203 protein-coding genes, 1 tRNA gene, 1 pseudogene and 2 riboswitches (2 of these 207 cut by a window edge) are annotated in these 229,551 nt (G+C 71.2%); of the genes and pseudogenes, 67 read left to right on the forward strand and 138 right to left on the reverse strand.

Annotation, left to right across the window (positions count from 1 at the left end; translation table 11 throughout):
• The 3 genes from rpsA to polA form a co-directional block, all read right to left on the reverse strand.
• Window positions 1–1,288, reverse strand: partial view of a 30S ribosomal protein S1 gene (gene rpsA / locus AB0I59_RS07920; RefSeq protein ID WP_061252413.1) — the 5' portion only. 182 nt of this gene lie to the left of the window's left edge; only the first 1,288 of its 1,470 coding nucleotides appear in the window; it begins with the start codon at window positions 1,286–1,288; its stop codon lies off the left edge, out of view.
• A gap of 180 nt (window positions 1,289–1,468) precedes the next feature.
• Window positions 1,469–2,539, reverse strand: a complete 1,071-nt coding sequence (locus tag AB0I59_RS07925) for a polysaccharide deacetylase family protein (RefSeq protein ID WP_061252806.1) — start codon at window positions 2,537–2,539, stop codon at window positions 1,469–1,471.
• 95 nt (window positions 2,540–2,634) lie between these two features.
• Window positions 2,635–5,313 (reverse strand): DNA polymerase I, encoded by a 2,679-nt coding sequence (gene polA, locus AB0I59_RS07930; protein ID WP_358131339.1) that lies wholly within the window; start codon window positions 5,311–5,313, stop codon window positions 2,635–2,637.
• Window positions 5,314–5,376: 63 nt separating this feature from the next.
• Between polA and AB0I59_RS07935 the strand changes: the two genes are divergently transcribed.
• Window positions 5,377–5,796 carry a PaaI family thioesterase gene (locus AB0I59_RS07935; RefSeq protein WP_061252411.1) on the forward strand — a complete coding sequence of 140 codons (420 nt, stop codon included), beginning with the start codon at window positions 5,377–5,379 and terminating at the stop codon, window positions 5,794–5,796.
• 301 nt (window positions 5,797–6,097) lie between these two features.
• Window positions 6,098–6,646, forward strand: coding sequence for a DUF4352 domain-containing protein (locus AB0I59_RS07940; RefSeq protein WP_358131342.1), 549 nt, complete (start codon window positions 6,098–6,100; stop codon window positions 6,644–6,646).
• Between the two features lie 164 nt (window positions 6,647–6,810).
• Here the strand turns inward: AB0I59_RS07940 and AB0I59_RS07945 are convergent, their stop codons facing one another.
• The 6 genes from AB0I59_RS07945 to AB0I59_RS07970 form a co-directional block, all read right to left on the reverse strand.
• On the reverse strand, window positions 6,811–7,527 hold the full coding sequence (locus tag AB0I59_RS07945; RefSeq protein WP_061252409.1) for an ABC transporter ATP-binding protein: 717 nt from the start codon (window positions 7,525–7,527) through the stop codon (window positions 6,811–6,813).
• The gene (locus AB0I59_RS07950; RefSeq protein WP_358131588.1) at window positions 7,517–8,257 is read right to left on the reverse strand and encodes an ABC transporter ATP-binding protein; all 741 of its coding nucleotides are present in this window, start codon (window positions 8,255–8,257) and stop codon (window positions 7,517–7,519) included. Before AB0I59_RS07950 ends, AB0I59_RS07945 begins: the two co-directional genes overlap by 11 nt.
• Window positions 8,258–8,295: 38 nt before the next feature.
• Window positions 8,296–9,444, reverse strand: a complete 1,149-nt coding sequence (locus tag AB0I59_RS07955; RefSeq protein ID WP_061252407.1) for a branched-chain amino acid ABC transporter permease — start codon at window positions 9,442–9,444, stop codon at window positions 8,296–8,298.
• Window positions 9,441–10,409, reverse strand: a complete 969-nt coding sequence (locus tag AB0I59_RS07960) for a branched-chain amino acid ABC transporter permease (RefSeq protein WP_061252406.1) — start codon at window positions 10,407–10,409, stop codon at window positions 9,441–9,443. The genes AB0I59_RS07955 and AB0I59_RS07960 overlap by 4 nt, the downstream gene beginning before the upstream one ends.
• A 102-nt stretch (window positions 10,410–10,511) precedes the next feature.
• Window positions 10,512–11,696, reverse strand: a complete 1,185-nt coding sequence (locus AB0I59_RS07965; RefSeq protein ID WP_061252405.1) for a branched-chain amino acid ABC transporter substrate-binding protein — start codon at window positions 11,694–11,696, stop codon at window positions 10,512–10,514.
• Window positions 11,697–11,923: 227 nt separating this feature from the next.
• Complete coding sequence (locus AB0I59_RS07970) at window positions 11,924–12,520, reverse strand: ANTAR domain-containing response regulator (protein ID WP_358131346.1); 597 nt, start codon at window positions 12,518–12,520, stop codon at window positions 11,924–11,926.
• A 119-nt stretch (window positions 12,521–12,639) separates the two neighbouring features.
• On the opposite strand from AB0I59_RS07970, the gene AB0I59_RS07975 reads away from it, so the two are divergent.
• Window positions 12,640–12,714: transfer RNA gene (locus tag AB0I59_RS07975), tRNA-Leu, on the forward strand.
• Window positions 12,715–13,061: 347 nt separating this feature from the next.
• Here AB0I59_RS07975 and AB0I59_RS07980 read toward each other — a convergent pair.
• From AB0I59_RS07980 to AB0I59_RS07995, 4 genes are all read right to left on the reverse strand, one after another.
• Window positions 13,062–14,891: an ABC transporter ATP-binding protein gene (locus AB0I59_RS07980; protein WP_061252403.1), complete on the reverse strand. Its 1,830-nt coding sequence runs from the start codon at window positions 14,889–14,891 to the stop codon at window positions 13,062–13,064.
• On the reverse strand, window positions 14,888–16,669 hold the full coding sequence (locus tag AB0I59_RS07985) for an ABC transporter ATP-binding protein (protein WP_061252402.1): 1,782 nt from the start codon (window positions 16,667–16,669) through the stop codon (window positions 14,888–14,890). The genes AB0I59_RS07980 and AB0I59_RS07985 overlap by 4 nt, the downstream gene beginning before the upstream one ends.
• 135 nt (window positions 16,670–16,804) lie before the next feature.
• Entirely contained in the window at window positions 16,805–17,959 is a 1,155-nt protein-coding gene (locus AB0I59_RS07990; protein WP_358131349.1) for an RNA polymerase sigma factor, read from the reverse strand.
• Window positions 17,956–18,363 (reverse strand): YciI family protein, encoded by a 408-nt coding sequence (locus tag AB0I59_RS07995; protein ID WP_061252400.1) that lies wholly within the window; start codon window positions 18,361–18,363, stop codon window positions 17,956–17,958. The genes AB0I59_RS07990 and AB0I59_RS07995 overlap by 4 nt, the downstream gene beginning before the upstream one ends.
• Window positions 18,364–18,660: 297 nt before the next feature.
• On the opposite strand from AB0I59_RS07995, the gene AB0I59_RS08000 reads away from it, so the two are divergent.
• The gene (locus tag AB0I59_RS08000) at window positions 18,661–20,079 is read left to right on the forward strand and encodes an amidase (protein ID WP_358131352.1); all 1,419 of its coding nucleotides are present in this window, start codon (window positions 18,661–18,663) and stop codon (window positions 20,077–20,079) included.
• A 246-nt stretch (window positions 20,080–20,325) separates the two neighbouring features.
• On the opposite strand, the gene pyk is transcribed toward AB0I59_RS08000, so the two are convergent.
• The 18 genes from pyk to AB0I59_RS08090 form a co-directional block, all read right to left on the reverse strand.
• Entirely contained in the window at window positions 20,326–21,756 is a 1,431-nt protein-coding gene (gene pyk, locus AB0I59_RS08005; protein ID WP_358131354.1) for a pyruvate kinase, read from the reverse strand.
• Window positions 21,757–21,969: 213 nt separating this feature from the next.
• Window positions 21,970–23,772, reverse strand: coding sequence for a S8 family peptidase (locus tag AB0I59_RS08010; protein WP_358131356.1), 1,803 nt, complete (start codon window positions 23,770–23,772; stop codon window positions 21,970–21,972).
• Between the two features lie 190 nt (window positions 23,773–23,962).
• Window positions 23,963–25,429 (reverse strand): glutamate synthase subunit beta, encoded by a 1,467-nt coding sequence (locus AB0I59_RS08015; protein WP_061252396.1) that lies wholly within the window; start codon window positions 25,427–25,429, stop codon window positions 23,963–23,965.
• Window positions 25,430–25,501: 72 nt separating this feature from the next.
• Complete coding sequence (gene gltB / locus AB0I59_RS08020) at window positions 25,502–30,043, reverse strand: glutamate synthase large subunit (RefSeq protein ID WP_082776416.1); 4,542 nt, start codon at window positions 30,041–30,043, stop codon at window positions 25,502–25,504.
• A gap of 357 nt (window positions 30,044–30,400) precedes the next feature.
• Entirely contained in the window at window positions 30,401–31,324 is a 924-nt protein-coding gene (locus AB0I59_RS08025; protein WP_358131359.1) for a hypothetical protein, read from the reverse strand.
• Complete coding sequence (locus AB0I59_RS08030; protein WP_358131362.1) at window positions 31,321–32,040, reverse strand: VIT1/CCC1 transporter family protein; 720 nt, start codon at window positions 32,038–32,040, stop codon at window positions 31,321–31,323. Before AB0I59_RS08030 ends, AB0I59_RS08025 begins: the two co-directional genes overlap by 4 nt.
• Complete coding sequence (lgt, locus tag AB0I59_RS08035; RefSeq protein WP_358131365.1) at window positions 32,037–33,149, reverse strand: prolipoprotein diacylglyceryl transferase; 1,113 nt, start codon at window positions 33,147–33,149, stop codon at window positions 32,037–32,039. Before lgt ends, AB0I59_RS08030 begins: the two co-directional genes overlap by 4 nt.
• Before the next feature lie 83 nt (window positions 33,150–33,232).
• Complete coding sequence (locus tag AB0I59_RS08040; RefSeq protein ID WP_061252392.1) at window positions 33,233–33,991, reverse strand: thioredoxin domain-containing protein; 759 nt, start codon at window positions 33,989–33,991, stop codon at window positions 33,233–33,235.
• Between the two features lie 13 nt (window positions 33,992–34,004).
• Window positions 34,005–34,595 (reverse strand): MauE/DoxX family redox-associated membrane protein, encoded by a 591-nt coding sequence (locus AB0I59_RS08045; RefSeq protein WP_358131368.1) that lies wholly within the window; start codon window positions 34,593–34,595, stop codon window positions 34,005–34,007.
• Between the two features lie 169 nt (window positions 34,596–34,764).
• A complete protein-coding gene (gene trpA, locus AB0I59_RS08050; protein WP_061252390.1) occupies window positions 34,765–35,559 on the reverse strand; it encodes a tryptophan synthase subunit alpha in 795 nt (264 codons plus the stop codon).
• 103 nt (window positions 35,560–35,662) lie between these two features.
• Window positions 35,663–36,886: a tryptophan synthase subunit beta gene (trpB, locus tag AB0I59_RS08055; RefSeq protein WP_061252805.1), complete on the reverse strand. Its 1,224-nt coding sequence runs from the start codon at window positions 36,884–36,886 to the stop codon at window positions 35,663–35,665.
• Window positions 36,887–36,903: 17 nt separating this feature from the next.
• Window positions 36,904–37,716, reverse strand: a complete 813-nt coding sequence (gene trpC, locus AB0I59_RS08060) for an indole-3-glycerol phosphate synthase TrpC (protein ID WP_061252389.1) — start codon at window positions 37,714–37,716, stop codon at window positions 36,904–36,906.
• A 168-nt stretch (window positions 37,717–37,884) separates the two neighbouring features.
• Window positions 37,885–38,328, reverse strand: a complete 444-nt coding sequence (locus AB0I59_RS08065) for a DUF2752 domain-containing protein (protein ID WP_061252388.1) — start codon at window positions 38,326–38,328, stop codon at window positions 37,885–37,887.
• Between the two features lie 4 nt (window positions 38,329–38,332).
• On the reverse strand, window positions 38,333–38,761 hold the full coding sequence (locus AB0I59_RS08070) for a CD225/dispanin family protein (RefSeq protein WP_061252387.1): 429 nt from the start codon (window positions 38,759–38,761) through the stop codon (window positions 38,333–38,335).
• 142 nt (window positions 38,762–38,903) lie between these two features.
• Window positions 38,904–39,599, reverse strand: a complete 696-nt coding sequence (locus tag AB0I59_RS08075; protein ID WP_061252386.1) for a TIGR02234 family membrane protein — start codon at window positions 39,597–39,599, stop codon at window positions 38,904–38,906.
• Entirely contained in the window at window positions 39,596–39,985 is a 390-nt protein-coding gene (gene hisI, locus AB0I59_RS08080) for a phosphoribosyl-AMP cyclohydrolase (RefSeq protein WP_061252385.1), read from the reverse strand. The genes AB0I59_RS08075 and hisI overlap by 4 nt, the downstream gene beginning before the upstream one ends.
• 30 nt (window positions 39,986–40,015) lie before the next feature.
• Complete coding sequence (locus AB0I59_RS08085) at window positions 40,016–40,774, reverse strand: cache domain-containing protein (RefSeq protein ID WP_358131374.1); 759 nt, start codon at window positions 40,772–40,774, stop codon at window positions 40,016–40,018.
• A 4-nt stretch (window positions 40,775–40,778) separates the two neighbouring features.
• A complete protein-coding gene (locus AB0I59_RS08090) occupies window positions 40,779–41,504 on the reverse strand; it encodes a FadR/GntR family transcriptional regulator (RefSeq protein WP_358131376.1) in 726 nt (241 codons plus the stop codon).
• Between the two features lie 160 nt (window positions 41,505–41,664).
• On the opposite strand from AB0I59_RS08090, the gene AB0I59_RS08095 reads away from it, so the two are divergent.
• The 5 genes from AB0I59_RS08095 (at window position 41,665) to AB0I59_RS08115 (ending at window position 47,285) form a co-directional block, all read left to right on the forward strand.
• The gene (locus tag AB0I59_RS08095) at window positions 41,665–42,744 is read left to right on the forward strand and encodes an ABC transporter ATP-binding protein (protein ID WP_061252803.1); all 1,080 of its coding nucleotides are present in this window, start codon (window positions 41,665–41,667) and stop codon (window positions 42,742–42,744) included.
• Between the two features lie 74 nt (window positions 42,745–42,818).
• Window positions 42,819–44,069, forward strand: a complete 1,251-nt coding sequence (locus AB0I59_RS08100; RefSeq protein WP_358131379.1) for an ABC transporter substrate-binding protein — start codon at window positions 42,819–42,821, stop codon at window positions 44,067–44,069.
• A 69-nt stretch (window positions 44,070–44,138) separates the two neighbouring features.
• The gene (locus tag AB0I59_RS08105) at window positions 44,139–45,005 is read left to right on the forward strand and encodes an ABC transporter permease (protein WP_358131382.1); all 867 of its coding nucleotides are present in this window, start codon (window positions 44,139–44,141) and stop codon (window positions 45,003–45,005) included.
• A gap of 76 nt (window positions 45,006–45,081) precedes the next feature.
• The gene (locus tag AB0I59_RS08110; RefSeq protein WP_061252381.1) at window positions 45,082–45,882 is read left to right on the forward strand and encodes an ABC transporter permease; all 801 of its coding nucleotides are present in this window, start codon (window positions 45,082–45,084) and stop codon (window positions 45,880–45,882) included.
• 98 nt (window positions 45,883–45,980) lie between these two features.
• Window positions 45,981–47,285, forward strand: a complete 1,305-nt coding sequence (locus AB0I59_RS08115; RefSeq protein ID WP_061252380.1) for a hypothetical protein — start codon at window positions 45,981–45,983, stop codon at window positions 47,283–47,285.
• 38 nt (window positions 47,286–47,323) lie between these two features.
• Here the strand turns inward: AB0I59_RS08115 and AB0I59_RS08120 are convergent, their stop codons facing one another.
• Together AB0I59_RS08120 and AB0I59_RS08125 are read right to left on the reverse strand one after the other, a co-directional pair.
• Window positions 47,324–49,084, reverse strand: a complete 1,761-nt coding sequence (locus tag AB0I59_RS08120; RefSeq protein ID WP_061252801.1) for an ABC transporter ATP-binding protein — start codon at window positions 49,082–49,084, stop codon at window positions 47,324–47,326.
• Window positions 49,085–49,128: 44 nt separating this feature from the next.
• Complete coding sequence (locus AB0I59_RS08125) at window positions 49,129–50,919, reverse strand: ABC transporter ATP-binding protein (RefSeq protein WP_358131590.1); 1,791 nt, start codon at window positions 50,917–50,919, stop codon at window positions 49,129–49,131.
• A gap of 267 nt (window positions 50,920–51,186) precedes the next feature.
• Between AB0I59_RS08125 and AB0I59_RS08130 the strand changes: the two genes are divergently transcribed.
• The 5 genes from AB0I59_RS08130 to AB0I59_RS08150 all read left to right on the forward strand — a co-directional run bounded on the left by AB0I59_RS08130 (window position 51,187) and on the right by AB0I59_RS08150 (window position 54,930).
• Complete coding sequence (locus AB0I59_RS08130; protein ID WP_061252379.1) at window positions 51,187–51,822, forward strand: TIGR03085 family metal-binding protein; 636 nt, start codon at window positions 51,187–51,189, stop codon at window positions 51,820–51,822.
• Window positions 51,823–51,988: 166 nt separating this feature from the next.
• Window positions 51,989–52,147, forward strand: a complete 159-nt coding sequence (locus tag AB0I59_RS08135) for a hypothetical protein (RefSeq protein ID WP_228639166.1) — start codon at window positions 51,989–51,991, stop codon at window positions 52,145–52,147.
• A 101-nt stretch (window positions 52,148–52,248) separates the two neighbouring features.
• A complete protein-coding gene (locus AB0I59_RS08140) occupies window positions 52,249–52,410 on the forward strand; it encodes a hypothetical protein (protein ID WP_228639087.1) in 162 nt (53 codons plus the stop codon).
• Window positions 52,411–52,565: 155 nt separating this feature from the next.
• Window positions 52,566–53,972 (forward strand): glutamine synthetase family protein, encoded by a 1,407-nt coding sequence (locus AB0I59_RS08145; RefSeq protein ID WP_358131388.1) that lies wholly within the window; start codon window positions 52,566–52,568, stop codon window positions 53,970–53,972.
• Window positions 53,973–54,081: 109 nt separating this feature from the next.
• The gene (locus tag AB0I59_RS08150; protein ID WP_358131391.1) at window positions 54,082–54,930 is read left to right on the forward strand and encodes an SDR family oxidoreductase; all 849 of its coding nucleotides are present in this window, start codon (window positions 54,082–54,084) and stop codon (window positions 54,928–54,930) included.
• A gap of 58 nt (window positions 54,931–54,988) precedes the next feature.
• Here the strand turns inward: AB0I59_RS08150 and hisF are convergent, their stop codons facing one another.
• The 9 genes from hisF to hisD are packed head-to-tail and all read right to left on the reverse strand — an operon-like array spanning window position 54,989 to window position 61,118.
• Window positions 54,989–55,759, reverse strand: coding sequence for an imidazole glycerol phosphate synthase subunit HisF (hisF, locus tag AB0I59_RS08155; RefSeq protein WP_358131394.1), 771 nt, complete (start codon window positions 55,757–55,759; stop codon window positions 54,989–54,991).
• Window positions 55,756–56,172: a RidA family protein gene (locus AB0I59_RS08160; RefSeq protein WP_061252376.1), complete on the reverse strand. Its 417-nt coding sequence runs from the start codon at window positions 56,170–56,172 to the stop codon at window positions 55,756–55,758. Before AB0I59_RS08160 ends, hisF begins: the two co-directional genes overlap by 4 nt.
• Entirely contained in the window at window positions 56,169–56,894 is a 726-nt protein-coding gene (gene priA, locus AB0I59_RS08165; RefSeq protein ID WP_061252375.1) for a bifunctional 1-(5-phosphoribosyl)-5-((5-phosphoribosylamino)methylideneamino)imidazole-4-carboxamide isomerase/phosphoribosylanthranilate isomerase PriA, read from the reverse strand. Before priA ends, AB0I59_RS08160 begins: the two co-directional genes overlap by 4 nt.
• A gap of 3 nt (window positions 56,895–56,897) precedes the next feature.
• Window positions 56,898–57,236, reverse strand: a complete 339-nt coding sequence (locus tag AB0I59_RS08170) for a hypothetical protein (RefSeq protein WP_061252374.1) — start codon at window positions 57,234–57,236, stop codon at window positions 56,898–56,900.
• 52 nt (window positions 57,237–57,288) lie between these two features.
• Window positions 57,289–57,927 carry an imidazole glycerol phosphate synthase subunit HisH gene (gene hisH, locus AB0I59_RS08175; RefSeq protein WP_061252798.1) on the reverse strand — a complete coding sequence of 213 codons (639 nt, stop codon included), beginning with the start codon at window positions 57,925–57,927 and terminating at the stop codon, window positions 57,289–57,291.
• Window positions 57,918–58,070, reverse strand: a complete 153-nt coding sequence (locus tag AB0I59_RS08180; RefSeq protein ID WP_228639099.1) for a CG2302 family histidine operon protein — start codon at window positions 58,068–58,070, stop codon at window positions 57,918–57,920. Before AB0I59_RS08180 ends, hisH begins: the two co-directional genes overlap by 10 nt.
• On the reverse strand, window positions 58,067–58,699 hold the full coding sequence (gene hisB / locus AB0I59_RS08185) for an imidazoleglycerol-phosphate dehydratase HisB (RefSeq protein WP_061252373.1): 633 nt from the start codon (window positions 58,697–58,699) through the stop codon (window positions 58,067–58,069). The genes AB0I59_RS08180 and hisB overlap by 4 nt, the downstream gene beginning before the upstream one ends.
• Window positions 58,696–59,772, reverse strand: a complete 1,077-nt coding sequence (locus AB0I59_RS08190; protein ID WP_308066766.1) for a histidinol-phosphate transaminase — start codon at window positions 59,770–59,772, stop codon at window positions 58,696–58,698. The genes hisB and AB0I59_RS08190 overlap by 4 nt, the downstream gene beginning before the upstream one ends.
• A 38-nt stretch (window positions 59,773–59,810) precedes the next feature.
• Window positions 59,811–61,118, reverse strand: a complete 1,308-nt coding sequence (gene hisD, locus AB0I59_RS08195; RefSeq protein WP_358131400.1) for a histidinol dehydrogenase — start codon at window positions 61,116–61,118, stop codon at window positions 59,811–59,813.
• Window positions 61,119–61,270: 152 nt separating this feature from the next.
• On the opposite strand from hisD, the gene AB0I59_RS08200 reads away from it, so the two are divergent.
• The 5 genes from AB0I59_RS08200 (at window position 61,271) to AB0I59_RS08220 (ending at window position 67,751) form a co-directional block, all read left to right on the forward strand.
• A complete protein-coding gene (locus AB0I59_RS08200; protein ID WP_061252370.1) occupies window positions 61,271–62,035 on the forward strand; it encodes a DeoR/GlpR family DNA-binding transcription regulator in 765 nt (254 codons plus the stop codon).
• 70 nt (window positions 62,036–62,105) lie between these two features.
• Window positions 62,106–63,599: an amino acid permease gene (locus AB0I59_RS08205; RefSeq protein ID WP_358131403.1), complete on the forward strand. Its 1,494-nt coding sequence runs from the start codon at window positions 62,106–62,108 to the stop codon at window positions 63,597–63,599.
• Window positions 63,596–65,074, forward strand: coding sequence for an FGGY family carbohydrate kinase (locus tag AB0I59_RS08210; RefSeq protein WP_358131406.1), 1,479 nt, complete (start codon window positions 63,596–63,598; stop codon window positions 65,072–65,074). Before AB0I59_RS08205 ends, AB0I59_RS08210 begins: the two co-directional genes overlap by 4 nt.
• Window positions 65,071–66,486 (forward strand): NAD(P)/FAD-dependent oxidoreductase, encoded by a 1,416-nt coding sequence (locus AB0I59_RS08215; protein ID WP_358131409.1) that lies wholly within the window; start codon window positions 65,071–65,073, stop codon window positions 66,484–66,486. The genes AB0I59_RS08210 and AB0I59_RS08215 overlap by 4 nt, the downstream gene beginning before the upstream one ends.
• Before the next feature lie 14 nt (window positions 66,487–66,500).
• Window positions 66,501–67,751: an NAD(P)/FAD-dependent oxidoreductase gene (locus AB0I59_RS08220; protein ID WP_358131412.1), complete on the forward strand. Its 1,251-nt coding sequence runs from the start codon at window positions 66,501–66,503 to the stop codon at window positions 67,749–67,751.
• Here AB0I59_RS08220 and AB0I59_RS08225 read toward each other — a convergent pair.
• Together AB0I59_RS08225 and AB0I59_RS08230 are read right to left on the reverse strand one after the other, a co-directional pair.
• The gene (locus AB0I59_RS08225; protein ID WP_061252367.1) at window positions 67,732–67,923 is read right to left on the reverse strand and encodes a hypothetical protein; all 192 of its coding nucleotides are present in this window, start codon (window positions 67,921–67,923) and stop codon (window positions 67,732–67,734) included. The genes AB0I59_RS08220 and AB0I59_RS08225 overlap by 20 nt on opposite strands.
• 68 nt (window positions 67,924–67,991) lie before the next feature.
• Window positions 67,992–69,383: an MFS transporter gene (locus tag AB0I59_RS08230; protein WP_061252366.1), complete on the reverse strand. Its 1,392-nt coding sequence runs from the start codon at window positions 69,381–69,383 to the stop codon at window positions 67,992–67,994.
• A 269-nt stretch (window positions 69,384–69,652) separates the two neighbouring features.
• Between AB0I59_RS08230 and ybaK the strand changes: the two genes are divergently transcribed.
• Window positions 69,653–70,108, forward strand: a complete 456-nt coding sequence (gene ybaK / locus AB0I59_RS08235; RefSeq protein WP_061252795.1) for a Cys-tRNA(Pro) deacylase — start codon at window positions 69,653–69,655, stop codon at window positions 70,106–70,108.
• A gap of 91 nt (window positions 70,109–70,199) precedes the next feature.
• Window positions 70,200–71,591: an amidase gene (locus AB0I59_RS08240; protein WP_358131415.1), complete on the forward strand. Its 1,392-nt coding sequence runs from the start codon at window positions 70,200–70,202 to the stop codon at window positions 71,589–71,591.
• Between the two features lie 156 nt (window positions 71,592–71,747).
• Here the strand turns inward: AB0I59_RS08240 and AB0I59_RS08245 are convergent, their stop codons facing one another.
• Window positions 71,748–72,242 carry a hypothetical protein gene (locus tag AB0I59_RS08245; RefSeq protein ID WP_358131418.1) on the reverse strand — a complete coding sequence of 165 codons (495 nt, stop codon included), beginning with the start codon at window positions 72,240–72,242 and terminating at the stop codon, window positions 71,748–71,750.
• Window positions 72,243–72,295: 53 nt separating this feature from the next.
• On the opposite strand from AB0I59_RS08245, the gene murA reads away from it, so the two are divergent.
• Window positions 72,296–73,600, forward strand: a complete 1,305-nt coding sequence (gene murA / locus AB0I59_RS08250; RefSeq protein ID WP_228639132.1) for a UDP-N-acetylglucosamine 1-carboxyvinyltransferase — start codon at window positions 72,296–72,298, stop codon at window positions 73,598–73,600.
• A 54-nt stretch (window positions 73,601–73,654) separates the two neighbouring features.
• Window positions 73,655–75,961, forward strand: coding sequence for a transglycosylase domain-containing protein (locus AB0I59_RS08255; protein WP_358131421.1), 2,307 nt, complete (start codon window positions 73,655–73,657; stop codon window positions 75,959–75,961).
• A gap of 24 nt (window positions 75,962–75,985) precedes the next feature.
• On the opposite strand, the gene AB0I59_RS08260 is transcribed toward AB0I59_RS08255, so the two are convergent.
• From AB0I59_RS08260 to AB0I59_RS08270, 3 genes and pseudogenes are all read right to left on the reverse strand, one after another.
• Window positions 75,986–76,768 (reverse strand): hypothetical protein, encoded by a 783-nt coding sequence (locus tag AB0I59_RS08260; protein ID WP_358131424.1) that lies wholly within the window; start codon window positions 76,766–76,768, stop codon window positions 75,986–75,988.
• Between the two features lie 103 nt (window positions 76,769–76,871).
• A complete protein-coding gene (locus tag AB0I59_RS08265) occupies window positions 76,872–77,174 on the reverse strand; it encodes a chorismate mutase (RefSeq protein ID WP_061252793.1) in 303 nt (100 codons plus the stop codon).
• Window positions 77,175–77,297: 123 nt separating this feature from the next.
• Window positions 77,298–77,831: pseudogene (locus AB0I59_RS08270) on the reverse strand (hypothetical protein); the annotation flags it as partial.
• A gap of 286 nt (window positions 77,832–78,117) precedes the next feature.
• On the opposite strand from AB0I59_RS08270, the gene AB0I59_RS08275 reads away from it, so the two are divergent.
• Window positions 78,118–80,520, forward strand: a complete 2,403-nt coding sequence (locus AB0I59_RS08275) for a serine/threonine-protein kinase (RefSeq protein ID WP_358131426.1) — start codon at window positions 78,118–78,120, stop codon at window positions 80,518–80,520.
• A 99-nt stretch (window positions 80,521–80,619) separates the two neighbouring features.
• Here the strand turns inward: AB0I59_RS08275 and AB0I59_RS08280 are convergent, their stop codons facing one another.
• Entirely contained in the window at window positions 80,620–82,041 is a 1,422-nt protein-coding gene (locus AB0I59_RS08280) for a M1 family metallopeptidase (protein ID WP_358131428.1), read from the reverse strand.
• Between the two features lie 90 nt (window positions 82,042–82,131).
• Window positions 82,132–84,951: a M14 family zinc carboxypeptidase gene (locus AB0I59_RS08285; RefSeq protein ID WP_061252360.1), complete on the reverse strand. Its 2,820-nt coding sequence runs from the start codon at window positions 84,949–84,951 to the stop codon at window positions 82,132–82,134.
• Window positions 84,952–85,434: 483 nt separating this feature from the next.
• Here AB0I59_RS08285 and AB0I59_RS08290 point away from each other — a divergent pair, with 483 nt between their 5' ends.
• Both AB0I59_RS08290 and AB0I59_RS08295 read left to right on the forward strand, forming a co-directional pair.
• Window positions 85,435–87,504, forward strand: a complete 2,070-nt coding sequence (locus AB0I59_RS08290; protein WP_358131431.1) for a serine/threonine-protein kinase — start codon at window positions 85,435–85,437, stop codon at window positions 87,502–87,504.
• 200 nt (window positions 87,505–87,704) lie between these two features.
• Window positions 87,705–89,132, forward strand: a complete 1,428-nt coding sequence (locus AB0I59_RS08295; RefSeq protein ID WP_061252358.1) for a pyridoxal phosphate-dependent decarboxylase family protein — start codon at window positions 87,705–87,707, stop codon at window positions 89,130–89,132.
• A gap of 72 nt (window positions 89,133–89,204) precedes the next feature.
• On the opposite strand, the gene AB0I59_RS08300 is transcribed toward AB0I59_RS08295, so the two are convergent.
• The 4 genes from AB0I59_RS08300 to AB0I59_RS08315 all read right to left on the reverse strand — a co-directional run bounded on the left by AB0I59_RS08300 (window position 89,205) and on the right by AB0I59_RS08315 (window position 91,526).
• The gene (locus AB0I59_RS08300; protein WP_061252357.1) at window positions 89,205–90,134 is read right to left on the reverse strand and encodes an RluA family pseudouridine synthase; all 930 of its coding nucleotides are present in this window, start codon (window positions 90,132–90,134) and stop codon (window positions 89,205–89,207) included.
• Entirely contained in the window at window positions 90,127–90,711 is a 585-nt protein-coding gene (lspA, locus tag AB0I59_RS08305; RefSeq protein ID WP_228645355.1) for a signal peptidase II, read from the reverse strand. The genes AB0I59_RS08300 and lspA overlap by 8 nt, the downstream gene beginning before the upstream one ends.
• A complete protein-coding gene (locus AB0I59_RS08310; RefSeq protein ID WP_228645356.1) occupies window positions 90,675–91,070 on the reverse strand; it encodes a TraR/DksA family transcriptional regulator in 396 nt (131 codons plus the stop codon). The genes lspA and AB0I59_RS08310 overlap by 37 nt, the downstream gene beginning before the upstream one ends.
• A gap of 186 nt (window positions 91,071–91,256) precedes the next feature.
• Window positions 91,257–91,526, reverse strand: a complete 270-nt coding sequence (locus tag AB0I59_RS08315) for a DUF167 domain-containing protein (RefSeq protein WP_061252355.1) — start codon at window positions 91,524–91,526, stop codon at window positions 91,257–91,259.
• Between the two features lie 298 nt (window positions 91,527–91,824).
• Between AB0I59_RS08315 and ileS the strand changes: the two genes are divergently transcribed.
• A complete protein-coding gene (ileS, locus tag AB0I59_RS08320) occupies window positions 91,825–95,007 on the forward strand; it encodes an isoleucine--tRNA ligase (protein WP_358131435.1) in 3,183 nt (1,060 codons plus the stop codon).
• A 97-nt stretch (window positions 95,008–95,104) separates the two neighbouring features.
• Here ileS and AB0I59_RS08325 read toward each other — a convergent pair whose 3' ends face one another.
• The 18 genes from AB0I59_RS08325 to mraZ all read right to left on the reverse strand — a co-directional run bounded on the left by AB0I59_RS08325 (window position 95,105) and on the right by mraZ (window position 115,886).
• Window positions 95,105–96,163 carry a hypothetical protein gene (locus AB0I59_RS08325; RefSeq protein ID WP_358131438.1) on the reverse strand — a complete coding sequence of 353 codons (1,059 nt, stop codon included), beginning with the start codon at window positions 96,161–96,163 and terminating at the stop codon, window positions 95,105–95,107.
• Window positions 96,164–96,211: 48 nt separating this feature from the next.
• Window positions 96,212–97,075, reverse strand: coding sequence for a DivIVA domain-containing protein (locus AB0I59_RS08330; RefSeq protein WP_061252352.1), 864 nt, complete (start codon window positions 97,073–97,075; stop codon window positions 96,212–96,214).
• Window positions 97,076–97,124: 49 nt separating this feature from the next.
• Entirely contained in the window at window positions 97,125–97,412 is a 288-nt protein-coding gene (locus AB0I59_RS08335) for a YggT family protein (protein WP_061252351.1), read from the reverse strand.
• A gap of 83 nt (window positions 97,413–97,495) precedes the next feature.
• Window positions 97,496–98,026 carry a cell division protein SepF gene (locus AB0I59_RS08340; RefSeq protein WP_061252350.1) on the reverse strand — a complete coding sequence of 177 codons (531 nt, stop codon included), beginning with the start codon at window positions 98,024–98,026 and terminating at the stop codon, window positions 97,496–97,498.
• A 213-nt stretch (window positions 98,027–98,239) separates the two neighbouring features.
• Entirely contained in the window at window positions 98,240–98,962 is a 723-nt protein-coding gene (locus AB0I59_RS08345) for a YggS family pyridoxal phosphate-dependent enzyme (protein ID WP_358131443.1), read from the reverse strand.
• 22 nt (window positions 98,963–98,984) lie between these two features.
• A complete protein-coding gene (ftsZ, locus tag AB0I59_RS08350; RefSeq protein ID WP_358131445.1) occupies window positions 98,985–100,418 on the reverse strand; it encodes a cell division protein FtsZ in 1,434 nt (477 codons plus the stop codon).
• Window positions 100,419–100,663: 245 nt separating this feature from the next.
• Window positions 100,664–101,332 (reverse strand): cell division protein FtsQ/DivIB, encoded by a 669-nt coding sequence (locus AB0I59_RS08355; RefSeq protein ID WP_358131447.1) that lies wholly within the window; start codon window positions 101,330–101,332, stop codon window positions 100,664–100,666.
• Window positions 101,333–101,475: 143 nt separating this feature from the next.
• Window positions 101,476–102,873: a UDP-N-acetylmuramate--L-alanine ligase gene (gene murC / locus AB0I59_RS08360; protein WP_061256781.1), complete on the reverse strand. Its 1,398-nt coding sequence runs from the start codon at window positions 102,871–102,873 to the stop codon at window positions 101,476–101,478.
• Between the two features lie 34 nt (window positions 102,874–102,907).
• Window positions 102,908–103,987, reverse strand: coding sequence for an undecaprenyldiphospho-muramoylpentapeptide beta-N-acetylglucosaminyltransferase (gene murG / locus AB0I59_RS08365; protein ID WP_061256779.1), 1,080 nt, complete (start codon window positions 103,985–103,987; stop codon window positions 102,908–102,910).
• A 36-nt stretch (window positions 103,988–104,023) separates the two neighbouring features.
• Window positions 104,024–105,301 carry a putative lipid II flippase FtsW gene (gene ftsW, locus AB0I59_RS08370; protein WP_061256777.1) on the reverse strand — a complete coding sequence of 426 codons (1,278 nt, stop codon included), beginning with the start codon at window positions 105,299–105,301 and terminating at the stop codon, window positions 104,024–104,026.
• 35 nt (window positions 105,302–105,336) lie between these two features.
• Complete coding sequence (murD, locus tag AB0I59_RS08375) at window positions 105,337–106,743, reverse strand: UDP-N-acetylmuramoyl-L-alanine--D-glutamate ligase (protein WP_061256775.1); 1,407 nt, start codon at window positions 106,741–106,743, stop codon at window positions 105,337–105,339.
• Window positions 106,725–107,798, reverse strand: a complete 1,074-nt coding sequence (gene mraY, locus AB0I59_RS08380) for a phospho-N-acetylmuramoyl-pentapeptide-transferase (protein WP_082776966.1) — start codon at window positions 107,796–107,798, stop codon at window positions 106,725–106,727. Before mraY ends, murD begins: the two co-directional genes overlap by 19 nt.
• Window positions 107,795–109,165, reverse strand: a complete 1,371-nt coding sequence (locus AB0I59_RS08385; protein WP_061256774.1) for a UDP-N-acetylmuramoyl-tripeptide--D-alanyl-D-alanine ligase — start codon at window positions 109,163–109,165, stop codon at window positions 107,795–107,797. Before AB0I59_RS08385 ends, mraY begins: the two co-directional genes overlap by 4 nt.
• Window positions 109,166–109,214: 49 nt before the next feature.
• Window positions 109,215–110,786, reverse strand: coding sequence for a UDP-N-acetylmuramoyl-L-alanyl-D-glutamate--2,6-diaminopimelate ligase (locus AB0I59_RS08390; RefSeq protein WP_358131592.1), 1,572 nt, complete (start codon window positions 110,784–110,786; stop codon window positions 109,215–109,217).
• A 40-nt stretch (window positions 110,787–110,826) separates the two neighbouring features.
• Complete coding sequence (locus AB0I59_RS08395) at window positions 110,827–112,506, reverse strand: peptidoglycan D,D-transpeptidase FtsI family protein (RefSeq protein WP_494410546.1); 1,680 nt, start codon at window positions 112,504–112,506, stop codon at window positions 110,827–110,829.
• Between the two features lie 635 nt (window positions 112,507–113,141).
• On the reverse strand, window positions 113,142–114,224 hold the full coding sequence (gene ftsL / locus AB0I59_RS08400; RefSeq protein WP_358131453.1) for a cell division protein FtsL: 1,083 nt from the start codon (window positions 114,222–114,224) through the stop codon (window positions 113,142–113,144).
• Window positions 114,221–115,201 (reverse strand): 16S rRNA (cytosine(1402)-N(4))-methyltransferase RsmH, encoded by a 981-nt coding sequence (gene rsmH / locus AB0I59_RS08405; protein ID WP_061256770.1) that lies wholly within the window; start codon window positions 115,199–115,201, stop codon window positions 114,221–114,223. Before rsmH ends, ftsL begins: the two co-directional genes overlap by 4 nt.
• A gap of 253 nt (window positions 115,202–115,454) precedes the next feature.
• On the reverse strand, window positions 115,455–115,886 hold the full coding sequence (mraZ, locus tag AB0I59_RS08410; protein WP_061256860.1) for a division/cell wall cluster transcriptional repressor MraZ: 432 nt from the start codon (window positions 115,884–115,886) through the stop codon (window positions 115,455–115,457).
• A gap of 469 nt (window positions 115,887–116,355) precedes the next feature.
• Here mraZ and AB0I59_RS08415 point away from each other — a divergent pair, with 469 nt between their 5' ends.
• From AB0I59_RS08415 to AB0I59_RS08425, 3 genes are all read left to right on the forward strand, one after another.
• Window positions 116,356–117,339, forward strand: coding sequence for an AAA family ATPase (locus AB0I59_RS08415; RefSeq protein WP_358131455.1), 984 nt, complete (start codon window positions 116,356–116,358; stop codon window positions 117,337–117,339).
• A 59-nt stretch (window positions 117,340–117,398) separates the two neighbouring features.
• Entirely contained in the window at window positions 117,399–118,625 is a 1,227-nt protein-coding gene (locus AB0I59_RS08420) for a DUF58 domain-containing protein (RefSeq protein WP_358131457.1), read from the forward strand.
• 137 nt (window positions 118,626–118,762) lie between these two features.
• Window positions 118,763–121,177 (forward strand): transglutaminase TgpA family protein, encoded by a 2,415-nt coding sequence (locus AB0I59_RS08425; protein WP_358131459.1) that lies wholly within the window; start codon window positions 118,763–118,765, stop codon window positions 121,175–121,177.
• 187 nt (window positions 121,178–121,364) lie between these two features.
• On the opposite strand, the gene AB0I59_RS08430 is transcribed toward AB0I59_RS08425, so the two are convergent.
• From AB0I59_RS08430 to AB0I59_RS08460, 7 genes are all read right to left on the reverse strand, one after another.
• Window positions 121,365–121,742 (reverse strand): SCO2097 family morphological protein, encoded by a 378-nt coding sequence (locus tag AB0I59_RS08430; protein ID WP_061256760.1) that lies wholly within the window; start codon window positions 121,740–121,742, stop codon window positions 121,365–121,367.
• A gap of 147 nt (window positions 121,743–121,889) precedes the next feature.
• Window positions 121,890–123,107 carry a DNA polymerase IV gene (locus tag AB0I59_RS08435; RefSeq protein WP_358131594.1) on the reverse strand — a complete coding sequence of 406 codons (1,218 nt, stop codon included), beginning with the start codon at window positions 123,105–123,107 and terminating at the stop codon, window positions 121,890–121,892.
• 42 nt (window positions 123,108–123,149) lie between these two features.
• Window positions 123,150–123,869 carry a methyltransferase domain-containing protein gene (locus AB0I59_RS08440; protein ID WP_061256756.1) on the reverse strand — a complete coding sequence of 240 codons (720 nt, stop codon included), beginning with the start codon at window positions 123,867–123,869 and terminating at the stop codon, window positions 123,150–123,152.
• A 113-nt stretch (window positions 123,870–123,982) separates the two neighbouring features.
• Window positions 123,983–124,393, reverse strand: coding sequence for a transcription antitermination factor NusB (gene nusB / locus AB0I59_RS08445; protein ID WP_061256754.1), 411 nt, complete (start codon window positions 124,391–124,393; stop codon window positions 123,983–123,985).
• A 1-nt stretch (window position 124,394) separates the two neighbouring features.
• Window positions 124,395–124,955 carry an elongation factor P gene (gene efp / locus AB0I59_RS08450; protein ID WP_061256752.1) on the reverse strand — a complete coding sequence of 187 codons (561 nt, stop codon included), beginning with the start codon at window positions 124,953–124,955 and terminating at the stop codon, window positions 124,395–124,397.
• Between the two features lie 24 nt (window positions 124,956–124,979).
• Window positions 124,980–126,032 carry a M24 family metallopeptidase gene (locus AB0I59_RS08455; RefSeq protein WP_061256750.1) on the reverse strand — a complete coding sequence of 351 codons (1,053 nt, stop codon included), beginning with the start codon at window positions 126,030–126,032 and terminating at the stop codon, window positions 124,980–124,982.
• 76 nt (window positions 126,033–126,108) lie between these two features.
• Entirely contained in the window at window positions 126,109–127,683 is a 1,575-nt protein-coding gene (locus tag AB0I59_RS08460) for an MDR family MFS transporter (protein ID WP_061256748.1), read from the reverse strand.
• A 78-nt stretch (window positions 127,684–127,761) separates the two neighbouring features.
• Here AB0I59_RS08460 and AB0I59_RS08465 point away from each other — a divergent pair, with 78 nt between their 5' ends.
• Complete coding sequence (locus tag AB0I59_RS08465) at window positions 127,762–128,310, forward strand: TetR/AcrR family transcriptional regulator (protein WP_358131463.1); 549 nt, start codon at window positions 127,762–127,764, stop codon at window positions 128,308–128,310.
• A 93-nt stretch (window positions 128,311–128,403) separates the two neighbouring features.
• Here AB0I59_RS08465 and AB0I59_RS08470 read toward each other — a convergent pair whose 3' ends face one another.
• The 5 genes from AB0I59_RS08470 to AB0I59_RS08490 form a co-directional block, all read right to left on the reverse strand.
• Window positions 128,404–129,438: an LLM class F420-dependent oxidoreductase gene (locus tag AB0I59_RS08470; protein WP_061256744.1), complete on the reverse strand. Its 1,035-nt coding sequence runs from the start codon at window positions 129,436–129,438 to the stop codon at window positions 128,404–128,406.
• A 215-nt stretch (window positions 129,439–129,653) separates the two neighbouring features.
• The gene (locus AB0I59_RS08475) at window positions 129,654–130,238 is read right to left on the reverse strand and encodes a nucleotidyltransferase family protein (RefSeq protein ID WP_061256742.1); all 585 of its coding nucleotides are present in this window, start codon (window positions 130,236–130,238) and stop codon (window positions 129,654–129,656) included.
• Window positions 130,225–131,340 (reverse strand): XdhC family protein, encoded by a 1,116-nt coding sequence (locus tag AB0I59_RS08480; RefSeq protein WP_061256740.1) that lies wholly within the window; start codon window positions 131,338–131,340, stop codon window positions 130,225–130,227. Before AB0I59_RS08480 ends, AB0I59_RS08475 begins: the two co-directional genes overlap by 14 nt.
• On the reverse strand, window positions 131,333–132,616 hold the full coding sequence (locus AB0I59_RS08485) for a vWA domain-containing protein (RefSeq protein WP_358131466.1): 1,284 nt from the start codon (window positions 132,614–132,616) through the stop codon (window positions 131,333–131,335). The genes AB0I59_RS08480 and AB0I59_RS08485 overlap by 8 nt, the downstream gene beginning before the upstream one ends.
• Window positions 132,609–133,586 (reverse strand): AAA family ATPase, encoded by a 978-nt coding sequence (locus AB0I59_RS08490; protein ID WP_435830923.1) that lies wholly within the window; start codon window positions 133,584–133,586, stop codon window positions 132,609–132,611. The genes AB0I59_RS08485 and AB0I59_RS08490 overlap by 8 nt, the downstream gene beginning before the upstream one ends.
• Before the next feature lie 183 nt (window positions 133,587–133,769).
• On the opposite strand from AB0I59_RS08490, the gene AB0I59_RS08495 reads away from it, so the two are divergent.
• Complete coding sequence (locus AB0I59_RS08495; RefSeq protein WP_358131468.1) at window positions 133,770–133,964, forward strand: hypothetical protein; 195 nt, start codon at window positions 133,770–133,772, stop codon at window positions 133,962–133,964.
• A 52-nt stretch (window positions 133,965–134,016) separates the two neighbouring features.
• On the forward strand, window positions 134,017–134,637 hold the full coding sequence (locus tag AB0I59_RS08500) for an HD domain-containing protein (RefSeq protein ID WP_061256854.1): 621 nt from the start codon (window positions 134,017–134,019) through the stop codon (window positions 134,635–134,637).
• An 87-nt stretch (window positions 134,638–134,724) separates the two neighbouring features.
• Here AB0I59_RS08500 and AB0I59_RS08505 read toward each other — a convergent pair whose 3' ends face one another.
• Window positions 134,725–135,015 carry a DUF4031 domain-containing protein gene (locus AB0I59_RS08505; protein ID WP_228645384.1) on the reverse strand — a complete coding sequence of 97 codons (291 nt, stop codon included), beginning with the start codon at window positions 135,013–135,015 and terminating at the stop codon, window positions 134,725–134,727.
• A 140-nt stretch (window positions 135,016–135,155) separates the two neighbouring features.
• Between AB0I59_RS08505 and AB0I59_RS08510 the strand changes: the two genes are divergently transcribed.
• From AB0I59_RS08510 to AB0I59_RS08525, 4 genes are read left to right on the forward strand one after another with little or no spacing between them, the layout of a single operon-like run.
• Window positions 135,156–135,989 carry an ABC transporter permease gene (locus AB0I59_RS08510; protein ID WP_061256734.1) on the forward strand — a complete coding sequence of 278 codons (834 nt, stop codon included), beginning with the start codon at window positions 135,156–135,158 and terminating at the stop codon, window positions 135,987–135,989.
• Complete coding sequence (locus AB0I59_RS08515) at window positions 135,962–136,708, forward strand: ABC transporter ATP-binding protein (RefSeq protein WP_061256733.1); 747 nt, start codon at window positions 135,962–135,964, stop codon at window positions 136,706–136,708. The genes AB0I59_RS08510 and AB0I59_RS08515 overlap by 28 nt, the downstream gene beginning before the upstream one ends.
• Complete coding sequence (locus tag AB0I59_RS08520; protein WP_358131471.1) at window positions 136,705–137,712, forward strand: ABC transporter substrate-binding protein; 1,008 nt, start codon at window positions 136,705–136,707, stop codon at window positions 137,710–137,712. Before AB0I59_RS08515 ends, AB0I59_RS08520 begins: the two co-directional genes overlap by 4 nt.
• Entirely contained in the window at window positions 137,709–138,884 is a 1,176-nt protein-coding gene (locus AB0I59_RS08525; RefSeq protein ID WP_358131473.1) for an LLM class flavin-dependent oxidoreductase, read from the forward strand. The genes AB0I59_RS08520 and AB0I59_RS08525 overlap by 4 nt, the downstream gene beginning before the upstream one ends.
• A 15-nt stretch (window positions 138,885–138,899) precedes the next feature.
• On the opposite strand, the gene AB0I59_RS08530 is transcribed toward AB0I59_RS08525, so the two are convergent.
• The 7 genes from AB0I59_RS08530 to AB0I59_RS08560 all read right to left on the reverse strand — a co-directional run bounded on the left by AB0I59_RS08530 (window position 138,900) and on the right by AB0I59_RS08560 (window position 144,983).
• The gene (locus AB0I59_RS08530) at window positions 138,900–139,355 is read right to left on the reverse strand and encodes a PH domain-containing protein (RefSeq protein WP_061256726.1); all 456 of its coding nucleotides are present in this window, start codon (window positions 139,353–139,355) and stop codon (window positions 138,900–138,902) included.
• Window positions 139,356–139,470: 115 nt separating this feature from the next.
• Complete coding sequence (gene ribH / locus AB0I59_RS08535; RefSeq protein ID WP_061256724.1) at window positions 139,471–139,950, reverse strand: 6,7-dimethyl-8-ribityllumazine synthase; 480 nt, start codon at window positions 139,948–139,950, stop codon at window positions 139,471–139,473.
• Complete coding sequence (locus tag AB0I59_RS08540) at window positions 139,947–141,167, reverse strand: bifunctional 3,4-dihydroxy-2-butanone-4-phosphate synthase/GTP cyclohydrolase II (RefSeq protein ID WP_061256722.1); 1,221 nt, start codon at window positions 141,165–141,167, stop codon at window positions 139,947–139,949. The genes ribH and AB0I59_RS08540 overlap by 4 nt, the downstream gene beginning before the upstream one ends.
• Window positions 141,164–141,796 (reverse strand): nicotinamide riboside transporter PnuC, encoded by a 633-nt coding sequence (gene pnuC, locus AB0I59_RS08545; RefSeq protein WP_061256721.1) that lies wholly within the window; start codon window positions 141,794–141,796, stop codon window positions 141,164–141,166. The genes AB0I59_RS08540 and pnuC overlap by 4 nt, the downstream gene beginning before the upstream one ends.
• On the reverse strand, window positions 141,793–142,401 hold the full coding sequence (locus AB0I59_RS08550) for a riboflavin synthase (protein WP_061256718.1): 609 nt from the start codon (window positions 142,399–142,401) through the stop codon (window positions 141,793–141,795). Before AB0I59_RS08550 ends, pnuC begins: the two co-directional genes overlap by 4 nt.
• A gap of 1 nt (window position 142,402) precedes the next feature.
• Window positions 142,403–143,593: a bifunctional diaminohydroxyphosphoribosylaminopyrimidine deaminase/5-amino-6-(5-phosphoribosylamino)uracil reductase RibD gene (gene ribD / locus AB0I59_RS08555; protein ID WP_358131477.1), complete on the reverse strand. Its 1,191-nt coding sequence runs from the start codon at window positions 143,591–143,593 to the stop codon at window positions 142,403–142,405.
• Window positions 143,594–143,732: 139 nt separating this feature from the next.
• Window positions 143,733–143,889, reverse strand: a riboswitch (FMN riboswitch).
• 107 nt (window positions 143,890–143,996) lie between these two features.
• Window positions 143,997–144,983 carry an oxygenase MpaB family protein gene (locus AB0I59_RS08560; protein ID WP_358131479.1) on the reverse strand — a complete coding sequence of 329 codons (987 nt, stop codon included), beginning with the start codon at window positions 144,981–144,983 and terminating at the stop codon, window positions 143,997–143,999.
• Window positions 144,984–145,284: 301 nt separating this feature from the next.
• On the opposite strand from AB0I59_RS08560, the gene AB0I59_RS08565 reads away from it, so the two are divergent.
• Genes AB0I59_RS08565 through AB0I59_RS08585 form a run of 5 tightly spaced genes read left to right on the forward strand, consistent with a single transcriptional unit; the run spans window position 145,285 to window position 151,248 of the window.
• Window positions 145,285–146,292, forward strand: coding sequence for an ABC transporter permease (locus AB0I59_RS08565; protein WP_082776962.1), 1,008 nt, complete (start codon window positions 145,285–145,287; stop codon window positions 146,290–146,292).
• Window positions 146,293–146,328: 36 nt separating this feature from the next.
• A complete protein-coding gene (locus tag AB0I59_RS08570; protein ID WP_063818785.1) occupies window positions 146,329–148,113 on the forward strand; it encodes an ABC transporter substrate-binding protein in 1,785 nt (594 codons plus the stop codon).
• A gap of 57 nt (window positions 148,114–148,170) precedes the next feature.
• Window positions 148,171–149,151, forward strand: a complete 981-nt coding sequence (locus AB0I59_RS08575) for an ABC transporter permease (protein WP_061256712.1) — start codon at window positions 148,171–148,173, stop codon at window positions 149,149–149,151.
• A gap of 10 nt (window positions 149,152–149,161) precedes the next feature.
• Entirely contained in the window at window positions 149,162–150,220 is a 1,059-nt protein-coding gene (locus tag AB0I59_RS08580; protein WP_061256710.1) for an ABC transporter ATP-binding protein, read from the forward strand.
• Window positions 150,220–151,248, forward strand: a complete 1,029-nt coding sequence (locus AB0I59_RS08585; RefSeq protein WP_358131483.1) for an ABC transporter ATP-binding protein — start codon at window positions 150,220–150,222, stop codon at window positions 151,246–151,248. The genes AB0I59_RS08580 and AB0I59_RS08585 overlap by 1 nt, the downstream gene beginning before the upstream one ends.
• Before the next feature lie 126 nt (window positions 151,249–151,374).
• Here the strand turns inward: AB0I59_RS08585 and rpe are convergent, their stop codons facing one another.
• The 20 genes from rpe to pyrR form a co-directional block, all read right to left on the reverse strand.
• Complete coding sequence (gene rpe, locus AB0I59_RS08590; protein WP_061256706.1) at window positions 151,375–152,043, reverse strand: ribulose-phosphate 3-epimerase; 669 nt, start codon at window positions 152,041–152,043, stop codon at window positions 151,375–151,377.
• Window positions 152,044–152,166: 123 nt separating this feature from the next.
• Entirely contained in the window at window positions 152,167–153,642 is a 1,476-nt protein-coding gene (locus AB0I59_RS08595; RefSeq protein WP_061256847.1) for an RsmB/NOP family class I SAM-dependent RNA methyltransferase, read from the reverse strand.
• A 6-nt stretch (window positions 153,643–153,648) separates the two neighbouring features.
• Entirely contained in the window at window positions 153,649–154,620 is a 972-nt protein-coding gene (gene fmt / locus AB0I59_RS08600; protein ID WP_061256704.1) for a methionyl-tRNA formyltransferase, read from the reverse strand.
• A complete protein-coding gene (gene def / locus AB0I59_RS08605) occupies window positions 154,620–155,168 on the reverse strand; it encodes a peptide deformylase (protein WP_061256702.1) in 549 nt (182 codons plus the stop codon). The genes fmt and def overlap by 1 nt, the downstream gene beginning before the upstream one ends.
• Before the next feature lie 126 nt (window positions 155,169–155,294).
• Complete coding sequence (locus tag AB0I59_RS08610; protein ID WP_061256700.1) at window positions 155,295–156,512, reverse strand: hypothetical protein; 1,218 nt, start codon at window positions 156,510–156,512, stop codon at window positions 155,295–155,297.
• Between the two features lie 123 nt (window positions 156,513–156,635).
• Entirely contained in the window at window positions 156,636–158,315 is a 1,680-nt protein-coding gene (locus AB0I59_RS08615; protein WP_061256698.1) for a hypothetical protein, read from the reverse strand.
• A 109-nt stretch (window positions 158,316–158,424) separates the two neighbouring features.
• Window positions 158,425–160,698 carry a primosomal protein N' gene (locus AB0I59_RS08620; RefSeq protein WP_358131596.1) on the reverse strand — a complete coding sequence of 758 codons (2,274 nt, stop codon included), beginning with the start codon at window positions 160,696–160,698 and terminating at the stop codon, window positions 158,425–158,427.
• Between the two features lie 209 nt (window positions 160,699–160,907).
• The gene (gene metK, locus AB0I59_RS08625; RefSeq protein ID WP_061256697.1) at window positions 160,908–162,095 is read right to left on the reverse strand and encodes a methionine adenosyltransferase; all 1,188 of its coding nucleotides are present in this window, start codon (window positions 162,093–162,095) and stop codon (window positions 160,908–160,910) included.
• A 143-nt stretch (window positions 162,096–162,238) separates the two neighbouring features.
• Complete coding sequence (coaBC, locus tag AB0I59_RS08630) at window positions 162,239–163,429, reverse strand: bifunctional phosphopantothenoylcysteine decarboxylase/phosphopantothenate--cysteine ligase CoaBC (RefSeq protein ID WP_358131598.1); 1,191 nt, start codon at window positions 163,427–163,429, stop codon at window positions 162,239–162,241.
• A 65-nt stretch (window positions 163,430–163,494) separates the two neighbouring features.
• Window positions 163,495–163,758 carry a DNA-directed RNA polymerase subunit omega gene (gene rpoZ / locus AB0I59_RS08635; RefSeq protein ID WP_061256693.1) on the reverse strand — a complete coding sequence of 88 codons (264 nt, stop codon included), beginning with the start codon at window positions 163,756–163,758 and terminating at the stop codon, window positions 163,495–163,497.
• A gap of 47 nt (window positions 163,759–163,805) precedes the next feature.
• Window positions 163,806–164,372, reverse strand: a complete 567-nt coding sequence (gmk, locus tag AB0I59_RS08640) for a guanylate kinase (protein WP_061256691.1) — start codon at window positions 164,370–164,372, stop codon at window positions 163,806–163,808.
• 123 nt (window positions 164,373–164,495) lie between these two features.
• Window positions 164,496–164,819: an integration host factor, actinobacterial type gene (gene mihF, locus AB0I59_RS08645; protein WP_030450375.1), complete on the reverse strand. Its 324-nt coding sequence runs from the start codon at window positions 164,817–164,819 to the stop codon at window positions 164,496–164,498.
• A gap of 469 nt (window positions 164,820–165,288) precedes the next feature.
• Window positions 165,289–166,020: an orotidine-5'-phosphate decarboxylase gene (pyrF, locus tag AB0I59_RS08650; RefSeq protein WP_061256688.1), complete on the reverse strand. Its 732-nt coding sequence runs from the start codon at window positions 166,018–166,020 to the stop codon at window positions 165,289–165,291.
• The gene (locus tag AB0I59_RS08655; protein WP_061256844.1) at window positions 166,017–166,991 is read right to left on the reverse strand and encodes a dihydroorotate dehydrogenase; all 975 of its coding nucleotides are present in this window, start codon (window positions 166,989–166,991) and stop codon (window positions 166,017–166,019) included. The genes pyrF and AB0I59_RS08655 overlap by 4 nt, the downstream gene beginning before the upstream one ends.
• A 38-nt stretch (window positions 166,992–167,029) precedes the next feature.
• Window positions 167,030–167,887 carry a dihydroorotate dehydrogenase electron transfer subunit gene (locus tag AB0I59_RS08660; RefSeq protein WP_061256686.1) on the reverse strand — a complete coding sequence of 286 codons (858 nt, stop codon included), beginning with the start codon at window positions 167,885–167,887 and terminating at the stop codon, window positions 167,030–167,032.
• Between the two features lie 157 nt (window positions 167,888–168,044).
• Window positions 168,045–171,329: a carbamoyl-phosphate synthase large subunit gene (gene carB, locus AB0I59_RS08665; protein ID WP_061256683.1), complete on the reverse strand. Its 3,285-nt coding sequence runs from the start codon at window positions 171,327–171,329 to the stop codon at window positions 168,045–168,047.
• The gene (gene carA / locus AB0I59_RS08670) at window positions 171,322–172,527 is read right to left on the reverse strand and encodes a glutamine-hydrolyzing carbamoyl-phosphate synthase small subunit (RefSeq protein ID WP_061256680.1); all 1,206 of its coding nucleotides are present in this window, start codon (window positions 172,525–172,527) and stop codon (window positions 171,322–171,324) included. Before carA ends, carB begins: the two co-directional genes overlap by 8 nt.
• Window positions 172,528–172,529: 2 nt before the next feature.
• Window positions 172,530–173,834, reverse strand: a complete 1,305-nt coding sequence (locus tag AB0I59_RS08675; protein ID WP_358131491.1) for a dihydroorotase — start codon at window positions 173,832–173,834, stop codon at window positions 172,530–172,532.
• Window positions 173,831–174,766 carry an aspartate carbamoyltransferase catalytic subunit gene (locus AB0I59_RS08680; RefSeq protein ID WP_061256842.1) on the reverse strand — a complete coding sequence of 312 codons (936 nt, stop codon included), beginning with the start codon at window positions 174,764–174,766 and terminating at the stop codon, window positions 173,831–173,833. The genes AB0I59_RS08675 and AB0I59_RS08680 overlap by 4 nt, the downstream gene beginning before the upstream one ends.
• Window positions 174,767–174,771: 5 nt before the next feature.
• Entirely contained in the window at window positions 174,772–175,359 is a 588-nt protein-coding gene (pyrR, locus tag AB0I59_RS08685) for a bifunctional pyr operon transcriptional regulator/uracil phosphoribosyltransferase PyrR (protein WP_358131493.1), read from the reverse strand.
• A 420-nt stretch (window positions 175,360–175,779) separates the two neighbouring features.
• Between pyrR and bldD the strand changes: the two genes are divergently transcribed.
• Window positions 175,780–176,274, forward strand: a complete 495-nt coding sequence (bldD, locus tag AB0I59_RS08690; RefSeq protein ID WP_061256674.1) for a transcriptional regulator BldD — start codon at window positions 175,780–175,782, stop codon at window positions 176,272–176,274.
• Between the two features lie 188 nt (window positions 176,275–176,462).
• Here the strand turns inward: bldD and AB0I59_RS08695 are convergent, their stop codons facing one another.
• The gene (locus AB0I59_RS08695; RefSeq protein ID WP_061256672.1) at window positions 176,463–176,900 is read right to left on the reverse strand and encodes an SAV_6107 family HEPN domain-containing protein; all 438 of its coding nucleotides are present in this window, start codon (window positions 176,898–176,900) and stop codon (window positions 176,463–176,465) included.
• Window positions 176,901–177,654: 754 nt separating this feature from the next.
• Window positions 177,655–178,533: a L,D-transpeptidase family protein gene (locus AB0I59_RS08700; protein WP_061256671.1), complete on the reverse strand. Its 879-nt coding sequence runs from the start codon at window positions 178,531–178,533 to the stop codon at window positions 177,655–177,657.
• 139 nt (window positions 178,534–178,672) lie between these two features.
• Between AB0I59_RS08700 and AB0I59_RS08705 the strand changes: the two genes are divergently transcribed.
• Together AB0I59_RS08705 and AB0I59_RS08710 are read left to right on the forward strand one after the other, a co-directional pair.
• Window positions 178,673–179,149: a YbaK/EbsC family protein gene (locus AB0I59_RS08705; RefSeq protein ID WP_061256669.1), complete on the forward strand. Its 477-nt coding sequence runs from the start codon at window positions 178,673–178,675 to the stop codon at window positions 179,147–179,149.
• A 257-nt stretch (window positions 179,150–179,406) separates the two neighbouring features.
• Window positions 179,407–179,955, forward strand: a complete 549-nt coding sequence (locus AB0I59_RS08710; RefSeq protein WP_358131497.1) for a GNAT family N-acetyltransferase — start codon at window positions 179,407–179,409, stop codon at window positions 179,953–179,955.
• A 6-nt stretch (window positions 179,956–179,961) separates the two neighbouring features.
• Here the strand turns inward: AB0I59_RS08710 and metF are convergent, their stop codons facing one another.
• A complete protein-coding gene (metF, locus tag AB0I59_RS08715) occupies window positions 179,962–180,891 on the reverse strand; it encodes a methylenetetrahydrofolate reductase [NAD(P)H] (protein ID WP_358131501.1) in 930 nt (309 codons plus the stop codon).
• Between the two features lie 141 nt (window positions 180,892–181,032).
• Here metF and AB0I59_RS08720 point away from each other — a divergent pair, with 141 nt between their 5' ends.
• Window positions 181,033–182,100, forward strand: coding sequence for a polyprenyl synthetase family protein (locus AB0I59_RS08720; RefSeq protein WP_061256664.1), 1,068 nt, complete (start codon window positions 181,033–181,035; stop codon window positions 182,098–182,100).
• A gap of 220 nt (window positions 182,101–182,320) precedes the next feature.
• Here AB0I59_RS08720 and AB0I59_RS08725 read toward each other — a convergent pair whose 3' ends face one another.
• Complete coding sequence (locus AB0I59_RS08725) at window positions 182,321–183,211, reverse strand: LysR family transcriptional regulator (RefSeq protein ID WP_358131503.1); 891 nt, start codon at window positions 183,209–183,211, stop codon at window positions 182,321–182,323.
• Between the two features lie 99 nt (window positions 183,212–183,310).
• On the opposite strand from AB0I59_RS08725, the gene AB0I59_RS08730 reads away from it, so the two are divergent.
• Window positions 183,311–183,676 (forward strand): YybH family protein, encoded by a 366-nt coding sequence (locus AB0I59_RS08730; RefSeq protein ID WP_061256660.1) that lies wholly within the window; start codon window positions 183,311–183,313, stop codon window positions 183,674–183,676.
• Between the two features lie 34 nt (window positions 183,677–183,710).
• Here AB0I59_RS08730 and thiE read toward each other — a convergent pair whose 3' ends face one another.
• The 3 genes from thiE to AB0I59_RS08745 form a co-directional block, all read right to left on the reverse strand.
• Window positions 183,711–184,358 carry a thiamine phosphate synthase gene (thiE, locus tag AB0I59_RS08735; protein WP_358131505.1) on the reverse strand — a complete coding sequence of 216 codons (648 nt, stop codon included), beginning with the start codon at window positions 184,356–184,358 and terminating at the stop codon, window positions 183,711–183,713.
• 31 nt (window positions 184,359–184,389) lie between these two features.
• Entirely contained in the window at window positions 184,390–184,767 is a 378-nt protein-coding gene (locus AB0I59_RS08740; protein WP_061256655.1) for an Rv2175c family DNA-binding protein, read from the reverse strand.
• Window positions 184,768–184,886: 119 nt separating this feature from the next.
• Complete coding sequence (locus AB0I59_RS08745; protein WP_358131507.1) at window positions 184,887–186,062, reverse strand: NAD(P)/FAD-dependent oxidoreductase; 1,176 nt, start codon at window positions 186,060–186,062, stop codon at window positions 184,887–184,889.
• A 128-nt stretch (window positions 186,063–186,190) separates the two neighbouring features.
• Window positions 186,191–186,305, forward strand: a riboswitch (TPP riboswitch).
• On the opposite strand from AB0I59_RS08745, the gene thiO reads away from it, so the two are divergent.
• From thiO to pknB, 4 genes are all read left to right on the forward strand, one after another.
• Window positions 186,298–187,407: a glycine oxidase ThiO gene (gene thiO, locus AB0I59_RS08750; protein ID WP_358131509.1), complete on the forward strand. Its 1,110-nt coding sequence runs from the start codon at window positions 186,298–186,300 to the stop codon at window positions 187,405–187,407. (Overlaps the previous riboswitch by 8 nt.)
• The gene (gene thiS / locus AB0I59_RS08755) at window positions 187,404–187,604 is read left to right on the forward strand and encodes a sulfur carrier protein ThiS (RefSeq protein WP_061256649.1); all 201 of its coding nucleotides are present in this window, start codon (window positions 187,404–187,406) and stop codon (window positions 187,602–187,604) included. The genes thiO and thiS overlap by 4 nt, the downstream gene beginning before the upstream one ends.
• Window positions 187,601–188,383 carry a thiazole synthase gene (locus tag AB0I59_RS08760; protein ID WP_061256647.1) on the forward strand — a complete coding sequence of 261 codons (783 nt, stop codon included), beginning with the start codon at window positions 187,601–187,603 and terminating at the stop codon, window positions 188,381–188,383. The genes thiS and AB0I59_RS08760 overlap by 4 nt, the downstream gene beginning before the upstream one ends.
• A 70-nt stretch (window positions 188,384–188,453) precedes the next feature.
• On the forward strand, window positions 188,454–190,406 hold the full coding sequence (gene pknB / locus AB0I59_RS08765; protein ID WP_061256645.1) for a Stk1 family PASTA domain-containing Ser/Thr kinase: 1,953 nt from the start codon (window positions 188,454–188,456) through the stop codon (window positions 190,404–190,406).
• A gap of 160 nt (window positions 190,407–190,566) precedes the next feature.
• On the opposite strand, the gene alc is transcribed toward pknB, so the two are convergent.
• The 9 genes from alc to uraD form a co-directional block, all read right to left on the reverse strand.
• Window positions 190,567–191,541, reverse strand: coding sequence for an allantoicase (gene alc, locus AB0I59_RS08770; protein ID WP_358131512.1), 975 nt, complete (start codon window positions 191,539–191,541; stop codon window positions 190,567–190,569).
• Window positions 191,538–192,875, reverse strand: coding sequence for an allantoinase AllB (gene allB / locus AB0I59_RS08775; RefSeq protein ID WP_358131514.1), 1,338 nt, complete (start codon window positions 192,873–192,875; stop codon window positions 191,538–191,540). The genes alc and allB overlap by 4 nt, the downstream gene beginning before the upstream one ends.
• Window positions 192,876–192,895: 20 nt before the next feature.
• A complete protein-coding gene (locus AB0I59_RS08780) occupies window positions 192,896–194,125 on the reverse strand; it encodes a glycerate kinase (RefSeq protein ID WP_358131516.1) in 1,230 nt (409 codons plus the stop codon).
• A gap of 57 nt (window positions 194,126–194,182) precedes the next feature.
• Window positions 194,183–195,595 (reverse strand): 8-oxoguanine deaminase, encoded by a 1,413-nt coding sequence (locus AB0I59_RS08785; protein WP_358131518.1) that lies wholly within the window; start codon window positions 195,593–195,595, stop codon window positions 194,183–194,185.
• Entirely contained in the window at window positions 195,588–196,154 is a 567-nt protein-coding gene (locus AB0I59_RS08790) for a (2Fe-2S)-binding protein (RefSeq protein WP_358131520.1), read from the reverse strand. Before AB0I59_RS08790 ends, AB0I59_RS08785 begins: the two co-directional genes overlap by 8 nt.
• Before the next feature lie 61 nt (window positions 196,155–196,215).
• Window positions 196,216–197,118 carry an FAD binding domain-containing protein gene (locus AB0I59_RS08795; RefSeq protein ID WP_358131522.1) on the reverse strand — a complete coding sequence of 301 codons (903 nt, stop codon included), beginning with the start codon at window positions 197,116–197,118 and terminating at the stop codon, window positions 196,216–196,218.
• Between the two features lie 5 nt (window positions 197,119–197,123).
• On the reverse strand, window positions 197,124–198,065 hold the full coding sequence (gene pucL / locus AB0I59_RS08800; RefSeq protein WP_061256634.1) for a factor-independent urate hydroxylase: 942 nt from the start codon (window positions 198,063–198,065) through the stop codon (window positions 197,124–197,126).
• Complete coding sequence (uraH, locus tag AB0I59_RS08805; protein WP_061256632.1) at window positions 198,013–198,360, reverse strand: hydroxyisourate hydrolase; 348 nt, start codon at window positions 198,358–198,360, stop codon at window positions 198,013–198,015. Before uraH ends, pucL begins: the two co-directional genes overlap by 53 nt.
• Window positions 198,357–198,845 (reverse strand): 2-oxo-4-hydroxy-4-carboxy-5-ureidoimidazoline decarboxylase, encoded by a 489-nt coding sequence (uraD, locus tag AB0I59_RS08810; RefSeq protein WP_358131526.1) that lies wholly within the window; start codon window positions 198,843–198,845, stop codon window positions 198,357–198,359. The genes uraH and uraD overlap by 4 nt, the downstream gene beginning before the upstream one ends.
• Before the next feature lie 122 nt (window positions 198,846–198,967).
• Here uraD and AB0I59_RS08815 point away from each other — a divergent pair, with 122 nt between their 5' ends.
• Entirely contained in the window at window positions 198,968–199,804 is an 837-nt protein-coding gene (locus AB0I59_RS08815) for a deoxyribonuclease IV (protein ID WP_061256629.1), read from the forward strand.
• 575 nt (window positions 199,805–200,379) lie between these two features.
• On the opposite strand, the gene AB0I59_RS08820 is transcribed toward AB0I59_RS08815, so the two are convergent.
• Window positions 200,380–201,174, reverse strand: coding sequence for a LytR/AlgR family response regulator transcription factor (locus AB0I59_RS08820; RefSeq protein ID WP_358131528.1), 795 nt, complete (start codon window positions 201,172–201,174; stop codon window positions 200,380–200,382).
• Window positions 201,175–201,268: 94 nt separating this feature from the next.
• Window positions 201,269–201,880, reverse strand: a complete 612-nt coding sequence (locus AB0I59_RS08825; protein WP_061256626.1) for a sulfite oxidase-like oxidoreductase — start codon at window positions 201,878–201,880, stop codon at window positions 201,269–201,271.
• Window positions 201,881–202,231: 351 nt separating this feature from the next.
• Here AB0I59_RS08825 and aroF point away from each other — a divergent pair, with 351 nt between their 5' ends.
• The gene (gene aroF / locus AB0I59_RS08830; protein WP_061256832.1) at window positions 202,232–203,278 is read left to right on the forward strand and encodes a 3-deoxy-7-phosphoheptulonate synthase; all 1,047 of its coding nucleotides are present in this window, start codon (window positions 202,232–202,234) and stop codon (window positions 203,276–203,278) included.
• A gap of 220 nt (window positions 203,279–203,498) precedes the next feature.
• Window positions 203,499–205,094: an AAA family ATPase gene (locus tag AB0I59_RS08835; protein WP_358131531.1), complete on the forward strand. Its 1,596-nt coding sequence runs from the start codon at window positions 203,499–203,501 to the stop codon at window positions 205,092–205,094.
• Between the two features lie 26 nt (window positions 205,095–205,120).
• On the opposite strand, the gene thiI is transcribed toward AB0I59_RS08835, so the two are convergent.
• Both thiI and AB0I59_RS08845 read right to left on the reverse strand, forming a co-directional pair.
• Entirely contained in the window at window positions 205,121–206,329 is a 1,209-nt protein-coding gene (gene thiI / locus AB0I59_RS08840; protein ID WP_061256624.1) for a tRNA uracil 4-sulfurtransferase ThiI, read from the reverse strand.
• A 197-nt stretch (window positions 206,330–206,526) separates the two neighbouring features.
• Entirely contained in the window at window positions 206,527–206,799 is a 273-nt protein-coding gene (locus tag AB0I59_RS08845) for a hypothetical protein (protein ID WP_061256622.1), read from the reverse strand.
• Window positions 206,800–207,296: 497 nt separating this feature from the next.
• On the opposite strand from AB0I59_RS08845, the gene AB0I59_RS08850 reads away from it, so the two are divergent.
• Window positions 207,297–208,124: an MHYT domain-containing protein gene (locus AB0I59_RS08850; protein WP_358131533.1), complete on the forward strand. Its 828-nt coding sequence runs from the start codon at window positions 207,297–207,299 to the stop codon at window positions 208,122–208,124.
• 182 nt (window positions 208,125–208,306) lie between these two features.
• On the opposite strand, the gene AB0I59_RS08855 is transcribed toward AB0I59_RS08850, so the two are convergent.
• The gene (locus AB0I59_RS08855) at window positions 208,307–209,332 is read right to left on the reverse strand and encodes a 6-phosphofructokinase (RefSeq protein ID WP_061256831.1); all 1,026 of its coding nucleotides are present in this window, start codon (window positions 209,330–209,332) and stop codon (window positions 208,307–208,309) included.
• Window positions 209,333–209,648: 316 nt separating this feature from the next.
• On the opposite strand from AB0I59_RS08855, the gene AB0I59_RS08860 reads away from it, so the two are divergent.
• The 6 genes from AB0I59_RS08860 to AB0I59_RS08885 all read left to right on the forward strand — a co-directional run bounded on the left by AB0I59_RS08860 (window position 209,649) and on the right by AB0I59_RS08885 (window position 216,137).
• Window positions 209,649–211,094 carry an FGGY family carbohydrate kinase gene (locus tag AB0I59_RS08860; protein WP_061256618.1) on the forward strand — a complete coding sequence of 482 codons (1,446 nt, stop codon included), beginning with the start codon at window positions 209,649–209,651 and terminating at the stop codon, window positions 211,092–211,094.
• A 55-nt stretch (window positions 211,095–211,149) separates the two neighbouring features.
• Complete coding sequence (locus AB0I59_RS08865; protein ID WP_358131536.1) at window positions 211,150–212,046, forward strand: bifunctional helix-turn-helix transcriptional regulator/GNAT family N-acetyltransferase; 897 nt, start codon at window positions 211,150–211,152, stop codon at window positions 212,044–212,046.
• Between the two features lie 118 nt (window positions 212,047–212,164).
• On the forward strand, window positions 212,165–213,286 hold the full coding sequence (locus AB0I59_RS08870) for an LLM class flavin-dependent oxidoreductase (RefSeq protein WP_061256614.1): 1,122 nt from the start codon (window positions 212,165–212,167) through the stop codon (window positions 213,284–213,286).
• Complete coding sequence (locus tag AB0I59_RS08875) at window positions 213,283–214,161, forward strand: ABC transporter permease (protein ID WP_061256612.1); 879 nt, start codon at window positions 213,283–213,285, stop codon at window positions 214,159–214,161. Before AB0I59_RS08870 ends, AB0I59_RS08875 begins: the two co-directional genes overlap by 4 nt.
• A gap of 52 nt (window positions 214,162–214,213) precedes the next feature.
• A complete protein-coding gene (locus AB0I59_RS08880) occupies window positions 214,214–215,263 on the forward strand; it encodes a taurine ABC transporter substrate-binding protein (protein WP_061256610.1) in 1,050 nt (349 codons plus the stop codon).
• Window positions 215,264–215,282: 19 nt separating this feature from the next.
• Complete coding sequence (locus AB0I59_RS08885) at window positions 215,283–216,137, forward strand: ABC transporter ATP-binding protein (RefSeq protein ID WP_358131539.1); 855 nt, start codon at window positions 215,283–215,285, stop codon at window positions 216,135–216,137.
• Here the strand turns inward: AB0I59_RS08885 and AB0I59_RS08890 are convergent.
• Window positions 216,066–217,262, reverse strand: a complete 1,197-nt coding sequence (locus AB0I59_RS08890) for an alkaline phosphatase PhoX (RefSeq protein ID WP_061256608.1) — start codon at window positions 217,260–217,262, stop codon at window positions 216,066–216,068. The genes AB0I59_RS08885 and AB0I59_RS08890 overlap by 72 nt on opposite strands.
• A gap of 136 nt (window positions 217,263–217,398) precedes the next feature.
• Window positions 217,399–217,545: a hypothetical protein gene (locus AB0I59_RS08895; protein ID WP_228644208.1), complete on the reverse strand. Its 147-nt coding sequence runs from the start codon at window positions 217,543–217,545 to the stop codon at window positions 217,399–217,401.
• A 12-nt stretch (window positions 217,546–217,557) separates the two neighbouring features.
• On the opposite strand from AB0I59_RS08895, the gene AB0I59_RS08900 reads away from it, so the two are divergent.
• Complete coding sequence (locus AB0I59_RS08900) at window positions 217,558–221,055, forward strand: KAP family P-loop NTPase fold protein (protein WP_358131542.1); 3,498 nt, start codon at window positions 217,558–217,560, stop codon at window positions 221,053–221,055.
• Window positions 221,056–221,070: 15 nt separating this feature from the next.
• On the opposite strand, the gene AB0I59_RS08905 is transcribed toward AB0I59_RS08900, so the two are convergent.
• Window positions 221,071–221,538 carry a Dps family protein gene (locus AB0I59_RS08905; protein WP_061256603.1) on the reverse strand — a complete coding sequence of 156 codons (468 nt, stop codon included), beginning with the start codon at window positions 221,536–221,538 and terminating at the stop codon, window positions 221,071–221,073.
• Between the two features lie 115 nt (window positions 221,539–221,653).
• Between AB0I59_RS08905 and AB0I59_RS08910 the strand changes: the two genes are divergently transcribed.
• The 3 genes from AB0I59_RS08910 (at window position 221,654) to mmuM (ending at window position 226,677) form a co-directional block, all read left to right on the forward strand.
• A complete protein-coding gene (locus tag AB0I59_RS08910; protein WP_358131544.1) occupies window positions 221,654–222,463 on the forward strand; it encodes a helix-turn-helix domain-containing protein in 810 nt (269 codons plus the stop codon).
• Between the two features lie 3 nt (window positions 222,464–222,466).
• The gene (locus AB0I59_RS08915; RefSeq protein WP_358131546.1) at window positions 222,467–225,361 is read left to right on the forward strand and encodes a VIT domain-containing protein; all 2,895 of its coding nucleotides are present in this window, start codon (window positions 222,467–222,469) and stop codon (window positions 225,359–225,361) included.
• 452 nt (window positions 225,362–225,813) lie between these two features.
• A complete protein-coding gene (mmuM, locus tag AB0I59_RS08920) occupies window positions 225,814–226,677 on the forward strand; it encodes a homocysteine S-methyltransferase (protein WP_358131548.1) in 864 nt (287 codons plus the stop codon).
• A gap of 153 nt (window positions 226,678–226,830) precedes the next feature.
• Here mmuM and AB0I59_RS08925 read toward each other — a convergent pair whose 3' ends face one another.
• Window positions 226,831–227,538: a lysophospholipid acyltransferase family protein gene (locus AB0I59_RS08925; RefSeq protein WP_061256597.1), complete on the reverse strand. Its 708-nt coding sequence runs from the start codon at window positions 227,536–227,538 to the stop codon at window positions 226,831–226,833.
• 122 nt (window positions 227,539–227,660) lie between these two features.
• On the opposite strand from AB0I59_RS08925, the gene AB0I59_RS08930 reads away from it, so the two are divergent.
• Entirely contained in the window at window positions 227,661–228,425 is a 765-nt protein-coding gene (locus AB0I59_RS08930) for an alpha/beta hydrolase (protein WP_358131550.1), read from the forward strand.
• Window positions 228,426–228,437: 12 nt separating this feature from the next.
• Complete coding sequence (locus tag AB0I59_RS08935; protein WP_061256591.1) at window positions 228,438–228,875, forward strand: hypothetical protein; 438 nt, start codon at window positions 228,438–228,440, stop codon at window positions 228,873–228,875.
• Between the two features lie 43 nt (window positions 228,876–228,918).
• On the opposite strand, the gene AB0I59_RS08940 is transcribed toward AB0I59_RS08935, so the two are convergent.
• Window positions 228,919–229,551, reverse strand: partial view of a hypothetical protein gene (locus AB0I59_RS08940; RefSeq protein WP_061256589.1) — the 3' portion only. It continues 507 nt past the right edge of the window; the window shows 633 of its 1,140 coding nt (coding positions 508–1,140); the start codon falls outside the window, past its right edge; it ends in the stop codon at window positions 228,919–228,921.

Consider the following 229,551-nt stretch of genomic DNA (forward strand, 5'->3'; position numbering starts at 1 on the left):
GAGCCTGGGCCTCGGCGTACTGCCGCTCCCACTCCTCGCGCTGCTTGTCGAAGCCCTCGAGCCACTCGCCGGTCTCGGCGTCGAAGCCCTCGGGGTAGATGTAGTTGCCCTGGTCGTCGTAGGTCGCCGCCATGCCGTACAGCGTGGGGTCGAACTCGACGTCGGCGCCCATCGCGCCCTCGTTCGCCTGCTTCAGCGAGAGGGAGATGCGGCGGCGGTCCAGGTCGATGTCGATGATCTTGACGAAGATCTCGTCGCCCACCTGCACGACCTGCTCCGGGATCTCCACGTGGCGCTCGGCCAGCTCGGAGATGTGGACCAGGCCCTCGATGCCCTCCTCGACGCGGACGAACGCACCGAACGGCACCAGCTTGGTGACGCGGCCCGGGACGACCTGGCCGATCTGGTGGGTGCGGGCGAACTGCTGCCACGGGTCTTCCTGCGTCGCCTTGAGCGAGAGGGAGACGCGCTCGCGCTCCATGTCGACGTCGAGAACCTCGACCGTGACCTCCTGGCCGACCTCGACGACCTCGGACGGGTGGTCGATGTGCTTCCAGGAGAGCTCGGAGACGTGCACCAGTCCGTCGACGCCGCCGAGGTCCACGAACGCACCGAAGTTGACGATCGAGGACACGACGCCCTTGCGGACCTGACCCTTCTGCAGGGTGTTGAGGAACGTCTGGCGAACCTCGGACTGGGTCTGCTCCAGCCAGGCACGGCGGGACAGGACCACGTTGTTGCGGTTCTTGTCCAGCTCTATGATCTTCGCCTCGAGCTCGCGGCCGACGTACGGCTGCAGGTCGCGGACGCGGCGCATCTCGACCAGGGAGGCCGGCAGGAAGCCGCGGAGGCCGATGTCGAGGATGAGACCACCCTTGACGACCTCGATGACCGTGCCGGTGACGATGCCGTCCTCGTCCTTGATCTTCTCGATCGTGCCCCAGGCCCGCTCGTACTGAGCGCGCTTCTTGGACAGGATGAGGCGGCCTTCCTTGTCCTCCTTCTGGAGGACCAGGGCCTCGACGTGCTCGCCGACTTCGACGACGTCGGCGGGATCGACATCGTGCTTGATCGAGAGCTCACGCGAAGGGATGACACCCTCGGTCTTGTAACCGATGTCGAGCAAGACCTCGTCTCGATCGACCTTGACAACGGTGCCCTCAACGATGTCGCCGTCGTTGAAGTACTTGATGGTCTCGTCGATCGCGGCGAGGAAGGCCTCCTCGGAACCGATGTCGTTGACCGCTACCTGCGGGGTGCTCGAGGTGGCCTCAGTGCTGCTCGTCATGTGTGGAATTGCTCCGAACCGGACAGATGTCGTTGTGACCGAGGCGCGATGGGCTTGTTTTCCGTTCAACCACGGTGATGGTGATCGAGCGCGAGCCCGCTCCGTCCGAGGCGCACGCGAGCCCACGGCGCAGCGATCAGCATATGAGACGACGCGTCCCAGGTCAATCCGGCCGCGATGCTAGTAAGCGATGACCCTTTTCGCCGCCTTTGAAATGATATTACCTCGAAGCCTCTTCGGTATTGAGATGTGCTCAGGATCCCCATCGGACGTGTACCGCTCCCCCGGATGCTTGTCCAGCCAACCCAGCCAGTAGGCCGAACACCAGCGGCGGCACTCCCCCTTCTTTCCGTTGGACTGGATGCGCCAGATCGCGGAACGGTCAAAGCTTTTCGCGAACGGCGGCACCGAGGGCTCCGCCCCGGCGAGGAAGACCCCCTCGAACCGGTACGGGGTGCCGTCCCACTTGCCCTCTCGCGCTATCTTCGGCTTCCTCGGGCGGGAGCCGTACGGCAGGGCGAGGGTGAGGGACGGCGGGGCGCCGAGCTTCTTCAGCAGCCGCTCCTGCCGGACGATCTGCTCACCGACGCCCTCCTTGGACAGCCGGCGCAGGTCGGGGTGCGAGTAGGTGTGGTTGGCCACCTCGAACCCGTGATCGACCAGCCACTTCACCGCCGCCTCCTGCCGCGCCCGGTCGGGCAGGCCGAACGGGGCCCGGTTCACCCAGAAGGTCGCGGCCGGCCGGAAATCGGGATATTTCGCCGCGACCTCGTAGATGATCCCCACCGCGGTGTCCTTCTCGGGCATCCCGTTCGCGTCGAACGCGAAGTGCGAGGGGTGGCCGTCGTCGAAGGTGAGCACGACCGGATGCGCGCCCGCGGGGATGTCGATCTTCCCGGTCACGAACTCGGCCGCCGTGATGGGCACGTACCCGGCCTTGGCCAGCTTCTCCAGCTCGGACCGGAGTTGGGAGGGCGTCCGGTCGATCGAGGCGATGCGCTTCTTCAGCAGCCGGTGGTACATGATCACCGGCACCAGGCCGAGTTCGTTGGCCCCGACCGCGCGGGCCGACTCCACCGTCGCGGTGACCGGCGGCGGCGTGTGGCTCGGCACCACCGGCGCCGCTCTGGCCGGAACCCTCCCGTCTCCGGACTCGTCATCGCCCGCGGAGGGCAGCAGCGTCAACGCCACCAGACCCACCGCGATCACCGCCGCATTGGCGACCAACGTCGCCCGAGCAATTCTTCGCACAGTCATTTGACCTTACTGCCCGAAATTTGCAGAAGGTCATCTGTGCTCGACTTACTGATGAATCACGGCATACCGGCGGAGGATCCCGCCACCCGTCAGTGGCCGGCGTCCTCCCAGGTCGGGCCGACGCCCACGGACACGTCGAGCGGCACGCGGAACTCGAACGCCGCGCACATCTGCCCGACGACCGCGCTCTTGAGCTCCTCCAACTCGCCCGGGGCGACCTCGAAGACGAGTTCGTCATGGACCTGGAGCAGCATGCGGGAGCGCATGCCCTCGATCGCCTTCTGGACGTCGAGCATCGCGACCTTGATCACGTCGGCGGCCGAGCCCTGGATCGGCGCGTTCAGCGCCATCCGCTCCGCCATCTCGCGGCGCTGCCGGTTGTCGCTGGTGAGGTCCGGCAGGTAGCGGCGACGGCCGAGGATGGTCTCGGTGTAGCCGTCCTTGCGCGCCCGCGAGACCAGCTCCTCCAGGTAGTCGCGGACCCCGCCGAACTCCTGGAAGTACTCGTCCTTGAGCGCCCGCGCCTCCGGGACCGGGATGCCGAGCTGGCCGGACAACCCGAAGTCGGACAGGCCGTACGCCAGGCCGTAGTTCATCGCCTTGATCCGGGCCCGCAGATCGGCGTCCACCTGCTCGGGCGGAAGGTCGAAGACCCGCGCGGCCGTCGCCTGGTGGAAGTCGTGACCTGACTCGAAGGCCGCGATCAGCGACTCGTCACCGGACAGGTGCGCCATGATCCGCAGCTCGATCTGGCTGTAGTCGGCGGTGAGCAGCGTCTCGTAGCCCTCGCCCACGACGAACCCCTTGCGGATCCGGCGGCCCTCGGCGGTGCGGATCGGCACGTTCTGCAGGTTGGGCTTCTCGGAGCTGAGCCGCCCGGTCGCCGCCTTGATCTGGTTGAACGTGGTGTGGATCCGCCCGTCGTCGCCGATCTCCTTGATCAGGCCCTCGACGGTGGTGCGCAGCTTCATCTGGTCACGGTGCCTGAGCATGATCGTCGGCAGCTCGTGCTCGGTCTGCCCGGCCAGCCAGGCCAGCGCGTCCGCGTCCGTGGTGTAGCCCGTCTTGGTCTTCTTCGTCTTGGGCAGGTTCAGCCGGACGAAGAGGATCTCCTGGAGCTGCTTGGGCGAGCCCAGGTTGAACTGCTCGCCCACCGCCGCGTGCGCCGCCTCGACGGCCTGCTTCACCGCCGCGCCGAACTCGGCCTCAAGCGCCGCGAAGTACTGCCCGTCGGCGGCGATGCCGGCCCGCTCCATCGTCGCGAGCACCCGCAGCAGGGGCAGCTCGACCTCGGTGACCAGCCGGGTGCCGCCCCGGCTCGACAGGCGCTTCTCCAGCTCGTCCGCGAGGTCCCGTACGGCGTGGGCCCGCAGGGCGAGCTCGGCCGCGGCGGCGTCGTCCTCCTCGAACAGGCTGGTCTGACCATTGGCACCGGTCTCGCTGCGCAGCTCGCGATGGAGATAGCGCAGCACGAGGTCGTTCAGCGGGAACGAGCTCTGCCCCGGCATCGCCAGGTAGGCCGCCAGCGCCGTGTCACAGGTCAGGCCGCGCAGGTCCATGCCGAGGTCCCACAGGGCGAGCAGCGGCCCCTTCGCGTCGTGAACGGCCTTCGGCTTCGTCTCGTCGGCCAGCCACGCCCCGAGGGCCGCCTGGTCCTCCGGCGTGAGCTGGGTGGGATCCACGTAGGCGGCGCCCGACTCGCCGGAGATGGCGATGGCGTCCAGCCGCCCGGTGCCGCTGCCGTACGCGCCGCGGAACTCCAGACCGGCACGGCCCTCGGGCAGCGCGGCCAGCCACGCGCCCACCTCTCCGGGGCCGAGCACGGTCACCTCGACCTCGAAGCCCTCGCTCACCTCGGGCTCGGCGGTGCCAAGGGTCTTGAAGAGCCGGTCACGCAGCTCGCCGCGGATCTGGAGGGTGTCGAGCAGCTTGTTGATCTCCTCGCGGTCCCACTGGCCCATCAGCAGCTCGCCAGGGACGGCATCGAGGGGGACGTCGCGCCGCAGCTCGGTCAGCATCCGGTTGTGGATCACCTGGCCGAGGTGCTCGCGCAGCTTCTCGCCGACCTTGCCCTTGACCTCGTCGGCCCGCCGGACCAGCTCGTCGAGCGAGCCGTACTCCGAGATCCACTTGGTCGCGGTCTTCTCGCCCACGCTGGGAACGCTCGGCAGGTTGTCGCTCGGGTCGCCGCGCAGCGCCGCGAAGTCGGGGTACTGCGCCGGGGTCAGGCCGTACTTCTCCGCGACGGCGTCGGGGGTGAACCGCGTCATGTCGCTGATCCCGCGCCGGGTCATCAGCACCGTCACCCGGTCGTCGACGAGCTGCAGCGCGTCGCGGTCACCGGTGACGATCAGGACGTTCATGCCGGCGCCCGATGCCTGCGTGGCCAGCGTCGCGATCAGGTCGTCGGCCTCGTAGCCCGCGAGTGACAGGCGCGGGACGCGCAGCGCGTCGAGCAGCTCGAAGATGAGGTGCACCTGGCCGCGGAAGTCCTCCGGCGTCTCGGACCTGTTCGCCTTGTACGCCTCGAACGCCTCGTGCCGGAAGGTCGGCTCGCTCCGGTCGAAGCACACGGCGACATGGGTCGGCCGCTCGTCGCGGAGAATGTTGGTCAACATCGAGGTGAAGCCGTACACCGCTTCCGTGTGCTGACCGTCCGTCGTCATGAGGTTCGCGTCCTTCAGGGCGTAGAAGGCGCGGTAAGCAAGGGAATGACCGTCCAGGAGCAGCAGGCACGGACGGTCGGGGGTCGCTTCGGTGTTCGGCACATCCGCAGCCTAGTCTCCATCTACGACAGAATCCGCAGGCTCTTGCGCACAGGAGGCATCCCCTTGACCCTGACCAATCCCGACGAGTCCGTGTCCTTCCTCAACCAGATCAGCCGCGGGCACCTCCCGGATCGGATGGGCATCGAACTCCTCGAGGCGACCCCGGAGAAGGTCGTCGGGCGCATGCCCGTGGAGGGCAACACCCAGCCGTACGGCCTGCTTCACGGAGGCGCGTCGTGCGTTCTCGCCGAGTCGGTGGGATCGATGGGCGCCGCCCTGCACGCGGGTCCCGGACGGGTCGCCGTCGGCATCGAGATCAACGCCACCCACCACCGCTCGGCCACGTCCGGTCACGTCACCGCGGTCGCCACCCGCGTCCACGGCGGCCGCAGCCTCGCGACGTACGACATCGAGATCAACGACGACGAGGGGCGGCGGGTCTGCACCGCGAGGCTCACCTGCATGCTGCGCGATGCCGGCTGATCCGCCGGCGGATCGGAACGGATCCCGCCGTTTCTTTGCACGGCGGGTCGTGTCGTCGCTACCGTAGTCCGCTCGGAGCCCGTGGCGCGCCGAGTAGACAACGTGCGGAGCCGGGGAAGCTGTGCACGGCCCCAAAGGCCGCCACGGGCACGATGAGACGGGACGGCGCCGCCCCGCTCGGCCGCGAGATCACGCGGGACCTCACGCGAGAACGCCCAAGACATCGCACGAAGGAAACAATCCAAGAACGCCTTGGCGCACCCCGATGCGCCGGTTCGGTCGCGCGGGCTATCGTGCGGGAATGCCATGGTTCGGCCGGGTCGGATGCCTGATGGTCACCGCTGTGGTCATCGCACTCCTGTCCGGGTGCTCGGACACGCCGGCGAAACCGGCGGCCGCCCCCACCTACCCGTTACCCGCGCAGACGGCCCGCCCCGACGAAACCGTGATCACGGCCCCTCCCGTGATCGACGGCCAGATGCGGTTCCGCGTGATCGGCTACCGGGACGGCATGCCGAGCACGTTCGGCAGCCACGCGGAATGGAACGCCAAGGGGCAGTTCGTCCGGGTACGCGTGCTGATCGAGAGCACCGACCGGACCAACCAGAAGTTCGACGCGAAGCAGCAGCTGCTCGTCGCCTCGGACGGGCGCACCTTCCACGTCGACAACTTCTCGCAGGCGATGAAGCGCCAGCCCGACGAGCTCCCGGTCGGCAGCTTCGTGCGGATGGAGTTCGACCTCTGGTTCGACGTGCCGAAGGACGCCAGGATCGTCAAGGTCCGCTTCGTCGCGGATCCGCCGCTCGGGGCCAGCGGCCCGTCCAAGGGCGTGGACGTACCGGTGCGCTGACGCGCCCTTCGAAGAGAACAGGGCCCGGCGGGGGACGCCCCCCGCCGGACCCTCGTCCGTCGCTCCGCGACCCGCTCAGTGCGGCTCAGGAGCGGTCGTATGAGCGGGCCTTCCATGAGCGGCCTCCTGCAGAGGCCCCCATGGAGCGGCCCCTGTGGGGCGGCTCAGTGCTGGCCCAGTGATCCGCCCAGGTACGCCTCGCGGACCTGCGGGTCGTCGAGCAGGTCGGCCGCCGGTGCGGACTTGACCACCTTGCCGGTCTCCAGGACGTACGCCCGGTCGGCGAGCTGGAGCGCCTGCTGGGCGTTCTGCTCGACGAGCAGGACGGTGGTGCCGCGGTTGTTGATCTCCTTGATGATCGAGAAGATCTGGGCCACCAGCATGGGGGCCAGTCCCATCGACGGCTCGTCGAGCAGCAGCACCTTGGGCTTGCTCATCAGCGCCCGGCCGATGGCCACCATCTGCTGCTCGCCGCCCGACATCGTGCCGCCGGCCTGGGTCTTGCGCTCGGCCAGGCGCGGGAACAGCTCGAAGACCTCCTCCAGATCCTTGGAGAAGTCCCCCTTGCGGGCGTACGCGCCCATGAGCAGGTTCTCGGTCACCGTCATGCCGGGGAAGACGCCACGGCCCTCGGGCGACTGGCCGATGCCGACGAGCACCCGCTTGTGCCCCGGCAGGGCGCTGATGTCCCTGCCGTCGAAGACGACGCTGCCCGAGGACAGCGGGCGCAACCCCGAGATCGTCTTGAGCGTGGTGGTCTTCCCCGCGCCGTTCGCGCCGATGAGGGTGACGATCTCCCCCTCGTCGACTTCGAGCGAGACGCCCTTGAGAGCCTCGATCTTGCCGTAGTGGACGTGGATGTCCTTAATCTCAAGAAGCATCTGCGGGAGCTCCCAAGTACGCCTCGATGACCCTCGGATCGTTCTGCACCTCGGTCGGGAGCCCCTCGGCGATCTTCTGCCCGAAGTCCAGCACCCCGATGCGGTCGCTGATGCCCATGACGAGGGCCATGTCGTGCTCGATCAGCAGGACGGTGCGGCCGGCGTCGCGGATCCTGCGGATGAGCCCCTGGAGGTCCTCCTTCTCCGCGGGGTTCATGCCGGCCGCCGGCTCGTCGAGGAGCAGCAGCTTGGGCTTGGTCGCGAGCGCGCGGGCGATCTCCAGCCGCCGCTGGTCGCCGTAGGGCAGGTTCTTCGCGGTCTCCTCGGCACGGTGGCGGATGCCCACGAACTCCAGCAGTTCCAGCGCGAGGGCCTTGCCGTCCCGCTCCTCGTGCCGATGCCACGGCAGGCCCAGGGCCGCGCTGAACAGGCCCGTACGGTGGTGGGCGTCGGCCCCCACCATGACGTTCTCCAATGCCGACATGTTGTGGAAGAGGCGGATGTTCTGGAAGGTCCTGGCGATCCCGCGCTTGGTGACCTTGAACCGCTTCATGCCGTCGATCCGGTCGCCGTCGAAGACGACGTCGCCGCCCGTCGGCTGATACACGCCGGTGACGACGTTGAAGACCGTGGTCTTCCCCGCGCCGTTCGGCCCGATCAGCGCGAAGATCTCGCCTTCGTTGATCGTCAGTTCCACCTCGCGCAGCGCGGTGACACCGCCGAACTGCATCGTCACCTTCTCCAGCTGGAGAAGCGCACGGGGATCACTCACTTGGCCACTCCCTCACCCGCGGGCTGGTCCTCCGGACCGGGGACCTCGGCGCCCAGCGCGCCCATGCCTCCGGTGCCCTCCGCCAGTTCGGCTTTTCGGCGCCGCGACGGCAGCAGGCCCTCCGGACGGAAGATCATCAACACGACGAGGGCGGCGCCGAACACCAGGATCCGGTAGTCCGACAGGCCGCGGAACCGCTCCGGCAGCCAGGCGACGAGGAACGCGCCGAGTATGACGCCGGGGACGTTGCCCGAACCGCCCAGGACCACCGCCGCGACGATGGTGGCCGACAACATGAACAGGAAGTCGTTCGGGTTGATCGAGATCGTCTTGGCCGCCCAGACGACTCCCATCGCGCCACCGATCGCCGCGCCGATCGCGAAGGCCAGGAGCTTGAACTTGAACGTCGGCACGCCCATGACCTCGGCGGCGTCCTCGTCCTCGCGGATGGCGGCCCAGGCGCGGCCGACCCGGCTGCGCTCCCACCGCTTCACGAAGACGATGATCAGCACGGCGAGGGCGACCAGCAGGTAGTAGTACGGCCGCGGGTCCAGCACGCCGTAGTGGAAGATCTGCACGCCGAACAGCTCGATCCCGTCGATGTCCGGCGGATGCGGGATGCCGGCGATGCCGCGGGGACCTCCGATGGCGTCGGTGTTCTCCGCCGTCTGGCGGACGATCTCACCGAAGCCGAGCGTGACGATCGCGAGATAGTCGCCCCGCAGCCGCAGCGTCGGCGCGCCGAGGACCACACCGGAGGCGGCCGACAGGAGGACCCCCACGACGAGGATCTCCCAGAAGTTCAGCCCCATCCTGGTGCCGAGGATGGCCATCAGGTAACCGCCGATGGCGAAGAACGCGACGTACCCGAGGTCGAGCAGGCCGGCCTGGCCGACCACGACGTTGAGCCCGATGGCCAGGACGATGTAGGTGCCGATCGGGAAGAAGAGGATGCTCGCCCAGTCGTTGTACGGCGACATGAAGCCGCCGATCGACTCCGACGGCAGCAGCAGCGCCCCGACGATCAGGAGGATGTAGATGGTCCAGCGCTGCCAGCCGGGGGCCGTCGCCCACCGGCCGCGCACGCCGTCGACGAACGCCCCGAAGGCGTTCCTGCCATTTGTGATCATGGAGTTCGAGCTCATGCGCGCGCCTGCTGGAGAGATTCACCGAGAATGCCGGTGGGCCGGAACATCAGGACGAGGACCAGGACCGAGAACGCGATGACGTCCTTCCATCCCGACCCGAAGACCGCTGCGCCGTAGTTCTCGATCAGGCCGAGGAACAGACCGCCGAGCAGCGCACCGCGCAGGTTGCCGATGCCTCCGAGCACCGCGGCCGTGAACGCCTTGATGCCCAGGAGGAAGCCGATGGAGAACTTGGTGACCTCGAACTGGAGCACGAACAGCGCGCCCGCGACGCCGGCCATCAGACCGCCGATCAGGAAGGTCACCCGCACGATCTTGTCGATGTCCACGCCCATCAGCATCGCGGTCTGCGGGTCCTGCGAGGTCGCGCGGATCCCGCGGCCGATCTTCGTACGGTTGACCACCTGGTCGAGCAGCACCATCATGCCGATGGCCGCCACGAAGATCAGGAGCTGGTCGACCCGGACGTCCGCGCCGCCGATGGAGAACAGCACGTCCTTGTCCATGATGCGAGCCACACCCATCTGGTTGCGGCCCTGCTCCGGACGGTTGAAGGCGTGCGGGATGATCACCAGGGCGAAGAGCTCCTGCAGGAAGAGCGAGGCGCCGATGGCGGAGATGAGGGCGGCGAGGCGGGAGGCTCCCCGCTTGCGCAGCGGGCGGTAGGCGATGCGCTCCAGCAGCATGGCCGAGCCCGCCGAGGCGAAACCGCCCACCAGGATCATCAGGAGCAGGCCGCCGACGAGGGCGAAGCCGGTCAGCGGGTGGGTCAGGCCCATCGACATCACGACGAACGCCGACGCCATGGTGCCGATCATGAAGATTTCGGAGTGGGCGAAGTTGATGAGCCGCAGCACGCCGTAGACCATCGTGTAGCCGAGGGCGACGAGGCCGTAGATCGCGCCGAGGACCAGGCCGTCGATGGTGTACGGCCAGAAGGAACCGAGGAGATTATCGAACACGAGGTTTCGCTTTCAGGGGAGCCTTCACGCGATAACACAGAGGGCGGGGTCGCTGTGGCGTCCCCGCCCCCTCATTACCTGGTCGGTGACCGTCGACGACGGTTAGCTGAGCTTGGCCGTCGTGGTGTCGCCCAGCAGGCCGATCTCGCCGCCCTTGACCTCGTACATGTAGATGGACTTCGCCGAGGGCTCGCCGTTCGGGTCGAACTTGACGTGCTTGGAGACCCCGTCGAAGTCGGACTTGCCGACCGCGTCGTTGATCGCCTCAGCGGTGGTGGCACCCGACTCGATCGCCTTGAGGAACGCCGTCATGGCGTCGTAGCCCTCGGTGGCGTAGATCAGCGGGTCGGCGCCGAACTTCGTCTTGTAGTCCGCCGCGAACTTCTTGACGTTCTCGTCGGTCTCCGTCGCGGTGGAGATGCGGCACGGGCAGCCGATGAGCGCGCCCTCGGCCTGCGCGGCACCGGCGCCCTCGATGAGGCCCTTGTCAAGGGAGCCGTCGGCGGAGAAGAACTTCGCCGTGACACCCTTGTCCCGGAGCTGCTTGAGCAGCTTGCCGGCCGCGGCGTAGTAGCCACCGAAGAAGATGGCGTCCGGCTTGGTCGCCGAGATCTTGGTGACCGTCGAGGAGTAGTCGGTGGCGTTCGGGTCGAGCGCGTCGTCGCTGACCGTGGCGCCCTTGGTCTTGAGCTGGCCGCGGACCGCGTCGCCGAGGCCCTTGCCGTACTCGGACTTGTCGTCGACCACGACGACGTTCTTGGCCGCCGCCGCGCCGACGATGAAGTCGGCGATGGCCGGGCCCTGGACGCCGTCGTTCGGGACGACACGGTGCCAGAACTTCCAGCCCTGGTTCGCGAGGTCGACGTTCGTCGCCGAGGCGGAGATGCTCGGGATCTTGGCCTCCTCGAGCACCGGGCCGACCTGCTTGGACTCCCCGGAGAACGCCGGGCCGACCATGGCCACGACCTTGTCCTTCTTGATCGCCTGCTGGGCCAGACCCACGGCGACGGTCGCGTCAGCCCGGCTGTCATAGGGGATCATCTCCACCTTGACCTTGGGGTTCTTGGCGTTGTACTGCTCCACAGCGAGCTGCGCGCCGTTCCTCGGCGGGATGACGATGCCCGAGTTCTCACCGGACAGGTCGCCCATGAAGCCGATCTTGAGCGTGGTCGGAGCGGCGCTGTCGCCACCGCCGTCCGACTCCGTGCCACCGCCACAGGCCGTCAAGGCAAGGCTGGCAGCAGCCGCGATGGCCAGCACGCGCCCGAGTGAGGCAATGCGGATCATGAAGTGTCTCCTTCATCCAGGCCCGGGATTCGTCAGCTCCGCCGAACCGTCCCGATCGAATGTTGGAAACGTACATAGCTCAAGGGCCCCGCGAACAGGAATGCATCAGAACCGTCCGCATCTGGTTGCGGAGTCGTAATAACTCCTCAACATCAGCGCCGAACATGCCTTTTACCAGCGGCCTCGTCCCGCGCTCAGACGATCCGGTCGGTTACTCTCCGGTATGTTCACGCTTCCGGCTGAGCGTCCGCCTGCCCCTCGTTCACCACGATCTGGGCCACCTGCCGCATGCTCATGCGACGGTCCATCGACGCCTTCTGGATCGAGCGGAACGCCTGCGGCTCGGTCCACCCGTGCTGCGCCATGAGCAGGCCCTTCGCCCGCTCGACGAGCTTGCGGGTCTCCAGCCGCTCGGAGAGGCCGGAGACCTCCTTCTCCAGGGCCGCGATCTCCTCGTGACGGCTGACGGCCATCTCGATGGCCGGGACGAGGTCCCCCTTGGTGAACGGCTTCACCAGGTACGCCATGGCGCCCGCGTCCCTGGCCCGCTCGACCAGGTCGCGTTGCGAGAACGCGGTGAGGATGAGGCAGGGCGCGATCCGCTCGGAGACGATCCTCTCGGCGGCCGAGATCCCGTCGAGCACGGGCATCTTCACGTCGAGGATCACCAGGTCGGGGCGCAGCTCCATGGCCTTCTTGACCGCTGTCTCCCCGTCACCGGCCTCCCCGACGACGGCGTAGCCGTCCTCTTCGAGCATCTCCTTGAGGTCGAGGCGGATCAGGGCCTCGTCTTCCGCGATCACCACTCGCCGCTGCGTAGTCACGCACAAGAGGTTACCGATGTCCACTACAGTAGGACCACGCCTGGGGTCGTGTGGTGATCACTCATCCACTAAGCTCCGGAGCGACGGGTTCGGACGCGTCGTATAGTGTCCGAATTGAAGCCCCGGTACCCCAATTGGCATGAGGGAGCGGATTCAAAACCCGTACAGTGTGGGTTCGAGTCCCACCCGGGGCACTTTCATCAGTTGCGTCGAGCCGAAACCGTCGGTTCCGCTCGGCACGATCGAGGGCGTGTTGCGACTGCGGCACATGCCGACACCCTCCTCCGGCTGCTCGAGTCGGGCCTCAGCGGGCGGTCTCACGCCTCGCTGCCGGCTCAGACGGAGGACCTGGCTGCAATGAGCGGATTGTGCCAGATGAGCCCGGGAACCGGGCGGAGTCGGAGTCGGAGTCGGCAGAGCAGATCCCGACACCATGCTCGATCGCCAGAGCCGCCCTCGGCCACGTTGGAACCGTCCACTCGCAGGCCCAGAGGCCGGGTGCGCTGCACGAAGGGGCGGGTGGTCGGTAGTCGGGGCCGCATCAGGCGAGGCTGTCCACCCACGCGCGGTGCAGGCGGGCGAAGCGGCCGGATCCGCCGATGAGCCGCTCCGGCGAGCCGTCCTCGACGACGCGGCCGCTCTCCATGACCAGGACCCTGTCCGCGATCTCGACGGTGGACAGCCGGTGCGCGATGATCACGGCGGTCCGGTCGGCGAGGATGGTGCGCAGCGCCCGCTGGACGAGTCGCTCGCTGGGCACGTCCAGGCTGGAGGTCGCCTCGTCCAGGATGAGGACGGCAGGATCGGCGAGGAAGGCCCGGGCGAACGCGACGAGCTGGCGCTGCCCGGCCGACATCCGGCCACCGCGCTTGCCCACCTCGGTGTCGTAACCGTCCGGCAGCGCGGCGATGAAGTCGTGGGCCCCGATCGCCCGCGCGGCGGCGACCACGTCCTCGTCACCGGCCTCGGGACGGCCGAACCTGATGTTGTCGGCGACCGTGCCGGTGAACAGGAAGTTCTCCTGGGTGACCATGACCACCGAACGGCGCAGCACGGCCTCGTCGAGGTCGCGGAGGTCCACCCCGTCGAGCAGGACGCGTCCAGCCACCGGGTCGTAGAACCGGGAGATCAGCTTGGCCAGCGTGGTCTTGCCCGCGCCGGTGGTGCCGACGACCGCCACGGTCTGCCCGGCCGGGATCTCCAGGTCCAGCGCGGGGATGACCGGAGCGCCGCCCGTGTAGGAGAACTCGACGCCGTCGAACCGTACCGACCCCCTGGCGTACGGCAGGGCGGCGGGACGGCGGGGCTCCGCGACGGCGGGCTCCTCCTCCAGCACGCCGGACAGCTTCTCCAGGGCCGCGCCCGCGGACTGCAGGGTGTTGTAGAACTGGCTGATCTCCTGCATGGGCTCGTAGAACTGGCGCAGGTACAGCAGGAAGGCGGCCAGCACCCCGACGGTGACGGCGTCGTGCAGCGCGAGCCACCCGCCGTACAGCAGGACGGCCGCCACGGTCACGTTACCGATCAGCTTGATGCCGGGCATGAAGATGGCGACGATGCGTGCGGCCCGCATGTTGGCGTCGCGGTAGTCGTCGTTGAGCCGCTCGAAGATCTCCTGGTTGCGCGGCTCCCTGCGGAACGCCTGGACCGCCCGGATGCCGGTCATGGACTCGACGAAGTGGACGATGACCAGGGCGACGGCCTCCCTGGTCCGGCGGTAGGTGATGCCGGACTCGCGCCGGAACCAGCGGGTGAACAACAGCAGCAGCGGCAGCGGCAGCAACGCCACCACCGCGAGGTGCGCGTCGAGCACGAGCAGCATGACCGCGGTGCCCACGAGGGTCAGCACCGCCGTGACCAGCCCGTCGAGGCCGGACGCGAGCAGCTCGGCGATCGCCTCGATGTCGGAGGTGAGCCGGGAGATGACCCGGCCCGAGGTGTACTTCTCGTGGAACGACAGGGACAGCTTCTGGAAGTGGTCGAAGACGCGGCGGCGGAGTTCGAGGAGGATGTCCTGCCCGATCCGGCCGGACAGTCGCAGGAACGCCTGCCGGGTGAGCGCCTGGATCAGCGCGGCCGTGACGACCGCCACGACGATGACGAGCAGCGTGCCGCTTCCGTCGTCGCGCAGCATCGGCGGTATGCCGTCGTCGATGCCGGCCGCGACGAGATAGGGGATGGCGAGCCCGGCGCCGCTGGACAGCACGATGATCGCGAACAGCAGCGCCATCTGCCGCCTGTGCGGGCGGAGCAGGTCGCCGAGCAACCGGCGTGACCGGGTGCGCAGCAGGAGCGACACCGTGTCGGAGAGCTGGTCCTTGTCCTCGGCGGCGACCCCGCGCCACGTGTCTCCCGCTACTCCCTCGCTCACTGGAGCGCCTCCTCCGGGTCGAGTTCGGCGTCCTGGGCGAGGAGTGCCCGGTATTCGGGCACCTCGGACAGCAGGTCGGTATGCCGGCCGATGTGGGTGATGGTGCCCTCCCGCAGGAGCGCGACCCGGTCGGCGAGCAGCACGGTCGACGCCCGGTGCGCGACGACGAGCCCGGTGGCGTCGGCGAGGACGCCGCGGAGCGCCTCCTCGACCAGCGCCTCGGTCTCCACGTCGAGCGCCGAGAGGGTGTCGTCGAGGACGAGGATCCTGGGCTTGCCGAGCACCGCGCGGGCCAGGGCCAGGCGTTGCCGCTGGCCGCCGGAAAGGGACATGCCCTGCTCGCCGATCCGGGTGTCCAGCCCCCAGGGCAGGTCGTACGCGAAGGTGGCCTGGGCGATCTCCAGGGCCGCGCGCACATCGTCGTCGGTGGCGTCCCGGTGGCCGAGGGTGAGGTTCTCCCTGACGCTCATCGAGAACAGCGTGGGCTCCTCGAAGGCGGTGGCGACCACGGAGCGCAGCGATGGGAGGGACAGGTCGCGCACGTCGTGCCCGTCGACGGTGACCCGGCCGGCCGTGACGTCGACCAGCCGCGGCACGAGCGCGGTCAGCGTGGTCTTGCCCGAGCCGGTCGCACCGACGACGGCGACGGTCTCCCCCGGGCGCACGTCGAGCCAGACGTCGCGCAGCACGGGCCGGGCGGCGCCGGGGAACCGGAACTCCACCCCCTCGAACCGCAGGTGCCCGCGCGGGGCGGCGACGGTGTCCGAGCCGCCGACGATCTCGGGCATGGTGTCGAGCACCTCGACGACCCGGTCGGCCGACGTCATGGCCTCCTGGCCCATGGCGAGGATGTAGCCGAGGGAGGTGACCGGCCAGACGAGCTGAAGGACGAGCGTGGTGAAGGCCACCAGCGTGCCCAGGGTCAGCCCGCCGCCGCCGACGGCGAGCGCGCCGAGGAGCAGCACCATGGCGAGCGTGACGTTGGGCACCACTTCGAGGAACGTGAAGAACCGGGAGGACAGCCGCACCTTCGCGAGGGAGGTGCGGTGGACCTTCCCGGCCAGGCCGTCGTACGTCGCGGCCACGTGGCGCCGCCGCCCGAACGCCTTGATCGTGCGGATGCCCAGGGCGGACTCCTCGACGAAGGTCGCGAGGTCGCCCTGCTCGTCCTGGACCTGGCGCGAGATGCGGATGTAGCGCTTCTCGAAGCGCTGCGACAGGATGACGACGGGGATCGCCGACCCGGCCACGAGCAGGCCGAGCGGCCAGTACATCCGCAGGAGCACCACGATCACGGTGGTGAGCTGGAGGACGTTCATGACGAGGAACAGGACGCCGAACCCGAGGAACCGGCGGATCGTGGACAGGTCGGTGGTCGCGCGGGAGAGCAGCTGCCCCGACTGCCACTCGTCGTGGAAGCGCATGGGCAGGCGTTGCAAGTGGCGGTAGAGATCGTCGCGGATCGCCGTCTCCAGGCCGAGCACCGGCGCCGCCTGGGACCACCTGCGCAGGAAGGTGAGGAGGGCCTCGGCCACGCCGAGCACGAGCGCGAGCAGCCCGAGCGGGAGCAGCGCGCCCTGGTCGCCGTGCGCCACGGGACCGTCGATGATCTCCTTGCCGACGAGCGGGGTCAGGATGCCGGCCGCGATACCGAGGACGGCGGCCACCCACGAGACGACCAGCGGGCGGGTGTAGGGGCGCAGATAGGACCTCAGCCGCCACAGGGAGTTCCACGAGGATCGTCGAGCGTCGGAGGTGGAACCGGCTTGTGGGGGCATGGTCGGGCGTAACACTCCTCACCTGACGGGGGATGGTTCGCTTCCGTCATGGTTGCCCAGGAAGTCATGCCCGATCAAGCGGTTTTCCGCTACCTCCTGGGATGCCCGGTGACAGACCCGCGACCCCGCGGCGGGTCAGCTCACGGGGCCACGCAGCAGTTGCCGCACCCGTGCGGCCTCCCGAGTGAGGTGGTCACGCTCCGGCACGCTGGCAGCGGCGCGGGAGGCCTCGGCATACAGCTCGGCGGCGTGCTCGAGGTCACCGGCGCGTTCGTGCAGGTATGCCGTCACCGCGGCGTAACGGGGCAGGCCGGGGTTCACGTCAGCCAGCGCCGCCAGGCCGGCCCGCGGTCCGTCGGCCTCCCCGACCGCCACCGCGCGGTTGAGTCGCACCACCGGGCTGCCGGTGAGGAGCAGCAGTTCGTCGTACCACTCCACGATCTGCACCCAGTCCGTCTCGGAGGCGCTCCGGGCGTCCGCGTGCAGGGCGGCGATCGCGGCCTGTGCCTGGTATTCACCGAGCCGGTCGCGGGCCAGCGCGGCCTGCAGAATCGTCACCCCCTCGGCGATCAGACCGGTGTCCCAGCGCGATCGGTCCTGCTCACCAAGCGGCACCAGGCGACCTCCCGGGCCGGTGCGAGACGCGCGGCGCGCATGGTGCAGCAGCATGAGGGCGAGCAGCCCCGCGCCCTCGGGCTCGTCTGTCAGGGCGACGAGCTGACGGGTGAGGCGGATCGCCTCGGCCGCCAGGTCGACGCTTCCGCCGTACCCCTCGTTGAAGACGAGGTAGAGCACGCGCAGCACCGTGCCGAGATCGCCGGGCTGGTCGAGCGGCAGCCCCGCGATCCGCCGCTTGGCCCGGCTGATCCGCTGCGCCATGGTCGCCTCGGGGACGAGGTATGCCGTCGCGATCTGCCGCGTGGTCAGGCCACCGACCGCGCGCAGTGTCAGGGCGACGGCCGAGCCCTGCGGCAGGCTCGGGTGCGCGCACAGGAAGTAGAGCCGCAGCGTGTCGTCCGTGACGGGCGCCGGACCGGCGGGAGGCTCGACCTCCACGGCGAGTTCCCGCCCCCGCCGCGACGCCTCGGCACGGGCGGCGTCGAGGAACTTGCGCCACGCGACCGCGACGAGCCATGCCTTCGGATCGCGCGGTGGATCGTCCGGCCAGGTTTCGAGCGCCCGGATCAGGGCCTCCTGCACGGCATCCTCGGCCGACGCGAAGTCGGCTCCGCGTCGGACGAGGACACCGATCACCGCGGGCACGAGTTCCCGCAGCAGCGACTCGTTCACTCGGTCACCGTGGGCGGCTCGGTGAGAAAGGGTCGAACCTCGAGCCACTCGTGGATCGGCTCGCCGCCGGCGCCGGGAGCGGCGGACAGCTCCCCGGCCAGCTGGACCGCGCGATCCCAGGACTCCACGTCGATGACCATCCAGCCGGCGATGAGGTCCTTGGTCTCGGCGAACGGACCATCGGTCACCGGTGGGCGCCCCTCGCCGTCATACCGCACGAACGCGCCCTCGGGTGCCAGTGCCTGTCCGTCGACGAACTCACCCGTCTCCTCCAAGCGGGCCGCGAAGTCGCGCATGTACTGTATGTGCGCGTCGACCTCCTCCGGCGTCCATTGATCCATCGGCGCCCAGTCGACGGCGGGGGCCGGGCCACCTCGGTAGTGCTTCAGCAGCAGGTACTTCATCGTGGTTCTCCTTCTTCGTCGCGCGGCCCGTCGTGGCCACTCGTGTCCCTGGGACGGAGCCGGCGCCACATTCTCGACACCCGGAAGCGTGCTGATTTCCAGGTGCCGCCCAAGTGCCGCCTTCACCGGCCCCGACGACGACTCCGTCGGCCTGCCGAGCCCGTAAATCGTTCGACCGCCGTGCCCGCGGCTGCCACGATGAACCTGATGTTCCGAGCGTAGTAGCACATCGATTCCGCCAAGGGGATGGTCGCCGACCACCCCCCAGTCATCGATGTGCGAGAGCAAGGACTCATCATGCGAATTCACGAATACGCGGGCTTTGACGCCATCGGCCTCCGTGACCTGATCAAGGCGGGCGAGGTCACCGCCGCCGAGGTCGAGGCCGTCGCCCGGGAGGCCATCGCGACCGCGGACACCGAACTGAACGGGCTGGCGCTACCCCCGTTCGATCCCGCGCTCGGCCACGTTGCGGACGGCCCCCTGGCCGGGGTGCCGTTCCTGATCAAAGACCACGGGCCGGTGGCCGAGGGCGTGCCGTTCTTTCTCGGCAGCCGGGCACTGCCGGGCACCCTCGCCCAGCGCGACACCGACCTGATGACCCGCTTCAGGGGCGCCGGACTGGTCACGCTCGGCCTCACCACCGTGCCGGAGATGGTGCTCAGCTTCTCCACCGAATCCCTCAGGTACGGCCCCACCCGCAACCCCTGGGATCGTGATCGCGGCGTCGGCGGATCGAGCGGCGGCGCCGCGGCCCTGGTCGCGGCCGGTGCCGTCCCGCTCGCGCACGCCAGCGACGGCGCCGGGTCCATCCGGATTCCCGCCTCCTGCTGCGGGCTGGTCGGGCTCAAGCCGAGCCGGGGCCGGGTCCCGTGCGGTCCCGGCATGGGCGAGCCGATGCTCGGCATGGCGTATGAGTTCGGGCTCACCCGCACCGTCCGCGATGCCGCCCATCTGCTTGACGCCGTACACGGGCCCGGCATCGGCGACAAGTACACCGCGCCTCCCCCGACCCGCCGGTACGCCGAGGAGCTGGGCGTTGACCCCGGCTCCCTGCGGGTGGCGGTGACCACCGAGACCTGGTCGGGGGCGAGAGTGGACAGCGAGGTGGCCGCGGCGACCGTCCAGGCCGGGCACATGCTGGAACGGCTGGGCCATGCCATCACTTTCGGCCGTCCCGAACTCGACTGGGACGATGTGCTGACGAGCGCGACGGCCGAAGGCGTCGCGATCGCCTCAATGGTGCTTCGGGCGCCTCGGCGACCCGACCCCGACCACCTGGAGGCGGTCTCCCGGCAGTTGTTACAGGTGGCCGACGCGTACACGGCGATGGACCTGATGAACGCCTTCGACGCGCAGAACCGAGTCACCCGATCGGTGGCCGCGTTCCTCACCGGGCACGACCTGCTGATCACTCCGACGCTGGGTCGCCTGCCCGCGCCCCACGGCACCCTGCGCTACAACGACCCCGGCCACACCTTCGCCACGTGGCTGGACTCGCTGTTCGACTATGGGCCGTTCACGATGGTCTTCAACGTCTCCGGCCACCCGGCGATCAGCCTGCCACTCGGCCAGAGCGAGAACGGGTTGCCGATCGGCGTCCAGCTCGTCGCCTCCTACGGCCGCGAGGACCTGCTGTTCCAGATCTCCTCCCAGCTGGAACAGGCCATGCCCTGGCGCCGGCGAACCCCCGCCTTCTTCGTCGGGAGGAGTTGACCGGCGGCGCGGTCGGCGCTCCCGATCGCCTGTGCCGTCAACCACCAGACCCGGCCGCAGGGTCTGCTCCTGCTCGAAGACGCCGTGCACGACGGCCGTCACGTCCGCGCAGCCGTCACGTCCGCGCAGCCATCACGTCCGCGCAGCCGGCGCGGACGTGGCCGCCGGTCGTCTCCGGGTGCCACTGGAATGCGGCCGAGAGGGGCCGCGGCCCGCGCGCTCGCGGGCCGGGTTTCGCCGTGCCGGTCAGCGGGGGTGGGCGACCGCCGAGCCGATGGTGTGCACGCGGAGGAAGTTGGTCGAGCCCGGCGTCCCGGTCGGGGAACCGGCCACGATCACGATCTTGTCGCCCTTCTCGAAGTCGCCGAGCATGAGCAGCGACGCCTCCACCTGGCGCACCATGTCGTCGGTGTGGTGCACGAACGGCACCTCGAAGGTCTCGACGCCCCAGGTCAGCGCGAGCTGGCCGCGAACCTGCGGGTTGGAGGTGAAGGCGAGCAGCGGGATCGGCGAGCGGTAGCGCGCCAGCCGCCGCGCGGTCTCGCCCGACATGGTGAACGCGACCAGCGCCTTGGCGCCGACGATGGCGCCGACCTCGGCCGCGGCCCTGGCGATGGCGCCGCCGGTGGTCTCGGGCAGCCGCTCCAGGGTGTGCGTGGCGTGCAGCGTGGCGCTCTCGGCCGCGGTGGAGATGCGGGCCATCGTGGAGACCGACTCGACCGGATAGCCGCCGACGGAGGTCTCGCCGGAGAGCATGACGGCGTCGGCGCCGTCCATCACGGCGTACGCGACGTCGGACGCCTCGGCCCGGGTCGGCCTGGGGGCGCTCATCATGGAGTCGAGCATCTGGGTGGCGACGATGACCGGGTGGGCCTTGTCGCGGCACAGTTCGATGATGCGGCGCTGGACGATCGGCACCTGCTCCAGCGGCAGCTCGACGCCGAGGTCTCCGCGGGCGACCATGACGCCGTCGAAGGCGTCGACGATCTCTTCGAGGCAGTCGACGGCCTGCGGCTTCTCGATCTTGGCGAGCAGCGGGAGGTGAACGCCCTCCTCCTCCATGATCCCGCGCACGATCTCGGCGTCGTGGGGCGAGCGCACGAAGGACAGCGCGATCATGTCGAAGCCGGTGCGCAGCGCCCAGCGCAGGTCCCTCTCGTCCTTCTCGGTGAGCGCGGGCGCGCTGACCGCGACACCGGGGAGGTTGAGCCCCTTGTTGTCGGAGATCATGCCGCCGATGACGACGCGGGTGACCACGCGCGGACCGTCCACGGCCGTCACCTCCAGGTGGAGGCGGCCGTCGTCCACGAGGATCGTGTCGCCCGCCTTCACGTCGCCGGGCAGCCCGGAGTAGGTGGTGGAGACGATGTCGCGGTCACCGGGGACGTCCTCGGTCGTGATCGTGAAGACGTCTCCGAAGCCGAGGCGCACCGGACCGGACGCGAAGCGGCCGACACGGATCTTGGGCCCCTGGAGGTCGGCGAGTACGCCTACGGCACGTCCCACCTCGGCGGAGGCGGCCCTGACCCGGTCGAACACCTCCTTGTGCAGCTCGTGGCTGCCGTGCGAGAGGTTGAATCTGGCCACGTCCATGCCGGCGGTGATGATCTCGCGCAGCCGCTCCGGCGAGGAGGTGGCGGGGCCAAGGGTACAGACGATCTTTGCTCGACGACTCACGGTCCTAGCCTAATTGGTACAGACCACTTGATTGTGACGACGCATGGAGCTGTGGCCAAATTGTCAATGACATAACGCGCTCATCCAGGTGTCCCGATCGCCCCGCGTACGGGGGTGCTGCCGGGGCCCGTCGCCCGCCGTCGCGGCGCCGCCCGGCATGGCGCGTGCGCTGCACAGGGTACCCAATCCCGGGGAGGGCCACCCGAATTTCCGTCAGCGCGTGAACGTCGCGGCCCTGGAGGCGCTCACGACGCCGTGGCCGTAGAAGCCGTTGTGCGCCGTGCCTCCCTCGCAGGTCTGGATGTCGTTCTTGGCGTACTTGTACGCGCGGGGCTCGGGGCAGGGCTTCCTGACCGCCGTGGCGTACAGGATCCGCTCGACCTCGGCGGGGTCCATCTGCAGGCCGCCCCTGCCCGGCCTGCCGAAGCGCCCGATGATGATCGCGGCGACGCCGGTGGCGTGCGGCGCGGCCATCGAGGTTCCCTCCAGGTACTGGTAGTAGGAGCAGACCCCGCGTACGCAGTCCCGGAGCACGGAGGGATCCACGGGAATCCCGCGCTCGTCGATGAGCCCCTTCTTGCGCAGCGGCTTCGCCGGGACCGCCGCCAGGACCTCCCTGCGCACGCCCTTGAGCCGGGCGTCTTTGGCGAAGAGGTCGCCGCCGGGAGCGGCGATGTCGGTCTGCTCGACGCCGTAGTCGGAGTAGGCCGCCTTGCGCTCCGTGGGGCCGACCGCCGAGACCGAGACGACGCCCTCCAACTCGACCGGCACGTTGAGGCAGGTGTTGTCGACCTTGCGTTCACGCTCGGTGCCGAGCGGATAGTCGGGGCTCGCGGTGTCCTTCACCGGATGGCCCAGGTCGGTGGCGCTGTTGCCGATGGCGCTGATCAGGGTGACGCCGTGCCCGCGCGCGTAGGCCACGGCGCGGCGCATGCCCTCGACGATTCCGCGCTGCTCGAGCCGCTCGGCGGGCGAGTCCTTGGGGTTGTTCGCGCAGTTGAACGTCCAGGGATCGACGTAGAAGCTCATGTTGACCACGGCGATGCCGTTGTCCGCGGCGTACGTCAGGGCGTCCATGGTGGGTTTGAGGAAGAAGTAACCAGAGTCGCTGCCCGCCCGGAGGTTGACCAGCGACACCTCGGGGGCGACCCCGGCGACGCCGACGCCGTTGAGCGGGGAGCCGATCGTGCTGGCGACATGCGTGCCGTGGCCGTCGTCGTCCACGTCCACGGGGTCCTTGCAGCCCTTGTATTCACAGGGGCCGTCGAAGGTCTTGCCGTTCGGGTCCTTGGGCCGGTCGATGACGAAGTTGCGGCTCAGCGCGCGGTTGAAGTTGGGCGCGATGTCGGGGTGCTTCCCGTCGATCCCGGTGTCGATGACGCCGACGAGCACGCGGGCGCCCCGGGCCGTGGCGTACGACCCGTCGGCCGTGGCGCCGATCATCTTCATGTCCCACTGGAGGGCGGACAGCGGGTCGGCCAGGGTGGCCGCGTGGGTGGTGGCCGGTGCCCTGCCGGTCCCGGTCCGCGTGAAGGCCCCGGAAGCCCCCCAAGCCCCGTAAGCCCCGTAAGCACCCGACGCACCGGGAGTCCAGGAAGCCCCGGGCATCCTGAACGACCCGGAGGTCCCGGAGATTTCAGGCGCGGCGACGGGCCGGACGGCCGGCAGCGCGGCGGCCTCGCCGATCCGGCGGTCGGGGGTGACGCCGACGACCGCGGGACTGGCGCCGATCTTCTCCGGAGCGGAGGTCCTGACCAGGAGGTAGCCGAGTTTGGCCTCTTCTCTCATGATGACGCCGCCGCTGTCCGTGACCGCGCGTACCGCCGCGCCCCGGGCGCCTTCGGCGTAGAAGACGAGGTACTCCCCCGTCGGCCCGGCGGCGGGGCGTCCCGTCGATCTCGTCGCGGAGGCTCGCTCCGGTCGCGCGTCACCGGCCTCGGGACCGGCCGCCGAACACGCCGTACCCGCCAGCGCCACCGACACGACCGCCGCGGCGAGACGTCCCCGTACGTTCAACGACCCTCCTCGTTCCGGCCCGCGCGTTCCGGCAGGTGCCTGACAGCGAGAGCACACCACCGACCATAGTGGAGATACCCGTTTTGTCCGGTTTTCGCCAGCGGCGGGCAGCAAGAGACGAGCTCCGGCCCACAACAATAGACGTGATCACGCGGCCGGAGACCGCGTGATCACGCCTGTCGTACGGGCCTCAGACCAGCGAGCGCGCCGTCGGAGGGATGGCGACCGGCAGAGCCGTGCGCCCGGTGAGGTACTCGTCGACCGCGGCGGCGGCCGAGCGGCCCTCCGCGATCGCCCAGACGATCAGCGACTGGCCGCGGCCCATGTCACCGGCGGCGAAGACGCCGTCGACGGCGGTCTCGTACGAGGTGCCGCGGGCCACGTTGCCGCGCGGGTCGAAGAACTCGCGCGAGGCGAGCGCGGCCAGGTCGGTCAGCAGCGGGCCCTTCTCCGGGCCGACGAAGCCCATCGCGAGGGTGACCAGCTCGGCGGGGATCTCCCGCTCGCTGCCCGGGACCTGCCGGAACCCGCTCGCGGGCCCCTCGACCTCGACCAGGCGCAGCGCCCGGACGTCGCCGTCCTCGTCCCCGAGGAACTCCGTGGTGGAGACCGCGTAGACCCGGTCGCCCGCGCCGGCCTCCAGTTCCTCGTGCGCGCTCTCCATCTTGAACAGCATCGGGTACGTCGGCCACGGCTGGGAGTCGGGACGGGCCGCCGGCGGCTGCGGCATGATCTCCAGCTGGGTGACCGAGGCGGCCCCCTGGCGGATCGCCGTACCGATGCAGTCGGCGCCGGTGTCGCCGCCGCCGATCACGACGACGTGCCTGCCCTCGGCCGAGATCGGCGACGCGGCCATGTCACGGTTCGCGGGCGGGAGGTACTCCATGGCCTGGTAGACGCCCTTGAGGTCGCGACCCGGCACCGGCAGGTCACGCCAGGCGGTGGCCCCGCCGGCGAGCACGATCGCGTCGAACTCCTCGCGCAGCTCGGCGACCGTCACGTCCACACCGACGTTCACCCCGGTGCGGAACTCGGTGCCCTCGGCCTCCATCTGCTCCAGACGACGATCGACGTGCCGCTTCTCCATCTTGAACTCGGGGATCCCGTAGCGGAGCAGGCCGCCGATCCGGTCCGCCCGCTCGAACACGACCACGTCGTGCCCGGCGCGGGTGAGCTGCTGGGCGGCGGCCAGGCCGGCCGGGCCCGAGCCCACCACGGCGACGCGCTTGCCGGTCTTCGCCTCCGGAGGCTGGGGGGTGACCCAGCCCTCGGAGAAGGCGCGGTCGATGATCTCGACCTCGACCCGCTTGATCGCGACGGGGTCGGAGTTGATGCCGAGGACGCAGGCCGCCTCACACGGAGCCGGGCACAGGCGCCCGGTGAACTCCGGGAAGTTGTTGGTGGCGTGCAGCCGCTCGATCGCCTCACGCCAGTCGTCCCGGTACACCAGGTCGTTCCACTCGGGGATGAGGTTCCCGAGCGGGCAGCCGTTGTGGCAGAACGGGATGCCGCAGTCCATGCAGCGTGCGGCCTGCTTGGTCAGCGCGGGCTTGGGGAAGTCCTCGTAGACCTCCCGCCAGTCGCGGATACGCACGTCGACCGGGCGGCGCGCCGGCAGCTCGCGGTCGTGCGTGAGGAAACCCTTCGGGTCAGCCATCGGTGTACCCCCCTTATCCGTGTGCGGTGGACGTGTCGCGGCCCATGACGGCCCGGTGGTTGTTCATCGGCGTCACCCGTGCGAGGCGGCCATGACGGCCTCGTCGATGTCGCGGCCTTCGAGCCTGGCGGCCTCCGCCGCCTGGAGCACCCGCTTGTAGTCGGTCGGCATGATCTTGCCGAACCGCGGCAGGGCGGCGTCCCAGTCGGCCAGCAGCCCCTTGGCGACGGTCGATCCGGTCTCCGCGAGGTGCCGTTCCACGATCTCCCTGAGGAACTCGGCGTCCTCGTCGGTCAGCGGCTCGATCTCGACCATCTCGCGGTTGACCCGCTCGGCGTTGAGGTCGAGCACGTACGCGACGCCGCCCGACATACCGGCCGCGAAGTTGCGGCCGGTCGGTCCGAGGACGACGGCCCGGCCGCCGGTCATGTACTCGCAGCCGTGGTCGCCCACGCCCTCGACGACGGCGGTGGCACCCGAGTTGCGCACGCAGAACCGCTCGCCCACCACGCCACGGACGAACACCTCGCCGGAGGTGGCCCCGTACAGGCCGACGTTGCCGGAGACGACCTGGGTCTCGGCCTCGAACGGCGCGTCCGCGTGCGGCCGGACGACCAGCCGGCCGCCCGACAGGCCCTTGCCGAGGTAGTCGTTGGCGTCGCCGGTGAGCCGCAGGGTGATGCCGCGCGGCACGAAGGCGCCGAAGGAGTTGCCAGCCGAACCGGTGAAGGTCACGTCGATGGTGCCGTCGGGCAGGCCGGCCCCGCCGTACCGCCTGGTCACCTCGTGGCCGAGCATCGTGCCGACCGTACGGTTGACGTTGCGGATGGGCAGCTCCAGCGTGACCCTGTCCCCGTACTCCAGAGCGCCCTCGGCGAGCTGGATGAGCGTGTTGTCCAGGGCCCGGTCAAGACCGTGGTCCTGGTCGACGACCTTGTGCAGCGGGGTGCCCGCGGGCAGCTCCGGCTGGTGCAGGATCGGCGCCAGGTCGAGACCCGCCGCCTTCCAGTGGTCGACCGCCTCGGTGGTGTCGAGCATCTCGGCGTGGCCGATGGCCTCGTCGAGCGTGCGGAAGCCGAGCTGGGCGAGGTACTCGCGGACCTCCTGCGCGATGAACTCGAAGAAGTTCACCACGAACTCGGGCTTGCCGCTGAACCGCTTGCGCAGCTCCGGGTTCTGCGTGGCCACGCCCACCGGGCAGGTGTCCAGGTGGCAGACCCGCATCATGACGCAGCCGGAGACGACGAGGGGCGCGGTGGCGAAGCCGAACTCCTCGGCCCCGAGCAGCGCGGCGACGATCACGTCACGGCCGGTCTTGAGCTGGCCGTCGGCCTGGACGACGATGCGGTCGCGCAGGCCGTTGAGCAGCAGGGTCTGCTGGGTCTCGGCCAGGCCGAGCTCCCACGGCGTACCGGCGTGCTTGAGCGACGTCAGGGGCGAGGCGCCGGTGCCGCCGTCGTGGCCGGAGATCAGCACGACGTCGGCGTGCGCCTTGGACACGCCCGCGGCCACGGTGCCGACCCCGACCTCGGACACCAGCTTCACGTGCACGCGGGCCCGCGGGTTGGCGTTCTTGAGGTCGTGGATGAGCTGGGCCAGGTCCTCGATCGAGTAGATGTCGTGGTGCGGCGGCGGCGAGATGAGGCCGACACCGGGCGTGGAGTGCCGGGTCTTGGCGATCCACGGGTAGACCTTGTGGCCGGGAAGCTGGCCGCCCTCGCCGGGCTTTGCTCCCTGGGCCATCTTGATCTGCAGGTCGTCGGCGTTGACCAGGTACTCGCTGGTCACGCCGAAGCGGCCGGAGGCCACCTGCTTGATCGCGCTGCGCCTGGCCGGGTCGTGCAGCCGCTCGGGGTCCTCGCCGCCCTCGCCGGTGTTGGACTTGGCGCCCAGCCGGTTCATGGCGATGGCGAGGGTCTCGTGCGCCTCCATCGAGATCGAGCCGTACGACATGGCGCCGGTGGAGAACCGCCTGACGATGGACTCGACCGACTCCACCTCCTCGATCGGCACGGGAGCGCCCGGACGGAGCCGGAACAGGCCGCGCAGTGTCATGAGCCGCTCGGACTGGCCGTCGACCAGGGAGGTGTACTCCTTGAAGATCTCGTAGCGCCTGGTGCGGGTGGCGTGCTGGAGCTTGAAGACGGTGGTCGGGTTGAACAGGTGCGGCTCACCCTCGCGGCGCCACTGGTACTCGCCGCCGACCTCCAGACGCCGGTGCGCGTTCTCCGCGCGCGGGTAGGCCCGCTGGTGCCGCTCGAAGGACTCGCGGGCGAGGACGTCGAAGCCGACGCCGCCCAGCCGGGAGGTGGTCCCGGCGAAGCACTCGTCGATGACCTCGGCGCCGAGGCCGAGCGCCTCGAAGATCTGCGCGCCGGTGTACGAGGCGACCGTGGACACGCCCATCTTCGACATGACCTTCAGGACGCCCTTGCCGTACGCCTTGATGAGGTTGCGCACGGCGGCCCGCGGCTCGATCCCGGCGAGCTGCCCGGTCTCGATCATGTCCTCGACGGTCTCGATCGCGAGGTACGGGTTGACGGCGCTGGCGCCGTACCCGATCAGGAGGGCCATGTGGTGGCACTCGCGGGCCTCGCCGGTCTCGATGACCAGGCCGACGCGGGTGCGCGACTTCTCCCGGATGAGGTGGTGGTGCACCGCGCCGGTGAGGAGCAGCGACGGGATCGGCGCCTTCTCGCGGGAGGAGCCGCGGTCGGACAGCACGATGATCCGCGCGCCGTCCTCGATGGCACGCGAGACCTCCTCGCGGATCTCCCGCAGCCGGCGAAGCAGCGCGTCACCGCCGCCACCCACGTGGAACAGACCCGAGACGACGTACGGCTGGAAGCCCGGCAGCGCGCCCTCGTCGTTGATGTGGACGATCTTGGCGAGCTCGTCGTTGTCGATCACGGGGTAGGGCAGGACGAGCCGCCGGCAGGAGGCCGCGCCGGGGTCGAGCAGGTTGCCCTCGGGGCCGATGGTCGACTGCAGCGAGGTGACGAGCTCCTCGCGGATGGCGTCCAGCGGCGGGTTGGTGACCTGGGCGAAGAGCTGGCTGAAGTAGTCGAAGAGCAGACGCGGCTTCTCGCTCAGCACGGCGACGGGCGTGTCGGTGCCCATCGAGCCGATCGGCTCGTAACCGCTGCGGGCCATCGGGGAGAGGATGATCCGCAGCTCCTCCTCCGTGTAGCCGAAGGTCTGCTGCCGCTTGACGAGCGCCTCGTGCGTCGGGTGCTCGTGCTCGCGGGCGGGCAGCTCCTCGAAGCGGACCAGGCCCGCGTGCAGCCACTCGGCGTACGGCTCGGCCGCGGCGAGCTCGGCCTTGATCTCGTCATCCTCGATGATCTTGCCGCGGGCGGTGTCGACCAGGAACATCCGGCCGGGCTGGAGACGACCCTTGCGGACCACCTTCTCCTGCGGGATGTCGGACAGGACGCCCGCCTCGGAGGCCAGGACCACCAGACCGTCGTCGGTGACCCAGAACCGGCCGGGGCGCAGGCCGTTGCGGTCGAGCACGGCGCCGACGAGCGTGCCGTCGGAGAAGGTGATCGACGCCGGCCCGTCCCACGCCTCCATCAGGGTGGAGTGGAACTCGTAGAACGCCCGCCGCGCGGGGTCCATCTCGGTGTGGTTCTCCCACGCCTCCGGGATCATCATGAGCACGGCGTGCGGGAGCGACCGGCCGCCCAGATGGAGCAGTTCGAGCGTCTCGTCGAACGACGCGGTGTCCGAGCCGTCCGGGTCGCAGATCGGGAACAGCCGCTCCATGTCACCGGGGATCAGGCCGCTGGCCAGCATCGCCTCGCGGGCGCGCATCCAGTTCCTGTTGCCCTTGACGGTGTTGATCTCGCCGTTGTGCGCGATGTACCGGTAGGGGTGGGCGAGCGGCCACGAGGGGAACGTGTTGGTGGAGAACCGCGAGTGGACCAGGGCGATCGCCGTGGCGTAGCGCTCGTCGGACAGGTCGGGGAAGAACGGCTCGACCTGCAGCGAGGTCAGCATGCCCTTGTAGACGACGGTCCGGCTGGACAGCGAGGCGAAGTAGACGTCGGCCTCGTGCTCGGCCCGCTTGCGGAAGGCGAAGGCCAGCCGGTCGAGGGCGATGCCGGTCTCGCCGTTCGGCGAGGTGATGAAGAGTTGCGTGAAGTGGGGCATGACAGCGCGGGCGCTGGCCCCGGGGAGGGCGGCGTCCACCGGCACATCACGCCAGCCCAGGACGGTGACACCCTCCTCGGCGGCGATCTCCTCGATCAGGCCGACGGCCACGCCGCGGGCCTGCTCGTCGTACGGGAGGAACGCGAGGCCGGCGGCGTACGCGCCCTCGGCCGGGAGAGGGCTCTGCCAGCCCAACTCGGCCACGACCGCGCGGAAGAACGCGTCCGGGATCTGCGTCAGGATGCCGGCGCCGTCGCCGGTGTCCGGCTCGCTGCCACTCGCCCCCCGGTGATCGAGATTGCGGAGCGCGGTCAGGGCCTTCGCGACGATGTCGTAGCTGCGGCGGCCGGCGACGTCCGCCACCATGGCCACGCCACAGGCGTCGTGCTCGTTCGCGGGGTCATACAGGCCCTGAGGCTCGGGAAAGCCCCCAGGACGGCCAAAGCGGGCAGCAGGCATGAATCCCTCCCGTCGTCATCTTCTGCTCGAAACAGAGGGACGACGTTGGCCCTGCTGCGGTGATAGGTGCGTCAAAGATTACCGCATGCTGCCCGATTAGTCCCAACCAGGTCCGCTTCGCGAATCTTCACGTGTCGAATCGGGCGGAGAAAAGTGGGCACGGCGGCGGGCGCTTCACCTGCCGGGGAGACCGCCTCGTCGCGGTGGACCGTGAGTGCGCCGCCGCGTCGCTCCCCCTTGAGCACGGCAGTCGATCACGTCCGTATCCCGGCTGACCGGTTTTTACACTACAACAGCGTGATTCAAGCCGATATTTCGGTATCCAGCGTGGATGGCAAACCCTCCCGCGGCCGGGCCCTACTGGGGCGCCGGCGTCGGGGAGGCGGGCACCCCGGACGTCGTGGATCCCGTGGCGCCCGGGTCCGTGGGAGTCGGCTCGGCGGGTTGGGCCGTCTCCTCCCCCGGCGAGGGCTTGACCGTGACCGAGGGGACACCGGCGACGGCGACGACACGCCGGTAGAGGGCGCGCTCGACCTCGCGTACGGCCAGGCCGAGCGTCACGAAGTCGTCTCCCGCGCCCGGCTCGGCGCCGTCGGCCCGGCCGATCCAGACCAGGCCGACGTAGTGTCCCATCGCCAGGCCGCTGGACTCGGTGTAGTCGCCGAACTTCACCCTGGTCGACTCGATCGGCAGCGTCCAGCCGCCCAGGTGCAGCGTCTCCAGGCTCTCGACCAGGGCGTCGGCCGCCTTGACGTCGGCGAGGTTGAGCATGGCGTACTGGGCGACGTAGACGCCGTCGGCGCTCGTGTAGAGGCCGCGCGCGATCTGCGTGCATCCCGCGTCGGAGAGCTCCTCGACGAGGTCGGCGCCCCAGACGGCGGTGCGGCATCCCGCGTCGAGGTGGACCCCGGCCCGCCTGAGCGTGATCTTCCCCGCCTTGAGGCTGCGCGCCCCGAAGAGCTCCTGCAGAGTGAGGGGTTTGGAGTCGGCCTTGCGGTCCGCGATGGGGGTGAACTGCTTCAGCGACCGCCAGGACTGGTAGTCACCGGGCCGGGTCCCGCCCAGGGACCCGGAGCCCGCCCGCGCGGGGGCGACGTCACCGCCCCCGATCATGTTGATCACGAGCGTCAGGCCGAGCGCGGCGGCGATGACCGCCACCACGGAGCCGACGCCGATGACGAGCCGCTGCTGGATGACGCTCAACCCGAGCTCCGCCAGGGTGTCGCTGGTCCAGCGTTCCGATGGCACCGGCGCTGGCGCCCGGCGCTTGCGCTTCGTCACAGACCGCTAGCTCCGACCGCCGTCCCGAGGCCCCAGGTGAGGGCCGCCGCCACCGCGCCGACCACGAGTTGGCGCAACCCGCTGAACCACCAGGTGCGCGCGGTCACTCGGGACACGACCACGCCTGCGGCGAACAGCGCCACCATCGACACGATCGCTGACACCCACAGCCCCCGCACGCCCAGCAGGTACGGCAGGAGCGGGATCAGGGCGCCCACACTGAACGACAGGAACGAGGAGACAGCCGCGAGGATCGGGGAGGGCAGGTCGTGTGGGTCGATGCCCAGCTCTGCCCGCGCGTGCACCTCCAGCGCGCTCTCCGGATTACTGGAGATCTGGCGGGCGACCTCTCTGGCCGTCTCCAGATCGACCCCGCGCTGCACGTAGAGCTGCGCGAGCTCCTCCTCTTCGGCCTGCGGGTTGCGTTCGAGCTCCCGGCGCTCGATATCGATCTCCGCCTGGGCCATCTCGCTCTGGCTGGCGACCGAGACGTACTCGCCGCCCGCCATAGAGAAGGCCCCGGCCGCGAGCCCGGCCACTCCGGCCAGCGAAATGATCTTCGTGTCCGCCGTGCCCCCCGCGACACCCGCGATGAGGGCGAAGTTGGAGACGAGGCCGTCCATCGCCCCGAACACGGCGGGACGCAACCAGCCGCCGGTCACGTCCCGGTGCTGGTGGTGGATCTCGGCGCGAACCCCCGAATCTGCGCCGTTCATCGCGGGCTCCCTCCCTGCTCCGGCGTGGCGTACGCCTCACCGGAAGGAGCGGGATCGGCCGGACCGCTGCCGGCGCCTTCGGCCGCGACGCCACCGGAACCACCGCCGGACTCGGTTCCGGACTCGGTGCCGGAGCCGGTGCCGGTGCCGGTGCCGGTGCCGGAGCCGGTGCCGGAATCACCGTCCGCGGCGGCCGGCTCCTCCTTCGCGTCGGCCTCCGCCGGGTCGGCCTGGTCCTGGGGATGCGCCGGGTCGGCATGGTCGCCGCCCTGGCCGTCCCCGGTGTCCGCCACGGCCCCGAGGGGCTCGTCGCCGGTCTTGTTCCGGGTGAGCCAGAAGTACGCGATCGCCAGGACGAAGATCACCACGGAGGTCCACTGGTTCAACCGGAGCCCCAGGATGTGGTGGGCGGGGTCGACCCGGAGGCCCTCGATCCAGAACCGGCCGAGCGTGTATCCCGCGACGTACAGCGCGAACAGCCGACCGTGGCGGAGAGCGAACCGCCTGCCCGCGAGCACGAGGAGACCCGCGAGCGCGAGGTCCCACAACGACTCGTAGAGGAAGGTCGGATGGTAGGTCTCCACCCCGGGCATCGTGCCGGGACGGCCCGGGTCGATCTCCAGACCCCACGGCAGCGTGGTCGGGCCGCCGAACAGCTCCTGGTTGAAGTAGTTGCCCCAGCGGCCGATGGCCTGGGCCACCGCGATGGCGGGGGCGAGGGTGTCCGCGACCGCCGAAAACGCGATGCCCCGGCGGCGGCAGGCGATCCACACCCCGAGCCCGCCGAGCGCGATGGCGCCCCAGATGCCGAGGCCGCCCTTCCAGATGAAGAGGGCGTCGATCGGCCGGTTGGGCGCTTCGGAGCCGAAGTAGAGCTGCCAGTCGGTGATGACGTGGTAGAGCCGCCCGCCGACCAGGCCGAACGGGACGGCCCAGACGGCGAGGTCGGTGATCGCTCCCGGCGCGCCGCCGCGGGCGCGCCAGCGGCGCTCCCCTATCCAGACGGCGACGATGACGCCGAGCACGATGCACAGCGCGTACGCCCGGATGGGGAGCGGTCCGAGGTTCCAGACCCCTTGTGACGGGCTGGGAATCGAGGCGAGGGGCATGTCAGTGGACGTTACCGTAGACCGGACCGCTCCGACGCAATGCTGTGGAGAACGGGCCACGGAGATCCCGGGCCCGTTCCGTCCTACTTGGCGCCTGCGGCATTGAGGATCTCCTGGCGGAGCGCACTCGGCACGAAGATCGTGTTGTTGTCGATGGTGGCGCCGTTGAGCTTGAGCGTCGGGGTGCCCTGGAGCTGCTGGTCCGCCATCGTCTTGGTGGAGAACTGCTCGTGGGCCGCCTTGTGCGTCTGGTCCTTCACGCAGGAGTCGAAGCCGGGCGCCGTGACGCCGACGTCGTGGCCCCACTTGACCAGATCGTCGATCTTGAAGCCCTCGACGGTCTCGCTGGGCTGCTCCTTGAAGAGCCTGTCGTGGAAGGCGAGCCACTGCTTGCCGTCGGGCACGCACCGCAGCGCCGAGGCGGCGCGCAGGGAGTTCGACCGGGTCGGCTCCTGCGAGAAGATCGTGAGCGGGTGGTAGACGACCTTGACCTTGCCCTCGGCCGCGAGGTTCTTGATGGTGGGCCCGCTGATCTCCTCAAGCTGCTTGCAGACCGGGCACTGCGGGTCTTCGAAGATGTCCAGCACCGGTGTGGTCACGCCGGCCTTGGCCATCACGACGGAGCCGTCGCTCTGCACCGTCACCGGGGCGAGCCCCCCGGCGACCGTCTCGGACTTGGTCTGCTCGGCGGCGTACCACCAGCCTCCTCCGATCACGGCCAGCACGACGACCACAATGGTGATGATGGTGGCCAGGCGCCTGCGCTGCTCCTGCTTGCGCTGGGCTTCCCGTTGCGCCGCGATGCGCGCTCGCACCGAGGCGTCCCTCGCCGCCTTGCTCATGGTGGGTCTCTCCCTATGCGTCGGGCTCTTCGCCCTGGAATATGTCGCCTTCCGGCTGGTACGGCTCACGCGGCCCGGTCAGGCCGAGCGCCGAGTCCATCGCGAGGCGGCCCGGGGGGCGGATGACGATCCACGCGGCGACGATCACCAGACCGAAGTCACGAAGGATCTCCCAGAAATAGTTGGGATCCTGACCCGCACTGAGCTCGCCCCCTCCGCCGAAGCAGCCGCAGTCGATGCGCAGACCTCGCGCCCACGCGGAGGCGATGCCGACGACGAACGCCAGCATGAGCAGCCCGGCGACCACGGCCGAAACCCTGGTCAGCAGACCGACCGCCAGCAGCACCCCGACGACGATCTCAAGAATGGGCAGGCCGTACCCGATGGCGGTGGCCAGCGAGTCGGGCAGCAGCTGATAGGCCTTGACGGCCTGCACCGACAGCGCGGGCGCGCCGATCTTGAGTCCGCCCGCCGCGATGAGCACCGCCGCGAGGACCAGTCGAGCCACGGTCGTCACCCACGGTAACGCGGGATGTTCGGTTCGCGGTCGATCAGGTGCGGCCTTCTCGTAAGTCAACACCATCGTCTCCTCGCGGGTGGGCATCGCTGCCGGTCACGATGTCTGGCCGCAGCTCGGAGAGCCGCGGCCATGTTCTCTGCACACTACTTGGAGCCCACCACATCATGGACGACATAAGCGTCGGTTAAGCGCGCGACCCCCGTGGAAGGCGGACTTCGCCGGACTTCGGGGGACCCTGCCGAGGTCCCGCCGGTCAGCGGCGTACGCCCGCGGCGAGTTCGGCCGCGAGCTCGCGCACCGAGGCGAGGCCGGACGCCTCGTCCGGGGCGTCGAGGAGGCGCCGGATGAAGGCGGAACCGACGATCACTCCGTCGGCGTAGGCGGCCACCTCGGCGGCCTGCTTGCCGGTGCCCACGCCGAGGCCGACGCAGACGGGAAGCGAGGTGTGCCGCCGGGTCCGGCCGACCAGGCCCTCGGCGGCGGATCCGACCGACTCGCGGGCGCCCGTGACGCCCATCAGGGACGCGGCGTACACGAAGCCGGTGCAGATCTTGGCCACCTTGCCGATCCGGTCCTCGGTGGAGCTGGGCGCCACCAGGAAGACGGTGTCGATGCCGGCGTCCTTGCTCTCCTGGAGCCACGTGCCGGACTCCTCCGGCGTGAGGTCCGGGGTGATCGTCCCGACGCCGCCCGCGTTCGCCAGATCACGCGCGAAGCGGCCCGCGCCGTACTGGTCGATCGGGTTCCAGTACGTCATGACGAGGGTCGCCGCGCCCGACTTGGCGACACCCTCGACGGTGCGCATCACGTCGGCGATGCGGGTGCCGTTGGTCAGCGAGCGGTGGACCGCGTCCTGGATGGTGGGACCGTCCATCAGCGGATCGGAGTACGGCAGACCGATCTCGATCACGTCGCAACCAGCCTCCACCATGGCGGTCGCGGCGGCGACGGCCCCCTCCTTGGTGGGGAAACCGGCCGGCAGGTAGCCGACGAGGGCGGCCCGGTTCTCGGCACGCGCCTTCGAGAAGACCGTCTGAAGAGTCGTCATCGGATTTCCGTTCGTCTGTGTCGGATCCACCTCGCCCTGCGTGTGGGGCCGCCGTCTCCGCTCCGCCGTCGCCGGCTCGGCTCCTTGGTCAGCTGGAGTCGGCTTAGAGGTTGAAGTACTTCATCGCGGTGCCCATGTCCTTGTCGCCGCGGCCGGAGAGGTTCACCAGGATGGTGGCCTCGGGGCCGAGCTCCCGCCCGAGCTTCAGTGCGCCGGCGAGGGCGTGCGAGGACTCGATCGCCGGGATGATGCCCTCGGTGCGGGCCAGCAGGGCGAACGCCTCCATCGCCTCGTCGTCGGTGACGCCGTGGTAGGTGGCGCGGCCGGAGTCCTTGAGCCAGGCGTGCTCGGGGCCCACTCCGGGGTAGTCGAGGCCGGCCGAGATCGAGTGGGACTCGATCGTCTGGCCCTCGTCGTCCTGCAGGACGTAGGTGCGCGAGCCGTGCAGCACGCCGATGGTCCCGGCGGTGAGGGTCAGGGCGTGCTCGCCCGACTCCAGCCCGCGCCCCGCGGCCTCGTAACCGTGGAGCCGGACCTCCTCGTCGCCGATGAAGGCGTGGAAGATGCCGATCGCGTTGGAACCGCCGCCGACCGCCGCGGCCACGGCGTCGGGGAGCCGGCCGGTCAGCTCGATCATCTGGCGGCGGGCCTCGACGCCGATGATCCGGGCGAAGTCGCGGACGATCTCGGGGAACGGGTGCGGGCCGGCGACCGTGCCGAACAGGTAGTGGGTGCGGTCGACGTTGGTGACCCAGTCGCGGAACGCCTCGTTGATGGCGTCCTTGAGGGTCTGGCTGCCGTTGGTGACCGGCACGACGGTCGCGCCGAGGAGCTTCATCCTCGCGACGTTGAGCGCCTGGCGCTCGCAGTCGACGGCGCCCATGTAGATCACGCATTCGAGGCCGAGCAGCGCGGCGGCGGTCGCGGTGGCGACGCCGTGCTGGCCCGCGCCGGTCTCGGCGATCACCCGCGTCTTGCCCAGGCGCCTGGTCAGCAGGGCCTGGCCCAGCACGTTGTTGATCTTGTGGGCGCCGGTGTGGGTCAGGTCCTCACGCTTGAGCACGATCCGGGCGCCTCCCGCGTGCGCGGCGAAGCGCGGCACCTCGGTGAGGGTGGTCGGCCGGCCCGCGTAGGTGCGCAGAAGGTGGTCGAACTCGCGGAGGAACTCCTCGTCGTTCTTGGCCTTCTCGTACTCCACGGCCACCTGGTCCAGCGCCGGGATCAGGGCCTCCGGCACGAACCGGCCGCCGAAGACGCCGAACTTGCCGTGGCCGTCCGGGTCGTCACCGTAGACGCCGTTGCCGGCGAGGTCCGCCGCGGTGAGGATGGGTGCTTCTGTGGGGCTCACGACTGCCTCTCCTGCCGAGACGATGGGTGGGCGCCGGCGGTCACCAGGTCGTTCACGGCGGCCCTGGGGTCCTTGCCGGTGACCAGGCTCTCGCCGACCAGCACCGCGTCCGCCCCGGCCCGCGCGTAGGCGAGCAGGTCGTGCGGGCCGCGCACACCCGACTCGGCGATCTTGATGACGCCGTCGGGGATCTTGGGCGCGATCTTGGCGAAGACGTCCCGGTCCACTTCCAGGGTCTTGAGGTTGCGCGCGTTGACGCCGATGATCCTGGCTCCGGCGGCGAGCGCGCGGTCGAGCTCCTCCTCGGTGTGCACCTCGACCAGCGCGGCCAGGCCGATCGACTCGGCCCGCTCGATGAGCGAGACCAGCGCGTTCTGGTCCAGTGCGGCCACGATGAGCAGGGCGAGGTCCGCGCCGTACGCGCGGGCCTCCCAGAGCTGGTAGGAGGTGACGATGAAATCCTTGCGGAGGATCGGGATGTCCACGGCGGACCGGACCGAGGCCAGGTCCTCCAGGGTTCCGCCGAACCTGCGCCGCTCGGTCAGCACACTGATCACGTGCGCGCCGCCGGCCTCGTAGTCCGCGGCCAGGGCGGCGGGGTCGGCGATGGCGGCGAGCGCGCCCTTGGACGGGCTCGAACGCTTCACCTCGGCGATCACCGACACCTTGTCGCCGCCGAGCGCGGCGTAGGCGTCCTTCACCGCGGGCGCGCGTCCGGCGCGATCCTTGAGAAGGTCGATCGGCACGGCCTTCTGCCGGGCCTCCAGGTCCTCCCGGACACCGACGATGATCTCGTCGAGAACGCTCATGAGCCCTCCTCGCCATCGGCTCGGAGCCCGCATGAGTGAACACTGCCGCGCAAACCTGTTCGCTCGCTACGCTCGCTCACGAGAAGCGGTCCCTCCGGTCGCTGCTGTCGCTACCTTGCCCTGCCGATGCTATCGGCCTCGCCGGGGCCGCTCGGCCATCGGGTCTCGTCAGGGTGCCAGGAAGCGGCCGAATGGGAGGTTTCGCACCACCCAATAAACGATCACCAGGGCGAGGAAGGCCCAGAGATAGATGGGGTTCGCCAGATCCGTACGCGCGGGCCGGCCCTGCCAGGACCGCACCGCCCAGCGCCCCCACCAGAACAGCAGGAACGGGATGGTGGCCACCGCGAGAGGGTTCAGCCCGAGGGCGGTGACCGGGTCGGCGTGCGCGAGCGCGTGCATCGCGCGCAGGGTGCCGCATCCGGGGCAGTAGAGCCCGGTCAGGAAAAGGAAGGGGCAGGTCGGATAGTGGCCCGGCTGGTTCGGATCGACGGCGCCCACGAACGCGAAGGCGGCGCCGGTGACCGCCGCGACGCCGAGCGGCGCGAGCACGGACCGGAGCCGGTCCGCGCCGCGCCGCCCGTGGACAGCGGCCGTCGTGCCCTCAGTCATGCCCTCAGTATGACGAGGTGCTGACGGTGGCGCTGAACACGCCGAGCACCACGACGAGGATGATGTACAGGACGATCAGGACCACGCCCGTGATGATGGACGCGAGCCACCACTTCTTGGCCGACTCCGAGGCGGCCATGGCGCCCTGGTAGTCGCCCTGCGCCCACTTCGAGTTCACCTGGGTGGCGTAGACGATCGACACGACGCCGAGGGGGAGGCAGCACAGGACAGTGGTGATGATGGCCATCACCAGGTGGTTGTTCGGGGGGGTCGGCGCACCGCCGTACCCGCCGGGCGGCGGATAGCCCCCGGGCGGCGGGTAACCACCGCCGGGCGGCGGATAGCCGCCGTCGCCGGGAGGCGGCCCGTATCCACCGCCAGGCGGCTGGGCTCCGTAGCCCCCCGTGTCGCCCGGCTGGTTTCCGTAGCTCATTTAATGACTCCTAATAGGTCATGAGTTGCGGTCGGGAAGCTTAGCGACATATGAGACTGGCGTTGCGGAAGTATCCAGTTCGTGGACAACTTGTGATGTTGCCGCAAAGATGGAAACCCCCACGCCACATGGTGCTTTTCTGTTATTCGCTTTCGTTTCCGGAACGATCATCTGGATCGAGGGTGGGGTCCGCGCCTTCGTCGATCGCGTCCCACAGCGCACGGTCGCCCGTGACCTCACGGCGCGGCCGCCTGGCGCCGGTACGGCCCGCGTCCCCCGAACGGCGCTCGTACTTGCCCGACATGCCCGGCCAGCCGCCGCCGAGCAGGACGGCCACCACCCCGCCCAGGGCGAGCAGAACGCCACCGGCGACCCCGGCCCACGGCCACGCCGACACGGTGACGTGCGCCGCCTGCCCGGCGAGGGAGCGCAGGGTCTCCGCGACCTCGACCGCCCTCGCGGGCACCCGCGACGGCCAGGCCAGTGCCACGACGGCCAGGCCGCACGCGGCCAGCACGACGCCGACGACGCGGCGCCACACGCCGCGGGTGGCGAAGACGGCGAGGACGGCCGCCAGCGCGGCCAGCGCGAGGGGCGTCAGACCGGGAACGGCGTCGCCCCCGCTCACGGGGACGGGCGCGGCACCGGCCGCGCCGCCGTAGTTCACGGACGCCCACTCGCGGCCCCCGGCCAGCAGCACCAGGCCCGCGCCGGCCGCGCAGGCGGCCAGCCAGGCCGTCAGCGAGCGCCGTGCCGTACGCGGACGAGTCGAAGGCGCGGGCGGTCCGGCCTCCGGCGCCCCGGCGACCGGGTCACCCGCGCGATCGGGCGACGTCATGACCGATCGCCGGCCCGCGTCCCGGCGCCCTCGTCGTCATGGCCCCGGACCGCGTCGAGGACCCCGGCGTCGAAGCAGGTGCGGTCACCCGTGTGGCAGGCGGCGCCCACCTGGTCGACCTTGAGCAGGATCGTGTCGCCGTCGCAGTCGAGGCTGACCGACCTCACCCACTGGACGTTTCCGGAAGTGTCGCCCTTGATCCAGTACTCCCCGCGGCTGCGGGACCAGTACGTCGCGCGGCCCGTGGTGAGCGTGCGGTGCAGCGCCTCGTCGTCCATCCAGGCGAGCATCAGCACCTCACCGGTGTCGTGCTGCTGGACGATGGCGGGCACCAGCCCGTCCTGAGTGCGCTTCAGCCGCGCGGCGATCTTCGGGTCGAGGGACATGCGCCAATTCTGCCGCAGGCCGGGACCGGTCTACCGGGCGGTGCCCTCCACGAGCGACAGCGGGAGGCCCGGCACGGGGCGCACGGCGAAGCCCTCGGCCCCCCGGTAGACGGACCCGGCGATCCATCGGGCGGTGTTGGAGGCGACCACCCGGCCCTGGGCGTTGACCAGGAACGCCGGGACGGGGACGTCCCTGAGCGCGGGGACCACGGCGGCCTCGAACCGGCGCACGAAGACGTCGGCGGCGGCCACCCCGAGGAAGACGCCGTCGAGCGTGACCGGCACCGACAGGGTGAGGCTGTACTCGTCGGTGCACAGGTAGTCGACGTACGGCCCGCAGATCGTACGGTCGGCGCCCGACTCGGGGCCGGCGTACCAGTCCCAGTGGGTGTAGTCGTAGAACGCGCTGCTCGACGGGTCGAGATCGCGCAGGAGTTGCACGGGCGTCCCCGTGGGGTTCTCCTGCCACCACTCCAGGTACCAGGGCGCGTCGGCGAGCAGTCCTGGGGCGGCGATGAAGCCGATCCCCGCGATGACGGCGCCGAGGCGGCCGAACAGCAGGGGACGCAGCGCGGCGAGGTCGGCGCTGACCAGGCGGCGCCCGCCGCGCCGTACGGCACGGGCCCGCCCCCTGGTGGCGGCGCGGATGTCGTCGAGTGCGGCGAAGATCTCCTCGGCGGTGTCGCGGACCCGCGCGAGGGCGCAGGTCACGGCCGCGGCGGTCGCGCCGGCCGGCGTCGGGTCCGGAGGCGCCAGGTCCGAAAGCGCCGTTGTCGACCCTGTGATCATCGTCTTACTCCCGGAGCCGCAGCCGGAGCTCGATCAGGTGGTCCGTGGCGTCGAGCACGTGCCGCTCGGCGAGGGCGCGCGCCCGGTCGGCGTCGCCCCCGCCGATCGCCTCGGCGATGGCGCGGTGCTGTGCCGCCGTCTCATCGTGCCCTCCGAGGTTCTCGTGCGAAAGCCACAGCAACGGTCCGATGTCGGCCTGTAACCGGATCTCCTCCCGAGTGAGTCGCGCGGACTGGGAGGCCGCCGCGACCTCGATGTGGAAGCGGCCGTCCAGGCGGCGCAGGTGGGCGTTCGACTCGGCGCCGGCCATCTCGTCGAGCGACCGCCACAGCGGCGCGACGTCGGAGGGGAGCGACCGCTGCGCCGCGAGCCTGGCCGCGGCTCCGGCGATGGCGGCGTAGTGATCGCCCAGGTCGCGCAGCTCGTCCACGGCGAAGGCGCGCAGCCGCTCGGTCACGTCCAGTTCGGAGGGGGCGCGGGCGAAGCTGCCTCCGCCCCTGCCGCGGCGGGTCTCGACCAGCCCTTGCTGCCGCAGCGCCATGAGCGCCTCGCGCACCGTCACGGTGGAGACGCCGAGGCGTCCGGCGAGCTCGGCCTCGCTGGGCAGCTGCTCGCCGTCCGCGAGCAGGCCGAGGGCGATCGCGTCGGTCAGGCGCCGGACCACGACGTCGACCCGCGCGGTGCTGTCCACCGGGGAGAAGACCGCCAGGCGCGCGACGTTCACGGCCACGCCCAGTCGGTCTCTCGCCCGCCGGGTCCGGTGTGTCGCGTCGCAGTCATCGTGCCCACCTGCCCGCTTTCCTGTGTTCGATCACGTTCGCCCGATAGTTAACACAGTGATACCGGATCGCGGCTTTACCAGAAACATTTAACCCCATATGTTTCCGTTCATGCCACAGCAAGCAGTGACACCCGTCACCATCCCGGCATCCGAGCACGCGGTGCGCCTGCGCGGGCTGCGCAAGAGTTTCGGGAGCGTCGTCGCGGTCGCGGGGGTGGACCTCGACGTCGCCGACGGCGAGTTCTTCGCGATGCTGGGACCGTCCGGTTCCGGGAAGACCACCGTCCTGCGGATGATCGCGGGGTTCGAGTCCCCCACCGGCGGAACCGTCGAGCTGGGCGGCCGGGACGTCACCCGGCTCGCGCCGTTCGAGCGGGACGTGAACACGGTCTTCCAGGACTACGCGCTGTTCCCGCACATGAGCGTGCTCGAGAACGTCGAGTACGGCCTGCGGGTGAAGCGGGTCCCCAAGACGGAGCGGCGGACGCGCGCGCTGGAGGCCCTGAAGTCGGTACGGCTCGACGGTTTCGAGAAGCGGCGCCCCGCGCAGCTCTCCGGAGGGCAGCGCCAGCGGGTCGCGCTCGCCCGCGCCCTGGTCAACCGGCCCCGCGTGCTGCTGCTGGACGAGCCGCTCGGCGCGCTCGACCTCAAGCTGCGCGAGGAGATGCAGGTCGAGCTGAAGGCCATCCAGCGCGAGGTCGGCATCACGTTCCTGTTCGTGACCCACGACCAGGAGGAGGCGCTCACCATGAGCGATCGGGTGGCGGTGTTCAACGAGGGCGGGATCGAGCAGGTCGGGACGCCCGCCGAGATCTACGAGCGTCCCGCGACCGCGTTCGTGGCCGGATTCGTCGGCACGTCCAACCTCATCACCGGAGCGGCGGCGCGGTCCGTGCTCGGCAGGGACGGCACGTTCAGCGTCCGGCCGGAGAAGCTGCGGGTGGTTCCCGCCGATCCCGGCGCGCCCGACCCGGTGAGCTCCGACGAGCACAGCGCCGAGGGCACGGTCTCCGAGGTCGTGTACGCGGGCCCGGCGACCCGGTTCGTCGTGGACCTCGACGTCGGCGGCCGGCTCATCGCCCTCCAGCAGAACCTGGAGGTCTCGTCGATGGACGTGATGGGCCTGCGCGGCCGCCGGGTGCGGCTCGTCTGGCAGCGCCGTCACGAGTTCGCGATCGGCTCCTCCTAGCCCCCTTGACCACACCCGCTTCGTCACGTTCGTCACCACGCGCACTGATCTGTCACACAGCAAGGAGAGACAGCATGCGGTCCACCTCCCCCCGGCCCGTGTTCCTCACGCGCGGCCTCGCCGTCACGGCCGCGCTCGCGCTCGCCGCCCTGACCGCCTGCGGCGGCTCCACGTCCGGCAGCGGCGGCAGCGGCGGCGGCGGCACCGCCGCCGCGCCCGGGCAGGGCGGCTTCAACCCGCCCGCGATCGAGGCCCTGAAGTCCCTCGGCGCGGGAGAGGGCCAGGTCAACCTGATCGCCTGGGCGGGATACGCCGAGGACGGCTCCAACGACCCCAAGGTCGACTGGGTCCACCCGTTCGAGCAGTCGACCGGGTGCAAGGTCAACACCAAGGTCGCCGGAACCTCCGACGAGATGGTCAACCTGATGAAGACCGGCGAGTACGACGCCGTGTCCGCCTCGGGCGACGCCTCGCTGCGGCTGATCGCCTCCGGCACGGCCGCGCCGGTCAACACCGACCTGATCCCCAACTACGCGGACGTCTTCGACGGCCTCAAGCTCAAGCCGTGGAACTCGGTCAAGGGCGTCGCGTACGGCGTGCCGCACGGGCGCGGGGCGAACCTCCTCATGTGGCGGACCGACGCGGTGAGCCCCGCGCCCGACTCGTGGGGCGTCGTCTTCGACCCGGCCTCGCCGCACAAGGGGAAGGTGACGGCGTACGACTCGCCGATCTACATCGCGGACGCGGCCGTCTACCTGATGTCGGCCAAGCCCGAACTCGGCATCAAGAACCCGTACGCGCTGGACGACAAGCAGTTCCAGGCGGCGGTCGACCTGCTCAAGCAGCAGCGGCAGATCATCGGCGAGTACTGGTCGGACTACACCAAGGAGATCCAGGCGTTCAAGGGCGGCGACACCGTCGTCGGCACCACCTGGCAGGTGATCGCGAACCTCGCGAAGGCGGAGAAGGCGCCGGTCGAGGTGACCCTGCCCAAGGAGGGCGCGACCGGCTGGTCGGACACCTGGATGGTCGCGGCCAAGGCGAAGAACCCGAACTGCGCCTACAAGTGGCTCGACTGGATCATCTCCCCCACGGCGAACGCTCAGGTCGCGGAGTGGTTCGGCGAGGCCCCGGCCAACGCGAAGGCGTGCGCGAAGACCTCGGACGCCTCGTTCTGCGACACCTTCCACGCCACCGACGAGGAGTACTTCTCCAAGGTGCGCTTCTGGACCACTCCGATCGCCCAGTGCCTCGACGGCCGCACGGACGTGACGTGCAAGGACTACTCGGAGTGGACCCGCGCCTGGACCGAGATCAAGGGCTGACCGTCCCCCGGCGTCCCGCTCCCGGCCCGGTTCCGTACCGGCCGGGGGCGGGGTCTTTGGAGAGATCACATGACTACTTCGGCTGCTCTCAGCCGTCCCGGTCCGCGCGGGCGGCTGGCCGCCTTCCTGCACCGCCACGCGCGCGTACGGCTGTCGCTGCTGCTCTCGGCGCCGCTGGCCTGGCTGGGACTCGCCTACCTGGGGGCGCTCGCCGCCCTCTTCGTGACGGCGTTCTGGTCGACCGACACGTTCACCGGCGACCTGGTCAGATCGTTCACCTGGGCGAACTTCCAGGACCTGGTGACCGGGGACGTCTACCGGACGATCGCCCTGCGCTCCCTGGGCGTGGCGGTCGCGGTCACGCTCATCGACCTGATCGTCGCCTTCCCCATGGCGTTCGCCATGGCCAAGCTGGCCTCGCCGAGGGCGCAGCGCTGGCTGGTGATCCTGGTGCTCACCCCGCTGTGGGCGTCCTACCTCGTCAAGGCGTACGCGTGGCGGGTGATGCTGTCCTCGGACGGCGTGCTCGGCTGGGGGTACGGGCTGACCGCGACCATCGCGACGCTGTCCTACCTGTGGCTGCCGTACATGATCCTGCCGATCTACGCCGGACTGGAACGCCTGCCGTCCTCGCTGCTCGACGCGGCGGGCGACCTGGGCGCGCGCGGGTGGCGGACGTTCCGCACCGTGGTGTGGCCGCTCAGCTTCCCCGCCGTCGTGGCGGGCTCGATCTTCACGTTCTCGCTGTCGCTCGGCGACTACATCACCGTGAAGATCGTGGGCGGGAAGTCCCAGCTCATCGGCAACGTCGTCTACGACAACATCGGCGCGGCGAACAACCTGCCCTTCGCGGCGGCCGTCGCGACGGTGCCCGTCGTGATCATGCTGGTTTACCTCACGGCGGTCCGCCGTACCGGCGCCCTGGAGAACTTGTGAAGGAGACCGTGAGCGAGCGCGGCGAACGAACCCGGGAGCGCGGCGATCCGCTTCACCGGCCGGCGAAGGAGTCACGATGAATCTGTCCCGTACGGCTCGCGCGTCGTTGTGGACGGCGCTGGTGCTCGGTCTCGGCGTCATCTACGTGCCGCTCGGCGTGGTCGTGCTGAACTCCTTCAACTCCGACCGCACGTTCGGATGGCCTCCTCCGGGGTTCACGCTCCAGTGGTGGGGCGCGGCCTGGCGCTCCACGGGTGTGCGCGACGCGCTGTGGACCTCGGTCCAGGCGGGGCTGGGCGCGACCGTGATCGCGCTGCTGCTGGGGACCATGGCGGCGTTCGCCGTGCAGCGCTACCGGTTCTTCGGCCGGGACACCGTGTCGCTGCTGATCGTGCTTCCGATCGCGCTGCCCGGCATCGTGACCGGCATCGCGCTGAGCAACACGTTCCACTCGGTGCTCGGTGTCCCCCTCGGGCTGTTCACCGTGATCGTCGGGCACGCGACGTTCTGCGTGGTGACCGTCTACAACAACGTGCTGGCGCGGTTGCGGCGCATGGGCCTGAACCTGGAGGAGGCGTCGGCCGACCTGGGCGCGGACACGTTCACCACGTTCCGCCTGGTGACGTTCCCGATGATGCGCTCGGCGCTGCTCGCGGGCGGCCTGCTGGCGTTCGCGCTGTCGTTCGACGAGATCATCGTGACCACGTTCACCGCGGGCGCCGGAGTGCGGACTCTGCCCATCTGGATCTTCGAGAACCTGTTCCGGCCCAACCAGGCGCCGGTGGTGAACGTCGTCGCCGCCGCGCTGATCGTCGTGTCCGTCGTCCCGATCTACCTCGCCCAGCGGCTGTCCGGGGGCGATCCCCAGACGCGCTGAACGCGCCCGGATATCGATTCGGGCAGCCCGCTGTCCGGGGCGCACTCAAGGGGCCATCCTGACGGTGGGTCCCCGGCGCGGGCGTGAGGAGGCGCGGAATGCCCGAAGAGGCGGTGGAGACGCGGCCGGCCACGGTGGGGTTGTCCGTTCCACCGGAGCCGGCCCTCTCGCTGGGCTGGCAGCCGTTCCGCTGGGCCGGGGCGCTGCGTGCGCACCACGGGCTCCTGGTGGATCACGCGCTCGCGCTCAAGCTGAGGGCCCTGTCCCCCTACCTGGACGACCTCGACGCCGCGGCGCGGCGGCGGGTCCGGGAGTCGGTGGAGGCGGGCGTGCGCCGCGCGCAGCGGCTCGAGCAGGTCCAGACCGTCATCGAGTCCCTGACACCCGCCCTGCTGGGCTGGACGGTCGCGCTCGCGACGCTCACGGCGACGGCGTGGCCGCCCGCCGGCCCCTGGTACGGCTATCTCGCGGCGCCGGTCGCCGCGGTCGTCGCCGCCGCGCTCACCTGGCTCGCCATGATGTGGGGTGAGCAGCGACGGTCCAGGTGGGGCCGCTGGCTGGCCACGCTCCTGATGGTGAGCGTGATCGCGCTGTGCTTCGCGGCTCTGTTCCCGCCGCGCGTACCGGACTGGCTGGTGCGCCCGCTGCGCGGAGCCGGCGCCGCGTCGGCCTCCCTCGTCGGCACGTACTTCCTGGTGCTGATGGGCGAATGGCTCACCCGTGCGGGGATCTGGCGGCGCAAGGACCGCGCCTTCCCCGTGGAGAGCCTCCTCGACAACCTGGCCTGGCTGATCAGGGAGACGGCGGCGGTGTCGGCGGAACCCGGCCTCTACGCGGCCACGCCTGTGGTGGGGACCGTGAGCCTGAGTGTGGAGACCCGTCGCTGGTTCGTCCGGCAGCTCGACTACATCGCGGGCGTGTACCAGACGTGCGCGCCCCGGGCACTGCGTACCGGGGCGCCCGCGGTGGACGCGGTGATCCTGGACCAGATCCGGCGCACGGGGTCGGCGATCCGCCGCGACCAGGTGGACTTCTTCTACGGTCGCCGATCCGTGGCCGAGCTCGGCGAGACGCTCTTCGACGTCCTGCGGCGGCTGGCGCTGGACGGCGGGCTCTTCGACGAGGCGGCCGACCGGCCCGGCGCGGAAAGCCCGCCGTCGTCCTCGCGCTGGGCCGGGTTCCGCACGCTGCTGCGGTTCCTCCTCGCCTGCGCGCCGGGGGTGGTGATCATCCTGGTGGGTTTCTGGGCCTATGCCACGAAGGTGCTGGGCGAGGAGATGGCCGGGGTCGTGATCACCGGAGGAGGCACGCTGATCCTGGCCTTCCTCCAGCCGCGGCTCTCGGCGGGCCCGAGAACCGCGCGCTCCCGTTCCGAGCAGAGCGGCCCGCTCCACCGCCGCTGACCGCTCGGAAACGCCGACCGCTCGGAAACGCCGACCCTTCAGGAACGGGTGGCGGAGGTCCAGGACGCGTAGAGGTCGGCGTAGACGCCCGGCTCCTCGACCAGCTCGGCGTGCGGGCCGCGCTGGACGATCCGGCCGTGCTGGAAGACCAGCACCTCGTCGGCGGCCTCGGCCGTCGAGAGGCGGTGCGCGATCGAGACGGCCGTGCGACCCCGGGTGACCCCGTCGAGCGCCCGCGCGATCCGCACCTCGGTGGCGGGGTCCACAGCGGAGGTCGCCTCATCGAGAAGCAGCAGGTCGGGGTCGGCGAGGTAGGCGCGCGCGAGGGCGAGGAGCTGGCGCTCCCCCGCCGACAGGGACTCGCCGCGCTGGCCGACCGGGGTGTCCAGGCCGGCGGGAAGCCCGTCCAGCCAGTCGGTGAGCCCGAGCTCGGTCAGCGCCAGCCGGATCTCCTCCGTGGTGGCGGACGGCCGGCCGAAGCGGATGTTGTCCTCCAGGGTCGCGTCGAAGAGGAAGCCGTCCTGGGGCACCATGACGATCCGCTCGCGCAGCGAGGAGAACTTCACGTCCCGCAGGTCGATGCCGTCCACGAGGACCTGGCCGGACACGGGGTCCATCAGGCGGGTGAGGAGCTTGGCGAAGGTCGTCTTGCCGGACCCGGTCTCCCCGACCACGGCCACGCGGGTGCGCGGCGGGATGTCGACGGAGACGTCGTGCAGGACCGGAACGCCGCCCGGATAGGAGAACCCGACGCCCTCGAACGACACGGAGATCGGCCCGCGCGGCAGCGTCACCCCGTTCTCGGGGTCGGCCACGTCTGCCGGGGAGTCCAGCACGCCGAGGATGCGCCGCCACCCCGCGATCGCGTTCTGCGCCTCGTTCAGAACCTCGGTCGCGGTCTGCAGCGGGCTGATGAACAGCGTGATCAGGAACAGGAAGGCGACCAGCCGCCCCTCGGTGATCGAGCCGTGCAGGCCCAGCTCGACGCCGAGCAGCACCACCCCCGCCAAGGCGACGGACGCGACCAGCTCAGTGACCGGGAAGGTCAGCCCGACGATCTTCTGAGCCCGGGTCTGCGCCGCGCGCTGGCCGTCGACCGCGGCGTCGACGCGCCTGGCCGTCCGGTCCTCCGAGCCGTACGCCCTGATCACCGCGCTGCCGACGACCGACTCGCTGACGGCCGCGAGCACGTCGCCGGTGCGCTCGCGTACGGCGGTGTACCCGGCCGCCACCAGCCGCTGGAACCTCGGCAGCACGAAGATCAGCGGAAGGAAACAGGCCCACACCAGGAGCGTGAGCTGCCACGAGAAGACCGCCATGACGATCGTCGCGATCAGCAACTGCCCGGCGGCGACGATGACCATCAGGCCGCCCCACTGCATGAAGTTGCTGATCTGGTCCACGTCGCCGGTCACCCGCGAGACGAGGGAGCCGCGCCGCTCGCTGTTCTGGGTGAGCACGGACAGGTCGTGCACGTGCCGGAAGCCCTTGCCGCGCAGCGTGGCGAGCCCCGACTCGGTGGCCCGGTAGAGCCGGACGTTCATGAGGTATCCGGCCAGCGCGGTCAGCAGCACGGCCAGGCCGCACAGGAGGACCATGTTCCTGATGAACGGCACGTCGGGCGCGGCACCGCGCAGGCCGTGGTCGATGACCTGCTGCACGGCGAACGGGATGATGACCTTGCCGAGGGTGGCGAGCACGGCGAGGACCGCGGTCCCGCCGAGGCCGCGGCGGAATTCCGGCGACAACCGCAGGCCATGCCGTAGGGTCTCGAGCGCGGACCGCTCTGCGGCCCGCATGGCGCCGCCGGCCGCGACGGCCTCCCGCTCCTCTGTCACGGCGGTCACGCCACGACCTCCTCGTCGCTCTCGATCGCGGCCCGCTCGGCCTCTTCCCGCTCGTACGCGGTGACGAGGTTGCGGTAGCCCTCGCAGCGGGCCAGCAGCTCCTCATGGGTGCCGTGGTCGGCCACCGCCCCGTGCTCCAGGTAGACGACCTCGTCGGCCAGGGCGATGGTGGCCATCCGGTAGGCCACCACGATGACCGTGGACCGGGCCGATCCCTCGCGCAGGCCGTACAGGATGCGCTTCTCGACCTGCGGGTCCACGCTGGAGGTGGCGTCGTCGAGGATGAGCAGGCGTGGTTCCCGCACGAGGGCGCGGGCGAGCGCGATGCGCTGGCGCTGGCCGCCGGACAGCGTGGCGCCGCGCTCACCGACCCGCGTGTCGAGGCCCTCGGGGAGCGCGGCGACGAAGCCGTCCGCCTGCGCGAGCCGCAGCGCCGCCCAGACCTGCTCGTCCGTCGACCGGTCGTGCGTGTCCCGGTCGAGCGCGATGTTGCCGCGCACGCTGTCGTCGAACAGGAAGGTCTGCTGGGGCACGAGCGCCACCACCTCGCTGACCGCGCCGCGCGCCGCCTCGCGCAGGTCGGTCCCGTCGACGCGCACGGCGCCGCGGTCCGGGTCGATCAGGCGGGCGAGGAGCTGGGTGAGCGTGGACTTGCCCGACCCGGTCGGGCCGACGACGGCCACGGTCCTTCCCGGCGTGACGCCGAGGCCGACGTCGCGCAGCACGGGCGCCTCGGGGTCGTATCCGTAGGTGACGCCGCTCATCTCGATCTCGGCTGGGCCGTGGCCGTCCAGCCGGGCCGTGCCGTACTCCATGGAGCCCGAGGCGTCGAGGACGTCCTGGACCCGGTTCCAGCCGACGACGCTGCGCGGCAGCTCGGCGAGCACCCAGCCGAGCGCGCGGATCGGGAAGGCGAGCAGCGTGAACAGGTAGGCGATCTCGATCAGCTCGCCCGCCACCATGCCGCCGCTCTGCAGCCGGAGCGCGCCGACGAGGAGGACGGCCAGCACACCGAGGGTGGGCAGGGCTTCGAGCATGGGGTCGAACAACCCGCGGACCCGGCCGACCGCGATGTTGGCGTCGCGCAGCTCGTCGGCCTTGGCCTGGAACCTGGCGGTCTCGGCGTCCTCCCTGCCGAGGGTCTTGACGACGAGGGCGCCGTCGAAGCTCTCGTGGGCGATCTCGCTGACCTCGGCGCGCAGCTGCTGCGCCCGGGTCGCCAGCGGGGACAGCTTGCGCTGGTAGATCAGGTTGAGCACCGCGATAGCCGGAAATATCAGGAAACCGACGATGGCGAGCACCGGGTCCGTCACCAGGATCGCCACGGCGGCGGTCACCAGCATGACGATGACGCCGACGGCCATGGGCAGCGGCGCGAGCGGCCCCCAGGCGGCCTCGGCGTCGGAACTGGCATTGGAGAGCAGTTGGCCGGTCGGGTGGCGGTGGTGCCAGGCGAGCGGCAGCCGCAGGTATTGCCGCGTGACGGCGCGGCGGGACGCGGCCTGCATGCGGTACTGCATGATCCCGGCCAGGATGCGCCGCCCCATGATCCCGAGGGCCTTGAGCACGGCCACGCCGATGATCAGCAGCGCGGCGGTCGTCAGGGCGCCGGCGCTGGTCCGGCCCTCGCGGAAGGCGGGCAGCACGACGTGTTCCGTCGCCCGGCCCAGGGCCCAGGACGAGGCGACCGTCATGACGCCGTAGAGGCCGCTGGAGAGCACCGCGGCGGTGAAGACGCGCGGCTCGGTCCTGATCGCGACTCCGATGACCTTGAGACCCTGGCGCATGACGGCGGTGGACACCTTGGACGACACGCGTGAGGTCCTCTCGATCGTGGCGGCGCGGTTCGACCGGCTCGCTCCCGGCAGGTTCCGGCCCGGAGCCGGTTTTTCCGGACGGGCACCCGAGACGTTACCCCGCCCGCGCGGAGCCCCGGATCCGTCCTCGGACCGACACCTTCCCAGGTAATTGGTCCTAGATACTCCTTATCATCCTGATCAACCGGAATATTCCGCAGATCGGATCGTTCGTTGCGGCTCGGTTAGGCTCGGGGCGTGACCCACACCCGCGCGGAGCGCGCCGCGCTCTGCGACCTGCTCGACGACCTCGGCCCCGACGCGCCCACGCTCTGCGAGGGCTGGACGACCGCGGACCTCACCGCCCACCTCGTGCTCCGCGAGCGCCGCCCGGACGCCATGGGCGGCATCGCGGTCAAGGCGCTCGCCCCCTACACCGCGTCGGTGCAGGAGGGGCTCAAGGCCAGGCACCCCTACCCCGAGCTCGTCGATCTCGTACGGCAGGGCCCCCCGAAGTGGACGCCGTACGGCTTCGTCCCGGGGGCCGACGAGCTGGTCAACACGGTGGAGATGTTCGTCCACCACGAGGACGTCCGCCGGGCACGGCCGGGCTGGGAGCCCAGGGAGCTGCCCGCGGGCCTGGACGACGTGCTGTGGAAGCGGCTGCGCACCATGGCCCGGGTGTTCTTCCGGAGGTCGCCGGTCGGCGTGGTGCTCCGCCGTACGAACGGGGAGAAGGTCGCGGGCCGCATGGCCGAACCGGCCGTGGTGGTCACCGGCGACGCGCAGGAGCTGCTCCTGCTGGCCTTCGGCCGCCAGGCCCACGCCCGAGTGACCTACGAGGGCGATCCGGGCGCCGTGGCCCGCCTGCGCGAGGCGCGGCTCGGCATGTGACAGGGGCGGCTCCGCCTCACCGTTCTCTCCAATCTCGGGCACTCCTCGCGAAACACGCACATATCACGACGTGATGCGGCAGCATGAGGGCCAGCGATCGGAGAAGAAAGGGGGGCGGCGCCTCCTCACCCGTCACGGCGGGGGCCGCGCCAGAACTCTGATGAACATGAAGAAGTTGCTGACCTACGCCGCTGTCGCTTTCGTGGTCTTCTACCTGTTCACCCAGCCCGCGGGGGCCGCCGCCGCCGTCAGGGGCGTGTTCGGCAGCATCGGCACGGGCGCCGATCGGCTGTCGGCCTTCTTCACGTCTCTGTTTTCTGGCTGAAGAGTTAGGCCCCGGAAGGGCCTCGTGGCTTCCCGGCTAGTTATGATCATTCGCGTCGCTGGGTATGTACAGCCGGGAAACTGACTGCAGGAGGCCCCCCAATGCAGGTCAAGAAGGTTCTTACGTACGCGGCCATCGCGTTCGTGGTCTTCTACCTCTACAATCAGCCAGCCGCCGCCGCGGGCGCAGTGAAGGGTGTGTTCGACACGGTGACCACAGGCGCCACGCGATTGGGGCAATTCTTTACAACTGTTCTGAGTTGATATGTGGCGTCTCTGCTTTGTGACGTGACGTGACGTGACGTGATGTGACGTGACGTGACGTGATGTGACGGCATCACGATGACACCCGGCCCCGACGGTGTGGCCGGGACGGCGCGGCGGCACTTCCGCGACGGCGCCCGGCGTGTTACGCAGGCATGATGAGGGATCGCCACAACGTCTCCGACGTGCGGCAGCTCGAACCCGCGGCACTGCGCGTCCTCGAACGCGCGGAGGTCGAGGGCGTCGAGCTGGTCCGCTTCATCTATGCCGACCACGGCGGGGTGATCCGGGGCAAGGCCGCCGCACGAGCGCGTCTCGCCGAACGGATCACCACCGGCATCGGGCACACGGTGGCGATGATGGCCATGTCGATGCTGGACCACCTGCAACCGGTGGAGGGCATGGGTCCCGTGGGCGAGGTGCGCATCGTCCCCGACCCCGCGACTTTCGTGATCCTCCCGTACGCCCCGGGAGCCGCGGCGATGCTCTCGGACCTGCGCGACCTCGACGGCGCCCCCTGGGCGGCCTGCCCGCGCACGTTCCTGAAAGACGCGATCGCCACGCTCCACGACGAAGGGTTCACCCCCGTGGCGGCGTTCGAGCCCGAGTTCACCCTCGGCCGGCGGCTCCCCGACCCGACCGGCGGCCCGGACCGGCTCATGCCCCTCGACGACAGCCTCTGCTACGCCACCACGGGGTTCGACCTGGCCCACGACTACGCCGTGCGGCTCGTACGCGATCTCGACGCGCAGGGCCTGCGGGTCGAGCACTACTACCCGGAGCTCGGCGCCGGCCAGCAGGAGCTGTCCATCCGGCACGCCACCGCGCTGAAAGCGGCCGACAACCACGTCCTCTACCGCGAGACCGTGCGCGGCGTGGCCTTCCGCATGGGCCTGTGGGCTTCCCTGGCGCCCAAGCCGATCCCGGCGCAGGCGGGCAACGGGACGCACCTGCACGTCTCCCTGTGGGACGAGGAGCTGCAGCGCAATCTCTTCGCCGGCGGGCGGGACGGCCTGTCGGACACGGCCCGCCACTTCATCGGCGGCATCCTGCGCCACCTTCCCGGTCTCGTCGCGCTGACCTGCGCGAGCGTCAACAGCTACCGGCGGCTGGCCCCGCGGGCCTGGGCCAGCGCGTACACCTGTTACGGGATGGACAACCGGGAGGCGGCGGTCCGGATCTGCTCACCCATGGCGGGAAACGTCGAGGCGTCCACCAACCTGGAGATCAAGCCCTCCGACTCCACCGCCAACCCGTACCTCTCGCTCGGCGCCGTCCTGCACGCCGGGCTCGACGGGATCAGGCGGCGGCTCGATCCGGGCGAGGCGGTGAACGTGGACCCCGCGACGCTCACCGACGACGAGCGCGCCCGCCTCGGCTGCGTCCGGCTGCCCGAGTCGCTCGACGAGGCGCTGGACGCGCTCGAGGCCGACGAGCTGCTCATGGAGGCACTCGGTCCCCTGCGCCGCCGGGCCTACCTCGCCGTCAAGCGTTCCGAGGCCGCGGACTTCGCCGGCCACGACGCCGAGTACGAGACCTTCCACCATTTCCGGGTGTTCTGATTCCCTCCGCCCCGGGTGGCGCGCGAGGACAGCAGATCATGTCCAACCCGAGCTGATGATCCGCGAGTCCACCCGCCGGCGCGCCGCCGGACGGTGTGACACTGGACGGATGACCTCTGATCTCATCGCCGTGACCGGAGCGACCGGTCAGCTCGGCTCGCGGGTGGCGCGCAGGCTCGCCGCCGCCGGAGTGGAGCAGCGCCTCGTCGTACGCGACACCTCCCGCGCGCCGGTCCTGCGGGGCGCCCACGCGGTCGCCGCGTCGTACGAGGACGCGGACGCGCTGCGGGGCGCGCTCGACGAGGTGCAGACGCTGCTGCTGGTCTCCGCCACCGAGACGGCGGACCGCGTGGCACGGCACACCACGGCCGTGGACGCGGCGCTGGACGCGGGCGTCTCCAGGATCGTGTACATCTCGTTCCTCGGCGCCGCGCCGGACGCGACCTTCACGTTCGCCCGCGACCACTGGCACACCGAGCAGCACATCCGCCGAAGCGGCATCGCGTTCACGTTCCTGCGCAACAGCCTCTACATGGACCTGGTGCCGTCCTTCGCCGGTGAGGACGGTGTCATCCGGGGGCCGGCCGGGCAGGGCCGCGTCGCCATGGTGGCGCGGGACGACATCGCGGACGTGGCGGCCGTCGTGCTGCGGGAGCAGGGCCACGGCGGCGCGACGTACGACGTGACCGGGCCGCGCGCGCTGACCCTCGCGGAGGCCGCCGAGACGATCAGCCGCGTCACCGGCAGGACGACCCGGTACCACGCCGAGACGATCGAGGAGGCGTACGCGTCCCGTGCCCGGTACGGCGCCCCCGAATGGGAGGTGGCCGGATGGGTGACGTCCTACGCCGCGATCGCCGCGGGAGAGCTGGACGTGGTCTCCGACACCGTGGAGAAGCTCGTCGGCCATCCGCCGATGAGCTTCGCCGAGTATCTCCGTACGACCTCGGCCCTCTGAGCGGCCCTCTGAGCGGCCCTCTGAGCGGCTATGTCAGTGGCCGGGGTCGCGTGGCCGGTCAGCGGACAGGATGTCCCGCGGCGCGGAGGGTGTCCTTGACGTCGGCGATCTTGAGCTCGCCGAAGTGGAAGACGCTCGCCGCGAGCACGGCGTCGGCGCCCGCCTCGACCGCGGGCGGGAAGTGCTCGAGCGCGCCCGCGCCGCCCGAGGCGATCACGGGGACGGTGACGGCCGCGCGCACGGCCCTGAGCATCTCCAGGTCGTAGCCGTCCTTGGTGCCGTCGCCGTCCATGGAGTTGAGCAGGATCTCCCCCACGCCCAGGTCCTGGCCGCGGCGGGCCCACTCGACCGCGTCGATGCCGGTGCCGCGGCGGCCGCCGTGGGTGGTCACCTCGAAGCCGGAGGAGGTGGGCGGCCCGTCCACGACGCGGCGCGCGTCCACGGACAGCACGATGCACTGGGCGCCGAACTGCCGGGACAGCTCGGTCAGCAGCTCGGGCCGCGCGATGGCGGCGGTGTTGACGCCCACCTTGTCGGCGCCCGCGCGCAGCAGCCGGTCCACGTCCTCGACCGTGCGCACGCCCCCGCCGACGGTCAGCGGGATGAAGACCTGCTCGGCGGTGCGGCGGACCACGTCCAGCATGGTCTCCCGCTCACCCGACGACGCGGTGATGTCCAGAAAAGTCAGCTCATCGGCGCCCTCGGCGTCGTAGCGGCGGGCCAGCTCGACCGGGTCACCCGCGTCCCGCAGGTTCTCGAAGTTGACGCCCTTGACCACCCGCCCGGCGTCCACGTCCAGGCAGGGGATGACGCGTACCGCGACCGTCATGGCGCCTCCTCGCTCCGCTCCTCGCGCGTGCCGTCGTTCAGGTAGGCCTCCACCTCGACCTCCACCAGCATCCTGGGGTCGACCAGACCGGCCACCTGGATGCTCGTGCACGCCGGCCGGACCGCGCCGAAGACCTCTCCGTGCGCCCGCCCGACGGCGTCGAAGTCCTCCGCCTTCACCAGGAAGATGCGGGTACGGACGACGTCCTGCAGGCTGCCGCCCGCCTTGCCGATCGCGTCGAGCGCGATGGAGATCGCGGTGAGCGTCTGCCGGTACGCGTCGCCGACGTGCCGGACCTCACCGTCCACGGTAGCGGTGCATCCGGAGACCCACACCCGGGGCCCGGCGACGACGGCACGGGCGTAGCCGTACCTGTCCTCCCACGGCCCGCCCGAGAAGATCCTGGTGCTCATCGGGGACTCACCGCCGCCAGGGCCTCCTCCAGGGTGAACGCCTGGGCGTACAGCGCCTTGCCGACGATGGCGCCCTCGACGCCCTCGGGAACGAGGGTCGACAACGCGCGCAGGTCGTCCAGCGAGGACACGCCACCGCTGGCGATCACCGGCTTGTCCGTACGGCGGCAGACGTCACGGAGCAGGTCCAGATTGGGCCCGCGCAGTGTGCCGTCCTTGGTGACGTCGGTGACGACGTAACGCGGGCAGCCCTCCGACTCCAGCCGGTCGAGCACCTCCCACAGGTCGCCGCCCTCCTGCGTCCAGCCGCGCGCCGCCAGGGTGGTGCCCCGGACGTCGAGCCCGACGGCGATGCGGTCGCCGTGCTCGGCGATGATCTTCGCGCACCAGGCCGGGTCCTCCAGGGCGGCGGTGCCGATGTTGACCCGGCGGCAGCCGGTGGCCAGGGCGGCCTCGAGCGAGGCGTCGTCGCGGATCCCACCGGACAGCTCGACCTGCACGTCGAGGGCGCCCACCACCGACGCCAGCAGCTCACGGTTGCTCCCGCGGCCGAACGCGGCGTCCAGGTCCACCAGATGGATCCACTCGGCGCCGGCCTCCTGCCAGGCGAGCGCCGCGGCGAGCGGGTCGCCGTACGAGGTCTCCGTGCCCGCTTCACCCTGGACCAGGCGAACCGCCTGGCCGTCGGCGACATCCACGGCGGGAAGCAAAACGAGCGACATCAGTCACGACCTCCGGTCAAAGACGACGGTGACGAGCACCGGGATCAGCAGAATCGACAGAACGAGCACGGCGAGCCTGGCGGCCCAGCCGTCGAGCAGCAGCCAGGCGAGGACCTGCGTGATGAACCACAGCACGGCGATCACAGCGTTCTGGTCACGGCGCCTGCGGGCGCGGATTCCGCCCTGCCTGGCCACCCGGACCCGCCGCGGCAGGACGGCGGTCACCCGGCCGCGCAGCTCCCGCCGCCTGGCCGCCCGCGCCTCGCGGAGCGCGTGTTCCGCCGCGCGGCGCTCCCGCTCGGCCTCGCGCTCCGCCCGGCGCCTGGCTCGTTCCCTGCTCACGTGGCCTCCCCTCGCGACGGTCCGGGGCTCGCGCCCGGGAGGCCCCGCGGGTTCACAGCGTGCTCAACCAGTTGGAGAGCAGTACGGCTCCCGCGTCCCCGGACTTCTCCGGGTGGAACTGGGTGGCCATGAGCGGCCCGTTCTCGACGGCCGCGACGAACGGCACGCCGTGCTCGGCCCAGGTGACCAGCGGGTCGGCGAACCCGGGTCCGGCGGCGAGCTCCCATTGGCGCACGCCGTACGAGTGGACGAAGTAGAAGCGGGTCTCGGCGTCGAGCCCGCGGAACAGGACGCTGCCCTCGGGGGCGGTCACGGTGTTCCAGCCCATGTGCGGCAGCACGGGGGCCTCCAGGCGCTGGACGACGCCGGGCCACTCGCCGCAGCCCTCGGTGTGGACGCCGTGCTCGACGCCCTTCTCGAAGAGGATCTGCATGCCGACGCAGATGCCGAGGACCGGACGCCCCGCGGCCAGCCTGCGGCCGACGATGCGGTCGCCGTGGACGCTCTTCAGCCCCGCCATGCACGCCGCGAACGCGCCGACCCCGGGGACGACCAGGCCGTCCGCTTCGAGTGCCGCGTCGTAGTCGGCCGTCACCGTGACGTCGGCGCCCGCGCGGGCCAGAGCCCGCTCGGCCGAGCGCAGGTTGCCCGATCCGTAGTCGAGGATCACGACCCGCTTCGCTACTGCCACCACAACGCCCCCGCGGTCAGCGCCAGCACCGCTCCGGCGCCGGTGACGATGGCGAGCCCTTTCAGGCCCTGGCGCACGGCGGAGATGACCCCGCCGATGAGGAAGAGCCCCACGAAGATCATGCCGACGGACGCGAAGGTCATAGCACGCCCTTGGTGCTCGGCACGCCGGTGGCGCGCGGGTCCCGCTCCGACGCCTCGCGCAGCGCGCGGGCCAGAGCCTTGAACTGCGCCTCCACGATGTGGTGGGCGTTTCGCCCGTACGGCACGTGCACGTGGAGGCAGACCGCGGCCTGGGCGACGAACGACTCCAGGATGTGCCGGGTCATGGTGGTGTCGTACTCGGGGCCGATCATCGGCGCCATGCCCTCGGGCTCGGTGTGCACGAGGTAGGGGCGGCCGGACAGGTCCACCGTGACCTGGGCGAGCGACTCGTCCAGCGGGCACGCCGCGGTGCCGAACCGCCGGATTCCCGACTTGTCGCCGAGGGCCTCGCGGAACGCGGCGCCCAGCGCGAGCGAGGTGTCCTCGATCGTGTGGTGGGAGTCGATGTGCAGGTCGCCCTGCGTCTTGACGGTCAGGTCGAAGAGACCGTGCTTGCCGAGCTGGGCGAGCATGTGGTCGAAGAACCCGACGCCGGTGGCCACGTCGACGAGGCCGGTGCCGTCGAGGTTGACCTCGACCAGCACGGACGTCTCCTTGGTGGCGCGCTCCACCCGGCCGATGCGCCCCGTGCCGCCGAGCCCCGTGCCGCTCGCACGCGCGTCGCTCATCCGAGGACCCCCTCCAGTGCGGCGCGGAAGGCCGCCATCTCGTCGCCTGTCCCGATCGACACCCGCAGCCAGCCGGCCGGACCGGTCTCCCTGATCAGCACGCCGCGGTCGAGAATGTCCTCCCACACCGCGTGCCGATCCGGAAACTTACCGAATAGCACGAAATTGGCGTCGGAGTCTGCGACGGACAGGCCACGTTGCCGTAGCCAGTCCACCGTCGCGTCCCGCTCGGCGCGCAGCGCGTCCACCGTGCCGAGCAGTTCCTCGCGGTGCGCGAGCGCGACCCGGGCCGCCGCCTGCGTCAGCGTCGACAGATGGTACGGCAGGCGGACCAGCAGCAGCGCGTCGATGACGGCGGGGTCGGCGGCGAGGTATCCGAGCCGGGTGCCCGCCATCGCGAACGCCTTGGACATGGTGCGCGTCACGATCAGCCGGGGGTTGCCCGGGAGCAGCGACAGCGCCGACGGCGTCCCCGCGCGCGCGAACTCGGCGTACGCCTCGTCGACCACGACCATGCCGGGCGCGGCGGCGAGGATCCGCTCGATCACGCCGAGGGGCAGCGCCGTGCCCGTGGGGTTGTTCGGCGATGTGAGGAACACCACGTCGGGCCGGTGCTCCTCGATCAGGGCGACGGCCCGCGCCTCGTCGATCGCGAAGTCCTCCTCGCGCGCGCCGTCGATCCAGCGGGTGCCGGTGACGCCCGTGATGATCGGGTGCATGGAGTAGGAGGGCTCGAAGCCCATGGCCGAGCGTCCCGAACCGCCGAACGCCTGGAGGATCTGCTGGATGATCTCGTTGGAGCCGTTGGCCGCCCACAGCTGCCCGGCGGTGAGGCCGTGGCCGAGGTAGTCGGCGAGGTCCTTGCGCAGGTCGAGCGCGTCCCGGTCGGGATAGCGGTTGAGCGTCGCCGCGCCGTGCCGTACGGCACGGGCCAGGTCGTCGACCAGGCCGGGCGACGGCGGGTAGGGGTTCTCGTTGGTGTTGAGCTGGACGGGCACGTCGAGCTGGGGGGCGCCGTAGGCCGTTTTCCCCCGCAGGTCGTCCCGGATCGGCAGGTCGTCGAGTGTCGTCACGGTGCTCTCTCGCTGGCTGTCCTGTCGGGCGGGATCCGTCATGAGGGGATGCCCCAGTCGAACCGGGCGCGGATCGCCGCGCCGTGCGCCGGGAGGTCCTCGGCGTCGGCGAGCACGCAGACGTGCGGCGCGGCGCCGGCGAGTGCCTCCCGGGTGTAGTCGACGACGTGGATGCCGCGCAGGAAGGTCTGCACGGACAGTCCCGACGAGTGGCAGGCGCAGCCGCCGGTGGGCAGCACGTGGTTGGATCCGGCCATGTAGTCGCCGAGCGACACCGGGGAGTACGCCCCGACGAAGATGGCGCCCGCGTTGCGCACCCGTGCGGCCACCTCGGACGCGTCCGCCGTCTGGATCTCCAGGTGTTCCGCGGCGTAGGCGTCGACGACGCGCAGGCCGTCGTCGAGGGTGGAGACCAGCACGATGCCGGACTGGCGGCCGGACAGCGCCTCGGTGACCCGCTCGGAGTGGCGGGTGGCGGCGACCTGGCCGGGCAGCTCCTTCTCCACCGCGTCGGCGAGCTCGACGCTGGTCGTGACGAGCACGGAGGCGGCGATCACGTCGTGCTCGGCCTGGCTGATCAGGTCGGCGGCGACGTGCACCGGGTCGGCGGTCTCGTCGGCGAGGATCGCGATCTCGGTCGGACCCGCCTCGGAGTCGATGCCGATGCGTCCCTTGAGCAGGCGCTTCGCCGCGGCCACCCAGATGTTGCCCGGCCCGGTGACCATGGTGGCCGGGGGGCACTCCTCGGTGCCGTAGGCGAACATCGCCACGGCCTGTGCCCCGCCCACCGCGTAGACCTCGTCGACGCCGAGCAGCGCGCAGGCGGCGAGGATGGTCGGGTGCGGCAGCCCGCCGAACTCCTTCTGGGCGGGCGACGTCACGGCGAGCGACGGGACTCCGGCCTCCTGGGCGGGGACCACGTTCATGACCACGCTGGAGGGGTAGACGGCCCGCCCGCCCGGCACGTAGAGGCCGACGCGGTCCACCGGGACCCACCGCTCGGTGACCGTGCCGCCCGGCACGACCTGCGTGGTGGTGTCGACGCGCCGCTGGTCGCGGTGGACCAGGCGGGCCCGCCTGATCGACTCTTCGAGGGCGGCGCGCACCGCCGGGTCGAGACCGGCCAGGGCCCGGCCGAGCTCCTCCACCGGAACGCGGGTGGACTTCAGCTCGACGCCGTCGAATCTCGCGGTCAGCTCCCGTACGGCTGCCGCGCCACGATGGCGCACGTCCTCACATATGGGCCGCACCTTGTCAAGGGCGGCCTCGACGTCGAGTTCGGCGCGGGGCAGCACATCGCGCAGGTCATCGGGCAGGGACCCACGCAGGTCGATACGGGAAATCACCCACCCAGTCTACGGACGGCGCGAGGCTGATCCCGTTACGTCCAGCATGCGGACAACGCGTTTCGTTCCGGTGACCGACTCTTGACATCTTTCGGGCACTAATCCACAATTCCGGGCAATAGCAGTCAATTTCGGTCAAGTGGATGGTGTCCATGCTTCCGGCCCAGCGCCATCAGCGCATCGTCGAGGCACTGTCGCAGGCCGGCACGCTGCGCACCGAGGATCTGGTCGACCTGCTCGGCGTCTCGCACGAGACCGCCCGCCGCGACCTGCACACCCTCGAACAGCGCGGCCTGCTGGTACGGGTGCACGGCGGGGCCACGGCCATCACGTCCGGCACCGGCGAGGAGTCCTCCTACCTGGAGCGCTCCACCGCGCAGGCGGAGGCGAAAACGGTCATCGGCGCGCTGGCCGCCCAGGTCCTCCGGCCGGGCCAGACGGTGATCATCGATGTGGGCACCACCGCCGTGCACGCGGCGCGGGCGATCCCGCCCGGGTTCCACGGGGTCGTGGCGACCTGCTCGCTGCTGGTCGCCGCGGAGCTCGCCGGGCGGCCGGGCGTCGAGGTGCTGACCGCCGGAGGCCGGGTCAGGCAGGGCGACCTCGCGGTCTGGGGCGCCCAGACCGTGGCCTTCTTCCAGGACCTGCGGGCCGACGTGGCGCTGCTCGGCTCCGGCGGCGTGACGGCGCGGGCCGGGCTGACCGACTACTACCTCGACGAGGTCGCGACGAAGCGGGTCATCCTCGCGAACACGGCGCGCACCTACGTGCTGGCCGACAGCACGAAACATGGCAGGGTCGCCGCCTACCGGGTGTGCGGCCTGGACGGGTTCTCCGGTCTCATCACCGACGGGGAACCGCCACCCGAACTCGCATCCGCCCTGGTCAGGGCGGGTGTGGAGGTAATCAGGCCGTAAACTCGGCCCGGCGGCGCTGCAACGCCACCGGGCCAGGACCGCTCACTTTCTTCGCAGCAGGAGACGATCCATGTCCCATCGTTCCACGCCCCCGACGGGGGTCACGACCGGGAGCGACAGCGCCGCCGACGCGGCGATCTCGCACGCCGGGTACTCCCAGCAGTTCAAGCGCACCCTGAAGTCGTTCGAGTCCTTCGCGGTCGCCTTCTCGTTCATCTCGATCACGACCGGCCTGTTCTCCACGTACGGCACGGTGCTCAGCTCGGGCGGCCCGGCCGGCATCTGGACCTGGCCCATCGTGGGCGCGGGCACGCTGATGGTGGCGCTGGTCTACGGCATGCTCGCCAGCCGGATCCCGCTGTCCGGTTACAGCTACCAGTGGGCGAGCCGGCTCGCCTCCCCGGTTCTCGGCTGGTGGTTCGGCTGGGTGTCGTTCGCGTTCCTCGCGATCGTCGCCGTCGCGGTCGACTACGGGCTCGCCCAGGCGGCCCTGTTCCCGCTGTTCGGCTGGACCTACACCCCGCTCAGCGGCGCCCTGGTGACCCTGGTCGTGCTGCTGGTGCAGATGGTCCTCATCATCTGGTCGACCCCCATCACCACCAAGATCAACAACCTGGCGGTCAGCGCCGAGGTCATCGCGATGATCGGGCTCACGCTGCTCATCGCCGGATTCGCGATCTTCGGCGGGCACGCCGAATGGTCCAACCTGACCTCCACCGGCGTCGCGTCCGGTGACGGCTACTTCGGCTGGCTCGGGCCGTTCATGCTCTCGGCCCTGCTCGGCGCGTTCACCCTGGTCGGCTGGGAGTCGGCGGCCAACCTCGCCGAGGAGACCATCAACCCCAAGCGGGTCGTCCCCCGGGCCATGGTCCGCGCGATCCTGGTCAGCGTGATCATCGGCATGGTGTTCCTGATCGTGGTCACCGCCGCCCTCGGCACGGACGTCGCTGGCATCAGCGCCTCCTCCGCCCCCGTCGCGCAGGTCATCGAGAACGTGGTCGGGGCCGGCATGGCGCGCGCCTTCCTCGTCGTCGTGAGCGTGGCCATCTTCGCCTGCGGCCTGGTCATCATGGTGAGCTGCAGCCGCCTCGTGCACGCCATGGCCCGTGACGGCAGGCTGCCGTGCTCCACCGCCCTGAGCCGGGTGCCGCGCGCCACCGGCGGCCCCACCTGGGCCACCGTCGTCGCCGCCGGCGCCTCGATCCTGATCGTCCTCGCCTTCTCGGGCAACGCCGACGCCCTGTCCCAGCTCCTGGGTGCGGGCACCCTGATGCCGGCCATCCTGTACGCCGGGACCGTGGCGCTCTATCTGGGCACCCGGCACAAGTACCGCCCGCAGCCGGACGACTTCCGGCTCGGCAGGTGGGAGAAGCCCGTCGTCGCGGGCGCCGTCGTCTGGCTGCTCATCGAGCTGAGCATCTTCATCATCCCGTCCGACTTCCGTACGGCGCAGCTCTACGCCCTCGGCTCGCTGGTGCTCGGAGCCATCGTGTTCGCCTTCGTCTGGGCCACCCGCAGGGACCGGCTGACCGCGGAGGTCGGCACGGAGGTGGATGAGCTGTGACGACCATCCTGGCCATCGACCAGGGGACGTCGGGCACCAAGGCCGTCGTCGTCGGGCCGGACGGCGCCGTCCTGGCGCTGGCCGAGGTCCCCGTCCGCCCGGCGTACCTGCCCGGGGGCCGGGTCGAGCAGAACCCGCAGGAACTGCTCGACTCGGTGCTCGCGGCGGGCCGCCAGGCGGTCGCCCAGGCGGGCCGGCCGATCGACGCGGTCACCCTGGCCAACCAGGGCGAGACCGTCCTCGCGTGGGACCCCGACACCGGGCGGCCGCTGACGACCGCGCTGGTGTGGCAGGACCGCCGCGCGGAGGACGTCTGCGCCGATCTCGCCGACCACGCCGCCCGGATCGCGGAGCTGACCGGGCTTGTGCTCGATCCCTACTTCTCCGCGCCCAAGATGGCGTGGATCCGCCGCAATCTCACCGCCGACGGGGTGGTGACCACCAGCGACACCTGGCTGGTGCACCACCTCACCGGCGAGTTCGTGACCGACGCCGCCACCGCCAGCCGGTCGCTGGTACTCGACCTGGACGCCGTCGACTGGAGTCCCGAGCTGCTGCGCCTATTCAAGCTGGACGGTGAGCGGCTGCCCCGGATCGTCGCCTGCGACGAGGTCGTCGGCACCACCCGGGCGTTCGGCGGGGAGATCCCCGTCGGCGGCCTCATCGTCGACCAGCAGGCCGCCCTCCTCGCGGAGGGCTGCCTGCGCCCCGGCGAGGCCAAGTGCACCTTCGGCACCGGCGCGTTCCTGCTGGCCAACACCGGCGAGCACGCCGTACGGTCCACCTCCGGCCTGACCACGTCCGTGGCGTGGCGGGCCAGGGGCGGCACGCCGTACTGCGTGGACGGGCAGGTCTACACGGCGGCGTCGGCGGTGCGCTGGCTCGGCGACCTCGGCTTCATCGGCGGCGCGACCGACCTGGACGCGCTCGCCGCGCCGGACAGCCAGGGCGCGCTGTTCGTCCCGGCGCTCGCCGGGCTGGCCGCGCCCTGGTGGCGCCCGGAGGCGACCGCCTCGTTCCTCGGCATGACGCTGTCCACCCGCCCCGGCCACCTGGTCCGGGCGGTCCTCGAAGGAGTGGCCGCCCAGGTGGCCGACCTCGCCCAGGTCGTCGCCCGTGACCTCGGCGCCCCCCTGACCCGGCTGCGGGTGGACGGAGGGCTCACCCGGTCGGCGACGCTGATGCAGGCGCAGGCCGACCTGGCCCAGATGCCGGTGGACGTCTATCCGTCGCCGCACGCGACCGCGCTCGGCGCCGCCGCCATGGCCCGGCTCGCGGTGGAGCCCGCGCTCAGCGTGGAGGAGGCCGTTCCGGCGTGGACGCCGTCCATGACGTACGAGCCGCGCTGGTCGGGCGACCGCGCCGCCGAGTTCCTGGCCCGGTGGCGCCAGGGAGTCGACGCGGCCGTCGACCGGGTCGCGGAGGGGGCCGTGGACAGGGCGGACGGCGCCGACGACATGGGGAGTGACGCATGAACGCACGGCAGATGAGGTACGGCCCGCTGCCGGTCGAGAGAGTCGACGTGGCGGTGATCGGCGGCGGGGTCGTCGGTGCCGCCGTGGCCCGCGCGCTGGCCGGGCACGAGCTGTCGGTCGCGCTGGTCGAGGCGCGCTGCGACGTCGGCGACGGCACGAGCAAGGCCAACACCGCGATCCTGCACACGGGGTTCGACGCGACGCCCGGAACGCTGGAATCCCGGCTGGTACGGCGGGGCTGTGAGCTGCTGGCCGAATACGCCGGCGCCACCGGCATCCCGGTCGAGCGGACGGGGGCGGTGCTGGTCGCCTGGACCGACGAGGAACTGGCCGCGCTTCCCGGACTGGCCGCCAAGGCGGTCAAGAACGGCTACGAGCGGTGCGAGATCATCGGCGCGGAGGAGGTCTACCGGCAGGTCCCGGCGCTGGCGCCGGGCGCGCTCGGCGGCCTGACCGTGCCGGACGAGTCGATCATCTGCCCGTGGACCACCACGCTGGCGTTCGCCACGGAGGCCCTGTCCCGCGGCGCGTACGTGCTGCTCAACACCAGGGTCGAAGGCGTGGAGAGCGGCGGGGACGGCGACACGGTGCTGCGCACCGGCCGCGGGACGCTGCGCGCGGGCTGGGTGGTCAACGCCGCCGGGCTCGGATCCGACGTGATCGACGGTCTCTTCGGGCACCGCCGGTTCACGGTCACCCCGCGCCGGGGCGAGCTGTTCGTGTTCGACAAGCAGGCGCGGCCGATGGTGAACCGGATCGTGCTGCCGGTGCCCAGCTCACGGGGCAAGGGCGTGCTGGTCAGCCCGACGATCTACGGCAACGTCATGCTCGGCCCGACCGCCGAGGACCGGGACGACCGGACGGACACCTCCACCTCGGAGCACGGCTTCGACTTCCTGCTGGAGAAGGGCAGGAAGCTCATGCCCGCCCTGCTGGACGAGGAGGTCACCGCCTCCTACGCGGGCCTGCGGGCGGCCACGGAGCACGGCGACTACCAGGTGCACCTGGACGCCGGGCAGCGTTACCTCGTGCTCGGCGGCATCCGCTCCACCGGGCTGACGTCGGCCATGGCCCTGGCCGAGCACACGCTCGGCCTGCTCGGCGATGCCGGGCTGCGGCTCGACGCGAAGGCCACACTGCCGGACCCGCCGCGCATGCCCAACATCGGCGAGGCGTTCCCTCGGCCCTACCAGCGCGCGGACCTCATCGCCGAGGACCCGGCGTACGGCACGGCCGTGTGCTTCTGCGAGCGGGTCACCGAGGGGGAGATCAGGGACGCGCTCGCCTCGCCCATCCCGCCCGCCGACGTCGACGGGCTGCGCCGCCGTACGCGGGCGCTGATGGGCCGCTGCCAGGGCTTCTTCTGCGGGGCCGAGGTCGAAAAGCGCCTGCGCGCGGGGGAGTCACAGTGAGCGGCACGGGGAGCATGACAGAGAACGTCCTCCTGGAGACACCGGACGTCGCCGTCATCGGCGGCGGGCCGTCCGGCCTGACCGCGGCACGGGAGCTCGCGGCCGGAGGGCTGGATGTGCTGGTGCTCGACCGGGAGCGGCAGGCCGGGGGCATCCCCCGGCACAGCGACCACACCGGGTACGGCGTGCGCGACCTGCACAGGGTCATGACCGGTCCGGCGTACGCGCGGCTGCTCGTCGAGCGCGCGCTGGAGGCGGGCGCCCGCGTCCGGACGTCGGCGATGGTCACCGGCTGGAGCGGCGAGCGCGCCCTGGACGTCACCACGCCCGAGGGCCGGGTCCGTGTCGACGCCCGCGCCGTCGTGCTGGCGACCGGGGCCAGGGAGCGGCCCAGGACGGCCCGGCTGGTGCCGGGCGACCGGCCGCCCGGTGTGATGAACACCGGCCAGTTGCAGAACCTGATCCACCTCCACCATCGCGAGGTCGGCACGCGGGCGGTGATCGTCGGCGCGGAGCTGGTGAGCTGGTCGGCGGCGCTGACCCTGCGCGAGGCCGGGTGCCGCACCGTGCTGATGACGACGGAGCAGCCGCACGCCGAGTCCTACGCCGCGTTCAGCGTGCCCGGACGGGCCGTGCTGCGGGTGCCGGTGGCGACCCGGACCCGGGTCGTACGGATCATCGGGCATCACGCGGTCGAGGCGGTCGAGGTCGAGGACCTGGCGACGGGAACGCGCCGCACGGTGCCGTGCGACACGGTGATCTTCACCGGTGACTGGATCCCCGACCACGAACTGGCCCGCGCGGCCGGTCTGGACATGGATCCCGGGAGCAAGGGGCCGCTGGTCGACAACGCCCTGCGCACCAGCCGTCCCGGCGTCTTCGCCGTGGGCAACCTGATCCACCCGGTGGACACCGCCGACATCGCGGCGCTCGACGGCCGGCACGTGGCCCGGCACGTCCGGGACTACCTCGCGGGCACCCTGCCGTACGGGCCGGGCATCCCGCTGCGGGCCGAGGCACCGTTCACCTGGGTGTCCCCCGGCCTGATCCGTCCGGGTGCGGGCACGCCGCCGCGCGAGCGGATCCTGCTCTGGTCGGCGGAGCCGCGGCTCGTCGCCCGGGTCGAGGTGACCCAGGACGGACGGCGGATCGCCCGCCGGACACTCCCCTGGCCGGTCTCCCCCGGCCGGGTCTTCCGGGTGCCGTCCTCGATGCTCTCCGGCGCCGACCCGCACGGCGGCCCCATCACCATCGCGCTGGCCTGAGCGGCCGGAGGCGTGCCGGGCTCGCCCCCGGCACCTCCACCCAGCCGTCGACGTCGAACGCCAGGCCGGTCCACGCCCGGTGCGTCCAGCTGATCGGGTCGTGCTGGACGAACTCCGGCCAGTCGTTGGGCATGTCCCACAGGCGGTCGCCGAACTCGGGGCCGCTGCTCAAGACAGACGATCTCAATATTCATCACGGGAGGCTATCCACGGGCCCTGGGGGCCCAAGCTGATTTCCGGTCACGCCCGGGACCGGGAGGCACGGGTGGTCAGGCAGCCGAGCAGCGCGATCAGAGCGAAGCCGAACAGCAGGTAGTGCGCCGAGCGGAGGGTGGACGGCTCGCCGAGGTTGACCAGCACCCCGGCGAGAGCGGAGCCGAAGGCGCTGGCGATGAGCTGCACGGTGTTGATCGCCGTGGTCGCCCGGCCCGCCTCCTCCGGGTCGTCCGTACTGCCCATCACCGCGGTCGCCAGGTGCGGGAACGCCATGCCGATCCCGGCCCCGGCGATCATGTACGTCACGATCCACAGGATCATGGTCGGCCCGCCGGCGTTCTCCGCCTGCAGGAGCCCGGTGAGCGCCAGGCCGGTGGCGAGGACGGCGGGGCCGGCGACACGGATCCGCCGGATCGCCGCCGGGCGGACGGCGTTGGCGCTGAGGAACTGGGCCGTGGACCAGCCGAGCGACAGCGCGGCGCCGAGGAACCCGGCCGCCACCGGCGCCAGGCCGCCGAGCCGCTGCCCGAACAGGGGAATGAAGGTCTCGGCGGTGGAGCCGATCGCGAGGACGACGATCGTCAGATAGATCCACTTCAGCGACGAGCCGCCCGAGAACGTCAGGGCGGGCAGCACCCGGACCTCGGCGCGGCGCTCGTGAAGGAGGAACAGAGCGACCAGGGCGAGCGAGCCCGCGACGGCGAGCGCGGTGAGCGCTCCGCGCGGCAGGACGCCGGCCAGGCTGATCAGCGCCGCCGCCCCGGTGAGCAGGGCGAGCGACATCCCGGGAATCGGGCCGGCGGCGACGCCGCGCTCGCCGCGCGGCAGTGCCCTGGGCACGATGAAGGCGATCGCCACGGCCAGGGCCGCGAGCGTCCCGAACGCCAGCCGCCACGCGCCGATCTGGGCGAAGAGCCCGCCGAGCGCGGGCCCGACGAAGGCCCCGATCCCCCACATCGCCGACACGAGGGCCGCGCCCCTGGTCCACAGGTGCGGGGGCAGGGCGGAGCGCATGACGGCGAAACCCAGCCCGGCGAGGAGCCCGCCACCGAGGCCCTGGATCGCGCGCCCCGCGAGCAGGAGCTCCATCACCGGGCTCGCGGCGCAGATCACGGTGCCGAGTGTGAAGGCGCCGAAACCGGTCAGGTACGCCCCGACGGCCCCGCGCGACGCCAGAATCCTGCTGACGAGCATCGAGGAGATGACCGAGGCGATCAGGAAGACCGTCGCGTTCCAGGCATAAAAGCGTTCCCCGCCGATGTCGCGCACTGCGGTCGGCAGCAGGCTGGTGGTCACATAAACGTTGATCGCATAGAGGGCGACCCCGCCGGCGAGGACGACGGACGTCCCGATGTGCCCGGGTCCGAGCAGTTCACGCCAGGTCCCGACCCTGGTGCCATCATCAAGCAAAGTCATGGCACGGACCTTAGAATCTCCAGCGCACTTGAGGTCAATTGGAGGTCCGGTGAACCGGAGATCCGATGACTTACTCGCCGTCGGCGACGCCTCGCGCCGCCGCTCCGGCTGGGGGCCGAGCGCCTGGAGCTCGCCGCCGGGACACCCGGGGACGTCGAGGCTGTTTCCGGACAGGACGTCTATTGATTGGAGCCGCCGGAACGGGATGCCCTACCCTTCGAGAGGTGAGCAAGACCAAGGGCAAGGGCGGGCAGGGCACCCCGGCGACCATGGCACTGGCCAAGGCCGAGGTGGACTTCACCCTCCACCCGTATGACCACGACGCGGGCTCCCAGGCGTACGGCGAGGAGGCGGCGGACGCGCTCGGCCTGCCGTACGAGCGGATCTTCAAGACGCTGGTCGCCGAGACCGAGGGCGGCCTCGCCGTGGCCGTCGTCCCGGTCTCCGGCAAGCTGGACCTCAAGGCGTTCGCCGCCGCGCTCAAGGGCAAGCGGGCCGCGATGGCGGACGCGGCCAAGGTGGAGCGGGTCACCGGATACGTCGTCGGCGGGATCAGCCCGCTCGGCCAGCGCAAGAAGCTGCCCACCGTGGTCGACGAGTCGGCGCTCGGGTTCGAGACGATCTACTTCTCCGCCGGACGGCGCGGCCTGCAGATCGAGACGGCGCCGGCGAACCTGATCGAGCTGACCCGGGCCGTCACCGCCCCGATCGGCAAAACCGGCTGATCCGCCTCGGCGAACCTTGCCATCGCGGTCCGGCGACGGCTCCGCGAGACTCGGAGGGCCAGCCGTACGACCGTCCTTGGGGGCCGCACCGATGACCGATCTGCACTACCTGACCGCGACCGAGATGTCGGAACTACTCCTGGCGAAGCAGATCAGCGCGGTCGAGCTGGCCGAGGCGCACCTGCGCCGCATCGAGGAGGTCGACGGCCGGGTCAACGCGATCGTCACCCTGACCCCCGAGCGGGCGCTCGACCAGGCGCGGCGGGCCGACGAGGCGCTGGCCAGGGGCGAGGTCCTCGGCCCGCTGCACGGGCTGCCGGTCGCGCACAAGGACCTGGCCGACACCGCCGGTGTCCGGACCACCTACGGCTCCCGCGTGTTCGCCGACCACGTTCCCGACACGGACGACATCCTGGTCAAAAGGGTCCGGGCGGCCGGCGGCGTCATGATCGGCAAGACGAACACGCCCGAGTTCGGCACCGGGTCGCACACGGTCAACGAGGTGTTCGGCGTCACCCGCAACCCGTACGACCTGTCCAGGAGCGCGGGCGGCAGCAGCGGCGGCGCCACCGCCGCCCTGGCGTCCGGCATGGTGCCACTCGCCGACGGATCCGACATGGGCGGGTCGCTGCGCAACCCCGCCTCCTTCTGCAACGTGGCCGGGCTGCGGCCGACCCCCGGCCGGGTTCCGGCCAGGTCGGCGCACGCCGCCTGGTTCACGTTGAGCGTTCCCGGGCCGCTGGCCAGGACCGTCGCCGACCTGGCCCTGTTCATGCGGGCCATCTCCGGCTTCGACCCCTCCTCCCCGTACGCGGTGCGAGAGGACGGCGACAGGTTCGGCACCGGGCTGGACCTGGACGTCACCCGGGCCAGGATCGCCTACAGCCCCGACCTCGGGGGCCTTCCTGTGGACGCCGAGACCGCCCGGTCGACCGCGGAGGCCGCCGGGACGCTGTCCGAGATGGGAGCCCGGGTCGAGTTGGTCGACCTCGACCTGTCCGACGCCGAGGACGCCTTCCGGATCCTGCGGGCGTGGTACTACGCGCTCAGCTACGGCGACCTGCCCGGGGTGGGTCCCAACGTGGCGTGGAACGTCGAGGAGGGCCGCAAGGTCACCGGCGACGATCTCGCCCGCGCCGAGCGGCTGCGCACCGGGTTGTTCCACCGGATGAACGCCTTCTTCGACGACTACGACTTCCTGATCGCTCCGGTCAGCCAGGTGCCGCCGTTCCCGGCGGACGACCCGTACGTCACGGAGATCAACGGGCGGCCGATGCCGGACTACCTCGCGTGGATGCGGTCCTGCTACTGGGTCAGCGTGTTGCACGCGCCGGCGATGTCGGTGCCCTGCGGGTTCACCTCCGGGGGGCTGCCCGTCGGCCTGCAGATCGTCGGCAGGCCGTGGGCCGACCTCGACGTGCTCCGCCTCGGCCACGCGTTCGAGCGGGCCACGGGGTACGGCGCGCGGCGGGCCGGACTCTGATCGGACGGCGTCCGCCACACCCCCGGCGACCCGCCGTCGGACGGCTTCCGGCACGCTCACATGGTCGGCCACCGCCAGGAGAGACCGCGGCAGCGGGCCGAGGTCGCCGCGCGGCTCGGTGCGCTGAAGCCGGCCGACGTACCGGTAGACGTACCGCTAGGGGTGGTGGACCTCGCGATAGGTCAGCATGAACTCCAGCACCCAGAAGATCCCTGCGGCGAGGAGCGGCCAGATCAGCAGCACCCCGTGGGCGGTCAGGCCAAGGGAGTCGGTGATCCTGATCCCGCCGGGCCCGGCCGCCTGGATCGTGGTCCCCGTCACCGTCGAGCCCACCTGGTAGGCGACGTACGCGCCGAGCAGCCCGCCTCCCGTCACCCCCAGCACGGCGCCGACGGGGGCGCGGCCGCGCGTCACGAAGTAGGCGGCCGCCCCGGAGGCCAGGCCGAGCGCTCCGGTGATCGCGGCGAACCAGCCGTCCGCGGCGATGAGCGTCTGCGACTCCGGATCGGCCAGGTGGAGTCCCGAGTCGGTCAGCGCGAACCTGGACGTCGGCGCCACCGCCGACCATGTGAACCCGGCCGCCACGCCGAGGGCGCCCAGCACCAGCACCGTCACCGCCAATGTGGCCAGATCGACTCTCAGATGCCGCACCGTCACGATGCTACCTACGCGGACCGGGAGCAGAACGCCGTTACTCTTGCCACGTGAGCGAAGAGGTGTGGCACATCGAGCCGTCCGGGCCGCTACGCGGCGACGTCGAGGTGCGCGGGTCCAAGAACGCGGTGTCCAAGCACATGGTCGCGGCCATGCTCGGGACCGGTCCAAGCACGTTGCACAACGCGCCCGAGGTCGGCGAGGTCGGCCTGACGGCGGCCATGCTGGAGGCCCTGGGCATCCACGTGGAGATCACGCCCGGAGAGATCAAGATCGAACGCGGCGCGGAGATCCGGCCCCGCGTCCCGGAAGAGTACACCGGGCTCAACCGGATCCCGATCCTGATGCTGGGTCCGCTGCTGCACCTGGCCGGCGAGGCGTTCGTCCCCCTCGTCGGCGGCGACCCGATCGGGCGACGGCCGGTCAACTTCCACGTCGAGGCGCTGCGGCTGATGGGCGCCGAGATCGAGGTCGGCGAGACCGGCATCACCGCCAAGGCGACCCGGCTGCGCGGCAACCGGATCACGCTGCCCTACCCCAGCGTCGGCGCCACCGAGACGATCCTGATGACGGCCGTGCTCGCCGAGGGCAAGACCGTGATCAAGGGCGCCGCGATGGAGCCCGAGGTGGTCGAGCTCGCGCTGTTCCTGCAGCGGATGGGCGCGATGATCGAGCTCAGCCCCGACCGGCGCATCGTGATCGAGGGCGTCGAGCGGCTGCGCGGCGCCTCCACCTGGCTCGCGGGCGACCGCATCGAGGCGTTCTCCTACCTGGTGGCCGGCCTGGTGTCCGGTGGCGAGGTCCGGGTGCACGGCTGCCCGCAGGACCGGCTGGTCACCGCGATCACCACCCTGGCCCGCATGGGGGCGCGGTTCGACATCACCGACGAGTGGCTGACCGCGTCCGCGCCCGGCGGGCTGCGCGCGGCGGCGGTGCAGACCGACACCCACCCCGGGTTCATGACCGACTGGCAGACCCCGCTCATGGTGCTGTTCACCCGCGCCGACGGCATGTCCGTGCTGCACGAGACCGTCTTCGAGAACCGGCTCGTGTACGTGCCGGCCCTGCAGAAGATGGGCTGCGAGATCGAGGTGTTCGCCCAGTGCCTGGGCGGCCCGGCCTGCCGCTACCACGACAGCAACGCCAAGCACTCCGCGGTCGTACGGGGTGTCTCCAAGTTGCGCGGGGCGGACGTCACGCTGCCCGACATCCGCGCCGGATTCTCCGCCGTGCTGGCCGCGGCGGTCGCGGAGGACACCTCCACGCTGCGCGGCGTGAACCACATCGAGCGCGGCTACCACCGTCCGTTCGAGCAGTTCACCTCCCTCGGGTTGAAGATCAGCCGGGGAATGTAAAAGCTTCCGCGCGCCACCGTTTCGAGGGCGGCGCGCGGTCGTAGGCATTACCTCGTGACCATTCGACTCGCGTACGCCGGGGCGCTCGGGACGGCCGGTGCGCTCGGCGGCGTTCTGGTCGCCACGCTGGTCCTTCCGGCGGTGGGCGGCGTCGGTCTGGCCGCCAAGGAGGCGGCGAGCACCTTCACCGACCAGCTCCCGGCCCCGCCCGAGGATCCGCTGCCGGAGATGACCCGGGTGCTGGACCGCGACGGCAAGCAGATCGCCCAGTTCTACCTGCAGAACCGGGAGTCCGTGCCGATCAACCGGATCGCCCCGGTCATGCGGCGGGCGATCGTCGCCATCGAGGACGCGCGCTTCTACGAGCACGGCGCCCTCGACATCAAGGGCACCTTCCGCGCGCTGGTGACGAACGCCCAGGCGGGCGGCATCCGGCAGGGCGGCTCCTCCCTCACCCAGCAACTGGTGAAGAACCTCCTGGTCAACCACGCCGAGACGGACCAGGAGCGGCGGCTCGCCCGGGTCCAGAACGTCGACCGCAAGATCACCGAGCTGCGGTACGCCCTGGCGCTGGAGCGGAAGTACTCCAAGGACCAGATCCTGGAGCGCTATCTCAACATCGCGTACTTCGGGGCGGGCGCGTTCGGCATCCAGGCGGCGGCCCAGCGGTTCTTCGGCGTGAACGCGTCACGGCTCACGCTGCCCCAGGCGGCGACGCTGGCCGGGGCGGTGCGTACGCCGTACAGCACCGACCCGTCGCTGGGAGCGCCGCAGCGGCGGGCGCTGCGCGAGCGGCGCGACCTGGTCCTGGAGCGGATGGAGCAGCTCGGCGTGATCCGGGCGACCACCGCCAGGTCGGCCAGGTCGAAGCCGCTCGGCCTGGACATGCGGTCCGAGGGCGGCGGCTGCGGCCAGAGCCGCTACCCGTACTTCTGCCTGTACGTGCAGCACGAGATCCTCACGAACCCGGCGTTCGGGTACACCGCCGCCGACCGGGAGCGGACCCTGCGGCGCGGAGGGCTGATCCTGCACACCACCCTCGACCCGCTGGCACAGCGGTCCGCGGAGCGGGCCATCGCCGCGCGCGTGGCCCCCGCGGACACCGAGGTGGCGGCGGAGGCGATGGTGGAGCCCGGCACCGGCCGGATCCGCGCCCTAGCGGCCAGCAAACGCTACGGCCGCAACCCGGGCAACAAGAAGAACGGGCCGAACACCACCTACAACCTGCCGGCGGACCAGGCGCACGGCGGCGGCCTCGGATTCCAGGCGGGTTCCACGTTCAAGGCGTTCACCTTGGCGACCGCGCTGTCGCAGGGCTGGCGGTTCGGGCAGGGTTTCCAGACGCCCGGCCGGTTCGTCCCGCGTGAGGGGTACACCGACTGCTCGGGCAAACCGGTGAACGACCCCCGCGCGAGGATCTTCAACGCGGGCGGTGAGGGCAGCGGCGGGCCGTACAGCCTGGAGCTGGGCACGTGGAAGTCCGTCAACATCTTCTTCATGAAGCTGGAGCGCAGGGTCGGGCTGTGCAACGTCGTCAGGACGGCGCGCAGGCTCGGGATCGACCGCGCCGACGGCACTCCCCTGCACGAGGTGCCCACGTTCACGCTCGGCGTCAACGAGATGGACCCGACGACCGTGGCCGCGGCGTTCGCCGCCTTCGGCGCACGCGGCCGCTACTGCCGGCCGGTCGCCATCACCGAGATCGTGGAGCGGGACGGCACTCGCGTCCCCGTTCCGCCGAGTTGCTCGCGCGCGCTGGAGCCGCAGGTCGCCGACGCCGTCAACCACGTGCTCCAGGGCGTCTTCACCCGCGGCACGATGCACGGGCAGTCGATCGGCCGACCGGCGGCCGGAAAGACCGGCACGAACAACGGCTACACCTCGGCGTGGTTCGCCGGGTACACGCCCGACCTGGCCGCCGCAGTCAGCGTCGGCGACATGCGCGGCTCGTACCGGTACCCGCTCACCGGGGTGACGATCGGCGGGGAGTACTACGGATCGGTCCAGGGCGCTTCGCTCCCCGGCCCCATCTGGGTGAACTCCATGATCGGCGCGCTCAGGCGCACCCCGCCGAGCGGCTTCAACGGACCCGACATGGCGAGGTTCGGCGGCGGCTACACCCCCGGCCTCAAGGAGATGCTGGAGGCCGCACGGAAGAAGGCGCGCGAGGCCCGGCGCAAGGAGCGGCACCGGGGCGAACACGAGCGGGACGCCCGCCCGGCCATACCGGACATCTTCCAGATCCTGGAAGGAGCCCAGCCGACCGGGACCACCGGGGACGGCGCACCGGCGACGGCCGGTCTGGACCCGGCGACCGTGTTCCCGGCCGGACAGCCACCGCGCCTCATCCCGAGCAGGTAGGCGACGCCCTGCCTGGTTTCGGTGTTATTCCCTGCGGGCGCCGTTCCCGGCCAGGAGCGTGTCCGCAAGCCGCAGGACCTCGGCCTCCGTGGCGAAGGACTCGGCCGCCGAGATGAAGGTCAGCAGGCGGATGGTGCGCCCCACCGCGGCGGCCGTCTTGTGGTGACCGTCAAGGAGGTAATGGAACAACCCCCAGTGGCGTTCGCTCCGGAACCATGGCCTGTGGATGTCGAGCAGACCGAAGGCGACCGCCGTGGGATGGCTGTCGACGGCGCCGGCGTAGCGAGCTGTGGTGGCCGGGTCGGCCTGCGCCGGGTCGGTGATGGGGACGGCGAACTGGAACAGTTCGTCGTGCTCGTCGACGTGATCGCGGCCGAGCCGGTAGTAGGCACTGTTGGCCGGGTCGAGCGGACACTCGAATTCCTCGTTCTGCCAGGCATCGGGACCCTCCGCGGCGAAATAGTCCTCGGCTGATCCGGGCATGACGAGGCTCGGACGGACATCCAGCAGCATGACGAGGTAGTCGCCGTAGGGCAGCTGAGCCGAGAAGGCGCCGACGACCTCGGAGTCCAGTGCGTCGAGTCCCGCGTTGAGCCGGTCGCGCACCTGCTCCGCGGGAGGTCGGCCCGGAGTCGTTCCCGGCTCGCGGCGGAGGACCAGCCCGCAGGTGCCGCACGAGTAGGCAATCTGGTACGCGGGCCTGCCGTCGATCGTCAGGTAGCGCTTGGGACGGTCTGTCCAGTCGACCCTGAGCCGGGGCGTCTCCGTTCCGAGGGTCATGAGCTCGTGGGCGAGGACCTGGGTCACGGCCCAAGTCTGCCGTCATGCCGATCCCCGTGGCATCTGCGTTCGCCGAATACGGGGACATCAGGGGCGGCGTGGCGGCACGTCAGGGCGGCGTGGCGGCACGTCAGGGGCACCCGCGCTCCTCCTCGGCCAGGTGGAGACCGGCCTCGATCACCGCGTTCATGACGGGCGCGAGCCGTACCTCGCCCAGGCGGGGGGCGCGGTGCGCCATGGCGGCGACCAGGCGGCGCTCTCTGTCCATGTCCCGGCCGGCGAACCCGCCGACGGGCTTGAGCCGCTGTACCGTGCCGGCCAGCGCCGCCCGGCGCTCCAGGAGCGTGGCGAGCGCCGCGTCCACCCGGTCGATCGCGTCCCTGGCCCGTCCGACGGTCTCCGGGGCTTCGTGCCGTACCAGCGCGGCCAGCACCGTGGCGGCCTCCGCGGCGGCGGCGACCGCGGCGGCGGGAGCGTCCGGCGCGAGCAGCAGGCCGTCGGCTCCGGCCGCGACGGCCGCCGCGGCGAGCGTCGCGTCATCGCCGAGGTCGGCGAGGACCGGCCGCCCCGACCGCTCCCGCGCCGCGCGCATCAGCGCCATGTCGAGCACACCGGCCGAGCCGTGCGTACGGCTTCCGCTCTCGCACAGCACCACCTGGTCGTTGCCCTCGGCGACGCAGTAGTCGGCGATCGCCAGCCACTCCTCGAGCGTGGCGGCCGGGCCGCGCTGCACGACGATCGGCAGGCCGAGCCTGGCCGCCGCGCGGACCAGCTGGAAGTCCTGCATCCAGGCCGCTCCCACCAGGACGCCGTCCGCGCCGGCGGCGACGGCGTCGAGGTCTTCGGCCGAGAACGGTTCCACGAGCAGCGGGCCGGACCAGCCCGCGCGCGCCTCGGCGACGGCCTCCGCCGCCGACCTGCGGCCGTGATGGCCGCGCAGGCTCAGCCATCGGGCGTCGCCACCGCCGATCACGGCGACCGGCGACCCTTCTCCCACGATCAGGGTCCCGATCCGTACGGCGGAGCGGTCGGGCGCGCCGCCGGTCGTGCCGTCGGGCGGCGTTGTGACGAGTGGGACGGCCTGGGACATGTCGGCTCCTCGGTTAGGCCGGCACTCGACCGGCTCGTTGACAACGAAAAAGGCAGAGACGCTCGTCTCTGCCTCAGCCGGCTCCGGATGGTCGCTAGATCACGCGCCTGCGACCGGCCCTCCCGGAGCCGGCTGCGTAAACGTGAAATACCGAGCCATACCTCGACCCTACCAGGCGCCCTCCGCTGGCCGGAACGATCTGTCTCAAATATCGGACACGGCGTCATCGGCCGGGTTGATCCCTTTGTCATCCATGGGACGATCTATGCGTCCAGGAGGGGATTTGATGGCGCATGCGGAAGGCCGGCTGGTCGGCGGCCGGTACCAACTGATCGAACCCATTGGCCGAGGTGGCATGGGAATCGTCTGGCGAGCCCATGACGAGCTGCTCGATCGGACCGTGGCGGTCAAGGAGGTCCGCTACGACAGCGCGATGGGCGACCAGCTCGACGAGCTCAATCGCCGGACCATGCGCGAGGCACGCGCGGCCGGGCGGCTCACCCATCCGAACGTCGTCGTCGTCCATGACGTGATCGAGGAGGACGACCGGCCCTGGATCATCATGCAGCTCGTCCAGTCGCGCTCCCTCGGGCAGGTGATCCGCGAGGACGGCCGCCTCTCCCCCGAACGGACCACCGAGATCGGGCTGCAGGTCCTGGACGCGCTGAAGGAGGCCCACGCGCAGGGCGTCCTGCACCGTGACGTCAAGCCGGAGAACGTCCTGATCACGGACGACGGGCGGGTGGTGCTGACCGACTTCGGCATCGCGCGCCTGGAAGCCGACTCCACCATGACCAGGACCGGGCTCATCGGCACGCCCGCGTTCATCGCCCCGGAACGGCTGCGCGGCGACGCGGCCCAGCGCGAGTCCGACCTGTGGTCGCTCGGCGCCACGCTGTACGCCGCGGTGGAGGGCAAGCCGCCGCACGACCGCGGCATGCCCATGGCGACCATGCACGCCGTGCTCAACGAGGCACCCGCTCCCGCCGTACACGCCGGGGAACTGCGCGTCGTGCTCGAGCGCCTCCTGGACAAGGACCCGGCGGCCCGGCCCGGCTATGACGAGACGGCCGAACTCCTGCGGCGTTCGCTCACCGGTACGGCACGGCCGAAGCCGGGAGCCACGCCATCGTCCAGGGCGTCCGCGCCTCCGGCCTCCCCCGCGCCGCGATCGGCCGAGCCGCGGGAGGCGGGCGACGCCGGAGAGAGCGCTCGCCCGATCCCCGAGACGGGCCAGAGCGCCTGGGACGGCCCCGCGCGGGAGGGCCGGGCGGGCGGTGAGGCCCGGCGGCGGCCGTACGAGCAGCCCCGGGCCGCGGCGCGGTTCAGCGAGCATGACACCCAGCCGGAACTCGCGCGCCCGCCGCTCGCGCAGCCGGAACCCGAACGGCCGGGCGGATCGGCGGCAGCGCGGCCCGGGTCCGGCAAGCCCGGCGCGGGGACGGGGCCGACGTCCGCCAAGGGATCCGGCACGGGATCCGGCGCCGGGTCTGCCGCGGGATCCGGTTCCGGGTCCGCCGCGGAGTCGCGCGCAGGGTCGGGCGCGGAGTCGGGCGCAGGGTCGGGCGCCGCCGGATCGGCTGCCGGGGGTGCGTCGTCCGCCGCGAAGCCGGAGACCGGTACGGCCGGGCCCGCGTCCGCGACCGCGAAGTTCGGCGTCGAGAAGCCCGGATCCGGGACCGGCACGCCCACGACCACGCCCACGTCGCCGGGAACCGGGGGCGCTGCGGGATCGGGCGCCGGGCGCGCGTCGTCCGGCGCGGCGAAGCCGGGCGCGGGGACGACGCGGCCCGAGACGGACGCCGCCGGGTCCTCCTCCGGGACCCCGACCGCCTACTCCGCGCGGCGGCCGGGCGGTGCCATCGACCTCTCCGGCGACGGCCCGCTGGACCGGTTCTTCTCCGCCGAGCACAAGGAGGCCGTACCGGCCGGGCAGTCCGGAGGCGGCCAGGAGGCGACCCAGCTGAGCGCCTCCTGGGGGAACGACCCGGCCGCTCCGGCCAGGTCACGGCCGGTGCCGCTGCTTCGCGCCGCACTGGTCATCGTGCCCGCCCTCCTGATCGTGGCGGGCGTGGCCGGTTTCATCGGCCTGCGGCAGGGCGAGCAGGATCCCCCCGCCGTCGGCGGGGCGGCGCGGAACTCCAGCGCGCCGGGTCAGGACCACACGTCGGCGAAGCCATCCGGCTCCGCGAGCCCGTCGCAGTCCACGTCCTCGCCGTCGCCGAGTCCCTCGCCCTCGGAGACCGCGGAGATCCCCAAGGGCTGGAAGCGGTACAAGGACAAGACGGGCTTCTCGATCGCGCTTCCCAAGGGCTGGAAGGAGTACAAGCGGGACGGCGGCAGCGTGTGGTTCCGCGGCTCGGACCGCAGCCAGTACCTGCTGATCGGTATGACCAGCAGTCCCAAGGACGACGCGGTGAAGGACTGGAAGAGCCAGGAGAAATCCGCCCCGTCCCGCTTCGGCGGTTATGAACTCATCGACATCAGGCGGGTGGACTATTTCAAGGAGGCCGCCGACTGGGAGTTCACCTGGCGGACCTGGAGCGGCAAGGCCCACGTGATCAACCGCGGTTTCGTGACCGACAAGCGCCACGGCTACGCCATCTACTGGCACACCCAGGACAAGCGCTGGAAGAAGGAGTACCACTACTTCGAGACCTTCACGGCCACGTTCAAGCCCGCGAAGTGACCGGCCTGATGTCGCGTTGAACCGCCCGGCCGGCGTTCCACTGACCCGGCCGACGGGCCCCGAGGGAGGAGAGGGGCGCCGCCGGCCGGGGCAGGGCTATCACCAGGCGGACGGCTTGCCCTTCTGGAAGACCCACACGTCGAAGAAGGCGGTCAGGTCCATGCCCGACACCTTCTCCGCGCTACGGATGAACGCGGCGGTGTCCGCGTTGCCGTACCGGTTGTCGGCGGCCCAGTCCTTGATCAGCTTGAAGAAGGCGGTGTCGCCGATCTTGCCGCGCAGCGCGTGCAGCGTCATCGCCCCGCGGTTGTAGGGCACGTTGCCGAACATGTCGACCGTGCCGGGGTCGGTCAGGACGGTCTGCCAGAACGACGACGTCGCCGCGCGCCCGTAGTTGCTGGAACTGTTGAACGTCGTCTGCGCCGAGGCGCCCCCGGTGTGCTCGGTCCAGAGCCAGGTGGCGTACGTCGCGAAGCCCTCGTTGAGCCAGATGTCCGACCACCGGGTCGGCGTGACGCTGTCGCCGTACCACTGGTGCGCGAGCTCGTGCGCCATCGTGCCGACGCTCGCGGTGTTGGAGAAGATCGGCTTGGTCTGGGTCTCGAGGGCGTACCCGACGTTCGGCGCCCGGTCGACGATCGCGCCGGTCGAGGCGAACGGATACGGCCCGAAGATCGAGGAGAAGTACTCGATCATGTCCGGGATCTTGGACACGGCGCTCGCCGACCCGGCCACCAGGCGCGGATCGACCGCGGTGTAGACGGGGATCCCGCTCGGGGTCCTCGACTCGTTGACGACGAAGTTCCCGATGGTCATCGTGGCCAGGTAGGTCGCCATCGGCTCGGTCGAGTCCCACACGAAGGTGGTCGTGCCGTTCTCGGTCTTCTGCGACAACAACTGGCCGTTGCCGACCGCCGTGACGCCCTCCGGCACGGTCACGCGGAAGGTGAAGGTCGCCTTGTCGGTCGGGTGGTCGCTGCCGGGGAACCACGCCGGGGCGCCCTGCGGCTCTCCGGCCACGAACGCGCCGTCGTCGGTGGGCACCCAGCCCTCGATGGAGCCGTCCGGGTCGGTGATGACCGGCGGTGTCCCCGCGTACTTCACGGTCACCGTGAAGACCTGCCCGGACTTGAGCTTCGGACGCGGGGTCACGACGAGTTCCTGCCCGTCGCGCGTGAACGAGGCCGGGTGCTTGTCCACCTTGAGCTCGGTGATCTCCGGGCCTCGGAAGTCGAGGTTGAACTGGTCCATGTCCTGGGTGGCGACCGCGGTGATCGTCGTGGTGGCGTCCATGTGCCGGCTCGCGGGGTCGTACGTGAAGGTGATGTCGTAGTGCTTCACGTCGAAGCCGCCGTTGCCCTGGTCGGGGAAGTACGGGTCCCCGACGGAGGCCGCGCCCGCCGAGTAGCGCGGCGCGCCGGGGTTTCCAGGTGCGGCGAGCGCGGGGTGCGCCACCTGGGCGCCGAGGAGGGCGCCCACCGCGGTCGCGAGGGCCGCGCCGCGGATACGGGAGATTCTCATTCGGTTCCTTCCACACGGGTTCCGGCCGGGCACGGCCCGGCCGGAACCACTCGTTCTGCTTCGGGGATGGCGTCGGCGTGGTGAGTGACGTCAGCCGACGACGGAGCGTAGCGGGATGCCCGCACCGTTCAGGTCACGGACAAGATCGCGCAGGAACGGATGCTCGTCGGCCGCCAGACCCTCAGGGTTCGGGATCGTGATGTACGACGAGCCGTCGGCGGAGGCCGTCCGGCCGGTGTCGGTGTACGTCCTGACCAGGGCCTCGGTCCGTGCCGCGTCGGCGTCGGCGACCTGGATGACGATGGGGCGCCACTCACCGGCGAGGTCGTCCGGCTCCGCCGCCTTCGCCGCCGCCGCCCGGAGGGCGTCCGCGCCGCCGCCCGGGGTCGCCGTGAGCTGCCGCTGCTGCGCGCTCCCCGCCGGCTGGAGCAGGGCGTTCGCGACCAGGTGGATGCCGTTCTCGTTGTAGGCGCGGAACAGCGGGTTGTAGGCGAAGAGCACGGCGTGGCCGGCCCCGGTCGGCTCGTCGACCAGCGCGACCGTGCCCTTGAGCGCGTCGGCCTTCATCGTGTAGCCGTTCGACCAGAACGCGTCGTCGGACGGATAGGTGAGGACGTTCGTGCCCGTCTGGCTCGGGTTCAGGATCGGGTCGCCGTTGTTGAACTGGAAGTCCTCCGCCGGACGGCCGAGCGCGACCGCGCTGCCGGTGTTGACGTTCACCCGGAAGTGCGAGCCGATGACCTGGTAGCCGGTCGGCTTGGTCTTCTCCGTGGTGGAGGTCAGTCCGGCGGTGCGGGCGACGCGGGTGCCCTCGTTGCGCAGGCCCACGTACGTGCCGCCCGCGGCCACCCATGCCTTGAGGTTCGCCAGGCCCTGCGCGTTCAGGCCGCCGTTCGCGCTGCTGCCGTCCGGCACCAGCACGACCGTGCGCTCGGTGAACGCCGGGGTGTTGTCGTTGATGTCCGCCGTCGTGACCGTCTTGGGAGCGAGGCCCCAGCGCTCACTGAGGACGTAACGCGCCTCGCCGTACGAGCCGGAGGTGGTGGAGATCCCGGTGCCGGCGAACAGGCCGACGTCGGGTGTGCGCAGCGCGGTGCCGGAGGCCGGCGTCGCGCGGCCCTCGACGGCCACGCCGTACGACTGGGCGAGCTTGTCGAGCTCTCCGCGGGTCACCGCGCGTGCGGGCAGGCTGACCACGCCCGTCCCGAGGTCGCGCGACAGCGGCACGCCGGAGCCGAGGAGGCGGAAGGTCAGTTCGGACGCGGCGGCCGAGTCCATCGGGTAGGTGTACGAGCCGGTGGACGGGGCCGCGGAGACGACGCCGCCGTCCATGCGCTTCACCAGGTCGGCCTTCGGCGACAGCGCGTCACCGGTGGAGACGGTGCCCACGCCCATCAGCAGCGGGTTGCTCCACGAGGAGACGTCGTAGAAGTACGGGAAGGGGACGTAGGGGTCCTCCGCGATCAGCGCCTGGATCCAGTGCTTCTGCGGCTGGTCCATCGGGATCCAGTACGCCCCCGCCGGAACGGACAGGTTCGTGGCGGAACGGCCGCCGAAGACCTGGGCGGTGGGCACCGTGACCGGCTGCTTGAGCCGGTAGACCTCGACGTCCATGTCGCGCAGCCGTTCGACCAGCCGGCGCACGTCGCCGATCTGGCGGTCGGGCAGCAGGAAGTACGACCGGACCTTGACGTCGGGGACCGGGAACTGGACGGTGTTGGTCGGCTGTACGACCTCGTTCGGCTCCAGCGTGCCCGCGGCGCCCTGCTCGATCGCGGTCTGCCAGATCTTGTAGTAGCCGTCCAGGATCTCGCGCTTGTTGTCGGCGGCCCAGCCGATGGTGGCCCACTGCGTGTTGAACTGCTGCTGCACGCGGTCCTCGACGGCCGAGGAGCTGCCCTTCTCGAAGGTCATGCCCGCGGCGCCGAAGCCGGTCGCGGGCACGGTGTCGCCGTACCCCATGTAGAACATGTCGTACGTCGCGTAGTTGAAGTAGCACTCCGTGGTGACCGCGCCGCCGCAGGCGCCGTTGTAGCCGAAGCCCGCCGCGTTGGCCGCCCCGATGCGGTTGATCCAGTCAACCGGCTGGGAGGCGATCTCGTGGTGGATCGGGTCGGCGTTCGGCGGGAAGAAGTACTGCCGCCCGCCCATCTCGTGCGCGTCGACGAAGACCTGCGGCGGGTAGTCCCGCAGCATGTCGATCTTGCCGCCGGTCTCCGGCTGGGTCCGGGCGAACCAGTCCCTGTTGAGGTCGAACCCGTAGTCGTTCTGGCGGCGGTTCGCCTCCCTGCCGTCCGGGTTCTGGGTCGGCACGATGATCGTGACCAGGTTCTCGTTGCGCTTCGCCACGTCGCAGGAGAGCCCGCCGGCCAGCTCGTACAGCGTCTTGAGCGCGGCGTCGGCCCCGCTCTTCTCGCCGCCGTGGACGTTCCCGGCCACCCACACGATCGCCGGGGAGTCGTCGGCGAGTCGCGCCGCCTTGTCCTGACGCAGCGACCGGGGATCCCGCAACGACCGGATCTGCGACGCGATCTTCTTCAGCTGTCCCGGCACCATGTGGTGACGGCTGGAGACGATGGCGTACGGCAGCTCCTGGCCGGAGACGCTGTGGGCCATCGTGCCGGTGACCACGCGGTCGGACGCGTGTCCCACCGCCTCGACGTACTTCCTGATCTCGTCGGACGTGAGGGTCCGGGACTGGCCCTTGCCGAGGGGGAAGCCGAAGAACTGGTCGGGGCTCGGCACCGAGGTCGCGTGGGCGTTCGGGTCCGAAACGCACTGCCGGTCGCCCGGGTCCGCGTACGCGGGCGGGGAGGCGAGTGGGAGGACGAGCGCGGTCAGCGTGAGGACCGCCGCTCCTGCGATCTTTCCGTACGGAGATTTTCTGCACGTCGTCGTGCGTGGCCGCATGATCTTTTTCTCCTGGGGGGTAAGGGGAAGGGTTTTGCGGGCGATGGCGTCCTGAGTGAGACCGATGAGGTGAAAGTAAAAGTTGCTGCGGATCGTATAAGTTGGGAATAAAGCGGGCAAGAGATATCAAAGTTCAAATTCCGGATGTCCGAATGTGCGGACGTGGCGACATGCCGCCGGGGAGTCGGGGAACCCGTCCCGGCCAGCGGGCACCCGGACGCCAGGACCGCGGCGCGGGAACGATCCAGGGACACCGAATGGCGGGTGCGGAGATCGCCGGAACGCCCGAGGCACGGCACAGGGCCCCGCTCGGGCCGAATCCCCACCCCCCGGCCCACCTCGTGAGCACATGACCCGCGGCCCGCTCCCCCGCCGCTCCGCCCCTTCTTCCGGCTGTCTTCGGACTGTCTTCGGACTGTCTTCCGACTGCTGACACGCTCGTGAGCTGTGGGACGATTCAGAGGTTTCTGAGGAGGAGGGCTGGTGGAGGCAGGGCATCGTGTGGCGGGCAGATATCACCTGCTCGAAACCATCGGCCGGGGCGGCATGGGGGTCGTGTGGCGTGCTCACGATGAGCTGCTCGACCGTGCGGTGGCCGTCAAGGAGGTTCTCTACCAGCCGATGACCGAGGAGGACCGGGCGGCGTTCAACCGCCGGACCATCCGCGAGGCACGGGCCGCCGGCCGGATCTCCCACCCCAACGTCGTGGTCGTCCACGACGTGATCGAGGAGGACGGCCGCCCCTGGATCATCATGCAGCTCGTCCGCTCCCGTTCCCTCGGCCAGGTGGTCCGCGAGCACGGCCCTCTCGTTCCCGAACGCGTCGCCTCGATCGGCCTCCAGGTGCTCGACGCCCTGTGCACGGCCCACGCCTCCGGGATCCTGCACCGCGACGTCAAGCCGGAGAACGTGCTGCTCACCGAGGACGGCCGGGTGGTCCTCACCGACTTCGGCATCGCGACCATGCCGGAGGAGGCCGGGCTGACCATGACCGGCGTCGTCACCGGCACCCCGGCGTTCCTGCCCCCTGAGCGGCTCAACGGTGACCCCGCGACCCCCGAATCCGATCTCTGGTCGCTCGGCGCGACCATCTACGCCGCTGTGGAGGGCAGAGCGCCCTTCGACCGGACCTCGCCCATCGCCACCATGGCGGCCGTGCTGCACAACGACCCCGATCCGGCCAGGCGCGCCGGGCCGCTCGCCCCCGTGATCGACGGCCTGCTCATCAAGGACCCCACGCGACGGATCGACGCCGTGGAAGTCTCCGCGATGCTCCACGCGGTGGCCACCGGAACGGCCGCCGCCCGCGACCGCCACGCCGGACACCGGCCCGAGCCGTTCCCTCTGGCCGCGGCCTCACCGGACTCCGGAGCCGGTCCGCACGCTCCCGGTGCCGCTTTCGGTACGGCTACGCCCCCCTCGACCGGCGCCCACGCCGTCGGCATCCCCGGATCCGGTGTCCCCGGGCCCGACGGTTACGGACCCGGCGGTTATGGACCCCAGAGCCACGGGTCCGGCGGTTACGGACCTGGCGGTTATGGACCCGACAGCCACGGGGCCGGCGGCCACGGCTTCGCCGTCCCGGGGGTGACCGGTCCCGGGTCCGCTCAGGGGGTCGGCAACCACAACGGCGTTCAGGGACCCGGCGTCCCCGGCGGCGCATTTGGAGCCTCCGGTCCCGGGCCGGTACATGGAGCCGCCGGTCCCGCGGGCGTGCACGGGATGGGCACCGTTCCGCCCTGGAGCGGCGCACCGACCGGCGGCCCGTCCCAGCCGCCCGCGCCGCCGCAGTCCGGGCGGCGCTCGTCCGCGACGCGGGTGGTCCTGCTCATCCTTCTCCCGGTACTGCTCGCCGGTGCCGGGGTCGGCGGCTGGTACGGCTATCAGGCCCTCACGGCGGATTCCGGCGGCGGGCCGTCGTCAGCCGGTTCGTCCGGGGCATCCGGTTCGTCCGGGGCATCCGGTTCGTCCGGGGCATCCGGGTCGTCCGGGTCGTCCTCTGGGCCGTCCGGGGCGCCCTCTCCCGCCCCGTCCGCGAAGCCGTCTACCGGCAGCGGATCTCCCGTCCCGTCGGCGTCACCGTCTTCCGCGAGCAGGCTGCCGCGCGGGTGGGCGATGCGCAGCGACAAGCTGGGCTTCTCCATCGCGGTTCCCCAGAACTGGACGGAGGAACGAGGGGCGACACGAGTACGGTTCCAATCTCCCACGTCCAGGACCACCTATCTGGTGGTCGACTTCACGCGCTGGGTCGACACCGACCAGGATCCGATGCTCCACGCTCAGCAACTGTCGGAGAATCCCAAGACCACGAGCGCCTTCCCCGGCTATCAGCGGCTCGGCCTGCGGTCGGTGGTCTTCCAGAGACTTCCCGCCGCCGACTGGGAGTTCACCTGGCAATCGGAGCAGGGCACGGTGCACGCCCTCGACCGCTCCTTCGTCACCGCCGACAAGCGGGACGTCGCGATCTACTGGCAGACCTCCGACAGCCGATGGGCCCAGGAGGGGCAGTCCTACTTCGCCTGGTTCACCAAGACGTTCCGGTCGGGCCGGTGACGCTCGCCCTCACCGCGACCGGTCCGGCCGGTAACGCTCGCCCTCACCGCGACCGGTCAGTCCGCACCGCCCCGTGATCGCGTCGTCCGGCACGCTCAACGCGAGCACGCTCAACGCCGGCACGCGGCCACGCGACTGAGCACCGAAATCGGAGCGGTCCATGGCTGGCGGAACGCGGCCGCGCGTGTGCATCGTTGACCATGAGCGATCCTCTGCACGAACGCGACCAGGCCGCCGCGGCGCTGGACATGGTGGCCAAGGCCGCCGGCCCCTACCTCGACTCGCTCGGTGACCGTCCCGTTCACGACCACCGCGCGGACATCCTTCTCGACCTGCTCGACGGCTCGCTTCCGGAGCACGGAGAGGGCACCCTCGACAGCGTCGAGCTGCTGCTGCGCGTCGGTACCGAGGCGGCGACCCACTCCTCTGGCCCCCGTTTCTTCCACTTCATCGTCGGAGGATCGACGCCGGCGGCCCAGGCGGGCGACTGGGTGACCTCGCTGCTGGACCAGGCCGGCGGGCTCTGGCTGACCTCGCCGTTCGCCGCCCGGGCGGAGACCGTCGCGCTGCGGTGGCTGAAAGACCTGTTCGGACTGCCGCAGTCCTACGGCGGCGTGCTGACCCCGAGCGCGACCTTCGCCAACCTCACCGGGCTGGCCTGCGCACGACAGTGGTGGGGCGAGTGTCACGGCCGTGACGTGGCGGCCGACGGGCTCGCCGGACTGCCGCCGATGCCGGTGCTGGCCGGAGGCTACCTCCACCCGAGCAGCCGCAAGGCGCTGCTGACCCTCGGCTGCGGCCGGGACAGCGCCCGGATCTTCGCCCGGGACGACGCGGGGCGGGTCGACCTTGCGGCCATGGAGCGTGAGCTCGAACGCGTCGACGGCCCGGCCGTGATCGTCGGGAACGCGGGTGAGGTGAACACCGGCGACTTCGACCCCATCGGCGACCTGGCGGACCTGGCCGAACGGTACGGCGCCTGGCTGCACGTGGACGGCGCCTTCGGGCTGTTCGCGGCGGCCTCCCCCCGGCTCTCGCACCTGGTCGAGGGGGTGGAACGGGCGCACTCGGTGACCGCGGACGGGCACAAGTGGCTCAACGTCCCCTACGAGAGCGGGTTCGCGTTCGTCCGAGAGCAGGGGCTCATGGGCCGGACCTTCGGCCCGTGGGGCGCGGCCTACCTCCCCGCCGAGGACGACCCGCACCTCAACTACAACTGCCTGGGCCCTGAGTCGTCGCGGCGGGCGCGGGCACTGCCCATCTGGGCGACCCTGCGGGCGTACGGCAGGCAGGGCAACCGCGAGATGGTCGAGCGCCACCACGCGCTGGCCCTGCGGCTGGGCGAGATCGTCGAGAGCGCCCCCGACCTGGAGCTGCTCGCTCCGGTACGGCTCTGCGTGGTCTGCTTCCGCTACCGCCCGCCCGGCGTTCCCGAGGAGGAGGTGAACGCGCTGAACGCGTGGATCGGCGAGGAGTTGCTCGCCGACGGCCGCGTCTACGCCGGGACCACCACCTACCGTGGGATGACCGCCCTGCGCCCCGCCATCCTCAACTGGCGCACCACCGAGGCCGACATCGATCTGCTGGTCTCGGTCGTCCGGGAGATCGCCGCCCGCCGTACGAGATGACCGGGAGCCGGCCCGGCGTGACGTGGGACGGGCGGGCTCCGATCCGTGAGACGGGTGAGACCCGGGGTCGCACTAGCTCTCGTCGCTGACGATCTCCAGGGCGCGGGCCAGGTCCTCGGGATAGGGGCTGGTGAACGAGACCCACTCCCCCGACGCCGGGTGTTCGAAGGCGAGGGAGACCGCGTGCAGCCACTGCCGGGTCACCCCGAGCCGCGCCGCCAGCGTGGGGTCGGCGCCGTACATGAGATCGCCCACGCAGGGGTGGCGCAGAGCCGACATGTGCACCCGGATCTGGTGCGTCCTGCCGGTCTCCAGCTTGATGTCGAGCAACGACGCCGCGCGGAACGCCTCCACGGTGTCGTAGTGGGTGACCGACTCCTTGCCGCCCGCCACGACCGCGAACCGGCCGTCACCGGACGGGTGCCGGTCGATGGGCGCGTCCACCGTGCCGCGCAACGGGTCCATGTGGCCCTGCACCAGCGCGTGGTAGCGCTTGTCGACGGTGCGTTCCTTGAACGCCCGCTTGAGGTGGGAGTAGGCGAACTCGCTCTTGGCGACCACCATCGCGCCGGTGGTGTTCGCGTCGAGCCGGTGAACGATGCCCTGGCGTTCGGCGGCGCCGCTGGTCGCGACCTTGTGCCCGGCTCCCAGCAGCCCGCCGATGACCGTGGGTCCGGTCCAGCCGACCGTCGGGTGGGCGGCCACTCCGATGGGCTTGTCCACCACGACGATGTCGTCGTCCTCGTACAGGATCGTCATGCCCGGCACGGGTTCCGCCACGGGCATCGGTGTGGCCGGCGGCGGGGGAATCGTCACGTCGAGCCAGGCCCCGGCGTGCACGCGGTCCGACTTGGCCGCGATCGAGCCGTCGACGAGCACGTCACCGGTGGCGATCAGCTCCGCGGCCCTGGTCCGGGAGAAGCCGAACAGCCGGGCCAGGGCGGCGTCCAGGCGCTCGCCCTCCAGGCCCTCCGGCACGGGAAGACTGCGCTGCTCACCCATCGGACTCCTCCCCGGTGTGCCGTGAACCGTCCACCTGGTAACCGCGCCAGGCGAGGAAGACGGCGAGGATGCCGCCGCAGACGATCGCCGAGTCGGCGATGTTGAACACCGGGAAGCGGGTGGCCGGGAAGACCTGGATGAAGTCGACCACGTGTCCCTGCAGCGGGGCGGGCGCGCGGAAGAGGCGGTCGGTCAGGTTCCCGAGCGCGCCCCCGAGCAGCAGCCCCAATGTGATCGCCCACGGAAGGCTCCGGAGCTGCCGTGCCGTACGGAGGATCGCGATGACCACACCGAAGGCGATCACCGTGAAGACGATCGTCATCCCGGTGCCGATGCTGAACGCGGCTCCGGAATTGCGGATCACGTTCAGCAGCAGCACCTCGGGGATGACCTCCACCGGCTCCTTGTGCTCGAGGAAGGTCACCACGAGCGTCTTGGTCACCAGGTCGAGGACGTACGCGAGAACCGCCACGACGCCGAGGACGGCGATCCTCCGCGCGCGGACGGGGCCGTCGGCGGTCCCCGCTTCGGCCTGGTCGCTCAGCGGCGCTCCTCCCGCTGCTTGCAGGCCACGCACAGCGTCGCCCTCGGGAACGCCTGAAGGCGCTCCTTGCCGATCGGCTTGTGGCACGATTCGCACACTCCGTAAGTCCCTGCGGCGATGCGGGCGATCGCCCGCTCGTTCTGCGCGAGCAGGTCGCGCGCATTCAGGGTAAGGGCGATCTCACGCTCACGCTCATACGTCTTGGCGCCGGCGTCCGCCGGATCATCTCCGGCGCCCTCACTGGCGTCCCCTGACGCGAGCTGTTCCTCGGCCCGGGAGATGTCGGCGACGAGTTCCTCGATCTCGTGCCGGAGCCGCTCCCGCACCTCGGCGAGCTCTCCTTCTGACCAGGTCTCTTCGCTGGTGGCGGTTCTCGTCGCACGCGTCGTCATGAGGGCCTCCCGTTGTAAGGCGCAGTGATCAAACACATGAGCAGTCCGGGCAGCATAGGTCGCCCGAATCGGCCCGGCAATCGACGCGCCGGGCGCTTTACCTGCCCCATAAGCGAACGATGCACCTGTTCCTCAGGCGAACGGGACACCCGCCCCGCGAGCGAATTCCACCCGTGTGCGGACGGCTCACCCGGCCCGCAGGCGAGCGGCGCGTTCCGCGATCTCCTCATCGTTCCCCTCGATGTCCACGACCTTGTCGCGACTTGTCGTACCCGTGACAAGCCGGATCGCGCCCCGCGACACCCCGAAAGCGGAGGCGACGGCCCTCAGGGCCGCCTCCGTCGCCTTTCCGTCCACCGCGCGGGCGCACACCCTGACAACAATCGCGGTGTCTCCGTATGTTCCGCCCACGCCCTCGCGGGCGGAACCCGGCTTCACCCTGATCGACAGCCGCATTTCGGGAAGCCCCTATCGTGTCTCTGCGTTATCGTTTTAGTTTGCAAGGCGCTGATGGGGACGAGTACCTCCGTACCCACTCGCAGGAGCGACCCGGGGACGGTGCGAGCCCGGGGCGAGTCACGGAGAGAAGATCACCCCGGAGCCGCCGGAAGAAAGGCCCACAGCCGAGTAGACCCGGCCGCGACACGAATGAGAGGGCCCGCCCACGAGGCGGGTCAAGAAGGGTGGTACCGCGGAGCCGTCCGGCTTCGTCCCTTCACGCCATGTCAGTCACGCGTGGAGGTCCCGCCCGACGATGTCTTCCCATTATTTCCGCTCTCTTCCCGCGCAGGTAGACCTGCCGGCCCTCGAACGCGAGGTCCTCGAACGCTGGCGGGACGGGAAGGTATTCGAACGCTCTCTCGAACAGAACGCCGGCGGCCCGTCCTGGGTCTTCTTCGAGGGTCCGCCCACCGCGAACGGCATGCCCGGCGTCCACCACATCGAGGCGCGCGTCTTCAAGGACGTCTTCCCCCGTTACAAGTCGATGCGGGGCTACCACGTTCCCCGCAAGGCGGGCTGGGACTGCCACGGCCTGCCCGTGGAGGTCGCCGTTGAGAAGGAGCTCGGCCTCTCCGGCAAGCCCCAGATCGAGGCGTACGGCATCGCCGAGTTCAACGCGAAGTGCCGGGAGTCCGTCCTCCGGCACGTGGACGCGTTCGAGGAGATGACCGAGCGGATGGGCTACTGGGTCGACATGTCCCAGGCCTACCGCACGATGGATCCCCAGTACGTCGAGGCCGTCTGGTGGTCGCTGAAGACCATCTGGGACAAGGACCTGCTTTTCCGCGACTTCCGCATCACGCCGTACTGCCCCCGCTGCGGCACCGGGCTGTCCGACCACGAGCTCGGCCAGCCGGGCGGGTACGAGACCGTCTCCAGCCCCTCGGTGTACGTGCGGATGCCCGTCACGTCCGGCCCGCTGGCCGAGATGGGCGCCGCGCTGCTGATCTGGACGACCACGCCGTGGACGCTGGTGTCCAACACCGCCGTGGCCGTGCACCCCGACGTGACCTACGTCGCGGCGCGTACCGGCGGCGAGGTGCTCGTGGTCGCCGAGCCGCTGCTGGCGCAGGTTCTCGGTGACCACGCCGAGGTGCTCGCCACGTTCACCGGAAAGGACCTGGAGCGCACGTCCTACCGCCGCCCATTCGACCTGGTCGCCTTCCCTGAGGTGCCCGGACAGGACGGTCCCGGCGCGCACTATGTCGTGCTGGGCGACTACGTCACCGTGGAGGACGGCACCGGCCTGGTCCACCAGGCCCCGGCCTTCGGCGCCGACGACATGGCCGTCTGCAAGCGGTACGGCATGCCGGTCGTCAACCCGATCGGCCCTGACGGGCGCTTCCTGCCCGACGTCCCGCTGGTCCGCGGCATGTTCTTCAAGGACGCCGACGAGCCGCTGACGGAGAGCCTGCGCGAGCGCGGCCTGCTGTTCCGCGGCAGCCACTTCGAGCACAGCTACCCGCACTGCTGGCGCTGCCACACGGCCCTCCTCTACTACGCGCTCCCGTCCTGGTACATCAGGACGACCGCGATCAAGGACGAGCTGCTCGCCGAGAACGAGCGGACCAACTGGTTCCCCGGCACGATCAAGAACGGCCGGTACGGCGAGTGGCTGCGGAACAACGTCGACTGGGCGCTGTCGCGGTCCCGCTACTGGGGCACGCCACTGCCGCTGTGGGTCTGCTCCGAGGATGACTCGCACGTCACCTGCGTCGGGTCGCTCAAGGAGCTCGGCGAGCTCGCCGGGCAGGACCTGTCCGGGCTCGATCCGCACCGCCCCTATGTGGACGACGTCGCCTTCCCCTGCCGCGAGTGCGGTGCCGAGGCGAGGCGCGTGCCCGACGTCATCGACGTCTGGTACGACTCCGGCGCCATGCCGTTCGCCCAGTGGGGCGCGCCGCACGTCGGCAAGGAGACCTTCGAGCAGGCCTATCCCGGGCAGTTCATCTGCGAGGCCATCGACCAGACCCGCGGCTGGTTCTACTCGATGATGGCGGTCGGCACGCTGGTCTTCGGCCGGTCCTCCTACGAGAACGTGCTCTGCCTCGGCCTGATCCTCGCCGAGGACGGCCGCAAGATGAGCAAGCACCTGGGCAACGTGCTCCGGCCCATGCCGCTCATGGAGCAGCACGGCGCCGACTCCCTCCGCTGGTACATGGCCACCTCCGGCTCGCCCTGGGCGCCCCGCCGGATCGGTCATGCCGCGCTGGAGGAGATCATCCGGAAGGTCCTGCTTACCTACTGGAACACCGCGTCGTTCTTCACGCTCTACGCCAACGCCGAGTCGTGGTCGCCGTCCAGGCTGGCGGCCGCTCCGCCGAGCGCCGAACGCCCGCTGATCGACAGGTGGGCGCTGGCCGAGCTGCACCGGACGGTCGCCGAGGTGACGGCCGCGCTCGACGAGTTCGACACGGCTAAGGCCGGTCGCCGGGTGACGGAGTTCCTGGACGATCTGTCGAACTGGTACGTCCGGCGCTCCCGCCGCAGGTTCTGGTCCGGCGAGGCCGCCGCGTTCGCCACGCTGTACGAGTGCCTGGAGACCGTGACGCGGCTGATGGCCCCGATCGTGCCGTTCCTCACGGACTACGTGTGGGATGTGCTGCGCGGGGTCGACGCGCCGCAGTCGGTGCACCTGACCGCGTGGCCCGAGGTCGACGAGGCGGCGCTGAACCCGGCGCTCTCCGAGCAGATGGCGTTGGTCCGCCGCCTGGTGGAGCTCGGCCGCTCGGCCCGTGCCTCCTCCTCGGTCAAGACCCGCCAGCCGCTGGGCCGCGCGCTCATCGGGGCTCCCGGCTGGCCCGCGCTGCCCGGCGAGCTGCGCGAACTGATCGCCGACGAGTTGAACGTCCAGGCACTGGAGGACATGTCCGGATTCTCCGCCGACCTGGTGACGTTCACCGTCAAGCCGAACTTCCGATCGCTCGGCAAGCGGTTCGGCGCCCAGACCAAGCTGGTCGCCGCCGCCGTCGGCGCCGCCGACCCGGCGGCGCTCGCCCAGGCCCTCAGGTCCGGTACGGCCGCCGCCGTCGAGGCCGGTGAGCTGGGCACGGTCGAGCTCGGGCCGGACGACGTGATCGTCACCGAGCAGCCGCGCTCGGGCTGGGCCGTGGAGACCGGCGCGGTGGACACCGGCACCGGGGAGACCGTCGCGCTCGACCTGGAGATCACCGATGAGCTGCGCCGCGCGGGCCTGGTCCGCGAGGTCATCCGGCTCGTCCAGGACGCCCGGAAGTCCACGGGGCTGGCGATCACCGACCGGATCGAGCTGTGGTGGTCCGCGAGCGGTGACGATTTGGCCGACGCCCTCCGCGCCGGGGGCCGGGCCATCTCCGACGAGGTCCTCGCCTCCGGTTTCGCCGAAGGCTCCCAGGACGGCCTCCCGCGGTTCGAGGACGCCGACCTCGGGCTGGTCTTCCAGCTCCGCCGCGCCTAGGCCGGCCTCCTCATCCTGCGGCCGTCCGGCCGCAGGATGAGGAAAACCCGGCAGCGGAACCCGTACGCGGGTCCTGCTGCCGGGTGAGGGCCGGGATCTAGGCGGTGCAGACGGGGCAGGGTGTGAGCCCGGCCCCTTCCGCGTCCGGCCTGGTCTTCGTCTCGACGCTGTCCTCGGGAGCGGCCTTGATCAGGGGGCACTCGGGCAGGTGGTAACGACGGGCACCGATCATGATCTTCACGATGTCCGTCTCACCCGGCTGTGCCACGGGATCCGGCTGCACCACGGGGTCGAAGAAAGAACGCGACACGGGTGCCGTGGTGGAACCGGCCGGGTCCGCTGACCCGGCGCGCCCGGGATCCTCGGTCTCGGCCGGGTCCGCCGGCTCCGTGTTCTTCGTCATGCTCTCCGCCCGTGGGGCGGTCTCTCCGGCGGATGCCCCGGTCTCCGCGACCGCGGGCTCACCGGGTGTGCTTCCAGAGGGTGTGCCTTCCGAGGGCGTGTTCTCGCCCGCCGTGCTCTCCTCCGCGTCGGCCGCGACACGCGCCGCCGCCTCGGGGACGCAGGCGGTGCAGGGCGTGAACCCTTCCTCGCGAGCTTCCTCGTGCGTCAACTCCTCGACCTCGCGCCCCTGGAGCTGCCGGCAGTCCGCCAGGTGGAACCGCTTCCTACCGGGGATGACCAGCACGATCGCGTCAGGCCCCAGGTCCCGCCCGGCCGAGGCCGGTGGCCTCGACAGCGGCCGCGTCGGCTGCTGCTGCGGGAAGGCGTGCGACATCGGCGCCCCGGGAGGCGGAACCGGTGGGACCGCCATCATGGGGGGCGCCGCCGGATGCGCCGGGGGCCCGCCGAAGGCGGGAAGCCCGACGTGTCCGGGAAGAGGGGCGTGTCCGGGAATACCCGAATGCCCGGGAACGCCGGCGTGCGCCATCTGGGGAACCGCCGCGCCGCGAGGAGCCTGAACCGGTTCCTCGGCGGCGCGACCGCCGGCGGGGAACAGCTCATGGCGCCTCAGCAACGCCCCGATCAGCAGGCAGACCGCGGACAGCACGCTGACCACGATCGACCACATCACGAGGAACGGCTTCGCCAGCACCACACCTGCGATGAGCAGGCCGATGGCGACGAGCACCAGCGCGGCACTGATAAGGATCACGGGGGGATCTCCGAGAAGCGGGTCGTGAGGAGGGGACGACCCGTCGCCTTACCGGCGGTCGTTGTGGGGGCCGTCGGGGGTCTGGAACGCGCCAGAGTGCTGCGGAGGCTCCTGGCCGAAGGGGTTGGGGTTGCCCTGCATCGGCTGGGGACCCGGGGCGACCGCGTGGGCCATCGCCGGGGCCGCGCCCACGATCGGGAAACCGCCGCTGTTCTCGGCCGAGACGTTCAGGTCCGCGAGCTGCTGCTCGAGGTACAGCTTCAGGCGGCTGCGGTACTCCCGCTCGAAGCTGCGCAGTTCCTCGACCTTGCGCTCGAGCTCGTCCCGGGTCTGCACCAGGGAGCCCATGGCCTGACGGTGGCGCTCCTGCGCGTCGCGCTCGAGGGTCTCGGCGCGGGCACGGGCGTCACCGATGATCTGCTCGGCCTGGCGGCGAGCCTTGCCGAGGATGTCGTCGGCCTCGCGGCGGGCGCGGGTCACGGTCTCGTCCGCCTCGCGGCGGGCGTCGGCGATCGCCTGGTCGGCGGTCTGCTGGGCGAGGGCGAGCACCCGGGCCGCGGTGTCCATGTTGTCCTCGGCGGGCGGCATGCCCATGCCGACGGGGACGGGCTCGGGACGGACGGGCTCCGGAGGCTTGATGGGCTCGGGCTGCGGCACCATCATCTCGGGCTTCGGCTCGGCGACCGGGGCGGGCGCCATCTGCATGCCACCGGCCATGCCCATGCCGCCCGGCACCTTGCCGCGCAGGCACTCGGCCAGTTTGGCGCGAAGCTCCTCGTTCTCCTGGATGAGGCGGTCGAGTTCCGCCTCGACCTCGTCAAGGAATGCGTCGACCTCCTCCTCGTCGTACCCCGGCCTCAGCCGGGTGGTACTGAACTGCTTGTTCCGCACATCGGCGGGCGTCAGCGGCATGTGAGTCTCCTTGGCGCGCTTGGAGTCTGTCCGGAGGGACGGTTCCCGATCAACGAAGCGCGGACACGACTTGGATCAAGACCAAGACCACAATGAACAGCACTGTGAAGCTTAGGTCAAAGGCCACCGTACCCAACCTCAGGGGCGGAATGAAACGGCGGAGAAATTTGAGAGGCGGGTCGGTCAGTGTGTAAGTGACCTCCGCCACTACCAGGACGACCCCGGAAGGCCGCCAGGAGCGGGCAAAAAGCTGCACCGTATCAAAGATCATTCTGCCGATCAGCAGAACGAGATAGAGAGAGAGTACAGCGACCAAGATCTCACTGACGATCCCCACGGTCGAGCCTCACCTCCGTCCCGTTCCGCAGTCTCCGGTCCCCATGGGCACCGCTCAGCCGGTCACTGTCCATACATGGAACTCTAGCTCTGGTTGAAGAAGCCGCGTTCCGCGATTCTGGCCTTGTCTTCGGCGGTCACCTCAACGTTGGCGGGGGACAACAGGAACACCTTGTTCGTAACACGTTCGATGCTGCCGTGTAGGCCAAAGACGAGACCTGCCGCAAAATCGACAAGACGCTTGGCGTCACTGTCAACCATTTCCGTAAGGTTCATGATGACCGGAGTGCCCTCACGGAAGTGCTCCCCGATCGTGCGCGCCTCGTTGTACGTGCGGGGATGAAGGGTCGTGATCCGCGCCAGATCGGTCGTACGACGCTCGAGCACGGTGGTGGAGGGACGGGGCGCGGGGACGGACGCGTCGCCGTCCTCATCGTGCTCCTGGGACGCCGTATGTCCTCCCTGCCCCCCGGCGGAGAAGCCCCGGCGCGCCGACTCGTAGTCGTCGTCGGCGTAGTCCTCGTCGTTCGCGTACTCGGTCACGTACCTGTCGTCGTAGCGGTCGTCCTCCACGAGACCGAGGTAGACCGCCATCTTGCGCATCGCGCCGGCCATCTCTCGTCGTCCTCCGTGTCACCGGGGCGGGTTCACCGCGCCACACGCCGTCCGGTACTGCCACGCAGTCCCGGCCGATGCCCGGCCCGGCTTCCTCCCCTTCATGCCTTCTAGGTCCCTGTCGGAAGGCCAGGGCGGTAGCCGTACCCCCGTGGAGCTCACCGCTGATCGACCTCTACCTGGATGCGGACACCAAGGTCCACTTGGGGGACATTACCTGACGAAGGGCTTCCTGCGGCCGAGCAACGCCGTACCGACACGCAGGTGTGTCGCGCCGTTCGCGATCGCCTCGTCGAGGTCCCCGCTCATACCCGCCGATATGACGTCCGCGCCGGGGTGTTCCTCCTGTACGGCCCGCGCCGTCCGGGCCAGGCGGGCGAACGCCGGGCCCGGCTCCTCCCCCAGCGGCGCGACGGCCATGACACCGCGAAGCCGCAGGTTGTCGGCTCGGGCGATGGCGGTGGCCAGATCGGGAACCGCCGCCGGAACGACGCCACCGCGCTCGGCGACTCCTCCGGAATCAGGCGGCGCGGTGTCCAGCGACACCTGGATGAGGCAGCCGATCTCCCGGCCGGCCTTCACCGCCTCGCGGCTCAGCGCGTCCACCAGCCGGGGACGGTCCACAGAGTGGACCAGGTCGGCATACGCGACCACGGAGCGGACCTTGTTGGTCTGCAACTGGCCGATGAAGTGCCAGGTGAGGCCGAGACCGGCGCATTCGGCCGCCTTGGCGGCGGCCTCCTGGTCCCGGTTCTCACCGACGTCAGTCACTCCGAGCCCGGCGAGCAGCCGTACGTCGGAAGCGGGGTAGGTCTTCGTTACCGCGATGAGTGTGATCTCGGAACGGTCCCGGCCGGCGGCGCGGCACGCATCGCGGATGCGTGACTCCGTCTCGGCCAGGCCCGCCGCGAGCTCCTCGCGTCGTGCGTCGTTCACATGTACTCGCGTGTGGGGAGGGTCACTTGAGGAAGTCGGGCACGTCGAGCTCCTCCTCCTGCTCCTCGAACACCACCGGCCGGCGGGTTGCCGGCTGGCTGACGCGCGAGGTGATCGGAGTCGGCGGCTCGGGCGTGGGGCGCGGAATCGAGAAGGGTCCCGTTGCCGTGCTCTGCTCCGAGCGCGACGCCTCCGCCGTGCTCTCACGTGAGAACGGTCCAGCGGGCTCGGAAGTTTCCGGAGCGCGATCGGAAACCGGCGTCACCGCGGGCTTGGGCGGCTGGACCGCCTCGACCTGGGAGACCGGCGGCGCGGGCGGGGTCACCGGAGTGGACGGGGCGGACATCGGCCGGACCGGGGCGGACTGCTCCGCACGCGGTTCGGGCTTAGCCGGGGCGGACGCCGCGGCCGGCCGCGCGGGCGGCGTGGCGGCCGGGCGGGCCGGTTCCGGCCGGGCGGGCTGCGGCCGCGCGGCGGACTGGGACGGAGCGGCCGCCGGCTTGGCCGGCGCCGGCTCGTCGAAGCCCGCGGCGATGACCGTCACGCGCACCTCGTCGCCGAGGGCGTCGTCGATGACCGTGCCGAAGATGATGTTGGCGTCCGGAGCCGCCGCGTTGGACACGAGCTGGGCCGCCTCGTTGATCTCGAACAGGCCCAGGTCCGAGCCGCCCGCGATCGACAGCAGCACGCCGTGCGCGCCGTCGATGCTGGCCTCAAGCAGCGGGCTGGACACCGCCATCTCGGCGGCGGCCACCGAGCGGTCGTCGCCGCGGGCGTGTCCGATGCCCATGAGCGCGGACCCCGCGCCGGACATGACCGACTTCACGTCGGCGAAGTCCAGGTTGATGAGTCCGGGGGTGGTGATCAGATCCGTTATGCCCTGCACACCGGAGAGCAGCACCTGGTCGGCGGCCTTGAACGCGTCCAGCACGCTGACCTGCCGGTCGGAGATGGACAGGAGCCGGTCGTTCGGGATGACGATCAGCGTGTCCACCTCCTCGCGGAGGGTCTCTATGCCGGCCTCGGCCTGCATCGCCCGGCGCTTGCCCTCGAAGCTGAAGGGCCGGGTCACGACACCTATGGTCAGGGCGCCGAGCGAGCGGGCGATGTTCGCCACGACGGGCGCGCCACCGGTGCCGGTGCCGCCGCCCTCGCCCGCGGTGACGAACACCATGTCGGCACCCTTGATGACCTCCTCGATCTCCTCGCGGTGGTCTTCGGCGGCCTTGCGGCCGACCTCCGGGTTGGCGCCGGCGCCCAGGCCGCGAGTGAGCTCGCGGCCGACGTCAAGCTTCACATCGGCGTCACTCATCAGCAGCGCCTGGGCGTCGGTGTTGATGGCGATGAACTCGACGCCCTTGAGTCCCTCCTCGATCATCCGGTTGACGGCGTTCACTCCGCCGCCGCCGATGCCGACGACCTTGATGACCGCGAGGTAGTTCTGCGGTGCTGCCACGACGAGGGGCCTTTCCGCTCGTTTGCGTTGGATGCGGGCGGTGCCCGCGCTGTCTCAAAACTCTCACCCTCAAGTTGAGATTTAGAGTTATGTCAACCTGAAGATTGATACGGACAGTAGGGTTGCCCCTCCCCCAGGGTCAACTAACCTCGCCGCAAGCGCCGTCCGGCGTGTCGCGGCCTGTCCGATTCGCGCGCGCGTCTGATCACTCCTGGCCAGGTTGATCGCGCGCTCCGTGAGAAATGTCACTTCACCGTCACCACGTCGGGTGAGCTGACGTCGTAACTGGCGGCCCGGGTCTTGAGGAGGGACTGCAGGACCCGTGTCTTCTCCGCCGACCGCCCGGCGTCTCCCCACGTGACCTCACGGCCGTCGGCCAGGAGCAGCGAGACGGACGAAGGCGACGGCGCGCCCACCTCGCTGACGCGTGCCCTCAGCCTCTCGGGAAGGGCGGTCAGCACGGTCAGCGCGGACCGGGTGGCGACGTCGTCCGGGGCCGGCCGCTGGACGCGCAGCAGGGGCAGCCGGGCCGTCACGCCCGCCTCGCCCAGGACCACCCCGTAGCGGTCCATGGTCATGGCCCTGCCGTTCACCTTGGCCACGGCCACGGGGGTGCGCTCGACGACCGCGACCTGGAGCGTCCCCGGCCAGCCGCGGTCCACGCGCACCGACTCCACCTGGGTCAGCGCCGCGACCCGCCGCTCGACCTCTTCCAGGTCGACCCGGGCCAGCGGAGTACCCGGCGCCACTCCGGACGCGCGCCGCACATCGTCGGCGGGCACCCTCGCGCTGCCGGTGACCCGAACGTCCCGCACCCCGAGCACGGAGGAGAAGAAGACCAGCCACGTCGCCGCGCCGACCACGCCACCGGTCAGCAGGGTCGCCAGACCCACTCGCCAGATGGTCGCCCTCACGTCTCACTCCGATCGGCGGGCGGCGAGCCTCCAGGTGGGGTACCAGGTGCCGTACTCGCCGGTTCGGCTCACCACCTTCGCAGCCCGGAGGCCGTCACGCGCCGCGACTCGCCGGACCAGTGGCCCGCGACCGCCGCCACGACTCACCCGGCGGACAGTTCCTCGACGATCCGCGGGCCCAGCTCGGTCACGTCACCGGCGCCCATCGTGAGGACGATGTCCCCGGGACGCGCCCGTCCCGCCACCAGCGCGGGCACCGCCGACCGGTCCGGCGCGTACGCGACCCGCTCCTCGGGCAGCGGCACCTTCCCGGCCACCAGCGCGCCGGAGACGCCCGGCTCCGGATCTTCCCGAGCTCCGTACACGTCCAGGACGATCGCCTCGTCCGCGAGTCCGAGAGCCGCGCCGAACTCGTCGGCGAAGAAGCGGGTGCGGGAGTAGAGGTGCGGCTGGAAGACCGCGATCACCCGGCCGCCCTCCGCCACGACGTCACGCGCCGCGCGCAGGTCCGCCGCCAGCTCCGTCGGATGGTGGGCGTAGCTGTCGAACACCGAGACGCCGTGTGCCTCTCCCTTGGCCTCGAACCGCCGCTTGGCGCCGGTGAACACTGCCAGGCCGTCCCTGATCTCGTCGAACGGCAGGCCGAGTTCCAGGGCCACCGCGATGACGGCCGTCGCGTTGAGCGCGTTGTGCCGGCCAGGAACGGCGAGGCGCACGGTGCCGTGGCCGTCCACGGTGAACTCCAGGCCGAGTCCTCTCGGGACGATGTCGACGGCGCGGAGGTCGGCGCCCTCGACCTCGCCGTACGTGACGACCTTGAGGCCGCGCTCGCGGGCGATGGGCTCGAGCGCCGCGGCGCCCGGATCGTCGGCGCAGAGCACGAGCACCGACCCGACCCGCTCGGCGAAACGCGCGAAGCTGTCGTAGACCGCCTGCGGCTCGCCGTAGTTGTCCAGGTGGTCGGGCTCGACGTTGGTCACCACGGCGATGCCCGGCGCGAGCATGAGGAAGGACCCGTCGCTCTCGTCGGCCTCGGCCACGAAGACCTCGCCGTTGCCCTCGTCCGCGCCGAGGCCGGTGGTGACGAGCTGCCCTCCGACGCAGTACGACGGGTCGGCGCCGCACTTCTGCAGGGCGACCGTCAGCATGGAGGTCGTCGTCGTCTTGCCGTGGGTGCCGGCGACGGCGATCCCGGTCCGCCCGGCCATCACCGCGGCCAGCGCCGCCGCCCGGGGGATGACCCTCAGGTTCTGCCGCAGCGCCTCCCCCAGCTCGGGGTTGGAGTCGCGGATCGCGGTGGAGACGACGACGGTGTCGACGTTCTTGATGTGCGAGGCGGCATGGCCCACGTGCACGACGGCTCCGAGGTCGCGAAGCTCGCTCAGCATCTCGGAGGTGCGGGCGTCACTGCCGGACACGGGGACACCGCGCTTCAGCAGGATGCGCGCGATGCCGGACATGCCCGCGCCGCCGATGCCGATGAAGTGCACCCGTCCCAGCTCCTCCGCCGGGACGGGCTGTACGAGCTTGACAAGACTCACTGGTGGTTCCCCGCTCCTCGGGTCGTCTTCGTTCTCATCGGGAAGCGATCTCCAGGACCTTGCGCGCCAATATGACGTCGGCGTCCTTGCGGCCCATCCGGGACGCGGCCTCGGACATCATCGCGACACGTTCGGGGTCCTGCAGGATGGGCAGGAGCATCCGGACGATCCACTCGGCCGAGAGGTCGGCGTCGTCGACCATCAGGCCGCCGCCCGCCTGCACGATCGGCTGCGCGTTGAGCCGCTGCTCGCCGTTGCCGTGGGGCAGCGGAACGTACGCCGCCGGAAGCCCCACCGCGGTCAGCTCCGCGCACGTCATCGCGCCGCTGCGGCACAGTACGAGGTCGGCCGCGGCGTAGGCGAGATCCATCCGGTCCACGTAGGGCAGGATCACGTACTGCGGGTCGCCGGGCGGGGGCTCCATCTCGACCGTGTTCTTCGGGCCGATCACGTGCAGCACCTGGATGCCGGCCGCCCTCAGTATGGGCGAGGCTTCGAGCGCCGCCCGGTTGACGGAGCGGGCGCCCTGGGAGCCGCCGAACACCAGCAGCGTCGTGCGGTCGGACTCGAGACCGAAGTAGGACCTCGCCTTGTCCCCCAGGGAGAAGCGGTCCATCATCACGACCTCGCGGCGCAGCGGGATGCCGACGCACTGGGCGCCCGGCAGCGCGGTGTCGGGATGGCCGGTGAAGACGTGGTCGGTCAGCCGGGCGCCCAGGCGGTTGGCGAGCCCGGGCCTCGGGTTGGCCTCGTGGACCACGATCGGGACGCCGCGGCGGCGCGCCGCGAGATAGCCCGGAGTGGCGACGTACCCGCCGAAGCCCACCAGGACGTCGGCCTGGACGCGATCGAGGACGCCGGCCGCCGCGTTGATCGCCCCGGCCAGCCGGCCGGGCACCGTGAGCAGCTGCGGCGTGATGGCGCGGGGCAGCGGCACGGCGGGGACCAGCGCCAGCTCGTATCCCCGGGCCGGCACCAGGCGGGTCTCCAAGCCCCTCTCGGTGCCGAGGCAGGTGATCCCGATCGCCGGGTCCTGCTGGCGAAGCGCGTCGGCCAGCGCGAGCGCCGGCTCGATATGGCCGGCCGTGCCTCCGCCGGCGAGGACCACCCTCATGTCACTCCCTGCCCTCGGGTCGGATCGAGCGCCGGGTCATCGGCTCGCGCGGCGAGATCTCACCGCCGGACGACCCAGGCCAAGCCAGCTTAGAGCCCGAGCGGCCGGTCCCGGTCCACGGGCGGCGAGGGCCTCGGCCGCTCCGGGCTCCTGCTTGGCGAACGACAACAACATGCCAAGCGCGGCGAGAGTCGGCAACAGGGCAGACCCTCCGTAGGAGACCAGCGGAAGGGGGATGCCGGTGATGGGCAGTACCCCGATCACCGCGCCGATGTTCACGAGCGCCTGGCCGGCGATCCACGCGACCGCCGCGGCGGCGGTCAGCCGGATGAAGGGGTCGTTGACCCGCGACGCGATCCGCAGCCCGGCGTAGCCGAGCAGGCCGAACAGCGCTACCACGACGAGCGTGCCCATCAGGCCAAGCTCCTCGCCGAGGATCGAAAAGATGAAGTCGCTCTCGGCGTGCGGCACCCAGTCCCATTTCGCCCGGCTGCTGCCGAGGCCGAGCCCGAACCAGCCGCCCGTTCCCATCGCTATCTGTCCCTGCGCCGCCTGGTAGCCCTCGCCCTGGGCGGAATCCCACACATGCAGGAACCCCGTGAGCCGGGCCATCCGGTACGGCTCGACCATGATCATAATCGTCGTGGCGAGCACGAGCAGCCCGAGAACCGCGGCGAACAACCGCACCGGCGCGCCGACCACCCACAGCAGGGTCAGGAAGATCAGCATGAGCACGATCGTCGTGCCGAGGTCGCGACCAAGCATGACCAGGACCGCGAGGATGGCCACGCCCGGCATCAGGGGGACCAGGAGGTGCCGCCACTCGATCAGGCCGCCACGCGCCTTGCGCGCCAGCATGTCGGCGCCCCACAGGACGAGCGCGAGCTTGGCCGGCTCCGAGGGCTGGATGGTGAAGCCGCCGATGTAGAGCCACCGCTGCGCGCCCAGCTCGGTGGCCCCGATGAAGATCACCATGACCAGGCCGATGATCGAGATCGCCAGCAGCGGATATCCAGCGAGCTGGAAGATGCGCCGCGGCAGCCGGGAGCAGATCCACATGATCGGAAGGCCGAGCGCCACCGCGCCGATCTGCCGCAGGAACAGATAGAACGGCGAACGGCCCGGACTGATCTGCATCGACTCGATGCTGGACGCCGAGAGGACCATCATCAGCCCGAGCGCGAGGAGCAGAGCGCTGCACCCGAGGACCAGGTAGTACGAGACCAGCGGCCGTCCGAGGAGCTCACGGAGCCGGGCCCGCCACCGGAGTATGTCGTGCGCGTCTCCGGCCTTTTCCGCCGCCTCACTCGTCATATGTGCTTTCGTCCTCGTTTTCCCCGGCGTGACGTCTAGCCGGAAAGCCCGCGAACCGCTCGCGCGAAGGCGTCCCCTCGTGCCCCGTAATGCGGCCACATGTCCAGCGACGCCCCGGCGGGCGCGAGCAGGACGGTGTCCCCGGGAGAGGCGAGCCGCCGGGCTTCGCCGACGACGCGGTCCATGACACCAGTGTCTTGCCCGGGGACGTCCACCACCGGGACATTCGCGGCGTGTCGCGCCAGAGCCCGCCTGATTCGCTCGCGATCCTGGCCGAGGAGCACGGCTCCGCGCAGTCGCGGGGCGGCCCGGCGCACCAGGTCGTCGACGTCCGCCCCCTTCAGCTGGCCTCCGGCGATCCACACGATCGACGGGTAGGCCGCGAGCGAGGCGGCCGCGGCGTGCGGGTTGGTGGCCTTGGAGTCGTCCACGTAGTCGACCCCGCCGACCGTGGCCACATGCGCGATCCGGTGCGGGTCGGGCGTGAAGGCCCGCAGGCCGCGCCGTACGGCGTCGGCGGGCACGCCGTACGCGCGGGCGAGCGCGGCGGCGGCGAGCGCGTTGGCGACGTTGTGCGGCGCGAACGGCGTGATGTCGTGGAGATCGGCCAGTTCCTCGGCCTCATGGACGGGATCGGCCACGAACGCCCGGTCGACCAGGAGTTCCTCGACCACGCCGAGCTGCCCCGGCAGGGGCGTGCCGAGCGTGAAGCCCACGAGCCGGGCGTCTCCGCCGCGGACCTCGCCCGGCCGGTACGGCCCGGCCAGGCGCTCGGACCACTCGTCGTCGGCGTTGTAGACGATCACACCGGCGTTCTCGAAGATCCGGGCCTTGGCGGCGGCGTACTCCTCCATGGACCCGTGCCAGTCGATGTGGTCGGGGGCGACGTTCAGCAGCGCGGCGGCGTACGGCGCCAGGCTCGACGACCAGTGCAGCTGGAAGCTGGACAGCTCGACCGCGAGCACGTCGTACGGCTCGCCCACGGCCTCGGCGATCGGGACGCCGACGTTGCCGACGGCGGCGGCGCGGTGCCCTGCCGCGATCAATATCGAGGTCAGCATCCGCACGACGGTGGTCTTGCCGTTGGTGCCGGTCAGGGCGAGCCAGGCCGCGGCCGAGCCGTCGGTCGCGCGGAGCCGCCAGGCCAGCTCGACCTCGCCGATCACCTCGACGCCGGCCCGCGCGGCGGCGGCCAGCAGCGGATGGCCGGGACGCCAGCCGGGCGAGGTGACGAGCAATGACGTCCCCTCGGGGAGGATCGGCTCGCCGAACCGCACCTCGACGCCGAGGGCGGCCAGCTCGGCGGCGGCCGCCCGCTGGCGCTCCCCTTCGTTCGCCTCGAGCACGATGACGCTCTCGCCGCCCGCGGCCAGGCCGCGGGCCGCGGCTGCGCCGGAGACCCCGAGCCCGGCGACGACCACGCTCACTGTCTGGGCATCCATTCGAGGTAGAAGAGGCCGAGCGCGGAGGCGGCGCAGAGCGCGGCGATCAGCCAGAAGCGCACCACGATGGTGGTCTCGGCCCAGCCCTTCAGCTCGAAGTGGTGCTGGAGCGGGGCCATCCGGAAGACCCGTTTCCCTGTCAGCTTGAAGAAGCCGACCTGGATCATGACCGACGCCGTGATGACCACGGGCAGGCCCGCCAGGACGACCAGCAGGAGCTGGGTGCGGGTGGTGAACGCCAGGCCGGCGATGACGCCGCCCAGGGCGAGCGACCCCGTGTCGCCCATGAAGATCTTGGCGGGCGGGGCGTTCCACCACAGGAAGCCGACCAGGGCTCCGAGGACGGCGGCGGCGACCACGGCCAGGTCCAGCGGGTCACGCACCACGTAGCAGTTGGGGCCGAGCGCCGCGGTGCAACTGTTGCGCAGCTGCCAGTTGCCGATCAGCACGTACGACGCGAGCACGACGCCGGTCGCGCCGCTGGCCAGCCCGTCGAGGCCGTCGGTGAGGTTCACGGCGTTCGAGAAGCCGACGATGATGAACAGCACCCAGATCGTGAACCCCACGAGTCCGATGGACGGCCCGAAGTCGCGCAGGAAGGACAGCTTGGTCTCGGCCGGGGTGATGTCGTACGCGTTGGGGAACTGGACGCAGAGCACGGCGAACACGGCGCCGACGACGAGCTGGCCGAGCGCCTTGGCGCCGCTCCGCAGGCCCAGGCTGCGCTGCTTGTAGATCTTGATGAAGTCGTCCAGGAACCCGACGAGGCCGAGACCGGTCATCAGGAACAGCACCAGCAGGGCCGACACGGTCGGCGGTTCCGGCACCGAGGAGAAGAACGTCATCAGGTGCGCGCTGAAATATCCGATCAACGCGGCGATCACGATCACGGTGCCGCCCATGGTGGGGGTGCCCCGCTTGTCGTAGTGCCCCGAGGGTCCTTCCTCGCGGATGTTCTGGCCGTAGCCGCGCCGGGCGAAGAGCCGGATGGCCAGGGGTGTGCCGGCCATGGACAGCAGCAGCGACACCATGGCGGCGATGAGGATGTTCCTCACCGGTCGTCACCTCCGAGCAGTGCCTCGGCGACCCGTTCGAGACCGGCCGCCCGCGGCCCCTTGACCAGGACCACGTCTCCCGGGGCGAGCCGCGTGGACAGTTCCGCGGCTGCGGTGGCGGCGTCGGGGACGTGCAGCGCGTCCGGCGCTCCGGCCAGGACCGGTCCTGCGTCCTCTCCGCCGACGACGATCAGGCCCTCGAGCCCGGCGCCCGCGGCGAGCCGCCCGACGTCCTCGTTCAGCGCGACGCTGTCCTCTCCGAGCTCGCGCAGCGCGGCGATCACGGCGAAGCTGCGCCGCCCCTCACCGAGTACGGCGAGGCTGTCGAAGGCGGCCCGCATCGAGTCGGGATTGGCGTTGTACGCGTCGTTGATGACGGTGACGCCGTCGCTCCGGTCGGTGACCTCCATGCGCCAGCGGCTGCGCGGCTCCGCCTCCGACAGCTCCTCGGCGATCGTCCCCACCGGGAGCCCCAGCTCGTAGGCGGCCGCGGCGGCGGCCAGGGCGTTCTCGACGGCGTGCGCGCCGTAAAGGCGGAGCCGTACGGGCGCGGCGCCGGACGGCGTGCGCAGCGTGAAGGAGGCGCGTCCCCGGCCGTCGAGCGTCACGTCCTCGGCCCGCACCTCGGCGTCGGCGGACCGTCCGAAGAAGGTCACCCGGGCACGGGTGCGGCCGGCCATGGCGGCCACCAGGGGGTCGTCGGCGTTGAGCACGGCCACGCCGTCCTCGGGCAGCGCCTCCACGAGCTCGCCCTTGGCCTGCGCGATCGCCTCCTTGCCGCCGAACACGCCGAGATGGGCGGTGCCCACGTTCAGCACGACACCGATCCGCGGCGGCGCGATCCGCGCCAGGTCGGCGATGTGGCCGACGTTCCTCGCGCTCAGCTCCAGGACCAGGAACCGGGTGCCCTCGTCCGCCCGCAGCACGGTCAGCGGGTGGCCGATCTCGTTGTTGTACGAGCCGACGGGGGCCACGGTGGGGCCCATCCGGGCGGCGAGCCTGGCCAGCAGGTCCTTGGTCGTGGTCTTGCCGGCGGAACCGGTCACCCCGACCACGGTCGCGCCGGGCAGCTCGGACACGACGGTGGTCGCCAGCGCGGCGAGGGCGGCCAGGACGTCACCGACGATCACGGCCGGCGCCTCGACGGGCCGGGACGCGAGGACGGCGACCGCCCCGTCCGCGCACGCCCGCGCGGCGAAGTCGTGGCCGTCCGCACGCTCTCCCTTGATCGCGACGAACAGCGATCCCGGCTCGACGGCCCGCGAGTCGATCACGACGGGGCCGCGGACCACGGCGCGGGCGTCGGCCATGCCGGTGAGCGCACCCGAGGTGATCTCGGCGACCCGGGCCAGCGGCAACGGGATCATGCGTCTTTCCTGCTCTCTATCACGTTTGATCGGTCGACTCCGCCTCGCCTCACGCACGCTGCGGCGGCGCGTCCCGCCCCGCGTCGTGCCCGGCTCGGCTTCCTCTCCTGGAGATGGCCTCGGCGACCACCTCACGATCGTCGAAGGGGATGACCTTGCCCTCGACGTACTGCCCCTGCTCGTGGCCCTTGCCTGCCACGACCACCACGTCTCCCGCTCCCGCCCCCGCGATGGCCAGGTCGATCGCGGCGGCCCGGTCGGGCTCCACGATCACGTGCGCTCGTTCGCCCTGAGGCACCCTGAGCGCTCCCTCCATCATCGCGGCCAGGATCGCGAGCGGATCCTCGCTCCTGGGGTTGTCGCTGGTGAGAATCGCGACATCGGCCAGCCTCGCGGCGGCCTCTCCCATGATCGGGCGCTTGCCGCGGTCGCGGTCGCCACCACAGCCCAGCACGACGACGAGACGGCCCTGGGTCACCTCGCGCAGCGAGCCGAGGACCGACTCTACGGCACCGGGCTTGTGAGCGTAGTCCACGATCGCCTGGAAGCCCACCGAGCCGGGAACGCGCTCCATCCGGCCGGGAACGCCGGTGAACGCGCCGATGCCGTCCACCGCCGTCTGCAGGCCGACGCCCGCCTCGACCAGTGCGACGATCACGCCGAGGGAGTTGGCCACGTTGAACGGGCCGGGCAGGGCCACCGAGGCGTCGGCTTCGACTCCCCCGGGGCCGACCACACGGAAGGTGCTGCCGTCGGCGCCCAGCCGCACGTCCTCGGCCCGCCAGTCGGCCTCGGCGGCTCCCTTGGCGGAGAACGTCGTCGTCGGAACCTTGGCCCGGCCGAGGAGCTCGCGGCCGTACGGGTCGTCGATGTTGACCACGCCGACGCGGGACAGCTCGGGGGTGAACAGCCGGACCTTGGTGGAGAAGTAGTCCTCCAGGTCGCTGTGGAAGTCCAGGTGGTCCTGCGACAGGTTCGTGAATATCGCGACATCGTAGAAGATGCCGTCCACGCGCCCGAGCGCGAGGGCGTGGCTGGACACCTCCATGGCGGCGGCGGACACGCTCTGCTCCCGCATCAGCGCGAACAGCCCGTGCAGGTCGCTGGCCTCGGGGGTGGTGAGCTCCGGCGTGAACCGCAGGTCGCCCGCGCGGATCTCCACGCCGCCGACCAGGCCGGTGCGGTGACCGGCCGCCCGCAGACCCGCCTCCAGCAGGAACGTGGAGGTCGACTTGCCGCTGGTGCCGGTGACGCCGATGACCATGACGTCACGCGCCGGCCGGCCGTACACCCACGCGGAGACCTGCCCGAGCAGGGCCCGCGGGTCGGGCACGACGAGCACCGGCAAGCCGGTGGCCGCGGCGGCGTCACGGCCCTCCTCGTCGGTGAGGATCGCCACCGCCCCCGCCGCCATGGCCTCGCGGGAGAACGCGGCGCCGTGGGCGTTCTTGCCCGGGAGCGCGACGTACAGGTCGCCCCGCCGGATACGGCGGGAGTCGATGCCGATGCCGGTGACGGCGCCGCGGGGCGCCTTCGAGCCGGGTGAGGGCACCACGGAGGACGTGCCGAGAACGGCCGCCAGGCCGGAGAGCGGGCGGGCCGGCACGGCCTCGGGACGCATGGAGAACGGGGGACGCACGGCGAGAGCGTACCTTCCCTGGTCACTCTCCGGCGCGAAGGACGACCTTGGGCGCCTTCGTGCCGGTCGGCGGGATCTTCTTGGTCTTCAAGGCGAAGCTCATGACCTCCTTGAACACGGGCGCGGCCACCATGCCGCCGTAATGACCCTTCTTCGGATCCTGGATGACGGCCAGCGCCACCAGGCGCGGCGCGTCCGCCGGGGTGAAGCCGACGAACGTGGCCGTATAACCGCAGTACCCGCCGCACTTCTGGTCGTACCGCATGGCCGTGCCGGTCTTTCCCGCCACACGATATCCGGGGATCGCCGCCTCCGCTCCCGTGCCGTCGTTGCCCACGGCGGCTTCGAGCATCCCGGAGATCTGGCGCGCGGTCGTCTCGCTGATCACCCTCGTCTGCTTGGCGGTCGGCGCCGGGACCAGGTGCCCGTTGCCGTCGGTGGTCCCCGCGACGAGCGAGGGCGTCACCCGCACGCCGCCGTTGGCGATCGTCTGGTAGACGCTGGCCATCTGCAGCGCGGTGACCGAGACGCCCTGGCCGTACGCGACGGTGCAGCGCTGGCTGCCGGACCAGGACTGCCACGCGGGCAGCAGGCCGGCCTCCTCGCCGGGCAGCCCGGAGCCGCTGGTCGCGCCGAACCCGAACGCGCGGATCGTGTCGTAGAGCCGCTGGTCGCTCAGCCGGCGCGCCGCCATGATCGTGCCGACGTTGCTGGACTCCGCGATGACCCCGGTGAACGTGAGCCGCTCGGGCGCGTGCGGGTGGGCGTCCTTGAGCGTCCGGTCCGCGCACTGGATCTGGTCGGGCACCCGGAAGACGGTGTTCGGGGTGACCCCCCCGTGCTCGATCGCGGCGGCGGCCGTGATCACCTTGTTGGTGCTCCCCGGTTCGAAGACCTCCGACACCGCCCGGTTGCCCCGGTCCGCCTCGGACACCGTGTCCCAGTGGTTCAGGTCCACTCCCGGCGAGTTCGCCATCGCGAGGATCTGGCCGGTCTTGATGTCCATCACGATCACGCTGCCGCTGAGCGCCTTGCTCGCCTGGACCTGACGGTCGATCGCCTGCTCGGCCGCCCACTGGACGTCCCGGTCGATCGTCAGGCGCACGTCACGGCCCGCCACCGGCTCCTTGCGGGTGCTGCGCGTCATCGGGATGCGCTCTCCGCCCCGGCCGATCTCGATGCTCTGCTGGCCGTCCTGCCCGGCGAGGATCTTGTCGTACGTGCGCTCCAGCCCCTCGAGGCCGTGCCCGTCGAAGCCGACGAAGCCGAGCAGCCCGCCGGCGAGCCTGCCTCCGGGGTACTGGCGGCGGTAGGTCGGCTTGGAGCCGACACCCTTGAGCCCGAGACTCATGATCTTCTTGGCGCGCAGCGGCTCGACGTCCCGGTCGAGGGGGATGTACCGCTGATCGGTCTTCGCGAGCGCGGCGGCGACCTTCTCCTTGGGCAGGTTCAGCTCCCTGGCCAGGGTGGTGCCGACGAGGTCCCGCTTCTTCGGGTCCACGTCGTACGGGTCCACGTAGATCTCGGCCGCGTCCATGGTGAGAGCCAGCTCGTTGCCGTTCACGTCCGTGATCGAGCCGCGCTTGGCCGGCAGCGTCTCCGGCTGGACCCGCTGCTGGGCCGCCTTCGCCTGCAGCGCCTTCGAGTCCAGCCCCTGGAGCTGGACGAGGCGCCCCGCGAACAGGGACAGCACGAACGCCATGGCGATCAGCCCGGCGTGCAGGCGCCGCTCGGGGTTGCCCAGGCGCAGTACGGCGGGCGGCCGGGGTTGCGGGGTCCTGGGCGGCTGGTTCCTCGGCTGCCGGCTCCGGGGCGGCTCGTCGCCCGGAGGCCGGCCGGGCGGGCGGAGGCCGCGCGAGCGCATGGTCTCCTGCCGGTCGTCCCCCCTCGGGGCGCGTGGCCCTCCGGAACGCGGCCCACCGCCCTGCCCGCCGGGCGCGGGACGCGGCTTACCGTTCTGCCCGCCGGGCGACGAGGGACGAGGCTTACCGTTCTGCCCGCCCGGCGTCGCGGAACGCGGTTCACCGCCCTGCCCGGCGGCCTTACCGGGGTCCTCGCCCGTACGGCGCGGCCCGCCGGGACGTGAGTCCCTCGGAGTGCCTCCGGAGGCGCCGGACCTGCCGCCCCCGGGGCCGGACCGTCCACCGGCACCGGGGGCGGGCCTGCCGGACCCGGAGGTGCTCCTGCCACCACCGGAACCCTGCGGGCCACGCCTGCCCGAGCCGCTGCCGCCCGGACCCTGGCCGCCGCGCCCGCCCGTACCGCCCCCCGGACCCTGACCGCCGCGGCCACCGGAGCCGCCGCGGCCGGGCCCCGGGTTCCGGCCGCCGCCTTCCCTCACCGAGCCGTGCCCTCCGCCTGACGCTCACCCTCGCTGCTGATCCGGGCCCCGGGCTCGGGGTCGGTACGGACGAAGTTCGGGGAGGATCCGTTGGGGCCCACCCCGGAGCCGCCGCGAGCCTGCTCGTCGAGCGCGTAGGGCTGGGTCAGCGTGCGGACCTGGTTGTCGAGCTGGTCCGCCTGCTGGCGCAGCCGCTCGGTGCCCGACCGCAGGTCGCTCAGCTCGAACGAGTCCTGCGCGAGCACGGTGTTCAGCAGCAGCAGGCTGACGAGGCCGCCGCAGAGCAGGCCGACGACGAGCAGGACGAACGGCGCGCGCGGCGGCCGCCTTCCGCCCCGCGCGGCGGCCGCCGCGGTCTTCGGGACGGCACCGCGCCGCACCGGGCGCCGCCTTCCCCTGACGACGACCGGCTCGGTGGTGACCGTCGTGGAAAGCTCGGCGTCCGCGGGGACCGTGCCGGCTGCGGGCGCCTCGGTGGTCGTCGTGGCCCTCGGCGCACGCCCGGAGGGAGGTGCGGCAGGACGCGCGGACGGGCTCGCGGTGGGACGGGCGGACGACCGTGCGGACGTGCGGGCGGACGCGCTCGCGGTGGAAGCGGAGGCGCGTGCGGACGGGCTCGCGGTGGGGGCGGAGGGGCGGACGGACGTGCGGGCGGACGCGCTCGCGGTGGGAGCGGAGGCGCGGGCGGACGCGGGCTGCGCCGTCGCGCCCTTCGCCGCGCTCCGGCCCTTCGCGGCGCTCGCGGTCCTCGAAGCACTCGCATTCTTCGAAGCACCGTCACCCCTGGAGGCTCCGGCGCTCTTCGCGGCGCTCGCTCCCCTGGCACCGCCGGGGGCCTTCGCGGCATCGGTGGCGGTGGCGCCACGGCCGCCCGGCCGCACCGGCGGGTCGGCCGGAGGGACGGCGCGCGCCGCCGAGGCGGGCCTGCGGGTCCCGCTCGCGGGCGGGTCCACGGCCTCCCCTCCGCGGATCTGCCGCCCGTCGCGCCCGTTCTGCGCGCGGCCGGCGGCGTTCGCCGCCGTGCGCCCCCTGGCGGGAACGCGTCGCGCCAACTGCCGGTTCTCCTGCTCTGTCCTCATCCCTGGCGGATCCTCTCTGCCGCCCGCAACCGGGCCGACGCCGCCCGCGGGTTGCGGGCCACCTCGTCTTCGTCCGGGAGCTCCGCTCCCCTCGTCAGAAGGCGGAACCTGGGCTGGTGAGCCTCTAGCGGGACGGGCAGCCCGGGTGGGCTGGTGTCCCTGGTTCGCGCCGCGAGGACCTGCTTGGTGAGCCGATCCTCCAAGGAGTGGTAGGCGAGCACGACCACGCGCCCGCCCAGCGCGAGCGCGTCGAGGGCGGCGGGCAGTGCCCGCTCGAGAGCGGTGAGCTCCTCGTTCACCTCGATGCGCAAGGCCTGGAAAGTCCTTTTCGCCGGGTTACCCCCGGTACGCCGGGTCGCGGCGGGGATCGCCGCCCTGACCAGCTCGGCGAGCTGCTTGGTGGAGGTGATCGGCCGCTTGGACCGTTCCTTGACGATCAGGCTCGCCACGCGCGAGGCGAAGCGTTCCTCGCCGTAGTCGCGCAGGATGCGGGCCAGGTCCGCCGCGGAGTAGGTGTTGACGACCAGCTCCGCGGTGAGCTCCTGGTCCCGGTCCATCCTCATGTCGAGGGGGGCGTCGTAGGAGTACGCGAAGCCGCGCTCCGCCTCGTCGAGTTGCGGTGAGGAGACGCCGAGGTCGAACAGGACGCCGTCGACCCTGGGCCGTCCGATGCGGTCCAGGACGTCGGCCAGCTCGTCGGAGACCGCGCGCACGATGGTGGTGCGCTCCGCGTAGGGCGCGAGGCGCGCGGTGGACCGCTCGATGGCGGTCGGGTCGCGGTCGATGCCGACGAGGTGGAGGGAGGGGTGGGCGGCGAGCAGTGCCTGCGCGTGCCCGCCCAGGCCGAGGTTCGCGTCGACGACCACGGGATCCGGCCCGGACAACGCCGGCGCCAACAGATCCAGAACGCGATCGAGCATGACCGGAACGTGACCGGACGTCTGCTCGGAGAACTCCGACAACGCTGTAACCCCCATAAAAGCTGCCGCTGCAAAGCTCGCGGATGTGCGGCTGCCGCCGGTGATCTTCTTCTGGATCCCCCACCCAAAGGACCGGCTCCGGCGGGGAACCGACCCGCCCGGCCAGGTCCCCATCCGCGTCGCCTTCCGCGGAACCTGACACCGGGGAAGGTGCATCAGGTGCCGCCGGGAGCGGGTGGAGACCTCGCCGAACGTCACCGACGGGTCTTTCCTGGTCTCACGCGTCGGCGAAAGACCAGCTGTCACGAATTCACAGGACTCCGGGCAACACCTCCTCGGAAAGATCGGAGAACGCCTGCTCCTGATCCGCCAGGTAGGCCTCCCAGGCCGCGGCGTCCCAGATCTCCAGGCGGGTGTTGGCTCCGATGACGGCGCAGTCACGTTCCAGGCCGGCGTATTGCCGCAGGCTCGGGGGAATCGTGATCCGTCCCTGCTTGTCCGGCGTCTCGTCGGACGCGCTCGCGAAGAAGACCCGGCTGTAGTCCCGGACCGCCTTGGCGGTCACCGGCGCGGTGCGCAGAGCCTCGGTGATGCGCTGAAACTCCTCTACGGGGAAGACGTAGAGGCAGCGCTCCTGGCCCTTGGTGATCACAAGACCCTCCGCCAGCTCCTCGCGATACTTCGCCGGCAGGAACAGCCGTCCTTTGTCGTCCAGACGCGGTTGGTGGGTGCCGAGGAACACCGGCTCCACCTCCCGTGCCTTGCGGAGCGCTCAGCGCTTTCGCCCCTGCCCTCCACTGGGCACCACCATACTCCACTTCTCCCCACCGTCAACTGATTCCGGTCCTCCACGCGCCGCATTTCCTTCGCATTTCCGCAGGTCAATTGAGGTGGTGCGGAGTGGGGCGCCCCGGGGCGCCGAGCCCCTCTCCTGGGCGTGTCGGAACGGGCCTCCGGGCGCCTGCAAGCCCGGCGCGGGCGGGCTTTCCGCGTACGGCCGCCGCCGGGTGGAGGAAAGTGGAGCAGTTATGTCACGGGATTCGGACGGGCACGCGACCTCAACGAGAAACGAACTCATAACACTATGGGCAGTTCAACCGGATTTCTGGACAAAGTCGCCCGCGAACCTGAGGCGTCATAAGGTCGGTACACAGAATGGATAAGGAACGCCAAACGCCCCATTCAGGGGGGCACTTCCTCATGGAGGCCAGGTGGCAGTAACTTCCGACGTCGCCCCCGACGCTGGCAACCGGCTGGACGACCTGGTCGACGTCGCGCATCGAATCCGCCGGGCGATCGAATCGGTGATCGAGGGCAAGTCCGACGTGGTCCGTCTCACTCTCACCGTTCTCCTCGCGGAGGGCCACCTGCTCATCGAGGACGTGCCGGGAGTCGGTAAGACGATGCTGGCGAAGGCGCTGGCACGATCCATCGACTGCCCCGTCAGGCGCGTGCAGTTCACCCCCGATCTGCTGCCGAGCGACATCACCGGTGTCAGCGCGTACAACCAGCAGACCCGGGAGTTCGAATTCAAGCCCGGGCCGATCTTCGCCAACATCGTGGTCGGCGATGAGATCAACCGCGCCTCCCCCAAGACGCAGTCCGCGCTGCTGGAGTGCATGGAAGAGCATCAGGTCACGGTGGACGGCGTCACCTATGAGCTCGAGTCACCCTTCATGGTGATCGCGACGCAGAACCCGATCGAGATGGAGGGCACCTATCCGCTTCCCGAGGCGCAGCGGGACCGCTTCACCGCGAAGATCGCGATGGGCTACCCCGAGCCGACGGCCGAGCTGGAGATGCTCGACGTGCACGGCGCCTCCCAGCCTCTCGGCAAGCTGGAGCCGGTGGCCACGACCGCCGAGGTGCACGCGCTCATCGAGGCGGTCCGCGCGGTCTACGTCTCCCAGGCGGTGAAGAAATACGCCGTCGACCTGGTCACCGCGACCCGGCGCTCCCCGGACCTGCGCCTGGGCGCCTCGCCGCGCGCCACCCTTCACCTGGTGCGCGGTGCCAGAGCGCACGCGGCGCTCGCCGGTCGGGACTACGTGATCCCGGACGACCTGCAGGAGCTGGCGGTGCCCGTGCTCGCGCACCGGCTGCTGCCCAGCCTCGAGGCGCAGGGACAGCGCCGCCATCCGGAGCAGGTTCTGGCCGAGCTGGTACGCCGCGTCCCCGTGCCGGACACGAACTGACGTCCTTCCCGGGCCGGAGGCTTCGGGCCCGCCGCCCCGGGAGAGTTCAAGGAGATTCGATGACCGGGCTCAAGGCGCTGACCTCGCGCGGCAGGTCCTTCCTCGCGTCCGGGGCCGCGGCGCTGCTGTGCGCCCTCGTCCTCGGCGAGCACGACCTGCTGCGCATCGCGGTGATGATCATCGCGATGCCGCTCCTGGCCGCGATGGTCGTGGCCAGGACCCGCTACCGGCTGACCTGTGCCAGGCGCCTGGACCCCGCCCGCGTCGAGGCGGGCACCGACAGCACGGTGACCCTGCGGCTGGAGAACGTCACCCGGCTGCCGACCGGGCTGCTGCTCGTCGAGGACAACCTCCAGTACGCGCTGGGGACGCGGCCCCGGTTCGTCCTCGACCGGGTGGAGTCGCGCGGCGTCCGGGAGGTCGACTACAAGGTCCACTCCGACCTGCGGGGGCGCTATCCCATCGGCCCCCTGTCGGTCCGCATCACCGACCCGTTCGGGATGGTCGAGCTCACCCGGTCGTTCACCATCACCGACACGCTGGTGGTCGTCCCCGAGGTGATCCCGCTCCCCCACGTGCGCCTCTCCGGCGAGTGGAGCGGTGGGGGCGACAGCCGTACCCGGTCGGTGGCCGCGGCCGGCGACGACGACGTGGCGCCGCGCGAGTACCGCCAGGGCGACGACCTGCGGCGGGTGCACTGGAGGTCGACCGCACGGCGCGGCGAACTGATGGTGCGGCGTGAGGAGCAGCAGTGGCAGAGCAGGGGCGCGCTCCTGCTGGACACCCGGAGGCACGCGCACCGGGGCGACGGGCCGCGTTCGTCGTTCGAGGTGGCGGTCTCCGCCGCCGCGTCGATCGGCGTGCACCTGGCGCACGAGGGCCTCGGCCTGCGCCTGGTCACCGACCAGGGCCCGCAGCACCTCGCCGATGGCGGTGTGTCGTGGTCGCTGCTCGACACCCTCTCCGTCGTACGGCAGAGCTCGGCGCGCTCGCTCGAACACGGTGTGGCGGCGCTGCGCCAGGGCGGCGGGGACGGGCTGATCGTGGCGGTCCTCGGGGCGATCGACATCGAGGAGGCTCAGGCGCTGGCCCGGCTGCGGCACACCGGGGTGACCGGGGTCGCGGTCCTGCTCGACGTGACGAGCTGGGACTCCGTCCCCGACGAGTCGTTCGAGGCGGCGCAGGGTGTGCTGGCCGGCGGCGGGTGGCGGGTGCTGCGGCTTCCCTCCGGCACGTCCCTCGCCACCGTCTGGCCCGAGGCGGCGTACAAGAGGAGCGCGGCGTGAGACGGAGCGAACCCGACGTGGCGAGTGAAGTGGACCGCGAGGAACGAGCGGCCCGCGCGGCGAGCGAGGAACGGTGAGCGACCGATGAGCGCGGTCATGCGGGCGAGAGGCGAGGGGCGAGGAACGGTGAGCGGGCGATGAGGCTGCCGATCGCGGCGGGGCTGGCCACCGGCTCAGTCGCCCTGACGCTCTATTCGCTGTTCGACGGCGGCGCCTGGTTCTGGGCCGGTGTGGGCACGCTCCTGGTGACGACGACCGCGGCGACTCTGGCGTCGCGGTTCGCCGTACCGAGGTGGGCGGTGCCGCCCGTGCTCCTGCTCCTGGTGGGGGTGTACCTGTCGGCCACGTTCGCCAAGCAGGAGACGTGGGCCTGGGTGGTCCCGACCAAGGCGTCGGTGCTCCGGCTGGGCGAGCTGTTCGCCGAGGGGTTCGCCGACATCCAGCGGTTCGCCGCGCCTGTGCCCACCGAACCCGGCGTCACCCTGCTGACGGCGAGCGGGATCGGCCTGATCGCCGTCCTCGTCGACCTGTTCGCGGTACGGCTGCGCCGCGCGGCGCTGGCGGGGCTGCCGTTGCTGGGCCTGTTCACGGTCCCCGCGGCCGTGCTGACCGAGCCCGTCGCCTGGCCCGCGTTCGTGATCGCCGCGATCGGTTATGTCGGGCTGCTGGTGGCGGACAGCCGCGAGCGGCTCAGCCACTGGGGCCGCGCGGTCCTGGTGCGGCGGTCGCGGACGGCTGGGGCGGACAAGGCGGACTCCGGCCGGCTGGCTCTGTCGGGCAAGCGGATCGGCGCGACCGCGATCACTCTCGCGATCGTCGTGCCCGCCCTGATCCCCGCGCTGAGCCCGGACCCGCTGTTCGGCTTCGGCGTGGGCAACGGCTCGGGGCGTGGTGGCAGCAGCATCGGCATCCCCGACGCCATCGCCAAGCTCAGCGGCCAGCTGGCCCAGCAGGAGAACGCGACGGTGCTGACGTACACCAGCGCCGACGATCAGCCGCGTTACCTGCGGATCTATTCGCTCGACGTCTTCGACGGGCTGAAGTGGACGGTGAGCCCGCTGCGCGGGCGTCCGGAGGACCGGGTGTCCGAGGGGCCGCTTCCCCCTCCGCCCGGCCTGGGGCCCGGTGTGGCGACGAACCGGGTGGAGAGCCGGATCAGCGTGAGCGACGACATCGACTCGCTGCTGTTCCTTCCCCTGCCCTATCCGGCGGTCCAGGTCGACGCCGATGGCGACTGGCGTGCCGACCAGGCGTCCCGGATGGTGTTCTCCACCAAGGACGAGGCCGCGGGGCTGGACTACCGGGTGGTGGTGACCGAGCCGAGGCCGACGCACGCCCAGCTGGAGGTGATGGGGACGCAGTCGCCCGACGCCCGCTTCGTGGCGCTTCCGGATCAGCTGGATCCCAAGATCAAGGCCATGGCGGAGCGGGTGACCTCCGGGGGCGGCACGCAGTACGAGAAGGCGGTCCTGCTGCAGGAGTGGTTCACCAAGAGCGGCGGATTCACCTACAGCCTGCGGACGAAGGGGTCGGGCGGCGACGCGCTGTCGCGGTTCATCCTCTCCGGCCGTGCGGGCTACTGCGAGCAGTTCGCCAGCGCGATGGCCGTGATGGCGCGGATGATCGGCATCCCCGCCCGGGTGTCGATCGGTTACACGGGCGGCACGAAGGTCGGTGACTCCTGGTCGGTGCGCACGCATGACGCGCACGCCTGGCCGGAGCTGTACTTCGAGGGCGCGGGCTGGCTGCGCTTCGAGCCGACGCCGGCCGGCGGCGCGGGTCAGGGCACGGCCCGTGTGCCCGACTACTCGCTGCCGCTCGCGCCCGAGGCCACGCCGTCGGCGGATCCGTCCACGGGCCCGTCGTCGGAGGATGACGACACCACCGGCGGCGGCGCCCCGGTCCGCCGCAATCCGCGGGACTTCGACCGCGATCTCGGCGCCCTCCCCGTCACCGTGGACCCCGGTCTGCCGGTGTCCGCCAAGGTCGGGATGGGAGTGGCGGCGGTCCTGCTGCTGGCGCTCGTGCCGGCGGCGGCGCGGTCGCTGGTACGCCGCCGGAGACGGACGCTGATCCGGCGCGGCGCGGCGGGACCGGTGCCCACGGCGCCCCGGGGACAGCACGCGGCCGCGACGGCCGGGGCGTCGGCCGCGATCAGGGCGGCCTGGGCCGAGCTGTGCGACACGCTGACCGATCTCGGCATGGCGCGGGAGCCGAGCGAGAGCCCGCGCGCGCTCGCCAGGAGGCTGGCCGAGATGTACGAGTTCGACGCGGACACGGGGGCCGCGGTCACGAGCATCGCGACGGCGGAGGAGCGGATGCGTTACGCCCCGTCGCTGCCGGCCACCGGGCCGGGGACCGACGAGCTTCGGCGGGTGCGGCGGGCGCTGACGGCCACGGTTTCGAGGAAGAGGCGGGTCGGGGCGGTGCTCGCTCCCAGGTCGACCCTGCTGCGGTTGCGGGCGGCCGGCACGGGGGTTCTGGACGTCTTCGACCGGCTGGAGGGCGTCCGGCTCTGGCCGTTGTCACGGAGCGGGGCCGGCCCGCGGTAGGGCACGCGCTGCGTAGGCCACGCGGTAGGGAAACCGTCGGGCACCGCGCTGCGGTAGGGCACACAGTAGGCACGCGGTAGGCCATGCGGTAGGGAAACCGTCGGGCACCGCGCCCCGGGATCAGGGGCGGCTCACTCCGGGTGAGCCGCCTCGGGGGGCTCCGGGCCGGCCGCTGTCGAGGGTGTGCTCACCGCTCGTCGGTGCGGCGGCGCCAGCGCTCCTCCATGCGGTCCATGAACCCCCTCCGCTGCTGGCGCCTGCCCCGTGCTTGGGCGGGCGGGCTCTCGCCGCCGAAGCCGTTCATGCGCTTCCAGCTGGACAGGCCCCACAGGCAGGTCGCCAGCATGACCACGAACCCGGCGACGCCGATGATCGGATTCGCGATGACGCCGACCATCAGCAGGACGACACCGAGTGCGAAGCCAATGGAGGCCTTCACCAGGCGGCGCTTGTAGTGGCTGCGTGGATCACTGATCCGAACGGCGTTGGCCCACTTCGGGTCCTCGGCATAGAGGGCCTGCTCGATCTGGTCGAGCAAGCGCTGCTCGTGCTCAGACAGCGGCACGGCGCCTCCCAAGGACGGCCCCATTTCGGGGAAGACGGCAACGGACGACACGGGGTGTCCGGACCTCGCGGTCGGTTATCCCCAGAATACGAGGCTGTAGACGTAGACGAAAGAAAACGTCCAACGTGGTCCAAACCGGAGGTGACGTCATAGATCCATTGGACCAAACGGACGCTGAACGAGAGAGGCCGGGCGGACCGCATCGGGACCGAAGCGCCGGATGGCCTTGTCCATCGCCTGTTCCGCCTCCCGCCAGCCCGTCTCCCGCTCGCCGAGGCTGAGTTGACGGGTGGCCGTACCGGCCGGGCGGAGGTTCTCCACCCGCACTCCGACCAGCCTGAGCCGGACCCGATCCAGCCCGGCGGCCTCGAAGAGCTCGCATGATGTGGTGAATATCTCCTTGGCGACGTCGGTCGCCTCTCGCAGTGTGCGCGACCTGGTGATCGTGGTGAAGTCGGAACGGCGCAGCTTGACGCTGACCGTCCGGCCGACGTGACCGCTCGCCCTGAGCCGGGCGGCGACCCGCTCGGACAGCCGCAGCAGCTCGCGCTTGATCGCCTCGGGGTCGTCGACGTCGAAGGGGAACGTCTCCTCGTTGCCGATGCTCTTGTCGGGGGTGTGCGGCACGACCGGGCGCTCGTCCCGGCCCCAGGCGAGCGCGGCCAGGTGGGCGCCCGCGGCGCCGAACTCACGCTGGAGGGTGGAGACGGGCACCTGGGCGAGGTCGCCCACGGTCCGGATGCCGAGGCGGACCAGGGCCTGCTCTGTGCGCTCTCCGACGCCCCACAGCGCGGCGACGGGCAGCGGGTGGAGGAAGTCCACCACGCCGTCGGCCGCGACGACCAGCAGCCCGTCGGGCTTGCACTGGCGGGAGGCGAGCTTGGCCACGAACTTGGTGCTCGCGACGCCGACCGAGCAGGTGATGCCGTATCTCTCGGCGACCTGCTCGCGGATCATCGCGGCGATGGCCGCGGGGCGGCCGAGCCGGCGCCGGGCTCCGCCGACGTCGAGGAACGCCTCGTCCGAGGCGATCGGCTCCACCTCGGGGGTGATCGACCGGAAGATCTCCATGACGCCCCTGGAGACCTCGGCGTACTTCCCGTGGCTGGGCGGGATGATCGTCGCCCGGGGGCAGAGCCGCATGGCCCGGGTCATCGGCATCGCCGAGTGCACCCCGAACCGCCTGGCCTCGTAGGTGGCGCTGAGCACCACCCCGCGGGCCCCGGCGGCGCCGACGATGACCGGCAGGCCGCGCAGTTCGGGCCGGTCGAGGAGCTCGACGCTGGCGAAGAACGCGTCCATGTCCACGTGCAGGATCGGGCAGCCGCTGTCGTCGGCCAGCCCGCCGCCGCCTTGGGGGAGCATCTGCTTCCGGGACACGTTCGCGATCCTATCCGAACATCCGTTCTATCGATAGGCGATGACGTGCACCTGCGTGGCGATGTCGCGTAGCACGGGATGGGCCGCGGCCACCTGCTCGAGCTCGATGAGCGCGGCGGGATCGCCTTCGGCGAGCCTGCTGGGCACCAGGTCGGCGAAGACCCGGACGCCGTGCACCTCGCCGACGGTGAACCCCGCCTTGGCCAGGAGGCCCGTCACGGCCTCCCTGGTGAACCTGCGGGGCGTCGGGTCGCGGTCGCCCCAGCGCCCGGCCGAGTCGGCGAGCACCTGGCGCGCCTCGCCGAAGTTCCCGGACAGGGCACGGTGGATGGCCGTGGCGACCGGGTTGGCGGCCAGCACGCTGACCACGCCGCCCCGGCGCAGGATGCCCGCGGCGGCGGTGAGGGCGGCGGCGGGATCCTCGACGTACTCCAGGACGCTGTGACAGAGCACCAGATCGACGCTGCCCGGCTCCAGGAGGTCGCCGAGGTCTCCGGTGTCCCCCTGCAGGCCCTTGACGCTCACGCCCGTCTCAGCGGCCCGGCGCTCCAGGGCGGCCAGCGAGTCCGGTGTCGGATCGACCACGGTGACGGCGTGCCCGAGCCGGGCCAGCGGCACCGCGAACCCGCCCGTGCCACCCCCCGCGTCCACGATGTCCAGCGACCCGCGTCCCGTGGCGGCCATCCGGTCCGCCAGGACCGCGCGCAGCGCCTCCCAGACGACGGTCTGCCGCGTGGCGTCACGCACTTTCGCCCCTCCCTCGTACGGCTCCCGCCAGCCTAACGGCACTGCCGGGCACCCCCGGGCGGTGCGGCCGGTCTGCCGGGAACGGCCCGGAAGCGGAGACCGCACGCGGGCGGTCAGAGCGAGAGCGACGGCTTGAGCTGCTTGAAGCGGGCGAGGAGGCCGTTGACGAAATGCGGCGACTCGTCCGTGGACAGCTCCGCGGCGAGATGGACCCACTCGCTGATGACGACGCCCTCGGGGACCTCGGCCGACCAGAGCATCTCGTAGGTGCCGCCGCGCAGGATGTTGCGGTCGACGGCGGGCATGCGCTCCAGCGTCCAGCCCTCGGCGTACGTCGCGAGGAGCTCGTCGATGCGGGTCAGATGCCTCGCCACGCCTTCGACGAGGGTGGACGTGTACTCGTTGACGGGCGGCTCCGCGCGCTCGACACGCTCGGCCAGGACGTTCAGCGGGCTCTCGTCGCGCGCCTCCGCCTCGAAGAGGATGTCGAGCGCGCGCCGGCGGGCTTTGCCGCGAGCCGACACGTCAGGCCCGACCGAGGTATTCGCCGCTGCGGGTGTCGACCTTGACCTTCTCGCCGGTCGTGATGAAGAGCGGGACCTTGATCTCGGCGCCGGTCTCCAGCTTGGCGGGCTTGGTGCCGCCGGTGGAGCGGTCGCCCTGGAGGCCGGGCTCGGTCTCGGCGATGGTCAGCTCGACGGCGGCCGGCAGGTCGACGTAGAGCACGTTGCCCTCGTTGATCGCGACCGTGGCCAGCATGTTCTCCAGCAGATAGTTGGCGGCGTCGCCCACGGCCGCACGCGAGACGTTCAGCATGTCGTAGGTCTCGGTGTCCATGAAGACGTAGTCGTCGCCGTCGAGGTAGGAGTACTGCATCTCGCGCTTGTCGACGTTGGCCACCTCGACCTTGACGCCCGCGTTGAAGGTCTTGTCCACGACCTTGCCGGACATGATGTTCTTCAGCTTGGTGCGGACGAACGCGCCGCCCTTGCCGGGCTTGACGTGCTGGAACTCCACGACGGTCCAGAGTTCACCGCCGTCGAGCTTGAGCACCAGTCCGTTCTTCAGGTCGTTCGTCGTCGCCACGTGGTTCTCCTGAGTGCGGCTGCCCTAGAGGACGAGCAGCTCCTTGGTCGTCAGTGTGAGGAGCTCCGGCCCGTCGGCACGAGTCACCAGCGTGTCCTCGATGCGCACCCCGCCCCTGCCGGGCAGGTAGACCCCCGGCTCAACGGTGAGCGGAACCCGATCGTCTATTCTACCGGTCTTGCCGGGGCCGAGGAACGGCAGCTCGTGGATCTCCAGGCCGACCCCGTGTCCCAGGCCGTGGCCGAAGTGCTCGGCGTGCCCGGCCTCCTCGATCACACCGCGCGCGGCCGCGTCCAGGTCATGCGCCGTCGCCCCCGTCCGTACGGCACGGCGGCCCGCGCGCTGCGCCTGCCGTACGAGCTCGTAGAGGTCGCGCAGCCAGTCGGCGGGCCGGCCGACGGCCACGGTCCGGGTCATGTCGGCGTGGTAGCCGTCGACGCGGGCGCCGAAGTCCATGGTCACCAGATCGCCGGGCTCGATCGCGCGGCCGGACGGCGAGTGGTGCGGGATCGCCCCGTTCGGGCCGCTCGCCACGATCGAGTCGAAGGCGGGCTTCTCCGCGCCGAGCTCCGTCATGGCGGACTCCAGCCAGCGGGCGACCTCACGCTCGGTGACGCCGGGGGCGATCCGCTCGACCACCTGGGAGAACGCGTCGTCGGTGATCGCGCAGGCGCGGCGGAGCGCCTCGATCTCGCCCTCGTCCTTCACGGTCCTGACCTCCTCGACGAGGCCGCTGACGGGGGTGAGGCCCGGATGGTCGCCGAGGAGCCGGTGGTACTCGGCCACGGACATGTCGTGGGCCTCGATCGCCACCCGCCCCGAACGCCCGGCCAGCGCGCCCGTGACGTCGCGGGCCTCGATCGGCCCGGCGTCCGCGCACTCGCGCCTGGCGGTCTCGATGTAGCGGGAGTCCGTGGCGAGCACGGCCTCCCCGTCGGCGGTGACGAGGACCGCCGCGTTGGAGCTGGACAGGCCGGTGAGATAGCGCACGTTGACCGGTCGCGTGACGAGCAGCGCGGTCACGTCGTGCTGGGGCAGTGCCGCGGCGACCCTGGCGCGGCGTGAGACGAATGGCATGGAAGTCCTCCGATCCGACGGATCGGACTCTACGCGCCCGCCGGGCGGTTTCCGACCCCCGTGACCGGCCGCGGGCTCAGGAGTTCTCGGCGTGGGCGGGCCGCCGGGTCTGGGCCCCGCCCGAGGACCGCAGCGGCACCTCGCGCAGGAACAGCACCGCGACGACCCCGAGGAGCGCGGCGGGCACACCGACGAGGAAGACCATCTGCATGCCCCGGGCGAACGCCTCGAGCACGATCGCGCGGATGGGGTCGGGGAGCTTCCCGATCGCCTCGGGGGTGCCGAGGCTGAGCGTGGTCCCGGAGCCGGACGGCCTGATGTGCGCGGCCGTCATCAGGGACGTCATCTCGCTCTTGACCTTGTTGGTGAGGATCGCGCCGTAGGCGGCCACGCCCACCGCGCCTCCGAGGCTGCGGAAGAACGAGACGCCGGAGGTCGTGGAGGCCATGTCGCGCAGTTCCGCGGCGTTCTGCGCGGCGAGGATGAGCATCTGCATGGTCAGGCCGAGGCCGACGCCGAAGACCGCGATGTCCAGGCCGATCACGAGGTAGCCGGAGTCCACGTGCAGCCGCGAGAGCAGGCCGAGGCCGACCGCGACCAGCACCATGCCGGCCACGGGAAAGAGCTTCCACCGGCCGGTCCTGGTGACGATCCGGCCGGAGACGATGGAACCGAGGAACAGGCTCACCACCATGGGCAGCGTCATCAGACCGGAGTCCGTCGGGCTCATGCCCTTGACGATCTGGAGGTACTGCGGCAGGTAGATCATCGCGCCGAACATGGCGATGCCGACGAGGAGGGAGGCCAGGCTCGCCAGCACGAAGGTCCGGTTCCCGAACAGCCGGGGCGGGAGGATCGGACTGGTGGCCCGGCGCTCGGCGACCACCGCGAGCAGGATCATGATCACGCCGAGCGCGCACAGGCCGTACGTCCAGGGGGAGTTCCAGTCGAACTCGTGCCCGCCGAGGGAGAGCACGAGCATGAACGAGGTGGCCGCCCCGGTGATGGTGAAGGCCCCCCACCAGTCGATGCGGGCGTCGCGGTGCTCGTGATCGAGGCGGAGGACCTTCTGGATGACGGCGAACGCGATGACGGCGAGCGGGATGCAGACGTAGAAGCACCACCGCCAGCCGAGCCAGGACGCGTCCACGATGAAGCCGCCGAGCAGCGGCCCGGCGACGGTGGAGACGCCGAACACCGCGCCGACGTAACCGGAGTAGCGTCCCCGTTCCCTGGGCTCGACCACGTCGCCGAGGATCACCTGGGTGAGCGCGGAGAGGCCGCCCGCGCCGAGGCCCTGCGCGGCTCTCGCCGCGATCAGCATGCCCATGTTCTGCGACAGGCCGGCGACAACCGAGGCGGCCACAAACAGCACCAGGGCCGTCTGGAACATCAGCTTTCGCCCGAAGATGTCGGAGAGCTTGCCCCACAGCGGGGTGGAGACCGTCATCGTGAGCAGCGTGGCGCTGGCGACCCAGGAGAGTTGGTCCTGCCCGCCGAGGTCGCCGACGATCGTGGGGAGCGCGGTGCCGACGACGGACGTCGAGATCATCGAGGTCAGGAGCGCGAGCAGCAGGCCGGAGAGGATCTCCATGACCTCTCGATGTGTATACGTCCGGCGGGTTCCCGCCCGATTCGCCACGTCAGTCACGGATCCCCCACCTTAGTTAGTTCTTCTAAGGATTAGTAGACGCTTGTTTACATGTCAAACCCGTTAAGGTGGCCCCTCATGGCGAGAGATCGTGCCGCGACCAGCCGGCGGATCCTGGAGGCGGGCAGGGAGCTGTTCGCCGAACACGGCTACGAGCAGGTCACGATGCGGATGATCGCCGCCGCGGCCGACGCCAACGTGTCCCTGATCAACCGCTACTTCGGCACCAAGGCGGGCCTGTTCGCCCAGGTGGTCGCGACGGGCTCGACGCTTGAGGCCGTCATAGAGGGCGACCCCGAGGGACTGCCCGCCCGGCTGGCGGCTCGGATGGCGGCGCGGCTGAGCACCGGGACGGTCGAGCAGCTCACCCGCACGATCGACCGCGCGGGGAACAGCCCGGAGATCAGAGCGGTGCTCCGGGCGCGGGTCGAGGACGCCATGATCGGCGCGATCGCCGAGCGGCTGACCGGCCCGCGCCCGAGGGAGCGGGCCGCGCTCGCGGTGACGTTCATCCTCGGCGTCAGCTCACTGCGCCGCCTGCTCGGCCCGGAGCCGCTCCGCGACGCCGACCAGGCGGCCGTGGAGGCCAGGCTCACCGCCGTCTTCTCCGCCTGCCTGCGCCCCTGAGCCGTGACCGCCGGCCTCCGGGCCGGCGCCGCGACGACCTTGTCATCACCACCAAGGTCAGGTACGGCACAGGTGACGCCGCCGGGCGGGCCGTTACGCCGCGATGTCCCTGATCTTCTCGATCAGGGCGAGACGTTCCGCGTGGGTGCCCGCGATCGGCGCGACGTTGATGGTGGTCACCCCGGCCTCCCGCATCGCCGCCACCCGCTCGCGCACGTGGCCCTCGGAGCCGATCAGGGACATCCGCTCCAGCAGCTCGGCCGGGACCAGGGCGGCGGCCTCGTCCTTCTTGCCCTGGAGGTAGAGCTCCTGGATCTGCTCGGCCTCCTTCTCGTAGCCGTAGCGGCGAGCCAGGTCGTTGTAGAAGTTCTTGCCCTTGGCCCCCATGCCGCCGATGTAGAGCGCGGCCATCGGGCGGCCCAGCTCGCGGATGCCCTCCACGTCGTCGCCGATCGCGAGGAACGCCTGGGCGATGACGTCGAGCTCGCCGAGCGACGGGTCGCGCCGCGCCCGGCCCGCGGCCAGGGACGCGCCCCACACGTCGGCCGCCTTCTCCGGGACGAAGAAGATCGGCTCCCAGCCCTCGGCCAGTTCTGCGGCCAGCTCGACGTTCTTGGGCCCGATGGCGGCGAGCACGATCGGGATGCGCTCCCGCACCGGGTGGTTGATCAGCTTGAGCGGCTTGCCGAGGCCGGTGCCGCCCTCCAGCGGCAGCGTGTAGTGCTTCCCGGCGTACTGCAGCCGCTCCCGCCGCCAGACCTTGCGGCAGATCTCGATGACCTCGCGGGTACGGCCGAGCGGCGCGGTGTACGGCACCCCGTGGAAGCCCTCGATGACCTGGGGACCGGAGGCGCCGAGGCCGAGCGTGAAGCGGCCGTCGGAGACGTAGTCCATCCCGGCGGCCGTCATCGCGAGGAGCGCCGGGGTGCGGGAGTAGATCGGCAGGATGCCCGAGGCGATCTGGAGCCGCTCGGTCCTCGCGGCGATGTAGCCCATCTGGCTGACCGCGTCGAAGCTGTACGCCTCGGCGACGAAGACGACGTCCAGCCCTGCCTTCTCGTAGTCGGCCAGCTCGGCGACGGTCTCCTTGAAACCCCCGGCGTAGTTGAGGGCCATTCCGATCCGCATCCCGTACGTCCTTCCGCGCGCAGCACCGAAACCGAATGATGTTCCGTTTCCTCGGGCCAAGGCTAACGATTCGCGTGCCCGGCGGCCAACCTCGGCCACGGCAGGCGGGGAACGCGGACCACTCCGCCGGGCACGGCAAGGTGTCGCCCCCGGATCGCGGGAACCGCGGAACCGGAAGACGCCGCCGCCTCGGGCGATCGGGTGATTCGCGGGAGTCAGCGGCCTTCCATCGCGCGCAGGTCCTCGGGGGTGTCGAGGTCGGCCGGATCCCCCACGTCGTCGCAGGGCACCCGGGTCACCAGCTCGCCGCGCGCGCGCAGGAAGGGGCGGGCCCCCACGTCTCCCTCCGCGAGCGCGGACACCTCGGCGAAGTGCTCGCGCGCGATGAGCACGGGGTTGCGCGGCGCGCCTCCGTACGCCGCCACGGCGACGGTGGCGCCCGCGCGGAACGCCTCGATCAGCCGGCGCACGGCCTCCGGGCGGACCAGCGGCTGGTCCACGAGGGCGATCACCACCGCGCGGGCCGAGCCGGGCAGCGCGTCGAGGCCCGCGCGCAGCGACGAGCCCATGCCGGTGGCCCAGTCCGGGTTGGGCACGGCAATCGCGCCCGCCACCTGGACCGCGACGGCCCCGACCACGATCAGGACGGGGTCGCAACCACCCTCCGCGAGCAGCCGCACGCCCCGGTCGGCGAGCCGCTCGCCCTCGAACTCGACCAGAGCCTTGGGCGCGCCCATCCTGCGCCCCGACCCCGCCGCCAGCAGGAGGCCCGCGACGGCGCCCCGGTCAGCCGTGCCCATGTGCCTCGCCGTCGCCGTGGATGCGGCCCGTGGTCTCGGTGAGCGCACGGCCCGAACCGCCCCACCGGAGCTGGATCAGCTCGGCCGCGATCGACACCGCCGTCTCCTCGGGCGTACGCGCGCCGAGGTCCAGCCCGATCGGCGAGCGCAGCCGGGCCAGCTCCGCCTCCGCGATGCCCGCCTCGCGCAGCCTGCGCAGCCGGTCCTCGTGGGTGCGCCGCGACCCCATGGCCCCCACGTACGCCGCCGGAGTGCGCAGCGCGACCTCCAGCAGCGGGACGTCGAACTTGGGGTCGTGGGTGAGGACGCAGATCACGGTCCGCTCGTCCACCACGGCCGTGGACAGGTAGTCGTGCGGCCACTTCACCACGACCTCGTCGGCATCGGGGAAGCGCCTGGCCGTCGCGAAGACCGGGCGGGCGTCGCAGACCACCACGTGGTAGCCGAGGAACTTGCCGATCCTCGCGACCGCCGCGGCGAAGTCGATGGCCCCGAACACCAGCATGCGCGGGGACGGCGCGAACGACTGCACGAAGACCTGGAGGTCGTCCAGCCGCCGCTCGCCCTCGGGCCCGTACCGGCGGACCCCGGTGAGTCCCTGCGCGAGCATGCCGCGGGCGTCGTCGTCCACCGCGTCGTCCAGCCGGGAGGAGCCGAGCGTGCCCGAGGCGCCGTCCGCCCGGACGACGCGGCGGGCGCCGATCCGGCCCGGCCCGGAGACGATCGTCGCCACCGCGACCGGTTCGCGGCGCTCGATGGAGGCGGCGATCTCCCCCAGCTCCGGATAGGTCTCGCGCGAGACCGGTTCGACGAACACGTCGATGATGCCGCCGCAGGTCAGCCCCACGGAGAACGCGTCGTCGTCGCTGACGCCGTAACGCTGGAGCACGGGCGTGCCGTCGCCGACGACCTGCTGGGCCAGCTCGTAGACCGCGCCCTCGACGCAGCCGCCGGAGACGCTGCCGGTGGCCTCGTCGCCGAGCACGGCCATGGACGCGCCGGGCGGGCGTGGCGCGCTACGGAACGTCCCGACCACCGTGGCGAGGCCGAACCGCTCCCCCGCCTCCCACCAGCGCACGATCTGGGACAGCACGTCACGCATCCGGCCTCCCCGCGTCGCCGTCGGGCCACGACCCGCCCTTGTCCTTGTCCATGCCGCCCATGCCCTTGCCGTTGCGGTTGCCGTTGCCGTTGCGGTTGCCGTTGCCGTTGCGGTTGCCGTTGCCTTTGCCGAGCAGGGCCGCGAGCTCCTCGAAGGCCGCCAGGCTGTGCCCGGCGACGAAGTCCGTGATGTACGGCAGCGCCGCCCGCATCCCGGCGGTCAGCGGCCGGTAGGCCGGGTCCCCCTTGTGTGGGTTGACCCAGATCACCCGGTGCGCGAGCCGCGACAACCGCTCCATCTGCCGTCCGAGCAGGCTCGCGTCTCCTCGCTCCCAGCCGTCGGAGGCGATCACCACGATCGCTCCGCGTACGTCGGACAGCCGGAGCAGTTCCTTGAGCTCCTCCCCCAGCCGGGTTCCGCCGCTCCAGTCGGGGATCGCCGCCGAGACGGCGTCCATGGCGACGCCGGGGTCGCGGTGGCGCAGCTCCGCGGTCACCCTGGTGAGGCGGGTGCCCACGCTGAACACCTCGGTGGCCCGTGGTTCGGCGCGGACGAGGGCGTGCGCGAAACGCAGCAGCGTGTCGGCGTAGGCGGCCATCGAGCCGCTCACATCCACCAGCATGACGACCCGTCTGGGCTTCTCCCTGCGGGCGCGGAACCGCAGCCGGGCGGGCTCCCCACCGCGGCGGACGGCCTCGCGCACGGTCCTGCGGCCGTCCATCGCCCCCCGGTGGGACGGCACGCGGCGCCGCGACCTGCGCTGTTCGCGGGCGCTCCTGAGCATGCCGAGCAGCCGGGCCACCTCCCCACGCTCGGCGGCGGTCATCCTGGCGACGTCCCGGTGGCGCAGCACCTCGATTTCGCTCGCCGTGGCGGCCGTCGTGTCCACCTCGCGTCCCTCACCCCGGTCGCCGGAGTCCCCCGGCCGCAGAGCGAACCGGGTCACGGTCACGGTCGGCACGCGGTGGGCGGGGCCCGGCCGCTCGCCCCCGAAGTAGGCGGCGAAGCACCGGTCGTAGCGGTCGAGGTCGTCGGGACCCGAGCACAGCGTGAGCCGCCCGGCCCAGTAGACGTCACGCCGCTCGCGCACATCCAGTTCGCGGAGCGCGGCGAGGAAGCCCTGGGTCCGCTGGTGGTCCGCCGCGACCCCGGCCGCCCGCAGCGTACGGGCGAACCCGGTCATCGTCGACACGAAGGCGTCTCGCTCGTCACCCGTGGTCCCGGCGTGGAGATCAGGCCCGGCGTGGAGATCAGGCCCGCCGTGAGGTTCAGACACGGCCGCCGCCCGCGCTTCCCGGGAGCGCGGCGCCCAGCAGGCCGTTCCGGCGTACGGTCTCCTGGTCCTCGCGGTATTTGAGCAGCGCGCCGAGGGTGACCGCCGCCAGGTCGGGGCTGAGCCGGGAGGCGCCGAGCGTGAGCAGCGCCTCCGTCCAGTCGAGCGTCTCGGCCACACCGGGCGGCTTGACCAGGTCGGCCCCGCGCAGGCGTCCCGCCGCGTCGGCCACCTCGGCGGCGAGCTCCTCCGTACACGCGGGCAGCCGCCGCAGCAGGATCGCCACCTCGCGCTCGAACCCGGGGTGCTCGATCCAGTGGTACAGGCAGCGCCGCTTGAGCGCCTCGTGCACCTCGCGGGTGCGGTTGGAGGTCACGACCACGACCGGCGGCGTCTCGGCCCTGATCGTGCCCAGCTCGGGCACCGAGATCGTGAAGTCGGACAGGACCTCCAGCAGGAACGCCTCGAACTCGTCGTCCGCCCGGTCGATCTCGTCCACCAGCAGCACGCACGGCCGGGTCTCCAGAGCGCGCAGCAGCGGCCGGGCGATCAGGAACCTCCGGTCGTAGATCTCGCCCTCCAGCGCCCGGACGTCGGTGACCCCGGCCGCCTCGGCGGCCTTCAGGTGCAGCAACTGGCGGGCGAAGTCCCAGTCGTAGAGCGCCTGGGCGGCGTCCAGCCCCTCGTAGCACTGCAACCTGATCAACGGGGCGGAAAGGATCGCCGAGAGCGTCTTGGCCAGCTCGGTCTTGCCGACTCCCGCCTCGCCCTCCAGGAAGAGCGGGCGTCCCATCCGCAGGGCGAGGAACGCCGCCGTCGCCAGCCCCTCGTCGGCCAGGTAGTCGTGCTCCTCCAGCAGCGTGGCCAGCTTGCCGGGCGAGTCGATCTCCGCCGCCCTCCCGGTCATCCGATCGGCGCCCGCCGCCGGTGCCCGGTCCGTCCGCTGGTCCATCGGCTGGTTCGTCTGCGACACACAGTCAGGCTACGTCCACCGCCCCTCGCCTGACTGTGGTCGATTTCGCCAAACACCGGATGGATTCGTATGAGTTGCTCTGCACTCCGGCCGTTCTCGCGTTAGAGAGCCACCAGCCGTCCGCCGCGGCCCCGCAGGCGTGCCGAGGCCAGAGCGCCACAGGCCAGAGCCACGGCGAGCAGCGTGCCGCAGGCCGCGGACGGCCCAGTAGCCAGGGGAGATCGGGGCCGCGGCCGCGCCCCAGTGCGGCAGGACGGCGAGCAGCGGGAGCGGATGTGGAACGCTCAGGCCGAAGGCGCGCACCCCTCGGGGTGCGGCATCGGGCCGCGTTTCCTCCCCCGCCCGAAGGCGGGGGTCTCCACGCTCAAGGAGATCTGATGACCGGCCGTCCCCGAGGGGATTGCCCGGATTCGGCGATAAGGTCGCGGGCATGGAGCAGCCCGCCCTCCGTCCTCCGGCGTCCCTGGACCTCGCCGCCTCCCCGTGCGCGGACGCGCTGCGCGCCGAGCTGATCGCGCGCTGGGCGGAGCCGCACCGGCGCTACCACACGACCGCGCACCTCGACGCCGTCCTCGCCGCCGTCGAGCCGCTCGCCGGGCACGCCGACGACCCGGGCGCCGTACGGCTGGCCGCCTGGTTCCACGACGCGGTGTACGACGGGCGGCCCGGATGGGACGAGGAGCGGAGCGCCCAGCTCGCGCAGGCCCGGCTGGCCGCCTGCGGGGCGCCGGACGACCTCGTCCGCGAGGTCGCGCGGCTGGTGCGGGTGACGTCGGCGCACGCCTACGAGCCCGGTGACGCCAACGCCGCCGTTCTGTGCGACGCCGACCTGTCCGTCCTGGGCGGCGCGTGGCCCGGCTACACGGCGTACGCGAACGCCGTACGCGAGGAGTACCGGGACGTGCCCGACGCGCTGTTCCGCGCGGGGCGCTCGCACGTGCTCCGGCGACTCCTTGAGCACCCCCATCTGTACGGCACGGCCACCGGCCGGGCGCTCTGGGAGGCCAGGGCCAGGGAGAACATCGCCAGGGAGCTTGCCTCACTCGCCTGACCGGCCGCCTGGGAGCACCGGGGCGGGGAACCGGTCCCGCTCGGCTGACCACCGCGCATGAGGGGGGGCCGGGCGAGGGAGCCGGAGTCACTCGGCCGGCGACCGCCCGGCCAGGGGAAGCCGCTTGGGCCGGCGCAGGCCGGAGGCCCTGAGGCGGAAGACGAGCTCCCGGCTCGACACCGCCACGGCGCCCAGCAGGACGGCCTGGTCGTAGACGGTCTCGGGGACGTCGTAGTGGTCGCGGTCGAAGGCGCGCGGCGGCACGCCGAGGACGCGGGCGAAGCCGTGCAGCTCCTCGTACGAATGATCGCTGACGAGGTGCGACCAGAGGAGTCCGCGGGGTCCGGGCCAGTTGGGCCGGTCGATCAGCACGCTCATTCGCAGCCTCGCCAGGTCGGACGGATGTTCACGCGGAACTTTACGGCGAAACCCGACACCGCTTAAAAACCCATTGACCAAGTAGGGAATATGGGTAATCCTGTGGATGACCGATCCACCGGCCCCTGCGAGGTTTCCCGATGTCCGTCCTCGAACTGGGGACACCGGCCAGGACGACATCACGTCCCGGCCCTCGTCCCCGGCCCCGGCGGCTGCCCGGCAACGCCTGGCGGCGCTGGATCAGCCCGCTGGCTCTCGTGGCGGTCTGGCAGCTCGCCAGCGCCACGGGACTGCTCCCGGAGCGCCTGCTCGCCGCCCCATCCGTGATCGCCACGACAGCCGTCGACCTCGTCCGGCAAGGAACGCTCCCCACCGCCGTCGCCGTCTCCTTGCAGCGCGTCCTGATCGGCTTCGCCGTGGGAGCGGTCGCGGGCGTCGGCCTCGCCCTGCTCGCGGGACTGAGCCGCAGGGGCGAGAACGCGATCGACCCGATCATGCAGATGCTGCGCGCGCTGCCGTTCTTCGGGCTGATCCCGCTGTTCATTCTCTGGTTCGGCATCGGAGAGGCGCCCAAGATCCTTCTGGTGGCCCTCGCCGTGTCGTTCCCGCTCTACCTGAACACCTACTCCGGGATCCGCGGCGTGGACGGCAAGCTGGCGGAGGTCGCCCGGACGATCAGACTCGGCCGGGCCCGGCTCATCCGGCACATCGTGCTACCCGGAGCGCTCCCGCAGACGCTCGTCGGCCTCCGGCAGAGCCTGGGGGTCGCCTGGCTCGCGCTCATCGTGGCCGAGCAGGTCAACGCGAACGCCGGCCTGGGCTACCTGATCAACGACGCCAGGGAATTCCTCCGTACCGACGTGATCGTGGTGGGCCTCCTCGTCTACAGCGCCCTCGGCCTGCTGACGGACGCACTCGTACGACTCATCGAAAGGAGGGCCCTGGCATGGCGACGGGAATTCATCGCGGCGTGACCCTTCCGGCGGGCCGGGTGGCCGCCGTCCGCGACCTCACCAGGGAGTTCGGCGACCGCACCGTGCTCGACCGCCTCGATCTGGAGATCGCCGAGGGCGAGTTCATCGCGCTCCTCGGCCGCAGCGGCTCGGGCAAGTCGACCCTGCTCCGGGCGCTCGCCGGACTGGACGACGAGGTCGCGGGCGAGGTGGCCGTCACCGGATCGGTCGCGGTGGCGTTCCAGGAGCCGCGGCTGGTCCCGTGGCGGCGGGTGCACGCCAACGTGACGCTCGGCCTCCACGTGCCGGACGCGAAGGCGCGGGCCGACGCGGCCCTGGCGGAGGTCGACCTGACCGCGCGGGCGGGCGCCTGGCCGCTCACCCTCTCCGGCGGGGAGGCGCAGCGGGCCAGCCTGGCGCGGGCCCTCGTGCGTGAGCCGGAGCTGCTGCTCCTCGACGAGCCGTTCAGCGCCCTGGACGCGCTGACCCGGATCACCATGCACCACCTCGTCCTCACGCTGTGGTCCGTCCACCGGCCCGCGGTACTGCTGGTCACCCACGACGTGGACGAGGCCCTGCTGCTCGCTGACCGCGTCCTCGTCCTGGACGAAGGGCGCATCGCGCACGAGTCGCTCGTCACGGCCCGGCGGCCCCGGCACCGCGACGATCCCGAGCTCGTCTCCCTCCACTCGACCCTGCTCGCCGCACTCGGCGTGTCCCCCCAAGGAACGGCGACGTGACCGGGAGAGTCCTCGCCGCGTTGCTGCTCGCCGCCTCGGTCGGTACGGCCTGCGCCCCGGCCGGATCAACGTCCGGATCCGCGGCCGGCCGGCCAGGAGCGTCCGGGCCGGATGGCGCCTCCGTGACATTGCGGATCGGCGATCAGAAGGCCGGATCCGAGGCGCTGCTCAAGGCCGCCGGGGTCCTCGACGGCACCTCCTACAAGGTCTCCTGGGCCCAGTTCACGTCCGGTCCGCCGCTCCTGGAGGCGGTGAACGCCGGGGCGGTCGACATTGGTGGCGTCGGCAACACCCCACCGGTCTTCGCCGCAGCCTCCGGGTCGAGGATCACGGTGGTCGCCGCCTACCGGCAGCCCCTGTCCGGGGCCGCGATCCTGATCCCCGGCGGCTCCCCCGTCACCGCGCCCGCCCAGCTCAAGGGCAAGAAGATCGCGGTGGCCAAGGGCAGCTCCGCGCACTATCACCTGCTCGCCGTACTGAAGAAGGAGGGACTGTCCTTCACGGACATCCAGCCGCAGTACCTCCAGCCCGCCGACGCGCTCGCCGCGTTCGCCTCAGGCACGGTCGACGCCTGGGCGATCTGGGACCCCTTCACCTCCCAGGCGCGGCTCGAACACGGGGCGAAGGTCCTGGTGGACGGCGACGGCTACGTCAACGGCCTCAACTTCCAGGTCGCCGCCCCCGCCGCCCTGCGGGACCAGGGCAAGGAGGCCGCGATCCGGGACTACCTCTCCCGGCTCGCCCGCGCGAGGAAGTGGGCCGTCGCGCACCAGGCCGAATGGGCGGAGGTGTGGGCACGGGAGACCGGCCTGCCCGTGAAGGTGACCAGGGCCGCCGTCGCGAACACCGTCACCACGCCGATCACCATCGACGACACCGTCACCGATTCGGAACAGCGGATCGCCGACGCCTTCACCGCCGAGGGCCTGATCCCGGGCAGCGTGCGGTTCTCCGATTTCATCGACAGCCGGTTCAACGACGTCGTCGGAAAGGGCCAACCATGAGATTCCACTGGTTTCTCCCCACCTCGGGTGACGGGAGGGCGATCATCGGCGGCGGGCACGGGCTGCGCCGCGGGTACGGCCTCCCGGTGACCGGGGCGTTCCGCCCGCCCTCGATCGACTATCTCGGCCAGATCGCCAGGTCCGCCGAGCAGCTCGGCTTCGAGGCGGTGCTCACGCCGACCGGCACCTGGTGCGAGGACGCCTGGCTGGTCACCGCCGCGCTCACCCAGGTGACGACGCGGCTGAAGTTCCTCGTGGCGTTCCGGCCCGGGGTGCTCTCCCCGACGCTGGCCGCCCAGATGGCCGCCACCTACCAGCGGATCTCCGGGGGACGGCTGCTCCTCAACATCGTCACCGGGGGCGAGGGCGCCGAGCAGCGCCGGTTCGGCGACCACCTGGACAAGGTCGAGCGGTACGCGCGGACCGACGAGTTCCTCTCCGTCGTCCGGGGCGCCTGGGACGGGCTGTTCGACTTCCAGGGCACCTACTACGACGTCGAGGAGGCGACCGTCGCCGAACGGCCCGACCCCCTTCCCGAGCTGTACTTCGGCGGGTCGTCGGCCGCGGCGGGCCCGGTCGCCGCCAGGCACGTGGACGTGTACCTCACCTGGGGCGAGCCGCCCGCGCAGGTCGCGGAGAAACTGGAGTGGGTGCGCTCGCTGGCCGCGCAGGAGGGCCGCACGCTGCGGTTCGGCGTCCGGCTGCACGTGATCACCCGGGACACCTCCTCCGCTGCCTGGGCTGAGGCCGGACGGCTGCTCGACCAGATCGACGCCGAGGACATCGAGGCCGCCCGCGCCGTCCTCGGGCGCAGCGACTCCGTCGGGCAGAAGCGCATGCTCGCCCTCAGCAAAGGCTTCCGGGGCGGGGCCGTACGGGATCTGGAGATCCATCCGGGCCTGTGGGCGGGGGTCGGCCTGGTCCGCGGCGGCGCGGGAACGTCCCTGGTCGGCAGCCACGCGGAGGTCGCCGACCTGATCGAGGAGTACGCCTCGGTCGGCGTCTCGGAGTTCGTGCTGTCCGGCTATCCCCACCTGGAGGAGGCGTACTGGTTCGGCGAGGGCGTGCTGCCCGAGCTGCGCCGACGCGGCCTGCTCGGCGGCCCGGCGGCGGGTGCGGCGAACGGCACGGCGGACCCCGCCGCGGAGGGGCCGGTACGGCTGACGGCCTGACCGGCGGCCTCCGCGTCAGTCGTGGTCGGGGGCCTCGCCGCGGGCGCGGATGAGGGCGCGCAGCTCGGAGACCGCCTTCCGGGAGCGCGCCTTCTCCGTTCCCTGGATGCCCATCGCGCCGACGCTGTATCCGTCGGCCAGGTCGAGCTTGGGCCAGGGATCGCCCTCGGCCAGGTTCACGTCGAGCACCTCGGCCCACTCGAAACGGTGGGTCCGCAGCGCGTTGACGACCTTGATGCCCCGCTCGTCGGCCTCGACGCGGAGCCTGCCGAGCAGGTGCAGCACGGCCGCCACCGCGCAGCCGAAGAGGACCATGCCGATGCGATCGGGCAGCTTGAACTGCTCGGGCAGGATCACGGCGAGGATCAGCGCGCCCACGACCATCACCGCGGCCATGCCGTACGCGATGACGCGGGCCCGCCTGGGGCGCCAGGTCACCGGCAGCGGAGGCGGCGTCATGTCAGCCGTCATGGCTCACCACCCACTCGCCGAGGGCGTCGTGGCCGGTCAGAGGGGCGTCTGAGAACTTCTGCATGATCACCGAACTGCGTTGGTCGGAAGGGTCGCATGCAAGCTACTGCATGGATCAGGTGCCCAGGAGCGCGGGGCCACGCAGCAGGAGCGCGGTCTCCAGCGCGGCGACCGTGGCCTCGTATCCCTTGTCCTCGTGGCCGCCCGGCACGCCGGAGCGGTCGAGCGCCTGATCGAGCGTCTCACAGGTGAGCACCCCGTTGCCGACGGGGGTGGACTCGTCCAGCGACACCCTGGTCAGTCCGGCCGTGACCGAGTCGCAGACGTAGTCGAAGTGCGCCGTCTCGCCGCGGATCACCGCCCCCAGCGCCACGACCGCGTCGCACCTGCGCGCCAGGGCCTGCGCCACGACGGGGATCTCCAGCGACCCGGCGACCCTGATGACGGTCACCTCCGCGCCGCAGTCCCGCGCCGCCTGCTCGGCCCGCTCGACCAGACGGTCGGTGATCTCCGCGTGCCAGCGGGCCGCGACGATGCCGACGGTCAGCCCGCCCGCCTCGACCGGCGCCGCCTTCGGACGTCCAGCACCGCTCATTCCGAGTCCTCCCTGGGGATGTCGTGGCCGAGGCGGTCGCGCTTGGCCGTGAGGTACTTCTCGTTGTACGGGTTGACCGCCACGGGCATGGGCTCGCGGCCGATCACCTTGATGCCGTAGCCGTCCATGCCGCGCACCTTCGCCGGGTTGTTGGTCAGCAACCGCACGGATTTCACGCCGAGGTCGGCGAGCATCTGGGACGCGTTGGAGAACTCCCGCGCGTCCACCGGCAGGCCGAGCTCCACGTTGGCGTCGACGGTGTCGCTGCCGTTGTCCTGCAGGCCGTACGCGCGGAGCTTGGCGAGCAGGCCGATCCCCCGGCCCTCGTGCCCGCGCAGGTAGACCACGACACCTCGGCCGTCCTTGGCGATGGCCTCCATGGCGTGGTCGAGCTGCACGCCGCAGTCGCAGCGGAGCGAGCCGAGCACGTCGCCGGTGAGGCACTCCGAATGCGCCCGCACCAGGACGTTCTCCCCGTCGTCGAGGTCGCCGTAGACGAGGGCGAGGTGCTCGCCGCCGTCCAGGGCGCTGGAGTAGCCGTAGGCCCGCCAGACGCCGTACCGGTTGGGGATCCGGGTCTCGGCGACTCTGGCGACCATGCGCTCGGAGCGCTTGCGGTAATCGATGAGCTGCTCGATGGACACCAGCGCGAGGTCGTGCTCGTCGGCGAACTCCCGCAGGGCGGGCAGGCGCTTCATGGTGCCGTCGTCGTTGACGACCTCGGCCAGGGCGCCCGCCGGGGCCAGCCCCGCCAGCCTGGCCAGGTCCACCGACGCCTCGGTGTGGCCGGGGCGTACCAGCACGCCGCCGTCCCGGTACCGCAGCGGGAAGATGTGGCCAGGCCGGACCAGCTCGTACGGCTCGGTGGCCGAGTCGCAGAGGGTGCGGATCGTCCGCGCCCGGTCGGCGGCCGAGATCCCGGTGGTCACCCCGTCCCTGGCGTCCACACTGATCGTGTACGCGGTGCGCAGGCGTTCCTGGTTCTCGTGGACCATCAGGGGCAGGCCGAGCCGGTCCAGCTCGCCTCCCTCCATGGCCACGCAGATCACGCCGCTGGTGTAGCGGATCATGAACGCGACCAGCTCGGGCGTGGCCTTGGCCGCGGCGAAGATGAGGTCGCCCTCGTTCTCGCGGTGCTCGTTGTCGACGACGACGACCGGCTTGCCCTCGCGGATGTCGGCGACGGCCCGCTCGATCGGGTCCAGGCGGATGGTCATGCGGTGACTGCCTCCAGAGTGCGGGACTGGCGCAGCCAGTCGCGGAACCCGATCAGAACCATGACGAAGAAGACGGCGTAGACAGCGCCGGAGACGACGAGTCCCGACCGGAACGCCAAGGGGACGCCGACCAGGTCGACGGCGACCCAGAGCAGCCAGAAGTCGACCAGCGCCCGGCCCTGCGCCCAGGTCGCCACCGCGCTGCCGACGAAGATGTACGCGTCGGGCCACGGCGCCCACGACACGTCCAGGCCGCGGGCGTTGAGGAACTGGAAGAGCAGAGCGACCACGACCGTCCCCGCGGCCAGCACGGCGAGCAGCGCCACGCGCTCCCTGGCGGTGGCCGACCTGATGGCCAGGGGGGCGCCGTCACGGAGGCGGCGCGACCAGCGGATCCACCCGTAGACGGCGAGCACGCCGAACAGCGCCTGCTTCAGCGCGTTCCCGGTGATGTGGGCGCTGATCGAGGCCGCGAACAGCAGCACAGCGCCGGCGAGCTGCACCGGCCAGGTCCAGATCGTCTTCCTGATCGCGAGCCAGACCGTGGCCAGCGCGCACACGTTGCCCACGAGGTCGGCCCAGCGGACGTGCTGGCCGAGCACGCCGAAGCCCGCCTCCGCCCAGTTCACGGCCGGGTCCCCAGACCGTGCGCGCCGATGAGCTTCTCGACGTACTTGGCGATGACGTCGACCTCCAGGTTGACCGGGTCCCCCGGCTGCTTGCGGCCGAGGGTGGTCAGGTCCAGCGTGGTCGGGATCAGGCTGACGGCGAAGCCCCCGGAGTCCACCCCGGACACGGTCAGGCTGACGCCGTCCACCGCGATCGAGCCCTTCTCGACCACGTACCGGTCGAGGACGGCGGGGAGCGAGATCCGTACGATCTCCCAGTGCTCGGCGGGCTCGCGGGAGAGCACCACGCCGGTGCCGTCCACGTGCCCCTGCACGATGTGACCGCCCAGCCGCTGGTCGGCGCGTACGGCACGCTCCAGGTTGACGCGGGACCCCGGCACCAGCACGCCGAGGCAGGAGCGGTCCAGCGTCTCCTTCATCACGTCGGCGGTGAACACGTCGCCCTCGACGTCGACGACGGTCAGGCAGACGCCGTTGACCGCGATCGACCCGCCATGGACGGCGTCGGAGGTGACGACCTCGCCGCGCACCGACAGGCGTGCCGAGTCGGCGAGCGGCTCGACCGCGGCGATCTCGCCCAGTTCCTCGACGATTCCGGTGAACATCTCAGTTCTCCTTCGATGGTGCCGGCCGGAGGGACGCGGCGGCGCTCCCGGAGCCCTGACGGCCTCCCGGGCGGAGCACGACCCGCAGGTCCGGCCCGATGGGGGTGACATCCTCGATTTCGAGGCGGTGGATCTCGCCGATCGTGGCGACCCCGGCCGGGCCGAGCGCCGCCGCCCCCGCCCCGAGCAGCGCCGGGGCGAGGTAGCCGACGACCCGGTCCACCAGGCCCTCCCTGACGAAGGACCCGGCGAGCCTCGGCCCGCCTTCGAGCAGCACACTCACGACCTGCCTGCGGTGCAGTTCGGCCAGGAGCGCGCGGAGGTCCAGCCCGTACGGCGTGCGCGGCAGCCGTACGACGTCCCGGAGGTGCGGCGGCACGTCGACGTCGCTCGCCACGGCGACCAGGGTGGGCGCGGGGCCGGAGAGGACCCGGGCCCCCGCCGGGATCCGCCCGTCCGAGTCGACGACGACGCGCAGCGGGAGCCGCTCCGGCGGCTCCGCCTCCCCGGACGGTCTGGCGGTGAGCAGCGGGTCGTCGGCGAGGACCGTGCCGATCCCCGCGACGACCGCGTCGCACTCCGCCCGCAGGCGGTGCACGTCGGAGCGGGCCTCGGGCGAGGTGATCCACTTGCTGGTGCCGTCCTCCGCGGCGGACCTGCCGTCCAGGGTGGCCGCGAACTTCCAGGTCACGTACGGCCGGCGGGCCCGGACGGAGGTGAGCCAGGCCGCGTTGCCCCGCTCGGCCTCCTCGGTCAGCACGCCGGTGTCGACCCGGACGCCGCGTTCCCTGAGCCGGGTCACGCCTCCGGCGGCCACGGGGTTGGGATCGGTGACGGCGACCACGACCCGGGCGACGCCCGCGGCGAGGAGCGCCTCCGCGCACGGCCCGGTCCTGCCGGTGTGGTTGCAGGGTTCCAGCGTCACGTACGCCGTGCCGCCCCTGGCCCGCTCACCCGCCTCGCGCAGCGCGACGACCTCGGCGTGCGGCCCTCCGGCGTACGCGTGGAACCCCTCGCCCACGACCGAGGCGGCGGCGTCGAGGACGACGCACCCGACCACGGGGTTGGGGCTGGTCGTGCCGAGGCCGCGGGCCGCGAGCGCGATGGCGCGCCGCATGTGCGGGACGTCTCGGGGGTCCGCGGGATCCGTGGGAAACGCCTCATCGGCACGCGCGGGGATCTGCTCGCTCACCCCGGTCATTCCTCCTCGCCTGTGTCGCCAGGCGGGCCCCGGGGTGGATTGACGCGGCCACGCGTATGGCCACGTCAACGGATGACGCCCTCACAACCTGCCCGGCATCGCCGGACGGCCGTGGATCGGCCCCACCCGTTCGCGCGCTTCCTCCCATCCGGACTATGACCGTCGGTCCTGGAATCGCACCAGGTCCACCGGCCGATGGCTTCGGCCGGGTCGCGGACTTCACCGCGTTCCCGTGAGGAACGGATGTCACCGCCGGTTCGGAATTTCACCGACCCCGGAGCACGCTTGCTCTCTGTCTTCGATGGTCGCGGACCCGCGTATGGGTTCGCTACCGCTTATCAGTGTGCCATGGCCGGGCAAACCGGTCCCAACCCACCCCCCAAAGGTTTCCCGATCAGGTGCGGACGCCGCCGTACGCGGCCATGACCTCCCTGGCCCGCCGCGCGGACGGCGAGTAACGCATCTGGGCGGGCACCAGGCCGAGGCCCCGGTGCAGTGTCTTCAGTGTGGCGCTCGCCCACAGGTCGCCGAGCGGCGTGGCGGGCAGGCCGTACATGCGGCGGGCCCAGCGGGGCAGCGAGGCGAAGGCGAGCATCATGATCACGGGGAACGCGGGCTTGAGCGGGGCCAGGCGGAGCGGCAACGGCGCGTTGAGCGACAGCAGCAGCGGATGCGACGCCTCGGGCACGAAGTAGAGACCCGGCCGCTGCGCCTCCATGTAGTCGCGCAGTTCGGCGACGGATCCGGGGACGTCGTCGCCGCGCAGCCCGACGACCTCGGCCGCGCGCCGCCACTCGGCCACGAACCGGTCGGCGTCGGCGTCGCTCAGGGGGACGCCCGCCCGGCGGGCCACCGAGAGGTAGGAGTCGACCTCGCCCACGTGGACCCAGCGGAGGGCGTCGGGGTCGTCGAGGCGGAACCACTCGCCCCGGTCCGGATCGAACGCGGTCAGGGTGGCGTGGATCCGCCTGACCCTGGCCCCCGCCTTGGCCACCTCGGCGGTGGTACCGAACGTCCGCACGCGGACGAAGTCGGTGGTCCGCTGGAACCGCGCCCACGCCTCGGCCGGATCGAGGAGCGCGGAGTTCTGCGTGACGCCGCGCATCGCGCGCGGGTGCAGTCCCTGGAGCAGCAGCGCCCGGAAACCGCCGATCAGAAGGATCGGCTCGCCCATCACCCGCCAGGTCACCGACTCCGGCCCGAAGAGCCCGTTGTCGAGTCCGTTGTCGAGCCCGTCGCCGAGCCCGTCGTCCGCGCCGCCCGTACCGCCTGTGCCGCGCATGCCGGCCTCCCACCACGCGCCGAGAACGAAGCCGCCGGGCCCCTTACGGCCACCGGCCCCGCGATCGGCCTCCGGTAGGTACCCCAACAGGGCGATCACGACACCCGTGAAATCCGGATATCTCGGACTGCGCGCCGCTATTTCCGCATGTCTCGGTGATGTTGGAGTTGTGTCACGAATCTGTGACACAAATGCATTTACGTAACAGACATGATCGGGTACCACGTCCGCCCAGGTCAAGCATTCCCTCGGACACAAGCTGATTTACTTTGGGGCACAAAGTAGGCAAAAAATAGATGGCGGCGGCTCTCAGATTGACCTACGGAAAATAACTTGCCAAAGTTCCCTCAAGTCGGGCTTTCTTCCGATCTTTAATGTCCCTCCCGGGAGCACCTGCGCGATGACGATCCCTTCAGAGACCACCTCGGAGCCGGCCGCGGCGATCGCACCCGTCGCATCCGGCGGAGCCCCGGTCGGACGGTCCCCCGGTCAGCTGATGTGGCGGCGCTTCCGCCGGGATCCCACGGGCATGATCTCGGCGGTCATCGTCCTGTTCTTCATCCTGGTCGCCGTCGCCGCCCCGCTGATCTCCATGCTGTACGGCAAGGACCCCTACACGACGTACGGCCAGGACCGGCCGGACCTGCTGAACGAGTTCGGCTTCCCGCTCCTGCCCAACGGCGGCATCAGCTCGGAGTTCTGGTTCGGCATCGAGCCCGGCCTCGGCCGCGACGTCTTCATGCAACTCGTGTACGGCATCCGCACGTCGCTGCTGATCGCGCTGGCCGCCACCATCGCCACGACGCTGATCGGCATCGTGGTCGGCATCGTCGCCGGCTACGTGGGCGGCAGGACCGACTACTTCATCGGCCGCGTGATCGACGTCCTGCTGTCGTTCCCCTCCACTCTCTTCATCATCGCCTTCATGCCGGTGCTGGAGAACCTCATGGTCAAGCCGGACGAGGAGACACCAGTCTGGCTGCGGGCCACGGCGCTGATCATCTTCCTGACGGTCTTCGGCTGGGCCGGACTCGCGCGCCTGCTGCGCGGCAACGTCCTGTCGCTGCGCGAGCGGGAGTTCGTCGAGGCGGCCAAGGTCACCGGCGCCTCTCCCGCGCGGATCGTCTTCAAGGAACTGCTGCCCAACCTGTGGACCCCGATCCTGATCCAGTCCACGCTCCTGCTCCCCGCCCTCGTCACCTCCGAGGCCGCGCTGTCGTTCCTGGGCGTCGGCATGATCGAGCCCACCCCCGACTGGGGACGCATGTTCCTTCGCGGGACCGAGGTCTACACCGACGACATCACCTACCTGATGTTCCCCGGCATCGCCCTGCTGATCTTCGTGGTCGCCTTCAACCTGCTCGGCGACTCCGTGCGCGACGCCTTCGACCCCAAGATCAGACGCTGACCATCTCCGCCGCAGATCCCCCAGATTAGGAGCGATATGTCCATCCGAAAGCGGTCGACAGTGGCCGTTCTCGCCGTAGGCGTCCTGGCCCTCACCGGCGCCTGCGCCAAGGGCGGCAGCGGCGGGACGCCCGCCGGCGACGCCAAGCCCAGCGCCGCCTCGACCAACGGGCCGTCCGTCAACACGGCACCGAAGATCACCATCGGCACCGCGGACGACTCCAAGGGTCCCGCGATCGCGCCGGAGGGCGTCGTCAAGGGCGGCACGATCAACCAGATCGGCCGTGACGACCTCGCCCACCTCGACCCGGGCCGCATCTACAGCAACGTCGAGTCCAACTTCGCCCTGCTGTACGCCCGCCAGCTCACCGGCTACAAGCGCATCGCGAAGAACGACTACAAGCTGGTCGGCGACCTCGCCACCGACACCGGTGAGGTGTCCGACGGCGGCAAGACCTGGAAGTTCACGCTCAAGGACGGCGTGAAGTGGCAGGACGGCACCCCGGTCACCTCCGCCGACGTGAAGTGGTCCATCGAGCGGCTCTTCGCCGACTACAGCACCGAGGGCGCCCCCTACGTCCAGCAGTGGCTGACGGAGGAGGACTACAAGAAGGCCTACAAGGGCCCGTACGACGGCAAGGGCCTCGACAACCTCGAGACTCCCGACGACAAGACGATCGTCTTCAAGTTCAAGGAGCCGCACGCCGACGCCAACTACGCGCTGGCGATGACGACGTACGGCATCGTGCCCAAGGCTAAGGACACCAAGGAGAAGTACGACAAGGAGCCCTTCTCCAACGGCCCGTACATCATCGCCAACCATGTCACGGACAAGTCGATGGAGCTGGAGCGGAACCCGCACTGGGACCCGGCCACCGACCCAATCCGCGGCGCGTACCCGGACAAGTGGCACCTGGAGTTCGGCTTCCAGGCCCTCCAGGTCACCGACCGGTTCATCGCCGACGCTGGTGACGACAAGAAGACATTCAGCTTCTACACGTCGGTCGCACCGGAGCGGCTGCAGCAGGTGCTCTCCGACCCCACCTTCAAGCCGCGCCTGATGACCCAGGCGTCGCCGTACACCAGCTACTTCTACTTCAACCTCGACCGCGTCAAGGACATCAAGATCCGGCAGGCGATCAACTACGCGTGGCCGACGAAGCAGACGCAGCAGATCGCGGGCGGCCCGTCCTCCTCGGTGATCTCGACCAGCATCCTCAACCCGACCGTGTCGGGCTTCCAGGACTACGACCTCTTCAACAAGAAGACCAAGCCCGAGGGTGACATCGAGAAGGCCAAGGAACTGCTCGCCCAGTCGAGCAACCCGAACCCGACGATCGTCTACGCCTACAACCAGACGCCGACGCAGGAGCGCATCACCGTCGCGATCAAGACGGCGCTGGAGAAGGCCGGCATCAAGGTCGTCGCCAAGCCGCTCAACACCAAGACCTGGTACGACTCGGTCACCAAGGTGGACAACGGGTTCGACCTCTACTGGGGTGGCTGGGGCGCCGACTGGCCCACCGCCGCCACGGTCTTCCCGGTCATCTTCGGCCCGGTCACCGACGGCGCGCAGAACATCTCCCACCTGAAGGACCCGGCCATCCAGGCGGAGATCAAGCGCATCCAGGGCCTGAGCGACGCCGAGGAGGCCAACAAGGCCTGGGGCGCCCTCGACAAGACCATCATGGAGACGGTGACGCCGCTGGTCCCCGACCTGAACGACATCGCCAACTCCCTGCACGGCTCGCTGATCGGCGGCGCCGAGATCGACCCGATCAGCTGGGTCGTCACCCCGAACACCATCTTCGTGAAGCAGTAAGCCACGCCTCCGGGGCGCCCCTCACGGGGCGCCCCGGAGCACCGCACAGGAGCTCCAGTGCTTCGTTTCCTGACTCGTAGAAGTCTCGGCGCGGCGTTCATCCTGCTGATCGTCGCCGCCGTGACGTTCTTCCTCTTCTTCGCCGTGCCCGGCGACCCAGCCAGGCTGGCCTGCGGCAAGGTCTGCCCGCCGGAGACGCTCGCCCAGGCCAGGCACAACCTCGGCCTGGACCAGCCGATCTTCGTCCAGTTCGTCGAGTGGTTCTTCGGGATCTTCGCCGGCCGTGAGTACGAAGGGCTGGGGCACTGCCCGGCGCCCTGCCTGGGCTATTCGTTCGTGAACCGGGAGCCGGTCTTCAGCACGATCGTCGACCGGTTGCCTGTGACGATCTCGCTGACCATCGGCTCGGCGATCATCTTCCTGATCTTCGGCGTCGGCACCGGTATCATCGCCGCGCTGAAGCAGGGCAAGCCCCTCGACAAGATCGCCAGTATCTCGTCGCTGATCGGCGCCTCGGTGCAGATCTACTTCATCGGCACCCTCGCCATGTACTTCCTCGTCTTCCAGTGGCAGGTCATCGAACGGCCGCGCTACGTGCCGATCACCGAGGACCCCATCGGCTGGGCGTACGGCCTGATGCTGCCGTGGGTCGTCCTGGCGATCATCTTCACCGCCAACTACACCCGTATGACGCGCTCGACCATGGTCGAGCAACTCGGCGAGGACTACGTCCGCACGGCACGGGCGAAGGGCATGTCCGCGCGCACGGTGGTGCTGCGGTTCGCGCTGCGCGGCACGCTCACCCCCATCGCGACGATCTTCGGCATCGACCTCGCCGGCCTCATCGGCGGCGCGATCATCACCGAGACGACGTTCAGCCTGCAGGGCATCGGCCGCCTGTCGATCCAGTCGGTCAACAACAGCGACCTGCCCATGCTGATGGCCACCGTCCTGCTCGCCGCCGCCGCGATCGTCGTACTCAACGTCATCGTGGACGCGCTCTACGCCGTCATCGACCCGCGCGTCCGCCTCAGCTAGGAGCAACAGCTTGACCGCCGTCACGCTCACCGAGACAGGCCCGGGCCGCCGGGGCGACTCCTTCCTGTCCGTCCAGGACCTGCACGTCTCCTTCTCGACCGAGGACGGGACCGTCAAGGCGGTCGACGGGCTCTCCTTCGAGGTCGAGAAGGGCACGACGCTCGGCATCGTCGGCGAGTCCGGCTCCGGCAAGTCCGTGACGAACCTCGCGATCCTCGGACTGCACAACACCGAGCACGCCGAGATCGGCGGCGAGATCTGGTTCGAGGACCAGGAGTTGGTCGGCGCGAGCCGTACGACCCTGGAGCGGCTGCGCGGCAACCAGATCGCCATGATCTTCCAGGACCCGCTGACCGCGCTGTCGCCGTTCCACACCGTGGGCCGCCAGATCGGCGAGGTCTACCGCAAGCACAAGGGCGCGAGCAAGCGCGAGGCACGCGACCGGGCGATCGAGATGCTCGACCGGGTCGGCATCCCCAACGCCAGGGTCCGGGTGGACGACTACCCGCACCACTTCTCCGGCGGCATGCGGCAGCGCGTGATGATCGCGATGGCGCTGGTCTGCGACCCCTCCCTGGTCATCGCCGACGAGCCGACCACCGCGCTCGACGTGACGGTGCAGGCCCAGATCCTCGACCTGCTCAAGGACCTCCAGGACCAGATGGGCACCTCCATCATCCTGATCACGCACGACCTCGGCGTGGTGGCCCAGGCGGCCCACAACGTGCTGGTGATGTACGCCGGCCGGGCCGTGGAGCGGGGCACCGTCCGCGAGGTGCTCGGCGCGCCCCGGCACCCGTACACCTGGGGGCTGCTCTCCTCGGCGCCGCGGCTCGGCTCGTCGGTCGACGTGCCGCTCAAGCCGGTGCGGGGAACGCCCCCGAGCCTGCTCAACCCTCCCTCGGGCTGCCGGTTCCACCCGCGATGCGACTACCTGAAGCAGGTCGGCCCCGACCTGTGCTCCACGGAGCAGCCGGAGCTGTCGCCGGAGACCGGGCACGCCGACGCGTGCTACCTCACGCTGAAGCAGAAGCAGGAGATCTACACCGAGCTCATGGAAGGCCGCTGATGGAACCGCTGCTGGAGCTCAAGGGGCTCACCAAGTACTTCCCCGTGACCGGCGGCTTCGTCATCAAGCGCCAGGTCGGCAACGTGCACGCCGTGGACGGCGTCGACATCAAGGTGGGCGAGGGCGAGACGGTCGGCCTGGTCGGCGAGTCCGGCTGCGGCAAGTCGACGCTCGGCCGGCTGGCCGCCCGCCTGTACGAGCCGACCTTCGGCAAGGTGCTCTACCGGGGCCAGGACATCAGCCACGCCTCCCGCCGCGCGCTGAAGCCGATCCGGCCCGAGATCCAGATGATCTTCCAGGACCCGTACAGCTCGCTGAACCCCCGCCAGACCGTGGGCACGATCATCCGCGGCCCCATGGAGATCAACGGCATCAACCCGCCCGGCGGCCACGAGAAGCGGGTCAGGGAGCTGCTGGAGACCGTCGGACTCAACCCCGAGCACTACAACCGGTTCCCGCACGAGTTCTCGGGCGGCCAGCGGCAGCGCATCGGCATCGCCAGGGCTCTCGCGCTGAACCCCAAGCTGATCATCGCGGACGAGCCGGTCTCCGCGCTCGACGTGTCCATCCAGGCCCAGGTCGTCAACCTGCTCCAGGAGCTCCAGCGCGACCTCGGCATCGCGTTCCTGTTCATCGCGCACGACCTCGCCGTGGTCCGGCACTTCTCCCAGCGCGTCGCGGTGATGTACCTCGGCAAGGTCGTGGAGGTCGGCGACCGCGAGTCGATCTACGAGCGGCCCCGGCACCCGTACACGCACGCGCTGCTGTCCGCCGTCCCCGAGGCCACGGTGGACGACGAGCCGCGCCAGCGGATCCGGCTCGCTGGCGACGTGCCCTCCCCGATCAACCCGCCCACCGGCTGCCGGTTCCGCACCCGCTGCTGGAAGGCCCAGGACCGGTGCGCCGAGGAGGTGCCGCCGCTGATCCAGGTCGCGGGCAACCGCGAGGGCCACCTCACCGCGTGCCACTTCCCCGAGGCGCCCACGACGCACGGCGAGGACGTGGTGCTCGACCCCGCCCTCGCCTGACCGACTCGCCCTCACCTGACCGACTCGCCCTCACCGGACCGGCCACGCTCCCGCCTGACCGGTCCCGGCGCGGTCGAAGCGCGGGCGCCGTCCGCCGGGGCCCGCGCCCTCCCGGGCCGGCCGGGCCTACGACTGCTGGGCGCCGGCGGCGAGTGCCCGCAGGTCGCGTACGGCCTGGGCGGCGTCGTGCGCCCCGTAGACCGCGCTCCCGGCCACGAACACGTCGGCCCCGGCCTCGGCGCAGCGCTCGATCGTCTCCGCCGAGACGCCGCCGTCCACCTGGAGCCACACCTCGCCGCCGTGCTTCTCGATCAACGCACGGGCGCGGGCCAGCTTGGGCAGCACCACGTCGAGGAACTTCTGGCCGCCGAAGCCCGGCTCGACCGTCATCACGAGCAGCATGTCGATCTCGGGCAGCAGATCCTCGTAGTAGTCGATCGGCGTCGCCGGGTTCAGCGCGAACCCCGAGCGCGCCCCCGCCGACCGGATGGCGCGCAGCGTACGCACGGGCGCCTTGGCCGCCTCGGCGTGGATGGTCACGCTGCCCGCACCCGCCTCCGCGTACGACGGCGCCCACCGGTCCGGGCTCTCGATCATGAGGTGGCAGTCGATCGGGAGCGACGTCGCCTTGAGCAACGACTCGACGATGGGCAGGCCGAGGGTGAGGTTGGGCACGAAGTGGTTGTCCATGACATCCACGTGCAACCAGTCGGCGATGCCCTCCACCCGCGTCGCCTCGTCGGCGAGCCTGGAGAAGTCTGCGGACAGGATGCTGGGCGAGATCTGTACGGCCATGATGCCCGAGTTTAGCCGGGACCGCCCCTGGTCCCGCCCCTGGTGCCGCCGCGGGAACCCCCGCGGCGGGACCCGCCTCAGCCGCCCGCGCGGCTCACCCCACCGGCGGCGGAGCGGCGCGCGTCACCGGCGGCGGAGCAGAGCGAGGAACATCGCGTCGGTGCCGTGGCGATGCGGCCAGAACTGGGCGTACGGGCCGTCGCCGAGGCCGGGAACCTCCGGGAGGAACTCCCTGGCGTCCAGCAGTTCGGCCCGCCCGGTCCCCTCCCCCGTGAAGTCGCCCACCACCGCGCGCGTCTCAGCGAGATGCGGCGAGCACGTCACGTAGGCCACCACCCCGCCGGGCCGTACGGCGTCGAGCGCGGTGGCGAGCAGCCGGCGCTGCAACGCGGTGAGCTCGGGGATGCTGCGCGGGTCACGCCGCCAGCGCGCCTCGGGCCGGCGGCGCAGCGCGCCCAGGCCGGTGCAGGGGGCGTCCAGCATCACCCGGTCGAAGGCGCCGGGCCGCCACGGGGGCTCGGTGCCGTCCGCCACGATGACCTTGGCCTCGGCGGTGGCCCGCCAGACCAGCCGGGCACGGTGGTACTGCACGTCGGCGCCGAGCAGGTGTGCCCCCCGCTGGGTCGCCACCGCGTCCAGCAGCCCGGCCTTGCCGCCCGGCCCCGCGCACATGTCGAGCCAGCGCGCGTCCCGGTCCAGCGGAACCCTGGTGAGGGCGAGGGCGACCAGCTGGCTGGCCTCGTCCTGCACGGCCGCCCGCGCCTCGCCCACCGCCACGATCGCGCCCGGGTCGCCCTCGGGCAGGTAGGCGCCGTACGGCGAGTACGCGGCGGGTTCCGCCCCTGCGGCGACCAGCTCGTCCAGCGAGCACCGGCCGGGCCTGGCCACCAGAGCCACCCTGGGCCGGTCGTTGTCGGCGGCGAGGAGGGCGGCGGTCTCGTCGAAGTCGCCGCCGACGGCGTCCCGCAGAGCGCCCACGACCCAGCCGGGATGGCTGTAGGTGACCGCCAGGTTGCCGACGGGGTCGTCCTCACGCGGCGGCGCGACGATGGGCAGCCACTCGTCGAGCGTCCGGGTCGCGACCTTGCGCAGCACGGCGTTGGCGTACCGGGCGGGGCCGCCGCCGACGCGGAGCCGTACCAGGTCGATCGTCGCGCTCACCGCCGCGTGCGGAGGGATGCGGGTCCGCAGGAGCTGGTGGACGCCGAGCCGGATCGCGTCGAGCAGCGGCGGGTCCACGTCCTCGGGAGCGCGGTCGCTGCACATGGCGATGATCTCGTCATAGGTGCCGAGCCCGCGCAGTGTCCCGTACGCCAACTCGGTGGCGAGCGCGGCGTCCCTGCCGGTGATCTTCCGCTGCCGGAGCATCGTCGGCATCAGCAGGTTGGCGTACGCGTCGCGCTCGTCCACCGCCCGCATCAGGTCGTAGGCGGCGTTGCGCGCCTCGTCCCTGACCGGCCTGGACGGGCGGCGCGGCCCACCACCGCGGCCCGGCCGGTTCTGGCCGCCGCGCTCCTGGCCGCCGCGGCTCTGGTTGCCCCGTTCCTGGCCGCCGCGGTTCTGGCCCGGACGGTTCTGGCCGCGGTTGTCGCTGTTCACGGTCACTCAGTCCAGCCGATCCTGATCGGTGACGCGTACGCCGCGCGCCCACTCCGCCGCCGTCATCACGCGCTTGCCCTGGGGCTGCACCTCGCCCAGCTCGACCGGGTGGGTCGCCGTACCCACCAGGACGCTGTTCTTGGCCGCCCTGATCTCACCGGGGCCGAGCCGGTCCACACCGTGCTCCACACCATGCGGATCCGCACTGTGCGGTTCCACGGCGGGCGCGAGCCGTACCGGGCCGAGCTTGACCCGCTGGCCGCGGAACTCGGTCCAGGCGCCGGGAGCGGGGGTGCAGGCGCGGACCAGGCGGTCAACCCGCAGGGCGGGAGCCGTCCAGTCCACCCGGGCGTCGTCCACGCCGATCTTCGGGGCGAGGCTGACGCCGTCCTGCGGCTGCTCGCGGGCCTCCAGGGTGCCGTCCTCGATGCCGTCGAGGGTCGCGAGGAGCAGCTCCGCGCCCGACTCGGCGAGGCGGCCGAGCAGGTCGCCGCTGGTGTCGTCGGCACGGACCCGCTCGGTGACCACACCGAAGACGGGCCCGGCGTCGAGCTCCTTGACGATGCGGAACGTCGCCGCGCCGGTGATCTCGTCGCCGTGCAGCACCGCGTGCTGGACCGGCGCCGCCCCGCGCCAGGCCGGCAGCAGGGAGAAGTGCAGGTTGATCCACCCGTGCGGGGGGATGTCGAGCGCGGACTGCGGCAGCAGCGCGCCGTACGCGACGACGGGGCAACAGTCAGGGCCGATCTCGCGCAGGCGGTCGAGGAAGTCGGGATCCCCGGCCTTCGCCGGCCTGAGCACCTCGATGCCGACCTCGTCGGCGAGCTGGGCCACGGGGCTCGGGTGGACCTTGCGCCCGCGGCCGGACTGCGCGTCCGGGCGGGTGACGACGGCGGCCACCTCGTGCCGGGGTGAGTCCAGCAGCGCGCGCAGCGAGGGCAGCGCGGTGTCCGGGGTGCCGGCGAAGACGAGGCGCACTACAGGGCCCTCCCCCGCGTCGCGTGCGGCGAGAACTTGACGGCCGGGGCGGACAGCCCGCTCCACTCGGCCTCGCGGATCGCCCGCATCGCCATCTTGCGCTGCTTGGCGTCCATACGGTCGATGAACAGCACGCCGTCCAGGTGGTCGGTCTCGTGCTGGAAGCAGCGCGCCATCAGGTCGGTGCCCTCGAGCACGACGGGCTCGCCGTGCATGTTGAAGCCCTTGGCGACGGCCCTGATCGAACGCGGCGTCGGGAAGGACAGGCCGGGGAAGGACAGGCAGCCCTCCTCGCCCTCCTCGTCGAGCTCGGCGGAGAGGTCGAGATCGGGGTTGATCAGGTGCCCGAGCTGGTCATCGATGTAGTAGGTGAACACGCGCAGCCCGACACCGATCTGCGGCGCGGCCAGACCGGCGCCCGGCGCGTCCATCATCGTGTCGGTGAGGTCCTTGACGAGCCTGCGCAGCTCCTTGTCGAAATCCACCACCGGCTCCGCCGGGGTGCGCAGCACCGGGTCGCCGAACAGGCGGATCGGCTGAATGGACAACAGACGGCTCCGTTCACATCAGGTCATGTCAAGTTCCAGGGATCAGCCCAGTTTACGGCCCTCCGGCACTGGTGCCGAAAGGCGAGCGCGACGCGTGGCGGGCCCGCGCGAGCGCCGGAACCGCGCTCAGGCGTGCCGGGAACGGACCTTCATGGCGGTCTTGCGCGCCGCCTTGGCGATGACCACGTCGGGGTGATGCCGGCCCAGCATCTCCAGGACGGCGAGGGCGTCGGGATGGTCGGCGCGGCCCATCTCGGGGACCAGCGTGAGCAGGTCCTCTCCCAGCATGTCGATCTCCCCGGCCGACTCGCCGGCGGCACCGATGTAGAGCAGGGCGGCGAGCGTGTCCACGGCCACCCACGCGCCGTCCCCCTCGCTCAGCGCGGGCGCCTCCAGATCGCGGACGCCCAGCCAGGCCGCGGCGTACCGCCACATCAGCGGCTCGCCGAGCGCCTCGCGCACGGCGGGCTCGGCCTCCGGGCCCAGTTCCTCCAGGATCGTGCCGGCGGTCCCCCGCTGCGCGGCGTTGCCCGTCGCGGCGATCTTGATGAGTTCGCGGGCGGCGTCCTCGGGGATCCGCCGCTCCAGCCACAGCGTGGCGACGCTCGACGACGCCTTCCCCGCCAGCATCGCCTCGATCAGCTCGGCGGCGCCCAGCTCGGCGAACCCCGCCACCTCGTGCAGCGAGGGCGCGTCATGCCCCTCCCGCAGCAGGTCACGCCGCACCGCCCACACCCCCGGCCGGGTCAGCCGTACGAGGTCGGCGGAGGGCTCGATCAGCCCGCAGTACTCCAGCAGGGCCAGCGCGTCGGCGAGCTCGGCCGGCAGCGTCATCCGCAGGCGCCGCAGCTCCGCCGGCCGGGCCTCGCAGCCGACCTCGTGCGCCTGCAGGATGCCGGAGGCGAGTGCGGCGACCGGCATCCCCGAACGCACCGAGTAGATGGTCGCGAGGATCTCCGTCAGATGCTCGTCGATCACGCTGGAGCCGGTCAGGCCCTCGTCGGTCCGGTCCAGCACGTCCATGACCACGCCGTCCCAGAACTCCAGCAGGTCGCGCGCCGCCGGGCCCGGCCGGGCACCGGCGCGAGTGATCTCGATGAGGCGGCCGTTCACCGCGACGATCCACAGCAGGCGCAGCCATCGGGCCTCCAGGCCGAGGTCGCGGACCGCCGCCGCGGCGTCCTCCTCGGTCAGCAGCCCGACCTCGGTGACCTCGCGCACCCCGGTCCACCGCGCGAGCCGTACGGCGTCGCGCACGAGCGGCACCAAGGGCACGGCCTGGACCAGCTCCTCGTCGGGGGCGAGGTCGACCGGCGGGAAAGTGAGCGCGTCGCTGTCGGCCATTACAGCAACTTACTCCACACCGGGCGAAACCAGTGCCGTGTGCCGCGTAGTCCCCAGGGGACACAGGCGCCCGGTCACCCGTGGACCCCGCCACGGCGTGGACCCGCGAGCCGCCACCTCGTTCTAGCGGATGCCCCGCGAGCGCGCCTTGAACGCGGCCTTGCGCGCCGCCTTGGCGGTGACCTTGTCGGGAAGGGTGTTGCCGAGCAGTTCGAGCACCTCGACCACGTCGGGATGATCGACCCGCCACATGTCCTCGATCAGATACGGAGGAGGACCGGACACCGCCATGTTCTCCGCGAACCCGTCGGGATCGATCTGCGCCGCGGGCAGCGCGAGGGCCAGCATGTCCACGCTGACCCAGAGCAGCTCGTCCTGGGTGAGCGCGGGCGCCGGCAGCCCCCGGGACGCGAGCCAGTGTATGGCGTGCGGACGCAGTTCGGCATCGTCGAGGCAGCGCGTCACCGCGGGTTCGGCCTCGGCGGAGAGCCGGTCGACGATGGTGACGGCGATGCCGCGCATCTCCGCGGGCGCGCCCGCGACCGCGCCGAGCAGTTCCGCCGCCGCCTGTTCGGGCGTGCGCCCGGCCAGCCATCGCTCGATGTCGCCCTCGGCCACCTCGGCGGGCAGGCCGCTGGTGATGAGGCCGGAGATGAGCCCGCTCGCGTCCCCCTCGGCGAGGTCGGCGGCGATGGGCGGCTCAAGCCCGATCTCCAGATAGAGCTCCCGCAGGCCCCACAGGCCGTGCGAGGTGAGCGCGACGCCACCGCCCAGGTGATGCACCGTCCCCGTGTAGGCGAGCCTGTCCAGGGCCTCGTCGAGCCCTTCCACCCGCTCTCCCGCGGCCAGCTCACGCAGGTATTCCGCGACGCCGTCCGGCGGAACAGGCACCTGGAGCCGGTAGAGCAGGTCGTGGACCGCGTAGATCGACTCGTCCACGGCCTCGTTGCCGGTGATGTCGACGGGAGCCTCGATGAGGAACTCCACGGTCGCCGCCCACAGGTCGAGCAGGTCCTCCTCGTCACGGGACGCCAGAGGGATGAACCCCTCCTCCACGAACACCGTGGTGCCCTCCAGCCGGGCCAGGCCGAGATCGAGGGCCAGCCGCCAGGCCAGGGCGGGCCGCTCCACGCCGGCCTCCTCCGTGACGAGGCGCGCGTCCTTCACCCTGAGCGCCTTCCTGACCGTGGTGGTCCTGCCGCCCTCGGCCATCCACTCCACCAGCAGGTGGGCGTCCCGGAGCAGCGGCACCTCCCGTACGGCCCGGGCGATCTCGGACGGCGGGGCGAGCCGCACCGCCGGGAGGGGAGCGCAGCCGGGGCAGTCGCAGGCGTCCTCGTCGAGGCCGTCGAACTCCTCCACCGCGCGCTGGACGGCGGCGGGGTCGGCCAGGTCGAGCGAGTCGGCGTTGATGGCGCTGAAGATGCTCTTGGCCATGCCGAACTTGGTCGTGTCGGCGAGGGCGGCGGGCATCTCGGGCTCGATCTCGTCGAGCACGGCCCGGATGCGCATCGCCGTCTTGGGGGCGATCTCGCCGGTGTCGACGAGGAACTCGACGAGGGTGCGCGCGGCCGCGACGGTCTCGCCCGCGCTCTCGGGCGGCGCGATGACCTTGCGCGGGTAGATCTCCAGCAGGAGCTCCTCGAACGTTCCCGGCCGGAAATCGCCGAGTTCGTTCACCTCCAGGTAGTCGCTGGCATAGTCGCACAGCAGTCGCACCTCGTCGACGTCGACCTCGACGCCCTTCTCACGCCCCCACGCGCGCAGGCCGTCGACAGCGCGGTTCACCCATTCGATCGACACAAGGAGACGCTAACGGGTTACTGACAGCATCGCGAATCGGCGAGGAACGGCCGGGAAACCGCAGGCCCGGGACTCGCGGCGCACCCTTCGGCCGCTCCGGGGGCGGCCGTCACATGGGGTCGAGCGGATCGACGCGCACCCGGACCAGGTCGGCCGCCTTGCGGGCGGAGCGCACGCCGCTCGCGCCCTTGAGGAGCCGTGCCAGGGCCGCGCCCTGGGTTCGGGGTACGCGGATCATGGCGCGTTCCAGCTCCTCATCCCGGTCCGGGCCCGCGCCCGGCCCCTCGACCCGCACCGGACCCAGCACCTGGGCGGCGGCGGGAAGCTCCACCGAGGCGAGCATCTCCCTGACCGCCGACGGCGGCCCGGTCAGCGTGGCCATGCGGGTGACCGGAGGGAACCCGAGCTGTGCCCGATCGCCGAGCTCGCGCTCCGCGTGGGTGACCGGGTCCCAGCGCAGCAGCGCCTGTACGGCGGGAAGCCCGGAGTCGGCCAGCACCACCACCTCGGCGCCCGGCCGCAGCAGCGCCGCCGCGTTCATCCAGCGGCGCAGGGTCTCCTCTGCGGCCCGCAGATCGGGGCGGCCGAGCAGTGCCCAGCCGTCCAGCAACACGGCCGCCGCGTATCCGCCGTCCGGGACGGGTTCGGCCCCCGGCGTGGCGACGACCAGGGCGGGCGCCGCGCCGACGGTGGCGAGGACCCCGTCCCGGCCCGACGTACGCACCTTGGCCGAGGGGAAGGCGCGGCCGAGCTCCTCGGCGGTGCGGCGGGACCCGGTGACCACGGCCCGCACCCGGCGCCCGCCGCACGACCCGCAGCGCCAGTCGCCCGCGATCCGGCCGCACCAGCGGCAGTACGGCGCGGCGTGACCGGAGCGCAGGGCCAGCGGCCCGGAGCAGACGGACCCGGCGAACCGGCCGTCATCGGGCTGATCGCCGCGCGGCCCCCCTCCCGTACCCGGGGCGCCGGGACCCGGCCGGCCGTCGCGCGGGCCATGATTCGGATCACGGTACGGATCATGGCTCGGATCATGATGCGGGCCGGTCATCGCGGCTCCGCCGCAGCGGGCGAGCGCGCGGCAGTTCTGGCAGGCGAGCACCGGCAGGTAGCCCCTGCGCGGCACCTGGACCAGCACGGGCCCGTGGTCGAGGCCCTGCCGGAGCGCCCGCCACGCGATGCTGGGCAGGCGGGCCGCGCGCGCCGCCTCGTCGCGGGCCATCTCGGCGTCGTCGCCCGCCGGGCGTACCCGGGGAGCACGCGCCCTGACCGTCTCGCGCCGGGCCACCAGCGGCCGCGCCCACCCCGAGGCGATGAGCTGGGTGGCCTCGACCGTGCGCGCGTAGCCGCCGATCAGCATGGCGGCGCCGGCCCGGTGAGCCCTCAGCGCCAGCACCTCTCGAGAGTGCGGGTACGGCGCGTGCAGCTCGGCGTGGAGATCGTCGCCGTCGTCCCAGATGATCACAAGGCCGAGATCGGCCACGGGGGCGAAGGCGGCGGCCTTGGTTCCCACGACGACCCGCACCTCGCCGCGCAGCACCCTGAGCCACCGGCGGTAGCGTTCCGCCGGCCCGAGATCCGCGGTGAGGGCGACATGGGGAGTGTCCCCGAGAGCGTGGTCGGCCAGCGCCACGTCCTTGCCGTCCGGCAGCACGACGACCACGCCGCGCCCGCCCGCCAGGGTGGCCCGTACGGCTGCCGCGACGGCGCCCGGCCACGAGGGCCCGTCAGCGCCGGTTCCGGGAAGAGCGGACCACACGGCCCTGGGCGATCGGCCCTCCGCCAGGGCGGCGAGGAAGGACGCGCCCGTGGGATAGGCACTCCACGCCCCCGCGTCCATGGCAGGCTCGGCGCCGGGGCCCACAGCGGTTCCCACGACAGGTCCCGCGGCGGCCCCGGGCTCGGCCTCGACCTTGGCGTGGCGCGGCGGTACGGCCAGACGGAGAACGTCGGACATCGTCCCGGCATAGCGGTCGGCGACGGCCCTGGCGAGGCCGGCGATCTCGGGCGTCAGCACGGGTTCCGGCGAGATCACCCGATCGAGGAACACCATCTTCCCCGTGTGATCGCTGTGCTCGGTCCGCTCGAGCAGGAACCCGTCCGTGAGCTTTCCGGCGAAGCGGACCCGTACCCGGCAGCCCGGCACGGCGTCGGCGTCCATGGAGGCAGGGACGAGATAGTCGAACGGCCGGTCCAGGTGGGGAAGGGGTGTGTCCACCGCGACGCGTGCGATGGGGGACCGCGCGGCGGGCTCAGGAGCTCCCTTGGCCGGACCCGCGACCGGACCCGCCTTCTTCGCGACCGGACCCGCCTTCTTCACGGCCGGACCCGCCTTCTTCGCGGCCACCGGGGGTCTCGCGGCCTCCCGGTCCCTGGACTCCGGCATCGCGAGCAGCGCCTCCTGGCCCTCGGGCGATCTCGGAACGGTCACGCTCCTGTCCTACCAGACGGGGCCGACGCCACCGTCCGGCCGGTGGGAGAGCCCCACGGGCGGAGGAGGCGGCGGACGAGGTCACCCGGCGCGCGGGCCGGGACGGGCGGTGGAACGCCAAGCGGCACCCGCCGGAGACGACGGGTGCCGCTTGCCTGGACGTGTCAGAGGCCGACGGCGTCGCGCAGTGCCTCGGCGCGGTCGGTGGACTCCCAGGAGACGCCCTCACGGCCGAAGTGGCCGTACGCGGCGGTCTCGGAGTAGATCGGGCGCAGCAGGTCGAGGTCCCGGATGATGGCGGCCGGGCGCAGGTCGAACACCTTGAGCACGGCCTCCTGGATCTGGACGACCGGGACCTTCTCGGTGCCGAAGGTCTCGATGAACACGCCAACCGGCTGAGCCTTGCCGATCGCGTACGCCACCTGGACCTCGGCGCGGTCGGCGAGACCGGCCGCGACGATGTTCTTGGCGACCCAGCGCATGGCGTAGGCGGCCGAGCGGTCGACCTTCGACGGGTCCTTGCCGGAGAAGGCGCCGCCGCCGTGCCGGGCCATGCCGCCGTAGGTGTCGACGATGATCTTCCGGCCGGTGAGACCGGCGTCGCCCATCGGGCCGCCGATCTCGAAGCGGCCGGTCGGGTTCACGAGCAGCCGGTAGCCCTCGACCTCGATGTCGAGGTCGGCGAGCAGCGGCTCGACGACGTGCTCGCGGATGTCGGGGGCCAGCATCTCCCTGAGGTCGATCTCCGGGGCGTGCTGGGTCGAGACGACCACCGTGTCGAGCCGGACCGGGCGGTCGCCGTCGTATTCGATGGTGACCTGGGTCTTGCCGTCGGGACGCAGGTAGGGGATGGTGCCGTTCTTGCGGACCTCGGCCAGCCTGCGCGCCATCCGGTGCGCGAGCGTGATCGGCAGCGGCATCAGCTCGGGGGTCTCGCGGCAGGCGTAGCCGAACATGAGGCCCTGGTCGCCGGCGCCCTGACGGTCGAGGTCGTCCACGCCCTCGCCCTCGCGGTGCTCGTAGGCGTCGTCGACGCCCTGCGCGATGTCGGGCGACTGCGCCCCGATGGACACCGACACGCCGCAGGAGGCGCCGTCGAAGCCCTTGTGGGAGGCGTCGTAACCGATCTCCAGGATCTTCTCCCGGATCAGGGCGGGGATGTCGACGTAGGTCTCCGTCGTCACCTCGCCGGCGACGTGGACCTGGCCAGTGGTGATCAGCGTCTCGACGGCGACCCGACTCTTGGGGTCGTCCTTGAGCATGGCGTCGAGAATCGCGTCACTGATCTGGTCGGCGATCTTGTCCGGGTGGCCTTCGGTAACCGACTCGGAGGTGAACAGGCGACGGGACAACTCAGTGGCTCCTCATGCAGCGGCTGCTGACGTCTACAATGCTTCGCTGAGTGTAGCCGCACCGGGTACGGCGCCGCGAAGCCCCGCCGCTTTTGAAGATCCGGTGACCGTGACCGCAGACGATCCGGACGCGAAACCGCCGGTCAGGCGAGTCGCGAGGCCACCAGATCCCAGACCACGTCGGCGAGATCCTCCTTGGGCCCCCTCGGGATCTCCACGGGGTCGCCGCCCGCCACGAGGACGACGGCGGCGTTGTCGGGGGTACCGAACGCGAGGTTCTCCCCCACCTGGTTGACCACGAGCAGGTCGCAGCCCTTGCGCTCCAGCTTGGCCCGGCCGTTGGCGAGCACGTCGTCGGTCTCTGCCGCGAAGCCCACGATGACCCGTGGGGACGGCGCGATCCCCTCACGGCGGATCTCACCCAGCTCGGCCAGCACGTCCGGATTCTTCACCAGATGGATCGGATCCGGCTCGGCCGAGGACTTCTTGATCTTCGTACCGCTCTGCCGGGACGGCCGGAAGTCGGCGACCGCCGCGGCCATGACCACGGCGTCGGCGTGGGCGGCGGCGGAGACGACGGCCTCGCGCAGATCCACGGCCGTCTCGACCCGCACCACCTTGGCGCCCGCCGGGTCGGGAAGCGCGACGTTGGCCGAAACCAGCGTCACCTCGGCGCCTCGGGCGACGGCCGTACGGGCGAGCGCGTAGCCCTGAAGACCCGACGAACGGTTGCCGATGAAACGGACCGGGTCGATGGCCTCGCGCGTGCCGCCGGCGGAGATCACGACGTGCCGGCCGGCGAGATCGGGAGCGCGCCCGGTGAGCACCCGGCGGCAGACCTCGAAGATCTCGGCCGGGTCGGGAAGCCGTCCGGGGCCGCTGTCGGCTCCGGTGAGCCGTCCGACCGCCGGGTCCACGACGATCGAACCGCGTTCGCGTAGCGTCGCCACGTTGGCCCGGGTGGCGGGGTGCTCCCACATCTCGGTGTGCATCGCGGGAGCGAAGACCACCGGACAGCGGGCGGTCAGCAGGGTGTTGGTGAGCAGGTCGTTCGCCAGGCCGTGCGCGGCCCTGGCGAGCACGTCGGCGGTCGCGGGCGCGACGACGACGAGATCGGCGTGTTGCCCGATGCGGACGTGCGGCACCTCGTGGACCGAGTCCCAGACCTCCGTGGTCACCGGGTTGCCCGACAGCGCGGCCCAGGTGGGCTCTCCCACGAAGCGCAGCGCGTCACGGGTCGGCACGACCCGTACGTCATGGCCGGACTCGGTGAACAAGCGGAGCAGTTCGCACGCCTTGTAGACCGCGATGCCCGCGCTGACCCCAAGGACCACCGATCTCACGAGTGAAACCTCCCGCGCGCCTCCCGCGCCAGCGGGGCGGGCGCCTCGAGCGCCGTTCAGCCCTCGATGGGCTCGGAGGTGAGCAGGCCGTCGCTGACCTCGCGCAGCGCGATGGAGAGCGGCTTCTCCTGGGCGTGGGTCTCCACGAGGGGCCCGACGTACTCCAGCAGGCCCTCGCCGAGCTGGGAGTAGTAGGCGTTGATCTGGCGCGCCCGCTTCGCGCCCATGATGACCAGGCTGTACTTGCTGTCGACGATGTCGAGCAGAGAGTCGATCGACGGGTTGGTGATGCCTTCCGCGTAGGCGGCGGTGCTTGCCACGTTGATGCTTCCCCTAGCTAGGTGGACGTCCGGTCGTCTCGGAGGACCTAAACCTCCGGGGTACCGGCCAACAAGGCTATCAGGCGAAGGCATACGTCCTGGACGGACGTGTTGACAAGGGTGAGGTCGAATTCCTTCTCGGCGGCCATCTCCACGCGCCCGGCATCGAGGCGGCGTTCGATGACGTCCGGAGGCTCGGTGCCGCGGCCGCGCAGCCGCCGCTCCAGCTCCTCCCAGCTCGGCGGTGCGAGGAAGACGAGCAGCGCCTCGGGCATGCTCTCCCGCACCTGCCGCGCGCCCTGGAGGTCGATCTCCAGCAGCGTCGGCACCCCGGCGGCCAGCCGCTCGAGGACCGGCGTACGGGGCGTCCCGTACCGGTTTCCGGCGAACTCGGCCCACTCCAGGAGTTCCCCGGAGCCGACCATGCGGTCGAACTCGGCGTCGTCCGCGAAGAAGTACTCCACGCCGTGGGTCTCGCCCGGGCGCGGCTTCCTGGTGGTCACCGAGACCGACAGCCACACCTCGGGGTGCGACCGCCGGAGCTCGGCGACGACCGTGGACTTCCCGACGCCCGACGGACCGGAGAGGACCGTCAGGCGGCGGTTCGGAGGCATGGAGTCACCGGCATGTGTCCCGGACCCGCTGGAAGCGGCTGCCTGGCGGGCCCGATCCTCACCGGGCCAGGACGTATCGGTCACTCAATATCCCCCGTAAATCTTGCTCGAGCGAAGCCGAGATCAGCTCTCGGCGCCGCCGAACTCCCGCTCCAAGGAGGCGCGCTGGTTGGCACCGAGACCCCGCACGCGGCGGGACTCGGCGATACCAAGGCGCTCCATGAGCTGCTTGGCGCGGACCTTGCCCACGCCAGGGAGCGACTCCAGCAGAGCCGAGACCTTCATCTTGCCGATGACGTCATCGGTCTGCCCATCCTTCAGCACCTCAGCCAGAGAAACCGCGCCGTGCTTGAGCCGGTTCTTGACCTCGGCACGCTCCTTGCGAGCCTTGGCAGCCTTCTCAAGTGCCGCCGCGCGCTGCTCGGGAGTCAGGGGAGGAAGAGCCACGCCGGGTCACCTCGAATTTCTGTCGATGTACTCGGACGGGAGGGGAAACTAGCTGGTCTATGCCCCCTCCGGCAACGTCAAGCCATGTTTCTCTCACCACAAAATTGAATCTATTACTTTCCGCACTCGAAAAATCACGCTGTGTCGATGAAAACCGCCTCATCAGCCACGGAAGAGGGCCCTCCTCCGAACCCCCTCGGACCCCCCTCCGAAGCGCCGTCGAGGCGTCCCGGAGGCGCGGTGCGAGCCGGCTCGAATCGAGGCGGGAAAGCAGCCCCGAACCGCCCGGAGCGGCTCCGCGAGGGCTCAGGAACCGCCTCCTCGCCACGCCCCCGAGCGCGATCGGGAGCCCCGCGCGAGAGCTCCGGAGTGGGTTTCGCGGCGGTTGTGGCGCGGGCTCGGGAAGAATCTGGGATGATCTTTGCCACAAGGACTCGGCGACGGCCCTCCGGACGCCGCCGAGCGCCTCTCAGCGGGCGCGCGAAGCGTCGCCCGCGGAACGGGAGACGTCCACCTTGCGGAGCGCGGCGGCGATGGTCGCCGCGGCCGCGCCCGGGTCCGGCGAGCCCGTGATGGGGCGACCGATCACCAGAAGATCGGCCCCGTCAAGGAGCGCGTCCTCCGGGGTCGCTACTCTTGCCTGATCCTGGGTGTCGGCGCCGACGGGCCGGACACCCGGGGTGATCAACGTGATTCCGGGTCCTACCTCGGCGCGCACCGCGGCGACCTCGCGGGGCGAGCAGACGAGGGCCTGGGCTCCGGCGCCCACGGCGAGAGCCGCCAGACGGCGTACGGAGTCGTCCGGGCGTCCCTCCAGGCCGATGGCGGCGAGATCGGCCTCCGAGAGCGATGTGAGAACCGTCACGGCCGCGATCTGGGTCTGCGGGCCCGCCGCGTCCACCGCGGCCCGGATCATCGCGGACCCTCCCGACGCGTGGACGGTGAGGATGGAGGGCTTGAGCCGCGTCACCGCGCGGGCGGCTCCGGCGACGGTGTTGGGGATGTCGTGCAGCTTGAGGTCCAGGAAGACCTGCACGCCACTCGCCCCGCGCACCGAGGCGATCACGTCGGGCCCATAGCGGAGGTAGAGTTCCAACCCGACCTTCACCGTCGAGACATGGGGTGTCACCAGACTCGCCCAGCGGGCCGCGGTCTCCAGATCGGGCGCGTCCAGGGCGACGGCGATGGGTGCGGGGGTCACAGAGAACTCTCCTCCAGATCGATGCGGTTCCGGGGTCCCGCCCCGGCGGGTCGGTGTGCCAGCCCGACGGCGTCGGCCAGGCGGTCGAAGCCACGCGCCTGCAGGAGCTCCTCCAGCTCCCTCAGGATGCGCTGGCAGGCATAGGGGTCGTGGAACAGGGCCGTGCCCACGGCGACGGCGCACGCGCCCGCCAGGACCATCTCCAGGGCGTCCCTGCCGGTCATCACGCCGCCCATGCCGACGATGGGCACGCCGGGCAGGGCCGCGTGGACCTGCCAGACGCAGCGGACCGCGAGCGGCCGGATCGCGGGCCCGGAGAGGCCGCCCGTGCCCGCGGCGAGCGACGGCCGCATCGTGTCCACGTCCACGCTCATGCCCAGCGGTGCGTTGATCATGGAAAGCGCGTCCGCTCCCCCGTCCACGCACAGGCGCGCCAGCGAGACGACGTCGGCCACGTCGGGCGCCAGCTTCGCGATCACCGGGACGTCGTACCGCGTCGCCGCCCGCACGGACGCCACGACCTCCGCGGCGGCCGAACCGTCCCGGGCGAAGACCCGGCCCCGGTCCTCGACGTTCGGACAGGACAGGTTCACCTCGACGGCCGTGACCCCCGGAGCGCCGGCCAGCCGCCGCGCCAGGGCGGTGTACTCCGCCACGCTGCCGCCGCCGATGGAGACGATCGTGCGCGCGCCCCGCTCGGCGAGCCAGGGCAGCTCCCGCTCCGCGAACACCTCCACGCCCGGCCCCTGAAGGCCCACGGCGCTCAACATGCCCGAGGGCGTCTCCGCCATCCGGGGCGTCGGACGCCCCGCCCTCGGCGCCATCGTGATCGACCGGGTCACGAACGCGCCGATCCGCGTCACGTCGAAGAACTGCGCCAGCTCGCGCCCAGTGCCCCCGCACCCGGAAGCCGTGAACACGGGGTTGGGCAACTCCACATGGCCCAGATAGCTGCGCAGATCAACGGGCATGCCGCCGCCTCCCACCCGGGCACCGGACACCGCCGCGCTCACCCATGCCGCCCCCCGGGAGCTCCCAGAGCGTCGAACGGGATCGTCCCCACGTCGTCGAAACGGACCCGCTCGCCGAGGAACACCGGGCCGTCGGTGCAGGCCCGGACCATCCGCGTCACGCCGTCCTCGGCGATCACCGGGACCACGCACGTCATGCAGATGCCCACACCGCACGCCATGGCCTGCTCCACCGACACCTGCACCGGGATGCCGAACTCCACGCACACGGCGGTCACGCCCCGCAGCATCGCCATCGGCCCGCACGCGTACACCACGTCCGCGCGCGCGTCCGCGATCACGCCCGCCAGCACGTCGGTCACCTCCCCGCGCATGCCCAGCGAACCGTCCTCGGTCGTCAGCGTCGTCGTCTCGCCCATCCGGCGCGCACGCAACGCGCCGAAGACCCGGTCCGCGCTGGACGCGCCCAGCACGAAATCCACCCGGCAACCCCGCCGCTGCAGGACGTCCGCCAGCACGAAAAGGGACGCCGAGCCGTACTCGCCGCCGACCAGCACGCACGTACAGGGATCACGCGGCAGCGGGAAGGGCCGCCCCAGCGGACCGACCAGATCCAGCGTGTCCCGCGCCCTGCGGTCCGCCAGCCACGCCGTGCCCGGCCCCCGCACGCTGAACACGAACTCCACCGTGCCGCCGTAGTCCGGCTTCACGTCATGGATCGCGAACGCCCGGCGCGTCAGCATCGAGCTGTACGGCCCGCCCACGGCCACCGTGACGAAGTGGCCCGGCCTGAACCGGTCGGCGACGGCGGGCGCCACGACGGTCAGCGCGTGGTAGGCCTCCACCCGCCGCGTCGTCAGCACCGTTCCCGTCACCTGAACCGGGGAACCGGCCACTCCCTCACCTCCGCCGTGGCACGGGCCCGCGGTCCCGCGACACTCAGTCCCTCAGCCACATGCCGACGGTCGGCTTCCCTTCCTCGCTCGCTTCGCGGACCCCGCGTCGTGCCGGAGGCGTGCCTCCGGCACCGTCCACGCGGGCCACTCCGCTCGCTCAGTCCCTCAGCCTCCGTGCGTGCTCCTGGAGCGACCGTACGCCCACGTCACCGCGGACGATGTGCTGGACGCCCTGAACGGCGGCCGCGAGCCCCTGCACCGTCGTGATGCAGGCGATGCCGCGCAGCACGGCGGCGGTGCGGATCTCGTAGCCGTCCAGCCGCGGCCCGGACTGGCCGGGGCTGCCGAACGGGGTGTTGACGATGAGATCCACCTCGCCGTCCAGGATGCGCCGCACGATCGTCGGCTCGCCGTCGGGACCCGTCCCGTCGCTCTGCTTGCGCACGATCTTGGCATGGACGCCGTTACGGCGCAGCACCTCGGCCGTACCCTCCGTGGCCAGGATCTCGAACCCGAGATCCGCCAGCGCCTTCACCGGGAAGATGACGGCGCGCTTGTCCTTGTTCGCCACGGAGACGAACGCCCGGCCCTTCGTCGGCAGGTCGCCGTAGGCCGCGGCCTGCGACTTGGCGTACGCGGTGCCGAAGAACTCGTCGATGCCCATCACCTCGCCGGTGGAGCGCATCTCCGGGCCCAGCACGGTGTCCACGCCGCGGAACCGGTTGAACGGCAGCACGGCCTCCTTGACCGCGATCGGCGCGTCCAGCGGCAGCGTGCCACCGTCCCCGGTGGGGGGCAGCATGCCCTCCGCCCGCAGGTCGGCGATCGTGGCGCCGAGCATCACCCGCGCCGCGGCCTTGGCCAGCGGCACCGCCGTCGCCTTGGACACGAACGGCACCGTACGGCTCGCGCGGGGGTTGGCCTCGAGGACGTAGAGCACCCCGGCGGCCATCGCGTACTGCACGTTCAGCAGGCCGCGCACGCCGACACCGCGGGCGATGGCCTCGGTGGCGGCGCGGATGCGCTTGATGTCGAACCCGCCCAAGGTGATCGGCGGCAGGGCGCACGCCGAGTCGCCGGAGTGGATGCCGGCCTCCTCGATGTGCTCCATGACGCCGCCGAGGTACAGCTCCTCACCGTCGAACAGGGCGTCCACGTCGATCTCGATGGCGTCGTCGAGGAACTTGTCGATCAGCACCGGGTTGTCCGACGCCCGTACCGCGTCCGCCATGTACGTCCGGAGCGTGTCGTCGTCGTAGACGATCGCCATGCCGGCGCCGCCCAGGACGTAGGAAGGCCGGACGAGGACCGGGTAGCCGATCTCCTCGGCGATGGACTGGGCCTCCTCCACGCTCAGCGCGGTGCCGTGCCTGGGCGCGGGCAGGTTCGCCTCGGCCAGCACCCGGCCGAACGCGCCGCGCTCCTCCGCCAGGTGGATCGACTCGGGGGACGTGCCGACGACCGGCACCCCGGCGTCCTTCAGCGCCTGCGCCAGCCCGAGCGGGGTCTGGCCGCCGAGCTGGACGATCACACCGGCCACCGGGCCGGTCTCCTGCTCGGCGTGCACGACCTCCAGGACGTCCTCCAGCGTGAGCGGCTCGAAGTAGAGCCGGTCGGAGGTGTCGTAGTCGGTCGAGACCGTCTCCGGGTTGCAGTTGACCATCACCGTCTCGTAGCCAGCCTTGGACAGCTCGAAGGAGGCGTGCACACAGGCGTAGTCGAACTCGATGCCCTGCCCGATCCGGTTCGGGCCGCTGCCCAGGATGATGACCTTGGGCCGGTCCCCGTAGGGAACCTCGGTCTCCTCGTCGTAGGTGGAGTACAGGTACGGCGTCGCGGCGGCGAACTCGGCGGCGCAGGTGTCCACCGTGTTGTAGACCGGCCGCACGCCCGCCTCGTGCCGCGCCTCGCGGACACGGGACTCGGGCACGTCGAGGATCTCGGCGATCTGCGCGTCGGCGAAGCCGTACCGCTTGGCCCGGAGCAGGGTGGGCACGTCCAGCTCGGTGATCGAACGGGCGACCTCGTCGATCGTGTAGAGCTGGTCGAGGAACCACGGGTCGATGCTGGTGGCCTCGAACAGCTGCTCCGGCGTCGCCCCGGCCCTGATCGCCTGCTGCATGGTGCGCAGCCGCCCGTCGTGCGGCCTGCGGCAGGCTTCCAGGAGCTCCCGCAGGTCACCGGGGGCTCCGACCCAGGAGAAGGAGGATCCCTTCTTCTCCAGCGATCTGAGGGCCTTCTGGAGCGCCTCGGGGAAGGACCGGCCGATGGCCATGGCCTCGCCGACCGACTTCATGTGCGTGGTGAGGGTCTGGTCCGCCCCGGCGAACTTCTCGAAGGCGAAGCGCGGCACCTTGACGACGATGTAATCGAGCGACGGCTCGAACGACGCCGGCGTCTCCTTGGTGATGTCGTTGGGGATCTCGTCGAGGGTGTAGCCGATGGCGAGCTTGGCCGCGATCTTGGCGATCGGGAAGCCGGTGGCCTTCGACGCCAGCGCGGACGAGCGCGACACGCGCGGGTTCATCTCGATGACGATCATCCGGCCGGTGTCCGGGTTGACCGCGAACTGGATGTTGCAGCCGCCGGTGTCCACGCCGACCTCGCGGATCACCGCGATCGCGACGTCCCGCATGTTCTGGTATTCGCGGTCGGTCAGCGTCAGGGCCGGGGCCACGGTCACGCTGTCGCCCGTGTGCACGCCCATCGGGTCGATGTTCTCGATGGAGCACACGATCACGACGTTGTCGGCCTTGTCGCGCATGACCTCCAGCTCGTACTCCTTCCAGCCGAGGATCGACTCCTCCAGGAGCACCTCGGTGGTCGGAGACGCGTCGAGCCCGGCACCCGCGATGCGGCGCAGGTCGTCCTCGTCGTAGGCGAAGCCGGAACCGACGCCGCCCATCGTGAACGACGGCCGGACCACGAGCGGGTAGCCCAGCTCGCCGACGGCGGCCAGGCAGTCGTCCATGGAGTGGCAGATCACGCTGCGCGCGGACTCGGCGTTCAGGCCGTGTTCGGCGGCCACCTTGGCGACGATGCCCTTGAACCGCTCGCGGTTCTCCCCCGCCTGGATGGCGTCGAAGTTGGCGCCGATCAGCTCCACGTCGTACCGCTCGAGCACGCCCGCCTCGTGCAGGGCGACGGCGGTGTTGAGGGCGGTCTGGCCGCCCAGCGTCGGCAGCAGCGCGTCCGGCCGCTCCTTCGCGATGATCTTCTCGACGATGTCCGGGGTGATCGGCTCGACGTAGGTCGCGTCGGCGAACTCCGGGTCCGTCATGATCGTGGCCGGGTTGCTGTTGACCAGGATGACCCGGAAACCCTCGGCTCGCAGGATCCGGCAGGCCTGGGTGCCCGAGTAGTCGAACTCGCACGCCTGCCCGATCACGATGGGCCCGGAGCCGATCACCATGATCGACCTGATGTCCGTGCGCTTAGGCACCCTTCTCCCCCGTTTCGCTCGTCGTCTCCGGCCGGGCACCGCCCGCCCGCTCCATCAGCTCGCAGAACTCGTCGAAGAGGTATGCGGCGTCGTGCGGCCCCGCCGCGGCCTCCGGGTGGTACTGCACGCTGAAGCCCGGGTAGTCGAGCAGGCGCAGCCCCTCCACGCAGCCGTCGTTCAGGTTCACGTGGCTGACCTCCGCCCTGCCGTACGGCGTGTCGAACGGCCCGTCGAGCGGGGCCCGGACGGCGAAGCCGTGGTTGTGCGCGGAGATCTCCACCTTGCCGGTCCTGCGGTCCTGGACGGGCTGGTTGACGCCCCGGTGTCCGTAACGCAGCTTGTACGTGCCCAGCCCCAGCGCCCGGCCGAGGATCTGGTTGCCGAAGCAGATGCCGAAGAACGGCCGGCCGGAGTCCAGCACGCCGCGCAGCGCCTCGACCGCGTAGTCAGCGGTGGCCGGGTCGCCCGGCCCGTTGGAGAAGAACACGCCGTCCGGCTCGATGGCGAGGATGTCCTCCGCCGTCGCGGTCGCCGGCAGGACGTGCACCTCGCATCCCCGCTCGGCCATCCGCTCCGGGGTCATCGCCTTGATGCCGAGATCGACCGCCGCCACCGTGAAACGCCGCTCGCCCGTGGCCTTCACGACGTACGGCTCGCCGGTCGAGACCTCCTTGGCGAGGTCGGCGCCCTCCATCCCGGGCGAGCGCCGTACCCGCTCGACGAGTTCCTCGACGTCGGCTCGCGCCGGGTCCGCGCCGGTGCCCGCCAGAGCCGTACCGGAGAAGATCCCGGCGCGCATCGCGCCGCGCTCGCGCAGGTGGCGGGTCAGCGCGCGGGTGCCGGGCATCGCGATGCCGACCACGCCCTGCTCACTCAGGTAGTCGTCCAGGCTCTTGGTGGACCGCCAGTTGGACCGGATCCGGGACGGCTCGCGGACGACGTAGCCGGCCACCCACACCTTGCCGGACTCCGGGTCCTCGTCGTTGACGCCCGTGTTGCCGATGTGCGGCGCGGTCATCGCGACGATCTGCCGGTGGTAGGACGGGTCGGTCAGCGTCTCCTGGTACCCCGTCATCCCGGTGTTGAAGACCATCTCGCCGAAGGTCTCGCCGACGGCCCCGAAGGCCGTCCCCTCGAAGACCCTGCCGTCCTCCAGCACGAGCAACGCCGTGTTCACGGTCCCGCTCTCCTCACTCATCGTCACACCAGCTTCCCTTCGAGAACGGTCGGGCGGCCGCGCAGCAACGTGGCCACGACCCGGCCAGGAAGCGTCATGCCCTCGTACGGCGTGTTGCGGCTCTTGGAGGCCATCGCCGCCGGATCCACCGCCGTGCGGACCGAGGGGTCGTAAAGCGTGATGTTCGCGGTCGCCCCCGCCTCCAGGGGGTTGCCGTGCCCGCTCAGCCTGCCGATCCTGGCCGGCCGGTAGGACATGCGGTCGGCGACGCCGGCCCAGTCGAGCAGGCCGGTCTCGACCATGGCCTCCTGGACCACCGAGAGCGCGGTCTCCAGGCCGATCATGCCCATGGCCGCCGCGGCCCACTCGGTCTCCTTGTCCTCGACCGGGTGCGGGGCGTGGTCGGTGGCGACGCAGTCGATCGTCCCGTCGGCGAGCGCCTCGCGCAGCGCCATGACGTCCTCGTTCGTGCGCAGCGGCGGGTTCACCTTGTAGATCGGGTTGTACGGCCCGACGGGGGAACGCTCCACGCACGAGTCGGTGAGCAGCAGGTGGTGCGGCGTCACCTCGGCGGTGACGTCCCAGCCCTTCGACTTGGCCCAGCGGATGATCTCGACGGAGCCCGCGGTGGAGACGTGGCACACGTGCAGCCGGGAGCCGACGTGGGCGGCCAGCAGGCAGTCGCGGGAGATGATCGCCTCCTCGGCGACCGCCGGCCACCCCGTCAGGCCGAGCCTGCCGGAGACCTCGCCCTCGTTGACCTGGGCGCCCTCCGTGAGGCGCGGCTCCTGGGCGTGCTGGGCGACGACGCCGTCGAACGCCTTGACGTACTCCAGCGCCCGGCGCATCAGCACGGCGTCGGAGACGCATTTGCCGTCGTCGGAGAAGACCCGGACCCTGGCGGCGGAGTCGGCCATGGCGCCGAGCTCGGCGAGCTGCCTGCCCTCGAGGCCCGACGTCACGGCTCCGACCGGCTGGACGTCGCAGTGGCCGTACTCCTGGCCGAGCCGCCAGACCTGCTCGACCACACCGGCGGTGTCGGCCACCGGCGAGGTGTTGGCCATGGCGTGGACGGCGGTGTACCCGCCGCGCGCGGCGGCCTGGGTGCCGGTCTCGACGGTCTCGGCGTCCTCGCGGCCGGGCTCGCGCAGGTGCGTGTGCAGGTCGACCAGGCCGGGCAGCGCGATCAGGCCGGTCGCGTCGATCGTGTCGGCCTTGCCCGCCCTGCCGGCGGCCGGCCCGATCTCGGTGATCACGCCGTCCCTGACGAGGATGTCGCGCGGCTCGCCGCCGAGTACGCGGGCGTTCTTGATGAGGATGGTGCTCACAGGTCTCCCCCGATCGCGGGCTCGGACCCGCTCAGCAGCAGATAGAGAACGGCCATGCGGACGGTCACGCCGTTCGCCACCTGCTCCACGATCGTCGAGCGGGGCGAGTCGGCGACCTCGGCGGAGATCTCCATGCCGCGGTTCATCGGTCCGGGGTGCATGACGATCGCGTCGTCGTGCAGGCGGGCGAAGCGCTCACGATCGAGGCCGTAGCGGCGGCTGTACTCCCGCGCGGACGGGAAGTAGGCCGCGTTCATCCGCTCCAGCTGCACGCGGAGCATCATCACGACGTCCGACTTCGGCAGGACCGCGTCGATGTCGTACGAGATCTGGCAGGGCCAGGTGTCGACCGACACGGGCAGCAGGGTCGGCGGGGCGACCAGGGTCACCTCGGCGCCGAGGGTGTGCAGGAGCAGGACGTTGGAGCGGGCGACCCGGCTGTGCAGGACGTCGCCCACGATGGAGACCTTGAGCCCGTCGATCCTGCCCATCCTGCGGCGCATGCTGAACGCGTCGAGCAGCGCCTGGGTGGGGTGCTCGTGGGTGCCGTCGCCGGCGTTCACCACGCTGCCGCGGACCCAGTTGGCCAGGCGATGCGGCGCGCCGGAGGCGCCGTGCCTGATGACGACCGCGTCGGCGCCCATGGCCTCGAGCGTCAGCGCGGTGTCCTTGAGCGACTCGCCCTTGGACACGCTCGACCCCTTGGCCGAGAAGTTGATGACGTCGGCGGACAGCCGCTTGGCCGCGGCCTCGAACGAGATGCGGGTGCGGGTGGAGTCCTCGTAGAAGAGGTTGACCACCGTGCGGCCGCGCAGCGTCGGCAGCTTCTTGATGGAGCGCTCGGAGACCCGGGCCAGTTCCTCGGCGGTGTCGAGGACGAGCAGGGCGTCGTCGCGGGTCAGGTCGCCCGCGGAGATGAGGTGCCGCTTCATCGTGCTCACCGCTCCCCGTTCGCTTCGCCGGCCGCGGGCCGGTCGTCTCCCTTGATGAGCAGTACGGCGTCCCGCCCGTCGATCTCCTCGAGATAGACCTTGACCTTCTCGCTCTTGGAGGTCGGCAGGTTCTTGCCGACGTAGTCGGCCCGGATGGGCAGCTCCCGGTGGCCGCGGTCGACCAGGGTGGCGAGTTGGACGGCGCGCGGCCGGCCCACGTCATTGAGCGCGTCGAGTGCCGCGCGCACGGTCCTGCCGGAGAAGAGCACGTCGTCGACGAGGACGACCGTCCTGCCGTCCACTCCCTCCGGAGGAAGGTCCGTACGGCCGAGCGGGCGGGTGGGCCGCAGCCGGAGGTCGTCGCGGTACATCGTGATGTCGATGGCGCCGACGGGCACCTTCACGCCCTCGAACTGGGAGATGCGCTCCGCGATCCGGAACGCCAGCGTGGCGCCGCGGGTGGGGATGCCGAGAAGCACGACTCTTTCCGCACCCTTGGTGCGTTCGAGGATCTCGTGCGCGATCCGGGTCAGCGCCCGGTGGATGTCGGGACCCTCAAGGACCGCACGGGCCTGATTTCGGGCATCGGACATGGAGATATCACCACCTTTCCCGCCTCACAGGACGGGTCTTAAAAGGGTGTCTGGCCGCGCCCACACTACCAGCACGGTCTCGGGGCGCCCGACGGGTCACCCCCTCCTGCCAGCGACGATGCCGTACGGGCGGGCCGCGTTCGCTCTGGGCGTCACTCACCGGAGAAGCCGAGGCAGGCTCGGATGGGGGGATTGAGGGGAGAGCACTGTTTGGAGCTCTTTTTTCCAATCAGCTTGACCTTTGACAGTGACGGCTTTACCGTCACTGTCCGTAACCACAACACACGACCTTCCTGGGTAAAACCCGACGCACTGGTCACCGAAGGTGCCTGGCTCAGGCGCCCGCCCCGGTGTTCCGTGCATACGGGACAAGGAAGCAGAATCAAGTGAGAACAGACATAGAAAGCCGGGGGCCACACGATGCCGTCTGACTACGCCAAGTCGCTCGGCGCGCGACTGCGCGCGATCCGCACCCAGCAGGGCCTGTCCCTGCACGGGGTCGAAGAGAAGTCCCGTGGCCGCTGGAAGGCCGTCGTGGTGGGCTCCTATGAGCGCGGCGACCGCGCGGTCACCGTGCAGAAGCTGGCCGAGCTTGCCGAATTCTACGGTGTTCCGGTGTCGGAGCTGCTCCCCGGCGGGGCCGCTCCCAGCCCGCTGGCCCCCGCGCCGAAGCTTGTCATCGACCTGGAGCGGCTCTCGCAGCTCCCGAAGGACAAGGCCGGCCCGCTCGCCAGGTATGCCGCGACCATCCAGAGCCAGCGTGGTGACTACAACGGCAAGGTGCTGTCGATCCGCCAGGAGGACCTGCGCTCGCTTGCGGTCATCTATGACAAGTCGCCGGTCGAGTTGACCGAGGAGTTCATCAGCTGGGGCGTTCTCGACGCGGAGGCCCGCCGGGCCGTGGAGTCCTTCTGACGCTGCGCGCCCTCATCGAGCGCCACCATTGAACGTCTTCGTCAAGCACTGAACACGCATGACCGAATCGGGGCTCCGAGCCGCCCGGCCCGGCCGCCCGCAGCCCCGATTCGCACACGTCACCCACCACGCACCCCCGCGCTCCGCGCCACGCCGTGCGAACCTATCCCGCCGTCGGGCGTGCGAACCTATCCCGCCATCGGAAGAGCCGACTGGCCGGGCACCCCGAGGATGGCCTCGACCTCGCCGACGAACCTGTCCGCCTCGGCGATGAGCTCCTCGGCGTCTCGCTGACTGACCACGCGGGTCATCCCCGCCTCGGCCGCCGCGCGTTTCGTGGCGCTCACCGCGAAGAAGGCGGCCCACTCGGCCAGCTTGGGCTCGGCCTCGGGCAGCAACTCCCAGGCGCTCCGCAGTCGGCGGCGCCGCCCGTCCATCGGCCTCGGGCGCGCGGCGAGCACGGCCGCCGCCGCACGGAGCGCCGCGAGATGAGCCGACACGTACCTGTCCGCCGGGGTGGGGCCGCCAAGGGCGTCCGCCAGGCAGGAACGGGCGTCCGCGAGATGCGCCAGAGCGGTCTGCGGGACCTTGGGCCCGCTCCTGCGGTCATCGACCTGTCCAGTCACGCCCGCCTCCTCGAGTCGTGGCCTCCGGCGTTGCTCGCCGGTGAGATCACCCTTGCAAACCGCACCGACAATTTGTCACGGCGGCCGGACGAGGAGCTTCCCCTCTCCCCGTCCGGCCCACGCCGTGGACCGCACCGCGCTCGTCTCCGCCGACGACGAAGGCACGGCATCCAACGGGATGAATGCGAGCCGCGAGTCTCACACTCACTGCATCGAACATAAATTCGACCAGGTTCGCTGTCAAGCACCATAGCGAACAAGGGTTCGATTGATCATGTGACGACCGCCCTGGTCAACGACCTCCGGGAGCACCGGAAGCCCTGCGGGGAAGGGGATCGCCGTCCCCGGCCGACCCCGACGGTGATCGCCTGTTCCGCCGGCGCGCCGCGATCCGTGGCCGTTCCCGGAACGGTCCACGCCGACGTACGGAACGTCCGCCGGTCGTGCGCTGCGGGGCATCCGGGCCTGGCACCGTTCCGCGGCGGCCGCGCCGTCCCGGGCATGCAGGCCCGGGCGGGCATGTCGCCCCGGGCATGGCACGGGCCCGGAGCATGTCGCCCCGGGCCCGTCAGCGATCAGTCCGGATCGGTGCGCGATCGGCGTGAATCGGTCCGCGATCGGTGCGCGATCAGCCAGACCATCCCAGATCAGCCTGGTTCAGCCCAGATCAGGCTGAACCGGTGTGGATCGGTGCGCGATCGGCGCGGGTGGACGCGGTGTGAAGGTGTGAACTCGGTGTGGGCTCGCTGTGCACTCAGCGTGCGAACTTGCCGCGCACGTGCACGGGAACGCCGGTGCCGAGCATGCCGGGCAGGATCTCCGCCACGTTCATCGGCAGCCGCACGCAACCGTGGGACGCCGGGTAGAGCGGCACGGACAGCGCGCCATGGAAGGCGATGCCGCCGTTGAAGAAGATCGGGTTGTACAGCTGCCCCAGGTAGGACCGGTGCCAGCCGCTCCGGCGCCAGGTCGTCTTGTAGTCTCCCGTCGGCGTCCTGGCACTGCCGGTGAACTTCGTCCGCTTGCCGTTCCACATGGCGTACTCGGTGTAGGGGATCCCGCTTCCGGATGAGATGTGCGAGATGAGCTTCACCTCGCCCCCGGAGTACAGCACCATGATCTGCTGGGTCAGGTTGACCTCGGCCCGGTCCGGCTTGCCACCCGGCACCAGGACCTTGGGCGCCTTCGGGTTCTCCAGTGCCCGCCAGGTGCGGCTCGCCACCGTGCTCGTCGGCTTGATGCCCTGGACCTTCTGGAAGGCCCAGACCGCGGCCTGGGTGGTCCCGCCGTACTTGCCGTCGAGTGCGCCGGGCACGTAGCCGAGCTCCTTCAGCCGGACCTGTAGCGCCTTGACCTCGGCCCCCTTGGATCCGGGCTTGAGCGTACGGCCCGGCGCGGCGAACGACGAGAACGCGGCGGAAGCGGCGCGGATCCCCGAGCCGGCCGTGGCCGCACTCGCCTGCGTCACCCTCACGGGCGCCGTGACCCTCACCGGCGCGGCGGCGGCCACCGGCCGCACCCGCGCGGTGTCGCCCGGCCGCACCTGCTCGGCCCCCGCCGTGCCGCAGCCCGCGAGCGTCACGGCCCCCACCGTGACCAGCGTCGCGGCGGCCAGCCACCGTCGTGCCCCCATTGGGATCAACCCTTTCAGTTCTCGCACTTCTCTCAGTTTTGGATCAAAGGACATTAACCCACGGATCAAGCGTCCGGGGTACTTGCCTTGGGGCCGTAATGCATGGCCCACGGCCTGTCCACCTGATTAGAGTTGCCGGATGCCAGAAAAGTTGCATCCGAGCGTGGTCCGTGTGACAGAGGTCCTGCGCTCCCATGACGTCGAGGGTGATGTCGTGGTTTTTCCCGAATCCGTGCCGACGGCCGCCGCGGCGGCGGCCCAACTCGGCTGTGAGGTCGGCGCGATCGCCAACAGCCTGATCTTCGACGCGGACGGCGCACCTCTCCTCGTGCTCACCAGCGGCGCCCACCGCGTGAACACCGACCTGATCGCCGGGCTTGTCGGCGCGGCGAAGGTGCGGCGGGCCACGCCGGAGTTCGTACGCGAGCACACCGGGCAGGCGATCGGAGGCGTCGCGCCCGTGGGTCACCCCGCGCCGGTGCGCACGCTGGTGGACACGTGGCTGGGCAAGCACAGCGTCGTCTGGGCGGCGGCCGGGCACCCGCACGCGGTCTTCCCCACATCGTTCGACGAGCTGATCAAGATGACCGGCGGCACCCCCGCAGAAGTGGAATGACCCGTCGCGATCCCGGCCACGGACCGCCCGTCGAGGGTCGCGCGAGGGCCGGGATCCACGAATCCCCACGAATCCCCACAGATCTCCCCTCCGAGATACCCGTAGATCCCCGCAGGCCCTCGCAGATCTCCGCGTAGAGGCCCGTATGTCCCGATGGCTTCCCGTAGGTCCTGGTAGCTCCCCGGGTCGGTGATCGTGGTTCGCGCGTGTGGCACGGCCGGTGCCCCGAGATGGACGACTTTGCTAGTGTGCGGAAAGTGATCGAATTGCGACGCGTCGGACCCGACGAGTTCATCGCGGCACTCGACACGGTGCTCGCCATCTACACGGCTGCCATGCGTCCGCCCTCCGATCAGCTCTCCGGCCGCCTCGGCATCATGCGCAACCACGCCACCTATCCGGACTTCGTCTGCGTCCTCGCCGAAGACCCCGAGATCATCGGCTTCGCGTACGGCTTCCACGGGATGCCGGGCCAGTGGTGGCACGACATCGTCGCCAGATCGCTGACGGACCAGTCCGGCCCTCTCGCCGCCGACGAGTGGTTCGGCGACGCGCTGGAGATCGCCGAGATCCACGTCCTTCCCGGCCATCAGTGCAAGGGCATCGGCCGCCGCCTGATCCACACGATCTGCGACGGGCGGCCCGAGCGCACCGCCGTGCTCTCCACGCACGACGCCCCGACCGTGGCCAGGCGGCTCTACCGCAGCATCGGCTTCACCGATCTAATGACGGGCTTCGCCTTTCCCGGCGGCCGCGAGAGCTACGCGATCGCCGGGACGAAGCTCCCCCTGGCCCCGGGAAGCTGAGCGGGCTCAGGCGGACAGCGCGGCCGGGCTCTGGTCCAGCGCCTGGAACACCTCGCGGGTGGCGCTCGACCTGTTGAAGGTGATGAAGTGGATCCCCGGCGCACCCTCGTCGAGCAGCGTCTGACACATCTCGGCCGCGTGCTCGATGCCCAGGCGGCGCACCGCGGCGGGGTCGTCGGCGACTTCCGCGAAGCGGGCCGCCACCTCGGGCGGGAACGGCGCGCCCGACAGCTGCTCGGAACGGGCGATCGTGCTCATCTGGGTCACCGGCATGACGCCCGGGATGATCGGCGTGTCGCAGCCCATCGCGGCCACCCGGTCACGCAGGCGGAGGTAGTCCTCCGCGCGGAAGAACATCTGCGTGATCGCGTAGTCGGCCCCGGCCTGGCACTTGCGCACGAAGTATTCGGTGTCCGACTCGATCGTGGCGGACCGCGGGTGCTTGTACGGGAAGGCGGCCACGCCCACACAGAAGTCGCCGGACTGGCGGATCAACCGCACGAGGTCCTCGGCGTACTGCACGCCCTCGGGGTGTTTGATCCACTCGTCGAGGGGGTCGCCGCCGCGCGGGTCGCCTCGTACGGCCAGGATGTTGCGCACGCCCGCGTCGGCGAACCTGCCGATCAGGTGACGCAACTCCTTGATGGAGTGGTCGACGGCGGTGAAGTGCGCGACCGGTGTGAGCGTCGTCTCGTGGGCGAGGCGCTCCACGATGTCCACCGTGCGGTCACGCGTGCTGCCGCCGGCGCCGTAGGTCACGGAGACGAAGGTCGGTCGCAGCGCCTCCAGCTCGCGGATCGCCCGCCAGAGTTGCCGCTCCCCCTCGTCGGTCTTCGGCGGGAAGAACTCGAACGAGAATGACCGCTCCCCCGCGGCGAGCATCTCGCGGACCGTGGGAACGCGGTCGGGAAGTCGTGACGGGAGACCCAAAGCCATGGTGACAAGGCTACCGCTCCTCTCCCTACCGGTCGCCTCCCTTCTCGCCATGCGGACGAATCATGGTCGCTTTACTACCACCTGCCACATATGTCTCCCCAGGTCTCCACTGTTCGATCTATGCCGGTTACGCTCAGAGGCATGACCACTTCCGCCGCCCCGCTCGACCTCGTACGTTTCGAAGTGGATCGTTCTCTCCGAAGGTTCCTCGACGACCAGCGACCGTTCTTCGACGACCCCCAGTTCGCCGTTCTGCTGACCGCCGTGGACGACTTCATCGCCGGAGGCAAGAGGCTGCGCCCAGCCTTCTGCCACTGGGGATGGCGTGCGGCGGGCGGTGCCGATGATCCAGCCCTCTACAGCGCCGCGGCCTCGCTCGAACTGCTCCAGGCCAGCGCACTCATCCATGACGACGTGATGGACGCCAGCGACCTGCGGCGCGGCATGCCCGCCGCGCACCGCCGGTTCGAGCGCCTGCACGCCGAATCCGGCTGGCACGGCTCGGCGGAGCAGTTCGGTGAGGGGGCGGCGGTCCTGCTCGGCAACCTGCTCCTCATCTGGGCGGGGCAGATGTGGCGGACCAGCGGCGTGCCCGACGACGCCCTCGCCGCCGCGCAGCCGGTCTACGACCACATGCGCACCGAGCTGATGTTCGGGCAGTACCTCGACCTGCTGGAGCAGGCCAAGGGTGAGAGCACCTTCGAGAGCGCCCTGCGGGTCGCGCTGTACAAGAGCGGCAAGTACTCGGTCGAGCAACCGTTGCGGCTCGGCCTCGTCCTGGCGGCCCGTGGCGTGACGCCGTGGATCGACCAGCTCTGCGTCGAGTACGGACAGAAGGTGGGCATCGCCTTCCAGCTACGCGACGACGTGCTCGGGGTCTTCGGCGATCCGGCCGAGACCGGCAAGCCGGCGGGCGACGACCTGCGCGAGGGCAAGCGCACCATGCTGATCGCGCGAACCCTCGCGGGCGCCTCCGACGCCCAGGCCGAGGTCGTACGGACCCTCCTCGGCGATCCGAAGCTGGACGAGGAGGGCGTCGAGCGGCTCCGCATGGTCATCGAGGAGACCGGGGCGCTGCTCCAGTGCGAGGAGATGATCAAGCGCTATCTCGACGACGCGCTCCGCTCCCTCGATCGCGCGCCCATCGAGTCCGAGGCGCGTGACGCGCTCGGAGCCCTGGCCGTCGCCGCCACCACGCGGCGCACCTGACCCGTCCGGACCCCTCCGGTATCTGCCCGTCCCTCCCCGCTGTGCCTTTCCGCCCGTCCATTTCCGCCTGTCCGGCCGCAGCCGAGCGGCGGCCGGACGACGGCTGGACTACGGCGGAGGCCGCCGCAGGAGGGGGACCGCCCAGCGGGAGAGAGCGGGTACCGGCAAGGCCCGGACACCTCCGGAACCCATGATGGGTCGATCCTGAAAGACGTTCCCGCTAGTCAGCGCCGGGCGTGCTGAACGCTCGCCTGCTGTGCACGAGCAGTTCACGCAGCGCCGGGCTGTGCGTGCTCCTCCACACCAGGGCGAGCAGGGCGGGCGTTTCGAGATCGTCGATCGTGAGTGCGGTGAGCCGGTCGCGGTAGTGCTCGGCCATCGAACGGCTGAGCACGCCGACGGCGAGCCCACGCGCGGCGAGGTCGGCGACGGCGTCCGCGGCGCTGGCCTGCAGCGCGATCACCGGCTGGAGGTTCCGCGCCGCGCACGCCTGGTCGAACACCGTACGCAGACCGGTGCCGGGCGGCATGCACACGATCGGGTGGGCGCACACGTCACGCAGGACGACCCTGCGCCGCTCCGCCAAGGGGTGGCCGTCCGGGACCGCCACGACGAGCCGCTCGCTGATGATCGTCAGCGCGTCCAGCCCCTCGGGGGCGGCGGTCGCGATCCCGACCAGAGCCAGGTCGAGGGTGCCGGCGCGCACCCCCTCGACGAGCCGGTCGGAGTTGTCCTCCAGGAGCGAGATCTCCACGCCGGGATGCGCCCGGTGAAACGCGGCGAGGGCGTCGAACAGCGGCGTGACGGTGCAGCCGATGACCATCCCGACCGTGAGGCGCCCCCGGATCAGGTCGGTCACCTCACCCACCGCCTGGCCGACCGCCGAAGCGGCGGCGAGCGCGGCGCGGGCGTGTTCGAGCGCGGCCTTTCCCGCCACGGTGAGGGTGGCGGTGCGCGCCGAGCGGTCGAAGAGCTCGGCACCGAGTTCACGTTCCAACTGGCGGATCTGGGCACTGACGCCGGACTGGCTGATGTGGACGCGCTCGGCCGCCCGGGTGAAGTTCCGCTCCTCGGCGACCGCGACGAAGTATTCCAGCTGCCTCAGCTCCATGACTGTGGATTCTAGTTTCCATCAGTTCTATCTGTTGGACTTCTATTGGCGGGCGAGCCAGGGTGGGAAGCGTCGAAGCGCCCCCATCAGGAGGAATCCATGCCGGAGTACGAGAAGGCCATGCGACCCGAGGACATCACCCGCCTGTTCGTCGAACGATCCAACGCCGGTGACGCGGCCGGAGTCGCCGCGCTGTACGAAGAGAACGCGGTGATGGCCTATCCGCCCGGCGGCCGGACGGTGGGCCGCGAGGCGATTCGCGCCCTGTGGGAGAAGGTGCTGGCCAACCGTCCCCGCTTCGAGCCGGAACAGCCGCTGCCGACCCTGGTCAGCGGCGACATCGCGCTCACCTCCACCCCGCCGAAGGACGGGGCCGGCGCCCGCGCGCAGGTCGTCCGGCGCCAGCCGGACGGGAGCTGGCTACGCCTGCTCGACCAGCCCGAGTTCGTCTCCCCCACCCGCTGAGCCACCCGCCGGGAAACGTGGGTGGCAGCGGCGATCAGAGAGACACGGCGTCGAGGCGGGCCCGCAGCGCGGCCGTCGCCGCCGCCGGGTCCTCGGCATCCGTGATCGCCCGCACCACCACGACCCGGCGCACGCCGTGGGACACGACCTCGTCCAGGTTTCCGAGGTCGATGCCACCGATGCCGAACCAGGGCCGGGCCGTACCCAGGCCGGCGGCGTGCTCGAGCAACGCGACACCGGGCGCGGGACGGCCCGGCTTGGTCGGCGTGGGCCAGATCGGCCCGCAGCAGAAATAGTCGACTCCCTGCTCGGACGCCGCGGCCGTCGCCTCGGCCGCGGAGTGGGTCGACCTGCCGATCAGCACGTCGGGCCCGAGGATCTCCCGGGCGACGGGAACCGGCAGGTCGTCCTGGCCGAGATGCAGGATGTCGGGGCGCGCGGCGAAGGCGACGTCGGCGCGGTCGTTCACGGCGAGCAGGGCGCCGTGCCGGTCGCACGCGTCACGGAACACCTCGAGCAGCGCGAGCTCCTCGCGCGCCTCCAGCCCCTTCTCGCGGAGCTGGACGATGTCCACACCGGCGGCCAGCACGGTGTCGAGGAACTCGGGCAGGTCGCCACGGGCCCGCCGGCCGTCGGTGCACAGGTACAGCCGGGCGCCGGCCAGCCGCTGTCGGAGATTCACGTGACTACGATGCCATGCCCCCGAGAGTCGATCAGAACCCGAGGGCCTGCGCCCTGCGCTTGACCTCGGTGTGCCGTCCGGCGCTGATCGCGTCGATCGGCGCCCCAGGCAGCGACTCGTCGGGCGTGAAGAGCCAGCGGATCGACTCGACCTCGTCGAATCCGGCGTCGGCGAGCACGGTGAGCGTGCCGGGCAATCCCTTGAGCACGTCGTCCGGCCCGAGGAACCTCGCCGGGACCTGCGGCCCCCCGCCGCCGTCCCTGCGGGCACCGACGAGCTTCTTGTCCTTCAGGAGCTGCTTGGCCCTGCCGATGGAAAGTCCGAGCCTCTTCGCGACCTCAGAGATGGGGAGCCACTCCCCTACGAGCTGGTCGGTTTCTCTGTCGATCTGCGCAACAGTAAGCGTCACAAATCCACGATTACCACAGGTGCCTGCCGCAAAACACCTCGATTGCGGCGCGGCCGGTAAAGCTTGGCGGGGATCCGGCGGCGCTCACACCGATCGTTCCGCCGGATCCCCGCCGGTTCTCATGCCAAGACGCAGTCACGCAGGGTGGCGGCGGGATCGACGATCCTGGTGGCGTTCACCCGCTTCCCCGCCTCGATCAGGCGCCGCCCCTGGACGAGGTCCCTGGGGCGGTCGACGGTCAGCACGGCGGCCAGCCGGTCGTCCTCGGTGAGCCAGCAGGCAGCCCATTTCCGGTCCTCGCGCGGGCTCCCCCTCAGGACGAGGCGGGCGCCCTCGCGGTATCCGGCGAACTGCACCATCCGGCCGAACTGCTCGGACCAGAAGTACGGGACGGGGTCGTACACCGCGTCCTCTCCGAGCAGCGTGGCGGCGGCGGTGTCCGGCGCGCCGAGCGCGTTGTCCCAGTGCTCGACCCGCAGGCGCCTGCCGAACCTGCGGGACCACCAGTTCGCGCAGTCGCCCACGGCGACGACGCCGGGGACCGACGTGCGCAGGTGCTCGTCCACGAGGACGCCGTCGTCGAGTTCGACGGCGGAGCCCTTCAGCCATTCGACGGCGGGGCGGACGCCGACGCCGGTGACGACGACGTCGGCGGGGATGCGCGCGCCGGACATGAGCGTCAGGCCGTCGGGGTCGACGGAGCCGACCATGGCGCCGAGCCGGAGCTCGATGCCGGCTTCGCCGTACCAGCCGGTGGTGTAGGCGCCGACGGTGGTACCGAGGGCCGCGGCGAGAGGCGTCTCCCCCGCCTCGACGACCGTGACGGCGCATCCCGCCCTGGCCGCGGCGGTGGCGACCTCCGCGCCGATCCAGCCGGCGCCGATGACGGCGACGCGGGCGCCGGACACGAGCCGGGCGCGCAGCTCGATGGCGTCGTCGATGGTGCGCAGGACGTGCTGCCTGCCCTCACCGCGCAGCCGGATGGGGGTCGCCCCTGTGGCGATGACGAGCCCGTCGTAGGCGAGTTCTCCTTCTGTGGTTTCCAGTACGCCGGTCCCGAGCCCCTTGGCGGCGGTCCCGAGGAGCAGCCGCACGTTCAGGGCGTCCAGGTCGGAGTCGACCACAGTGGAGTCGGTCTCTCCGAGCAGCACCGCCTTGGAGAGGGGCGGCCTGTCATAGGGGCGATGAGGTTCCTCGCCGATCAGCGTGATCCGGCCGGCGAACCCGTGGGCTCGCAGTGCCTCGATGCTCCGTATCCCGGCCAGGCCGGCACCTACCACCACGACGTGATCCACGCCCCGACACTAGATCGGCGACCGGGGCACCCGCCAATGGAGATTTGGTAACGAGTTGAGCAAGTAGCCCGCACAATGCGCGACGACCATGTTGTGCGTGACACTCCCGATCAAGACTAGTCTTGAGGCGTAAGACGCGCGGGAGCCCGGTGAGCCGGGCTGAGAGGAGAGCACTCCAGGCTCTCGACCGCCAGAACACCTGATCCGGGTAATGCCGGCGAAGGGAGCGCACAGATTGCGTGGCTACGACGTGGTCGTCGTGGGTGGTGGCGTGGTGGGCCTGTCGGCCGCATGGCGTACCGCACGGCTCGGCCTTTCCGTGGCGGTGGTGGATCCCGATCCCGGCGCGGGCGCGTCGCACGCCGCGGCGGGCATGCTGGCCCCGGTCAGCGAGGTGACGTACACCGAGGAGCCGCTGCTGCGCCTCGGACTGGCGTCGTTGGAGAGGTGGCCGTCGTTCCGGGACGCCCTCCAGGAGGAGAGCGGCGTCGATGTCGACTACCACGCCGACGGCACGCTCGAGGTCGCGTACGGCCCGGACGACCTGGCCTACCTGGAGGATCTCGCGGCGTTCGAGGACACGCTCGGCCTGCGGGTGGAGCGGCTGACCGGGCGCGAGTGCCGCCGGTACGAACCGATGTTGTCTCCGTCGGTACGCGGCGGGCTGCTGGCGGCCGACGACGCCTGGGTGAACCCGCGCCTGGTGGTGCGGGCGCTGCTGACGGCGTTCGTGCGGGCGGGCGGCACGCTGGTCCCGGACCGGGTGGCCGAGCTGGCCGAGGCGGCGGACGAGGTCCGGGGCGTACGGCTGGCGTCCGGCGAGGTGCTGGCCGGGTCGCGGGTGGTGGTCGCGGCCGGTTCCTGGTCGGCGTCGCTGGCTCCCGGCCTGCCGGTACGGCCGGTCAAGGGGCAGATCCTGCGGCTGCGCGGCCCGAAGGGGTTCCTGAGCCGGTGCGTACGCGGGATGGTGCACGGCTCGCCCGCGTACCTGGTTCCGAGAGGCGACGGCGAGATCACGCTCGGCGCCACGGTGGAGGAGCTGGGGTTCGACGGCCGGGTGACCGCGGGCGGCGTGTACGAGCTGCTGCGCGACGCACGCGAACTCGTTCCCGGCATCACGGAGCTGGAGCTGGCGGAGACGACCGTCGGCTTCCGGCCGGGGACGCCGGACAACCTGCCGCTGATCGGTCCGGCGGTCGCGCCGGGCGTGATCGCGGCCACCGGGCACCACCGCGGCGGTGTGCTGCTCGCGCCGGTCACCGCGGAGGCGGTCACGGCGTTCCTGACCGGCGGCGACGTTCCGGAGGCCGTCCGGTCCTGCGACCCGGGGAGGGGCGTCCGATGAAGGTGACGATCAATGGAAACGCCGGTGAGCTGCCCGACGGCATGACCGTGGCGGAGGCCGTACGCACGCTGACGGCGCTGACCAGCGGCGTCGCCGTGGCGGTCAACGACGTGGTGGTGAGCAGGGGCTCGTGGGAGTCGACGGCGCTGGCCGAGAACGACCGGGTCGAGGTGCTGACGGCGGTGCAGGGAGGATGACCGTGAACGACGCGGACGACGTGCTGGTCCTGGGCGGGGAGAAGTTCACCTCGCGACTGATCATGGGGACCGGGGGCGCGCCCTCGCTGGACGTGCTCGACCGGGCCCTGGAGGCGTCCGGCACCGAGCTGACCACGGTGGCGATGCGCAGGCTCGATCCCGCGGTCCAGGGGTCGGTGCTCGACGTGCTGCGCCGGCGCAACATCCGGGTGCTGCCCAACACGGCCGGCTGCTTCACCGCAGGAGAGGCCGTGCTGACCGCTCGCCTGGCGAGGGAGGCCCTGGAGACGAACTGGGTCAAGCTGGAGGTCATCGCGGACGAGCGGACCCTGCTGCCCGACCCGATCGAGACGTTCGACGCCGCCGAGCGACTGGTCGCGGACGGGTTCACGGTGCTCCCGTACATCGGGGACGACCCGGCGCTGGCCCGCAGGCTGGAGCAGGCCGGCTGCGCGGCGGTGATGCCGCTGGGCGCGCCGATCGGATCCGGTCTGGGCGTCCGCAACCCGCACAGCATCGAGCTGATCGCCGAGGCGGCCTCGGTGCCGGTGATCCTCGACGCGGGCGTCGGCACCGCGAGCGACGCCGCGCTGGCCATGGAGCTGGGCTGCGACGCCGTGCTGCTGGCGACCGCGGTGACCCGCGCGCAGCGACCGGAACTGATGGCCGCCGCCATGCGCTCGGCGGTCGAAGCGGGACGGATGGCGCGCCTGGCGGGCCGCATCCCCCGGCGCCGCTACGCGGAGGCGTCCTCGCCGTCCTTGCCGAGGTTCGCATAACGTTCAGAAACGGTCTCGTTTTGGGGCCGGAAAGCCCTACCCGTGGCAAAGGAGCCGTAAACTCGGGCGGGTGGACACGACGCTAACCGACCCGTTGGTGGGGCAGCTGCTCGACGGACGTTATCGCGTCGAGTCCCGGATCGCCCGGGGTGGAATGGCCTCCGTCTATCTGGCTCTGGACGTCCGGCTCGACCGCACGGTGGCGCTCAAGGTGATGCACCGGTCCCTCGCCGAGGACCCGCAGTTCGTCAAGCGGTTCATCGGCGAGGCGAAGTCGGTCGCGAGCCTGTCGCACCCCAACGTGGTGCAGGTCTTCGACCAGGGCACGGACGGGTCCACCGTCTACCTCTCGATGGAGTACGTGCCGGGCAAGACGCTGCGCGACGTGCTGCGCTCGCGCGGCCCGCTGCCCGCACGCGAGGCGCTGGAACTCATGATCCCCGTCCTCGCCGCCCTCGGCGCGGCCCACCAGGCGGGGCTCGTCCACCGGGACGTCAAGCCGGAGAACGTGCTGCTCGCCGACGACGGCCGGGTGAAGGTCGTGGACTTCGGCCTGGCCCGGGCCGTCGAGGCGAGCAACCAGACGAAGACCGGCATGATGATCGGCACGATCGGTTACATGTCGCCCGAGCAGGTGACCTCCGGCGTCGCGGACGCCCGCAGCGACGTCTACGCGGCCGGAGTCATGCTGTTCGAGCTGATCACCGGGCGGCAGCCGTACGAGGGCGAGACGCCGATGTCCATCGCCTACCGGCATGTGCACGACAGCGTCCCCGCCCCGTCGTCGATCGTCTCCAGCGTCCCGCCGCAGATCGACGCGCTGGTGGCCGCGGCCACCGACAGGGACCCGGCCCGGCGCCCCGCCGACGCGACCGCCATGCTGGTCGCCGCCGTGGAGGCGCATCGCACGTTGCCGCGCGGACACACCGGGCAGCATTCCACGCCGCTCGGGGCGGGGTCCGGCACGGCCGGCACCTCCAGCACCCCGGGGATCTCCAGTACGCCCGGGACCGCGTACGCCACGGGCGCCCACACGTCCGACGTGGCCGGGCACACGATGATCCAGCCGAAACCCGAGCTGACGACGGTCCCGCCCGCGCGGTCCACGTCACGCCGGTGGCGGCCGAACTGGTTCATCGTCGGTCTGGCGGTGGTGATGGTCGCGGGCATCGCCTTCACCGGCTGGTGGTTCTCCCAGGCGCGCTACACGCAGGTGCCCGACCTGCTCGGCCAGAACATCACGGCGGCCAGGCAGCAGGCGGAGAACGCCGGTTTCAAGGTCAAGATCGGCGAGCCCAGGTTCGACGAGGAGGTCCAGAAGGACCGTGTCCTGGAGATCTCCCCCGCCCCGGGCGCCGAGGTGGAGAAGGGGGCGGAGCTGACGCTCGTGGCCTCGGCGGGGCCGGAGACCGTCCCGGTGCCGAACGTCGAGAAGCTCAGCGCCGGAGACGCCAAGGTCAAGATCGCCGAGGCCGGCCTGGAGGTCGGCCGGGTGAGCAAGGTGCCGAGCGACACCATCGCGCGCGACCTCGTGGTCCGCACCAACCCGTCGGTCGGTGAGAGGGTCAGGAAGGGCGCGACCATCAATCTGGTGGTCAGCGCGGGCCTGCTGATGCCGGACGTCTCGCAGATGATGAAGGACCAGGCGGTCCAGTTCCTTCAGGAGAAGGGCTTCACCGTCCAGGTCGACGAGACCGGCGACAGCACTCCTCCCGGCACCGTGATCGCCCAGGACCCGGCCGCGGGCGCCGAGGTCACCGCCGGAGCCCCCGTACGGCTGACGGTCTCGAAGGGACCGGACACCGGCTGGCACTGGCCGTGGGAGACCGACGACTCGCTGGCCACCCCCGACTTCGTGAACGTCCCCGACGTACGGCTCAAGGCCGTGCAGGAGGCCAAGCGCGAGTTGGAGGCCGCCGGGTTCAAGGTCAAGACGCGCAAGCTGATGGGCGGCCAGCGCGTCGTGGGCGAGAACCCCCTCGGCCAGCAGCCGATGGGCTCGACGATCACCATCTGGTACTGACACCGCGGAGCGCCCGCCGCGACCGGCGGGCGCTCCGGAATATGACCGTGGCGACTCGGGGACCGTTGCGACCGGGCGCCGCTCCGGCCACAACCGTTTCGATCAGAGCCGTTCCGATCAGAGCCGTTCGGGCAGAGCCGTTTGATCAGAGCCGTTCCGATCAGAGTGGGTCGCCGAGCAACGAGCCGAGCAGTCGCAGCCGGGCCAGCCCGCCGTCGGGGAAGATGTCGAGCCTGACGTGGGTCAGGGGACGATCGCCGTCCAGGCGGAACCGGTGCCGCGTGTCGGGCTGGAGCCGGGTCCTCGGCAACACGGTGAACCAGGCGTCCTCGTCCTCCAGCGCCGCCGCGCGCGCGTCGATGCCCGTGAGAGCGGCCGATCCCGGCGCGTTGAACAGCAGGTTCGAGGTGTCCAGCTCGGCCACGGCGACGGTGCCCGCGCCGGCCAGGGCGACGATCAGCCAGTCGTTGCCGCCGTCCCGCCTGCGGGCGGTCTCCCAGCCCTCGGCCTGGTTCCTGGCCTGACCTGGGGCGAGGACGTTGTTGGGCGAGGAGTAGAACTCATCCGAGCAGGCGACGACGACCGCCCCGTTCTCCAGCGCCGCGAGGTCGACGGTGAGACCGGAAAGGAACCTGGGGTCGGGCACCACCTCGCCGTGCACCCGCATCCGGGCCACGCCGCCGTCGGGGAAGATGTTCAGCCGCACGTGCGTGAACCGGTGCCGGTCGGCCACCTCGAACTCGTGGGCGGTGTCGCCCTTGAGCGGGGCGCGCGGCACGATCTCCGCCCACCCGGTCAGCTCGTCCGGGGAGCGGCCCGCGTCGGCCGCGCACGCCTCGACCGACGCGAACGGCGGATAGTTGCCCTTGAACCACGCGGTGTCGATCACGATCGACCTGATCACCCCGGGCATGCCGAGCCGTACCACGGCCCAGTCGTGGCCGGGCTCGCGCCGCCTCCGGGTCTCCCACCCGTCGTAGACCTGGCCCTTCGCGCCGAACGTGTGCGGCCGGAACTCGGCCGGCCCCGGCCTGATCAGGGCCTCCTTCTCCGCGAACGACTCGTCGCTCGCCGCGACCACCGACCCGCCGTACGAGCGGAGCGCGAGGTCGGGAAGCCTGCCGAGATTCGTCATCCGATCCCCTCCCTGGTGAGGAACCTGCCGTGCGGGGTGACAAGGTCGGCCGGTCGTCCGCGCAGCCACGTGCGGACGACGACGCCGGTCAGCGCCCTGCCGTGATAGGGCGACACCGGGTTCCTGTGGTGCAGCGCGGCGGCGTCCACGGTGAACCCCGCCTCCGGATCGAAGGCGACCAGGTCCGCGTCCGCACCCGGCCGGATCGCCCCCTTGTACGGCAGGCCGACCAGCGCCGCCGGCCCCTCCGCCATCCACCGCGTCACGGCGCTCAGGCCGTGGCCCCGCGCGCTCGCGGACGTCCACACGGCGGAGAGGCCGAGCTGCAGCGAGGAGATCCCGCCCCAGGCCGCGGCGAAGTCGGGCACCTTGAGGTCGGGCGTGGACGGCGAGTGGTCGGAGACGACACCCATCAGCACGCCGTCGGCGAGCCCCTCCCAGAGGGCGTCGCGGTTGGCGGCCTCCCTGATCGGGGGGCAGCACTTGTACGCGGGCCCGCTGACCTCCTCGGCGGTCAGGGTGAGGTAGTGCGGGCAGGTCTCCGCGCTGATCCGCACACCGTCGCGCCGGGCGGTCCGCAGCGGTTCCAGGCAGGACGCGGAGGAGACGTGCACGATGTGGGCGCGAGCTCCGGTCTCGGCGGCCAGTTCGATGACCTGCTCGACGGCTCTGCGCTCGGCCTCCTCCGTTCGGGATGCCAAGAAATCCGGATATGTCGGGCCGAGCGGGTCGGTGAGCACCGCCGGGTCCTCCGCGTGGACGATCATCAGCCCGTCGAACTCCGCCAGCACCCGGAGTGCCTCCCGCAGCCCGGCGCGGTCCAGAGCGGGGAACTCGTCCACGCCGGACGGCGAGAGGAAGCACTTGACGCCGAACACCCCCGCCCGGTGCAGCGGCTCCAGCTCGCCCGAGTTGCCGGGGATCGCGCCGCCCCAGAAACCGACGTCGACGTGGCACTGCCCCTCGGCGGCCTTCCGCTTGACCTCCAGCGCGGCCACACTGACCGTGGGCGGCAGCGCGTTGAGCGGCATGTCGACGATCGTGGTGACACCTCCGGCCGCCGCCGCCCTGGTGGCCGAGGCGAACCCCTCCCAGTGCGTACGGCCCGGCTCGTTGACGTGCACATGGGTGTCGACGAGACCGGGCAGCAGCGCCACCTCGCCGAGATCCACGGTCTCCCGCGCGGGCGGGGGCGCGTCGTGCGGGCGCAGCGCCGCGATCCTCCCGGCCCGCACGGCCACCGCGAGCGGCCCCTCCCCCTCCGGGGTCACCACCCGGCGGGAGCGCACGACCAGGTCGAACTCCGCGCGCTCATCGCCTTCCGCGTGGACCATACGGGACCTCCGTGTGCTTCCTAGTGATCGCTCCGGCCGGCGGACGGGGAGAGCCGGTCGGCGGCGATGGCCGCGGCCAGGCGCTCCAGCAGCGGCCCCGCCTCCGCGACGCACCGCTCGACGTCGGGTTCGAGATCGGTCAGGGCGTAGGCGGCGGCGATGCCCGCCGTGTGGAGCTCCTCATCCGAGATCGACCGGCGGCCGCACACGGCGACGACCGGGACCCCGTGCTTGGCCGCCGCCGAGGCCACGCCCACCGGCGCCTTCCCGCGCAGGGACTGCTCGTCCAGCGATCCCTCGCCGGTGATGACCAGCCGCGCACCCTCGACGTGCCGGTCGAACTCCAGCAGGCCGAGGAGGTACTCGATGCCGGGGCTGATCTCGGCGTGCAGGAAGGCCATCGCGGCGAAGCCGACGCCGCCCGCCGCTCCGGCTCCGGGCCGACCGGCCACGCCCATCGCCCGTACGACACCGTCGTGCTCGGCCGCTCCCACGACGCCGTGGGTGTGCGCGGCGACGGCGGCCAGCCGGGCCAGGCCGGCCTCCAGCACCGCCACGTCCTGCGGACCGGCCCCCTTCTGCGGGGCGTACATGGCCGCCGCTCCGTGCGGCCCGAGCAGGGGGTTGTCCACGTCGCTCGCGACCACGAACTCCACGTCCGAGAGATCGCCGCCGGAATGACCGTGACCGTGCCCGTGCCCCTGCTCGTGCTCGTGCGTGTGGCCCAGGCCGAACGCCGAGACGTCGATCGTGGCCAGGTTCCTGAGCGCGCCTCCGCCGGGAGGCAGCTCGCCGCCGTCGCCGTCGAGCAGGCGCGCGCCGAGGGCCTGGATCATGCCGGCGCCACCGTCGGTGCAGGCGCTGCCGCCGAGCCCGAGCACGACCCTGCGGGCGCCGTGCCGTACGGCATGGGCGATCAGCTCGCCGGTCCCGTAGCTCGTGGCCGTCAGAGGAGCGGGACCCTCCGGCAGCAGCCGCAGGCCGGACGCCTCGGCCAGCTCGATCACCGCGACGCCGTCCCGGGTGGCGTAGGACGCACGGACGGGACGGCCGGTGGGACCGGTCACCTCGACCTCGACCCGGGTGAAACCGCACGCCACGACCGCGTCCACCGTGCCGTCACCGCCGTCGGCCACCGGGAGCGACACGACGGGCACGTCCCCCAGCCCGGCGGCCAGGTGCGCGGCCACGTCCGCGGCGGCCAGCGACCCCCTGAACTTGTCCGGCGCGATGACGACGTGGTCCCTCATTGCTGCTCCCTGGTGCTCGGCGAACGGATGACGACCATCATCGTCGAACGCCGTACCTCACCTCGACCGGCCTGGCCATCGGGCCGCGCCCGTCAGGCGGCGGTGCGCCGCCGCGCCCGCCCGGGCCGCCTCCGCGCCGGAGACCGTGCGAAGCTCGCCGTCCTCGACCAGGGTCCGGCCGCCCGCCAGCAGCCGGGCCAGCGGCGGCGTCCGGCCGTACGCGAACGCGACCACCGGATCGTCGATCGCGGCAAAGAAGCCGTCCAGCCGCCACAGGGCGACGTCGGCCAGCTTGCCCGGCTCCAGCGTCCCGATCTCCGCCTCACGGCCGAGACAGCGGGCGCCGCCCAGCGTGGCCAGCTCAAGCGCCTGGCGGGCGGTCAGGGCGCGCGGGCCGTACCGGGCACGCTGCATGAGCATGGCCATCCGGATCTCACCCGCCAGCGTGGTCATCTCGCTGGAGGCGGCGCCGTCGACACCGAGGCCCACGGGCGCTCCCGCGCGCAGCAGGTCGCATACCCGGGTGATGCCCGCACCGAGGCGGCCGTTCGACGACGGGCAGTGTGCGGTCCCCGTCCCGGTCTCGGCGAACCTCTGGACGTCCTTGTCGGTCAGGTGGACGGCGTGGGCCAGCCACACGTCGGGACCCAGCCAGCCGAGCCGGTCGAGGTACTCCACGGGGAGGACGCCGAACTGCTCCACGCAGTGGTGGTCCTCGTCCTGGGTCTCGGCGATGTGCGTGTGCAACCGTACGCCGTGGGAGCGGGCGAGCTCGGCGGACCGCACCATCAGCTCGCCGCTCACCGAGAAGGGCGAGCAGGGGGCGACCGCGACCCGGAGCATCGACCCGAACGACGGGTCATGATATTTCCGGATCGCCTCCTCGGTGGCGGCGAGGATGTCGTCGGGCTCCTCCACGACCTCGTCCGGGGGCAGGCCCCCCTTGGACCGCCCACGGTCCATCGACCCCCGGCAGGGGTGGAACCGCACGCCGATCCGCCGGGCCGCTTCGATCTCCGCGTCGAACAGGTCTCCGCGCCCCTTGGGGAAGACGTAGTGGTGGTCGGTCGTGGTGGTGCATCCCGACATGGCCAACCAGGCGAGCCCCGCCGTCGTGGCCCCGTGCACCACCTCGGCGTCCATCCCGGCCCACAGCGGATAGCTCGCGACCAGCCACTCGAACAGCGTCCCGTCGGGGGTGACTCCCTGCGCGGCCCATTGATAGAGGTGGTGATGGGTGTTGACCAGGCCGGGCGTCGCCAGGCACCCGCTCCCGTCGATCCGCTCGCTGTCGCCGTCGCCGGATCCGCCATCGGTCACGCCGTCGAACACCGCGTCCGCGGGGCCGGGGCCGACCGCGACGATGCGATCCCCCTCGATCACGACATGTCCGGACGGGATCTCCGCACCGGCCACCGGGACGATGTACGCGTTCTCGATGATCACGCGCCGGAGTGGCCGATCAGTCATCGGAGGCTCCCTGCTGTGGCGGGACGAGCGGCGTGTCCCGTGCGGCGCACGCGCGGGCGGCGGCCAGGCGCACGGCGTCGAGGATCTTCTCGTATCCCGTGCACCGGCACAGGTTGCCGGCCAGGGCCTCGCGGATCTCGGCGTCCGCCGGCACTCCGGACGCGCCCGCGATCAGGGAGTGCGCCTGCACGACGAGCCCCGGCGTACAGAACCCGCACTGTACGGCTCCCGCCTCGACGAAGCAGCGCTGCACCTCGTCGAGCCCGCCGTCCGCGGGCTCCCCCTCGGCGGAGACGTCCTCGCTCCGCGTACGGCCTCCGGAGGAGAGCCCCTCCACGGTGATCACCTCACGGCCTTCGGCCTGCCCGGCGGCCACCAGGCACGCGCACACCGTGACTCCATCGAGGTAGACCGTGCACGACCCGCACTCGCCCTGCTCGCAGGCGTTCTTCGCGCCGGGCAGCCCCAGCCGCTCGCGCAGGACGTACAGCAGGCTCTCGCCCTCCCAGACGTCGTCGGCGGACATCCGTTCGCCGTTGACGGAGACGTTCACCCGCATCGGACCTCCATCGGAAGGCGCCAGGAGAAGACCCGGCCGTCTGGCCGGGAGGCGTCGGGGATCATCCGCTGTCACCGCTCCTTTCGGGCGCCCGGCCGGCCGGGCCCGCCGTGTGGTCGGTCCAGGCCCAGCCGAGCGCCCGTCGGGCCATGACACCCAGCGCGTGCCGCCGGTAGGCCGCCCGGCCGCGCACGTCGTCGATGGGCGACGCGGCCTCGGCGACCAGCTCGCTGAACCTGCGGGCGAGCGCGGGGTCGAGCGGCCCGCAGCCGTCCCAGTCGAGCTCCCCCGCCAGGAACTCCTCGGCCGCGTACGCCCGGCGGGGCGTGGGGGCGGCGGAGCCGATCCCGGTGCCCGCGCGCCGCTCCCCCGGACGCAGGGCGATGGCGAAGGAGCACACCGCGATCACCATCGCGTTCCTGGTACCGATCTTGGAGAAGTACTGCGGGCCGGCGGCCGGAGGGACGTGGACCGCGCGGATCAGCTCGTCGTCCTCCAGCGCGTTGCGTTTCACTCCGAGGTAGAACTCCGCGATCGGGATCAGCCGCGTGCCGCGCACCGACGCGGCCTCGACCAGCGCTCCGGACGCGAGGAGCGGCGGGTGGCCGTCCCCGGCGGGCGAGGCCGCCCCCAGGTTGCCCGCGACCGTTCCCCGGTTGCGGATCTGCGGCGATCCCACGGTCCGGGACGCCTGCGCGAGCCCCGGCAGCCACCCGCCCAGCTCCGCGATCAGCCGCGCGTACGTCACCCCCGCTCCCACGCGCAGCATCGGCGCGCCGTCCCCCGTCCAGGACCACTCGGCCAGCTCGGCGACGGGGTTCAGGTCGAGGAGGGCCGCCGGGCGCCCCTTGTCGAGGTTGATCTCGACCATCACGTCCGTGCCGCCCTGGATCGGCGTGGCGTCCGGCCTCGCGGCCTTCATCGCCAGGGCCTCCTCCCAGGTGCCGGGGCGCAGGAAGTCCATCGTCGTCACTCCCAGGCCGGTCCGGCGGCGGGCGCGTCGTCGCGCAGGACCGTCCCCTCGATCAGCCCGTACGGCCGGTCGGCGGCGAGGTACACCTCGTCCGGGTTGTCCAGCCCGAAGGGCGCGAGATCCACCAGGAAGTGGTGCCTGTTCGGCAGCGCCAGCCGTACCTCGCAGATCTCGGGGCAGTCGGCGAGCACCCGGGCCCCCATGGCGTACAACGTCTGCTGGAGGGAGAGGCTGTAGGTCCCGGCGAAGGCCGTCAGCAGGGCCTGCCGAACCGATTCGTACGACTTGTCCCAGTTCTTCGCGCCGTCCTCGTCCGGGTCGGCGGAACTCACCGCGGAATGCCGCCAGGACGCCTCGACCGCCGTGGCCAGGATCCGGTCACGGGTCTCCGGCAGGGTCGTGTACTCGTCCTTCACGAACCCCCAGAACTCGGAGTTCGTGGTGTTCAGCACGACCAGGTCGCGCAGTCCGCACACCATCCAGGCGGCCGACCCGTCGTAGTGGGCGACGCAGGTGCGCACCTCCCTGCCGGAGCGCACGAAGGAGTGCCCGGATCCGGCGTTCCGCTCCCAGGCGTACTCCTCGATCGCGACCCGCGCCCGGTGGATGGTCGGCCGCGAGTCCACGAAGTGCCGGGCGAGCAGCAGGGCGAAGTCCTCGACCGCGCCGACGCCGTGTTTCCTGGCGAACGCGAACACCGTGTTCTTCTGCGCGTCCGTGGTGAGCACGGCCGAGTTGTCGCCGGTCAGGTGCACGTCGGCCATCTCACCGGACAGCGACGTGCTGACGTTGAGATCCTTGATGTGGTGGACGTCGCCGTGCCGGGTGACCCTGACCACCCTGGTCTCGGCCTTGCCGTACCGGTTGGGCCCCAAGATGATCACATCAGCTCCCGCGGTAGGTCGAGTAGGCGAACGGGCTGAGCAGCAGCGGCACATGGCAGTGGCCGCCGGGCTCCCGGATCCTGAAGACGACGCTGACCTCGGGGAAGAAGGCGTCCCTCCCGAGGTACTCCCCCGTGTGGAAGACCAGGCGGTAGGTGCCGGGACGCGGGTCCACGCCCTCGACCCACTCCGCGCTCACCGGCGACCACTCCCGGATCCGGCCGTCCTCGTCCGTACGGCCCTCGGCCGCGGCGAGGAAGCCGTGCACGGTCATCCGCGAGAGCCGGACGAGCACACCGGCCGCGGGCAGCCCCTTGGCCGTGTCGAGCACGTGGGTGGAGAGGCTCACCGGCCGGTCACCGCCTTCTCCAGGCGCAGCCGCACGATCTCGGCGAGTTCGGCGCGGACGATCGTCCGTTCGGTCTCCTCGTCGTTCGCGAGCCGGGCCAGCAGCAGCCCGAGCATCTCCTCGGCGCTCCTGCCCGTGGCGCGTACCAGGTAGACGTGGCCGAACCGTTCCTCATAGACCGCGTTTCCCCTGGCGATGGCGTCGAGCACGGTCTGGGCCGCACCGGCCGTACCGGACTGCTCGGTCCGGGACCACCGCGCCTCGCGCTCGCCATCTGCCGCCCGTCCGGCGGCGGCCCGCTCCCCGATCCGGGGATGCGCCGCGAGTGCCTCCTCCACGTCGGGCCAGTCCAGCGCCGCGATCGCCTCCTCGCCCGCCGCCGTCAGCGCGGCGAGGTCCGCGTACGGCTGCCGCGCCGCGACCGCGGCCGTCCAGGTCGTGGACGCGCAGCAGGAGCGCAGCTCCTCCTGGCTGAGTTCTCGCATGCCAGCAGTCAACATCGCGGCCGAGGGCCGGGTCTAGCAGCGCGAACACACAACTGTCCGGTCGTGTCCCAGCCGGGGTTTGTACGTTGCCACAAAGGCCCGGACACTAGGCTGGATTCATCATGACCCCTAGAAATGCGATTGGCGCGCACGTTTCCGTCACGGGCGGTCTGGCCACCGGCGGACTGCGCCATGCGGCCGACGTCGGCGCCGAGATCATCCAGGTCTTCGTCACCAACCCCCGGACCTGGGCGCTCAATGACGGCGACCCGATCGAGGACGCGAAACTCGCCGCGTCAGAGCTGCCGGTCTTCGCGCACTCCCCTTACCTCGTGAACTTCGGTTCGCCCACCGCGGCGACCCTGACCAACTCCGTGGCGGTGATCAGGCACACGCTCCGGCGCGGCGCCGAGATCGGCGCTCTCGGCGTGGTGATGCACACCGGCTCCGCCGTCAGCCAGCCCAGGGACGACGCCTTGCGCCAGGTGCGCGAGCACCTGCTCCCGCTGCTGGACGAGATCCCCGAAGGCGGCCCCGATCTGCTGCTCGAGCCGATGGCGGGGCAGGGGCAGATGCTCTGCGCGACCGTGCAGGACCTCGGCCCCTACCTCGACGCGCTGGATCACCATCCGAAGGTGGGCGTCTGCCTGGACACCTGTCACGCCTTCGCCGCCGGGCACGACCTGGCCGCTCCGGGCGGGGTGGGGGCGACGTTCGACGCGCTGCACCAGGTCGCCCCCGGACGGCTCAAGCTGATCCACGCGAACGACTCGAAGGACGTGTGCGGTTCCAAGAAGGACCGCCACGAGAACATCGGCGCCGGTCACATCGGCGCGGAGCCGTTCGCCGAGATCATGCGCCACCCCGCGACCGCCGGAGTGCCGCTCTGCATCGAGACGCCGGGCAAGGTCGACCAGGACCGGGAGAACATCGCGCTCCTGAAGAAGCTGCGCGACTGACCCGCGTCGCCGAGGCCGTCCCTCGGCACCGTGCCCGTCAAGCCGTGCCCGTTACGCCGTGCCCGTTACGCCGTGCCCGTTACGCCGTGCCCGTTACGCCGTGCCCGTTACGCCGTGCCCGTTACGCCGTGCCCGTTACGCCGTGCCCGCTTACGCGCCGGGCGGCGCCGGACGTCGGTGAACGGTGGTGGGCGAGGGTGAACGGTGGTGGACGACGGAGGGCCCGCTCGCGGTCCGGCGCCCCCGATGGCCGGACCGCTTTCGCGGATCCCGTGACAGGTCATATCCGGCAGACATCGCCTCACTCGGCAATTCACCGTCTGCCGGATATTTCCCAATCGGCCCCATCCCCAGTGAGGGCCCGCCTGGCATCCGCGCGGCATGGTCACGAACTTCTTCAGCTACGCGGCGTGGCCTTGCAATGACGGAGAGATTACGGTGGCGGGCCGTACCCGCGACCGGACTTCGGACGAGCGGTCGGTGTTTCGCGACGCGCGCGCGGACCCGTCCGGACCGGCGGCCGGTAGGACGCGACGAACGGTCGGACCCCTCGCCCCGCCGTCGGGCCTCCCCTGTCACATCGCGCCGACCGGCGGGCCGGCCGCGGGACCGACAGACGGGCCGGCCGACGGACCGGTCACCCGCAGGCGCCGGACGAGCTGGTCGCGAACCTGCCGGGCGTGCCGCCTGCTGACCGGCAGCGCCTCCGTCCCGACCTGGAGCACCATCCGCCCCGCGTCGAAGCGCAGTTCGCTCACGTGGCGGGTGTTGACGAGCGTGCTGCGGTGCGCGCGGAGGAACCCCGAGCCGCCCCAGCGGCGTTCGAGCGCGGCGAGGGGCATCCGCACGAGGTAGGCCCCGTCCACCGTGTGCAGGCGTACGTAGTCGCCGTGGGCCTCGGCGTACCAGACGGCCTGCCGCTGGACGAACTTGGTGCGGCCGGCCAGCTCGACCGGGATGACGTCGGTGTCGTCCTCCTCCTCGGCGGCCGCCGCCGCGACCGCGCAGGAGAGCCGTCGTACGGCCTCCGCCAACCGGTCGGCGCGCACCGGCTTGAGAACGTAGTCGACGGCCTCCAGTTCGAAGGCCCGGACCGCGCAGTCGTGGGCGGTGACGAAGACCAGCCGGGGACGGCTGGGGAATCCGGCGATCACCCTGGCCAGTTCGAGACCGTCCAGACCGGGCAGCCGGATGTCGAGGAAGGCGCCGTCGAGGCGCTCACCGGCGCCCATCATCGACACGATCGTGTGGAGCGCGCTCAGCCCGTCCCGGGCGGTGGTGACGTGCTCGATCCGCTCGTTCTGGCGTAGGAGATAGGCGAGCTCGGACAAGGCGGACGCCTCGTCGTCGACGGCCATGACACGCAGCATGCCCACCACCGTGCCGCCTCGCCCGCGGGGCCCGCAAGGGGTTCGGCGACGAAGAGTGCGCGATCGACTACGCAAGGGAGGCGGATGCGGGGCGTCAGGGAGGGCCCTCGCCCGGCTCCTCCTGGTAGGAGTAGCGCTGCTCCCGCCAGGGGTCGGCGATGTTGTGGTAGCCGCGCTCCTCCCAGAAGCCGCGCCTGTCCTCCGTCAGGTATTCCACCCCGCGCACCCATTTCACGCTCTTCCAGGCGTACAGGTGCGGGACCACGATGCGTACGGGGAATCCGCGCTCGGGGCTGAGCGGCTTGTCGTCCAGATCGGTGGCGAACAGGGTGGTGTCACGGTCGAAGTCGTCCATGCGGATGTTCGCGCTGTAGCCGTACTCAGCCCAGATCATGACATGCCGTACGCCGGGAGCCGGGGGGACCTCCTCCAGCAGTGTCCGCGCCCCGATGCCCGACCATTCGTTACCCATGATCGAGAACTTGGTGACGCAGTGGAAGTCGGCGATCACCGCGGTCCTGGGCAGCGCGGCGAACTCCTCCCACCCGAACATGTGCGCGTCACCTGAGGCGGTGGCGCCGAACACCTGGAACCGCCAGCTCTGGGGACGGAACGCCGGAACCCGGCCGTAGTGGATGACGGGCCGGCCGCGCGGGATGTACTGCCCGGGGGGCAGACGGCTCTCCTCTTCGGGAATCTCCGGCACGTCGCCATACTGCCACCAGCCGTTCCGTTCACCGGCACCGGGACCCCGCCAGCCACCCTGCCCGGCACCGTCCCGGCATGATCGGCGCGACGGAACGCCCAGGTGGGAGCGGAACGCGCCCCCACCCTTCGTGATCGCGAACAGGGAAGGGCGCCATTCGCGGTGCCGGACATGCGCTATATTGCGTGGCATGCGTATCGCTGAGTTTTGGTATGGCGACGGACCCGCAGGGACCGCTCGCCTCCTAGCGCTGCGCTGACAGCCAAGGCGAACGAAAGGCCCCGGGTCCACACGGACCCGGGGCCTTTCGCGTTTCGCGAGGAAACCGACAGGCACCTGCAAGGAGTGATCATGGTCATCGTCATGGGGTCCGAGGCGACCCAGGACGACATCGAGTCGATCGTGGGGATCGTCAGCACGTCCGGTGGCGAGGCGTTCGTCAGCCGGGGCGTGAACCGTACGATCATCGGTCTGGTCGGCGACATCGAGCGTTTCGCGGCGCTGAACATCCGCGGCATGTCCGGTGTCGCGGACGTCATGCGCGTGTCCATGCCGTACAAGCTGGTCAGCAGGGAGAACCATCCCGAACGCTCCACCGTCAGGGTGGGCGGGGTGCCCATCGGCCCGGACACCGTGACGCTGATCGCGGGCCCGTGCGCGGTCGAGACCCCGCAGCAGACCCTGGAGGCCGCCGAGATGGCCAAGGCCGCGGGCGCGACCCTGCTGCGCGGCGGCGCCTTCAAGCCGCGCACGTCGCCGTACGCCTTCCAGGGGCTGGGCGAGGAGGGGCTGCGCATCCTGGCCGACGTACGCGAGAAGACCGGCCTGCCGATCGTCACCGAGGTCGTGGACGCCCACGACGTCGAGCTGGTCGCGTCCTACGCCGACATGCTCCAGATCGGCACCCGCAACACGCAGAACTTCGCGCTGCTCCAGGCCGTCGGCAAGGCGGGCAAGCCGGTCATGCTCAAGCGCGGCATGAGCGGCACGATCGAGGAGTGGCTGATGTCGGCCGAATACATCGCGCAGCGCGGCAACCTCGACATCGTGCTCTGCGAACGCGGCATCCGCACGTTCGAGACCGCCACCCGCAACACCCTCGACGTGTCCGCGGTCCCCGTGGCGCAGCGGCTCTCCCACCTCCCCGTGATCATCGACCCGTCCCACTCGGGCGGTCGCCGCGACCTCGTCCTGCCGCTCACCCGCGCGGCCATCGCCGTCGGAGCGGACGGCGTGATCATCGACGTCCACCCCCACCCCGAGCAGGCGCTCTGCGACGGCCCCCAGGCTCTGGTCAACGGCGACCTGCGCGAGCTCGCGCGGGTGATGCGCCAGTTCCCCCCGCTCCTCGGACGCACCCTCACCGACGCCACGCACGCCGTCCCGGTGCCCGCGTGACCTTCTTCCGCCTACGGGCGCGGCCCGCCACCGCGTGATCCCGCGCCCGTGATCTTCGACCCCAGACGACCGGGTACGGCTTGCGCCACGAGCGGCGAGCCGTACCGACCGTCAGGGCATTTTCGCCGCGAAATTAGCGAATACCCGCAGGTCGGACGGTTTTCGGGAGATTTCCTGGAATCCCAGCGGGCGGCCGACCTGGGAAAATACGCTGCCCCGCATGCTGCCGAAACCTGACGACATCATTGACCGCGACGAGGAATGGCAGATCCTCAATCGATTTGCGAAAACCTCTCCCAGCGGGCGCCCGGGCTCCTCGGTGGCCGCGTGGACCGGCCGCCGCCGCGCCGGGAAGTCCTACCTTCTCAGGCGATTCACGAAGGCGACCAACGGGTTCTACTTCCAGGCGGACCTTGAGGAGACGCTCCCCCGAGCCCAGCAGCGGTTCCGTGACGAACTGGCCGTCTATGACCCCTCACTCGCCGTCGACCTGTCGGCGCTGCCCATCGCCGCGAATGACACCTGGGACCGGTTGCTCGAGTTCGCGATGAACGCCACGTTCCGCCGGAGAGAGGGCCGCGACGTCCCGCCCGTCGTGATCGACGAGTTCCCTTACCTGCTGCGCGACACGCCGCATCTGCCATCGATCGCCAAGGCCATCTACGACTCCCACATGTTCCCGCCCGGCGAGATCGCCCCGCCGGGCCTCCGGATCCGTTACTACGACCGGGTTATCGAGGGCTGCTTAATGCTCTGCGGTTCAGCGGTGTCGGTGATCCACGAACTCGGCCACGGCTCCCGGCCGCTCTTCGGTCGCCTCACCTTCAGGATGACCATGACCCCTTTCGACCACGTCGACATGGCGCGGTTCTGGGGGATCGAAGACCGCCGGGTCGCGTTCACCCTCTTCGCGGTGCTCGGCGGCGCCCCGGGTTACATGGAAGCCCTCGTCAAGCACGCCGGGTCGCCGGTTCCCCAGACCATGGAGGAGCTGGACGCCTGGATCTCCAAGGCGTTCCTCCGTCCTCGGCCGGACTTCTTCACCGACGCCGAGATCGATCATCTGCTCCGCGAGGACCCGCGTATCCGGGACAAGGACATCTACCGGCAGGCGATGAAGGCGATCTCGGAGGGAGCGACCACTCTGGCGAAGATCGGTGGAGTGATCGGTCGCCCGAAGGACGAGACCGACGCGATCGTCGCCCGGCTGGTGGCCATGCGATACGTCGACGAGCGGCGCGACCTCCTGCGGCCTCGCGACTATCTGTTCCGGATGAACGACCCGATCATCCGCTTCCATCACGCCGTAGTCAGTTCGCGCATGCACGATCTGGCACGCGGAATGACGACTCCGGAGGACGCCTGGCGGGATGCCCAGCACAGCTTCCGCTCCCAGGTGATCGGCCCGGCGTTCGAACAGATCGCCACCTGGAGCGCGTTCCGGCTGCTGTACGACCGGGCCGACCTCGGCTCGGACGGCTGGACACTGGTGCCCGACCAGGCCAACCGGACCACCCACGAGGTGGACTACATCGGTCTCGCTCACAACACCAGTGCCCGGCCCAAGGGTTCGACGATCACCGTCATCGGCGAGACCAAGGCGACCGGACGGCCGCGCGGCCTGAAGGATCTGGAGCGCCTCCGCCACATCAGAGCGCTGCTGGCCAAGGACCACGACGCGGCGAACGCCGTGCTCGCCATCTTCTCGATGCACGGCTTCTCCGACCACCTGCGCGAGGCGGCCAAGGAGGCTCCCGGCGAGATCATGCTGTTCGACCTCGACGACGTCTACGAGTACCGGAAGCCTTCCTTCTGATCTACCGGGCCGGCGTGACGGCCCGGTCAGGCGTCTTCGAGCTTGTACTCCTGGAGGGAGTCGGCGAGCTGGACGGCCAGTTCCTCGGCGTCGAGCCGCTTCTCGATCTGCTTGAGGTCCTCGATCTTGGCCCGGGTCTCCGCCGAGCGCGGCGCGAGGAGCGTGCAGCAGTCCTCGTCGGGAAGCTCGGAGATCTCCAGCGTGCCGATGCGCCGCGCCTCGGCCATGATCTCGGTCTTGTCCAGCCCGATCAGCGGCCGCAGGATGGGCAGGTCGACCGCGTGGTCCTGGGCGGTGATGTTGGTCAGGGTCTGCGACGAGACCTGGCCGAGCGAGTCACCGGTGACCAGCGCCTCCGCGTGGATGCGGTGGGCCACCTCTTCCGCCGTCTTCAGCATCAGCCGCCGCTGTGCGATCACCGCCAGCCGGTCCTGGCCGGACGCCTTGATCGACTGCTGGGCCTTGCCGAACGGCACCACCCACATGCGTGACCTGCCCTGGAACCGGTCGAGCCTGCGGACCAGGGCGTACGCCTTGTAGATGGACTCGGACGTGGTGAACGGGATGCCGGAGAAGTGGAGGAAGTCCACCCGGAGGCCGCGGCGCATCATCCGGTAGGCGGCGACGGGCGAGTCGATGCCGCCGGACATCAGGACCAGCGCCCGCCCGCTGGAACCGACCGGCAGGCCGCCCTGTCCGGGCAGCCCGTCGGTGAAGACGAAGACCTCGTCCCTGTCCACCTCGATGTAGACGGTCAGCTCGGGGTTCTTCAGGTCGACCGGCAGGCCGTAGGTGTCGTTGATGGTGCCGCCGACGAGGCGGTCCAGCTCGTTGGAGCGGAGCGGGAACCGCTTGTCCCTGCGGCGGGAGCGCACGGCGAACCGCGCCTTGCGCGCGACCTCGTCCCTCTCCTTGATCAGTTCGACCGCGGCCTCGGTCACGGCCTCGGGGGTCTTGGCGACCCTCCAGGCGAGGTTGACCCGTACCAGGCCGGGAACCTCGGACACGCGCCGGGCGACCGCCTCGGCGACGTCCACGCCGGTGCCCTTGGGGAGGAACAGCGCGATCACGCCGTGCCGCTGCCGGATGTCGACCGTGAACTCCTTGAGCGCGGCCTTGATGTTGGCGCGCAGCCGGCTTTCGAAGAGCTCGCGGTTCCTGCCCTTGAGGACGACCTCGCCCAGCTTGAGCAGCACGCAGGGCTCCCCCAGGGCCGACATGGCCGTCACGGACATCGTGTTTACCTCCGGCGAAGCGGTTCGAGACAGGTACGGCTACCGCAAGTGTGGCGCGTACGGGCGGCTAGGGCGAACCGGAAAGCGGTCCGGGAAGGCACAACGCCGCGACCCCGCTACTTTAGTCCGCTTCGGTCCGCGCCCGGCCCTCGTCCGCCCGCCCCGGAGACACGACCTCTCGGTGCCGGCCGGGCCAGTCAGTCGTCCGCCGCACGGCCCATCCAGGCCGACAGCACGCTCAAACCCGCTTCCCGCTCACGCCGATCTTCCTGGAGCCGCGGTCGCCGCCGATGGCGTCGCGAGATACGGCGAATCGCGTGGTGGACGGCGGCGATCGTCGCGGTGGTGACCACGAACGAGCAGAACAGCATCGCGGCCAACACGACCAGCCCGGCCAACACGGGAAGGATGACCTGGGCGATCCAGAATGCGAGCCAGAGAAGGACTCCACCCGGTTCGTCGGAGAACACGACCGCTCCTCGTCACGCGAGTGACCGATGCCGCGAGCATAAACCGGACTCCGTGTGGTCGTACAGGTTCGGCGTGATGCCGCGCAGCCCCTGTTCCCGGGATTCGACGGAGAATCGGCGATGAGATTTTCGCCGCCCACGAGAGCCGTCGCATCGGTCACTCGTGAGGCGTCGTCCCGAACAACCCGCCGACCGGCCGCTACGGTCCGCGTGAGCCACTCCCCGTGAATACGGTCTTTCCGGCGCGAAGAATCGGGCATGTCCCGATCTGACGACCGCGAATTCGGCCGACCCGCGCGGGTCCATCTCGCGATCACCACCACGGGAAACATGAACAGAACCTCATTCGGAGTGCGCCTCTCCGTATCGGTGAGGAATTACCACTCCTCCGGAGCGAAAAGACGTACCCCGACTCCATCATCACCTCGTACGCGGATCTCGTAATTAGCAGGCAATTGCCATACTCCCAGTGTCTCGATTTACCGAAAGGTGAATTCATGGCACACATAAACCATTTCTCGTATGGTCTGCTCACACCGCTGCTCGCGTACGTGATGTCCAGCATCGGCTCGATGCTCGGGCTGATGCTGACCGCGCGCGCCCGCTTCGCGGTCGGCGGCGCGCGGGTGCGCTGGCTCGCCGGAGGCGCCGTGTCGATCGGCGGCACCGGGATCTGGGTCATGCACTTCATCGCGATGATGGGGTTCGACGTCGGGAACGCCCCGATCCGCTACGACATCCCGCTCACCGTCGCCTCAGCGCTCATCGCGATCACCGTGGTGGGCGCCGGACTGTTCCTCGTGGCGTACGGCGGCGAGCGGCCGGGTCCGCTGCTCGCCGGCGGGCTGCTCACCGGAAGCGGTGTGGCCTGCATGCACTACGTCGGCATGGCGGCCATGAACATGCCGGGACACGTCAGCTACGACCCGTTCGTCGTCGCCGTGTCGATCCTGATCGCGGTCGCCGCCGCGACGGTCGCGCTCTGGTTCACGCTGCGCGTGCGCGGCGCCCTCCCGACCACCGGGGCCGCCCTGATCATGGGGGTGGCGGTCAGCGGCATGCACTACACCGGGATGTTCGCGATGAGCGTGCGGCTCGATCACGACCCGGGCATGGTCCCCGGCGCCCAGGCCCTCGATTTCCTGGTGCCGCTACTGGTCCTCATCAGCATGTTCACTCTGGTGATGCTGCTGTCGGCCATCCTCGCCCCCTCGGAGCGTGAGCTGCGCGCGGAGGCGGAGCTGCTGGAGTGGCTCGCCGGGCGGCGGGCCGGGTCGATGGCGCCCCTCCCCCATGAGCCGCAGCACCACCGCCGCCAGGAATGAACGGCGGATATGGCGGGCGCGGACGCGAGGACGTCGTGGGAGGGTGTCCACGCCCGTGAACGCGGGCGTGTGCGACCCCGCGTCACCCCGTGTACACGGGCCGCATGTGAAGACGCGCCGCCCCGTGAACGCGAAGGGCCGCCCCGGAGCACACTCCCGGGCGGCCCTCACGGCGACGCGGATCAGCCGAAGAAGACCTCGGCCTCCTCGTAGCGCGAGGCCGGGACGGTCTTGAGCTCGGCGGTGGCCGCGTCGAGGCCAACCCGGACGATGTCCGTACCGTTGAGAGCGATCATCTTGCCGTAGTCGCCCTCGTGGACGGCGTCGATGGCGCCGAGGCCGAAGCGGGTGGCCAGGACCCGGTCGTAGGCGGTGGGCGTGCCCCCACGCTGGATGTGGCCGAGGACCGTGGTGCGGGCCTCCTTGCCGGTACGCTTCTCGATCTCCTGGGCGAGCATCTCGCCGATGCCGCCGAGCCGTACGTGCCCGAACGCGTCGAGCTCGCCGGCCTGCAGGGCCATCTGCCCCTCGATCGGATGGGCGCCCTCGGCCACGACGATGATCGGCGAGTAGCGGGTCTGGAACCGCGACTCCACGTAGGAGCAGACGCGGTCGATGTCGAACGGCTTCTCCGGGATCAGGATGACGTTGGCGCCCGCGGCCATACCGGCGTGCAGGGCGATCCAGCCCGCGTGGCGGCCCATGACCTCGCAGATGAGCGCGCGGTGGTGCGACTCGGCCGTTGTGTGGAGGCGGTCGATGGCCTCCATCGCGATGTTCACGGCGGTGTCGAAGCCGAAGGTGTAGTCGGTGGCGTTGAGGTCGTTGTCGATCGTCTTGGGAACGCCGACGACCCGCACGTCCCGGTCGTAGAGCTGCTTGGCGACGCCGAGGGTGTCCTCGCCGCCGATGGCGATCAGAGCGTCGACGCCGGACGCGGCAAGGTTCTCCTTGATCCGCTCGACACCGCCCTCGATCTTGATCGGGTTCGTGCGGGAGGAGCCGAGGATCGTGCCGCCGCGCGGAAGGATGCCGCGCACGGCCGGGATGCCCAGCTCCATGGTCTCGCCCTCGAGCGGGCCACGCCAGCCGTCACGGTAGCCGACGAACTCGTGTCCGTAGACGGCGATGCCCTTGCGGACGACGGCGCGGATCACGGCGTTCAGGCCGGGGCAGTCGCCGCCTCCGGTCAGCACTCCGATACGCATGACGGGTTCCTCCATATGGATTCACGGCCAGACCGATGCCGGCACTCCAGCACGTCAACGCAACGCATTCTGCCCGAGGTGTCACCAATGGTCTAGACCAAATGTGAGGTTGGGTGATCAAGCTTAACGAGCCGGCTCACGCCGCGCCGGGATTCCCGGAACCGGCCGCGCGGCGGCGTCCTCCCTATCAGCCTCCCCCGGCACATCGGTCTTACCGCGCCGGTCTCGCGTCCCGGCGCACCCTGCCCGGGTGGCGAACCAGCGGGTTAGTATCCGCCCACAACACAGTAGCCAACGTGCCGGCGAAGGAGGCGCGGTGAGCGTCCTGGCGATCGACGCGGGGACGACCGGGGTGACGGCCCTGGTCGTGTCCGAGGACGGCCGGATCGAGTCACGCGGATACGAGGAGTTCGCCCAGCATTTCCCCCGGCCCGGCTGGGTGGAGCACGCCCCCGAGGAGATCTGGCAGGCGACGCTGGCGGCCTGCCGCGCCGCGCTGGACGGAGCCGCGACGGCTCCCCGCTGCGTCGGCGTCACGAACCAGCGGGAGACCGCGGTCCTGTGGGACCGGACCACGCTGGCCGCCCCGCGCAGGGCGATCGTCTGGCAGGACCGCCGCTCCTCGGACGTCTGCGACCGGCTGCGCGCGCACGAGCCTCGGGTGTCCGAGCTGACCGGCCTGCGGCTCGACCCGTACTTCACCGGCACCAAGCTGGCCTGGCTGGCCGAGAACGATCCCCGGTCGTGGCATGCCGGCAACCTGGCGATCGGCACGGTGGACTCCTACCTGATCGCCAGGCTCACGAACGGCCGGCGGCACGTGACCGACCCGTCCAACGCGTCCAGGACGCTGCTGTACGACATCACGCGCGGCACCTGGTCGTCCGAGCTGTGCGAGCTGTTCGGCGTGCCGGAGGACGCGCTCCCGGAGCTGGTCCCGAACTACGGGGAGATCGGCCGGACGTCCCCCGAGGTGTTCCTCGGACTCGACCTGCCGATCAGCGGCGTGGCCGGCGACCAGCAGGCCGCGCTGTTCGGCCAGGCGTGCTTCTCCCCCGGCGACGTGAAGTGCACCTACGGCACTGGCTCGTTCATCCTCGTCAACACCGGTGACGAGATCGTCCGCTCGGCGGCGGGCCTGCTCACCACGGTGGCCTGGCAGGCCCCGTCCGGCGCCCTGACGTACGCGCTGGAAGGGGCGGTGTTCGTCACCGGGGCCGCCGTCCAGTGGCTGCGCGACGGCCTTGGCCTGATCCAGAGCGCGGCCGAGACCGAGGCCGTCGCGCGGACCGTGCCCGACTCGGGAGGCGTCGTCTTCGTCCCCGCCCTGACCGGTCTCGGCGCGCCGTACTGGGATCCGGACGCGCGGGGCACGATCCTCGGCATCACGCGCGGTACGAGGCGCGCGCACGTCGTACGGGCGACGCTGGAGGCGATCGCCTTCGAGGTGCGCGACATCGTGGAGACGATGGACCTCCCCGTGCCCGTGCTGAAGGCCGACGGCGGGGCCAGCGCCAACGACCTGCTCATGCAGCTGCAGGCGGACCAGATCGGCACACCGGTCGAGCGGCCGGTCGTCCAGGAGACGACGGCCCTGGGCGCGGCGTTCCTCGCCGGGCTCGGGGCGGGGATCTGGTCCTCCCAGGAGGAGCTGCGCGCCACCTGGCGGCTCGACCGCCGCTTCGAGCCCGCGCCCGAGAACGGTACGGGCTACGCCCTGTGGAAGAAGGCGGTCGACCGCGCGCGGGACTGGGCTTCCTGACACCGCCGACATATCGTTGCCTCAGTCAACGAGATAGTTGAGGTAGGCAATGGACATGGTGGCCGAAGTCCGCGCGTTCAACCGCTTCTACACCGGCGTCATCGGCGTTCTCGGCGCCGGCATGCTGGACACGCCCTACTCGCTGACCGAGGCCCGGGTGCTCTTCGAGCTCAGCACGCCCTCCGAGGCCGGGGCGATCAGCAGGACGCTCGGCCTGGACCCCGGCTACCTGAGCCGGCTCCTCGGCAGGTTCGAGACGGACGGGCTCATCACGCGCGAGAAGTCGGCGCGGGACGGGCGCCGCCAGGTCGTACGGCTCACAGACAGGGGCCGGGCGGCGTACGCGATGCTCGACGAGCGCTCGGTCGTCGATGTCGGGGCGATGCTCGACCCGCTGACGGAGGAGGACCGGCGGCGGCTGCTGTCGGCGATGGCCACGATCCGGGACGCCCTCGACCCGCCCGCGCGGCGGGAGCCGTACGTCATCAGGCCACCGCGTCCGGGCGACCTCGGCTGGGTGGTCCACCGGCACGGCGTCCTCTACAGCGAGGAGTACGGGTGGGGCGCCGCGTTCGAGGCCATGGTGGCGAGGATCGTCGCCGACTACGCGGCCGGGCATGATCCCGCGCGGGAGGCGGGCTGGATCGCCGAGGTGGACGGCCGCCCGGTGGGCAGCGTGTTCTGCGTGCGCAAGGACGACACGACCGCGCAGCTCAGGCTGCTCCTGGTGGAGCCGTCCACGCGCGGCATGGGCATCGGCCGGCGGCTGGTCGAGGAGTGCCTGCGCTTCGCCCGCCGGGCGGGCTACCGGCGGATCATGCTGTGGACCAGGGACGCGCTAATCGGCGCGCGCAGGATCTACCGAAACGCCGGATTCGAGCTGGTCGAGGAGCATCCCGGCGAGGACTCGGGCCAGGCGGTGGTGGAGGAGGTCTGGGCCATGGACCTCTGACCGGGGTCACGGCCGCCGCTGAGCCCTGGAGCGCATTCCCCCTAATTCCGCTTTTATAAGTAGGAATAATCGGATACCATCGCGGCGTATCGGTTCCCCTTACCCCCGAGGCGTCGACATGCGGTTCCACTGGTTCCTTCCGACGGCAGGCGACGGTCACCATGTCCGGCCGGCCACCACGACCGTCGCGGCGGGAACCGCCCCCGACCGGCCCGCGACGCTCCCCTACCTCGTCCAGGTCGCGCAGGCCGCGGAGACCGCCGGGTTCGAGGCCGCGCTGACCCCGGTGGGCGCCGGTTGTCCCGACCCGCTCGTGACGTGCGCGGCCGTCGCCGCGCGTACCGAACGGCTGCGACTGCTCGTCGCGTTCCGGCCGGGCTTCACGCTGCCGACGCTGCTCGCCCAGCAGGTCCAGGCGTTCCAGGAGATCAGCGGCGGACGGATGCTGCTCAACGTCGTGACCGGCGGCGACCCGAAGGAACAGCGGGCCTACGGCGACTTCCTCGGACACGACGAGCGCTACGCCCGCACGGCCGAGTACCTCGACGTCCTGCGCAGGACCTGGGAGGGCACGCCGTTCGACTTCGACGGCGACCATCACCGCGTCGAGGGCGGCGGCCTGGCCGCACCGCTCACGCCCGCCCCGGAGATCTACTTCGGCGGCGCCTCCCCCGCGGCCGAGCGGGTCGCCGCCGAGCAGGCCGACGTCTACCTGATGTGGGGCGAACCACCCGCGATGATCGCCGAGCGGGTCGCGCGGATGCGCGCGCTCACCGCCGAGACCGGCAGGACCCTGCGGTACGGCATCCGCCTGCACGTCATCGCCCGCGAGACCTCCGAGGAGGCGTGGACGTACGCGCGGCGGCTCCTCGACGGCATGGACCCGGAGCGGATCGCGGCCGCCCAGGCGCGGTTCGCCCGGATGGACTCGGTCGGCCAGCGGCGCATGGCGGACCTCCACGGAGGATCCGCCGCCGAGTTGGAGATCTCCCCCAACCTGTGGGCGGGTGTGGGCCTCGTCCGCGAGGGCGCGGGAACGGCGCTCGTCGGCGACTACGACGAGGTGGCCGAGCGGATCAGGGAGTACGCCGCGCTCGGGCTGGAGGAGTTCATCCTGTCCGGCTGGCCGCACCTCGAAGAGGCCCTGCGCGTCGGCGAGTTCGTCCTCCCCCGTCTCCGGTCCGGCGTCGACCGTGCCGCGGACGATGTACCCGGCCGCGTGTCCGGAGTCTCGGTGTGAGCGCGCAGCCCGCGACCTCTGCCCCCTCCGGCCTCTCCACCCCGCCGAGCCCGTCGGCACCGTCCACCCCGTCCGCTTCCCGGGGCGGTCGCGGGAGGATGGGGGCGGGGCTGTGGCGGGCGGCCGGGCTGCGCCTGCTGGCGATAGCCGTGATCGTGGCGGTCTGGCAGGCCGTGGCGATGGCGAAGATCTGGCCGCCCGTGTTCGTGCCGGAGCCGGCCGCGGTGTGGCGGCAGTTCGTCAGGACCGCGACCGAGGGGTACAGCGGCTACCCGCTGGCCGAGCATCTGCTCGCCAGCCTGCGCCGCATCCTCATCGGCTGCCTGTACGGCATCGCCGGAGGTATCTCGCTCGGCCTGCTGATCGGCATGCTCCCCTCCGCGCGGGCGCTTCTCGGCCCCCTGGTCACGTTCGTGCGCACGCTGCCCCCACTCGCCTATCTCAGCCTGCTGGTGATCTGGTTCGGCATCGACGAGGAGCCCAAGATCTGGCTGCTTCTCCTCGCCTCGCTGCCTCCCGTGGCCGTGGCGACGGCGGAGGCCGTACGCGGCGTGCACGAGGACTATCTCAACGCGGCCAGATCCCTGGGCGCCCCGCGCTGGGCCCTCCCCTGGCGGGTGGTGCTGCCGAGCGCCCTCCCCGAGATCATCACCGGGGTCCGCGTCGCCGTCGGAGTCGCGTACACGACGGTGGTCGCCGCCGAGACCGTCAACGGAGTACCGGGGATCGGCGGCATGGTCCGCGACGCCCAGCGCTACAACCAGACCGACGTGGTGATCCTCGGCATCGTCGTCATCGGCCTCTCCGGCCTGCTGATCGATTTCCTCCTGCAGTCGCTCGACCGGGTGCTCGTGCCCTGGCGCGGCAGGACCTGAGCCCGCTCGTCGTCGGCGGCGGCGCACTTCCCGCCCGAAAGGAATCATTCTCATGAAGAGACTCGGCGTTCTGTTCGCCACCGCCGCGCTGGCGCTCGCCGCCTGCGGCTCCGGAGGATCCGGTTCGGACTCCGGCTCCGGCGGTACGGCCGCCGCGAACGGCGCGCCGGAGACCCTGCGCATCGGCTACCAGCTGATCCCGAACGGCGATCTGATCGTCAAGGACCAGAAGTGGCTGGAACAGGCCCTGCCCGGAACGACGATCGTGTGGAGCAAGTTCGACTCCGGCGGCGACGTCAACACCGCGATGATCTCCGGCGCGATCGACATCGGCCTCGCCGGGAGCAGCCCCGTCACCAAGGGCCTGTCGGCACCGCTGAACATCGCCTACCAGGTGCCGTGGATCTTCGACGTCATCGGGGACAACGAGGCCCTGGTCGCGCGGAACGGCATCACGGACGTCAAGGGGCTGGTCGGCAAGCGGGTCGCCGCGCCGTTCAGTTCGACGACGCACTACAGCCTGCTCGCGGTGCTGGCCGAGGCCGGTCTCTCGGAGTCGCAGGTCAAGATCCTCGACATGGAGCCGCCGGACATCCAGGCCGCCTGGCAGCGCGGGGACATCGACGGCGCGTACGTGTGGACGCCGGTGCTCGCCGAACTGCAGAAGACCGGGAAGACGCTGGTCACCAGCCGGGAGCTGGCCCAGCGCGGCAAGCTGACCGCCGACCTCGCCGTGGTGCGCACCGAGTTCGCCGAGAAGTACCCGAAGGCGCTCGACGAGTGGCTGCGGCAGCAGGACAGGGCCGTCAAGCTGACCCGTACGGACAAGGCGGCGGCCGCGGCGGCGATCGGCCGCCAGCTCAACCTCAGCCCGGAGGAGGCGACCCGCCAGCTCGACCAGCTCGTGCTGCTCGACGCGTCGGAGCAGCGGTCCGCCGACTATCTCGGCACGCCGGACGCGCCGGGCAAGCTGGCCGAGCACCTGCGCAGCGCGGCGGAATTCCTCAAGACCCAACAGAAGATCGACGCCGTGCCCGCGCTGGACGTCTTCCAGAAGGGCCTGGCCACCAAGGAGCTCGCCGATGCCTTCGCCGGCAGCTGACCGCACAGTGGCCCGCACAATGGACGGCACAGTGGACGGCATCGCGGAGAGCGCGGTGGATGGTCCGGTGGGAGGCGCCGCGGCGGCGATCGAGCTGAAAGGGGTCTCCCACTCCTACCGCGGCCGCCTGGCGCTCGGGCCGATCGATCTCACGATCGAGGCGGGCGAGTTCGTGACCGTGGTGGGCCCCTCCGGATGCGGCAAGAGCACGCTGCTGCGCGCGATCGCCGGATTCACCGCGCCGACGGCCGGAGGCATCACCGCCTCCGGCGTGCCGGTCGACGGTCCGGATCCCTCGCGCGGGTTCGTGTTCCAGCAGTCCCGGCTGTTCCCCTGGCTCACGGTGGCCGCCAACGTCGGTTTCGGGCTGCGGCGCCGCCCCAAGGCCGAGCGGGTCGCCCGGGTGGACGAACTGCTCGCGCTGACCGGCCTCGCCGACGCCGCGCGGCTGCGGCCGTACGAACTGTCGGGAGGCATGCGGCAGCGGGCGGCGATCGCCCGCGCGCTCGCGCCCGGCCCGCGCGTGCTGCTGATGGACGAGCCGTTCGCGGCGCTCGACGCGTTCACCCGCGAACGCATGCAGGACGAGGTGCGCGACCTGTGGCGGCGCACCGGGACGACGGTCGTCTTCATCACCCACAGCGTGGACGAGGCGGTCTATCTGGGCACCCGGATCCTCGCGCTCAGCGGCTCTCCTGGGCGGGTGGTGCTGGACGAGCGCTCCGAGTTGCCCGCCCTCGACCATCCCCGGACCGACCCGCGTTTCGGCGTGTCGCGGGAACGGCTCGCCGAGGTGGTCCGCTCAGCCGCGGAAGGGGCCGGTGACCTCGTAGGTGATCCCGGCCGCGGGCGAACCCTCGCCGCCGAGGCGTGAGGAGAAGTAGAGCCTGCCGCCGTCCGGCGAGAAGGCGGGGCCGGTGATCTCCGACTCGCCGTGGCCCGTGACGCGCAGGAACGGCGCGGCCGTGCCGGCGTCCGTGATGACGGTGATCTCCATGGCGCCGCCGCACTCGGCGACGAAGAGATCGCCGGTCAGGCCCGGGGCCGCGTCGTCTCCCTCGTCCGGCGGCGCGTCTCCGCCGCGGAGGATCGTGATCCGCTCTTTCTCGGCGTCGTACGCCCAGACGCGCCCGTCGCCTTCGGTGGTGAAGTAGCAGAAGCCGGACGAGTAGTGGCATCCTCCGCTTCCGTCGAACCGTTTTGCCCCCTCGACCTGCTCCCGCGTCGGCTCGAACAGGGCGGCCGGGTTCGGCACGCGCCGCCAGCCGACCGGCCCGCTCCCCGGCCCGCCCACCATGACCTCCAGGACGCCGGTCGTCAGGTCGCCCCACTCCTCGGGCCGGAAGCGGTAGAAGCAGCCGTCCGGCTCACCCTCGGTCAGGTAGACGGCCGTCCGGGCCGGATCGAACGCGGCCCCCTCGTGCCGGAACAGTCCCATCGCGAGCCGAGGCATGGCGGCGCGGTGGCCGTAGGGGTCGCACTCGAAGATCCGGCCGCGACCGGTCTCCTCACAGGACAGCCAGGTGTCCCACGGAGTGGCCCCGCCCGCGCGGTTCCTCTCGGTCCCGGAGAGGATCCGGTAGCCGTTCCTGACGGTCCCGTCCGGGCCGAACCGGAGCGCCGACACACCGCCGAGCAGCGGGATCTCCGAGTTGGACACGTAGATCCAGCCGTCTCCGTCGGCGAAGCACCCGCCGCCGACGGGCGCGGCGTGCCAGGTCAGCCCGCCCACCCGCTCGCCGGAGCGCCCGACGACGCGACTGGTGAACCCGCGGGCGAGGGCGATGCCGTTGCCGTCCGGCGCGTCCAGGTCCCCGTACGGGCTGCCGCCCGCGCCCCCGGCCGTACGCCCGGCGGGGTCACCTTGGACGGGAGGACCACCGGACGGGACAGGGCCGCCACGTGCCCTCCGGACACCGGGCGCCGTGCATGCGGAGCGCCACAGCGAGCCGGTCAGCACGGGGACCATCTCCGGCAGCACGGACGTACGACGCGACATGATCGTCTCCTTGGCCTGTCGTGGGCACACGGCCCGGATCGGCTCCGTACCCGTTTCCGCCGCCCGCCACCGTGTCCGTGGCGTGTGTCCGCTGCGTCGCGTTGGCACGCTACGCACGGTCGGTCCTGACAGCCGATCAAAACGTGGTGAACGCCCGGGGAATCCCCACGCTTCGTCCGTGCAAACTTTGCGCGAGAAGTACGTAATCGACGCCGCCCGTCGCGATCATCTCGAACACGCCCAGGTTTACATTGAGGCCGCTCCAGCCCTCCCAGCGGACCACGGTGATCGATCCATGAGCCACGGCACGGTAGACGTCCCGGCCCCGGGCACCTACCCGGCCGACGAGCCGACGGACGGCCGTGTCCGCGCCCGCAAGGCGCTGGTGTTCCTCGATCCGGAGGACCCGGGCGCACCGGCCGGAGACCCTTCCGGCGGCCTGCCCGCCCGGCGGCTGGTCGGCGCGCTGGCGACGAACGGGTACGCGGTCGAGTCCGTGCCGGGCGGGGGCTCCCTGGACCACCACCACTTCGGCAGGTTCCTCGACGCGGCCGAGCCGGGTGATCTCCTCGTCGTCCGCTGGCCGACGGGCCGCGGCTGGAGCTCCCGTGACTTCGCCGCGCTGATCAGTGGGTTCGCGCGGCGCGCCGGTGACTGCGCCGCTGACGCCCTCGTGATGATCGTGGACTTCGGCTGGGTCGTCGACACCGGCGACGCGGACTCGGACGGCTCCGGCCGCAGCGTCAGCAGGCTGCCCGTACGCGGCGAGCCGTCCATCGTGGCGGCGGCCCTGACGACCGGTCTGGCCGTGGGCGAACGACCGCCCGCGCGGGGGTTCTCGCTCACCGGCCTGATCGCCGACGGCTTCCTCACCGGGGCCGCCGACGTCGACGGCGACGGCGTGATCACCATCGCCGACCTGCATCGGTACGCCGTCACGGCCTGCGCGGGGACCGGGCTGCGTCCCCGCCTGATCATGTACGGAGACGCACCAGCCGTTTCCCTCGCGCGTACGGGCCGGGCCGCCTCGGGCACTCTCCCTGGGGAACTGCTCCCAGCGGCCGGCGAGCTGGTCAGACGGGGCGAGACCGCCGTCCCCTCCACGGCGTACGAGATCGTGACCCGGATCTACGACGTGTACCTGGGATCGTCGGCGCAGCGGCTGCTGCGGCTCGCGTCGCTGCTGGAGGACGACGAGCCGCTGACCCCCGAACTCGCGGACCTGCTGCTCACGGACGGTGAGGGAGCCGGGGCCCGCGCCCTCGCCGAGCTGGGCACACCGTGGGAGCTGACCGACCGCGCGGGCTCGCCCGCCCACCCGTCCGTACGCGACGCGGGGCGGGAGCGGCTGACCCGTGAGGAGCACAACCGCGCCTCCACGGCGCTGCGGCGGTGGCGGGCCGACCGGCGTGCCGTGCAGCCACGGGCCAGGCTCACCCCGGACCGCTGGACGACGGACGACCAGCTCGGGCACCGGATCTACGCGGAGGCGATCGCGGCGTTCGTCCGCCATCCCGAGACGTCGCCGCCGCTCACGATCGGGATCAAGGGACCATGGGGCACCGGCAAGACGTCGCTGATGCGCATGATCCAGGAGCTGCTCGATCCGGGGGCGGCGGACGGCCGGCCGGCCGAGATCCACCTCGCGCGTCCCGTGCCGCAGGGGAGGGCGCGGAAGCGGTCCCTGCTCTCCCGGCTGCGACCCCCGCGGGGCCGCGGGGGCGGACAGGGCGCGGAACCTCCCGGGGTGACCAACGCCGAGGTTCTCTCGCGCGCCCGGCGACGGGCGGCCGAGCGCTCCCGTGAGGACGCCGACCTCTCGGCGCCGGAACGGCTCGCGCTGCGCGCCTCCGACTGGCGGCCCACGGTGTGGTTCAACCCGTGGATGTACCAGAACGGCGAGCAGGTCTGGGCCGGGCTCGCGCACGAGATCATCTCCCAGGTCACCGGCCGGTTGCCCCGGGGTGAGCGCGAGCGGTTCTGGCTGGAGCTCAACCTCGGCAGGATCGACCGCGAGGCGGTGCGCCGCCGGGCCTACCGGATGGCGATCACCCGGCTCACACCCGTCGCGCTCGGGCTCGCCGCCACGCTGGTGCTCACCGGTGCCTCGCTCGGCGCCGCCGCGCTCGTGCCCGCTCTCGGCCCCGCCCTGCGCGCGGCGGCCGCCGCGCTCGGTACGTGCGGATCGGTGGGCGTGTTCGTCGCGGGGGCGCTGCGGCTGGCGCGGTTCCTGACGGAGTCGGCCGACACGGCGTTCGGCCGGCTGATCCAGCCGCCCGACCTCCTCGGGCCCGCTCCCGGGCTGGCGCGTGATCTGGTGACCGACCCCGGATACGGCGCGAAGACGGGATTCCTGCACCTCGTCCAGGCCGACATGCGGCGGGTGCTGCGTCTGGTGGCCACGGAGGAGCGTCCGCTCGTGGTCTTCGTCGACGACCTGGACCGCTGCGGCTCCGGGACGGTGGCCCAGGTGATCGAGGCGATCAACCTCTTCCTCGCCGGGGAGTTCCCGGACTGCGTCTTCGTCCTGGCCATGGAACCCGAGGTGGTGGTGGCCCACGTGGAGGTCGCCTACCAGGTCCTCGTGGAGGCCATGCCCGGAGAACTGCGGTCCGGTCTCGGCTGGCGCTTCCTGGAGAAGATCGTCCAGCTTCCGCTCAGCCTGCCGATGCTGGAGGACGCCCACCGCCTTCCCGGGTACGTCAGCGCGCTGCTGGGCGTGGACCGCTCCGGGGGGCGCCCGCCCGTCGGGAGGCCGCGGACGCCCGGCTCCGGCGGCATGGACGCCACGGATACCGGAGCCTTCCCGGGCCGGTCGGCGGAGGACGGGCATCGCGCTCCACGACCTCGGGAGGCCGGGACGGGAAGCGCCCGCGCGCTCAGGACGAACCCGTCCCGGCCCGCGTGGGCCGGGACGGCAGGTGACCGGACGGGGGACGCGCGCTTCTGGGGGTGGACCGCGCCACGGGACGGCGAGGGTGCCGGAAGCCCGCGTGGCGGGCGCGAAGCCCGTTCTCCGAGGGCTCACGCTCAAGGAGCCGGCCCTCACGACTCGGACGCGCCGGGACCGCCCGGGAGCCGCACCCCCGACCTGCGGCTCGTGGAGCTCCTGGAGTCCGCCATCCGGGCCGCAGGGCCGACCGGGGACACGCTGGACACGGCCGCCCGGGACGCCCAGCAGGCGGTGGCCGCCGGGGAAGGCCGTCCCGACGGCGGGACCGGCCTGGACCTGTGGCCGGAGACGCGCCTCGCCGCCGACCGGGTGTACGACGACCTCTATACGGACGAGAACGCCTACCGGGCGATCGAGGCCGCGCTTCCCGCCCTGTCCGCGACCAATCCGCGCCAGCTCAAGCGCTATGTGAACGTCTTCAGGTTCTACTCGTTCGTGACGTACCGGCAGGGCCTGGCCGGGGCGGACCGCGCCGACGACGCCGCCGTGGCGAAGGTCGCGGCGCTGGCCGTCCGGTGGCCGCATCTGCTGTCCGCGCTGGCCAGGGAGTGCGGCTCCGGGGAGACGGTCCTGGACGTTCTGGAACGGGCGGCGTCCACGGGGCGCGCCCGCGCCTGGGAGGCGGCGCTCGCCCGGTGCGGGCTGGCGCCGTACGGGAGGGCGGCGACGCGCACGCGTATGAACGACGGGGATGCGCCCGAAACGGGCGAGGAACCAAGGGAGGAAACGCGCGAGGAAACGGGGGAGGAAACGCACGAGGGCGCCCCGGAATGGGACGCCCTGCGCGAGTTGCTGGCGAGCCGTCCGTCCGTGGCCGGTCTCGCCCGCAGGCTCCTGTGAGGAGCACCCGGACGATCAGCGCTGGGCCTGCATCATCCAGTGGTGCTTCTCGAGATCACGGGTGATCCCGATGAGAAGGTCCTGCGTGACAGGGTCGGTCGTCTCGGTCGCGTCGACGCGCTCCCGCATCCGGCGAATGATCGACTCGAGAACGTCAGTGAAGATCGCGATGACCTTGCCGTCCTCGATGTAGCCGCTGTCGACCCGCGTGACGTGGCTGTCCCTCGCCACGGTCCCGGGGCGGCCGTCGGGGTTGGACCCGATGGCCACCGCACGCTCGGCGACCAGGTCCGCGCTCTCACGGGCGAGGTCCACGATCTCGTCGAGGTGCAGATGGATCGAACGGAAGTGGCGTCCGATCACATTCCAGTGGGCTTGCTTGCCCTCCAGGGACAGGTCGATCAGATCGATCAACGCCCCCTGAAGGCAATCCGTGACGATCTTCTTGTTCTCGGACGAGAGCGGACTGCTTATCGAGGTCATGAAGGTACCTCCCCCTCGATCGGAGTCTGTCATCAGTACAACGGCCTAGCAGGACTACCCCTTCCACGTCCGATAAACATTGACACTGTCATGATGACAGTGTCACTATGGCGGCATGAGTGAGACGTGGACCATCGGAGAGCTGGCCGAGCGGGCGGCGGGTCTGCTCGGTGCCGGGCCGCGGCACAACGGGCGGGTCCGTGACGTGCCGAACGCACGGCTCATCCGGTGGTACACGACGATCGGCCTGCTCGACCCGCCGCTGGCCCGGCGCGGCCGGGTCGCTCTCTACGGGCGACGTCATCTGCTCCAGCTCGTCGCGATCAAATGCCGCCAGGCCGAGGGCCTGTCGATCGCGGCCATCCAGGCCGAGCTCGCCGGAGCGACCGACGGCATGCTGGAACGCGTCTCCGGCCTGTCCGGCTCAGCGGACACCTCCACGGACCACGCCGTCGACGCGGCGGGCGGTGCGCCGGAAGACTTCGTTCCACTTCCCGCCGGGACCGGCCGCCGGACGGCACGGCCCGAGCGCTTCTGGACGCGCCCCTCCCCCGCTCCGGCCGAACCGGGGGAGCCTCCCCCACGGGCATTGGTGGACGACCCGGCGCCGATCGACGGGCCGGGCGGTTCCGTCCGCACGCCGATCGGCGCCGGTGATGTCCGGCCGGCGGCCGGTCTCGCTCCGATACCCGTCGACGTCCTGGGCGGCTACACGCGGGACCCGCTCCGGCCGCACGCCCCCGTCGCCGACCTCGTCTACGGCGTACGGCTCGCCCCGGGAGTGACCGTCATCCTGGACAGCGCCGCGCGCACGCCCACCGATCACGACCTGGCCGCGCTCCGCGAGGCGGCCGCCCCCCTCATCGCCGACCTCGTCGCCAGAGGACTGGCCACCGCGCCTGGTTCCTCTACGGAAGGGAGCTGACCGATGTCTGTCCCGATCACCACCTTGCCACCCGAGACATGCCGTCCGGTGCCCGACGCCGGACTGGGCACGCTCGAAACCGCCAGGGGCAACCTTCCGCTGGAGAGCGTGGACATCGTCGCCCGCGTCGCCGGGCTCGTGGCCGGGGTCGAAATGGTCCAGGGTTTCCGTAACCCGTTCGATGTCACGCTGGAGGCGACGTACGTCTTCCCGCTGCCGCCCCGGGCCGCGGTGACGGCCTTCCACATGGAGGCGGACGACCGGGTGATCGACGGCGTGCTGAAGGAACGCGGGCAGGCCAGGGCCGACTATGACCGCGCGCTCGCCGAGGGCCGCCGGGCCGCGATGGCCGAGGAAGACCGTCCCGACGTCTTCACCATCCGGGTCGGCAACATCCTGGCCGGTGAGCGTGTACGGATACACCTCACGCTCAGCCAGCCCCTCCCCTTCGAGGACGGGACCGCCGAGTTCCGCTTCCCGCTCGTGGTGGCGCCACGCTATGTCCCCGGCACACCGCTGGACGGCGGCCGGGCGGGCGACGGCATCGCACCGGACACCGACGCGGTGCCCGACGCCTCCCGTGTGACGCCGCCGGTGCTGCTCCCCGGTTTCCCCAATCCGGTACGGCTCTCGCTGGCGGCGGCCATCGACCCGGCCGGGCTGGACCTCCGCGAGATCCGATCCAGCCTCCACGAGATCACCCGAGAGGGTGACACGATCAGCTTGCTGCCCGGAGAGCGGCTGGACCGCGATTTCATCCTGCGCCTCGCCTTCGCGCCGTCCACGTCCCTGGCCCTCGCGCCCGACTCCCTGGTCGAAGCCGGGCCGCCGCTCCCGGCGACCGCTCCCTCCGACGACGAGGCGGTTCCCACAGACGCCGCCGGTCCCTCCGGTGCGGGGACATCCGCGTCCCCCGGCGCGAGGACGTCCGCGTCCTCCGGTGAGGGCACGTTCACGTTGACCGTCGTGCCGCCCACGGACCCGTCCGCCGACGCCGGCCCACGAGACGTCGTCCTCCTGCTGGACAGGTCGGGCAGCATGGCGGGCTGGAAGATGGTCGCCGCCCGGCGGGCCGCGGCCCGCATCGTCGACACGCTGACCGAGCGTGACAGGTTCGCCGTGCTCGCCTTCGACTCGACGATCGAGCGGGCCTTCTCCGGAGGGCTCACCCCGGCGACCGACCGCAACCGGTATCGGGCCGTCGAACACCTGTCCCGGGTGGAGGCACGGGGCGGCACCGAGATCCTGGCCCCGATGGAGGAGGCCCTGCGCTTGCTCGGCGAGCCGGACGCCGGTCCGGGCAGCGGTCTGAGTGCCGGGCCGGGCAGCGGGCCGATCGGCGGGCCGCGATCCGATCACCCGGGTGCCGACCGCTCCCCTGACCACTTCCCCGGCCAGGGGCCGGACCCGGCGCCTCAGCGTCCGAGAGATCGGGTTCTGGTGCTGGTCACCGACGGACAGGTCGGCAACGAGGACCAGATCCTGGAGCGCACCGGCGCCCGGCTGAGCACGATCCGCGTGCACGCCGTCGGGATCGACCGCGCGGTGAACGCCGGGTTCCTCGGCCGGCTGGCGCTGCTCGGCTCGGGACGGTGCGAGCTGGTCGAGTCGGAGGACCGCCTCGACGAGGCGATGGAGCACATCCACCGCCGCATCGGCTCTCCCCTGGTGACCGGCCTCTCGCTCCGCGCGGACGGGTTCGAGCTGGTCCCGGACACGATGACGCGTGCCGGATCGCTCTATCCCGGTGTTCCCCTGGTGGTCTCTGGCCGCTATCGGGTCCGACCGTCCTCCGGGGAGCCGGTGGGACAGGCCACCCTCCCCTCGGGAGAGGGAGCGGTGACCGTGCTCGGCCTGAGCGCGGATGGACACCCATGGGAGACGCGGGTGCCCGCCGTGGCCGTGGGAGGCGCCGCCGAGGGCGGCGCGGCGCGGGCCGTGTGGGCGCGCGCTCATGTCCGCGACCTCGAGGACCGGTACGCCACGGGCGACCGGTCGCTGGAGCAAGACATCATCGAGACGTCGCTGCGTTTCGGTGTGCTCTGCCGGTTCACCGCGTTCGTCGCCGTGGACACGCGCGTCGTCGCCGAGGGCGAGCCGGAGCACCACGTGATCCAGCCGGTCGAGCTGCCCAGCGGCTGGGAGTCGCCCCAGCCGGTGGTGATGGCGGCGTCCATGACCACGATGGCCTTCTCACAGAGCACGCCTGCGCCCGGTGGCGCCCCTGACGCGCCGATCGGCTGGGTGGATGCCGGGGTCGACGCGCCACCCGCGGGAAGCCCGCCAGCGGCCCCGAAGCCGCCCGCCCCGCCGATGGCTCCGAAGCGGCCCGCACCGGTCTCGGCACCTGTCCCAGCGCCAGCCCCGCCCTCGTCCGCGCCGTCCGGGGCACCGGGTTCTCGGGAACGACGCGCATCCGGGCCGTTCGCTCCCGGATCGCCCGCTCCCGCCCAGTCGGGCCGCCCTCCGCGACCCGGCCGCGGCTTCACCGGTGGTGCGCCGGGATGGAGGCAGAGCGGGGAGACCGCACCGGCGACCGATCTCGACGGCATCAGGGCACAGCTGGCCGAGGAGCTTCAGCGGCTCCGAGCGGCAGAGTCCACTCCGGAGCAGGCCCGCCGTCGTTACCTCGCCGATCTCGGCAGTCGGCTGCGGGTGCTCGATCACATGATCGGCGGCCATGCCGAGCTGTCCGATCTGGCGGCGGCGCTCGATCAGGCCGAGCGGGCCACCGCCGACCTCGCCGCGCTCTGGCAGCGGACCACCGACGTGCTCACGAGGCTCTCCGGCGGGTCCTCCGGACAGGCGGCGCCGACAGCGCCGGGGTCGGAGACGAGCGACTCACCTAACCAGGAAAAGGCACAACGTGAGCGCCGTCCCTTCTGGAAGCGCAACTGACCCGCCTGAGGGAAGAGCTGCCCGAGCGCAAACGCCACTGATCCGCCCGACGGAAAGATCCGCCCGAGGGAAAGCACCGCTGATCCGCCCGAGCGAAAGGTCTGCCTGAAGGAACCGGCCGTCTTCCGGCGCAGACGGCGTCCGGCCGATGAGCACGCGGATGCGGGAACGAGCCATAGCCCGCATCCGCGTGCGAGACCCCGGGGGCGGAGCAGCCTGATCTGCTCCCCGATGGATTCCGCCCCCTCGGAGGAACTCAGGAGAGGGTCAGTGGGGTTCGTTGAGGCGGATGACGTCGGACGGCGGGCGGGGGGCGGGACGCCGAGGCTCCCTCACCCCTCCCGTATCGGGCCGATCATCGCGTCCCCCTGCGGGGACGGCTGAACGGCGGCGCAGTACACGGTTGATGAGCCGTTTCAGCCCCATATGCGACGAACGCATAGGGTTGTCGGGTGAGTTCCCCACTGATCCTTGACGGCGGCCTCGCCACTCACCTCGAGGCCCTCGGCTGCGACCTCTCCGACGAGCTGTGGTCGGCCCGGCTGCTGATCGAGGATCCCGGTGTGATCCGTCAGGCCCACCTCGACTACTTCCAGGCGGGTGCGGACGTCGCCACCACGGCGAGCTACCAGGCGAGCGTCCCCGGCTTCGTCCGGCGCGGCCTGACGGTCCGGGAGGCCGGAGACCTCATCCGGCTCTCGGTCGAGCTGGCCGTGCAAGCTCGCGACAACATCGGGCGCGGGCTCGTGGCCGCGAGTGTCGGCCCGTACGGCGCCTATCTGGCCGACGGCTCCGAATACACCGGTGCCTACGACCTCGACGAGCAGGGGCTCGTCACCTGGCATCGCGAGCGTCTGGAGATCCTGGCGTCCGCCGGAGCCGACCTGCTGGCCTGCGAGACGATCCCCTCCGTCGCCGAGGCGCGGGCGCTGGCGACGCTGCTGCGTGAGTTGCCTTCGGCGAGGGCCTGGGTCAGCTTCTCCTGCCGGGACGGGGAGCACGTCAGCGACGGCACCCCGCTGGCCGAGTGCGCCGCGCTGTTCACGGACCTGCCCCAGGTCATCGCGGTGGGCGTGAACTGTACGGCCCCGAGACATGTTCCCGGCCTGATCGGCCGGCTCAAGGACAAGCCCGTCGTCGTCTACCCGAACTCAGGGGAGACGTGGGACGCGGCGAACCACCGGTGGCTCGGACTCACCGACCCGGTCGAGTACGGCGAGGCCGCCGCGCGATGGCACGCGCTGGGCGCGTCCTACGTCGGCGGCTGCTGCCGCACCACCCCGGAGCACATCCGCCAGATCCGCGCCCGGATCTGACCCTGGGACGCGTCACACGCGTAGGGGCGGCGCCTCGCACGGAAGCGCGACGGGCGCCCCCGGACGCGAGACCGTCCGTCCACAGTCCGTCAGCCAATCAGCGCGTCAGTCCGTCAGTCCGTCAGTCCGTCAGCCAATCAGCGCGTCAGCGCGTCAGGACGTGGAGGAGGCCGCCCTGGCCGCCCGGACCATCTCGACCTTGGCGCTGGCGGCGTACTTGTCGACGTACTCCTGGCCGGACAGCTCCATCAGCGCGTACATGATCTCGTCGGTGACCGCGCGGAGCACGAGCCGGTCGCCTTCCATGCCGTAGTAGCGGGAGAAGTCGAGCGGCTTGCCGTACCGGACTCCGGGACGGATGCCGAACTTGGGGATGGGGTGGCCCGGCGGCATCATCTCGAACGTGTTGACCATCGCCCAGGGGATCACCGGAGCGCGGGACTCCAGGGCGAGCCGGGCGACACCGGTCTTCCCCTTGTACAGCCGGCCGTCGGGCGAGCGCGTTCCCTCGGGGTAGATGCCGAGGACCTGGTTGTCCTTCAGGATGCGCAGGCCGGTGCGGAGCGCCGCCTCGCTGGCCTTGCCGCCGGAGCGGTCGATGGGCACGGTCCCGACGCCCGAGAAGAAGGCGCGGCTGACCATGCCCTTGATGCCGCGGCCGGTGAAGTATTCGGCCTTGCCGAGGGAGATGACCTTGCGCGGCAGGAACCCCGCCCCGAAGAAGTGGTCGGCGAACGACAGGTGGTTGCCTGCCAGGATCACCGGACCTTCGGCCGGCACGTTCTCCATCCCCTGTGTCCAGGGCCGGAAAATGAGCCTGAGCAATGGCCAGATGGTGTACTTCACCACCCAATACAACACCGCGGGCGCTCCTTCGGTCGGACGTGCAGTCATCTTCGCATGCCTTAAGGTGCTCGCACTAACCGTGGCCAACGTGCGACTATCGGGCAAATCAGGAGGAGCACCCGACACGGAGGTCTCTCATGCCGTTGCTTCCCGGCGCCGAGCCGTACCAGCACGACGGTGGCGAGATCGGCGTCTTGCTGTGCCATGGCTTCACGGGGTCGCCGCAGTCGCTGCGGCCGTGGGGCGAGTACCTCGCGGCCGCCGGGCTGACCGTCTCCCTCCCCCGGCTTCCGGGGCACGGCACCACCTGGCAGGAGATGAGCCGGACCCGCTGGGAGGACTGGTACGCCGAGCTGGACAAGTCGTTCGCCGATCTGCGCGGAGCCTGCGCCGAGGTCTTCGTGATGGGCCTGTCGATGGGCGGCTGCATGGCGCTCCGGCTCGCGGAGGTCCACGGCGAGGCGGTCCGCGGTGTCGTCGTGGTCAACCCCTCAGTGGTGAACGACGTGCCGCTGCTGCGGATGGCTCCGGTGCTGAAGTTGTTCCTCCGGTCGGTTCCCGGCGTGGCGGGCGACATCAAGAAGGAGGGCGCCGTCGAGATCGGCTACGGCCGGACCCCCGTCAGGGCCGCGGCCACGCTGCCGCGCTTCTGGAAGCTGGTCCAGGCGGACCTGGACCGGATCACGCAACCGGTGCTGGTATACCGGAGCCCGCAGGATCATGTGGTGAAACCGGCGAGTGTGGAGTTCCTCCGGGAACGAATGGGGAACAATCTGGAAATCAGAGAACTACTCGACAGCTACCATGTCGCCACGTTGGACAACGATGCCTCCGCGATCTTCGCGGGGAGCCTCGACTTCATCAGCGCCCATGCCTCGGTACCCTTGACGAAGGACTCCTGACCCGGGATCGAAGTGACGCCGCAGAGTGACGAGGACGAGGTCTGGCGTCAGATCGTCGCCTCCTTCAATGAGAAAGCCGAGGACACCTCGGCCGGTCAGCCATGGCCCGACCGGGAGAACGTCCCGGAGGAGCCCGCCGAAGAGGAGAAGGAGGACACCGAGCCCGTCCAGGCGGCGGCCGCGCAGGCCCCCTCCGACGACGAGGACCACTACGTTCCCCCGCCTCCGCCGCCGCTTCCCAGAGCGGACGCCGTCGCCAAGGTGGCGTGGGCGGCGCTCTTCGGCGGCCCCGCCTACCTGCTGCTCGCGGCCCTGTTGAGCTGGCCGATGGACGGCTGGATCGTCTTCACCGCCGTGGCTGCGTTCATCGGCGGATTCGTGGCGCTGGTCGTCCGGATGGGCGACGGCCCGCCCGCCGACTCCGGATGGGACGACGGCGCGGTCATCTGACCCGCCGGTCCCCGTCAGGCCGGGATCGTCCGAGCCGTACGGCTCACTTGGCCGGCGAGCCGAACGTCTCGATCACATCGCGGTAGCGGTCGCTCGCGTCCAGCGTGTGCCCGACCGCCATGGTGGTCTCGCCGACCCTGGTCACCGCCTGCAGCCGGACCGTGCGGTCGGGAACCGAGTCGCCGTACACGACCTTCCACTTCGAGCCGGTGTAGGTGAGCAGGAAGGCCGTCCCGGGCCGCTGCGGGTCGAAGCCCGACACCCAGAACGCGCCGTCGCCGTCGCCCGTCACGCCGTACAGCTCGGCCTGGCGGATCGGGAGCTTCTCCCGGGTCCAGCTCTCGCCGTCCCAGGTGAGCACGAGAGGCATGATCTTCCCGGACCGCTGGTAGACCCCGCCGACCGCGAGCGCCCGCTTGCGGCTCTGGACGTACACGTCGCGCAGGAAGCCGCCCTTGACCACCGGGACGTGGGACAACTTCCAACCGCTCGACGTGAGCCGCATGATCAGCGGCCGGGAGCCGGAGTCGCCGACCGCCCATCCCTCCGACTTGCCGGCGAGGGCGACGCCGTACAGCGCGCCGACCGGGCCCTGGACGGTGTCCCACGTGGTCCAGGAGGGGCCGCCGGCCGCCGCCGCGAACGTCCTGCCGTCCCTGCTGCCCACCAGCACCAC

This window comes from Microtetraspora glauca (assembly GCF_040656155.1).
Classification (GTDB): Bacteria; Actinomycetota; Actinomycetes; order Streptosporangiales; family Streptosporangiaceae; genus Microtetraspora; species Microtetraspora glauca.

Bases quoted from the DNA above. Each gene is read 5' to 3' on its own strand.
- AB0I59_RS08420 (WP_358131457.1), top strand. From the start codon at position 117,399: ATGACCGGGCTCAAGGCGCTGACCTCGCGCGGCAGGTCCTTCCTCGCG.
- trpC (WP_061252389.1), bottom strand. From the start codon at position 37,716: ATGAGCGTTCTCGACGAGATCATCGTCGGTGTCCGGGAGGACCTGGAG.
- AB0I59_RS08905 (WP_061256603.1), bottom strand. From the start codon at position 221,538: ATGACCTCGATAAGCAGTCCGCTCTCGTCCGAGAACAAGAAGATCGTC.
- AB0I59_RS08515 (WP_061256733.1), top strand. From the start codon at position 135,962: ATGGCGACGGGAATTCATCGCGGCGTGACCCTTCCGGCGGGCCGGGTG.
- AB0I59_RS08880 (WP_061256610.1), top strand. From the start codon at position 214,214: ATGAAGAGACTCGGCGTTCTGTTCGCCACCGCCGCGCTGGCGCTCGCC.
- AB0I59_RS08015 (WP_061252396.1), bottom strand. From the start codon at position 25,429: ATGGCTGACCCGAAGGGTTTCCTCACGCACGACCGCGAGCTGCCGGCG.
- AB0I59_RS08455 (WP_061256750.1), bottom strand. From the start codon at position 126,032: ATGCCATTCGTCTCACGCCGCGCCAGGGTCGCCGCGGCACTGCCCCAG.
- AB0I59_RS08525 (WP_358131473.1), top strand. From the start codon at position 137,709: ATGAGATTCCACTGGTTTCTCCCCACCTCGGGTGACGGGAGGGCGATC.
- AB0I59_RS08085 (WP_358131374.1), bottom strand. From the start codon at position 40,774: ATGATCACAGGGTCGACAACGGCGCTTTCGGACCTGGCGCCTCCGGAC.
- AB0I59_RS08275 (WP_358131426.1), top strand. From the start codon at position 78,118: ATGGCGCATGCGGAAGGCCGGCTGGTCGGCGGCCGGTACCAACTGATC.
- AB0I59_RS08610 (WP_061256700.1), bottom strand. From the start codon at position 156,512: ATGGCCGACAGCGACGCGCTCACTTTCCCGCCGGTCGACCTCGCCCCC.
- AB0I59_RS08295 (WP_061252358.1), top strand. From the start codon at position 87,705: ATGAGCGATCCTCTGCACGAACGCGACCAGGCCGCCGCGGCGCTGGAC.
- hisB (WP_061252373.1), bottom strand. From the start codon at position 58,699: ATGAGCGACGCGCGTGCGAGCGGCACGGGGCTCGGCGGCACGGGGCGC.
- AB0I59_RS08885 (WP_358131539.1), top strand. From the start codon at position 215,283: ATGGACGGCACAGTGGACGGCATCGCGGAGAGCGCGGTGGATGGTCCG.
- AB0I59_RS08390 (WP_358131592.1), bottom strand. From the start codon at position 110,786: ATGCGTCCCGAGGCCGTGCCGGCCCGCCCGCTCTCCGGCCTGGCGGCC.
- AB0I59_RS08330 (WP_061252352.1), bottom strand. From the start codon at position 97,075: ATGCCGCTGACGCCCGCCGATGTGCGGAACAAGCAGTTCAGTACCACC.
- AB0I59_RS08900 (WP_358131542.1), top strand. From the start codon at position 217,558: ATGAGCCACGGCACGGTAGACGTCCCGGCCCCGGGCACCTACCCGGCC.
- AB0I59_RS08725 (WP_358131503.1), bottom strand. From the start codon at position 183,211: ATGGAGCTGAGGCAGCTGGAATACTTCGTCGCGGTCGCCGAGGAGCGG.
- AB0I59_RS08780 (WP_358131516.1), bottom strand. From the start codon at position 194,125: ATGAGGGACCACGTCGTCATCGCGCCGGACAAGTTCAGGGGGTCGCTG.
- AB0I59_RS08510 (WP_061256734.1), top strand. From the start codon at position 135,156: ATGTCCGTCCTCGAACTGGGGACACCGGCCAGGACGACATCACGTCCC.
- AB0I59_RS08075 (WP_061252386.1), bottom strand. From the start codon at position 39,599: ATGACGTCGCCCGATCGCGCGGGTGACCCGGTCGCCGGGGCGCCGGAG.
- AB0I59_RS08565 (WP_082776962.1), top strand. From the start codon at position 145,285: ATGACGATCCCTTCAGAGACCACCTCGGAGCCGGCCGCGGCGATCGCA.
- AB0I59_RS08125 (WP_358131590.1), bottom strand. From the start codon at position 50,919: ATGCGCCAGGGTCTCAAGGTCATCGGAGTCGCGATCAGGACCGAGCCG.
- AB0I59_RS08785 (WP_358131518.1), bottom strand. From the start codon at position 195,595: ATGACTGATCGGCCACTCCGGCGCGTGATCATCGAGAACGCGTACATC.
- AB0I59_RS08815 (WP_061256629.1), top strand. From the start codon at position 198,968: ATGACCCCTAGAAATGCGATTGGCGCGCACGTTTCCGTCACGGGCGGT.
- AB0I59_RS08425 (WP_358131459.1), top strand. From the start codon at position 118,763: ATGAGGCTGCCGATCGCGGCGGGGCTGGCCACCGGCTCAGTCGCCCTG.
- gltB (WP_082776416.1), bottom strand. From the start codon at position 30,043: ATGCCTGCTGCCCGCTTTGGCCGTCCTGGGGGCTTTCCCGAGCCTCAG.
- AB0I59_RS08505 (WP_228645384.1), bottom strand. From the start codon at position 135,015: ATGAGCGTGCTGATCGACCGGCCCAACTGGCCCGGACCCCGCGGACTC.
- AB0I59_RS08115 (WP_061252380.1), top strand. From the start codon at position 45,981: ATGCCCGAAGAGGCGGTGGAGACGCGGCCGGCCACGGTGGGGTTGTCC.
- ileS (WP_358131435.1), top strand. From the start codon at position 91,825: ATGTCTTCCCATTATTTCCGCTCTCTTCCCGCGCAGGTAGACCTGCCG.
- AB0I59_RS08620 (WP_358131596.1), bottom strand. From the start codon at position 160,698: ATGCCGGAGTCCAGGGACCGGGAGGCCGCGAGACCCCCGGTGGCCGCG.
- hisF (WP_358131394.1), bottom strand. From the start codon at position 55,759: ATGACGGTCGCGGTACGCGTCATCCCCTGCCTGGACGTGGACGCCGGG.
- AB0I59_RS08465 (WP_358131463.1), top strand. From the start codon at position 127,762: ATGGCGAGAGATCGTGCCGCGACCAGCCGGCGGATCCTGGAGGCGGGC.
- AB0I59_RS08570 (WP_063818785.1), top strand. From the start codon at position 146,329: ATGTCCATCCGAAAGCGGTCGACAGTGGCCGTTCTCGCCGTAGGCGTC.
- AB0I59_RS08850 (WP_358131533.1), top strand. From the start codon at position 207,297: ATGGCACACATAAACCATTTCTCGTATGGTCTGCTCACACCGCTGCTC.
- ftsW (WP_061256777.1), bottom strand. From the start codon at position 105,301: ATGACGAGTGAGGCGGCGGAAAAGGCCGGAGACGCGCACGACATACTC.
- ybaK (WP_061252795.1), top strand. From the start codon at position 69,653: ATGGCACTGGCCAAGGCCGAGGTGGACTTCACCCTCCACCCGTATGAC.
- rpe (WP_061256706.1), bottom strand. From the start codon at position 152,043: ATGGCCGTACAGATCTCGCCCAGCATCCTGTCCGCAGACTTCTCCAGG.
- lgt (WP_358131365.1), bottom strand. From the start codon at position 33,149: ATGCCCCTCGCCTCGATTCCCAGCCCGTCACAAGGGGTCTGGAACCTC.
- AB0I59_RS08910 (WP_358131544.1), top strand. From the start codon at position 221,654: ATGAGTGAGACGTGGACCATCGGAGAGCTGGCCGAGCGGGCGGCGGGT.
- murG (WP_061256779.1), bottom strand. From the start codon at position 103,987: ATGAGGGTGGTCCTCGCCGGCGGAGGCACGGCCGGCCATATCGAGCCG.
- AB0I59_RS08280 (WP_358131428.1), bottom strand. From the start codon at position 82,041: ATGAGAATCTCCCGTATCCGCGGCGCGGCCCTCGCGACCGCGGTGGGC.
- AB0I59_RS08470 (WP_061256744.1), bottom strand. From the start codon at position 129,438: ATGCGGATCGGAATGGCCCTCAACTACGCCGGGGGTTTCAAGGAGACC.
- carA (WP_061256680.1), bottom strand. From the start codon at position 172,527: ATGAGTGAGGAGAGCGGGACCGTGAACACGGCGTTGCTCGTGCTGGAG.
- murD (WP_061256775.1), bottom strand. From the start codon at position 106,743: ATGGATGCCCAGACAGTGAGCGTGGTCGTCGCCGGGCTCGGGGTCTCC.
- AB0I59_RS08530 (WP_061256726.1), bottom strand. From the start codon at position 139,355: ATGACGGCTGACATGACGCCGCCTCCGCTGCCGGTGACCTGGCGCCCC.
- AB0I59_RS08095 (WP_061252803.1), top strand. From the start codon at position 41,665: ATGCCACAGCAAGCAGTGACACCCGTCACCATCCCGGCATCCGAGCAC.
- thiS (WP_061256649.1), top strand. From the start codon at position 187,404: ATGAAGGTGACGATCAATGGAAACGCCGGTGAGCTGCCCGACGGCATG.
- allB (WP_358131514.1), bottom strand. From the start codon at position 192,875: ATGGTCCACGCGGAAGGCGATGAGCGCGCGGAGTTCGACCTGGTCGTG.
- AB0I59_RS07940 (WP_358131342.1), top strand. From the start codon at position 6,098: ATGCCATGGTTCGGCCGGGTCGGATGCCTGATGGTCACCGCTGTGGTC.
- AB0I59_RS08220 (WP_358131412.1), top strand. From the start codon at position 66,501: ATGACAGAGAACGTCCTCCTGGAGACACCGGACGTCGCCGTCATCGGC.
- AB0I59_RS08205 (WP_358131403.1), top strand. From the start codon at position 62,106: ATGTCCCATCGTTCCACGCCCCCGACGGGGGTCACGACCGGGAGCGAC.
- AB0I59_RS07995 (WP_061252400.1), bottom strand. From the start codon at position 18,363: ATGAAGTACCTGCTGCTGAAGCACTACCGAGGTGGCCCGGCCCCCGCC.
- AB0I59_RS08340 (WP_061252350.1), bottom strand. From the start codon at position 98,026: ATGGCCGGCGCGATGCGCAAGATGGCGGTCTACCTCGGTCTCGTGGAG.
- AB0I59_RS08215 (WP_358131409.1), top strand. From the start codon at position 65,071: ATGAACGCACGGCAGATGAGGTACGGCCCGCTGCCGGTCGAGAGAGTC.
- AB0I59_RS08030 (WP_358131362.1), bottom strand. From the start codon at position 32,040: ATGAACGGCGCAGATTCGGGGGTTCGCGCCGAGATCCACCACCAGCAC.
- AB0I59_RS08150 (WP_358131391.1), top strand. From the start codon at position 54,082: ATGACCTCTGATCTCATCGCCGTGACCGGAGCGACCGGTCAGCTCGGC.
- AB0I59_RS08855 (WP_061256831.1), bottom strand. From the start codon at position 209,332: ATGCGTATCGGAGTGCTGACCGGAGGCGGCGACTGCCCCGGCCTGAAC.
- trpA (WP_061252390.1), bottom strand. From the start codon at position 35,559: ATGACGACTCTTCAGACGGTCTTCTCGAAGGCGCGTGCCGAGAACCGG.
- AB0I59_RS08110 (WP_061252381.1), top strand. From the start codon at position 45,082: ATGAATCTGTCCCGTACGGCTCGCGCGTCGTTGTGGACGGCGCTGGTG.
- rsmH (WP_061256770.1), bottom strand. From the start codon at position 115,201: ATGGGGGTTACAGCGTTGTCGGAGTTCTCCGAGCAGACGTCCGGTCAC.
- AB0I59_RS08705 (WP_061256669.1), top strand. From the start codon at position 178,673: ATGCCAGAAAAGTTGCATCCGAGCGTGGTCCGTGTGACAGAGGTCCTG.
- AB0I59_RS08315 (WP_061252355.1), bottom strand. From the start codon at position 91,526: ATGCGGCTGTCGATCAGGGTGAAGCCGGGTTCCGCCCGCGAGGGCGTG.
- AB0I59_RS08680 (WP_061256842.1), bottom strand. From the start codon at position 174,766: ATGAAGCGGCACCTCATCTCCGCGGGCGACCTGACCCGCGACGACGCC.
- AB0I59_RS08700 (WP_061256671.1), bottom strand. From the start codon at position 178,533: ATGGGGGCACGACGGTGGCTGGCCGCCGCGACGCTGGTCACGGTGGGG.
- AB0I59_RS08760 (WP_061256647.1), top strand. From the start codon at position 187,601: ATGACCGTGAACGACGCGGACGACGTGCTGGTCCTGGGCGGGGAGAAG.
- AB0I59_RS08720 (WP_061256664.1), top strand. From the start codon at position 181,033: ATGACCACTTCCGCCGCCCCGCTCGACCTCGTACGTTTCGAAGTGGAT.
- AB0I59_RS08395 (WP_494410546.1), bottom strand. From the start codon at position 112,506: ATGGCGTTCGTGCTGTCCCTGTTCGCGGGGCGCCTCGTCCAGCTCCAG.
- AB0I59_RS08385 (WP_061256774.1), bottom strand. From the start codon at position 109,165: ATGATCCCGTTGCCGCTGGCCCGGGTCGCCGAGATCACCTCGGGTGCG.
- AB0I59_RS08040 (WP_061252392.1), bottom strand. From the start codon at position 33,991: ATGAGCAAGGCGGCGAGGGACGCCTCGGTGCGAGCGCGCATCGCGGCG.
- AB0I59_RS08160 (WP_061252376.1), bottom strand. From the start codon at position 56,172: ATGAGCACCAGGATCTTCTCGGGCGGGCCGTGGGAGGACAGGTACGGC.
- AB0I59_RS08835 (WP_358131531.1), top strand. From the start codon at position 203,499: ATGCTGCCGAAACCTGACGACATCATTGACCGCGACGAGGAATGGCAG.
- uraD (WP_358131526.1), bottom strand. From the start codon at position 198,845: ATGCGAGAACTCAGCCAGGAGGAGCTGCGCTCCTGCTGCGCGTCCACG.
- AB0I59_RS08585 (WP_358131483.1), top strand. From the start codon at position 150,220: ATGGAACCGCTGCTGGAGCTCAAGGGGCTCACCAAGTACTTCCCCGTG.
- aroF (WP_061256832.1), top strand. From the start codon at position 202,232: ATGGTCATCGTCATGGGGTCCGAGGCGACCCAGGACGACATCGAGTCG.
- AB0I59_RS08200 (WP_061252370.1), top strand. From the start codon at position 61,271: ATGCTTCCGGCCCAGCGCCATCAGCGCATCGTCGAGGCACTGTCGCAG.
- AB0I59_RS08915 (WP_358131546.1), top strand. From the start codon at position 222,467: ATGTCTGTCCCGATCACCACCTTGCCACCCGAGACATGCCGTCCGGTG.
- AB0I59_RS07950 (WP_358131588.1), bottom strand. From the start codon at position 8,257: ATGCAGTTCGGCGGTGTCACCGCGCTGCGCGAGGTGGAACTGACGATC.
- AB0I59_RS08475 (WP_061256742.1), bottom strand. From the start codon at position 130,238: ATGGGCACGGCTGACCGGGGCGCCGTCGCGGGCCTCCTGCTGGCGGCG.
- AB0I59_RS08865 (WP_358131536.1), top strand. From the start codon at position 211,150: ATGGTGGCCGAAGTCCGCGCGTTCAACCGCTTCTACACCGGCGTCATC.
- AB0I59_RS08500 (WP_061256854.1), top strand. From the start codon at position 134,017: ATGGAGCAGCCCGCCCTCCGTCCTCCGGCGTCCCTGGACCTCGCCGCC.
- priA (WP_061252375.1), bottom strand. From the start codon at position 56,894: ATGTCGCTCGTTTTGCTTCCCGCCGTGGATGTCGCCGACGGCCAGGCG.
- AB0I59_RS07985 (WP_061252402.1), bottom strand. From the start codon at position 16,669: ATGCCCCCACAAGCCGGTTCCACCTCCGACGCTCGACGATCCTCGTGG.
- AB0I59_RS08145 (WP_358131388.1), top strand. From the start codon at position 52,566: ATGATGAGGGATCGCCACAACGTCTCCGACGTGCGGCAGCTCGAACCC.
- AB0I59_RS07945 (WP_061252409.1), bottom strand. From the start codon at position 7,527: ATGCTTCTTGAGATTAAGGACATCCACGTCCACTACGGCAAGATCGAG.
- AB0I59_RS08820 (WP_358131528.1), bottom strand. From the start codon at position 201,174: ATGCTGCGTGTCATGGCCGTCGACGACGAGGCGTCCGCCTTGTCCGAG.
- AB0I59_RS08240 (WP_358131415.1), top strand. From the start codon at position 70,200: ATGACCGATCTGCACTACCTGACCGCGACCGAGATGTCGGAACTACTC.
- pyrR (WP_358131493.1), bottom strand. From the start codon at position 175,359: ATGTCCGATGCCCGAAATCAGGCCCGTGCGGTCCTTGAGGGTCCCGAC.
- metF (WP_358131501.1), bottom strand. From the start codon at position 180,891: ATGGCTTTGGGTCTCCCGTCACGACTTCCCGACCGCGTTCCCACGGTC.
- AB0I59_RS08790 (WP_358131520.1), bottom strand. From the start codon at position 196,154: ATGCGGGTGAACGTCTCCGTCAACGGCGAACGGATGTCCGCCGACGAC.
- AB0I59_RS08730 (WP_061256660.1), top strand. From the start codon at position 183,311: ATGCCGGAGTACGAGAAGGCCATGCGACCCGAGGACATCACCCGCCTG.
- thiI (WP_061256624.1), bottom strand. From the start codon at position 206,329: ATGTCCGTGACGGCCATGTCGGCCCTGGGGGAGCCCTGCGTGCTGCTC.
- AB0I59_RS08930 (WP_358131550.1), top strand. From the start codon at position 227,661: ATGCCGTTGCTTCCCGGCGCCGAGCCGTACCAGCACGACGGTGGCGAG.
- AB0I59_RS08100 (WP_358131379.1), top strand. From the start codon at position 42,819: ATGCGGTCCACCTCCCCCCGGCCCGTGTTCCTCACGCGCGGCCTCGCC.
- AB0I59_RS08000 (WP_358131352.1), top strand. From the start codon at position 18,661: ATGCGAATTCACGAATACGCGGGCTTTGACGCCATCGGCCTCCGTGAC.
- AB0I59_RS08135 (WP_228639166.1), top strand. From the start codon at position 51,989: ATGAAGAAGTTGCTGACCTACGCCGCTGTCGCTTTCGTGGTCTTCTAC.
- AB0I59_RS08180 (WP_228639099.1), bottom strand. From the start codon at position 58,070: ATGACCTTCGCGTCCGTCGGCATGATCTTCGTGGGGCTCTTCCTCATC.
- AB0I59_RS07955 (WP_061252407.1), bottom strand. From the start codon at position 9,444: ATGAGCTCGAACTCCATGATCACAAATGGCAGGAACGCCTTCGGGGCG.
- AB0I59_RS08540 (WP_061256722.1), bottom strand. From the start codon at position 141,167: ATGACCATCCGCCTGGACCCGATCGAGCGGGCCGTCGCCGACATCCGC.
- AB0I59_RS08435 (WP_358131594.1), bottom strand. From the start codon at position 123,107: ATGCTCCCCCAAGGCGGCGGCGGGCTGGCCGACGACAGCGGCTGCCCG.
- pucL (WP_061256634.1), bottom strand. From the start codon at position 198,065: ATGTGCCGCTGCTGCTCAGCCCGTTCGCCTACTCGACCTACCGCGGGA.
- AB0I59_RS08140 (WP_228639087.1), top strand. From the start codon at position 52,249: ATGCAGGTCAAGAAGGTTCTTACGTACGCGGCCATCGCGTTCGTGGTC.
- AB0I59_RS08890 (WP_061256608.1), bottom strand. From the start codon at position 217,262: ATGTCGCGTCGTACGTCCGTGCTGCCGGAGATGGTCCCCGTGCTGACC.
- AB0I59_RS08795 (WP_358131522.1), bottom strand. From the start codon at position 197,118: ATGGACTTCCTGCGCCCCGGCACCTGGGAGGAGGCCCTGGCGATGAAG.
- ftsL (WP_358131453.1), bottom strand. From the start codon at position 114,224: ATGAGGACAGAGCAGGAGAACCGGCAGTTGGCGCGACGCGTTCCCGCC.
- AB0I59_RS08105 (WP_358131382.1), top strand. From the start codon at position 44,139: ATGACTACTTCGGCTGCTCTCAGCCGTCCCGGTCCGCGCGGGCGGCTG.
- AB0I59_RS08070 (WP_061252387.1), bottom strand. From the start codon at position 38,761: ATGAGCTACGGAAACCAGCCGGGCGACACGGGGGGCTACGGAGCCCAG.
- AB0I59_RS08285 (WP_061252360.1), bottom strand. From the start codon at position 84,951: ATGCGGCCACGCACGACGACGTGCAGAAAATCTCCGTACGGAAAGATC.
- AB0I59_RS08655 (WP_061256844.1), bottom strand. From the start codon at position 166,991: ATGCCCGTTGATCTGCGCAGCTATCTGGGCCATGTGGAGTTGCCCAAC.
- AB0I59_RS08065 (WP_061252388.1), bottom strand. From the start codon at position 38,328: ATGACTGAGGGCACGACGGCCGCTGTCCACGGGCGGCGCGGCGCGGAC.
- AB0I59_RS08870 (WP_061256614.1), top strand. From the start codon at position 212,165: ATGCGGTTCCACTGGTTCCTTCCGACGGCAGGCGACGGTCACCATGTC.
- AB0I59_RS08480 (WP_061256740.1), bottom strand. From the start codon at position 131,340: ATGCGTGACGTGCTGTCCCAGATCGTGCGCTGGTGGGAGGCGGGGGAG.
- AB0I59_RS08310 (WP_228645356.1), bottom strand. From the start codon at position 91,070: ATGACGACGCGTGCGACGAGAACCGCCACCAGCGAAGAGACCTGGTCA.
- AB0I59_RS08230 (WP_061252366.1), bottom strand. From the start codon at position 69,383: ATGACTTTGCTTGATGATGGCACCAGGGTCGGGACCTGGCGTGAACTG.
- gmk (WP_061256691.1), bottom strand. From the start codon at position 164,372: ATGCCTCCGAACCGCCGCCTGACGGTCCTCTCCGGTCCGTCGGGCGTC.
- AB0I59_RS08120 (WP_061252801.1), bottom strand. From the start codon at position 49,084: ATGCGGGCCGCAGAGCGGTCCGCGCTCGAGACCCTACGGCATGGCCTG.
- AB0I59_RS08300 (WP_061252357.1), bottom strand. From the start codon at position 90,134: ATGGGTGAGCAGCGCAGTCTTCCCGTGCCGGAGGGCCTGGAGGGCGAG.
- AB0I59_RS08045 (WP_358131368.1), bottom strand. From the start codon at position 34,595: ATGCCCACCCGCGAGGAGACGATGGTGTTGACTTACGAGAAGGCCGCA.
- bldD (WP_061256674.1), top strand. From the start codon at position 175,780: ATGCCGTCTGACTACGCCAAGTCGCTCGGCGCGCGACTGCGCGCGATC.
- alc (WP_358131512.1), bottom strand. From the start codon at position 191,541: ATGACGAATCTCGGCAGGCTTCCCGACCTCGCGCTCCGCTCGTACGGC.
- AB0I59_RS08550 (WP_061256718.1), bottom strand. From the start codon at position 142,401: ATGTTCACCGGAATCGTCGAGGAACTGGGCGAGATCGCCGCGGTCGAG.
- hisI (WP_061252385.1), bottom strand. From the start codon at position 39,985: ATGTCCCTCGACCCGAAGATCGCCGCGCGGCTGAAGCGCACTCAGGAC.
- AB0I59_RS07965 (WP_061252405.1), bottom strand. From the start codon at position 11,696: ATGATCCGCATTGCCTCACTCGGGCGCGTGCTGGCCATCGCGGCTGCT.
- ribH (WP_061256724.1), bottom strand. From the start codon at position 139,950: ATGAGCGGTGCTGGACGTCCGAAGGCGGCGCCGGTCGAGGCGGGCGGG.